The 195,943-nt window shown below is 54.5% G+C and carries 175 protein-coding genes, 2 other RNA genes and 1 pseudogene; 98 read left to right on the top strand and 80 right to left on the bottom strand.

From position 1 onward, the window contains the following. Positions 1 to 117 precede the first annotated feature (117 nt). From WB371_RS10585 to dppF, 7 genes are all read left to right on the top strand, one after another. Positions 118 to 249, top strand: a non-coding RNA gene (locus tag WB371_RS10585) — RtT sRNA. A gap of 32 nt (positions 250 to 281) precedes the next feature. Next, a non-coding RNA gene (locus WB371_RS10580) (RtT sRNA) lies at positions 282 to 414 on the top strand. A gap of 698 nt (positions 415 to 1,112) precedes the next feature. Then, positions 1,113 to 2,720, top strand: coding sequence for a dipeptide ABC transporter periplasmic-binding protein DppA (dppA, locus tag WB371_RS10575; protein WP_336220019.1), 1,608 nt, complete (start codon positions 1,113 to 1,115; stop codon positions 2,718 to 2,720). A 166-nt stretch (positions 2,721 to 2,886) separates the two neighbouring features. Next, positions 2,887 to 3,906, top strand: a complete 1,020-nt coding sequence (dppB, locus tag WB371_RS10570) for a dipeptide ABC transporter permease DppB (protein ID WP_042323173.1) — start codon at positions 2,887 to 2,889, stop codon at positions 3,904 to 3,906. A 9-nt stretch (positions 3,907 to 3,915) separates the two neighbouring features. Continuing rightward, positions 3,916 to 4,818, top strand: coding sequence for a dipeptide ABC transporter permease DppC (gene dppC / locus WB371_RS10565; RefSeq protein WP_336220018.1), 903 nt, complete (start codon positions 3,916 to 3,918; stop codon positions 4,816 to 4,818). Positions 4,819 to 4,828: 10 nt separating this feature from the next. Continuing rightward, positions 4,829 to 5,812 (top strand): dipeptide ABC transporter ATP-binding protein, encoded by a 984-nt coding sequence (dppD, locus tag WB371_RS10560; RefSeq protein WP_336220017.1) that lies wholly within the window; start codon positions 4,829 to 4,831, stop codon positions 5,810 to 5,812. Continuing rightward, complete coding sequence (gene dppF / locus WB371_RS10555; protein ID WP_336220016.1) at positions 5,809 to 6,822, top strand: dipeptide ABC transporter ATP-binding subunit DppF; 1,014 nt, start codon at positions 5,809 to 5,811, stop codon at positions 6,820 to 6,822. Before dppD ends, dppF begins: the two co-directional genes overlap by 4 nt. A 79-nt stretch (positions 6,823 to 6,901) precedes the next feature. Here dppF and WB371_RS10550 read toward each other — a convergent pair whose 3' ends face one another. Then, complete coding sequence (locus WB371_RS10550; RefSeq protein ID WP_336220015.1) at positions 6,902 to 8,200, bottom strand: transporter; 1,299 nt, start codon at positions 8,198 to 8,200, stop codon at positions 6,902 to 6,904. A gap of 342 nt (positions 8,201 to 8,542) precedes the next feature. Between WB371_RS10550 and WB371_RS10545 the strand changes: the two genes are divergently transcribed. After that, entirely contained in the window at positions 8,543 to 8,650 is a 108-nt protein-coding gene (locus WB371_RS10545; protein WP_336220014.1) for a type I toxin-antitoxin system toxin Ldr family protein, read from the top strand. 81 nt (positions 8,651 to 8,731) lie between these two features. Here the strand turns inward: WB371_RS10545 and bcsG are convergent, their stop codons facing one another. The 3 genes from bcsG to bcsE are packed head-to-tail and all read right to left on the bottom strand — an operon-like array spanning position 8,732 to position 12,155. Beyond that, positions 8,732 to 10,411: a cellulose biosynthesis protein BcsG gene (gene bcsG, locus WB371_RS10540; protein WP_336220013.1), complete on the bottom strand. Its 1,680-nt coding sequence runs from the start codon at positions 10,409 to 10,411 to the stop codon at positions 8,732 to 8,734. Then, on the bottom strand, positions 10,408 to 10,599 hold the full coding sequence (gene bcsF / locus WB371_RS10535; protein WP_042998550.1) for a cellulose biosynthesis protein BcsF: 192 nt from the start codon (positions 10,597 to 10,599) through the stop codon (positions 10,408 to 10,410). Before bcsF ends, bcsG begins: the two co-directional genes overlap by 4 nt. Then, positions 10,596 to 12,155, bottom strand: a complete 1,560-nt coding sequence (gene bcsE / locus WB371_RS10530; protein ID WP_336220012.1) for a cellulose biosynthesis c-di-GMP-binding protein BcsE — start codon at positions 12,153 to 12,155, stop codon at positions 10,596 to 10,598. Before bcsE ends, bcsF begins: the two co-directional genes overlap by 4 nt. A gap of 289 nt (positions 12,156 to 12,444) precedes the next feature. Here bcsE and bcsR point away from each other — a divergent pair, with 289 nt between their 5' ends. The 9 genes from bcsR (at position 12,445) to WB371_RS10485 (ending at position 28,246) form a co-directional block, all read left to right on the top strand. After that, complete coding sequence (bcsR, locus tag WB371_RS10525) at positions 12,445 to 12,633, top strand: cellulose biosynthesis protein BcsR (RefSeq protein WP_336220011.1); 189 nt, start codon at positions 12,445 to 12,447, stop codon at positions 12,631 to 12,633. Positions 12,634 to 12,644: 11 nt separating this feature from the next. After that, positions 12,645 to 13,412: a cellulose biosynthesis protein BcsQ gene (bcsQ, locus tag WB371_RS10520; RefSeq protein WP_336220010.1), complete on the top strand. Its 768-nt coding sequence runs from the start codon at positions 12,645 to 12,647 to the stop codon at positions 13,410 to 13,412. Next, positions 13,409 to 16,030 (top strand): UDP-forming cellulose synthase catalytic subunit, encoded by a 2,622-nt coding sequence (gene bcsA, locus WB371_RS10515; RefSeq protein ID WP_336220009.1) that lies wholly within the window; start codon positions 13,409 to 13,411, stop codon positions 16,028 to 16,030. The genes bcsQ and bcsA overlap by 4 nt, the downstream gene beginning before the upstream one ends. Before the next feature lie 10 nt (positions 16,031 to 16,040). Continuing rightward, positions 16,041 to 18,398 carry a cellulose biosynthesis cyclic di-GMP-binding regulatory protein BcsB gene (bcsB, locus tag WB371_RS10510; protein ID WP_336220008.1) on the top strand — a complete coding sequence of 786 codons (2,358 nt, stop codon included), beginning with the start codon at positions 16,041 to 16,043 and terminating at the stop codon, positions 18,396 to 18,398. Positions 18,399 to 18,403: 5 nt separating this feature from the next. Further along, the gene (gene bcsZ, locus WB371_RS10505) at positions 18,404 to 19,510 is read left to right on the top strand and encodes a cellulose synthase complex periplasmic endoglucanase BcsZ (protein ID WP_336220190.1); all 1,107 of its coding nucleotides are present in this window, start codon (positions 18,404 to 18,406) and stop codon (positions 19,508 to 19,510) included. Further along, positions 19,492 to 22,989, top strand: coding sequence for a cellulose synthase complex outer membrane protein BcsC (bcsC, locus tag WB371_RS10500; protein WP_336220007.1), 3,498 nt, complete (start codon positions 19,492 to 19,494; stop codon positions 22,987 to 22,989). Before bcsZ ends, bcsC begins: the two co-directional genes overlap by 19 nt. Before the next feature lie 92 nt (positions 22,990 to 23,081). Next, positions 23,082 to 25,070: a biofilm formation regulator HmsP gene (gene hmsP, locus WB371_RS10495; protein ID WP_336220006.1), complete on the top strand. Its 1,989-nt coding sequence runs from the start codon at positions 23,082 to 23,084 to the stop codon at positions 25,068 to 25,070. A gap of 175 nt (positions 25,071 to 25,245) precedes the next feature. After that, on the top strand, positions 25,246 to 26,532 hold the full coding sequence (gene dctA / locus WB371_RS10490) for a C4-dicarboxylate transporter DctC (protein ID WP_336220005.1): 1,287 nt from the start codon (positions 25,246 to 25,248) through the stop codon (positions 26,530 to 26,532). 220 nt (positions 26,533 to 26,752) lie between these two features. Then, positions 26,753 to 28,246: a pitrilysin family protein gene (locus WB371_RS10485; RefSeq protein ID WP_336220004.1), complete on the top strand. Its 1,494-nt coding sequence runs from the start codon at positions 26,753 to 26,755 to the stop codon at positions 28,244 to 28,246. 161 nt (positions 28,247 to 28,407) lie between these two features. Here the strand turns inward: WB371_RS10485 and WB371_RS10480 are convergent, their stop codons facing one another. Next, a complete protein-coding gene (locus tag WB371_RS10480; protein ID WP_336220003.1) occupies positions 28,408 to 29,337 on the bottom strand; it encodes a sugar kinase in 930 nt (309 codons plus the stop codon). A 233-nt stretch (positions 29,338 to 29,570) separates the two neighbouring features. Between WB371_RS10480 and pdeH the strand changes: the two genes are divergently transcribed. Beyond that, positions 29,571 to 30,338 (top strand): cyclic-guanylate-specific phosphodiesterase, encoded by a 768-nt coding sequence (gene pdeH, locus WB371_RS10475; RefSeq protein WP_336220002.1) that lies wholly within the window; start codon positions 29,571 to 29,573, stop codon positions 30,336 to 30,338. A 75-nt stretch (positions 30,339 to 30,413) separates the two neighbouring features. Next, the gene (locus WB371_RS10470) at positions 30,414 to 32,474 is read left to right on the top strand and encodes an AsmA family protein (protein WP_336220001.1); all 2,061 of its coding nucleotides are present in this window, start codon (positions 30,414 to 30,416) and stop codon (positions 32,472 to 32,474) included. A gap of 60 nt (positions 32,475 to 32,534) precedes the next feature. Here the strand turns inward: WB371_RS10470 and WB371_RS10465 are convergent, their stop codons facing one another. From WB371_RS10465 to WB371_RS10455, 3 genes are all read right to left on the bottom strand, one after another. After that, entirely contained in the window at positions 32,535 to 33,857 is a 1,323-nt protein-coding gene (locus WB371_RS10465) for an MFS transporter (RefSeq protein WP_336220000.1), read from the bottom strand. A gap of 353 nt (positions 33,858 to 34,210) precedes the next feature. Continuing rightward, on the bottom strand, positions 34,211 to 35,239 hold the full coding sequence (yhjD, locus tag WB371_RS10460; RefSeq protein WP_336219999.1) for an inner membrane protein YhjD: 1,029 nt from the start codon (positions 35,237 to 35,239) through the stop codon (positions 34,211 to 34,213). 47 nt (positions 35,240 to 35,286) lie between these two features. Continuing rightward, positions 35,287 to 36,186 carry a LysR family transcriptional regulator gene (locus WB371_RS10455; RefSeq protein ID WP_336219998.1) on the bottom strand — a complete coding sequence of 300 codons (900 nt, stop codon included), beginning with the start codon at positions 36,184 to 36,186 and terminating at the stop codon, positions 35,287 to 35,289. 118 nt (positions 36,187 to 36,304) lie between these two features. Here WB371_RS10455 and WB371_RS10450 point away from each other — a divergent pair, with 118 nt between their 5' ends. Beyond that, positions 36,305 to 37,063, top strand: a complete 759-nt coding sequence (locus WB371_RS10450; protein ID WP_336219997.1) for an SDR family NAD(P)-dependent oxidoreductase — start codon at positions 36,305 to 36,307, stop codon at positions 37,061 to 37,063. Between the two features lie 359 nt (positions 37,064 to 37,422). Then, a complete protein-coding gene (locus WB371_RS10445; RefSeq protein ID WP_336219996.1) occupies positions 37,423 to 38,022 on the top strand; it encodes a response regulator transcription factor in 600 nt (199 codons plus the stop codon). An 11-nt stretch (positions 38,023 to 38,033) separates the two neighbouring features. On the opposite strand, the gene WB371_RS10440 is transcribed toward WB371_RS10445, so the two are convergent. After that, entirely contained in the window at positions 38,034 to 38,213 is a 180-nt protein-coding gene (locus tag WB371_RS10440) for a hypothetical protein (protein ID WP_336220194.1), read from the bottom strand. A gap of 185 nt (positions 38,214 to 38,398) precedes the next feature. On the opposite strand from WB371_RS10440, the gene WB371_RS10435 reads away from it, so the two are divergent. Further along, on the top strand, positions 38,399 to 39,979 hold the full coding sequence (locus WB371_RS10435) for an STY4199 family HEPN domain-containing protein (protein WP_336219995.1): 1,581 nt from the start codon (positions 38,399 to 38,401) through the stop codon (positions 39,977 to 39,979). A gap of 82 nt (positions 39,980 to 40,061) precedes the next feature. Here WB371_RS10435 and WB371_RS10430 read toward each other — a convergent pair whose 3' ends face one another. Next, positions 40,062 to 41,711, bottom strand: a complete 1,650-nt coding sequence (locus WB371_RS10430) for an alpha,alpha-trehalase (RefSeq protein WP_336219994.1) — start codon at positions 41,709 to 41,711, stop codon at positions 40,062 to 40,064. Between the two features lie 414 nt (positions 41,712 to 42,125). On the opposite strand from WB371_RS10430, the gene WB371_RS10425 reads away from it, so the two are divergent. Next, positions 42,126 to 43,520 (top strand): cytochrome-c peroxidase, encoded by a 1,395-nt coding sequence (locus WB371_RS10425; protein WP_336219993.1) that lies wholly within the window; start codon positions 42,126 to 42,128, stop codon positions 43,518 to 43,520. A 47-nt stretch (positions 43,521 to 43,567) separates the two neighbouring features. Here the strand turns inward: WB371_RS10425 and gorA are convergent, their stop codons facing one another. Both gorA and WB371_RS10415 read right to left on the bottom strand, forming a co-directional pair. Next, positions 43,568 to 44,920, bottom strand: a complete 1,353-nt coding sequence (gorA, locus tag WB371_RS10420) for a glutathione-disulfide reductase (protein WP_336219992.1) — start codon at positions 44,918 to 44,920, stop codon at positions 43,568 to 43,570. 71 nt (positions 44,921 to 44,991) lie between these two features. Next, a complete protein-coding gene (locus WB371_RS10415; protein WP_336219991.1) occupies positions 44,992 to 45,834 on the bottom strand; it encodes a 23S rRNA (adenine(2030)-N(6))-methyltransferase RlmJ in 843 nt (280 codons plus the stop codon). Between the two features lie 293 nt (positions 45,835 to 46,127). On the opposite strand from WB371_RS10415, the gene prlC reads away from it, so the two are divergent. Then, the gene (prlC, locus tag WB371_RS10410) at positions 46,128 to 48,170 is read left to right on the top strand and encodes an oligopeptidase A (RefSeq protein WP_336219990.1); all 2,043 of its coding nucleotides are present in this window, start codon (positions 46,128 to 46,130) and stop codon (positions 48,168 to 48,170) included. A gap of 7 nt (positions 48,171 to 48,177) precedes the next feature. Next, positions 48,178 to 48,936, top strand: coding sequence for a 16S rRNA (guanine(1516)-N(2))-methyltransferase RsmJ (gene rsmJ, locus WB371_RS10405; protein ID WP_336219989.1), 759 nt, complete (start codon positions 48,178 to 48,180; stop codon positions 48,934 to 48,936). A 364-nt stretch (positions 48,937 to 49,300) separates the two neighbouring features. On the opposite strand, the gene dtpB is transcribed toward rsmJ, so the two are convergent. Together dtpB and uspA are read right to left on the bottom strand one after the other, a co-directional pair. Beyond that, positions 49,301 to 50,773, bottom strand: a complete 1,473-nt coding sequence (gene dtpB / locus WB371_RS10400; RefSeq protein ID WP_336219988.1) for a dipeptide/tripeptide permease DtpB — start codon at positions 50,771 to 50,773, stop codon at positions 49,301 to 49,303. Positions 50,774 to 51,056: 283 nt separating this feature from the next. Then, on the bottom strand, positions 51,057 to 51,491 hold the full coding sequence (uspA, locus tag WB371_RS10395; RefSeq protein ID WP_000323571.1) for a universal stress protein UspA: 435 nt from the start codon (positions 51,489 to 51,491) through the stop codon (positions 51,057 to 51,059). Between the two features lie 399 nt (positions 51,492 to 51,890). On the opposite strand from uspA, the gene uspB reads away from it, so the two are divergent. After that, positions 51,891 to 52,226 carry a universal stress protein UspB gene (gene uspB / locus WB371_RS10390; protein ID WP_103778505.1) on the top strand — a complete coding sequence of 112 codons (336 nt, stop codon included), beginning with the start codon at positions 51,891 to 51,893 and terminating at the stop codon, positions 52,224 to 52,226. Positions 52,227 to 52,281: 55 nt separating this feature from the next. On the opposite strand, the gene pitA is transcribed toward uspB, so the two are convergent. Further along, positions 52,282 to 53,781 carry an inorganic phosphate transporter PitA gene (gene pitA / locus WB371_RS10385; protein WP_336219987.1) on the bottom strand — a complete coding sequence of 500 codons (1,500 nt, stop codon included), beginning with the start codon at positions 53,779 to 53,781 and terminating at the stop codon, positions 52,282 to 52,284. Between the two features lie 231 nt (positions 53,782 to 54,012). Between pitA and WB371_RS10380 the strand changes: the two genes are divergently transcribed. Both WB371_RS10380 and WB371_RS10375 read left to right on the top strand, forming a co-directional pair. Next, a complete protein-coding gene (locus WB371_RS10380; RefSeq protein WP_336219986.1) occupies positions 54,013 to 55,206 on the top strand; it encodes an NAD(P)/FAD-dependent oxidoreductase in 1,194 nt (397 codons plus the stop codon). A 122-nt stretch (positions 55,207 to 55,328) separates the two neighbouring features. Further along, positions 55,329 to 55,547 (top strand): hypothetical protein, encoded by a 219-nt coding sequence (locus WB371_RS10375; protein WP_336219985.1) that lies wholly within the window; start codon positions 55,329 to 55,331, stop codon positions 55,545 to 55,547. 82 nt (positions 55,548 to 55,629) lie between these two features. On the opposite strand, the gene nikR is transcribed toward WB371_RS10375, so the two are convergent. From nikR to WB371_RS10230, 28 genes are all read right to left on the bottom strand, one after another. Beyond that, positions 55,630 to 56,031, bottom strand: coding sequence for a nickel-responsive transcriptional regulator NikR (gene nikR, locus WB371_RS10370; protein ID WP_336219984.1), 402 nt, complete (start codon positions 56,029 to 56,031; stop codon positions 55,630 to 55,632). Between the two features lie 12 nt (positions 56,032 to 56,043). After that, positions 56,044 to 56,844 (bottom strand): nickel import ATP-binding protein NikE, encoded by an 801-nt coding sequence (gene nikE, locus WB371_RS10365; protein ID WP_336219983.1) that lies wholly within the window; start codon positions 56,842 to 56,844, stop codon positions 56,044 to 56,046. Then, positions 56,841 to 57,605: a nickel import ATP-binding protein NikD gene (gene nikD, locus WB371_RS10360; RefSeq protein WP_336219982.1), complete on the bottom strand. Its 765-nt coding sequence runs from the start codon at positions 57,603 to 57,605 to the stop codon at positions 56,841 to 56,843. Before nikD ends, nikE begins: the two co-directional genes overlap by 4 nt. After that, the gene (gene nikC, locus WB371_RS10355; RefSeq protein WP_336219981.1) at positions 57,605 to 58,438 is read right to left on the bottom strand and encodes a nickel ABC transporter permease subunit NikC; all 834 of its coding nucleotides are present in this window, start codon (positions 58,436 to 58,438) and stop codon (positions 57,605 to 57,607) included. Before nikC ends, nikD begins: the two co-directional genes overlap by 1 nt. Further along, positions 58,435 to 59,379 (bottom strand): nickel ABC transporter permease subunit NikB, encoded by a 945-nt coding sequence (nikB, locus tag WB371_RS10350; RefSeq protein WP_336219980.1) that lies wholly within the window; start codon positions 59,377 to 59,379, stop codon positions 58,435 to 58,437. The genes nikC and nikB overlap by 4 nt, the downstream gene beginning before the upstream one ends. Beyond that, positions 59,379 to 60,953 (bottom strand): nickel ABC transporter substrate-binding protein, encoded by a 1,575-nt coding sequence (gene nikA, locus WB371_RS10345; RefSeq protein ID WP_336220189.1) that lies wholly within the window; start codon positions 60,951 to 60,953, stop codon positions 59,379 to 59,381. Before nikA ends, nikB begins: the two co-directional genes overlap by 1 nt. 137 nt (positions 60,954 to 61,090) lie before the next feature. Then, entirely contained in the window at positions 61,091 to 61,675 is a 585-nt protein-coding gene (acpT, locus tag WB371_RS10340; protein WP_336219979.1) for a 4'-phosphopantetheinyl transferase AcpT, read from the bottom strand. Position 61,676: 1 nt separating this feature from the next. Next, the gene (locus tag WB371_RS10335; protein ID WP_336219978.1) at positions 61,677 to 62,906 is read right to left on the bottom strand and encodes a beta-ketoacyl-ACP synthase; all 1,230 of its coding nucleotides are present in this window, start codon (positions 62,904 to 62,906) and stop codon (positions 61,677 to 61,679) included. Beyond that, positions 62,903 to 63,634 (bottom strand): 3-ketoacyl-ACP reductase FabG2, encoded by a 732-nt coding sequence (locus WB371_RS10330; protein ID WP_336219977.1) that lies wholly within the window; start codon positions 63,632 to 63,634, stop codon positions 62,903 to 62,905. Before WB371_RS10330 ends, WB371_RS10335 begins: the two co-directional genes overlap by 4 nt. After that, on the bottom strand, positions 63,631 to 64,107 hold the full coding sequence (locus WB371_RS10325) for a 3-hydroxy-fatty acyl-ACP dehydratase (RefSeq protein ID WP_336219976.1): 477 nt from the start codon (positions 64,105 to 64,107) through the stop codon (positions 63,631 to 63,633). Before WB371_RS10325 ends, WB371_RS10330 begins: the two co-directional genes overlap by 4 nt. Continuing rightward, positions 64,104 to 65,273, bottom strand: coding sequence for a beta-ketoacyl-[acyl-carrier-protein] synthase family protein (locus WB371_RS10320; RefSeq protein WP_336219975.1), 1,170 nt, complete (start codon positions 65,271 to 65,273; stop codon positions 64,104 to 64,106). The genes WB371_RS10325 and WB371_RS10320 overlap by 4 nt, the downstream gene beginning before the upstream one ends. Position 65,274: 1 nt before the next feature. After that, positions 65,275 to 66,021 carry a DUF3261 domain-containing protein gene (locus tag WB371_RS10315; protein WP_336220188.1) on the bottom strand — a complete coding sequence of 249 codons (747 nt, stop codon included), beginning with the start codon at positions 66,019 to 66,021 and terminating at the stop codon, positions 65,275 to 65,277. Continuing rightward, positions 66,021 to 68,339, bottom strand: a complete 2,319-nt coding sequence (locus WB371_RS10310; protein WP_336219974.1) for an MMPL family transporter — start codon at positions 68,337 to 68,339, stop codon at positions 66,021 to 66,023. The genes WB371_RS10315 and WB371_RS10310 overlap by 1 nt, the downstream gene beginning before the upstream one ends. Continuing rightward, positions 68,308 to 68,913: an outer membrane lipoprotein carrier protein LolA gene (locus tag WB371_RS10305; protein WP_336219973.1), complete on the bottom strand. Its 606-nt coding sequence runs from the start codon at positions 68,911 to 68,913 to the stop codon at positions 68,308 to 68,310. The genes WB371_RS10310 and WB371_RS10305 overlap by 32 nt, the downstream gene beginning before the upstream one ends. Beyond that, complete coding sequence (locus WB371_RS10300; protein ID WP_336219972.1) at positions 68,910 to 69,332, bottom strand: thioesterase family protein; 423 nt, start codon at positions 69,330 to 69,332, stop codon at positions 68,910 to 68,912. Before WB371_RS10300 ends, WB371_RS10305 begins: the two co-directional genes overlap by 4 nt. 3 nt (positions 69,333 to 69,335) lie before the next feature. Beyond that, a complete protein-coding gene (locus WB371_RS10295; RefSeq protein WP_336219971.1) occupies positions 69,336 to 71,027 on the bottom strand; it encodes a glycosyltransferase family 2 protein in 1,692 nt (563 codons plus the stop codon). Continuing rightward, positions 71,018 to 71,371 carry a hydroxymyristoyl-ACP dehydratase gene (locus WB371_RS10290; RefSeq protein WP_336219970.1) on the bottom strand — a complete coding sequence of 118 codons (354 nt, stop codon included), beginning with the start codon at positions 71,369 to 71,371 and terminating at the stop codon, positions 71,018 to 71,020. Before WB371_RS10290 ends, WB371_RS10295 begins: the two co-directional genes overlap by 10 nt. Further along, entirely contained in the window at positions 71,358 to 72,719 is a 1,362-nt protein-coding gene (locus WB371_RS10285) for an AMP-binding protein (protein ID WP_336219969.1), read from the bottom strand. The genes WB371_RS10290 and WB371_RS10285 overlap by 14 nt, the downstream gene beginning before the upstream one ends. Beyond that, on the bottom strand, positions 72,716 to 73,282 hold the full coding sequence (locus tag WB371_RS10280) for a hypothetical protein (protein WP_420704041.1): 567 nt from the start codon (positions 73,280 to 73,282) through the stop codon (positions 72,716 to 72,718). The genes WB371_RS10285 and WB371_RS10280 overlap by 4 nt, the downstream gene beginning before the upstream one ends. Positions 73,283 to 73,303: 21 nt before the next feature. Further along, on the bottom strand, positions 73,304 to 73,555 hold the full coding sequence (locus tag WB371_RS10275) for an acyl carrier protein (protein ID WP_336219967.1): 252 nt from the start codon (positions 73,553 to 73,555) through the stop codon (positions 73,304 to 73,306). Positions 73,556 to 73,567: 12 nt separating this feature from the next. Continuing rightward, positions 73,568 to 73,825 carry a phosphopantetheine-binding protein gene (locus WB371_RS10270; protein ID WP_181684195.1) on the bottom strand — a complete coding sequence of 86 codons (258 nt, stop codon included), beginning with the start codon at positions 73,823 to 73,825 and terminating at the stop codon, positions 73,568 to 73,570. Next, on the bottom strand, positions 73,806 to 74,639 hold the full coding sequence (locus tag WB371_RS10265; protein WP_336219966.1) for a lysophospholipid acyltransferase family protein: 834 nt from the start codon (positions 74,637 to 74,639) through the stop codon (positions 73,806 to 73,808). Before WB371_RS10265 ends, WB371_RS10270 begins: the two co-directional genes overlap by 20 nt. Further along, positions 74,618 to 75,340 (bottom strand): beta-ketoacyl synthase chain length factor, encoded by a 723-nt coding sequence (locus WB371_RS10260; RefSeq protein ID WP_336219964.1) that lies wholly within the window; start codon positions 75,338 to 75,340, stop codon positions 74,618 to 74,620. Before WB371_RS10260 ends, WB371_RS10265 begins: the two co-directional genes overlap by 22 nt. Before the next feature lie 53 nt (positions 75,341 to 75,393). Further along, positions 75,394 to 76,452 carry a class I SAM-dependent methyltransferase gene (locus tag WB371_RS10255; protein WP_336219963.1) on the bottom strand — a complete coding sequence of 353 codons (1,059 nt, stop codon included), beginning with the start codon at positions 76,450 to 76,452 and terminating at the stop codon, positions 75,394 to 75,396. Positions 76,453 to 76,521: 69 nt separating this feature from the next. Then, positions 76,522 to 76,899: a hypothetical protein gene (locus WB371_RS10250; RefSeq protein ID WP_336220187.1), complete on the bottom strand. Its 378-nt coding sequence runs from the start codon at positions 76,897 to 76,899 to the stop codon at positions 76,522 to 76,524. 376 nt (positions 76,900 to 77,275) lie between these two features. Beyond that, the gene (locus WB371_RS10245; RefSeq protein WP_336219962.1) at positions 77,276 to 78,325 is read right to left on the bottom strand and encodes an AI-2E family transporter; all 1,050 of its coding nucleotides are present in this window, start codon (positions 78,323 to 78,325) and stop codon (positions 77,276 to 77,278) included. 287 nt (positions 78,326 to 78,612) lie between these two features. After that, the gene (locus tag WB371_RS10235; RefSeq protein ID WP_336219961.1) at positions 78,613 to 79,170 is read right to left on the bottom strand and encodes a DcrB family lipoprotein; all 558 of its coding nucleotides are present in this window, start codon (positions 79,168 to 79,170) and stop codon (positions 78,613 to 78,615) included. Positions 79,171 to 79,242: 72 nt separating this feature from the next. After that, entirely contained in the window at positions 79,243 to 79,908 is a 666-nt protein-coding gene (locus WB371_RS10230) for a 7-cyano-7-deazaguanine/7-aminomethyl-7-deazaguanine transporter (protein ID WP_336219960.1), read from the bottom strand. Positions 79,909 to 80,112: 204 nt separating this feature from the next. Between WB371_RS10230 and tusA the strand changes: the two genes are divergently transcribed. Continuing rightward, entirely contained in the window at positions 80,113 to 80,358 is a 246-nt protein-coding gene (gene tusA / locus WB371_RS10225) for a sulfurtransferase TusA (protein ID WP_336219959.1), read from the top strand. A gap of 105 nt (positions 80,359 to 80,463) precedes the next feature. Here the strand turns inward: tusA and zntA are convergent, their stop codons facing one another. Continuing rightward, the gene (gene zntA, locus WB371_RS10220; RefSeq protein ID WP_336219958.1) at positions 80,464 to 82,662 is read right to left on the bottom strand and encodes a Zn(II)/Cd(II)/Pb(II) translocating P-type ATPase ZntA; all 2,199 of its coding nucleotides are present in this window, start codon (positions 82,660 to 82,662) and stop codon (positions 80,464 to 80,466) included. Between the two features lie 76 nt (positions 82,663 to 82,738). Continuing rightward, positions 82,739 to 83,365, bottom strand: a complete 627-nt coding sequence (locus WB371_RS10215) for a lysoplasmalogenase (protein ID WP_336219957.1) — start codon at positions 83,363 to 83,365, stop codon at positions 82,739 to 82,741. A 141-nt stretch (positions 83,366 to 83,506) separates the two neighbouring features. Between WB371_RS10215 and WB371_RS10210 the strand changes: the two genes are divergently transcribed. Further along, positions 83,507 to 83,866 carry a DUF2500 domain-containing protein gene (locus WB371_RS10210; protein WP_336219956.1) on the top strand — a complete coding sequence of 120 codons (360 nt, stop codon included), beginning with the start codon at positions 83,507 to 83,509 and terminating at the stop codon, positions 83,864 to 83,866. A 2-nt stretch (positions 83,867 to 83,868) separates the two neighbouring features. Here the strand turns inward: WB371_RS10210 and WB371_RS10205 are convergent, their stop codons facing one another. Both WB371_RS10205 and rsmD read right to left on the bottom strand, forming a co-directional pair. Beyond that, a complete protein-coding gene (locus WB371_RS10205) occupies positions 83,869 to 84,138 on the bottom strand; it encodes a DUF1145 family protein (RefSeq protein ID WP_336219955.1) in 270 nt (89 codons plus the stop codon). Further along, the gene (gene rsmD, locus WB371_RS10200; RefSeq protein ID WP_336219954.1) at positions 84,128 to 84,724 is read right to left on the bottom strand and encodes a 16S rRNA (guanine(966)-N(2))-methyltransferase; all 597 of its coding nucleotides are present in this window, start codon (positions 84,722 to 84,724) and stop codon (positions 84,128 to 84,130) included. The genes WB371_RS10205 and rsmD overlap by 11 nt, the downstream gene beginning before the upstream one ends. 125 nt (positions 84,725 to 84,849) lie before the next feature. Here rsmD and ftsY point away from each other — a divergent pair, with 125 nt between their 5' ends. From ftsY to livJ, 6 genes are all read left to right on the top strand, one after another. Beyond that, positions 84,850 to 86,328, top strand: a complete 1,479-nt coding sequence (gene ftsY, locus WB371_RS10195) for a signal recognition particle-docking protein FtsY (protein ID WP_336219953.1) — start codon at positions 84,850 to 84,852, stop codon at positions 86,326 to 86,328. Positions 86,329 to 86,330: 2 nt separating this feature from the next. Then, entirely contained in the window at positions 86,331 to 86,999 is a 669-nt protein-coding gene (ftsE, locus tag WB371_RS10190) for a cell division ATP-binding protein FtsE (RefSeq protein ID WP_336219952.1), read from the top strand. After that, the gene (ftsX, locus tag WB371_RS10185; protein WP_336219951.1) at positions 86,992 to 88,050 is read left to right on the top strand and encodes a permease-like cell division protein FtsX; all 1,059 of its coding nucleotides are present in this window, start codon (positions 86,992 to 86,994) and stop codon (positions 88,048 to 88,050) included. The genes ftsE and ftsX overlap by 8 nt, the downstream gene beginning before the upstream one ends. 253 nt (positions 88,051 to 88,303) lie before the next feature. Continuing rightward, positions 88,304 to 89,158 (top strand): RNA polymerase sigma factor RpoH, encoded by an 855-nt coding sequence (gene rpoH / locus WB371_RS10180; RefSeq protein ID WP_044327806.1) that lies wholly within the window; start codon positions 88,304 to 88,306, stop codon positions 89,156 to 89,158. A gap of 132 nt (positions 89,159 to 89,290) precedes the next feature. Beyond that, on the top strand, positions 89,291 to 90,556 hold the full coding sequence (locus tag WB371_RS10175) for a 4-aminobutyrate--2-oxoglutarate transaminase (RefSeq protein ID WP_336219950.1): 1,266 nt from the start codon (positions 89,291 to 89,293) through the stop codon (positions 90,554 to 90,556). A 208-nt stretch (positions 90,557 to 90,764) separates the two neighbouring features. Then, on the top strand, positions 90,765 to 91,865 hold the full coding sequence (gene livJ, locus WB371_RS10170) for a branched chain amino acid ABC transporter substrate-binding protein LivJ (RefSeq protein WP_336219949.1): 1,101 nt from the start codon (positions 90,765 to 90,767) through the stop codon (positions 91,863 to 91,865). 37 nt (positions 91,866 to 91,902) lie between these two features. On the opposite strand, the gene panM is transcribed toward livJ, so the two are convergent. Then, entirely contained in the window at positions 91,903 to 92,286 is a 384-nt protein-coding gene (gene panM, locus WB371_RS10165; protein ID WP_336220186.1) for an aspartate 1-decarboxylase autocleavage activator PanM, read from the bottom strand. A gap of 422 nt (positions 92,287 to 92,708) precedes the next feature. On the opposite strand from panM, the gene livK reads away from it, so the two are divergent. From livK to ugpQ, 10 genes are all read left to right on the top strand, one after another. Then, complete coding sequence (gene livK / locus WB371_RS10160) at positions 92,709 to 93,818, top strand: high-affinity branched-chain amino acid ABC transporter substrate-binding protein LivK (protein WP_336219948.1); 1,110 nt, start codon at positions 92,709 to 92,711, stop codon at positions 93,816 to 93,818. A gap of 61 nt (positions 93,819 to 93,879) precedes the next feature. Continuing rightward, entirely contained in the window at positions 93,880 to 94,806 is a 927-nt protein-coding gene (livH, locus tag WB371_RS10155) for a high-affinity branched-chain amino acid ABC transporter permease LivH (protein ID WP_336219947.1), read from the top strand. Then, on the top strand, positions 94,803 to 96,080 hold the full coding sequence (livM, locus tag WB371_RS10150; RefSeq protein WP_336219946.1) for a branched chain amino acid ABC transporter permease LivM: 1,278 nt from the start codon (positions 94,803 to 94,805) through the stop codon (positions 96,078 to 96,080). Before livH ends, livM begins: the two co-directional genes overlap by 4 nt. Beyond that, positions 96,077 to 96,844, top strand: coding sequence for a high-affinity branched-chain amino acid ABC transporter ATP-binding protein LivG (gene livG / locus WB371_RS10145; RefSeq protein ID WP_042998472.1), 768 nt, complete (start codon positions 96,077 to 96,079; stop codon positions 96,842 to 96,844). The genes livM and livG overlap by 4 nt, the downstream gene beginning before the upstream one ends. A 1-nt stretch (position 96,845) precedes the next feature. Further along, positions 96,846 to 97,559 carry a high-affinity branched-chain amino acid ABC transporter ATP-binding protein LivF gene (gene livF, locus WB371_RS10140; RefSeq protein ID WP_336219944.1) on the top strand — a complete coding sequence of 238 codons (714 nt, stop codon included), beginning with the start codon at positions 96,846 to 96,848 and terminating at the stop codon, positions 97,557 to 97,559. Between the two features lie 246 nt (positions 97,560 to 97,805). Beyond that, entirely contained in the window at positions 97,806 to 99,125 is a 1,320-nt protein-coding gene (ugpB, locus tag WB371_RS10135; RefSeq protein WP_336219943.1) for a sn-glycerol-3-phosphate ABC transporter substrate-binding protein UgpB, read from the top strand. Positions 99,126 to 99,229: 104 nt separating this feature from the next. Then, a complete protein-coding gene (gene ugpA / locus WB371_RS10130) occupies positions 99,230 to 100,117 on the top strand; it encodes a sn-glycerol-3-phosphate ABC transporter permease UgpA (protein ID WP_336219942.1) in 888 nt (295 codons plus the stop codon). Continuing rightward, entirely contained in the window at positions 100,114 to 100,959 is an 846-nt protein-coding gene (ugpE, locus tag WB371_RS10125; RefSeq protein WP_336219941.1) for a sn-glycerol-3-phosphate ABC transporter permease UgpE, read from the top strand. Before ugpA ends, ugpE begins: the two co-directional genes overlap by 4 nt. Before the next feature lies 1 nt (position 100,960). Next, positions 100,961 to 102,031, top strand: a complete 1,071-nt coding sequence (locus WB371_RS10120) for a sn-glycerol-3-phosphate import ATP-binding protein UgpC (RefSeq protein WP_336219940.1) — start codon at positions 100,961 to 100,963, stop codon at positions 102,029 to 102,031. Continuing rightward, a complete protein-coding gene (gene ugpQ, locus WB371_RS10115) occupies positions 102,028 to 102,774 on the top strand; it encodes a glycerophosphodiester phosphodiesterase (RefSeq protein WP_336219939.1) in 747 nt (248 codons plus the stop codon). Before WB371_RS10120 ends, ugpQ begins: the two co-directional genes overlap by 4 nt. Here the strand turns inward: ugpQ and WB371_RS10110 are convergent. Further along, positions 102,758 to 103,135: a DUF2756 family protein gene (locus WB371_RS10110; RefSeq protein ID WP_336220185.1), complete on the bottom strand. Its 378-nt coding sequence runs from the start codon at positions 103,133 to 103,135 to the stop codon at positions 102,758 to 102,760. The two genes, ugpQ and WB371_RS10110, sit on opposite strands and share 17 nt — an antisense overlap. Positions 103,136 to 103,255: 120 nt before the next feature. Here WB371_RS10110 and ggt point away from each other — a divergent pair, with 120 nt between their 5' ends. Continuing rightward, on the top strand, positions 103,256 to 105,001 hold the full coding sequence (gene ggt, locus WB371_RS10105) for a gamma-glutamyltransferase (protein WP_336220184.1): 1,746 nt from the start codon (positions 103,256 to 103,258) through the stop codon (positions 104,999 to 105,001). A 41-nt stretch (positions 105,002 to 105,042) separates the two neighbouring features. On the opposite strand, the gene yhhY is transcribed toward ggt, so the two are convergent. Both yhhY and WB371_RS10095 read right to left on the bottom strand, forming a co-directional pair. Further along, positions 105,043 to 105,531 (bottom strand): N-acetyltransferase, encoded by a 489-nt coding sequence (gene yhhY, locus WB371_RS10100; RefSeq protein WP_336219938.1) that lies wholly within the window; start codon positions 105,529 to 105,531, stop codon positions 105,043 to 105,045. 188 nt (positions 105,532 to 105,719) lie between these two features. After that, positions 105,720 to 106,424 carry a bactofilin family protein gene (locus WB371_RS10095; RefSeq protein ID WP_336219937.1) on the bottom strand — a complete coding sequence of 235 codons (705 nt, stop codon included), beginning with the start codon at positions 106,422 to 106,424 and terminating at the stop codon, positions 105,720 to 105,722. Positions 106,425 to 106,681: 257 nt separating this feature from the next. On the opposite strand from WB371_RS10095, the gene WB371_RS10090 reads away from it, so the two are divergent. From WB371_RS10090 to gntU, 5 genes are all read left to right on the top strand, one after another. Beyond that, a complete protein-coding gene (locus WB371_RS10090; protein ID WP_336220183.1) occupies positions 106,682 to 107,719 on the top strand; it encodes an oxidoreductase in 1,038 nt (345 codons plus the stop codon). Positions 107,720 to 107,842: 123 nt separating this feature from the next. Then, entirely contained in the window at positions 107,843 to 108,538 is a 696-nt protein-coding gene (locus WB371_RS10085) for a pirin family protein (RefSeq protein WP_336219936.1), read from the top strand. Positions 108,539 to 108,693: 155 nt separating this feature from the next. After that, entirely contained in the window at positions 108,694 to 109,689 is a 996-nt protein-coding gene (gntR, locus tag WB371_RS10080; RefSeq protein ID WP_336219935.1) for a gluconate operon transcriptional repressor GntR, read from the top strand. Positions 109,690 to 109,827: 138 nt separating this feature from the next. Beyond that, positions 109,828 to 110,355: a gluconokinase gene (gene gntK, locus WB371_RS10075; RefSeq protein ID WP_336219934.1), complete on the top strand. Its 528-nt coding sequence runs from the start codon at positions 109,828 to 109,830 to the stop codon at positions 110,353 to 110,355. Between the two features lie 3 nt (positions 110,356 to 110,358). Continuing rightward, entirely contained in the window at positions 110,359 to 111,699 is a 1,341-nt protein-coding gene (gntU, locus tag WB371_RS10070) for a gluconate transporter (RefSeq protein ID WP_336219932.1), read from the top strand. Between the two features lie 91 nt (positions 111,700 to 111,790). On the opposite strand, the gene yhgN is transcribed toward gntU, so the two are convergent. Next, positions 111,791 to 112,384 (bottom strand): NAAT family transporter YhgN, encoded by a 594-nt coding sequence (gene yhgN / locus WB371_RS10065; RefSeq protein WP_336219931.1) that lies wholly within the window; start codon positions 112,382 to 112,384, stop codon positions 111,791 to 111,793. Between the two features lie 189 nt (positions 112,385 to 112,573). On the opposite strand from yhgN, the gene asd reads away from it, so the two are divergent. The 6 genes from asd to glgP all read left to right on the top strand — a co-directional run bounded on the left by asd (position 112,574) and on the right by glgP (position 123,385). Continuing rightward, complete coding sequence (asd, locus tag WB371_RS10060) at positions 112,574 to 113,680, top strand: aspartate-semialdehyde dehydrogenase (protein WP_336219929.1); 1,107 nt, start codon at positions 112,574 to 112,576, stop codon at positions 113,678 to 113,680. 335 nt (positions 113,681 to 114,015) lie between these two features. Further along, positions 114,016 to 116,202: a 1,4-alpha-glucan branching enzyme gene (gene glgB / locus WB371_RS10055; protein WP_336219928.1), complete on the top strand. Its 2,187-nt coding sequence runs from the start codon at positions 114,016 to 114,018 to the stop codon at positions 116,200 to 116,202. Beyond that, a complete protein-coding gene (gene glgX, locus WB371_RS10050) occupies positions 116,199 to 118,172 on the top strand; it encodes a glycogen debranching protein GlgX (RefSeq protein ID WP_336219927.1) in 1,974 nt (657 codons plus the stop codon). Before glgB ends, glgX begins: the two co-directional genes overlap by 4 nt. Before the next feature lie 17 nt (positions 118,173 to 118,189). Beyond that, positions 118,190 to 119,482: a glucose-1-phosphate adenylyltransferase gene (gene glgC / locus WB371_RS10045; protein ID WP_336219926.1), complete on the top strand. Its 1,293-nt coding sequence runs from the start codon at positions 118,190 to 118,192 to the stop codon at positions 119,480 to 119,482. Between the two features lie 2 nt (positions 119,483 to 119,484). Further along, positions 119,485 to 120,918, top strand: coding sequence for a glycogen synthase GlgA (gene glgA / locus WB371_RS10040; protein WP_336219925.1), 1,434 nt, complete (start codon positions 119,485 to 119,487; stop codon positions 120,916 to 120,918). Between the two features lie 19 nt (positions 120,919 to 120,937). After that, a complete protein-coding gene (glgP, locus tag WB371_RS10035) occupies positions 120,938 to 123,385 on the top strand; it encodes a glycogen phosphorylase (protein ID WP_336219924.1) in 2,448 nt (815 codons plus the stop codon). Between the two features lie 87 nt (positions 123,386 to 123,472). On the opposite strand, the gene glpD is transcribed toward glgP, so the two are convergent. Beyond that, positions 123,473 to 124,981 (bottom strand): glycerol-3-phosphate dehydrogenase, encoded by a 1,509-nt coding sequence (glpD, locus tag WB371_RS10030; protein ID WP_336219923.1) that lies wholly within the window; start codon positions 124,979 to 124,981, stop codon positions 123,473 to 123,475. A gap of 197 nt (positions 124,982 to 125,178) precedes the next feature. Between glpD and glpE the strand changes: the two genes are divergently transcribed. The 3 genes from glpE to WB371_RS10015 all read left to right on the top strand — a co-directional run bounded on the left by glpE (position 125,179) and on the right by WB371_RS10015 (position 127,185). Then, complete coding sequence (gene glpE, locus WB371_RS10025) at positions 125,179 to 125,505, top strand: thiosulfate sulfurtransferase GlpE (protein ID WP_336219922.1); 327 nt, start codon at positions 125,179 to 125,181, stop codon at positions 125,503 to 125,505. A gap of 75 nt (positions 125,506 to 125,580) precedes the next feature. Continuing rightward, entirely contained in the window at positions 125,581 to 126,411 is an 831-nt protein-coding gene (gene glpG, locus WB371_RS10020) for a rhomboid family intramembrane serine protease GlpG (protein ID WP_336220182.1), read from the top strand. Between the two features lie 15 nt (positions 126,412 to 126,426). After that, positions 126,427 to 127,185, top strand: a complete 759-nt coding sequence (locus WB371_RS10015) for a DeoR/GlpR family transcriptional regulator (RefSeq protein WP_206163983.1) — start codon at positions 126,427 to 126,429, stop codon at positions 127,183 to 127,185. A 49-nt stretch (positions 127,186 to 127,234) separates the two neighbouring features. Here the strand turns inward: WB371_RS10015 and malT are convergent, their stop codons facing one another. Continuing rightward, positions 127,235 to 129,940: an HTH-type transcriptional regulator MalT gene (gene malT / locus WB371_RS10010; protein WP_336219921.1), complete on the bottom strand. Its 2,706-nt coding sequence runs from the start codon at positions 129,938 to 129,940 to the stop codon at positions 127,235 to 127,237. A 586-nt stretch (positions 129,941 to 130,526) separates the two neighbouring features. On the opposite strand from malT, the gene malP reads away from it, so the two are divergent. Further along, on the top strand, positions 130,527 to 132,920 hold the full coding sequence (malP, locus tag WB371_RS10005; protein ID WP_336219920.1) for a maltodextrin phosphorylase: 2,394 nt from the start codon (positions 130,527 to 130,529) through the stop codon (positions 132,918 to 132,920). Positions 132,921 to 132,929: 9 nt separating this feature from the next. Further along, positions 132,930 to 135,017 carry a 4-alpha-glucanotransferase gene (gene malQ / locus WB371_RS10000; RefSeq protein WP_336219919.1) on the top strand — a complete coding sequence of 696 codons (2,088 nt, stop codon included), beginning with the start codon at positions 132,930 to 132,932 and terminating at the stop codon, positions 135,015 to 135,017. A 77-nt stretch (positions 135,018 to 135,094) separates the two neighbouring features. On the opposite strand, the gene gntT is transcribed toward malQ, so the two are convergent. The 3 genes from gntT to gntX form a co-directional block, all read right to left on the bottom strand. Then, a complete protein-coding gene (gntT, locus tag WB371_RS09995; protein ID WP_336219918.1) occupies positions 135,095 to 136,411 on the bottom strand; it encodes a gluconate transporter in 1,317 nt (438 codons plus the stop codon). 333 nt (positions 136,412 to 136,744) lie between these two features. Beyond that, on the bottom strand, positions 136,745 to 137,320 hold the full coding sequence (nfuA, locus tag WB371_RS09990) for a Fe-S biogenesis protein NfuA (RefSeq protein WP_042998432.1): 576 nt from the start codon (positions 137,318 to 137,320) through the stop codon (positions 136,745 to 136,747). 58 nt (positions 137,321 to 137,378) lie between these two features. Beyond that, positions 137,379 to 138,062 (bottom strand): DNA utilization protein GntX, encoded by a 684-nt coding sequence (gntX, locus tag WB371_RS09985; protein ID WP_336219917.1) that lies wholly within the window; start codon positions 138,060 to 138,062, stop codon positions 137,379 to 137,381. Between the two features lie 36 nt (positions 138,063 to 138,098). Between gntX and bioH the strand changes: the two genes are divergently transcribed. After that, the gene (gene bioH / locus WB371_RS09980) at positions 138,099 to 138,878 is read left to right on the top strand and encodes a pimeloyl-ACP methyl ester esterase BioH (protein ID WP_336219916.1); all 780 of its coding nucleotides are present in this window, start codon (positions 138,099 to 138,101) and stop codon (positions 138,876 to 138,878) included. 27 nt (positions 138,879 to 138,905) lie between these two features. Here bioH and feoC read toward each other — a convergent pair whose 3' ends face one another. The 5 genes from feoC to greB form a co-directional block, all read right to left on the bottom strand. Then, positions 138,906 to 139,142, bottom strand: a complete 237-nt coding sequence (feoC, locus tag WB371_RS09975; RefSeq protein WP_336220181.1) for a [Fe-S]-dependent transcriptional repressor FeoC — start codon at positions 139,140 to 139,142, stop codon at positions 138,906 to 138,908. A 9-nt stretch (positions 139,143 to 139,151) separates the two neighbouring features. Further along, positions 139,152 to 141,473 carry a Fe(2+) transporter permease subunit FeoB gene (gene feoB / locus WB371_RS09970; RefSeq protein ID WP_336219915.1) on the bottom strand — a complete coding sequence of 774 codons (2,322 nt, stop codon included), beginning with the start codon at positions 141,471 to 141,473 and terminating at the stop codon, positions 139,152 to 139,154. 18 nt (positions 141,474 to 141,491) lie between these two features. Then, complete coding sequence (gene feoA, locus WB371_RS09965) at positions 141,492 to 141,719, bottom strand: ferrous iron transporter A (RefSeq protein WP_336219914.1); 228 nt, start codon at positions 141,717 to 141,719, stop codon at positions 141,492 to 141,494. Positions 141,720 to 142,088: 369 nt separating this feature from the next. Then, complete coding sequence (locus WB371_RS09960) at positions 142,089 to 144,413, bottom strand: Tex family protein (RefSeq protein WP_336219913.1); 2,325 nt, start codon at positions 144,411 to 144,413, stop codon at positions 142,089 to 142,091. Positions 144,414 to 144,512: 99 nt separating this feature from the next. Continuing rightward, positions 144,513 to 144,986: a transcription elongation factor GreB gene (greB, locus tag WB371_RS09955; protein WP_336219912.1), complete on the bottom strand. Its 474-nt coding sequence runs from the start codon at positions 144,984 to 144,986 to the stop codon at positions 144,513 to 144,515. Between the two features lie 226 nt (positions 144,987 to 145,212). Here greB and ompR point away from each other — a divergent pair, with 226 nt between their 5' ends. Both ompR and envZ read left to right on the top strand, forming a co-directional pair. Next, complete coding sequence (ompR, locus tag WB371_RS09950; protein WP_001157751.1) at positions 145,213 to 145,932, top strand: two-component system response regulator OmpR; 720 nt, start codon at positions 145,213 to 145,215, stop codon at positions 145,930 to 145,932. Next, positions 145,929 to 147,281 (top strand): two-component system sensor histidine kinase EnvZ, encoded by a 1,353-nt coding sequence (envZ, locus tag WB371_RS09945; RefSeq protein WP_336219911.1) that lies wholly within the window; start codon positions 145,929 to 145,931, stop codon positions 147,279 to 147,281. The genes ompR and envZ overlap by 4 nt, the downstream gene beginning before the upstream one ends. A 231-nt stretch (positions 147,282 to 147,512) precedes the next feature. On the opposite strand, the gene pckA is transcribed toward envZ, so the two are convergent. The 5 genes from pckA to igaA form a co-directional block, all read right to left on the bottom strand. Further along, the gene (gene pckA / locus WB371_RS09940; RefSeq protein WP_336219910.1) at positions 147,513 to 149,132 is read right to left on the bottom strand and encodes a phosphoenolpyruvate carboxykinase (ATP); all 1,620 of its coding nucleotides are present in this window, start codon (positions 149,130 to 149,132) and stop codon (positions 147,513 to 147,515) included. A 372-nt stretch (positions 149,133 to 149,504) separates the two neighbouring features. Further along, a complete protein-coding gene (gene hslO, locus WB371_RS09935; RefSeq protein ID WP_336219909.1) occupies positions 149,505 to 150,383 on the bottom strand; it encodes an Hsp33 family molecular chaperone HslO in 879 nt (292 codons plus the stop codon). Positions 150,384 to 150,407: 24 nt separating this feature from the next. Then, positions 150,408 to 150,809, bottom strand: a complete 402-nt coding sequence (gene hslR, locus WB371_RS09930) for a ribosome-associated heat shock protein Hsp15 (RefSeq protein ID WP_336219908.1) — start codon at positions 150,807 to 150,809, stop codon at positions 150,408 to 150,410. Between the two features lie 10 nt (positions 150,810 to 150,819). Then, positions 150,820 to 151,488 (bottom strand): GMP/IMP nucleotidase, encoded by a 669-nt coding sequence (yrfG, locus tag WB371_RS09925; protein WP_336219907.1) that lies wholly within the window; start codon positions 151,486 to 151,488, stop codon positions 150,820 to 150,822. Between the two features lie 64 nt (positions 151,489 to 151,552). Beyond that, positions 151,553 to 153,685 (bottom strand): intracellular growth attenuator protein IgaA, encoded by a 2,133-nt coding sequence (gene igaA / locus WB371_RS09920; RefSeq protein ID WP_336219906.1) that lies wholly within the window; start codon positions 153,683 to 153,685, stop codon positions 151,553 to 151,555. 324 nt (positions 153,686 to 154,009) lie between these two features. Between igaA and nudE the strand changes: the two genes are divergently transcribed. Continuing rightward, entirely contained in the window at positions 154,010 to 154,570 is a 561-nt protein-coding gene (nudE, locus tag WB371_RS09915; RefSeq protein WP_336219905.1) for an ADP compounds hydrolase NudE, read from the top strand. Between the two features lie 80 nt (positions 154,571 to 154,650). Here the strand turns inward: nudE and mrcA are convergent, their stop codons facing one another. After that, complete coding sequence (gene mrcA, locus WB371_RS09910) at positions 154,651 to 157,206, bottom strand: peptidoglycan glycosyltransferase/peptidoglycan DD-transpeptidase MrcA (protein WP_336219904.1); 2,556 nt, start codon at positions 157,204 to 157,206, stop codon at positions 154,651 to 154,653. Between the two features lie 120 nt (positions 157,207 to 157,326). On the opposite strand from mrcA, the gene WB371_RS09905 reads away from it, so the two are divergent. The 12 genes from WB371_RS09905 (at position 157,327) to trpS (ending at position 167,343) form a co-directional block, all read left to right on the top strand. Then, positions 157,327 to 158,106, top strand: coding sequence for a DNA utilization protein HofM (locus WB371_RS09905; RefSeq protein ID WP_336219903.1), 780 nt, complete (start codon positions 157,327 to 157,329; stop codon positions 158,104 to 158,106). Continuing rightward, the gene (locus tag WB371_RS09900; protein WP_336219902.1) at positions 158,106 to 158,645 is read left to right on the top strand and encodes a PilN domain-containing protein; all 540 of its coding nucleotides are present in this window, start codon (positions 158,106 to 158,108) and stop codon (positions 158,643 to 158,645) included. The genes WB371_RS09905 and WB371_RS09900 overlap by 1 nt, the downstream gene beginning before the upstream one ends. Beyond that, positions 158,629 to 159,087 carry a hypothetical protein gene (locus WB371_RS09895; RefSeq protein WP_336219901.1) on the top strand — a complete coding sequence of 153 codons (459 nt, stop codon included), beginning with the start codon at positions 158,629 to 158,631 and terminating at the stop codon, positions 159,085 to 159,087. Before WB371_RS09900 ends, WB371_RS09895 begins: the two co-directional genes overlap by 17 nt. Then, the gene (locus tag WB371_RS09890; RefSeq protein ID WP_336219900.1) at positions 159,077 to 159,517 is read left to right on the top strand and encodes a HofP DNA utilization family protein; all 441 of its coding nucleotides are present in this window, start codon (positions 159,077 to 159,079) and stop codon (positions 159,515 to 159,517) included. Before WB371_RS09895 ends, WB371_RS09890 begins: the two co-directional genes overlap by 11 nt. Beyond that, positions 159,429 to 160,631 (top strand): DNA uptake porin HofQ, encoded by a 1,203-nt coding sequence (gene hofQ, locus WB371_RS09885; protein ID WP_336220180.1) that lies wholly within the window; start codon positions 159,429 to 159,431, stop codon positions 160,629 to 160,631. The genes WB371_RS09890 and hofQ overlap by 89 nt, the downstream gene beginning before the upstream one ends. Before the next feature lie 306 nt (positions 160,632 to 160,937). Then, on the top strand, positions 160,938 to 161,459 hold the full coding sequence (gene aroK / locus WB371_RS09880; RefSeq protein ID WP_042322869.1) for a shikimate kinase AroK: 522 nt from the start codon (positions 160,938 to 160,940) through the stop codon (positions 161,457 to 161,459). Positions 161,460 to 161,518: 59 nt separating this feature from the next. After that, positions 161,519 to 162,607 carry a 3-dehydroquinate synthase gene (gene aroB / locus WB371_RS09875; protein ID WP_336219899.1) on the top strand — a complete coding sequence of 363 codons (1,089 nt, stop codon included), beginning with the start codon at positions 161,519 to 161,521 and terminating at the stop codon, positions 162,605 to 162,607. Between the two features lie 97 nt (positions 162,608 to 162,704). Continuing rightward, a complete protein-coding gene (damX, locus tag WB371_RS09870) occupies positions 162,705 to 163,997 on the top strand; it encodes a cell division protein DamX (protein WP_336219898.1) in 1,293 nt (430 codons plus the stop codon). A gap of 66 nt (positions 163,998 to 164,063) precedes the next feature. Then, positions 164,064 to 164,900, top strand: a complete 837-nt coding sequence (dam, locus tag WB371_RS09865) for an adenine-specific DNA-methyltransferase (RefSeq protein WP_336219897.1) — start codon at positions 164,064 to 164,066, stop codon at positions 164,898 to 164,900. Positions 164,901 to 164,917: 17 nt separating this feature from the next. After that, complete coding sequence (gene rpe / locus WB371_RS09860) at positions 164,918 to 165,595, top strand: ribulose-phosphate 3-epimerase (protein WP_336219896.1); 678 nt, start codon at positions 164,918 to 164,920, stop codon at positions 165,593 to 165,595. Continuing rightward, a complete protein-coding gene (gph, locus tag WB371_RS09855) occupies positions 165,588 to 166,346 on the top strand; it encodes a phosphoglycolate phosphatase (protein ID WP_336219895.1) in 759 nt (252 codons plus the stop codon). Before rpe ends, gph begins: the two co-directional genes overlap by 8 nt. Further along, positions 166,339 to 167,343 carry a tryptophan--tRNA ligase gene (gene trpS, locus WB371_RS09850; protein WP_336219894.1) on the top strand — a complete coding sequence of 335 codons (1,005 nt, stop codon included), beginning with the start codon at positions 166,339 to 166,341 and terminating at the stop codon, positions 167,341 to 167,343. Before gph ends, trpS begins: the two co-directional genes overlap by 8 nt. Before the next feature lie 72 nt (positions 167,344 to 167,415). Here the strand turns inward: trpS and cysG are convergent, their stop codons facing one another. The 5 genes from cysG to tsgA form a co-directional block, all read right to left on the bottom strand. Continuing rightward, entirely contained in the window at positions 167,416 to 168,789 is a 1,374-nt protein-coding gene (gene cysG / locus WB371_RS09845; RefSeq protein ID WP_336219893.1) for a siroheme synthase CysG, read from the bottom strand. An 11-nt stretch (positions 168,790 to 168,800) separates the two neighbouring features. Beyond that, entirely contained in the window at positions 168,801 to 169,610 is an 810-nt protein-coding gene (nirC, locus tag WB371_RS09840) for a nitrite transporter NirC (protein ID WP_336219892.1), read from the bottom strand. A 175-nt stretch (positions 169,611 to 169,785) separates the two neighbouring features. Continuing rightward, the gene (gene nirD, locus WB371_RS09835) at positions 169,786 to 170,112 is read right to left on the bottom strand and encodes a nitrite reductase small subunit NirD (RefSeq protein ID WP_336219891.1); all 327 of its coding nucleotides are present in this window, start codon (positions 170,110 to 170,112) and stop codon (positions 169,786 to 169,788) included. Further along, positions 170,109 to 172,652 (bottom strand): NADPH-nitrite reductase large subunit, encoded by a 2,544-nt coding sequence (nirB, locus tag WB371_RS09830; protein WP_336219890.1) that lies wholly within the window; start codon positions 172,650 to 172,652, stop codon positions 170,109 to 170,111. Before nirB ends, nirD begins: the two co-directional genes overlap by 4 nt. A gap of 353 nt (positions 172,653 to 173,005) precedes the next feature. Then, a complete protein-coding gene (gene tsgA, locus WB371_RS09825; RefSeq protein WP_336219889.1) occupies positions 173,006 to 174,187 on the bottom strand; it encodes an MFS transporter TsgA in 1,182 nt (393 codons plus the stop codon). 266 nt (positions 174,188 to 174,453) lie between these two features. Between tsgA and ppiA the strand changes: the two genes are divergently transcribed. From ppiA to argD, 5 genes are all read left to right on the top strand, one after another. Beyond that, on the top strand, positions 174,454 to 175,026 hold the full coding sequence (gene ppiA, locus WB371_RS09820; RefSeq protein WP_336219888.1) for a peptidylprolyl isomerase A: 573 nt from the start codon (positions 174,454 to 174,456) through the stop codon (positions 175,024 to 175,026). A 106-nt stretch (positions 175,027 to 175,132) separates the two neighbouring features. Then, positions 175,133 to 175,300, top strand: coding sequence for a YhfG family protein (locus WB371_RS09815; RefSeq protein ID WP_336219887.1), 168 nt, complete (start codon positions 175,133 to 175,135; stop codon positions 175,298 to 175,300). Continuing rightward, entirely contained in the window at positions 175,290 to 175,892 is a 603-nt protein-coding gene (locus WB371_RS09810; protein WP_336219886.1) for a putative adenosine monophosphate-protein transferase Fic, read from the top strand. Before WB371_RS09815 ends, WB371_RS09810 begins: the two co-directional genes overlap by 11 nt. Before the next feature lie 31 nt (positions 175,893 to 175,923). Next, on the top strand, positions 175,924 to 176,487 hold the full coding sequence (gene pabA, locus WB371_RS09805) for an aminodeoxychorismate synthase component 2 (protein ID WP_336219885.1): 564 nt from the start codon (positions 175,924 to 175,926) through the stop codon (positions 176,485 to 176,487). 84 nt (positions 176,488 to 176,571) lie between these two features. Beyond that, positions 176,572 to 177,789, top strand: a complete 1,218-nt coding sequence (argD, locus tag WB371_RS09800) for a bifunctional acetylornithine/succinyldiaminopimelate transaminase (protein WP_336219884.1) — start codon at positions 176,572 to 176,574, stop codon at positions 177,787 to 177,789. A gap of 89 nt (positions 177,790 to 177,878) precedes the next feature. Here the strand turns inward: argD and WB371_RS09795 are convergent, their stop codons facing one another. Both WB371_RS09795 and crp read right to left on the bottom strand, forming a co-directional pair. After that, the gene (locus WB371_RS09795; RefSeq protein WP_336219883.1) at positions 177,879 to 179,966 is read right to left on the bottom strand and encodes a YccS/YhfK family putative transporter; all 2,088 of its coding nucleotides are present in this window, start codon (positions 179,964 to 179,966) and stop codon (positions 177,879 to 177,881) included. A 50-nt stretch (positions 179,967 to 180,016) separates the two neighbouring features. Beyond that, positions 180,017 to 180,649 (bottom strand): cAMP-activated global transcriptional regulator CRP, encoded by a 633-nt coding sequence (crp, locus tag WB371_RS09790; RefSeq protein ID WP_000242758.1) that lies wholly within the window; start codon positions 180,647 to 180,649, stop codon positions 180,017 to 180,019. A gap of 306 nt (positions 180,650 to 180,955) precedes the next feature. Here crp and WB371_RS09785 point away from each other — a divergent pair, with 306 nt between their 5' ends. Then, entirely contained in the window at positions 180,956 to 181,360 is a 405-nt protein-coding gene (locus WB371_RS09785) for an OsmC family protein (RefSeq protein ID WP_336219882.1), read from the top strand. A 93-nt stretch (positions 181,361 to 181,453) separates the two neighbouring features. On the opposite strand, the gene WB371_RS09780 is transcribed toward WB371_RS09785, so the two are convergent. From WB371_RS09780 to WB371_RS09765, 4 genes are read right to left on the bottom strand one after another with little or no spacing between them, the layout of a single operon-like run. Continuing rightward, positions 181,454 to 182,323, bottom strand: coding sequence for a phosphoribulokinase (locus WB371_RS09780; protein WP_178827801.1), 870 nt, complete (start codon positions 182,321 to 182,323; stop codon positions 181,454 to 181,456). 53 nt (positions 182,324 to 182,376) lie between these two features. Beyond that, entirely contained in the window at positions 182,377 to 182,595 is a 219-nt protein-coding gene (locus WB371_RS09775) for a YheU family protein (RefSeq protein WP_336219881.1), read from the bottom strand. 2 nt (positions 182,596 to 182,597) lie between these two features. Continuing rightward, entirely contained in the window at positions 182,598 to 183,614 is a 1,017-nt protein-coding gene (locus tag WB371_RS09770) for a hydrolase (RefSeq protein ID WP_336220179.1), read from the bottom strand. Positions 183,615 to 183,619: 5 nt separating this feature from the next. Then, positions 183,620 to 185,521, bottom strand: coding sequence for an ABC transporter ATP-binding protein (locus WB371_RS09765; protein WP_336219880.1), 1,902 nt, complete (start codon positions 185,519 to 185,521; stop codon positions 183,620 to 183,622). A gap of 132 nt (positions 185,522 to 185,653) precedes the next feature. Between WB371_RS09765 and kefG the strand changes: the two genes are divergently transcribed. From kefG to slyD, 4 genes and pseudogenes are all read left to right on the top strand, one after another. Next, the gene (gene kefG, locus WB371_RS09760) at positions 185,654 to 186,205 is read left to right on the top strand and encodes a glutathione-regulated potassium-efflux system ancillary protein KefG (protein ID WP_336220178.1); all 552 of its coding nucleotides are present in this window, start codon (positions 185,654 to 185,656) and stop codon (positions 186,203 to 186,205) included. Next, positions 186,205 to 187,981 (top strand): annotated as a pseudogene (kefB, locus tag WB371_RS09755) (glutathione-regulated potassium-efflux system protein KefB). Before kefG ends, kefB begins: the two are co-directional and overlap by 1 nt. Before the next feature lie 9 nt (positions 187,982 to 187,990). Further along, positions 187,991 to 188,191 carry a YheV family putative zinc ribbon protein gene (locus tag WB371_RS09750; RefSeq protein WP_005121675.1) on the top strand — a complete coding sequence of 67 codons (201 nt, stop codon included), beginning with the start codon at positions 187,991 to 187,993 and terminating at the stop codon, positions 188,189 to 188,191. Positions 188,192 to 188,285: 94 nt separating this feature from the next. Further along, complete coding sequence (slyD, locus tag WB371_RS09745; RefSeq protein ID WP_336219879.1) at positions 188,286 to 188,876, top strand: peptidylprolyl isomerase; 591 nt, start codon at positions 188,286 to 188,288, stop codon at positions 188,874 to 188,876. A gap of 136 nt (positions 188,877 to 189,012) precedes the next feature. Here slyD and WB371_RS09740 read toward each other — a convergent pair whose 3' ends face one another. Continuing rightward, the gene (locus WB371_RS09740; RefSeq protein WP_336219878.1) at positions 189,013 to 189,231 is read right to left on the bottom strand and encodes a protein SlyX; all 219 of its coding nucleotides are present in this window, start codon (positions 189,229 to 189,231) and stop codon (positions 189,013 to 189,015) included. A gap of 223 nt (positions 189,232 to 189,454) precedes the next feature. Here WB371_RS09740 and fkpA point away from each other — a divergent pair, with 223 nt between their 5' ends. The 9 genes from fkpA to WB371_RS09695 form a co-directional block, all read left to right on the top strand. Beyond that, positions 189,455 to 190,279, top strand: a complete 825-nt coding sequence (fkpA, locus tag WB371_RS09735) for an FKBP-type peptidyl-prolyl cis-trans isomerase (protein ID WP_336219877.1) — start codon at positions 189,455 to 189,457, stop codon at positions 190,277 to 190,279. Between the two features lie 291 nt (positions 190,280 to 190,570). Continuing rightward, positions 190,571 to 191,293: a transcriptional regulator gene (locus tag WB371_RS09730; RefSeq protein WP_336219876.1), complete on the top strand. Its 723-nt coding sequence runs from the start codon at positions 190,571 to 190,573 to the stop codon at positions 191,291 to 191,293. Next, positions 191,293 to 191,679, top strand: coding sequence for a sulfurtransferase complex subunit TusD (gene tusD / locus WB371_RS09725; RefSeq protein ID WP_336219875.1), 387 nt, complete (start codon positions 191,293 to 191,295; stop codon positions 191,677 to 191,679). The genes WB371_RS09730 and tusD overlap by 1 nt, the downstream gene beginning before the upstream one ends. Beyond that, positions 191,679 to 192,038: a sulfurtransferase complex subunit TusC gene (gene tusC, locus WB371_RS09720; protein WP_336219874.1), complete on the top strand. Its 360-nt coding sequence runs from the start codon at positions 191,679 to 191,681 to the stop codon at positions 192,036 to 192,038. The genes tusD and tusC overlap by 1 nt, the downstream gene beginning before the upstream one ends. A gap of 7 nt (positions 192,039 to 192,045) precedes the next feature. Beyond that, positions 192,046 to 192,333, top strand: a complete 288-nt coding sequence (gene tusB / locus WB371_RS09715; protein WP_336219873.1) for a sulfurtransferase complex subunit TusB — start codon at positions 192,046 to 192,048, stop codon at positions 192,331 to 192,333. A gap of 125 nt (positions 192,334 to 192,458) precedes the next feature. Next, positions 192,459 to 192,833 (top strand): 30S ribosomal protein S12, encoded by a 375-nt coding sequence (gene rpsL, locus WB371_RS09710; RefSeq protein WP_000246815.1) that lies wholly within the window; start codon positions 192,459 to 192,461, stop codon positions 192,831 to 192,833. A gap of 96 nt (positions 192,834 to 192,929) precedes the next feature. Beyond that, positions 192,930 to 193,400 carry a 30S ribosomal protein S7 gene (gene rpsG, locus WB371_RS09705; protein WP_042998382.1) on the top strand — a complete coding sequence of 157 codons (471 nt, stop codon included), beginning with the start codon at positions 192,930 to 192,932 and terminating at the stop codon, positions 193,398 to 193,400. A gap of 96 nt (positions 193,401 to 193,496) precedes the next feature. After that, the gene (gene fusA / locus WB371_RS09700) at positions 193,497 to 195,611 is read left to right on the top strand and encodes an elongation factor G (protein WP_336219872.1); all 2,115 of its coding nucleotides are present in this window, start codon (positions 193,497 to 193,499) and stop codon (positions 195,609 to 195,611) included. A 70-nt stretch (positions 195,612 to 195,681) separates the two neighbouring features. Then, positions 195,682 to 195,943 (top strand): GTP-binding protein (locus WB371_RS09695; protein ID WP_227640557.1); only part of this gene is annotated, 262 nt, incomplete at its 3' end.

Genomic DNA, 195,943 nt, shown 5'->3' with positions numbered 1-195,943 from the left:
CTCGAGCGGAGCGAGAGAACGTTGCGTCAGCAACGGCCCGAAGGGCGAGCCACGTAGTGGCGAGTCATCCTCTATCACCGACCAAATTTAAAAGCCTGCTCATCGAGCAGGCTTTTTTGCATCTGTATCTTGAGAGGATGAGAACCTCCGGGGGCAGAGGTTCGACTCGAGCGGAGCGAGAGAACGTTGCGTCAGCAACGGCCCGCAGGGCGAGCCACGTAGTGGCGAGTCATCCTCTATCACCGACCAAATTTAAAAGCCTGCTCATCGAGCAGGCTTTTTTGCATCTGTTGCTTAAGAGGATGAGAACCTCCGGGGGCAGAGGTTCGACTCGAGCGGAGCGAGAGAACGTTGCGTCAGCAACGGCCCGAAGGGCGAGCCACGTAGTGGCGAGTCATCCTCTATCACCGACCAAATTTAAAAGCCTGCTCATCGAGCAGGCTTTTTTGCATCTGTAGGCCTGATAAGCGAAGCGCCATCAGGCAATCCGTCGTCACTTTCTGCCAGCGCCGGATGACGGCGAGGCCGCCTTATCCGGCCTACGGTAACTGACCTTTATTTTTGCGACAAAACTACGCACCACTTCTCACTGTCGGGTAACGATTTTGTGACATATTCCATTGCCTTTTTTTATCTGTGCATGAATTTTTTTTTGCGTTACTTATGGCTGAGGCTAGCATTTTCCGCTGTGCGTTTTAACGTTCATGGTATTTATCGCTCAGATATGCAGCATTTCGTCAGAAATTTTTCAGAATATGCACAAATGTTAATCACCAAATGTTGCGAAATATGAAGGTGTTTATTCTGGCATTCGCGGCGTAGCATAAATTTCTCTGCTGAAAATACTGGCTTGAAGTTTTTTTAATCTTTGTTTGCGAATTCTCATCGTTGTTGCAAATCGCGGTTACCTGTATTGACGTTTTCACATTCTGTTGACAGATTGTAGGGCATGAGGGGCATTTCATGGAGAATCCGCGCTGCAACTCAGTCGTTTATGTGAACGGAATCCCCACCTCTTAACGCCGACCCGGCCGGGCAAAAAACAAAAAAGGCCAGGCGGTGCAAACCCACTGCAAAGGGTAAAACAACAACATCACAATTGGAGCAGAAGAATGAGTATTTCCTTGAAGAAGTCAGGGATGCTGAAGCTTGGTCTGAGCCTTGTGGCTATGACTGTCGCAGCAAGTGTACAGGCTAAGACTCTGGTTTATTGTTCAGAAGGTTCTCCTGAAGGGTTCAACCCGCAGTTGTTTACTTCTGGTACAACCTATGACGCCAGCTCAGTCCCTATCTATAACCGTCTGGTTGAGTTCAAAACCGGCACCACGGAAGTCATTCCGGGTCTTGCTGAGAAGTGGGAAATCAGTGAAGACGGTAAAACCTACACCTTCCATCTGCGTAAAGGCGTGAAATGGCAGGATAATAAAGAGTTCAAACCTACGCGCGATTTCAACGCCGATGATGTGGTGTTCTCTTTCGATCGCCAGAAAAATGCTCAGAACCCGTATCACAAAGTCTCTGGCGGCAGCTATGAATACTTTGAAGGCATGGGCCTGCCAGACTTGATCAGTGAAGTGAAGAAAGTGGACGACAACACCGTTCAGTTCGTACTGACGCGTCCGGAAGCTCCGTTCCTTGCCGACCTGGCCATGGACTTCGCCTCTATTCTTTCTAAAGAATATGCTGACAACATGATGAAAGCCGGTACGCCGGAAAAAGTCGACCTGAACCCGATCGGGACGGGTCCGTTCCAGTTGCAGCAGTACCAGAAAGATTCTCGTATTCTCTATAAAGCGTTCGAAGGTTACTGGGGCACCAAGCCGCAGATCGATCGCCTGGTCTTCTCTATCACGCCTGACGCATCCGTGCGTTATGCCAAACTGCAAAAGAACGAGTGCCAGGTGATGCCGTATCCAAACCCGGCGGATATCGCGCGCATGAAGCAGGACAAAAACATTAACCTGATGGAGCAGGCGGGTCTGAACGTCGGCTACCTCTCTTTCAATACCGAGAAAAAACCGTTTGATGATGTGAAAGTGCGTCAGGCGCTGACCTACGCGGTCAACAAAGACGCGATCATTAAAGCAGTCTATCAGGGCGCGGGCGTTGCCGCGAAGAACCTGATCCCACCAACCATGTGGGGCTATAACGACGACATTAAAGACTACACCTACGATCCTGAGAAAGCGAAAGCCCTACTGAAAGAAGCGGGTCAGGATAAAGGCTTTACCGTTGAGCTGTGGGCAATGCCAGTACAGCGTCCGTACAACCCGAACGCGCGCCGTATGGCCGAGATGGTTCAGGCTGACTGGGCGAAGATTGGCGTACAGGCCAAGATCGTGACCTACGAGTGGGGCGAGTATCTGAAGCGCGCCAAAGCGGGTGAACACCAGGCGGTGATGATGGGCTGGACCGGCGACAACGGGGATCCGGATAACTTCTTCGCCACCCTGTTCAGTTGTGCAGCGGCGAAAGACGGTTCCAACTACTCTCGCTGGTGTTACAAGCCGTTTGAAGACCTGATTCAGCCGGCGCGCGCCACTGACGACCACAACAAGCGTATTGAACTCTACAAACAGGCTCAGGTAGTGATGCACGATCAGGCGCCAGCGCTGATCGTGGCGCACTCCACCGTGTACGAGCCGGTGCGTAAAGAAGTCAAAGGCTATGTGGTTGATCCATTGGGCAAACACCACTTCGAAAACGTCTCTGTCGAATAATTAAAAGCAATCAAGGAAGCGCTGCGCCCCGGCATTGTGTAGGCCGGATAAGCGCAGCGCCATCCGGCGTAATGCTTTACCCGCGATGCAGTTTGCGTGGGATAAGATTTGTGAGCAATACAGACTCACGGTTCCAGGCCGTGCGTCATGAGAGAGAATCCGGGTTATGTTGCAGTTCATTCTCCGACGTTTGGGACTCGTCATCCCCACGTTTATCGGTATCACCCTTCTCACCTTTGCTTTTGTCCATATGATCCCCGGCGATCCGGTGATGATCATGGCAGGTGAACGTGGTATCTCCCCTGAGCGTCATGCTCAACTGTTGGCTGAACTCGGTCTCGATAAACCGATGTGGCAGCAGTACCTCCATTATATCTGGGGGGTTATGCATGGTGATTTAGGCATCTCGCTGAAAAGCCGTTTACCGGTGTGGGACGAGTTTGTGCCTCGCTTTAAAGCGACGCTGGAACTCGGTGTCTGCGCCATGATTTTCGCCACCGCCGTAGGGATCCCTGTGGGTGTGCTGGCTGCCGTTAAGCGCGGTTCCATTTTTGATCATACCGCAGTTGGCCTGGCGCTGACCGGTTACTCCATGCCCATCTTCTGGTGGGGCATGATGCTGATCATGCTGGTTTCCGTGCAACTCAACCTGACCCCCGTCTCCGGGCGCGTGAGTGACATGGTATTCCTCGATGACTCCAATCCGCTGACCGGCTTTATGCTGATTGACACTGCCATCTGGGGTGAAGAAGGGAACTTCATTGATGCCGTGGCGCATATGATCCTGCCCGCGATGGTGCTCGGAACCATTCCTCTGGCGGTGATTGTGCGTATGACCCGTTCGTCGATGCTGGAAGTGCTGGGCGAAGATTATATCCGAACTGCCCGCGCCAAAGGGTTGACGCGGATGCGTGTGATCATCATTCATGCGCTGCGTAACGCGATGCTGCCGGTAGTGACCGTGATCGGATTGCAGGTAGGGACGCTGCTGGCGGGCGCCATTCTGACGGAAACCATTTTCTCGTGGCCTGGCCTTGGGCGCTGGCTGATTGATGCGCTGCAACGTCGCGATTATCCGGTTGTGCAGGGTGGGGTGTTACTGGTAGCGACGATGATTATTCTCGTCAACCTGCTGGTCGACCTGCTGTACGGCGTGGTGAACCCGCGTATTCGTCATAAGAAGTAAGGGGCCATCATGTCACAGGTTACTGAAAATAAAGTTATTGCTGCACCGGTGCCAATGACGCCGATGCAGGAGTTCTGGCATTACTTTAAACGCAATAAGGGCGCCGTGGTGGGGCTAGTGTATGTCGCTATCATGATCCTGATTGCGGTCTTCGCCAACGTCCTTGCGCCGTATAACCCGGCAGACCAGTTCCGCGATGTACTGCTGGCGCCTCCTGCCTGGCAGGAAGGGGGCAGTATGGCGCATCTGTTAGGGACTGACGATGTTGGTCGCGATGTGCTGTCGCGCCTGATGTACGGTGCGCGTTTGTCACTGCTGGTGGGCTGTCTGGTGGTGGTGCTGTCGCTGGTGATGGGCGTGGTGCTGGGGTTGGTTGCTGGCTATTTTGGCGGCATTGTCGATAACGTCATTATGCGCGTGGTCGATATCATGCTGGCGCTGCCAAGTCTGCTGCTTGCGCTGGTGCTGGTGGCGGTATTTGGCCCGTCGATCGGTAATGCCGCGCTGGCGTTGACGTTCGTGGCGCTACCCCACTATGTCCGTCTGACCCGCGCCGCTGTGCTGGTGGAGGTGAGCCGCGATTACGTCACCGCTTCCCGCGTGGCGGGTGCCGGTGCGATGCGCCAGATGTTCGTCAACATCTTTCCAAACTGCCTTGCGCCGCTGATTGTTCAGGCGTCGCTCGGCTTCTCTAACGCCATTCTCGATATGGCCGCGCTTGGCTTCCTGGGCATGGGTGCGCAACCGCCAACACCAGAGTGGGGCACAATGCTCTCCGACGTGTTGCAGTTCGCACAAAGCGCCTGGTGGGTCGTGACCTTCCCGGGTCTGGCGATCCTGCTGACGGTGCTGGCATTTAACCTGATGGGTGACGGTCTGCGTGACGCGCTCGATCCCAAACTGAAGCAGTAAGAGGTTCGAGATGGCGTTATTAAATGTAGATAAATTATCGGTGCACTTTGGTGATGTGGGTGCCGAATTCCGCGCCGTAGACCGTATCAGCTACAGCGTGAACCAGGGTGAAGTGGTCGGTATTGTGGGCGAATCGGGCTCAGGTAAATCGGTCAGTTCGCTGGCGATTATGGGGCTGATTGACTATCCCGGGCGTGTGATGGCGGAGAACCTGGTGTTCAACGGCCAGGATCTAAAGCGTATCTCGGAAAAAGAACGGCGTAACCTGGTTGGCGCCGAAGTGGCGATGATTTTCCAGGACCCGATGACCAGCCTGAACCCGTGCTACACCGTCGGCTTCCAGATTATGGAAGCGATTAAAGTGCATCAGGGCGGTAATAAGAAAACGCGCCATCAGCGGGCGATTGACCTGCTGAATCAGGTGGGGATCCCCGATCCGGCTTCGCGTCTGGACGTGTATCCGCACCAGCTTTCGGGAGGGATGAGCCAGCGTGTGATGATCGCCATGGCGATCGCCTGTCGGCCTAAGCTGTTGATCGCCGATGAGCCGACGACGGCGCTGGATGTGACTATCCAGGCGCAAATTATCGAACTGCTGCTGGAGTTGCAGCAGAAAGAAAATATGGCACTGGTGCTCATTACCCATGACCTGGCGCTGGTGGCGGAAGCCGCGCATAAAATCATTGTGATGTATGCCGGTCAGGTGGTGGAAACTGGCGCGGCGCACGATATTTTCCGCGCCCCGTGTCACCCTTACACCCAGGCGCTTTTACGCGCGCTGCCGGAGTTTGCCCAGGACAAAGCGCGTCTGGCGTCGCTGCCCGGCGTGGTGCCGGGTAAATATGACCGCCCGACGGGGTGTCTGTTAAATCCGCGTTGCCCCTATGCCACGGACAAATGCCGCAGTGAAGAACCTGAACTGGTTCAACTGGATGGCGGTCGCCAGTCGAAATGTCATTACCCACTTGATGATGCCGGGAGGCCCACATTATGAGTACGCATGAGGCCACCTCGCAGCAACTGTTGTTGCAGGCAATTGACCTGAAAAAACACTATCCGGTGAAGAAGGGGATATTCTCCCCGGAACGTCTGGTGAAAGCGCTCGACGGCGTCTCTTTTACCCTTGAGCGCGGCAAAACGCTGGCGGTGGTGGGCGAATCCGGCTGTGGGAAATCCACGCTCGGTCGTCTGCTGACGATGATTGAAACGCCCACCGGCGGTGAGTTGTATTACCAGGGCCAGGATCTGCTCAAGCACGATCCGCACGCGCAAAAGCTGCGTCGGCAGAAAATCCAGATTGTCTTTCAGAACCCCTACGGTTCGTTGAACCCACGTAAGAAAGTGGGACAGATTCTGGAAGAACCGCTGCTGATCAACACGTCGCTCAGCAAAGAGCAGCGTCGTGAAAAAGCGCTGGCAATGATGGCGAAAGTGGGGCTGAAAACCGAGCACTACGACCGATATCCGCACATGTTTTCCGGCGGCCAGCGCCAGCGTATCGCTATCGCCCGTGGTCTGATGCTCGATCCCGATGTGGTGATTGCCGATGAGCCGGTCTCCGCGCTTGATGTATCCGTGCGCGCGCAGGTGCTGAACCTGATGATGGATTTACAGCAGGAACTGGGGCTGTCGTATGTCTTTATTTCTCACGATCTGTCGGTGGTTGAGCACATTGCCGATGAGGTAATGGTGATGTATTTAGGGCGTTGCGTGGAGAAAGGGACAAAGGACCAGATCTTCAACAACCCACGTCATCCGTATACCCAGGCGCTGCTTTCTGCCACTCCGCGCCTGAACCCGGATGAGCGTCGTGAGCGCATCAAGCTGACCGGCGAGCTACCAAGCCCGCTGAATCCGCCGCCGGGTTGTGCTTTTAACGCCCGTTGCCGTCGGCGCTTTGGTCCCTGCACCCAGTTGCAGCCGCAGCTTAAAGATTACGGCGGTCAACTGGTCGCCTGCTTCGCGGTTGATCAGGATGAGAACGCGCAGAAGCCGATGGTTTAATCGCGCGTAATGCCGGACGGCGGCTGCGCCTTACCTGGCCTGGAACGAATCTGTAGGCCGGGTAAGCGTAGCGCCAAATTTATTCAATCAGCTTTAGCAGCGGCGACAGACAAAGCAAAATGCCGTACAGCAAAATCAGCCAGGTTTTCAGGCCGCGCAGTTTTTCCAGTTCAGTCACTTTGTAAATCAGAAAGAACGGGATCAGGCAGGAGACGATACCGTACAGCGGGCTGCCGAGCTGAAAGAATGCCAGCACTGAAACACGAAACGACACCCAAACAACCAGCGTGGCGACGATAAAGGCGCTGATCCCCAGCGTAATCATGCGCGGAGGAATTCTCTCAACGTTCACCATGCGAGCCAACACATTCAACATAATGCCCTTCATCGCTTCGTGAAAACCCAGGTAAATCCCGAAGAACGCGGTCAGTACAGCGAAGATATTCAGCACCGTCGAGGTGATGTGGATAATCGGCCCCGGAATAACCTGTGCGGCGAGTGCCAGCGCAGAGATGTTTTGCTCAAAGGCGGAGACCGCTTCCTCATGCGTGATAGAAAAGGTGAACGAGAAAGAGAAAAACAGAATGACCGCAATCAGGGTGATATAGCTAATGCGGTGAGTTCGAATCGCCATGCGCGTTGCCAGTATCCTGTCCGCTTCACGTTTGCGATAGGCGATATTCATGGGGTTGAGAACCTGAATAAAGACCGCAGAAAAGAAGCAAAACGGGATCGTGAGCAATACATCACGAAAGAAAACCGGGGCGTCAGGGAACGCGCTGATATTGCTCAGGTTCCAGTGCGGTATCATCGCCAGTCCAAACACCACGATGATAGCGACTTTGACCACTACCATCGGGCCGGAGATTTTAAACAGCAGCTTCTCGCCACCGGAGGCTACCGCCACCAGAGCCGCAAAAATCGCCACTTTATAGAGCAACGATTGCGAGAGATCGGCATCCGTCAGGCCGAAGGTGCGAAGATACGATGCGCTGTCGAACACCACGGAGAGTGAGTAGATAAAGATGCCGTGAAGGATCATCAGAAAATAGATAACACCGAGGAATACCCCCCAGTTTTTCCCCAGATAATGGCTGATCACATCCGTATAGTCGTTGCAGGTTTCACTTTCAGACAGCGTTTTCAGGTAGATATCCTGCACGATCCAGGTCGCCGGATAAGCAATCAGTGAGGCGGTAATAAAAACCCAGATGCCTTTCAGCCCAATCTGCACCGGCATTAACACGGTTCCTGCGCCTATCGCCATGCCAATGCACAGCAACACCCAGCCAAAATCGTAGCGGGTAAACGGTAATGACTGCGATGCCGGTTTACCGGACGTGTGGTAACTATCAAGTGGTGATGTGTCGTGCTGCATGGGGTCCCCTGCCAAATAAAGCCGTCACGGCTTGATGACCGCGAGGGGACGCAATTCTACAGAAGAGTGTGGGTCTCTGCCAGTTGGCTGATTGCGAGGCGTCACGCAAAGCGAAAGCGTCCTGGATGTCGGGCCTGGCGGGTTATCGTAGAATCGGCGGCAAGCCGGGGTTTCCCGGTGAGGCGCAACGTTGCGGGGGCTTAATCCCTGGCGGCAATGACGCTAGATGTAGAAAACCCCCGCACATTGCTCGGTAAACCAGGCAACACAACGGGGGCATCCCTATCTCTAGACAAGTTAAGGATAGCCGCGAACGGTTGCCATTGCAACACAGGCGGCGATATGACGCTGACTCAGATAGGCATTGCCTTCTGGCACGATTTAGCGGCTCCAGCCATTGTCGGTATCATTGCGGGCATGGTCGTGAACTGGCTACGTAGCAGGAAGTAATGTGCTAATGGGCGTCTGCCTGCCGCAGTGGCAACATGCGCCCGAAAAAGGCCGCAAGGGCGATCCTTGCGGCCTTTTTCGTTATTGCGGATACGGTACCCAGTCGCCGCCGTTGAGGCGAACGTACGGTTTATCCTGATACTGGATCACGATCGCGTTGGCGTTTTCTGAAACAGGCGCCGTTTGCGGCAGATTGCTGGTCAGTTTCGTCCAGTCCACGTTGTCTTCGGTGAAGATCTTGCCGTCCAGTACGCGCACCACGAGGTCAGAAATCGCCAGATAGCTGCTGGGTTGATCAATGATAATTGGCGCGCCCTGATGTGGGGCTTTCATGCCGAAGAATTTCACCCCGGCCGGGACATTGGTAATTGACGGGCTCGGGATATCACGCAGGCCAGAAACCTGCATTCTGTCACCTTTCAACGCGCCGCCATGTTCAGGCACCACAACAACCATCACCTTACGGCCTGATTTCTCAAGTTCGGTGAAGAACGCGTCCAGTTCATCAAAGAATTTCTGCGCGCGCGCTTTGTAATCTGCGGTTTTGCTGACGCCCGGATAGTGGTTACCGTCGTGCAGCGGTAAGGTGTTGTAGAAGGTAGCGCTACGGGTGTCCTTATCTTTTTCCGTGGCCTCCATCCAGCGTTGCAGCACGGCGGTATCGTCATACACCGGAGAACCATCAAAACCCAGTAGCGGCGTTGGTAAGCCAGATTGATCCATCAGTTCAGCCTGCATGCCCCCGTTTTCACGAACCTCTTTCAGGAAGCCGCCGAACTGGCCGTTATGTCCCATCATCAGATGCTGGGTAAAGCCCAGTTTCGAGAGGTTATCGAACAGATAGCAGTCGTTGCCTGCGGGTTGATACAGGTTCGTGTGCGACGGTTGACCGCAACTGGCGCGTAACAGACGAATTGCCGCCGGGCCGCTATACGAGGTGGCAGAGTTAAAGTGCTTAAATTGAATATCGAAATGCGACCACAGCGGATGCGACATCAAACCCGCCGCTTCAATGTCGGACCAGGAGAGCGAGCAGATGTTGATGACCAGCAGTTCAAACGGCTGAGCATCAGCAGGAAGCTCGGACGGGAAGGGGGTTTTGCGCTTCGCTTCCGCATTGTAAAACGTGTTCAGCCACGCGTTGAGATTTGCCGAGGTCGGTGGCGCGGTCTGAGCGGGGATATCCCCGACCACAGGGGCGCCACCGGCTGTAGCAACGGTCTCTGCTGCGGTTCCACCGGTCGTCGTCACCGTTGTCGTCGGTTGACCGGCAGGCCACAGTGAAAAGCTCGGGCCGGCCAGCGTCAGAACGTTCAGCCACACCATAATGGCTACCACAAATACCGTGACCCGAATCCATTGTGACAAAAACAGCCAGGCGACTAACAGCACAAACACGGCGCCGATCATCTGCCAGTTGATAAAACGGGTCGCCAGGTCGAGTAAATAGTCGGCACTGAATCCCGCGACCTGCGAGCCCTGACTCATAATACTGTCCGGGCCGGGTAGCCAGGTGTCATGCCAGAAGAGGCCAAAACCAATCGGAATGGCGACCCAGTGGCGAAGGCGATGCAGGCTGTAACGTGGGATCGGCATCAGCAGGAAGGCCATAAAGACCAGGTTCAGCAGCGGATGGAAATTCAGATAGCCCGCCCAGAGCAGGCCAAATTTCACCAGAAAATAGAAGTTCCAGCCAGAAAGACCGCGCCAGTATTGCCAGAGGGGGGAAGGCAGTGACGCTTTTTGCGTATGTTGAGTCATTTTTTCGTTGCCCTGGAAATAACCGCGCGGCGCAATGTTCCGGCCGGTTTAACATAACGAGGTTTAGCAAATAGCAGCCGGGTAGTATTACTGATCCGGCGCAGCGAATGGCGCGCCAGATACCCCAGCGGAAAGAAGATCAGTGCGCAAACCACAATGATTTGCAGAATATCACTGATGGTCATCATGATGAGTGCTCCCTTTCATCGTCCAGTAAACGTAGCGGCTGCGGGATGCGCCGCCACGTTTTGCCATCATGCTCGGCATTGAGAACGGGCTTCACATCCTGGGTTAGCGGCAGCGGCTGTCCCCACATTTCTGGCGACAGCAAGCGCATTTGCACCAGCTCCGCACTGATTTGATTATCTTCAAACCACACCATCCGGTTAGAGAAGAGATCGCCCGTTGGCAGAGGGAAGATATGATTGAGTGCGGTGTCGAGATCGTGTACGCGGCAGAACGATAAAAACAACACCAGCCGGTTTCCGCCAATGGTGACAATATCGCCGGTACGGTGTGGGCGACACATCGTTAACGCTTGCTCCACACGAATACCTGGTACCGGGCGTAGCGCCACCATCACGCCTTTGCCGTCAGCCGGTAGCAAGGTATTACTCATCATGTTATGCACTGCTTCGCAGAAGACGTCCCATTTCTGGAAACCGCGTAGCTTCATCGGTTGGGTCATTGACAGCAGTGTCGTGATATCTTCCGGCACGTAACGGCTAAACTGCTGGCCCTGCACGCTTTCAATCAGCGTCAGACAACGTGAGAGCGGGGCGTTCCAGGGAATTACCATATTAGCGCCGCATCCCAACAGCAGACGTTCGTCGGTGGCGCGCAGACTGGCGATGTTTTCGCGCACGAGAATTTTCAGTGCGCTCCCGCGCTGGCGACGCAGGGTATGAATGCTGCGGGCCAACGGTTCGATCTGACTGTTTTGCTGTAGTGAGAAGATGAGCGTTGCCGCTTGCGCGGTTCGCCCTTCAGTGAATAAAGCTTCATTACTGTCGAATAACTTCCAGTGTTCTGAGAGTGGCGGCGCGCCCTCCAGTACATTGACATTACTCATGATCCGCTTTTCATCACTGCGTTGCTGAATTTCAGCCTCTTCTTTCTGTTCCAGCGCCCATTGCCCTTCATGGTGGCGGATGGTGAGCTGTTGTCGGGCGCTGACGCCTTTTTCACTGCACCAGAAAGCAATGTCAAACAAATGCTGATCGCCCTGATAACGTAGGCTGGCAAGGCCGAAAAGCGAGCGGTATTCCCCCATTAACAGCGAAAACTGTTTATCATTATTATTTCCAGGGTTTAATACCAGTACAGAACACTGATGATGTCGCGTCCATTTATTCATTTTATCCAGCCACTGACGCAAACGTTCAACAGGTATATTTTGCCATGCATTATTGGCGCATATAAGAACGAATAAATAATGTGCCGGGTCCAGAGTACACAGCAAATCGCGGGTCAGAAAGCATAGACCCTTCTCAGAATTTGGCATAGAAAATAACTGAATCTTTTCCGGTCCGTGAGATTCCTCCAATCTGAATAATTTCCCAGGATCGTCGCCCATAGCAATGGCCGCGACTTTTGCCGTCTCGGTCTGAAAAGCAATCGTTTGATTCGCCAGACTAATTGCATCTTCAACGCGATCAGTATTTACCCACCAGACTCCGCCGGCTGGCATATGGCGTAGTTCATCCCATAATGATGAGATACCAATTGAAAATACAGGGTCCACAGCGTTCCTCGGTCGCTATTTTATCTGTTTATCAGTTTACTAGCGAAAGCTAAGAAATAAACCTAACATTGAAATTAAAGCGTATCAGATTTAGCATATGAATCAATCCAGTCTGCAGGAAGCCTTGCTGTGTCGGCATTTTCGGTTTTTTTGATGCGTATTCTTTCTGTCATCACAACCCAGAAAATGAGCAATTCCTGGTGTGACTGATTTATGGTGGGAAGTCTGCGGAATGCAAAAAGAAAAAAGGTTTGAAGCATGCCGGGTCTATTCAGCGAGATAAAACAATATGTCTGACAACAAACTCGATACTCCCTCTGACGCAACATTGGGTTATACCTTTCAAAACGATTTCCTGGCATTAAGCCAGGCTTTTTCATTACCAGAATTTGATTACACCGATATTTCCCAGCGAGAACAGTTAGCCGCTGCGATTAAACGCTGGCCACTGTTGGCTGAATTTGCGCAACAACAATAAGGAAGTCGTGGATGGCCATTCTTGGACTTCAGGGCGTACGGGGTGGGGTAGGAACAACGTCTATTACTGCTGCTCTGGCCTGGTCACTGCAATTATTAGGGGAAAATGTACTGGTAGTTGATACCTGTCCCGATAATTTGCTGCGTCTGTCATTCAACGTTGATTTCGTCCATCGTGACGGTTGGGCCAGAGCGATGCTGGATGGTCGTGACTGGCGAGAGGGCGGGATGCGCTATACCTCGCAGCTCGATTTATTGCCGTTTGGTCAATTGACCGCACAAGAACGTGAAACTCCCGATCGATGGCTGGAACGTCTGAGTGATTTTTCGGCGGCTCTCAGGACGCTAAAAGAGAGCGGACGTTATACGTGGATCTTACTGGATCTTCCTTCAGGCACCGCACCGTTTACCCGCCAACTGGTCAATGAGTGCGATCACACGCTGGCAATTGTCAAAGCCGACACCAACTGCCATGTCCGTTTGCATCAACAGGAACTGCCTGTGGGATCGCATATTCTGATCAACGATTTACGCGTTGGCAGCCAGTTGCAGGACGATCTCTATCAGGTCTGGTTACAGAGTCAGCGCCGCCTGTTGCCGATGGTGATTCATCGGGATGAAGCGATGGCGGAGTGCATGGCGGCGAAACAGCCTTTGGGCGAATATCGCAGTGACTCACTGGCGGCAGAAGAAGTACTGACGCTGGCAAACTGGTGTTTATTACATTATTCAGACTTTAAAAATCTGGGTCATGAAACCCCGGTCGGGAGTGCATCATGAGTATCCTGTTCCGGTGGTTGCTTATCCCGCCGGTTAGCGCCCGTTTAAGTGAGCGCTATCAGGGTTATCGTCGTCATGGCGCGTCGCCGTTCAGCGCGACGCTTGGCTGCTTATGGGTGGTGCTGGCGTGGGTCTTCATCCCGCTGGAGAACCCGCTTTGGCAGCGGATCCGTGCGACGCATACCGCGCTCTATCCCCATATCAATCCTGCGCGTCCCCGCCCGCTGGATCCTGCCCGTTACGCCATTCAAACACTTTGGCTGATGGTCATTTCACCGCGTCGGGAAACGACTCAACCCCGTTGGCAGACGTTTTCCCGTTTGCAGGGGGTCAGAGGGCGTTACCATCAGTGGATGGATGCGCTGCCGTCGCGGGTCACGAAAAACACCACGCATCTGGATAAGCAGAAGGAACTCGGTCATCTCAGCGTTGGGGTGCGCCGATTTATTATCGGGATAATCGTTACCTTCTCGCTCATTCTGGCGCTGATTTGTGTTACCCAGCCGTTTAACCCATTGGCGCAATTCATCTTTCTGATACTGCTGTGGGGTGTTGCGCTGATTGTGCGTCGGATGCCAGGACGTTTCTCCGCCCTGATGCTGATCGTGCTGTCGTTGACGGTATCGTGCCGCTATATCTGGTGGCGTTATACCTCAACGTTAAACTGGGACGATCCGGTGAGCCTGGTTTGCGGACTGATCCTGCTGTTTGCGGAAACCTATGCATGGATTGTGCTGGTGCTCGGTTACTTCCAGGTGGTCTGGCCGCTCAACCGCCAGCCAGTACCGTTGCCGAAAGATATGTCCCAATGGCCGACCGTCGATATCTTCGTGCCAACCTACAACGAAGATCTGCACGTGGTGAAGAACACCATTTACGCGTCGCTGGGTATCGACTGGCCGAAAGATAAGCTCAATATCTGGATCCTCGACGATGGCGGACGTGAAGAATTTCGTCAGTTTGCCCAGAATGTCGGGGTGAAATACATCGCCCGCACCAGCCATGAACACGCCAAAGCCGGGAACATTAACAACGCGTTGAAATACGCCAAAGGCGAGTTTGTCTCGATTTTTGACTGCGACCACGTGCCAACGCGCTCGTTCCTGCAAATGACGATGGGCTGGTTCCTGAAAGATAAAAAGCTGGCGATGATGCAGACGCCGCACCACTTCTTCTCGCCGGATCCGTTTGAACGTAACCTGGGGCGCTTTCGTAAAACGCCAAACGAAGGTACGTTGTTCTACGGTCTGGTGCAGGACGGCAATGACATGTGGGACGCCACTTTCTTCTGTGGTTCCTGTGCGGTGATTCGCCGTAAGCCGCTGGATGAAATTGGCGGGATCGCCGTAGAGACGGTGACCGAAGATGCGCACACGTCGTTGCGTTTGCACCGTCGCGGCTATACCTCCGCGTACATGCGCATCCCGCAGGCGGCGGGCCTGGCGACGGAGAGTTTATCCGCCCACATTGGCCAGCGTATTCGCTGGGCGCGCGGCATGGTACAGATTTTCCGACTCGATAACCCGCTATTCGGCAAAGGGCTGAAGTTTGCCCAGCGGCTGTGTTACGTCAATGCCATGTTCCACTTTTTGTCTGGCATACCACGGCTGATCTTCCTGACAGCCCCGCTGGCGTTCCTGTTACTTCATGCCTATATCATCTTTGCGCCTGCGCTGATGATTGCGCTGTTTGTCTTGCCGCACATGATTCATGCCAGCCTGACTAACTCAAAAATTCAGGGGAAATACCGCCACTCCTTCTGGAGTGAGATCTACGAAACGGTGCTGGCCTGGTATATCGCTCCGCCAACGCTGGTGGCGCTGATTAACCCGCATAAAGGGAAATTTAACGTGACCGCGAAAGGGGGGCTGGTCGAGGAGGAGTATGTCGACTGGGTCATTTCCCGTCCGTATATCTTCCTTGTGTTGCTCAACCTGCTTGGTGTGGCGGTCGGCGTCTGGCGTTATTTCTACGGACCGGAAAATGAAATGCTGACGGTTATCGTCAGCCTGGTGTGGGTGTTCTACAACCTGATTATTCTCGGCGGCGCGGTGGCGGTATCGGTAGAAAGTAAACAGGTTCGACGCTCGCATCGTGTAGAAATTTCCATGCCTGCGGCGATTGCCCGTGAGGACGGCCATCTGTTCTCCTGCACCGTTCATGATTTCTCTGATGGCGGACTTGGGATCAAAATCAACGGTCAGGCGCAGGTGCTGGAAGGACAAAAAGTGAATTTGCTGCTTAAACGCGGGCAGCAAGAGTATGTCTTCCCAACGCAGGTCGCACGCGTGTGGGGTGAAGAGGTGGGGTTACAGCTGATGCCGCTGACCACTAAACAACATATCGATTTTGTGCAGTGTACGTTTGCCCGTGCAGATACGTGGGCGCTCTGGCAGGACAGCTATCCGGAAGATAAACCGCTGGAAAGCTTGCTGGATATTTTGAAGCTGGGGTTCCGGGGCTATCGCCATCTGGCGGAATTCGCCCCCGCCTCCGTCAAAATAGTTTTCCGGTCTCTGACTTCTTTGGTTTCCTGGATTGTGTCGTTCATTCCGCGTCGTCCGGAGCGGGACGAGGTGGCGGTGCAACAACCGGATCAGGTTATGGCTCAACAATGATGATAACGCGATGAAAAGAAAACTCTCCTGGATTTGTGCAGTGGCAATGGGAATGAGCGCGATTCCCTCTTTCATGACGAATGCAGCACCTGCAACGCAACCACTGATAAACGCTGAGCCTGTCGTGGCCCCGGTTCCCGCCGTCGCTGCCCAGGCCAATGAAAATCAGCCGGTGGGACAGGTGATGCCGGGTGTCCAGGGGGCTGATGCGCCAATTGTGGCGCAGAATGCCCCTTCCCGGGATGTGACGCTGACGTTTGCGCAAATTGCGCCGCCGCCGGGCAGTATGGTGCTGCGTGGCGTGAACCCAAACGGCAGTATTGAATTTGGTATGCGCAGCGATGAAGTGGTCTCCCGGGCTGTGCTGAACCTGGAGTACACGCCGTCGCCGTCACTGCTGCCGGTACAATCGCAGCTTAAGGTCTACCTGAACGATGAACTGATGGGCGTGTTGCCGGTCACTCAGGAACAACTGGGTAAAAAGACGCTGGCGCAAATGCCGATTAACCCGCTGTTTATCACCGATTTTAACCGCGTGCGGCTGGAATTTGTCGGTCACTATCAGCAGGTTTGTGAGAACCCGGCCAGCAGTACGCTGTGGTTAGACGTCGGTCGCAGTAGCGCGCTGGAGCTGACCTATCAGACGCTGGAGGTGAAAAATGACCTCTCACACTTCCCGGTGCCGTTTTTCGATCCACGGGACAACCGCGCGGTGACGCTACCGATGGTTTTTGCCGGATCGCCGGATCGTACGCTGCAGCAGGCGGCGTCGATTGTCTCCTCCTGGTTTGGATCCCGTGCGGGCTGGCGCAGTCAGCATTTCCCGGTGTTGTACAACACACTGCCGGACAGTAATGCCATCGTCTTTGCCACTAACGACAAACGTCCTGATTTCCTGCGCGAGCATCCGCCGGTAAAAGCGCCGGTGATCGAAATGATCGGTCATCCGGAGAATCCGTATGTGAAACTGCTGGTGGTGTTTGGTCGTGATGACAACGATCTCTTGCAGGCCGCAAAAGGGATTGCCCAGGGCAACATTCTCTTCCGCGGTAGCAGCGTGGAAGTGAACGACGTGAAGCCGCTCGTGGCGCGAAAACCGTACGATGCGCCGAACTGGGTACGTACCGATCGTCCTGTCACCTTCGGTGAGCTGAAAACCTATGAAGAGCAACTGCAATCCACCGGGATGGAACCGGCTGCGATCAACGTCTCTTTGAACCTGCCGCCGGATCTCTATCTGCTGCGCAGTACCGGTATTGATATGAACCTCAACTACCGTTACACCACGCCGCCGACCAAAGACAGCTCGCGTATGGATATCAGTCTGAACAACCAGTTCCTGCAAGCCTTTAGTCTGACCAGCAATGAGAAGAGTAACCGTCTGCTGCTGCGTCTGCCGGTACTACAAGGGTTGCTGGACGGGAAAACGGATGTCGCCATTCCTGCGTTGAAGCTGGGCGCGATAAACCAACTGCGGTTTGACTTCGAGTATATGAACCCGATGCCGGGCGGCTCGATTGACAACTGTATTACCTTCCAGCCGGTGCCGAACCACGTGGTAATTGGCGACGACTCCACCATCGACTTCTCGAAGTACTACCACTTCATTGCGATGCCGGATCTGCGTGCGTTTGCGAATGCGGGCTTCCCGTTCAGCCGCATGGCGGACTTGTCAGAAACCATTGCGGTGATGCCAAAAACCCCGAACGAAGCGCAGATGGAAACCCTGCTTGACGCCACCGGGACGATTGGTGCGCAAACCGGTTTCCCGGCGATTAACCTGACCATCACCGATGATAGCAGCCAGATACAGGGCAAAGATGCGGATATTCTGATCATCGGCAGCATCCCGGAAAAACTGAAAGACGACAAGCGCATCGACCTGCTGGTCCAGGCAGCGGAAAGCTGGGTGAAAACCCCGGTGCGCCAGACGGTTTTCCCGAGCATCATGCCGGATGAAGCCGATCGCAAAGCGGATGCGCAGGCAACGGTGACGTCAAACGGACCCATGGCGGCGGTCGTCGGCTTCCAGTCGCCGTTCAACGATCAGCGCACTGTGGTGGCATTGCTGGCAGACAGTCCGCGCGGTTATGAACTGCTGAATCAGGCCATCAATGACAGCGGCAAACGGGCAGCGATGTTTGGTTCCGTCTCGGTGATCCGCGAATCGGGCGTCAATAGCTTGCGCGTGGGCGATATCTATTACGTGGGTCATCTGCCGTGGTTTGAACGCCTGTGGTATGCGCTGGCTAATCACCCGGTGCTGTTAGCGATATTAGCTGCCATCAGCGTGGTGTTACTGGCCTGGGTGCTGTGGCGTCTGCTGCGTATCATCAGTCGCCGTCGTCTCGATCCGGATAATGAGTGATAAAAATGAACGCGTTGCGTAGTGGTTTAGTCATGGTGTTAATGCTGGCTGCGCTGAGTGTACAGGCGGCCTGTACCTGGCCTGAGTGGGATCAATTTAAAAAGGATTACATCAGCCAGGAAGGCCGGGTCATTGATCCCAGCGACGCGCGCAAAATCACCACCTCGGAAGGGCAAAGTTACGCCATGTTCTTTGCCCTCGCCGCCAACGATCGTCAGGCCTTCGATTTATTACTGGAGTGGACGCAGAACAACCTTGCGCAAGGGTCGTTGCAGGAGCATTTGCCCGCCTGGCTGTGGGGACAGAAAGATCCTTCCACCTGGACGGTCCTTGACACCAATTCCGCGTCTGACGGGGATATCTGGATTGCCTGGTCGCTGCTGGAAGCGGGACGTCTGTGGAAAGCGCCGCATTATACCGATATCGGTAAAGCGTTGTTGAAACGGATTGCCAGCGAAGACGTGGTGACAGTGCCGGGGCTGGGCTCCATGCTGTTACCGGGTAAAGTCGGTTTTGCTGAAGCGAACACCTGGCGCTTTAATCCGAGCTATTTGCCGCCGCAACTGGCGCAGTATTTCACTCGCTTCGGTGCGCCGTGGACCACCCTGCGCGAAACCAACCAGCGGCTGTTGTTAGAAACCGCGCCGAAAGGCTTCTCGCCGGACTGGGTGCGTTACGAAAAAAACAAAGGCTGGCAGTTGAAACAGGAGAAAACGCTGGTCAGCAGTTACGACGCGATTCGCGTCTATCTGTGGGCGGGCATGATGCATGACGGCGACCCGCAGAAAGCGAGGTTGCTGGCAAAATTCAAACCGATGGCAACCCTGACAACTAAAAACGGCATTCCGCCGGAGAAGGTGGATGTCGCCAGCGGCAAAGCGCAGGGCAATGGCCCGGTGGGCTTTTCTGCGGCCCTGCTGCCTTTCCTGCAAAACCGCGACGCACAAGCGGTGCAGCGACAGCGCGTAGCAGACCACTTCCCGGGCAGCGATGCCTATTACAGCTACGTGCTCTCCCTCTTCGGACAAGGATGGGATCAGCATCGTTATCGCTTCACCGCCAAAGGTGAGTTACTACCTGACTGGGGCCAGGAATGCGCAAGTTCAAATTAAATTTACTAGGAGTTTCGCTTGGTATTGCCCTGATGCCTTTTGCCGAGGCTGCACCGTCGGCGCAACAACAGTTGCTGGAACAGGTGCGTCTGGGCGAAGCCACGCACCGTGAAGACCTGGTGCGTCAGTCGCTTTACCGTCTCGAACTGATTAATCCCAATAATCCGGATGTGATTGCCGCCCGTTTTCGCTACATGTTGCGACAAGGCGATAACGAAGGCGCGCAGAAGCAGCTCGACAGACTTTCCCAGTTAGCGCCAGGTTCTAACGCCTATCAATCGTCGCGAACTACTATGCTGCTGTCGACGTCAGAAGGACGTCAGTCATTGCAGGAAGCGCGTTTACAGGCAACGACCGGACACCCTGACGAAGCCGTCGCCGCTTACGATAAGTTGTTCAAAGGCAACCCGCCCGAAGGCGATCTGGAAGTGGAATACTGGAGCGTGGTGGCAAAAATTCCTGCCCGCCGTAACCAGGCCATCAACCAGTTGAAAGCGATTAACGCCCGCAGCCCGGGCAATAACACGCTACAAAATACCCTGGCGCAACTGCTGTTTGATAACGATCGTCCGGCAGAGGGGTTTGCCGTTCTGGAGCAGATGGCGAAATCGAACGCCGGGCGTAATGCGGCCGCTAACCTCTGGTACGCCCAGATTAAGGATCTTCCGGTCAGTGACGCCAGCGTGAAGGCGCTGCAAAAATACCTCACCGTGTTTAGCGAAGGAGACAGCGTAGCTGCTGCGCGCAGTAAACTTAGCGAGCAGCAAAAACAACTCTCCGATCCGGCATTCCGGGCCCGCGCGCAGGGGCTGGCGGCGGTTGACGCCGGACAGGGCGGTCGGGCGGTCTCTGATCTGCAACAGGCGGTAAAAGCCAATCAAAGCGACAGCGAAGCCGTGGGCGCGCTGGGCCAGGCCTATTCTCAGCGTGGCGATCGCGCCAGCGCCGTTGCGCAGTTTAAGAAAGCCCTGGCAATGGATCCGCAGAGCACCAGTCGCAGCAAATGGGAAAGTCTGCTGAAAGTGAACAGCTACTGGCTGGCGATTCAGCAAGGCGATGCCGCGCTGAAAGCCAACAATATCGACCAGGCTGAACGCCTCTACCAGCAGGCCCGGAATATCGATAATACCGACAGCTACGCGGTTCTGGGGCTGGGTGATGCGGCGATGGCGCGTAAAGATTATCCGGCTGCCGAACGCTATTACCAGCAGACGTTGCGCATGGACAGCAGTAATACCAACGCCGTGCGTGGTCTGGCAAATATCTATCGCGCGCAGTCGCCAGAGAAAGCGTCTGCCTATATCGCCACGCTCTCTGCCAGCCAGCGACGCAGCATTGATGATATTGACCGCAGCCTGGAAAACGATCGTCTGGCGCAGCAGGCAGAGACGCTGGAAAACCAGGGGAACTGGGCGCAGGCGGCGGAACTGCACCGTCGTCGTCTGGCGCTGGATCCGGGTAGCGTCTGGATTACATACCGTCTGTCACGGGATCTGTGGCAGGCTGGACAACATAGCCAGGCTGACGCGCAGATGAGCGCGCTGGCGCGGCAGAAACCGAACGATCCGGAGCAGGTTTACGCTTACGGGCTGTACCTGTCCGGAAACGATCAGGACCGGGCGGCGTTGGCGCATATCAACAGCCTGCCGCGCAGTCAGTGGACCAGCAATATTCAGGAGCTGGCAGAGCGGTTGCAGAGCAACCAGGTGCTGGAAACCGCAAACCGCCTGCGTGACAGCGGTAGAGAAGCCGAGGCCGAGGCATTGTTACGTCAGCAGCCAGCTTCGACGCGTCTTGATTTAACCCTGGCCGACTGGGCGCAGCAGCGCGGGGAATACGCTGCGGCGCGCGATTCGTATAACGCTGTACTGGCGCGCGAACCCGAAAATGTTGATGCGATGTTGGGCCTGACGGAAGTGTACATTGCCCAGGGCGACAAGCCCGCCGCGCGAGCGCAACTGGCAAAACTGCCCGCAACGCAGACGCCGTCCATCAACATGCAGCGGCGGATCGCGCTGGCGCAGGCGCAGCTTGGCGACACGGCTGCCGCAAAACAGACCTTTAATGCCCTGATTCCACAGGCGAAATCGCAGTCACCGTCGATGGAAAGCGCGATGGTGCTGCGTAATGCCGCGAATTTCCAGGCGCAGAATGGCGAACCGCAGCAGGCGCTGGAGACGTATAAAGACGCGATGGTGGCCTCCGGCATCACGCCAACGCGTCCGCAGGATAATGACACGTTTACCCGTCTGACCCGTAACGATGAAAAAGATGACTGGCTGAAGCGTGGCGTGCGCAGTGATGCGGCGGATTTATACCGTCAGCAGGATCTGAACGTCACGCTGGAACATGACTACTGGGGATCGAGCGGCACCGGCGGCTATTCTGATCTGAAAGCGCATACCACCATGCTGCATGTGGATGCGCCGTATTCGGACGGTCGCATGTTCTTCCGAACCGATCTGGTTAACATGAACGCCGGCAGCTTCAAGACCGATGAGAACGGTCGTTACGACAATAACTGGGGCACCTGTACGCTGGAAGACTGTAGCGGTAGCCGCAGCCAGTCGGATACGGGCGCGAGCGTCGCCGTGGGCTGGAAGAACGACACCTGGAGCTGGGATATTGGCACCACCCCGATGGGCTTTAACGTGGTTGATGTGGTCGGCGGCGTCAGTTACAGCAGTGATATCGGACCGTTAGGTTACACCCTGAACGCGCACCGTCGCCCCATTTCCAGTTCGTTGCTGGCTTTTGGCGGGCAGAAAGATGCGAAAAGCCATAACGGTGACAGTAACGAGATTAACACCGGTAAAAAATGGGGCGGCGTCCGTGCCGATGGCGGTGGCATCAGTCTCAGTTACGACAAAGGCGAAGCTAACGGCGTCTGGGCTTCGCTCAGCGCCGATCAGCTAACCGGGAAAAACGTTGAGGATAACTGGCGCGTCCGCTGGATGACGGGCTATTACTACAAAGTTATCAACGAGAATAACCGTCGTGTGACCGTCGGCCTGAATAATATGATTTGGCACTACGACAAAGACCTGAGCGGCTATTCCCTCGGTCACGGCGGCTACTACAGTCCGCAGGAATATCTCTCTTTTGCCGTGCCGGTGATGTGGCGTCAGCGGACAGAAAACTGGTCCTGGGAACTGGGGGGGTCTGTATCGTGGTCGCATTCGCGTACCAAAACGATGCCGCGCTATCCACTGATGAACCTTATTCCGACGGATTACCAGAAAGAGGCCAGCGATCAGACCAATGATGGCGGAAGCAGTCAGGGATTTGGTTATACCGCACGGGCGCTGATCGAGCGTCGGGTAACCTCTAACTGGTTTATCGGGACGGCCGTTGATATTCAAGAGGCGAAGGATTACACCCCAAGCCATTTCTTGCTGTATGTCCGCTATTCCGCTGCGGGCTGGCAAGGGGACATGGATCTGCCACCGCAACCGCTGGTGCCTTACGCAGACTGGTAATCAGAAACGTCCTTTTCAGATACTGCCTCTCTCAATGCCGCCGCAATCAGGTATACTCGGGCGGCAATCTGGGATTTTCGGGGGAGGCAATATTGCGCGTCAGTCGCTCGTTAACAATTAAGCAGATGGCAATGGTTGCGGCCGTTGTCATGGTGTTCGTATTTCTGTTTTGCACCGTTTTGCTGTTTCATCTGGTACAGCAGAACCGCTATAACACGGCGACGCAACTGGAAAGTATTGCACGTTCTGTACGTGAACCTTTATCTGCCTCAATTTTAAAAGCGGATATCCCCGGTGCCGAAGCGATTCTGGCCAGCATCAAACCCGCTGGCGTGGTGCAGCGTGCTGATGTGGTGTTGCCAAACCAGTTCCAGGCGTTGCGCATGAGCTTTATCCCGGAACGTTCCGTACCAGTGATGGTCACCCGACTTTTCGAATTGCCGGTGCAAATCTCACTCCCCGTTTATTCACTTGAGCGCCCCGCCAATCCCCAACCGCTGGCGTATCTGGTGCTGCAGGCCGACTCCTATCGGATGTATAAGTTCGTGATGAGCACGCTGTCTACGTTAGTGACCATTTACTTACTTTTGTCACTGATGCTGACGGTGGCGATAAGCTGGTGCATCAATCGCCTGATTTTACACCCATTGCGCAAAATCGCCCGTGAGCTAAATGAAATCTCGCAACAGGATTTACTGGGTTATCAGCTGACGTTGCCCCGTCTGCATCAGGATGATGAAATCGGGTTACTGGTGCGTAGCTACAACCTCAATCAGCAACTGATACAACGCCATTGTGAGGAACAGGCTGATAACGCGATGCGTTTTCCGGTTTCCGAACTGCCGAATAAAGTGTTTCTGATGGGGCTGCTTGAGCAGGTTGTCACCCGTCAGCAGACCACGGCGCTGATGATTGTGACCTGTGAAACGTTGCGTGATACCGCTGGCGTCTTGAAGGAATCGCAGCGGGAGATCCTGTTACTCACGCTGGTGGAGAAACTGAAATCGGTGCTGTCGCCGCGAATGGTCCTTGCACAGATCAGCGGTTACGATTTCGCGATTATTGCCCACGGAGTGAAAGAGCCGTGGCACGCCATTACGTTAGGTCAGCAAGTGCTTACTATCATGAATGAGCGGTTACCGATTCAGGGGCTCCAGCTCCGGCCAAGTTGTTGCATCGGTGTGGCGATGTACTATGGCGATCTCAGTGCAGAACAACTCTATGGTCGCGCCGTTTCCGCCGCGTTTACCGCCCGGCTCAAGGGAAAAAACCAGATTCAGTTCTTTGACCCGGAGCAGATGGAGGCGGCGCAGAAACGACTCACCGAAGAGAGCGATATTCTGACCGCGCTGGATACCCATCGGTTTGCGCTGTGGTTGCAGCCGCAAGTCGAAATGAGCAGCGGCAAGGTGGTCAGTGCTGAAGCCTTATTACGTATGCAGCAGCCCGATGGCAGTTGGGAATTGCCTGAGGGGTTAATTGAGCGCATTGAATCCTGCGGTCTGATGATTACCGTGGGCCACTGGGTGCTGGAAGAGTCCTGTCGCCAGCTTGCCGCCTGGCAAGAGCGTGGGATCACGCTGCCGCTGTCGGTGAATCTGTCGGCGCTACAGCTGATGCACCCGGATATGGTGTCCGACATGCTGGAGCTGTTAAACCGATACCGCATCCAGCCAGGCTCATTGATTCTGGAAGTCACAGAAAGCCGCCATATCGACGACCCGAACGCCGCCGTGGCGATTTTGCGCCCGTTGCGTAACGCCGGTGTGCGCATCGCGCTCGACGATTTTGGTATGGGCTACGCAGGGCTGCGTCAGCTCCAGCATATGAAATCCTTACCAATCGATGTACTGAAAATCGACAAAATGTTTGTGGAGGGGCTGCCAGAAGATAGCAGTATGGTTTCCGCGATTATCCTGCTGGCGCGCACTCTGAAATTACAGATGGTTGCGGAAGGCATCGAAACCGAAGCGCAACGTGAATGGCTGGCTAAGGCAGGGGTGGAAATCGCTCAGGGCTTCCTTTTTGCCCACGCCGTTCCCGCAAAAACCTTCGAAGAACGGTACCTGGCGCACGACTGAAGCGATAACAAAACTTTAAAAAGGTCCGGCTTGTGCGAGCCAGTTCAAATTTTTTAACATTTTTGTATCAATTATGATCCAGGTGCATTTCTGTCATGTTGTCCGGGTGTTATTTTAAGGCCGCAGGTTAACCATAACCTTACAAGACCTGTGGTTTTTACTTCAAGGACACCCTATGAAAACCTCTCTGTTCAAAAGCCTTTATTTTCAGGTCCTGACAGCAATTGCCATTGGTATCCTCCTTGGCCATTACTACCCTGAATTAGGCGCACAAATGAAACCGCTTGGCGACGCGTTCGTTAAGCTGATTAAGATGGTCATCGCACCTGTCATCTTCTGTACTGTCGTTACCGGCATTGCAGGGATGGAAAGCATGAAGGCGGTGGGCCGCACTGGTGCGGTCGCGCTGCTTTACTTTGAAATTGTCAGTACGATTGCGCTGATCATTGGTCTCATCATCGTTAACGTGGTGCAACCGGGGGCCGGGATGAACGTTGATCCCGCGACGCTGGATGCAAAAGCGGTGGCGATTTACGCCGAACAGGCAAAAGACCAGGGGATCGTAGGCTTCCTGATGGATATTATTCCGGGCAGCGTCATTGGCGCCTTTGCCAGCGGTAACATCCTGCAGGTGCTGCTGTTTGCGGTGATGTTTGGGTTTGCCCTGCACCGTCTTGGCAGCAAAGGCCAACTGATTTTCAACGTCATTGAAAGCTTCTCGCAGGTCATTTTCGGCATCATCAATATGATCATGCGTCTGGCGCCTATCGGGGCGTTCGGGGCGATGGCGTTTACTATCGGTAAATATGGCGTGGGTACGCTGGTACAGTTGGGGCAACTCATTGTCTGCTTCTACATTACCTGTATCCTGTTTGTGGTGGTGGTATTGGGTTCAATTGCCCGCGCCACAGGCTTCAGCATCTTCAAATTTATCCGTTATATCCGTGAAGAGCTGTTGATCGTGCTGGGTACGTCCTCTTCTGAGTCTGCGCTGCCGCGTATGCTCGATAAGATGGAGAAGCTCGGCTGTCGCAAGTCGGTCGTAGGGCTAGTGATTCCCACCGGGTATTCGTTTAACCTGGACGGGACATCGATCTACCTGACGATGGCGGCGGTGTTCATCGCTCAGGCCACCAACAGCCATATGGATATTTTCCATCAGATAACGCTGCTGGTTGTGCTTCTGCTCTCCTCGAAAGGTGCTGCAGGCGTTACCGGAAGTGGCTTTATCGTTCTGGCGGCGACTATCTCGGCCGTCGGTCATCTGCCGGTTGCTGGTCTGGCGCTGATCCTCGGTATCGACCGCTTTATGTCTGAAGCCCGCGCGCTGACTAACCTGGTCGGTAACGGCGTGGCAACGGTAGTGGTTGCGAAATGGGTGAAAGAGCTGGATCACAAAAAGCTTGATGATGTGCTGAATAACCGTGCGCCGGATGGCAAAACGCACGAAATCTCCTCTTAATCTCGATACTTATGACCGTAGTCCTTGTGGGGCTGCGGTCACCTGCGCATAATTGACCCCTGCACCCGAATCCTTCACCATGGAGGTTTCGGGATTATTTCACTTCTTCCGTGACATTTTCATGTTCTTGCGGTCTAACACGAAGTGTTTTTAACGTCATATTCAGATAAGCCCACGTGGGGTTGTCTTTTATTACCAGGATTGCTGATCAGGGGTTCACATGCAGGGCACAAAAATTCGACTTATAGCGGGCGGTTTGCTGATGATGGCCAGTGCTGGCTATGTGCAGGCAGACGCGCTCCAGCCTGACCCGGCATGGCAACAGGGGACGCTGGCAAATGGTTTACAGTGGCAAGTGTTAGCCACTCCGCAGCGCCCCAGCGACCGTATCGAGGTCCGTCTGCTGGTAAATACCGGTTCGCTCACCGAAAGTACTCAACAGAGCGGTTTCAGCCACCTTATTCCCCGTATTGCGTTAACCCAGAGCGGTGGCCTTGACGCCACGCAAGCGCGTTCACTTTGGCAACAGGGATTTGACCCTAAACGCCCGATGCCGCCTGTTACTGTTTCTTACGATTCCACGCAATACAATCTCAGCCTGCCGAATAACCGTAACGATCTGCTGAAAGAGTCGCTGAATTATCTGGCGCACACGATGGGTAAACTTGCCATCACCCCCGAAACCGTCACGCATGCGCTCAACAGTGAAGATATGGTGACCACACTGCCCGTGGACACCAAAGAAGGCTGGTGGCGCTATCGCCTGAAAGGTTCCGCCTTGCTGGGGCACGACCCCGCCGAACCGGTAAAAAAACCGGTTGATGCGGCGAAAGTGCACGATTTCTATCAGAAATGGTATACCCCGGATGCGATGACGCTGATTATCGTTGGCAACGTTGATGCACGCTCAGTGGCTGAACAAATCAACAAAACGTTTGGCGAGCTGAAAGGTAAACGTGAAACGCCAGCTCCGGTGCCGACACTCTCGCCGCTGCGTGCGGAAGCTGTCAGCATTATGACCGATGCGGTGCGCCAGGATCGCCTCTCTCTTATGTGGGATACGCCGTGGCAGCCGATTCGCGAATCCGCCGCACTGTTACGTTACTGGCGCGCCGATCTAGCCCGTGAGGCGCTGTTCTGGCACGTTCAGCAGGCGTTAAGCAAAAACAACACCAAAGATATTGGTCTTGGCTTTGACTGCCGCGTACTGTTCCAGCGCGCGCAATGTGCAATCAACATTGAATCGCCAAACGACAAGCTCAAAACCAATTTGAGCACCGTGGCGCGTGAGCTGGCGAAAGTGCGGGATAACGGTCTGCCGGAAGAAGAGTTCAATGCGCTGGTGGCGCAAAAGAATCTGGAACTGCAAAAACTGTTTGCAACCTATGCCCGCACTGATACCGATATTTTGATCAGCCAGCGTCTGCGCTCACTGCAAAATCAGGTGGTGGATATCGCACCAGAGCAGTACCAGCGTCTGCGTCAGGACTTCCTGAACAGTCTGACCGTTGCGATGCTGAATCAGGATCTGCGTCAGCAGTTGTCGCAGGATATGGCGTTGATTCTGTTGCAACCGAAAGGTGAACCGGAATTCAACATGAAAGAGTTGCAGGCGACGTGGGACCAAATCATGGCCCCGGCGACCGCTGCGGCAGCGTCTGTTGAAACGGATGATGCGCATCCGGAAGTGACAGATATTCCGGCAGCGCAGTAAGGGGATTGCCTGATGACGCTGCGCTTATCAGGCCTACAAAAAGTGTATCTCCGCAGGCCGGATAAGGTGTTGTGCCGCTATCCGGCAAAACTGCCTGATGACGCTGCGCTTATCAGGCCTACGGGAAATCTTGTTGTAGGCCGGATAAGGCGCTGGTCGTTTTACTGCGGCATCGCCTCGCGTGGGATAATGGCCCCGCGATGTTGGATAACGGTGCTGGCGGTCAGATGCCCCCGTTTTGCCGCAGCGGCGGCATCACCACCGGTTAAACGCACAGCCAGATACCCGGCGCTGAACGAATCGCCAGCGGCAGTGGTATCAATCACTTTCTCTTTTGGCAATTTCACCGCAGGCACATCGATCAGGTTTTCGCCGTTGATGGAGACCAGGCAGGATTGCGCGCCACGTTTTACTACCACTTCCTGAACACCTGCGGCATGTGTGCGGGCAATCACCTCGTCAACGGGCTTCTCGCCCCAAAGCGCATCTTCATCGTCCAGCGTCAGGAAGGCGATATCAGTGCATTCCAGCATCTGCTGATAGACCTGCTGTGTCTCTTCTTTACTGGCCCACAGGCGCGGACGGTAGTTATTGTCAAAAATCACTTTACCGCCGTTGGCGCGGCATTCGCGCAGTAACGACAGTAGCTTGTCACGGCTGGATGGACTCAGGATCGCGAGGCTTATCCCGCTGAGATAAAGATAATCAAAGGTGGCCAACGTTTCGCAGATGGCGGCGGACTGTTCACTCTCCAGCCAGAACTTCGCCGCCGCTTCGTTACGCCAGTAGTAGAACGTGCGCTCACCGGTGTCGTCAGTTTCAATGTAATAGAGGCCAGGCAAACGGTTCTCCATCCGCTGTGTGAGCGAGGTGTCCACGCTTTCGCCTTGCCATGATTCCAGCATCTGCTGGCTGAAACTGTCCGTGCCCAGCGCCGTGACATAGTGTACGGAAAGCGCCGCCGCATCCACCTGGCGGGCAATGTAAACGGACGTATTCAACGTATCGCCACCGAAGCCGCGCTGAACGTCAGCGCCTTTCTGTGACAGTTCAATCATGCATTCGCCAATCACGGCAATCTTTTTGGACATAGTCGTGAACCTGCTTTGAAAAAAATTAGCGTTAGTGTGCGCTGTGGAAGGTTGCGTGGTCAATCATATTAAAACAACGTTCCATTATTTTTTTGAGCCAGTCCATATTCTGTGTTGGTTTTGACACAGGCGTTTTCGCTTTTGCGTGCGACTCAACATAAAGTTCTCGGTCGGCGGGCCGATAACCTTTGACGAGTCGGGGCAGTAACACACTTAATCACGGGACATCTGAGATGATAAACCAGGTTATCCAGCAGCGAAGCAATTCCGGGGCAAGCGTTGAAAGCTTGCAGGATCGGCGCTTTTGGCTGCAGTGTGAGCGTGTTTATACTTATCAGCCCATTTATCAGACCAATGGTCATCTGTTGGCCGTTGAACTGTTAACGGTGGTGACGCATCCGGACAATCCAGCCCAGCGTCTGGCGCCCGATCGCTATTTCGCTGAAGTCGCGGTACGCCAGCGCATTGACGTTGTGAAAGAGCAGCTACAATTGCTGGAACAGAAGGCCGACTTTTTCCGTCATCATGCACTGCTGGCCTCGGTGAACGTCGATGGCCCAACGCTGCTGGCGATGCGTCAACAGCCAGAGGTTGTCCAGACGATTGAGCGTATGCCCTGGCTGCGCTTTGAACTGGTTGAACATATCCATCTGCCGAAAGAGGCCTCTTTCGCCAGTATGTGTGAATTTGGACCGCTATGGCTTGATGATTTTGGCACCGGAATGGCTAATTTCTCCGCGCTAAGCGAAGTCCGTTACGATTACATCAAAGTGGCGCGCGAGCTGTTCATGATGCTGCGCCAGACGCCCGAAGGGCGCAATCTCTTCACCATGTTGTTGCAGTTGATGAACCGCTATTGCCGCGGCGTTATTGTTGAAGGGGTGGAGACACTCGACGAGTGGCGCGATGTACAACGCTCTCCTGCCTTCGCCGCACAGGGCTATTTCCTGTCTCGCCCGGTGCCATTCGCCCACCTCGATGAGGTCATTCTTTCACTGTAAACCCTCCGCTTCCGCTAAATCCGCCGGTCTGGACTATCTTTAGGACAGGCAAGGAAAGACGAGAGGAAGCAAAATATGACCAAAGCCGGAAAAATTACTGCTGCTGTGACAGGGACTTTCTTGTTGTTGATCGTGGTTGCGATCGTCCTGATTGCAACATTTGACTGGAACCGCCTCAAACCGACCATCAACCAGAAAGTCTCTGCCGAACTGAACCGACCGTTTGCCATTCGTGGCGATTTGGGCGTCGTGTGGGAACGTCAAAAGCAGGAGACCGGCTGGCGTAGCTGGGTGCCGTGGCCGCATGTTCATGCTGAAGACATTGTTGTTGGCAACCCACCTGATATTCCTGAAGTCACAATGGTTCATCTTCCTCGTGTGGAGGCGACGCTCGCTCCATTGGCGCTGTTGACCAAAACCGTCTGGCTGCCGTGGGTCAAGCTGGTGAAGCCTGATGCGCGGCTGATTCGTCTGTCTGAAAAAAACAATAACTGGACGTTTAATCTCGCCAGCAGTGAAAACAAAGACCCTGACGCGCAACCTTCTGACTGGTCATTCCGGCTGGATAACATTCTCTTTGATCAGGGGCGGGTAGCCATTGACGATAAGGTCAGCAACGCCGATATCGAGATCCTGGTCGATCCGTTAGGCAAACCGTTGCCGTTCAGTGAGGTCACTGGCAACAAAGGGAAAGGTGAACACACGAAAGTGGAAGACTATGTGTTTGGCCTGAAGGCGCAGGGGCGCTACAACGGTGAGCCGCTGAGCGGTACGGGGAAAATGGGCGGTATGCTGGCGCTGCGTGGCGAAGACGCATCGTTTCCGGTGCAGGCGGATTTCCGCTCCGGCAATACCCGGGTGGCGTTCGTGGGGGTGGTCAACGATCCTATGAAGATGGGCGGCGTTGATCTCCAACTGAAATTTTCCGGGGATTCACTGGGCGAGCTGTATGACCTGACCGGTGTATTACTGCCGGATACGCCACCGTTTGAAACGGATGGCCGTCTGGTGGCGAAAATCGAACCCGAAAAATCGTCAGTATTTGATTATCAAGGATTTAATGGCCGGATTGGCGACAGTGACATCCACGGTTCGCTGACCTACACCACGGGGAAACCGCGCCCGAAGCTGGAAGGCGAGGTGGAGTCGCGCCAGCTCAGACTGGCGGATTTGGGGCCGCTGATTGGGGTTGATTCCGGCAAGGACGCGGACCAGGCGAAACGCCAGGAACAGAAAAAGGGCGAGAAGAGCGCGCAACCGGCAGACAAAGTGCTGCCCTACGATCGCTTCGAAACGGATAAATGGAACGTGATGGATGCCGATGTGCATTTTAAGGGGCGTCGTATCGAACATGGCAGCAGCCTGCCCATCAGCGATCTCTCAACGCACATCATTCTGAAGAATGCCGATCTGCGCCTGCAACCGCTGAAGTTTGGTCTGGCGGGGGGCAGTATCAATGCGAACCTTCATCTGGAAGGAGATAAAAAGCCGATGCAAGGGCGCGCGGAGATTCAGGCGCGGCGGCTGAAACTCAAAGCGCTGATGCCGAATGTTGAACTGATGCAGAAAACGCTCGGTGAAATGAACGGTGACGCTGAGTTTCGCGGGACAGGAAACTCCGTGGCGGCGCTGCTGGGGAACAGCAATGGTAACCTGAAACTCCTGATGAACGACGGGCTGATCAGCCGCAACCTGATGGAAATCGTCGGGCTGAACGTCGGAAACTTCATCGTCGGGCAAATTTTTGGCGATGACGAAGTGCGGGTCAACTGCGCGGCGGCTAATCTCGATATTGCCAACGGCGTGGCGCGTCCACAAATTTTCGCCTTTGACACCGAAAACGCGCTGATTAACGTCACCGGGACGGCCAGTTTTGCCTCAGAGCAACTGGATCTCACCATCGACCCGGAAAGCAAAGGCATCCGTATTATCACGTTGCGTTCACCGCTGTACGTTCGCGGTACGTTTAAGAACCCCCAGGCGGGGGTGAAAGCCGGGCCGTTGATTGCCCGAGGCGCAGTGGCGGCGGCGCTGGCAACGTTAGTGACCCCTGCTGCCGCGCTGCTGGCGCTGATTTCTCCGTCAGAAGGCGATGCCAACCAGTGCCGAACGATTTTGTCGCAGATGAAGAAGTGAAGGTCAGTGTCTGAAGCGAGTTTGTAGGCCGGATAAGCGTCAGCGCCATCCGGCTACATCTCAAAGCGACTGATGCCGCGTTTCGTGAGTCAACAGCAAGGCGATCAGGGTTAACGCTGCCATCGACGCCAGATAAAGGCCCACGGCCGGTAAACCATAGCTGGACTGTAACCATGTGGCGATATACGGCGCAACGGAGGCACCCAGAATCGAGGCGACGTTATAGGAGAATGATGCGCCGGTGTAACGTACCTCAGTCGGGAACAGCTCAGGCAACAGCGCGCCCATCGGCCCAAACGTCAGCCCCATCAGGCTCAGACCCAGCAGCAGGAACGCGAAAACCAGCACCGGATTGCCGGAGCCCAGCAGCGGTTTAAACGCGAACAGCGCAAACAGAATAATCATTGTGGTGATGATCACCATGCTTTTGCGGCGACCAAAAGCGTCAGCGAGCAGGCCCGCAACGGGGACCATCACGCCAAAGCCTATTACCGCCATCATCAGCATCCACAGCACTTCGTTGCGCGGCAGACCAAGCCCAACCGGTGCGGCGGCGGTACTGAACGTCATCGAATAGACGGTCATGATGTAAAACAGCGTATAGGTCGCCAGCATGATGAAGGTGCCGAGGATTGTCACGCGGACATGTTTGGTCAGCAGCGTGCCGAGCGGGATTTTCACCTGTTTTTTGGCGGCGGCCACTTTAGCGAACACCGGCGTTTCATGCAGGGAAACGCGAACGTACAGACCGATAATCACCAGCACGGCCGAGAAGATGAACGGTACGCGCCAGCCCCAGCTCATGAACTGTTCGTCCGTCAGCAGCCAGGAGAGCAGCAGGAAGGTCCCGTTGGCAAAGAAGAAACCAATCGGTGCGCCCAATTGCGGGAAAGAACCGTACAGCGCACGCTTACGCGGCGGGGCGTTCTCCGTCGCCAGCAGCGCCGCGCCGCCCCATTCGCCGCCGAGCCCCAACCCCTGGCCGAAACGGGCCAGCGCCAGCAGCAGCGGAGCGAAGATGCCAATGGTGGCATAGCCCGGCAGCAGGCCGATAATCACCGTCGAGATCCCCATGGTCAGCAATGACGCCACCAGCGTCACTTTACGCCCCACCCGGTCGCCAAAGTGGCCGAAAAGCGCGGAACCTATCGGGCGGGCGACAAAGGCGATGGCGAACGTGGCGAGCGACTGCAGCGTGGCGGCCGTCGGGTCACCCTGCGGGAAGAAGATGTGCGGGAAGACAATCACTGCGGCGGTCGCGTAAATGTAAAAGTCGAAGAACTCGATGGCGGTGCCAATGAGTGAGGCGATGACGACTTTATTGCGTGAGTTGACCGGCGTGTGTTCCTGTTCGTTATCGAGTGTGGTGGCGGTTGCTTGCATAGTATTTTCTTATTTTTTGTCGGACGAACGGCCATATTACGCACAGCAAAAGCGACATTTCAATCTGTAACAAAGACGAGAAATGGTCAAAAAACAGGCAAAAAGCGGATAATGTTTACACTCGCGATTTCGCGTCTATGAAATGCTTCACATAATTTCCAACTTGGTTGATAAAACTGGTTTTTGGTTAAATAAAAGTTAAGGAGTGGATTTTAATGCTGAATGAGTGGCGCGAGGCGGAAGTAAGTGCCTGACCCTATTCCCGGATGGCGACGCAGGGCGCTTATCTGACCTGGGTAGCGGGCGAACGGTAGGCCGGATAAGCGCAGCGCCATCCGGCACAATACCGCGCATCAGCGGTGCGTTTTGCCCGGCATCCGTGGATCGTCTTTGTACTGGGCGGTGGCAATCCAGGCCGCGCAGAACAGCGTCAGACGCGCAAAGAAGTAGAAGAACGCCATTAATCCCAGCACGGAACCAAATGCCGCGCCGGAAGGGGATTTCACCAGCGCAGGTAAGGTCCAGGTCATAATGATTTTGATCACTTCAAAGCCGATCGCCGCGATAAACGTCCCGCGAATCAGCGCTTTTTTACGCGGGCGATGGCGTGGTAAGCGCCAGAAAATCCAGAAGAACAGCAGATAGTTAGCAAAAATAGAGATCGCCAGGCCAATCAGACGCCACGCAGGTTTCAGCCATTCAATGCTGTCGAGATACAGGGCGGAGATAATCATCTGCTGCGCTGAACCGGCGACTGAGGTGATCGACAACGTTACAATCAGCGCAATCAGCAGGCCTATCAGGGAGATAAAATCGCGCAGGTATTTAATCCAGATTTTCTCCTGATCCTGCGGCGTGCGTTCCCAGACGTCACGCGACTGGGCCCGGATTGCCTCGCGCAGGTTGCCCATCCAGTTGATGCCGGAATAAAGGGCAATCCCTAACCCAAGCAGGCCGACGGTGGTACGCTGCTGCACTGCCGTATTGATGGTGCTTTTCAACGTGGCGGCAAGCGTGGGGTCGCTGACGTTCATCAGGATTTTGTTAAAGATGTCCTGTAACAGCGTGGGATGTGACGCGAGGACAAAACCCGCGGCGGCAAACGACACCATCAGAATGGGAATCATCGACAAAAACGAGAAATAGGTAATGGCTGCGCCAAACTGGTTGCCTAACCGGTCGTTAAAGCGTTCAGTAGCGCGCAGCAGGTGGGCAATCACGGGGATCTGCTGGATTTTGTCTACCGTTGTGGTCACCGTGTTCAGCGTCTGGCGGGCAGCGCCTTTTTTCTCATGCTTTTCAGGCTCAGTCGTATCGACTTTGCGAATCGGGTCGTGTTCAAGTTCCTGAGTTGGGCGTTTTACGTTGTTATCCTGCGTCATCAGGTCGGTCGTCCTTCTTTCGTTAATTCTCTGGACAGTATAGCGTCTCAGTCCACGTAGTCCTTCATCACGCCGGTCAGCCACTCCATAAACAGGTGTACACGCCGTGAGAGATTGCGTCGGTGGGGATAGAGCAACGACACCGGCATGGGTGCGGCGCGATATTGTGGCAGAATTTCAACGAGGATACCGCTGCGTAATGCATCACGAACGCCCACCCGAGGCACCTGAATAATTCCCAGCCCCGCGAGGCAGGCGGCATGATAGGTTTCCGTGCTGTTTACCGTCAGCGTGCCGCCGGTTTTTATCCATTGCGTCCCGTTGCTGGCGGCGATTTCAAAACCCAACGGTCGTGTTCCCAGATTCTGTGAATAATGCACCACCGCGTGGGAAGCAAGATCGTCAAGACTTTCCGGATATCCAAAACGCTCCAGATATTGTCGGCTGGCGCAGTTGATCACGGTGAGTTTTCCCACTGGACGCGCGATCAAACCCGAATCCTTCAGGATGCCGACGCGAACCACACAATCAAAACCTTCGCGAATCAAATCTACCAGCCGATCGCTGCTGCTTAATTCCAGTTCAATCCCCGGATATTGCTGTAAAAAAGCGGGCAGACGGGGGATCACCAGATTTCTCGCCACGCCAACCGGCATATCCACCCGCAGCTTGCCACTGATGCTGGTGGGATCATGCTGAAACAAGCCATCCAGCTCATCCAGATTGCTCAGCAGATCCTTTGCCCGGTCGTAATAGACCATACCGTCCTGCGTCAGTTGGACCCGGCGCGTTGTGCGATGCAAAAGCTGTGTTCCCAGGTGGTTTTCCAGCGCCTGGATTTGGCGCGATACGCTACCTTTAGGAAGTCCCAGCGTGTCAGCGGCGCGAGAAAAACTCTCCAGCTCTGCGACACGAATGAATAATTGCATTGCATGAATTTTATCCATTCTGTGGCCCTATTGTTGTTGTGGATGAAACAGTCATGCGTAACTGGCGACATTTATTGTTTTTCTAGCACCTAATAAGCTTGATCTCAATCTTCACAACAGCGGAAATGAGGTTCTTATGACGCAACGTATCGCATTAGTGACCGGCGGCAGCCGTGGATTGGGGAAAAACGCCGCGCTGAAACTGGCAGACAAAGGAACGGATATTATCTTTACCTGGAACAGCCAAAAACAGGCAGCGCTGGATGTTGTTGCAGAAATTGAGCAAAAAGGCAGAAAAGCTGCGGCAATTCAATTGAATGTCGGGGATACCGCCGGGTTTGCCGTTTTTGCTACAGAGGTGAAAGCGCAACTGCACACGCACTGGCAGCGGGCGTCGTTTGATTATTTAGTGAACAATGCCGGAATCGGTTTGTACGCGCCGTTCGTGGACACTTCGGAAGAGATGTTTGACGAGCTGATGCGCATCCATTTCAAAGGTCCGTTTTTCCTGACGCAGCACCTGCTGCCGCTGATTAACGACGGCGGTCGTATTCTGAATGTGTCCACCGGGCTGGCGCGTTTCGCTTTGCCGGGGTATGCCGCCTATGCGTCCATGAAAGGGGCGATGGAAGTGCTGACACGTTATCAGGCGAAAGAGCTGGGCGTGCGTGGAATATCCGTTAACGCTATCGCGCCGGGGGCGATTGAAACCGATTTTGGCGGCGGACGCCTGCGGGATAATAAAGAGCTGAACGCGTTTGTGGCGTCACAAACGGCACTGGGGCGTGCGGGTCTGCCCGATGATATCGGTGATGCCATTGCCGCGTTACTGAGTGATGAACTGGCCTGGATGACGGCACAGCGTATTGAAGTGTCGGGAGGGATGTTCCTGTAATTGGCGATTCAATGCCGCTCCCCGCTCGCGAAATTAGCAATACATGCCAACTCTGATTTTGTTACATATTGCCGCGCAGGAGAGAATGTCTTTTCTCATGCGCGGCTGTTATTTTATTGTGAAATTAATTTTCTATAAAAACAATAAGGCGCTAAATTTAAGGATTTCCTTATTAATCAGGCGTATTTTTAGCCGAAAATGTAATTCTTATATTTCAGGTGTAAAAAATCGTTTATTCACTTCTCTCCTGAGAGAATATCTGTAAAATAGCCCACCGCCTAATGGCAGGTTTATATTTTACCCCTCGGGTAATACCCTTTCCTTCCTTAATGATATTATCGGAAACGGTGGAGAGAATAATGCAAATCATCATGTTTGACAGGCAGTCAATATTTGTTCATGGAATGAAGATAAGTTTACAACAACGAATTCCAGGAGTGAGTATTCAGGGTGTCAGTCAGGTTGATGATCTCTGGTACAAACTGGAAGAAAACCCGGAAGCCATGCTGATGCTGGATGGCGATCTGGACAGCGAGTTTTTTCACGGGCTATTGCTAAAGGCGATGCAGCAATTTCCCTTAGTCAAAATCTTAATTATTGCTACGAACTGCAGTAAGAAAGGATTTCAGGACCTGGCGCAATATAATGTCCATGCCCTTATTCCGCGTGATTCAGATGCGGAGATATTTGTTCTGGCGATAAATAGCGTCAAGATGGGGATGATGTTTTTACCCAGTGAATGGATAACGAATCCGCCGACGGAATGTCGTGATATTAAATCGTTGAGTGCCCGCCAGCGGGAAATATTAACGATGCTGGCGGCAGGCGAATCAAATAAGGAGATTAGCCGCTCGTTAAATATCAGCACCGGAACCGTAAAAGCGCATCTTGAATCGCTTTATCGTCGGCTGGATGTGAAAAATCGTACCCAGGCGGCCATGTTACTGGCACAGTATTAGTAACCTTATTGTTATGTTACGACCGGAGACGCTTCGGTCGTAACATCATCACGTTTTAATAGCCCCAACAGCCCGTCATTCTGCCAGCGCCGATGTAACCAGTAACTTTCTCTGAGCGTCCCTTCCAGACCAAATCCCGCTCTTTCCAGCACATGTCCCGACGCCCGCTTGCCGCGAATCGAATGCTTCACGGATCTCGTTCTCACTGCGTGCATCGGTAACTTAACGTATCTCTTGAGAAATTTCTCAATGTTCACGCAACGGTCACTGTAATATCTGTTGAAGTTGTTATATCTATAAAAACTCATAATTAAAACAATGAACTAAAGCAAAATTAATGACCTCCGCAGAGAGGCGCTTTTGCATAAGGAAGAGAATGACGATTAGCGTTTTGACCACACGCACCACGTTCGAACACTGCCTGGGGATTATTCGCCAGGCCTCCGTTGAAATTCTCCTGCTGCTGGGCGTTCACGCGTCCGACGGGAAAGATCCGCGCTGGTTCCTGGAGCAACTGGACCAGGCGCGTCTGAATCTGGGCGGCTGGAGCCAGGTTGCTAGGCGTTTGCACCTCAACGACGCGCAACTGAGCCAGTTAACGCTGCAACTGCGCCACCTTCAGCAGTGTGTGCCACAATACGAAAGTGGACAGGACGTCAGTGAAAACCAATTGATTGCCGCCCTGCGTGTGGTGACATCCCTTGAGCGATTGCGTGAACACCAGTCGTTGCTCAACTATAAAACAGATATTGAAGAGGCGGACCACAGTCAACAAATGCGGGCGGAGCGGCAACTGCGGACGATTGAGTTGACCCTGGCCGCACTGATCGCGCAGATGTGGCCAGATAAATCGCAGCTTAACAACCATCTTAAAGAAAACTTCGGCGCCGATAAGCTCAGACGCTGGATCAAGCAGGGCGATCGTCAGGACCCGTTGAGCGGTATGCGTTTCAGCGAGCTGGCATTGATGATCGTCGATAAGAAGGCTTTTTCCCGCCACTATTCCCGGATTTTTAATGATGCGTCGGTCTTAACGCTATTTGTTGAACCTCGTCTGACGCTGCGGGTGTTTCTGGATGATTGTCGGCAGGTGCGCAACAAAGTGTTAGCCGGCGAGCCTTTGTCGTCAGCACAACTGACATTACTCTCCTGCCAGTTCCAGCATATAGTGCGCCCTGTGCAACGGGCCTGTGAGCAGGGACGCGCGCGTATAAACCCCGCCGCGCTCATGATTGTGGAAGAGGGGCAACTGGCGCAGTTTTGGGAAAATGCCCGGCAAAAGGATAAGCAGTCGGGCGGTGATGCAGAGGAGATCAGCGAATCTATTGAACCGCTGCGCAAACGCCCGCTGCGCACCGCAGAAGAGCGTGAACAGCTTATTACCGGTATGCTCTGGGCAGGCGTAGGCGTGATGGTATTCGCCATTCTTGGCGGCGGGGTGTGGCTGGTGAGTTCGCAACCTCCAGCGCCTGCGCCAAACATTCAAATTACTCAGGCGGAACCCAAACGCGAAGTGCCTTCCGCGCGTGAACAGGTGACGCAGATGGGCATTACCTGGGATACGTTTAACATGCGTGCCGCCATCGATCGCAATGACAGCCGGGTGACGGCGCTCTTTTTACAGGGCGGCATGAACTGGCAGGTGTCGTGGACTGAAGCGGCGTTTGCCCGTAACAATACCGATGTTCTGGCGCTGCTGCTTCGCTATCCTTCGCAGATGGATGAAAGCAAACCCTGTCGGCGCTTCATTAATACGCTCGGTCACGCGATGTCCGGCGGCGCGCCGCTGACGCGCGAACACAAAGCCTATCTGCAACAGTTTTGCACCGTGCCTGCCGTCGTATCGCGACAGCAGCGTGATGCCGAGCAGGCAGCGTTGCGCTACCGCGCCGAGCCCAGCGCGGATAACAAGAAATGGCTGAAGATTCATGAGGCTATTTATGAGGTCATTCAGTAAAGGTGATGCAAAACGGTCCATGCCGGATAAGGCAAAATCGCCATCCGGCACGTTATTCCCTGATGCTTAAGAATTCATCCGGTTACGGTTCCCCATAGAGCCCGATCAGTCGGCGTACCACGCCGTTGGTCCAGCCAAAGCCATCCTGCAGCGGATATTCCCCGCCGCCCCCTTCGCGTGGGGTGCCGCTGGCGATGTGGTATTTCTCGATGAGCTTATGATGCTGCTGATAAAAATGATTCACCGTGTGCAGCCAGCTATGAGCGATTTCATCGCCCAGCGCGTCATCGCCATACATCTTAAAGCCCTGGATCGCCATCCACTGTAGCGGCGCCCAGCCGTTCGGTTTATCCCATTGTTCACCCGTTTCGTATTCGGTAGCGAGAATGCCGCCAGGCGTGAGCAGGCGAGCCCGCACGGTATCTCCCAGGCGATCGGCCTGTTCATGGGTCGCCATACCGACGTAGAGCGGCACGATACTGGCGGCAGAGAACAGCGCCATTTGCTCGCGCCGCCAGTCATAATCGCGATAGCAGCCATTTTCCTCATCCCACAAATAGTGATTCACAGCGGCCCGGCGATCGCTCGCCTTCTGGCGGAACTGCGCCTCAACGTCACGTTCGCCTTTCAGCGCTGAGATATTGGCGATGGTGCTTTCCAGTTTGAACAGGAAGGCATTGAGATCAATAGGGATAAACTGCGTCGTGCGAATGCTCGCCAGACGTCCGGCGTCGCGCAACCAGCGGGAGGAATAGTCCCAGCCGGAGGCGGCACCGGCGCGCAGGTCGCGATACACTTCATTCGGCGGGCGGCCTGAATGTTTGGCGGTTTCCACATCTTCCAGCCACGACTCATCGCGCGGGGTGTCACGATCGTCCCAGTAGCGGTTAAGCAGAGAACCATCCGGCATTCTGACCACATGTCGGTAGGCCTGGTTAAGCACCAGCGATTCCGCGCCGTCCATCCAGAAGGCGTATTCCATCTTCAGATGGTCCAGATAGCGCCGGGCTCCGCGTACGCCGTCCTCTTCGAATAGCTCGACCATCAGCGCAAACACCGGCGGCTGTGAGCGACTGAGATAATAGGTGCGATTGCCATTGGGAATATGGCCGTAGTTTTCGATCATCCACGCAAAGTTATCCGCCATACATTTCAGTAAATCTTCCCGCCCGCTTTCCGCCAGGCCGAGCATGGTGAAATAGGAGTCCCAGTAATAGGTTTCGCTAAAGCGGCCGCCCGGCACGATATAGGACTGCGGCAGAGCCAACAGAGACGACCACGGAATATGATCCTGCGGTTCGCGGGTTAATACCGGCCACAGTTGGTCGATATGTTCTTTCAGGGAGTTTTCCGGGTTGGAAACATATTCCGTGCCGTACACTTCCGGAAGCCAGAAGTGATTTTCGACAAACTGCCGCAGGTCGAAATCCCGATGGCGTTTGACTTTACGATAGCGAATCAGAATATCGAGCGGATCCATTTTCGGCGCGCAGTCGGGAAAGGTTTTGCTGTCGGCAAAAATTTTCGAGGACTGTACGTGTTCGAACAGTTCGAGATAACGATCGGCTGGCGTCAGGGCATCAGAGGCAGGAAGCCCTTCAATCATCTCAGGTTCCGGTTCTGCCTCGATCATCTCATCCAGCTTTAACTCGCACGGATCCGTTTCGTAGATAAGATCGACATCGATCGTAAATTCCTCTGACGGGACGTGTTGTAGTTTCTGGTTGATCATAATGAGAAGGACCTCCGGATTGCGTCGTAAAGGATACGGGTGTTGCCCGGCTGTCTTTTAAGCGTAGACATTCGCTTCGGTGTGTGGGGTGCAAAGTGTGCGGTAGGTCACATTTACGTTGCAGCCTGAAAATAAGCTAATAATATAGATTGCTGATAATTCAAAATAATTTCTTTCCTGTTGTGTATTATTAAAAACCTATTTTAGGAACATTCAAATGCAATACTTTGTGAATAAGATAAACCTTACATACAATAGGGAGAAGCTATCTCATCGATAGATACCTCCCATGTTATTAGTTGATACTTATCAAATTAGCCTGTCACTTATTTCCTATTATGGCAGGGTCCCATCCGGACAACCTCTTTTGTATTTTTCTGGGTCACAATAACTCACAACCGTGAGGGTAAAATAATGAAAACCATTACCCGTCTTACCGCGATTGCCGCAGCTGGCATCGTTATCTGTTATTTCGGATTATCAGGTTATGTCTGGTATCACGATAAACAACGCAGTCAGGTCGCGTCCGTTCAGGCCTCTGCAAAGGAAGAAAATAATCAGGTTCTGGGATTTTTACGAGAGAAGGGATGCGATTATTGTCATACCCCTTCCGCAGAATTACCTTTTTATGTCTCCTTTCCCATCGCCAAACAGTTGATGAATTACGACATTCAACTGGGATATAAATCTTTCAACCTTGAAGCCGTTCGTGCTGCGCTGCTGAAGGATGAACCTGTTTCGCAAAGCGATCTTAATAAGATTGAATGGGTGATGCAGTATGAAACCATGCCGCCAACGCGTTATACCGCTCTGCACTGGGCCGGAAAGGTGAGTGATGAAGAACGGCAGATGATTCTTGACTGGATTACGAAACAGCGTGAGCAATATTACGCCAGCAACGACACCGCCGCTCAGCATCGCAATGAGCCGGTGCAGCCGATCCCGAAATCGTTGCCAACCGACGCGCAAAAAGTGGCGCTTGGTTTTACGCTGTATCACGATCCGCGTTTGTCCGGCGACAGCACTATATCTTGTGCGCATTGCCACGCCCTTAATGCGGGCGGCGTGGATGGAAGGAAGACCTCAATTGGCGTCGGCGGGGCGGTTGGACCTATCAACGCGCCGACGGTGTTCAACTCCGTATTTAACGTCGAGCAGTTCTGGGATGGTCGCGCGCCGACGTTGCAGGCACAGGCGGGTGGGCCACCGCTGAACCCAATCGAAATGGCATCGAAGTCCTGGGATGAGATCATCGGCAAACTCGATAAAGACCCGGTTCTTAAGCAGCAATTCCTCGCGGTCTATCCGCAGGGATTCAGCGGCGACACAATCACCGATGCGATTGCTGAATTTGAGAAAACGTTGATTACGCCCGATTCAGCCTTCGATAAATGGCTGCGCGGCGACGAAAACGCGCTGACGGCGCAACAGAAGCATGGCTATCAATTGTTTAAGGACAATAAGTGCGCCACCTGCCACGGCGGGATCATTTTGGGTGGGCGTTCGTTTGAGCCGCTGGGCCTGAAGCAGGACTTTAATTTTGGCGAAGTGACTGCGGCGGATATTGGGCGTATGAACGTCACTAAAGAGATGCGCGATAAACTACGCCAGAAAGTCCCCGGTCTGCGTAACGTAGCGCTTACCGCGCCATACTTCCACCGTGGCGATGTCCCGACGCTGGATGGGGCCGTGAAGCTGATGTTGCGTTATCAGGTGGGTAAAGAGATTCCGCAGGAAGATATCGATGATATCGTCGCCTTCCTTGAGAGTCTGAACGGGGTGTATACGCCGTATATGCAGGATAAGTAAAGCAATATGCCGGATAGCGCTGATGCCCTGTCCGGCATTTTTAATGCTTAACGCATCGTCACGAACTCTTCTGCGGCGGTGGGGTGAATCGCCACGGTGTTGTCAAAGTCCTTCTTGGTCGCGCCCATCTTCAGCGCCACCGCAAAGCCCTGCAACATTTCATCCATACCGAAACCGATGCCGTGGATGCCGACAATCTTCTCTTCCGCGCCGACGCATACTAACTTCATGCGGCACGGCTGACGGTGTGAGGTGACGGCGGTATACATCGCGGTGAACGAGGATTTATACACTTTCACCTGACCGTCGCCATACTGCTCGCGGGCTTGTGGTTCGGTCAGGCCCACGGTGCCGATCGGCGGGTGGCTGAAGACCACGGTAGGGATATTGCTGTAGTCCAGATGCTCATCCGGCTTGTTGTTAAACAGGCGTTCAGAGAGACGACGACCCGCCGCAACGGCAACCGGGGTCAGCTCGACAGCGCCGGTGTTATCTCCGACCGCATAAATCCCGTCCACGCTGGTGTTCTGGTATTTATCGACGACGATATACCCTTTTTCATTTGTTTTTACGCCGGTCGCTGCCAGGTTGAAATTATCGGTGGCTGGCTCGCGACCAATCGCCCAAATCAGACAATCGACCGTTTCGCTGCGACCGTCTTCCAGCTCCAGCGTCAGGCTGCCGTCGGCGTTTTTCACCACCGCTTTCGGAATGGCGTGGGTATGAAGCTGAGGCCCTTCGGCATTCATCACTTCGATCAGCGTTTCGGTGATCATCGGGTCAAAGCTGCGCAGCGGCGCGTGTTTACGCACGAACAGATGGGTTTTGGCCCCCAGGCCGTTAATCACGCCCGCCAGTTCCACTGCGATATAACCCGCGCCTACAACGGCGACGCGCTCTGGCAGCGCAGGCAGTTCAAAGAAACCATCGGAGTCGATACCGTATTCCACGCCCGGAATATCCGGATGGCTCGGACGACCGCCTGTCGCGATAAGAATATGGTCGGCGGTGATGGTCTCACCGTTCACTTCGATGGTTTTAGCATCGACGAAACGGGCGAAACCTTTGATCACATCCACGTTATTCTTACCCAGTACGTTGTCATACGAGGTGTGAATACGGTCGATATAGGCGGTACGGCTGGCAATCAGCGTATCCCAGTTGAATTTATTGATGGTGGTGTCAAACCCGTAGTCCGGGCCATACATGTGGATGGCTTCGCGGATTTGCGCGGCATGCCACATTACCTTTTTCGGTACGCAACCGACGTTGACGCAGGTGCCGCCCAGCTCTTTAGCTTCAATCAGCGCACACTTCTGGCCGTACATCGCTGCACGGTTAATCGAGGCGATACCGCCGCTGCCACCGCCGATGGCGATGTAGTCATAATGCTTGCTCATGAGTCTTATCCTTTCGTTCTGATTGCCGCGATTGTATACCTGAAACACATTGGTTCCACCGATGGCTGCGATTACTCAGGCACGATCCAGTTTACCGAAGTATGTCCGGTTCCGGCGGGTACCAGCTTGCTGTGCAGCCACGGCAGTACGTTGTTCATTTGTTCTTCCAGTTTCCACGGTGGGTTGATCACAATCATTCCGGAGGCGGTCATGCCGCGCTGATCGCTGTCCGGACGCACCGCCAGCTCGATTTGCAGAATTTTACGGATGCCGGTGGCTTCCAGATCGTGCACCATGCGTTTGATTTGCTGGCGTAATACCACGGGATACCACAGCGCGTAAGTTCCGGTCGCAAAACGCTTATAGCCTTCGGCTATCCCGGCAACGACAGCCTGGTAGTCTGATTTAATTTCATAAGGTGGATCGATAAGAATCAAACCGCGACGTGAAACCGGCGGCAGCTTTGCTTTCAACTGCTGGTAACCGTCTGCGCGGGCCACGCGGGCGCGCTCATCTTTCTGGAATTCTCCGCGTAACAGCGGGAAATCGCTCGGATGCAGTTCCGTCAGAAGCAGGCTGTCCTGTTCGCGCAACAGTTGGCGGGCGATCAGCGGTGAGCCAGGGTAGTAACGCAGTTGCCCGCTACGGTTGAAGTGCTCGACCACGCCGATATACGGTTCAAGTTCGCTTGGCAGGCCATCCTGCTGCCAGATGCGCGCAATACCTTCCAGGTATTCCCCGGTGCGTTCCGCATGCTCACTGCTTAACTGATAACGCCCCGCGCCTGCATGGGTGTCCAGATAGAGGAACGGTTTTTCTTTCTCTTTGAGCGCTTCAATAATCAGGCTCTGAACCGTGTGTTTAAGGACGTCGGCGTGGTTGCCAGCGTGGAAGCTGTGGCGATAACTGAGCATGGGTAAACGTGTTCCAGGTTATAAACGCAGGCCCGATAGCCTTGCGCTTTCGGGCGAATAAAAAGCACATCGCCACAGTATACAGAAAAGTCACCGCCGCCGCGAAAGCGCATCGCCCGGCATTGAAATTCACTACACTTAACCCCATGCTACGTATATTACGTGCCGGATGGCGGCTAACGTCTTATCCGGCCTACAAAGGATGAACCTGTAGGCCAGATAAACGCACCGCGCCCCCATCCGGCGAAAACGTGTTTACGCGTTTGTTTCTCCTTTTAACCAGGACTGTGCATATGACGAATCCATTACTGACTCCCTTCACGCTGCCGCCATTTTCCGCAATCAAGCCGGAACACGTGGTCCCGGCGGTAACCAAAGCGTTGAACGACTGCCGTGAGAATGTGGAACGTGTCGTTGCGCAGGGGGCGCCGTATACCTGGGAAAATCTTTGCCAGCCGTTGGCGGAAGTCGATGATGTTCTGGGACGCATTTTTTCCCCGGTCAGCCATCTGAATTCGGTTAAAAACAGTCCGGAGCTGCGTGAAGCCTACGAGCAGACGCTGCCGCTGCTGTCGGAATACAGCACCTGGGTGGGGCAACATGAGGGTCTGTATAAAGCGTACCGCGATCTGCGCGACGGCGATCATTATGCCACGCTGAATACCGCGCAGAAAAAAGCCGTTGATAACGCGCTGCGTGATTTTGAACTCTCCGGGATTGGCCTGGCGAAAGAAAAACAGCAGCGCTACGGTGAGATTGCCACCCGTCTGTCGGAGTTGGGCAACCTGTACAGTAACAACGTGCTCGACGCCACCATGGGCTGGACGAAGCTGATTACGAACGAAGCAGAACTGAGCGGTATGCCGGAAAGCGCGCTGGCGGCGGCAAAAGCGCAGGCTGAAGCGAAAGAACAGGAAGGTTACCTGCTGACGCTGGATATCCCAAGCTATCTGCCGGTGATGACTTACTGCGACAATCAGGCGCTTCGTGAAGAGATGTACCGCGCCTATGTGACCCGCGCCTCCGATCAGGGCCCTAATGCCGGTAAATGGGACAACAGCCCGGTGATGGCGGAAATTCTGGCGTTGCGCCATGAACTGGCCCAACTGCTCGGTTTTGAAAGCTACGCCTTTAAATCGCTCGCCACCAAAATGGCGGAAAATCCGCAGCAGGTGCTGGAGTTTTTAACCGATCTGGCAAAACGTGCGCGTCCGCAGGGCGAGAAAGAGCTGGCGCAACTGCGCGCCTTTGCCAAAGCGGAGTTTGGCGTTGATGAGTTACAGCCGTGGGATATCGCCTGGTACAGCGAAAAACAGAAACAGCATCTGTACAGCATCAGCGACGAACAGCTGCGCCCGTACTTCCCGGAAAACAAGGCGGTGAACGGCCTGTTTGAAGTGGTCAAACGCATTTACGGTATTACTGCGAAAGAGCGTCACGATGTGGATGTCTGGCACCCGGACGTGCGTTTCTTCGAGTTGTATGACGAAAACAACGAACTGCGGGGAAGTTTCTATCTCGATCTGTATGCCCGCGAACATAAACGCGGCGGGGCGTGGATGGATGACTGCGTTGGGCAGATCCGCAAAGCAGACGGCACGTTGCAAAAACCGGTCGCCTACCTGACCTGTAACTTTAACCGCCCGGTCAATGGTAAACCGGCGCTGTTTACCCATGACGAAGTGATCACCCTGTTCCATGAATTTGGTCACGGTCTGCATCACATGCTGACCCGTATCGAAACCGCAGGTGTTTCCGGGATCAACGGTGTGCCGTGGGATGCGGTCGAACTGCCGAGCCAGTTTATGGAAAACTGGTGCTGGGAGCCGGACGCGCTGGCGTTTATCTCCGGCCACTACGAAACCGGTGAACCGCTGCCAAAAGAACTGCTGGATAAAATGCTGGCGGCGAAAAATTACCAGGCGGCGCTGTTTATCCTGCGCCAACTGGAGTTCGGTCTGTTTGACTTCCGTCTGCATGCGGAATTTGATCCGCAGCAAGGGGCGAAAATCCTTGAGACCCTGGCGGAAATCAAAAAACAGGTTGCCGTGGTGCCGGGGCCGTCATGGGGCCGCTTCCCGCATGCCTTCAGCCATATTTTCGCTGGAGGTTATGCGGCTGGTTATTACAGCTACCTGTGGGCAGACGTGCTGGCGGCAGATGCATTCTCACGCTTTGAAGAGGAGGGCATTTTCAACCGGGACACCGGGCAGTCGTTCCTCGATAACATCCTGACGCGTGGGGGCTCAGAAGAGCCAATGGAACTGTTCAAACGCTTCCGTGGGCGCGAGCCGCAACTGGACGCCATGCTCGAACATTACGGAATTAAAGGCTAGTTCCTGAGTGAAAATTTGTTTAGTGGATGAAACAGGCGCCGGAGACGGCGCCTTATCCGTTCTGGCTTCCCGCTGGGGACTGGAGCATGACCCGGATAATCTGATGGCGCTGGTGCTGACGCCGGAGCATCTGGAGCTGCGAAAACGCGATGAGCCGAAACTCGGGGGTATCTTCGTTGATTTTGTGGGTGGCGCAATGGCCCATCGGCGTAAGTTTGGCGGCGGTCGTGGTGAAGCGGTGGCAAAAGCGGTAGGTGTTAAAGGCGACTATCTGCCGGATGTCGTTGATGCGACCGCCGGGCTGGGACGCGATGCGTTTGTGCTGGCTTCCGTGGGCTGTCATGTGCGGATGCTGGAGCGTAACCCGGTGGTGGCGGCATTGCTCGACGACGGACTGGCGCGTGGTTATGCCGACGCACAAATCGGCTCGTGGTTGCAGGCGCGATTGCAGTTAATTCATACCTCCAGCCTGACGGGGCTCGCCGATATTTCTCCACGTCCCCAGGTGGTCTATCTGGACCCGATGTTTCCTCACAAGCAGAAAAGCGCGTTGGTGAAGAAAGAGATGCGGGTATTTCAGTCGCTGGTGGGACCGGATTTGGACGCTGATGGACTGCTGGAACCAGCGCGTAGGCTTGCGACCAAACGCGTGGTGGTTAAACGCCCGGATTACGCACCGCCCCTGGCGAATGTCGCGACGCCAAACGCGGTGGTGACCAAAGGGCACCGGTTTGATATTTATGCCGGCACGCCTTTGGCGGATTAACAGATTGCCTGATGGCGCTGCGCTTATCAGGCCTACGATTTAACGTAGTTTGTAGGCCGGATAAGGCGAAGCCGTCATCCGGCGAGATTTAACAGTCCGATGGCGCTGCGCTTATCAGGCCCACGATTTAACGTAGTCTGTAGGCCGGATAAGGCGAAGCCGTCATCCGGCGAGATTTAACAGTCCGATGGCGCTGCGTTTATCGGGCCCACGATTTAACGTAGTCTGTAGGCCGGATAAGGCGTGAGCCGTCATCCGGCGAGATTTAACAGACCGCCTGATGGCGCTGCGCTTATCAGGCCTACGATTTAACGTAGTCTGTAGGCCGGATAAGGCGAAGCCGTCATCCGGCACAATCCGTCCGTTATTTTGCGTCGTCCGGCGTGTTAATCATCCGGTTCAGCCACGGCACCATCAGTGCCATCACAATCGTCACGGCCAGCGTCACCAGTCCGATTTTACTGAATACCCCGGTATAGATGGGCAAGGTTTGCAGCGGATCGGTGATGTTCTCGGGCACAGCAGTAAAGGTCGCCACATAGCCGCCCAACAGGAACGCAGCGGCCTGGGTCAGGAACCACATCCCGAGGATAAAGCCCATCAGATGCTGCGGAACCAGCGCCGCCACCATCGCCAGCCCCAGGGCGCTAATCAACAGTTCCCCCAGACTCTGGAACAGATAAACCAGCACGATAAACCACGGTGACGTCAGTCCTTGCGCATCGGCAAACCACATGCCTGCGGCGGCGGCGGTCAGAAAGCCCAGCGAGCACAAAAACATCCCGAGAGTAAATTTCATTGGCATCGTCAGGTCTTTACCTTTGCTGCCAAGACGGGTGTAAATTGCCGCCAGTACCGGACTCGCCACTACCACCCAGAATGGGTTCAGCGCCTGAAAACTCACCGGGTTGATAGTGAAGCCGAGGATATCGTGGTGAACGTTGTTGATGGCAAAGAAGTTCAGCGAGGTAGGCATCTGCGCATACAGAATATAAAACAGCACTGCCTCAATCATCAGGATAAACGCCACAAACATCTTGTTGCGCCCGGTTGTATCCAGCTTAAAGGCCTGACGGAAGAAGATGATTGTCACCACGATCGACAGCACAATCAGCACCAGATTGGCGATTTTGACATTGTGCATCAGCCAGGCGCAGAGGAAGATCATCGCCACGGTGCCAATCAGCACGTACAGCAGCTTGCGGAAGCTCATCGGCAGATGGTCGGGTTCTGAACCGATATCCTTCACCATGCCACGGCAGGCGAAGTAGACCAGCAGTGCGACAATCAGCCCCGCGCCGCATAAATTGTACGTCACGGCATAGCCAAATTTATCGGCAATCACGGGCGCGAGGGACAGTGACAGCAGCGACCCGATGTTAATCGACATATAGAACAGGGTGAACGCACCGTCCAGACGCGGATCTTTCGGCGGATAGCATTTGGAAAGCAGACTCGCCGGATTGGCCTTAAACAGCCCGTTACCGACGGCGATGGTTCCCAGAGCGATAAAAATCAGGTCCGGTTTGAGTAATGACATGCCGGTCATGAAGTAGCCGAGCGCCAGCACAATCGCGCCCAGTACCAGCGTACGCTTGGTGCCCAGCAGGTGATCGCCGACGTAACCCCCAATAGAAATCAGACCGTACACCAGCGCGGCAAAGGCGCCGAAGGTGATAAAAGCCTGTTCCTGAGAGAAACCGAGCTGTTTAACAAAGAAAACCGCCAGGATACCCTGAACGCCGTAATAGCCAAATCGTTCCCATAACTCGACAAAAAAGATCATGAAGAACGGGCGGGGTTGCTGTAGCAAGCCCGTTGGTGCAGATGTATTCATAGTGCTTCGCCTTTCAATGCCATCCCGAAAAGTATGAACGCGTTATACAAAACGCGCCGAAAAAGTCTGACTCTGTTATAGACTGCGGTCTTTGACCGGTAGGGTAGGTTATTATACAGATAGTTTTTGATCTAATTAGTTGATCACACTAATTATGAATTATGGCGTGGAATGTTGTACTGATGAAAAACAAAACGCCCGCAGAAGCAGGCGTTTTTGTTTTCTGTATTGCCCGATAACGCTACGCTTATCGGGCTGGATCGAGTCATCCGGCAGGACAAAATTACTCTTCTTCGTCACGCAGCGGAACAATCAGCATGTCGACGTGAACGGTGTTGATCAACTGGCGAGCAGAAGACATCAGCTTGCTCCAGAAGTCCTGGTGATGACCGCAAACAACCAGGTCCATATCGTATTTCTTAATCGCGTCGACCAGTACCTGACCCAGATCGCCGCTACCGCTCAGGGTTTCAGTAATCGGGTAGCCAGCATTGGTGGAGAGTTCGGTCAGCGCGTGGTGGGTTTCTTCGGAGATGCGTTTTTGCATATCGCCCAGATTAACATCAATCAGGCCGGTATAAAGGTCAGAGTAGTTAACATCAACGTGGATCAGGGACACTTTTGCGTTATAGGGACGCGCCATAGAGACCGCTTTTTCTACCAGAACTTTGCTTTCCGGAGAAAGATCAACCGCGATGAGAATGTGTTTGTAAGCCATAGTATTACTCCTTCCATAAAGTTGTCGATGACCAGCCAGCTAGCGTTTCTTTTGCCTTCGCGTCACCCGCGTCCTGCGAACTGTGCGATGTCTCTACGCGGGGCTAGCTCAGCCGCGATGAATTGTCGAAATCATCCTTACAGTATAGCGGCCTGGATAATCCGTCAATCCGCCTTGCTTACCAAATAGTTAAACAAATTTTTTAGATAATTGCATTGATAGCGATTAACCTTCTGGCAAAAAAATTAACTGATCTCCTACACTATTTAGAGAACCGCTCGGATGCAACGCACCAGAATGGGCGGTTCTGGTCGTACTCTTTCATTGAACTGTCTGGCAAGTTTTGGGGAGCGGTAGTCCCGGAGCGGAACTCCGTGGGCGGGTCGCCGGGGAGGTCGTATGATAAGCACCGTCGCATTATTCTGGGCGTTATGTGTCGTTTGCATAGTGAATATGGCGCGTTATTTCTCGTCGCTACGCGCACTATTAGTTGTACTTCGTGGTTGCGATCCTTTGCTCTATCAGTATGTGGATGGGGGCGGCTTTTTCACCTCACATGGTCAACCCAATAAGCAAATGCGTCTGGTGTGGTATATCTACGCCCAGCGTTACCGCGATCATCATGATGATGAGTTCATCCGCCGCTGCGAGCGGGTGCGCCGTCAGTTCATTCTGACCAGCGCATTATGTGGGCTGGTGGTTGTCAGTCTGATTGCATTGATGATTTGGCACTGAGCAAAAAAAAGCGGGCCAGTTTCCTGACCCGCTTGCTACGGTAACGTCTTTTCTCTTAGATAAGCTTCAGCGAGATCCAGTACAGCGTACCGGACAGAAGAATCGCCGCTGGCAGGGTAAACACCCATGCCATCAGAATGCTGGTCACCGTTTTACGCTGCAGACCACCGCCATCAACGACCATCGTCCCCGCCACGGAGGAAGAGAGAACGTGGGTGGTGGAAACCGGCATCCCGGTATAGCTGGCCAGACCGATTGAGACGGCTGCGGTCATCTGCGCAGACATCCCCTGGGCATAGGTCATGCCTTTCTTACCAATCTTTTCACCGATAGTGGTTGCCACTCGGCGCCAGCCGATCATGGTACCAATACCCAGCGCCAGCGCGACCGCCATGATGATCCAGACTGGCGCATACTCGATAGTGCTCAGCATATCGGTTTTCAGTTTCTTCAGCAGACGCTGATCGTCAGCGCTCACGCCTGGCAGCTTCGTCACTTTATCGGTGGTGTCGGAGATGCACAGCATGATGCGACGCAACTGGCCACGCTGTTCAACGCTCAGCTGGTCATAGTTTTCCACGTTGTTAGACAGCATTGCCTTCGCGCGATCCAGCGCATTGAGGGTATTTGCCGGGTGGCAGTGGAATTCCGCTGGCTGGGTTGCGCCCGGCTCCGGAGACGGAATCAGCTGATCAACCCCCGTCACTTTCTTCAGCAGATCGGGATGCTGCTGGAAGTAGGTTTCGACGTTATTGATAGCATCACGGGTACGGGTAATTTCATAACCCGAGGCATTCATGTTCACCACGAAGCCCGCAGGCGCCACCCCAATCAGTACCAGCATCACCAGACCAATGCCTTTCTGCCCGTCGTTCGCGCCATGAGAGAAGGCCACGCCGATGGCAGAAATAATCAGTGCGATACGGGTCCAGAACGGCGGCTTTTTCTTCCCGTCTTTCTTTTCACGTTCCGCTGGCGTCAGGTGAATACGGGCGCGTTTTTTCGTCCCGCTCCAGTAACGGCGCAGAAGGAAAATCAGCCCGCCCGCGACAACCAGACCCACAATTGGTGAAATGATCAGTGAGCCGAAAATGCCCATCACTTTTGGGATGTTCAGCGCATCAACCACTGACGTACCGGTCATCAACGCATTGGTTAAACCGATGCCGATAATCGCGCCAATCAGGGTGTGAGAACTGGATGCAGGCAAACCAAAGTACCAGGTACCCAGGTTCCAGATGATGGCGGCGAGCAGCATGGAGAACACCATCGCAAGCCCATGCGAGGAGCCCATGTTGAGCAGGAGATCGGTCGGTAACATATGCACGATGGCATAGGCTACGCTGAGTCCCCCCAGCAGCACACCAAAGAAGTTGAACAGTGCCGCCATGACTACCGCCAGTTGCGAACGCATCGCACGGGTGTAAATCACGGTTGCAACTGCGTTGGCTGTATCATGGAAGCCGTTGATAGCTTCATAGAACAGCACGAAGGCCAGAGCAAGTAATAATAAAAGCCCGGTATGTAAATCCAGGCCAGCAAACAAATGTAGCATAGGACGTTACGCCATCTTGAGGACATGAACGCGGCGCATTATCAGTGACTTTGGCGGCGCGGGCAAAGTGAAATATAGCCTTTTTTTGATTTAACTCCGGCATAGTTTGGTGCCTATAAAGAATTATCTTATATATATCAGGTAAATACTTCGTTCCGGGTATTTTCTTGCTGGTGCGACCACTGAGATAACTTTACAATTCATGCCCTGAATGTCATTGAGGAACGCAGAGTGGAAAGGTTTGATGCCGTTATTATAGGCGCTGGCGCGGCAGGTATGTTCTGTGCAGCACAGGCAGGACAGGCCGGTTGTCGTGTTCTGCTGATTGATAATGGTAAAAAACCGGGCCGCAAGATCCTCATGTCGGGCGGTGGGCGTTGTAACTTTACTAATCTTTATGTGGAACCTGCCGCCTATTTGAGCCAGAACCCGCATTTTTGCAAATCTGCGCTCGCCCGCTATACGCAATGGGATTTTATCGATCTCGTTGGTAAGTATGGCATCGCCTGGCACGAAAAAACGCTCGGACAACTGTTTTGCGACGATTCGGCGCAGCACATTGTCGATATGCTGGTGGCGGAATGTGAAAAAGGCAATGTCAACATGCGGTTACGCAGTGAAGTGTTGAGCGTCACGCGTGATGAAGACGGTTTTACGCTGACACTGAACGGCGAAACCGTCGGGGCGAAAAAACTGGTCATTGCCTCCGGTGGACTGTCAATGCCGGGTCTGGGGGCGTCGCCATTTGGCTATAAAATTGCGGAGCAGTTTGGCCTGAATGTTCTGCCAACCCGAGCCGGGCTGGTGCCGTTTACCCTGCACAAACCTCTGCTGGAACAGCTTCAGGTGCTGTCTGGCGTGTCCGTTCCGTCAGTCATTACCGCGCAGGACGGCACGGTCTTTCGCGAAAATCTGCTCTTCACCCATCGCGGGCTGTCAGGTCCGGCGGTTTTACAGATTTCCAGCTTCTGGCAACCGGGTGAATTTGTGAGCATTAATTTGCTGCCGGATGTCAATCTGGATGCATTCCTGAACGAACAGCGTAGCGCTCATCCGAATCAGAGCCTGAAGAACACGCTGGCAATGCAGTTGCCGAAGCGCCTGGTGGAGTGTTTACAGCAGCTTGGGCAGATCCCGGATGTTTCCCTTAAACAACTTAACGTGCGTGACCAGCAGACGCTGACGGAAACCCTGACCGGGTGGCGCGTTCAGCCCAACGGCACCGAAGGCTATCGCACGGCTGAAGTCACGCTGGGCGGGGTCGATACCCACGAACTGTCATCGCGCACCATGGAAGCGCGAAAAGTGCCTGGCCTCTATTTTATCGGCGAAGTGATGGACGTCACCGGCTGGCTGGGAGGCTACAACTTCCAGTGGGCGTGGTCGAGCGCATGGGCGTGCGCGCAGGATCTCGTTGAGGCGTAAATTATTCACTGCGCATATCATTAAAAACCATAAGTGAATAGACGTCACCTGCAATGATGTTAGTATCCTATAGATATTAGTTATGAGTATGCGTGTTTCATTTACGGCCAGGAACGCTGACGATGACAACATTACTACCCGTTTTTCACCGTTTCCCGTCAGGCACTTGCCTGCACGGCGAGTGCCATCCTGATCGCGATGCAGCGCTTTCGAAAGACCATTGGCACGATGGCGTAAGGAGATGCCGGATGACGGCTGCGCCTTATCCGGCCTACGGGGGGGAGCGCAGGGTCAGCCAGGCCGGGCAAGCGAAGCGCCCCCGGCAGTGGTTTGCCGGATGACGGCTGCGCCTTATCCTGCCTGGGGGGGGAGCACAGGGTCAGCCAGGCCGGGTAAGCGAAGCGCCCCCGGCGGCATTTACGCTTATTCTTCCTTCGGCAAACACTGTAAATGGCCGTGGCGTACGCCGCGCTGGGCGATAACGTCATCGGCAAAATGCTGAACATCACCCATATCGCCTTTCAGCACAGCGATTTCCAGACAGTCATCATGATTGATATGCACGTGCAGCGTGGCGACAGACAGATCATGATGATGGTGCTGCGTTGACACAATGCGGCTGGCTAAATCGCGCTTCTCATGCTCATAGACATACGAGAGCACCGCAAAACCCTGTGTGCCATGCTCGTGCATTGTTTCTTGCGCCAGCGCGTCGCGCAGAATGTCACGGATCGCTTCGGAGCGGTTATTGTAGCCTCGGCGCTGGCTCAGGCTGTCCAGCGTTTCCAGTAAATCGTCATCAAGCGTGATGGTGACTCGTTGCATCAGATATCAACCTTACGAAAGGGCGCGATGGCGCACGGGGTATGCGGGAAGTACCGCCTTTTGTAACACACGTCCGGCGTCGGAGGAAAAGGTTAATGCCTCTCCCACAATCTGTGTCTCCACAATTTGCCCCTCGTCCATCACCATGACGCGATGGCAAAAACGCTCCACCAGCCGCAGATCGTGCGTGATAAACAGACATGCTGTACCAAATTGCTGCTGCAGTTTTTTGAGCAGACGGATCACGCCCGCCTGTAAGACCAGGTCGAGATTCGACACTGCTTCGTCAAGGATTAACAGCTTGGGTTCCACAACCAGTGCTCGCGCCAGACAGACGCGCTGGAGCTGACCACCGCTCAGTTGCGGCGGGCGTTTATCCAGCAGATTTTCGTCCAGATCCACCGCGTTAAGCATCTCACGTACCCGCGCCAGTTGTTCGGTTCTGGAGAGTGAAAGCAAATGGCGCATCGGTTCTCGCAGGATCTCGCACACGGTTTTCCTCGGGTTCACCGCGCTGATGGAGTCCTGAAACACCATCTGGATATCGCGACGAAACGCTTTCTGTTTAGCCCGGTTCAGTTTTGCCAGCGGTTCACCGCGCCAGCTTACGCTTCCCTGACTGGGTGATTCCAGCCCGACCAGCAGACGCGCCAGCGTACTTTTCCCGCACCCGCTGCGTCCCAGAAGGGCAACGGTCTCACCGCTTTTCAGGGTTAATGAAACCTCTTTCAGTACCTGTTGATGCGGGTGTTTTCCGCCCAGGCTGGCGCGAGCGTACTGATGAGAAAGGGCGGTCACACTGAGTAATGTCATGAGGCTAACTCCATCCCGTACAGGGCAAGATGCGCCGATACCAGATTGCGGGTAATGGGGTGTTTTGGCGTTCTGAACAGGGCTTCCACGTCGCCCTGTTCGACGATGTTGCCGTTATCCATCACCGCTACGTCATCAGCCAGCCGCGCGACCACGCCCATATCGTGAGTCACCAACAGCATGCCCGGTGCCCGGTTCTGCATGATGCTCTCAAGGAGATCGAGAATGCGCGCTTGCGCCACCACGTCCAGATCGGTGGTCGGTTCATCGGCGACGATAAACGGCGCATCGCACAGTACCGCCATGGCGATCATCATGCGTTGCAACATGCCGCCGCTCATCTCAAACGGATAGAGCTTCAGCACGCGATCGGCATGCTCCAGACCAACGGCCTCTAGTGCGCGGATAAGCGTCGCGTCGTCTGCTGGTTTACCTAATGCCTGACAGGTTTCCCGCGCGTGAGTCGCCATCGTATGGAGCGGATTAAACGCACTGCGGGGGTTTTGCATAATGGTGGCGATTTTGAACCCGCGCAGGGAACATGGCGACACCGGCTTACCGTCCGCCAAAATTTCACCTGACGTCTGGCGGACTCCGGCGGGCAAAATCCCAAGCGCCGCCGCACAGGTCAGTGATTTTCCACTCCCGCTGCCGCCCACCAGCGCCAGCACGCGTCCACGTTTGAGCGACAGCGATACACCGTGCACCAGCGGGCGATCGGCCTGTAAGGCGATGTTTTGCAGTTCAATATGCTGTGGCATCAGTGGGCATGCTCCGTAACCAGATGAGGATCCAGGTGATCGCGCAGGGCGTCACCAACCATATTGAAGGCCATCACGGTGATAAACAGCGCCAGTCCCGGCCAGAACATTTGTAGCGGTTGGGTCCAGATATACTGGCGCGCGTCGTTAATCATCACGCCCCATTCCGCTGTGGGCGCAGTCACGCCCAGACCGAGGAATGACATTCCGGCAACGTGCAGCATCATATGACCAATGTCCAGAGTGGCCAGCACCAGCAACGAGGGGATCACCGCCCCGGCCAGATGGTCGATAAACACCCGGATATGACCCGCACCGGAAAGCCGCGAAGCGAGAACAAACTCACGCTGGCGAAGTGAAATCACCAGGCTGCGCACCATACGCGCATACCACGCCCAGTGTGACAGGGCGATAGCGATAATCACGTTGGTGAGGCCCGTACCCAATACGCCGACCATAAAGAACGACAGAATCGATGTCGGGAAGGTCATGAACATATCGGCGACGCGCATGGTGGCCTGATCGACGCGCCCGCCCAGCAGTCCGGCGCTGCCGCCAACGATAAGCCCCAGCGCCAGTACCAGCAGCAGACAGGCCATCACTGAGCCCAGCGACACGCGAGTCGCCGCCAGCAGGCGGGAGAAAATATCGCGTCCCAGATGATCGGTACCCAGCCAGTGCTGGCTGTCAGGCGCGAGCAGGCGAGACGGTAAATCAATCGCCTGCGGGTCATACGGCAACCACCACTGGCTGGTCAGCGCAATCACCGCCAGCAGCGCGATGATGATCATAGCCAGACGAACCGACCAGCGTGAAGAGAGGAAAAAGTTCACGAGTGCGCTCCTTCATGACGACGAATGCGCGGGTCAAGCGCGGCGTTTAGCAGATCAACAATCAGGTTGCAGACCACGAAAACCACCACCATCATCAGCGTAAAGCACTGAATCACCGGATAGTCGCGGTTAAAGATGGCAGAGACGGCATAGCGTCCGACGCCCGGCCAGGCGAAGATGTTTTCGATAATCATCGTCCCGCCAATCAGTTCGCCAATATGCATACCGATAGCCGTGACCACCGGCAGCGAGGCGTTACGCAGAATATGGCGGCGCTCGGTTTGTTTATCGTTGAGTCCGCGCAGGCGCGCCCAGGTGACGTGACGCTGCCCGGCGACTTCCAGCATACTGGCGCGCAGCAGTCTGGCGTTAATCGCCAGCGACATAAAGGCGATCGACACCGCCGGTAAAATCAGATGCTGCCAGCCGCCGTAGCCCATTGCAGGCAGCCATTGCAGGTAAACGGAGAAGAACATCACCAGCAGGAAGGCGAGCCAGAAATTAGGCATCGACACGCCGAGAAAAGCGATGAGCCGCACGACGAAATCCGGCAGGCGATCGCGATGACGCGCCGCCCAGATGCCGAGCGGTACGGAGGTCAGCAGGATGAGCACCAGCGCCGCGCCCGCCAGCTCCAGCGTCGCGGGCAGGAAATTCAGAATGTCATCCAGCACCGGGCGTTGCGTGGCGAACGAGATGCCAAAATCCAGATGCAGCGCCTTCCACAGCCAGGTGCCGTACTGCACGACAAGCGGCTGGTCCAGCCCCAGCATCACGCGAGTCGAGGCCACCATTTCCGGAGTGGGCGGCAGATTCGACAGACGCAGATAGTCGAGCGCCGGATCGCCGGTCCCAAGGCGCAGCATCAGAAAGATAATCACCGAGGCGGCGAAAATCATCGGGATCAGCAGCAGGATGCGCCGCAGTACATAACGCCACATCAGGGTTTCACCGGCTTAATCTGTTCAAAGGGAATTTCGGACGCGATTGGCGCATACGGAATGACGCCCAGCTTTGGTTTGGCGACCACCATCATTGAGACATAACTGATCGGCAGATAGACCGCGTCGTTGTGCAGACGGGTCAGAATGTCTTTGTACAGCGCCTGACGCTGCGTTTCGTCCGTGGTTTCCAGCACCTCGCCAATCTCTTTATCGATCAACGGCTTGTCAGCCAAACCCTGCTGTGCCTGGTAATCCGCATGGGACGGCACACGCATCGAACTCATAAAGGCGTGGGGATCGTACGGCGCCCCCCAGGTGCGGTTGAAAATCATGCCGAAACGACCGTCGCGCTGGCGGGCGTAAATACTACTCTCTTCTTCACCAATCAGCGCCACATCGACGCCAATCTGACGCATATCGGCCTGAATGATTTCCGCCATCGATTTACTCAGCGCATCGGTGCCAATGAACGACAGCTCAATGCGCAGCGGTTGACCGTTTTTCTCACGAATGTCTTTCCCTGCGGGGAGCGTCCAGCCTGCGTTTTCCAGCAGCGTTTTCGCCTGCTGAGGGTCGTACTGACGCGGTTTCAGGCCAACGTTGGCATAAGGGACCGTCGGCGCAAACAGCGTGTCGGCGACCTGTTGGGTGCCATACAGCGCATTGTCGATCAACGATTTCTTGTTCACCGCATAATTCAGCGCTTCACGTACCGCCAGCTCATTGGTCGGTGCTTTGGCCGAATTGAGCGCCAGCATCACCGTTTCAATCGGTTGTGAAAGCTGAGTGCGGTACGCCGGGTTTTGACTAAAACGGGCGAAGGTATCAAGCGGCAACAGCCCTTCATTGCCGTACAGCAGGTCAATATCACCGGTTTCAAATGCCACGGCGCGGGTGGTCGGGTCCGGGATCACTTTGACGGTAATCTTTTGAATCTGTGGTTTTTCACCCCAGTAGCGATCGTTTCGCACCAGTACGTCATACTGATTGAGCTTTGAGGTTTTCAGCACCCACGGACCGGTGCCAATCGGCGCTTTAATCCCGCGCATCGTTTCATTGTCTTTAAATTGCGATGGCGCGATAAAGCGGAACGGGCGCGGCAGGGCCAGCTCCTGCAGGAACGGGTAATAAGCGCTTTTCAGGGTGATTTGCAGTTGGTTTTTATCGAGCGCTTTAACATCGACTATCTGATTGACCAGCTCCAGCCAGGCATGACGCTGACGGTTATCGAGCACCACGCGGAAGTTTTCCGCCGCCGCATGGGCGTCAAAGGTTTCGCCGTTTGAGAATGTCACATCATCGCGCAGGGTGAAGGTCCACGTTTTGCCATCCGCCGAATGAGTCCAGCTCTTTGCCAGCCACGGAATGACCGAACCGTCCGCCTGATACTTCACCAGCGGTTCATAGACCATACTCTGGGCAAACATCTGGTTTGGCGTATACAGATGTGGATTCAGTGGCCCAACGTTGACCGGCCAGGCGGTCGTGATTTCGTCAGTCGCGGCAGCGTGCGTAAGGAATGACGCACAGGCCAGCAGCGCAAATAAGGAGCGGCGTAGTCTGGACAAAATGGTGATCCCGAATTGATGTAGAGGTACGATGTAATGAGTATGACGATTCTAAAGAATCATCATACTTTTCACCTGTTCTGGATCAAGAGAAGGGCAGTCAAACGCGTGAAGTATACGAAAATTGTATGGCTAAACGGTCAGACCGTTTCCAGCCACTGCACCGCTTCTGCGTTCAGAGTAAAGGGGGTCGGCGTGCAAACCGCCAGGCTCAGGTTACCGAACTGGCAATGGCTCAACGAAAGCCCGGAAGAGAGGGTACTGTCGACGCTGACGATTTGCCACGCGCTGCCGCCGCGCTGTTTTACAATGGCTTCCTTTTGCGTCCAGATACGCCAGAACGCGGCGAGTTGCTGGTCCGGATGTACCGCTTCCACTTCGGCGTGTTCCCCGAGGCTAAAGACGGCATTCGCCAGTGAACGCCAGTTGGCGCGTGGACGAATCACTTCCAGATCGCAGCCCACCTCACCTTCGTCGCTCAGCAGCAGGGCGATATCGTCGCCGCTGTGGCTGAGGTTGAACCACAGCGAGGTTTCTGGCGAAAAGGCGGGTTTTCCCTGCTCGCCGTAGACGATCTCGGGTAAGGGGGATAAGGCATGGGAAAGCAGAACGCGGCCCGCCAGCCAGCGCGCGCGTCGCGGCCCCTGCGGTGCCAGAGCGGTTAACGCAGACGGCAAGGTGCCTGCGCTGAGTGTCGACACTTTTCCCAGTACGATCCGATACATGTCAGGACCAACGTTTAATGATGATGGAGGTGTTGATGCCGCCAAACGCAAAATTGTTGCTCTGTAAAAATTCACAGTCAATTTTACGGGCTTCACCCATGATGTAATCCAGCGCGCCGCAGTTGGCGTCCGGCTGAGTTAAATTTAGCGTAGGTGCAAACCAGCCTTCGCGCATCATTTGCAGACTCATCCACGCTTCCAGCGCACCACAGGCGCCAAGGGTATGCCCAAAATAACTTTTCAGCGAGGAGATTGGCACATTATCGCCATAAATTGCGGCTGTCGCCTGACTTTCCGCAATATCGCCACGATCGGTCGCCGTACCGTGCGCGGAAATATAGCCGATATCCAGCGCACCCAGTCCCGCCATTTTCAGCGACTGCTCCATGCAAATCTGCATCGTTTCCCGTTGAGGCTGGGTGATATGCGCGGCGTCACAGTTAGTCGCAAAGCCGATGATTTCGCCGTAAATTGTCGCGCCGCGTGCTTTGGCGTGCTCAAGCTCTTCCAGAATCAGCGTCCCGGCGCCTTCACCAATCACCAGCCCATCGCGTTTTTCATCAAACGGTGAAGGGGTGGTTTTCGGTTTGTCATTGCGCTGGCTGGTGGCAAACAGCGTATCAAAAACGGCCGCTTCTGATGGGCACAACTCTTCCGCGCCGCCTGCCACCATCACGGTTTGATAGCCGTGGCGAATCGCTTCCCACGCGTAGCCAATCGCCTGGCTGCCTGATGTACAGGCGCTGGAGGTAGGGATAACGCGCCCGCGCAGGCCGAAAAACAGCCCGGTGTTGACGGCGGTGGTGTGCGGCATCATCTGCACGTAGGTGGTGCCGGTGATGTTATTGGTGTGCTTCTCGGTCAGCATGGTGGCGAATTCGCTCACCGGTCCGGTGCTGCCCGTGGATGAGCCGTAGGCGATACCCGTTTCGCCATTGGTCAGCACATCATCGCCAATCAGCCCGGCCTGCTCCAGCGCCAGTTCCGTAGCGCGCGTGGACATCAACGACACGCGTCCCATCGCGCGGATGCGCTTACGGGTGTAGTGCTCCGGCAGCGAGAAGTCATCGACTGGCGCGCCCAGCAGGGTATGCAGCCCGTCATACACCTGCCACTCCGGCATTTTGCGCACGGCGTTTTCATAAGCCCGCAGCCTCGCGGAAACGTCCTGCCAGTTTTCCCCAAAAGCGGTAACGCCGCCCATGCCCGTAATCACCACGCGACGTGTCATAACATCCCTCCATTGATGGAAATCACCTGGCGGGTGACGTAGCCCGCAATATCCGACATTAAATAGCTGGCAAGCCCGGCCACTTCATCCGCCTGACCCATACGCTTCATGGGGATCATGCCCATCGCTTCTTTCAGCGCGGCCTCTTCCATTTCGATCATCCCGGTGTCGATAAGCCCCGGCGCGATGCAGTTGACGGTGATTTTGCGTTTCGCGAGTTCAATCGCCAGCGCTTTGGTGGCACCGATAATCCCGGCTTTGGCGGCGCTGTAGTTCACCTGCCCACGATTGCCCATAATGCCGGACACCGATGACAGGGTGATAATCCGTCCTCCCCGGCGCGCGCCGATCATCGGCATAATGCACGGCTGAATGACGTTATAAAAACTGTCGAGATTGGTGTGGATAACCGTGTCCCAGTCGCGGTCAGTCAGCGCCGGGAAAGCGGCATCGCGGGCGATACCGGCATTGCTGACTACGCCGTACCAGGCGCCATGTTCCTCGATATCGTGCTCCAGCACCTCGCGGCACTGCTCGCGGTTCGCCACGTCAAAACTGAGCAGACGGCCCGCCCCGCCGACGGCGAGAATAGCATCCAGCGTCTTCTGCGCCCCCTGCGCATCACGGTGATAGTGGACGCCGACCACAAAGCCGTCCGTCGCCAACTGGCGGGCGATTGCACGACCGATGCCTTTACTGGCGCCGGTAACCAAAACTGAACGACTCATGTGGACGCTCCTTGTTGAAATAGAGAATGAAGTTCTTCTGTCGTCGGCTGGAAGGTGTTGATGCGGCCCGTTGCCAGCGTCTCGTCGTCTGCCGATATCGCACATTCGAAGCTGCCGAAACGTTCGTCCTGCATCAGCAGCTTGACGGTAACCGATACTGTTTTTCCTGCGGGCAGACTGCCTGCCGCGCAAATCAGTTCGCGCGCGCCGAGCACCATCCCGAGCGAAATCGCCCCCTGACCTTGCTGATGGCGATGCCATCCGGACCAGACGCCGACGGTTTGCGCCATCAGTTCCAGTGCGAACCAGCCGGGTAAATTGCCCTGCGGGTCAAGAAACGGCCCCAGTACGCCGCAGCTCGTCACCGTGACGCGACAAACGGCGGTGTCGTCGCGCACGCTGACCACTTCTTCCAGAAGCAGCATCGGCGCGTCGTGCGGCAGGTAGTCGCCGGGTGATAAATAGTGGCTCATGTCCGTCTCCCGAGCAGAATGCTGGCGTTATTGCCGCCAAAAGCGAACGAATTCGACAAGATAACCGGGCGTTCAAGAGGTTGCGGTTGCTCGATGATGCCGCAGGGCGGTAGCGCCGGATCGCGCGGCGACTGACTAAAGTCCTGCGCCGGCAGCGGTAAATCACGCTGTAAAATCAACATGCTGAGCGCGGCTTCGGTAATCCCTGCCGCGCCCAGCGTGTGGCCGGTCAGGTGTTTGGTTGAGCTACACGGGACGCGCTCGCCAAACAGCGCGTTCACCACGTTTGACTCAATCTGGTCGTTCAGCGGCGTGGCGGTGCCGTGCAGATTAATGTATCCCACCTGTTCTGGCGTGATACCGGCGTCGTCCAGCGCCTGCTGGATGGCGCGAATCGCCCCTGCGCCCTGTGGGTGCGGCGCGGAAATATGGTGCGCGTCGCTCGACTCCCCTACGCCCAGCAGCGCGATGGGCTGCGGCTCGCGGGTCAGCAGCATCAGCGCTGCGCCTTCGCCAATGGTGATACCGTTGCGATCGCGGGCAAATGGCAAACAGCGCGTGGGTGAGAGTGATTCGAGACTGTGGAAGCCGTTGACCGGCATCCGGCTCAGGGTGTCAGCGCCGCCGACAATGGCGACGTCGGCAAGGCCGGATTCAATCAAACGGCGTCCGCTAATGATGGCGCGGGCGCTGGAGGAACAGGCAGTGGAAAGGGTAAACGCCGGTCCGTCCAGTGCCAGCCAGTGGCTGAGAAAACGCGACGGATCGCCCAGTTCCTGCTGCGGATACTGCCAGGCGGTGCTCTCTTTCCCGCTCAGCATCAGATTGACATGGGTATCGCCTTCATCAAGTCCCGATGTGCTGGTGCCCAGCACCACCGCAACCCGATCGCGTCCGTAGCGCGCAATGGCCTCATCAACCTGCGGTTGAATCTGCTGCAATGCTGCCAACAGCAACTGATTGTTGCGCGAACGGTGGGCGCTAAAGTCATCCGCAATGGCTGGCAGTTCGCCGTCCACACCGGCGAGAACCGCGTGAGGATGCCCCTGTAGCCAGCCGGTGCGTGGACGCATACCAGGCGCGACGCCATGCGTCAGGTTGTGGGCGATCTCATTGGTATCGTTGCCCAGCGCGTTGATCATCCCCACAGCAGAAATGTAAATCATATCAGTCACCCAGATATTGAATGGTGATGTGGTATTTAAAGACATGCTGCTCGATGCTGATCGGCTCGCGCTTGCCTTTGCGGTTCAGGTAGGTGATTTCCGTCACCAGCTTGCCGCGCGCATTACGCAGTTCACGCGTGTCGCCGCGGTCCGTCAGCGTCCAGCCTTTCGGCAACTGCGGCTGCCAGGCGCGAATGGGCCAGTGGCTGAGCATGACGTCAGCCAGCACCTGGCTTGCGGGCGGCAACTGCGGAACGACGAGTGATTGCTCGGTGTGCAGTCCTTTATCATCGTAGGTCACGAGGAACAGACGAATGCCGACTGACGACAATCCCGCCAGCGAGATTTTGTGGTCATCGGCATTCAGCATTACCAGCAGTGACTGCGTTTTGCCGTTAAAACTGCCGGTGAGCAACTGCTGAGAATTCACGGTCGGCGAGATGCCTGGCGCAGGCAGCGTCACCCGCGTTCCGGGTTCCAGCCACGCCTGCGGACGACCTTCCTGCGCTTTCTGTGAATGGCTGCAGCCGGTAAGGATGAGCGCGAAGAGGCACAGTGCTAACTGCCCGATGGCGCTGTGCTTATCGGACCTGGCGTTGATGCGTTCGCGTAGGCTGGGTAAGGCGAAGCCGCTGTGCTTATCGGGCCTGGCGTTGATGCGTTCGCGTAGGCCGGATAAGGCGAAGCCGCCATCCGGCAAAAGGTTTCTCAGCAAACGGAACCGCCATCCGGCAAAAATACCTTTCATCATTTTCGTTTTTTCTCTCTTTTCGTCGGCATCGCCAGAGGGGAAAGCAGGAACGCGGTGAAAATGCCGCTTACCAGCACAATGCCAAAACTGCTGATCGCCTGGGTGGCGCTAAAAACCAGCATGCCGAGCGTCAGAAGGGTAGTCATCATCGCCAGCGTGATAGCCAACAGGGAGGTCAGCGGCGTTCCGCGTGGATTACTGAAAAACAGCGTGTAGTTAATACCGATCCCCAGAACCAGCACCAGCGCCAGCAAAGAGAACAGATTGACCGCATGCCCGCTCAATGCCAGCACCGCCAGGCCACAGCCCAAAGACAGTACTGACGGCACAAGGCTGATTAATCCTCTGCGCCAGCCCAGACGGGCGATCGCGCCGCAGGCAATCACCGCCAGAGCAACAAACAGCAAACCGGTCAGTACGTTGCGATACAGGGCAAACAGGCTGTCAAAAGTGCTTTTGCGATCCACCCACGCGACGCCGGGGTATTTCTCGCTGAGCGCGTTAAGCGCCGCGCTCTGTTTAACGTCTTCCACCGGCACCAGTACGCCGCTTTCGCCATCGGCCAGGCTCAACCACAGCAGCCGCCAGCCTTCGCTGGCCGGGCTGGTAAGCCATGCATCGACGGTAACAGGCATCGCCTCAAGATCGGGCTTCACCGTCGTCAGCCCGGCGTCGTTCAGCACGCGAGCGACGGCAGGCGCGGCATTTTTCAGCAGGGCGAGATCCTGCTGCTGACGCGCCAGTGAATTCAGCGGGAGGGTACGATAGCCGCCGAGAAGCCCTTCTTTCTTCGCCTGTTCCAGCGCCGGGACGAAGGCTTCCAGCCGCTCCAGCGTCTGCTGCGCGGAGTTGCCGTACACCACAAACCACTTCTGATCGACGCCCTGTCCGGTCAGGGCGGTGATGGTTTTTTCCTGCGCCAGAATATGTTGCGGCAGCGCCTGTAATTGCGAGATATCGTCGTCGACGCGCAGGGTCGCCAGCCCGGTCAGTGAGAAAAGCGCGAGTGCGACCGGCAGCCCGACAGTGAGTTTTTTATTGCGTCGCCAGGCGGCAAGCCAGCGCAGCATCAGTACCATTGCCGGAACCGGGCGCACCGGCAGCCCGCGGCACAGCCACGGATGCCAGAAAATCACCGTCAGGCAGGAGGCGCTCAGTCCTGCCGCCGCAAACACCGCCATCTGGCGAATACCAGGGAAGGGGGCGAGCATCATAATCAGGTAAGCCGCTACGGTGGTCAGCAGCGCCAGCAGCAGGGCATTGCGCACTTTGAGCAGGCTTTGCCACGGTGAGGTCTCCGCGCCGTGAATCATCCGTTCGGTCAGGTAGTACAACGTGTAGTCAGCGGAGATGCCGATAATGCTCATGCTCATCACCAGCGTCATCAGGTGCAGTTCGCCGAAGATAAGCAGCGTGACAACGGTGCCTGCCAGCGCGCCGATACCAATCGACAGCAGACACAGCAACAGCGGGCGCAGGGAACGGAACACCGCGACAATCAGTAACAATACGCCCAGTACCGTTGCTGCGCCGAGCGTGGACACATCCTGCTTTGCCTGCTGGCTGGCGTAATCGCTGTAGAACATTGTCCCGCGTGACAGCAGTTGCGCCTGCGGATAGCGCGCTTTCAGCTCACGCTCCAGCGCCCCCAGCGTGGTCACTAACTGGTGTGTCTGTTGCATATCGAATGATGAGCCAGCGAGTTCACCATGCAGCAGATACCAGTTATTTCCCTGATGGTCCTGCGCCACCAGCCAGCCGTCCATCAGCCGCAGACGTTGACCGTTCTGGGCCATTGCCAGTTGTGAGCCGCGCGTCAGCATCAGCGGATCGTTTTGTAATTCTTTGCCGCTGACGCCGGAGAACGCGGAATAGAGTTGCGAAAGAACCCATTGCGCCTGCGCTTCACCGCCGTTTTGCAGACGGGAACGGGTTTGCGCATCGATAAGCCCGTTGCGATGCTGCCAGAAGAACGCGCCCCACGCCTGCTGGCTGTCGGCATCCATCGGGCCTTTCACTTCTGCCAGCGCCTGTGACTGTTGCAGCATCGCCAGCCAGTCGCGGGCGATTGTCGGGTCCGCCTTTTTACCGGGGCTGACCAGCCAGACCAGTTGGCGATCAAGACGCTGCATAAAGCCGTCATTCAGTCCCGGCGGGATCTCGCCCAGCGTCTGTTTTGGCAGCATCGCCAGTACGCTGCTGTTGAGCCGTGCCTGTGGCAACAGCAACAGTAACGCGCCCAGCATCAGGATGCAGGCGATTCCCCAGAACAGCGCGGGACGTTTACTGGGCGGCAAAGCGTTGGCGTTCGTCATCAGTCAGTTGCGCGGGCGTCAGTTGGTGTTGGGTGAGCGTGATATCCGTCCGGTCGCCCTGTTTATCGTTAAGCGTGATGTGCTCCAGATAGTCTTTTCCGGCTAAATCAATGGTGGCGAAGATTTTATCCAGCGGCGTGGTGACCGGCGTCAGACGCAGCGTCCAGTGCCCTTCGCCCCGGTCGGCAAATTCGACGCGGAAGTTTTGCTCCAGCACCTTACGGTCCGCCTGGAACAGCGCGCGCAGCAGGTGGTTGAACTGGAACATCTGCGGGTTGTTTTCCGCGGTGATGGTTTGTGGCGGCTGACCATTGACGGCCTGCACCATCCGTTTGTCGTCGAGTAACAACTGCATCGGGAAGGGACGCGTTTGATCCCACAGCAGTCCCCGATCGCGGGCGATCAGCATCGTCCCCTGAGATTTCAGCGGTTGCGGCAGATCCTTAATCGTGCGGGTTTGATCGAAATGGGCGCGAACCACAGGCTGTTCAGTGAAACGCTGTTGCAATTCATCGAGCGTCAGGGCGCTCACAAAAGGACTGATAAGCAGCGCCAGCAGCGGCAGAAATTTCATGGTGTCACCCCCATCCGTTCAAACAGAATGTCCGGGCAGACGAAGCACATTTCGCGGCTTTTCTCTTCCACCGCCACCTGAATGGTGTAGCCCGTCGTCGTGCGTTTTCCGCTTTCGGCATCAAAAATTTCATAGCCAATGCGCAGGCGGTTTTCGAACTCTTCCAGGCGCGCACGTACGCGAATACGTTGTTCAAACGTCAGCGCGCTGCGGTATTTCACACGGGTATCGACCACCGGCCACAGGTAACCGGAGGCTTTCATCTGGCGATAGCCGTAGTCAAACTGGTTCAGCAGCGCTTCGCGGGCAATCTCGAAGTAGCGGAAGTAGTTGCCGTGCCACGCCACGCCCATCATATCGACGTCGTGAAACGGGATGGTCAGCTCGACTTCAGCCGTAAAACGGGGATCGTTCAGCACCCTTTACTCCTTGCTTTTGGGGTCCGGCAACTGCCAGAAATCGAAAAAATTAAACCAGTCGAGCGGCGACTGTAGCGCGTAGTGCTCAAGACGTTCGGCATAGCGGTCGATGGTCTGTTGCAACGCCTGCTGGCGTTCCGCGCGTGGCAAGACCAGCGGGTCGGCGAACGGCTCACAGTGAATGCACAGCTTCTCCTGCTGGCGTAGTGCAAACAGGAGATCCACCGGGCAGCGCAAAATCGAGGCGAGGATAAACGGCCCCTGCGGGAACGGCGCATCTTGCCCCATAAAACGGCTCCAGCAGACGCGCCATTCGCCGCCGCGTTGCGGATTAACCGCAATGCGATCGCCGACGATGGCAATCCACTCACCGCGTTCCAGCTTCTCTTTAAGCGCAATGGCGGTGTCCGGGCCAATATCCGTGACGGGTATCAGGTTGAGTCCGGCCTGTGGCGCCATCTCTTCCATAATCTGCTTGAAGCGCCGGGCATTATCGCTGAATACCAGCGCATTGATGGTTTTGCTGCCCTGCAACTGCGCAAGCGCCCGGCAGGCTTCGACATCGCCCAGATGAGAGGCCAGCAGCAGTTTGCCGCGGGGATCGCTGACGTTCAGCGCCGCCTCCGCGCCTGGGGCAAAAACCACATCGCGGCCCATGTGCAGTTCACCGCGCCAACTGGCGATTTTATCGAGCATGGCATTGCCAAAGCGCAGGAAGTGCTGATAGCTGGTGAAATTTGGCGGTATGGGCCTCTGGCGCAGGGTTAACTGCTCGCGCACGCGGGTAATCCAGTTTTGCGAGGCGTGACGCGCGGTACTCGCCGTCAGCCAGTACGCGCCGACGACCGGGTACAGCAGGAGTGAAAACGCCTTGCGCCCCAGCAAACGCCATACCCACAGCATCAGCCGCATTCCCCACAGGCCTTTCACCTCCTGCTGGCGCGCCCAGTGCGGCGAGGCGCGGCGTAACAGCAGCGACGGGATGCGCGGCAACATGCCAAAAAACAGTCGGGTGTGCATCAGGGAAATACGGCAGTTATCTTTGAAGGCATCGAAATGCGACAGCCCATCCTGCGGGTAGGTCACCCGGGTAGGGACAAAATAACTGACATTGCCCTGCCACCAGAGACGCACCATCACTTCGGTATCGAAATCCATCCGCTTGCCGAGCGTCACCTGCTGCGCCAGTTGCAGCGTGGGGGCGACCGGATAAACGCGAAAGCCGCACATGCTGTCTTTTAGTTGCAGCGAGAGCGTTTCAATCCACACCCAGACGTGGGTGATCCAGCGTCCGTACAGGCGTGAACGGGGAATGGAGTCATCGTATATGGGTTGCCCGGAAATCAGCGCCGTGGGGTGTTGTTGTGCCAGGGCCAGCAGTGTCGGGATGTCTTCAATCGCATGCTGGCCGTCGGCATCCACCTGGACGGCATGGGTAAATCCGGCTTCTGCCGCCGCCTGTAAGCCGTGGATCACCGCGGCGCCTTTCCCGGCGTTTTCTGCCAGGCGAAGTAACGTTAGCCCTGGCGTTTCTGCGCAAAGCCGCTCCAGTTCCTGTTGCGTCGCGGCATCGCTACCGTCATCCACTACAATGCACGGCAGGCCAAACGGCTGCAGACGCGCCAGCACCCGCGACATCATCGCGCCGTGGTTGTAGCAGGGGATCAGTACGCAGGGGGAAAAGGTTAACGACATAGCCGGATCTTCCCGCTGCTGGCGGTATGGCGCACGTCGCCATCGTGGCGTTGAAAGCTAAACGTCAGGATCTGGCGCGCTTCCTGCCAGTTCAGGGCCAGTGTGACGGTGCTTTCCGGCAGCAGGGGCGCCTGGAACTTCACGTTCTGAATACTGTGAAATCGCCAGCCCGGGGCGAGCAGGGTGGTGGCATAGTGCATCACCCAGTCCATCTGCGCGACGCCAGGCAGCAGTGGCTGAACGGCAAAATGGCCGTTGAACCAGAACAGGGACGGGTCGAGATGCAGGACGATCTCAATCTGCTGGGGCTGTGCCTGATGGCGCTCAATTTCATGGGGTATCATGAAACAACTCCTGTAATTGCGCATAGACACGCTTGTTCATACTGTTGACCGGAATGTCATCAATAACCCGCCAGTAGCGCGGTACGGCGACTGGCTCCAGCCACGGCAGCAGTGCGCGTCGCCAGGTCAACTCCTGCGTTTTTCCACCGCTGTTTTGCCAGCGCTGACGCGCTTCGTCATCCAGCACCAGCAGCACGCCCACGCCCTGACGACCGCCCCGGGTGACGGGCAGGGCGGCCACGTCACGAATGCCACTCAGTTCCAGTAAACGCTGTTCAACTTCACTGAGCGAAATACGCTTCTCTTCAATTTTGACGACCCGTCCGCGGCGCCCCATCAGGCGGAACTGACCGTCTGGCGAAAAATGCAGAATATCGTCGAGCAACAGGCCATTCGTATCGGCGATCAGCGGAGAAAAGACGCGAAACGCCTCACCTTCGGCCTGGAACGCGACGCCCGGGAAGGGCAGCCAGGCCACATCTTCCTGCTGGCGGTAACGCCAGGCCAGGATGCCCGTCTCGGTGCTGCCATAAATTTCATCCGGCCAGGCGTTAAGCCAGGCGGCGGTTTGCGTCACATCCTGCCAGGGCAACATGCCGCCGGCCGACAGAATCATCTCCACAGGCGGTGGGGGAAGCTGGTGGTCAAGGCGCTTTAAAAATGCCGGGCTGCTGATAAACACGTAACGGTGCTGGTTATCGAGTGCTGCGAGCTGTTCCGCGTAATAAAGCATGGCTGCATGCAGCGGCAGACCCAGCGCCATCGGCAGGAAAATGCGGAATGTCAGGCCGTATAAATGCTGTGGCACGACGGAGGCCACTACCCGGCAGCCCGCCATGCGATCGGCAAAACGCGCCGCCAGCAGTTCGGCTTCGCAATCCAGGCGGGAAATGGGTTTGACGACGCGCTTCGGTTCGCCCGTCGAGCCGGAGGTGAACAGCTCCACGTACGCGTCCTGTTTAATCGCCGGGAAGGTAAGCGCCCCTTCGCACGTTGTCATGGACGCGCTTACAACCAACAGCGAACCCTGAAAGCCGAGTGTTTTATCGCTCAGCACACCGTCAAAAAACGCCCGCTGTTCATTTAACAACGAGACGCGGTTATGCCCGGGTATGACCGGCGTTTTCCCCGCATGCAGGGTGGCCAGTAACGCGACAATAAACAGATAGCTGTTTTCAAAGCACAGCGCCCAGCGTTCCCCTTCCTGTTGTTGCAGGTGCGTCATGAGCTGGGTGACATCGTGGCGCAAGTGACCGAGCGTCCAGGTGCGCTCCTCCAGCCAGGCGATGGGGGTCGCAGCAGGACGGGGTGCGGTGAGCCATTCGGCGAGCGGCAGGGTCTGCTTCATTGTGGATCTCGTTTCATCATCTGACGGCGCACCAGCCATTCACTTCCCATCAGTAACCCCATCAACAGATAGGCGATCAGGCCATTCCAGGCGGTCCACATCGACATATCGCCGTGGAGCGCGGTAAATAACGCCACGCCGCCATTGAAGATGAAAAAGGCGCACCAGATTTGCGTCACCCGGCGGGTGTAACGCACCGCCGCCTCCGGGAGATGAGGATCGCGCAGTCGCGCCAGCCGTTCAACGACAGGCATGCTTGACCAGAGTGACCCGCCAAAAACGGCAAGCATCACGGCATTCACCACAACCGGGTAAAACAGTAAGAGCTGATGGGTTTTCAGCAGATAGCTGGCGACGCACAGCGTGATGCCCGCTGCGGCCACTACCTGAGTGACCACGCGCAGCGGCCCCGCCTGTCGCCGGGTCTGGCGAAAGCGTAAAAACAGCAGTAGCGCCATCAGCGGTAGCAACCATTGCAGACTGTGATGCGCCAGACCAAACCAAATCAGAAAAGGCCAGGCGAGCAACAATATGCCCGTCAATAGTGATACGCCAGGGAACATGCGAGCGCCCGACACGGCAAATTACGCTTCTTTGAGCAGGCGTTCTACCGCGTCAACGACATCCTGCACGGTACGTACGGCTTTGAACTCTTCCGGCTTGATTTTCTTACCGGTTTTCTTTTGCAGATGGACGATCATGTCGACAGCGTCGATGCTGTCCAGCTCAAGATCCTCATACAGTCGCGCCTGGGGCTTAATATCCTGCGGGTCAATCTCAAACAGCTTAACCAGCAGGGCGGAGACTTCGTCATAAATAGCGTGTTGATCGGTCATAACGGACTCTCCTCAGGCACGTTGCGCGTGAATGAACGATGCCAGGGTGGCGACGGAGAAGAAGTGCTGGCGCATCTCTTCGCTTTCCGCTGAAAGTACCACGCCGTACTGATTTTTTACCGCCAGCCCCAGTTCCAGGGCATCAATGGAGTCCAGCCCCAGTCCGTCGCCAAACAGCGCCGCCTCGGTATCAATGTCGTCTGCTGACAGTTCGTCCAGATTCAATGTTGTTATGATGAGATTTTTAATTTCAAGATAAAGCGCTTGCATCATTAATTCCTGAAAGAGGTAACGTACCTGGTTGTAATTGAAGCAAAAGATGCCGGTTTAGCTGCCTTGCCGCCAGCGCCGGTTCTTGTGAATTTGCGTCGTAAAAATGGTCGATTTTCAGCCGCTCGCGCACCTCAACGGTAAACAGCGGCTTCGTCGGTGGGACCTGATACCATTTGCTTTCTTTATCCAGCATCCGTTCGCTGCAATGGATGGTCACCACCCGTAAATCACTGCCGCAGCGCACGGCGATGTTCGCCGCGCCGCGTTGCAGGCTCATGGCTTCGCCGGGCCGGGTTCGCGTGCCTTCGGGGAAGATTAAAATCGTATCCCCTTGCGCAAGTCGTTGCTGGCTTGCCGGCAACAGGGCGTCCGCCTGACTGTTCACCAGATAATCGGCGGCACGCACGACGCCGCTGAGAAACGGGTTCTTCAACAGCGCGCTTTTCACCAGACAATCCGTTTCCGGCATCACTGACGCCAGCAGCACATAGTCGATCAGGGTTGGGTGGTTGGCGACCACCAGACATCCGCGTTCCTGACGCAAAATATCAATCCCATCAATGCGATAATCCAGTACACCCAGCACGCGCGTCACCGTTAAGAAGAGACGGAAGCTGGCAGCAATACTGCGCCTGGCAATGCGGCGACGCCGGACATTATCCCATACGAAAACTAACAGGATATTAAACCAGATGACGGAAAGCAGCAGTCCGCCCAGGCCAAAGAGGGTGAAACAGACGCCGGTCATCGCGATACGCCAGAGACGGTTCAGTGTGGTGAAGACCCCGTTCATGACCGGCTCCAGTGCCATCGCATACGCTCACCGGGAAGGGTAAAGGCGTCGGTATTCTGCAAGAAATGTTGTAAAAACAGCAGGCTCTGCGGAAGGGGCGTTTCATCTTCCGCCTGCGCAGGCTCACTCTCGCAGACCCAGTCGTTGCCAGCTTCGCAAACCAGCGCTGTCGCATAGGGCCAGGTTGGCAAATTTTGCGGCAGTCGCGGGTGATAGAACTCGGGAAGAAATCCGTCGAAATCCACCATCAGTACGCGTTGATAACCTGCCTGGAGCAGGCAGATCGCTTCGCATAATCCCTGCTGGAAGGTATCGCGACCGGCAGAGAGTGATGACGAAACAATCGGTTGTTTCGCCGCGATAGTCAGGTTACCCACGGCGGAATTGTGTACCGACAAGGCGAAATCGGTGGGGGAGAGCGCCTGCCCGGTCGCCAGCGCATGCAGAATGCGGTAGTTGCGTTCAAGCTCACCGTGACGGCTGGTATACAGCACCGCGTCGATATCGTGGCGACGCAACATCGCCAGCCCGCACTCTACGGCCAGCTTACTGCCGGAGCTGAGGCGACGGGCGGTCATCATCGGCAGTTCGCTCAGTTTGCCCTGCGCGGCTGTCGGATCGATTGCGCGCGGATGCCGTGACCATTGTAGCCACTGTATCGATTCGCTAAGACCTGGCGCCATCGCCCGCCAGTCGGAAATGTTTAGTGAGAATTTCATCAACGCGTATCCGCGGTAAACCGGTATTCCGGTAGCGTCCTGACGCTACCTTGTTATTTTTTCTGGCATATCAATAAAGTATGCCCAACGCCCAAATTGTCGTGACGTTCTTCTACCCAAAACCCTGCCCGCTCCAGGTAGCCATTAAATTTCTCTGCGCTGTAAAAACGGCTATTACCGTTCGCCATGCAGGTGAAATAGAGCGAAGACGCATTCAGACTGAATGAGGCGGCTTCAAAACGCTGCGCATCCCAGAACAGCTCCATAACGCACAGCTTTGCACCGGGTTTCATCACGCGGGCAACCTTGCTAAGCATGGCGATAATTTGTTCGGGCGAAAAACAGTCAAGAAATTGACTCATCCACCAGATATCGGCCTTTGTGGGTAAAGGCGTATCGCCAAGCATATCCACCGCATGGAAATCGACGCGATAAGATAATCCTGCATTTTCGATATTTTCGCGGGCGAGTGCAATTTGTTGTGGCAAATCTAATAGCGTTACCGCGATATTTTCATCGTACTGACAGCAGCGTATTGCCCATTTACCCGTATTTCCGCCTACATCGTACAGAGTTGCAGGACGGCTGGCGAATACATGCGGTAATGCCGCATCAAATGCGCCGTCGGAATAGTAATGATCGAAGGCAAACCAGCTTTCACGCGCGGACGGCGGTAATTGCGACAATGCCGGATAAATCGTTGGCCAGTCGCCAAATACTTTTAATCCCGACGGCTTTCCTTCTTTCAGCGCATTTTCTAAAAAGAACAATCCCTGATAACAGACGTCTTGGGTAAAATCCATATTCACGCGCGTCATGGTGTCATGCAAAAGGAAGTGTCCGATTTTCGCCAGATAATATCGCCCTGCTTTGTAGGTGATGATGCGTCCGCTTAATCCCATATCCAGCAGGACGCTGGCGGCATATTCATTAACGCGGCTGTTTTCGATGATTTCTTCCAGAGTTGCACCCTGTTTACCCCGGTGGTCAAGCCAGGCCAGCACCTCAGCATTTCGCAGGCAAAGTGCGGTTTGAAATAACATGGGGGCGAAAGCGATGCGCTGTGCTTCTGTGATCGCATCCAGTGCGCTGAGAGAGTCCTGTTCGTACATGGTGAGTACAACCTGTTCATGGAACAAAAAGAGGTTATCGGGCCGGACATGGCCCGACTTTAGGCAAAATTACAGTCCTGCGCCTGCTGAGAGATTCAACTGGATGTCTTTATCCAGGTTGCGTACCCAACGGTTATAGTTTTTATGGATTTTGCCGCCAGAGGCCTGCAGGTTGAGGCTGCTGTCATATTTGATGTCATAGCTGGTGGCAGTGTAAGTAATACGGACTTCTGCCACGTGGTCGCGGGACTGTTGGCGTGCTTTGATTACACCAGGACCCGCTTCCGTCATGATCCATTTACGCTGAATGCCCGCTTTCAGAATCGCGTTTTTAACCTGATCCTGGGTGTGACCCGCCGTCACGGAAGAGTGAACCTGGTCAATTGGCGCAGTACGGGCGCATCCTGCCAGCGCACCGACAACTGCAATTGCCGCAAACCATTTAATGTATTGTTTCATGAAAACTCCCTATCAAATCACTATTTATATTAACGTTGAACGCACTTCTGAATTTAATTTAGGCAGCAAGAATACCGCTTATATTTAATGTTGATTTTTTACGGGCTGCCGGGAAAACGCTGCCATGATTCACATCATGCGCCAGGCAATTTATCTTGCGCTTTATCATGGTGTTAGTAAGTTAATTCTCACTTAAATTAAATTATGGATACCCTTTAATTTGGATGAATAGCGCAGAGTCAACATGGATATCCGCTACGCGGATGAAACGGCGCGCTTATTTAAACATTCAGGTAACAAAAGCGCGCCTTATAATACGTTCAATAGTAAGTGAATAAAACTACCCCGGTTGGTAGGGGGATATTTATCCCGGCAATCGATTCTTTGGTCGGCCAGGTCCCAGTAATATGGCCAGCTTACTTCCGCCGGTGGTGGTTTCCATCCAGATTTTACAGACGCTGGTTAGTGGAACGGAGAGCAGCATACCCACCGGGCCGAGCAGCCACCCCCAGACCAGCAATGACAGGAATACCACCAGCGTCGACATTCCCAGACGGTGGCCCATCATGCGCGGTTCAACCATGTTGCCTAACACCATGTGAACCACCAGAAACAGCGCGCCGACCAGCACGCATTCATAGATGCCATTGAACAACAGCGCCTGAATCATGGGCGGAACGGCAGAGATGACCGAGCCAATATTGGGTACATAGTTCAGCAGAAACGCCAGTACCCCCCACATCAGGGCAAACTGGATGTCCATTAGCGCCAGCCCCAGCCAGACGATGACACCGGTCCATAAACTGAGCAGCGTTTTTAGCGCCAGATAATGAGAGACGCCTTTCAACGCCCGGTGCAGCCCGGCGATATGAATTTGCGGGTTATGCAGCGCAAAACGCATCTTGTACGGTACATGGCGGACTTCAAACAGCATAAACACGACCGTCATCACCAGCAGCACAATGCTGGCCATCGCACCTGACAGTCCGGTCATTAGCGTGGTTGTGAAGGCGACGATTTTATCGGAATCCATACGCTGCAACATGCGTTCTGGTGACATATGCAGGTTCAGAAACGGGATCATCTCCTGTACATACAGCACCTTGCGGGTCAGCTCCTTATTGTATTTCGGCAGCATGGCAATGAATTCGTTGATTGAGGCCGCCAGCACGCCAATCAGCGCAGTGAGCACAATTAACATCACCACGACCACAATCGTGATTGCAACAGGCCGCTTCACTCCCCGGCGGACAAACCAGGTGACCAGTGGGTTAAGCACAATGGCGAAAAAGAGCGCCAGCAAAAGCTGCACAATGATATCTGCGGCAGCGTGGATCCCGGCGAGTATCACCACCAGCGCGGCCAGTTTGAGCAGAATATGCAGACCCGTTTTATCGGGCTGAGGGGTCGTCATGTTTACATCCTTTTTTTGATTTTCATTAAGTGTAGCGGCTGGTTTGTTACCGATATTCTTAATCTGGCTTCTGATTTTCGCACTATGACGTGGAGCGGGTCGGCTTACTGCTGATCGGGGCGGCGATGATGCCGTGGATGGCTAAATTCGTTGTTCTGCTGGCGGGGTGGGTTTTTCGCTGGTCTTCCTGGCGCCTGACGTGGTGGTGATTGCCCTGCTGTTAACCTGGCGGTTAAAAAAAACGGTCTCCGCAGGCATTGCCGGAGACCGTCTCATCATCCTGACAGTTACTTGATAACCAGCGTATTGATGATGTTTTCAGCGGCTGTTTGCGCTTTCTGCTGATCGTCAGCCGGCAGCGTAATTTGCAGGGTCAGCAACTGGTCATTCACTTTACCCAGTACCACGGAGGAGTATGCGGTCTGGCCTTTTGCCGAGATGATGCTGTCTAACTGTTGCAGTGTATGGCCTTTCAGCTCGATCGATTTGTTGGTCACCACCTGCAACTGCGGGTCGCGGCTACGCTGCTGATCTTCCAGACGTTTTGCCAGCACGGCGAGGTCCTCGTTGGTGTTATCACCGACAATCACAATCACCGCTTTTTGCCCGGTTGCGTCAGAATAGACGTGCATATTGTTGGCCTGCGTACCCAGCTTACCGCTTTGATCGGTCATATCTGCTGGCAGTGAGAAACTCAGTTTACCATCCAGCAGAGTAACAGGCTGACCGCTGGCGTTACTTTCAGCTGCCGCGCCTTCTGTCGGCGCTTTTGAATCACTATTATCACAGGCTGCCAGCCCCATCACCAGCAGGCCAATACCGACATATTTAACCAGATTGCGCATTGACTTCTTCCTTTCGATAAACAGCCATAACGGCTCATTCGTCCATCTTATCACAAGTCGGAAAATGAACCTTTAACTCGTCTGCATTGCCGGGATTTCAGATTTATCTGCCAGCCTTTTCAGCAACATATTCAGCAAGACGCCATACATCGGCAGGAAGAAAATAATGCTGATCAGCACTTTGAAACAGTAATCAACGAGAGCGATCTCCATCCAGTGCTCGGCCATAAAGGCATCCGGGCTGCGCCAGAAGGCAATGAAGAAGAAGGCGAGCGTGTCGCTGACGTTGCCAAACAGCGTGGAGGCGGTGGGTGCCAGCCACCAGCGATGATGTTGACGCAGGCGGTTAAAGACGTGCACATCGAGGATTTGTCCCAGCGCATAGGCCATAAAGCTGGCGGCGGCGATACGGGCGACGAACAGGTTGAAGTGCGTCAGTGCGCCGAATCCCTGCCAGGAGCCCATATAAAACAACGACGAAATCACATAAGAGATCAACAGCGCAGGCATCATGACCGCGAAGATAATACGACGGGCCAGCGGGGCACCGAAGATGCGCACGGTCAGGTCGGTGGCGAGAAAAATAAATGGAAAGCTGAATGCGCCCCAGGTGGTATGAAAACCAAAAATGGAGACCGGAAGCTGTACCAGATAGTTACTGGAGGTGATCACCAGCAGATGAAAGAGCGATAGCCAGAACAACGCTTTTACGCGCTGCGATTGTGTGAATGCGTTCATATTGTACCTTTTTGAGAACTATTGGGGTGAGGGAACCCAATTGGAGCAACACGCCAGTGACGCGTGTTCATTTTTTCAAGCCGCCGCATGATACTGCTTTGCGACGGTAATGCAATGGCTATTTTTCGCGCAATCGTTAACCTGATTGGCTTACTCCGGAACAGAGCGTAAACTACAGCCGTTTTTTTCGTGAATGAGACCAAGATGACCGATCTGTTTTCCTCTCCCGACCACACGCTTGATGCCCAGGGGCTTCGTTGTCCGGAACCGGTAATGATGGTGCGTAAAACCGTACGTAACATGCAGACCGGTGAAACGCTGCTGATTGTGGCGGACGACCCGGCGACCACTCGTGATATCCCTGGGTTTTGTACCTTTATGGAACACGAGCTGGTGGCAAAAGAGACCGATTCTCTGCCGTACCGCTATCTGGTGCGTAAAGGCCAGTAATCTTGTTATGCCGGATGGCGCTAACGCTTATCCGGCCTGGAAAGGATGATGCACGCATGCGGCTCGTAGGCCGGATAAGGCAACGCCGCCATCCGGCAAAATATTTTACCCCTTACGTAACAACCGCAGCGCATTGACGGTGACCAGCACCGTCGCGCCGGTATCCGCCAACACCGCCAGCCACAGGCCCGTTAACCCCAGCAGCGTGGTGACCAGAAATATCCCTTTCAGTCCCAGCGCAATGGCGATGTTCTGACGGATATTGGCGTGGGTGGCGCGCGCCAGTTGGATCATTTTCACCAACCCGGTGAGACGGTTATGGGTCAGCGCAGCATCCGCTGTTTCCAGCGCCACATCGGTCCCGCTTCCCATCGCAATCCCTATGGCTGCCGCTTTCATCGCTGGCGCATCGTTGATTCCGTCACCAACCATCGCCAGCGGCGACTGCTGATTGAGCGCGGTGACAGCCTTCACTTTATCTTCCGGCAACAACCCGGCTTTGAAGTCCAGACCCAGTTCACCGGCAATCGCCGCTGCCGCGCGTGGGTTATCGCCGGTCAGAATGACGCCGTTGACACCCAGCGCTTTCAGTTCGCTGATGGCAGAGTGGGCATCCTCGCGCAGCGTATCCTGGAGGGCGATGATGCCGAGTACGCTATCGTTCTGCACCACCAGCACAACCGTCTGCCCGGCGCTTTCGAGTTGATCAATTTCCCCGGCGAAGGCATCTGCCGGGTATTTCCCGGCGGCGCAAATCAGCACGCGCTCGCCGTTGACCTGCGCTTCAATGCCTGAGCCCACCAGCGCGCGCTGACCCTCAGCGGATGGAATGGCCAGCCCTGCGGTTTGCGCTTCCCGCACAATCGCCTGCGCCAGCGGGTGTGTGGCGCCAGACTCGACCGCTGCCGCAAGCGCCAGCAGTTGCGACTCACTGACGCCGGTGGCCGGACGAATAGCCGTCACGCGCGGTTGACCGACGGTCAGCGTCCCGGTTTTATCAAACGCGACCTGGGTAATACGCCCGAGCTGTTCCAGCGCCGCGCCGCCTTTAATTAACGCCCCACGCCGTGCTGCCGCGGCCAGCCCGGAGGTAATGGCTGCCGGTGTCGAGATAACCAGCGCACAGGGGCAACCAATCAACAGCAGCGTCAACCCTTTGTAAATCCACTCCTGCCAGGAGGCGGCGAAGAGCAATGGCGGAACCAGCGTGACCAGCAGGGCAACGGCCATAATCGCTGGCGTATAAATGCGGCTGAAGCGATCGATAAAGCGCTCGATAGGGGCACGGCGCTCATCGGCCTCTTCAATGAGTTTCAGGATGCGGTCAATGGCGCTGGCACCCGGTTCGGAGATCACTTCCAGCGTGACGAGACGGTCCACGCTTGTCGCACCGGCGGGGACTTTATCCCCACTGGCGCGTTCAACCGGAATGGATTCGCCTGTCAGCGCACTCTCATCAAAACTGGCAAAACCGGAGACCAGTTTACCGTCGGCAGGCAGACGTCCTCCGGCGGCAACCTCAATCAGATCGCCCGGTTGCAGAGCGCTGATCGCCACCTCTTCGCGCACACCGTCGCGCAGACGGGTGGCGGTTTCGGGTTTCAGCGCCATCAATGCGCTAACCCCTTTACGGGCACGGCTGGCAGCCCAACCTTCGAGGCGTTCGCCGATCAGGAACAGCAGCAGAACCATGGCGGCTTCGGCGGTAGCACCGATAAACAACGCCCCGATTGCCGCGACGCTCATCAGCGTTTCGATAGCAAACCAGCTCCCGGTTTTGATTAAACGCAGCGCTTGACGGGCAATGGGATAAAGACCGACCAGCGTCGTGGCGATAAACGCCAGTTGACCGAACGGATGGTTAAACTGCTCCAGCCCCCAACTGATCGCCATCATGATGATAAGGGTGATGAGCGGCAGATTCTCTTTAAACCGGGATTCGGGCGCGTCATCTTTCGCCTGCTCATCGCGCAAGGCGTAGCCCGCTTTTTGCACCGCATTTTCGATTTGCTGACGCAGATCGCCGTCGCTGTCGACCACCAGTTTCTCGGTAGCAAACAGCACCTGAACCTGGTTGACGCCGCTAACCTGGCGCACGGCATTTTCTACCTTGCGGGCACAGGCGGCGCAGTCCATCCCGCTGACTTTCCAGCTATAGCGAGTCCCTTTGACCGTGTCGGATACGGTTTGTGGCGTAGCGCAAGCGCCTTCACAGCAGCAGTCATCGGACTTCTGCGGCATAGGGGAAAGCCTGAGGGATGAAAATTGTGGGGCTTTTTTGCCATCGTTTTCGGGTAGTGACATGGCATCCTCCGGTTGATGATAATTTTCTCATTAACCAGAGGATACACTCTGGAGTCGACTCCAGAGTCAAGCTTTATTAGAGATAAAGTGAACGGACAATCAGGAAGTGACCGGCAAAGTAGCAGGCGGCGGCGATGGCGTTGTCTGCGCGGAAACGGTAGCGGTAATGGCTGCCCAGCCAGACAATATTGCCAATGAACAGTAGCGACGCGCCTAAAAATGCCGACAGCGCAGGCGCAGTAGGACGGAAGAACCACAGCTCACCCGCCAGCCAGACCATCACCAGCGTCATCGCAATAAACGTGCACACCGGCAGGCGCAATTCTTCGAGTCGTGTCCAGATCACCGCGACCAGCAACGCGCCCAGCACTATCAGTACCAGCGGCAGCGGCCAGAAGAACGAGAGCGTCATCTGGCTGGCAAAATAGATGGTATACAGCAGGTGTGAGAGGAAAAACGCGCCAATCGCATAGAGTAAACGCTGGCGCGGCAACAGGGTCAGCGCGTCGCCCACCAATGAGGCGCACAGACCCGCCAGCACCAGATAGCTGATGGCATCAAACATCGGCGCTTGCCAGGCCAGTAACAGCAGGAGTAACAGGGTGACAGGTTTAAAGACCCAGCGTTGCCAGGCGGGTCCACGGTAGGAGGCATCCACAAATAGCCATGCGGAAAGGCAGACAGCGATAAACGACCAAAGCATCTTAGTTCCTTGAATTCGTTATTTTTTCGTAAGCGGTATGCTCACAACCCTGCTGTCCAGTGTAGAGGCCGTGACCGCCTGATGACAACACCATAACGGGCAGGGTATGCTGATTTCCGCATTTTCTGATGGGTTATCAATATGAGTAAGCCGCCACTTTTCTTTATTATTATCATCGTGTTAATTCTCATTGCCGCCTCATTTCGCTTTATGCAGCAACGACGTGAAAAAGCCGATAACGATGCGGCACCGCTTCGTCAGGCGCAGATGGTAGTCAGTAATAAGCGCGAAAAACCCATTAATGACCGGCGCTCCCGGCAGCAACAGGTGACCCCGGCAGGGACTTCAGTACGCTACGAGGCCAGCTTCAAACCGCAGAATGGCGGACTGGAAAAGACGTTCCGTCTTGATGCGCAGCAATACCATGCGCTGACGGTGGGAGAAAAAGGAACGCTGAGCTACAAAGGATCGCGTTTCGTTGGGTTTGTCGCTCAGCCGTAGGATTATTTTTTAACGTTGAATTTCTTCTGCCAGACCAGAAGTTCAAACACACCGAACAGGAAAATACGTATTTTCTCACCGGTGGTCATTTGCGGCCCGTCTTTCGGTAACGTGGACTTCAGCAGCGCTACTTGCATGCCGTGCATCAGCACCATGAACACGAGGGCGACGTTCACAAAGATGTTGAGCGGGCGCGGAAAAGGCTGCACCAGATTTAACAGTAAAAACGCCCATACGCAGAGCATCAGTAGCCGACCAAGATTAATGAGCATTGCGTTCTCCTTGTGCTTCGCGTTGATATAAACGGTACGCGACCTGTCCAGCGACCTTTTCCCGGTACAGTGACCAGGTTTTTGGCACCGGCGGCAGACCGTTTTCCACTTCGCTTTCCACATAAACCCAGGCTTCATCCGCCAGCCAGCCGTGAATTTCCAGCAGGTTTAAGGTCTCATCCAGTAACCCTTTACGAAACGGTGGGTCAACGAACACCACGTTATGCGGTGTGCCTGGCTGCGCCAGGAAGGTCAGGGTATTGGTGTTAACCACTTTTGCATTCGCCGCTTTCAGGGTAGCCAGGTTCTTTTGCAACTGCTGAGAGACCGCGCGATCCATCTCCAGCAGCGTGGCGCCTGCCGCATAACGGGACAGTGCTTCCAGCCCCAGCGCGCCGCTTCCGGCGAAGCAGTCCAGACATTTTGCGTCTGTCATGACCGGCGCCAGCCAGTTAAACAGCGTTTCGCGCACGCGGTCAGTGGTAGGACGCAGACCGGGGCTATCCGGGACCGGAAGTTTGCGGCCGCGCCATTGTCCGCCAATAATGCGGATTTGGCCGCTACCAGAGTGATTCGGTTTTTTCATTTCTGTTGCTCAAACCGCCGCTTGCAGATGATTCCAGGCGGTGATGTGGATTAAGTAAAGTGATAGACTATTTCATCATTTTTTTAGCTTCCATGTATACAGCGTTGCGAGGAGTGTAGTCGCAGATGGCAAAACAGAAAAAACGTGGCTTCTTTTCCTGGCTGGGCTTTGGTGAAAAAGAGCAGGAACAAAAAACCGAAGAACAGCAAAGTGTTGAAGCGCAGTTACCGTCCGACGCGCCCGCTGAAACGGTGGCTGACGTAGAAACGTCCGTTCACAGCAAGGAAGAGACAGAAGCCTTTGCAGAAGAGGTGGTTGAGGTCACTGAACAGGTTCAGGAGATCGAAAAACTGCCGCCAGTTGAGCCGGAGCCCGTGGTTAACGAGACGGTTGAAGAGACCGTTGACCCGCAGATTGCCATTGAGCATGAAGAATTACCGCTGCCGGAAGAGGTGAAAGCCGAAGACGACACATCACCGCAAGAGTGGCAGGCGGAAGCGGAAACCGTTGAGATTGTTGAGGCGGTGGAAGAAGAAGCGCAGTACGAACCTGAGCTGACCGATGAGGAGCTGGAAGCGCAGGCGCTGGCGGCGCAAGCGGCAGAAGAGGCGATGATCGTCACGCCAGTGGTGGAAGACGACGCGCCCGTTGAAGAGATGACCCAGGAGCAGGAAAAACCAACAAAAGAGGGCTTTTTCGCGCGACTGAAACGCAGCCTGCTGAAAACGAAAGAAAATCTCGGTTCCGGATTTATCAGCCTGTTTCGCGGTAAAAAGATCGACGATGATCTGTTTGAAGAGCTGGAAGAACAACTGCTGATTGCGGATGTGGGGGTGGAAACCACACGCAAAATCATCGCTAATCTCACGGAAGGCGCCAGCCGCAAGCAGCTAAAAGACGCTGAGGCGCTGTACGGTCTGCTGAAAGACGAGATGGGCGAAATCCTGGCGAAAGTCGATGAACCGCTGAACGTGGAAGGCAAAACGCCGTTTGTGATTCTGATGGTGGGCGTCAACGGCGTGGGGAAAACCACCACCATCGGTAAGCTGGCGCGTCAGTTTGAGCAACAGGGTAAATCCGTGATGCTGGCGGCGGGGGATACGTTCCGCGCCGCTGCCGTTGAGCAGTTACAGGTCTGGGGCCAGCGTAACCATATTCCGGTTATTGCCCAGCATACTGGCGCGGACTCTGCTTCCGTTATCTTCGATGCTATTCAGGCCGCGAAGGCGCGAAACATCGACGTACTGATTGCGGACACCGCAGGCCGTCTGCAAAACAAATCGCATCTGATGGAAGAGCTGAAAAAAATCGTTCGCGTGATGAAGAAACTGGACGAAGACGCCCCGCATGAAGTTATGCTGACGCTTGACGCCAGCACCGGGCAGAATGCGATAAGCCAGGCCAAACTGTTCCATGAGGCGGTGGGCCTGACCGGTATTACCCTGACCAAGCTTGACGGAACGGCGAAAGGTGGGGTGATCTTCTCGGTGGCCGATCAGTTTGGCATCCCAATCCGTTATATCGGTGTGGGCGAACGTATCGAGGATTTACGTCCGTTTAAAGCGGACGATTTTATTGAGGCACTTTTTGCCCGAGAGGATTAACAATGATTCGCTTTGAACATGTCAGCAAGGCCTATCTCGGTGGGAGACAAGCGCTGCAGGGCGTAACGTTCCATATGCAGCCAGGCGAGATGGCGTTCCTGACCGGCCACTCCGGCGCGGGGAAAAGTACTCTGCTCAAGCTTATCTGTGGGATCGAACGGCCCAGCGCCGGGAAAATCCTCTTCAGTGGGCATGACATTACGCGTCTGAAAAACCGTGAAGTGCCGTTTTTGCGTCGTCAGATCGGCATGATTTTCCAGGATCACCACCTGCTGATGGACAGAACGGTCTATGACAATGTGGCGATCCCACTGATTATTGCCGGGGCCAGCGGGGACGATATTCGTCGTCGTGTGTCGGCCGCGCTGGACAAGGTCGGGCTGCTGGACAAAGCGAAAAACTTCCCGATTCAACTCTCCGGGGGGGAACAGCAGCGTGTCGGGATCGCCCGTGCGGTGGTGAATAAGCCTGCGGTACTGCTGGCGGATGAACCGACCGGTAACCTGGACGACGCGCTGTCGGAAGGGATCTTGCGTCTGTTCGAAGAGTTTAACCGCGTCGGGGTGACGGTTCTGATGGCGACGCATGACATCGGGCTTATCTCCCGTCGTTCGTACCGCATGCTGACCTTAAGCGATGGACACCTGCATGGAGGCGAAGCCCGTGAATAAGCGCGACGCGATTAACCAAATCAAACAGTTCGGTGGACGTCTGGACCGTTTTCGTCGTTCCGGCGGCAGCTCCGGCGACGGTGGGCGTAACACGCCAAAACGTGCGAAACCGTCACCGAAGCCGAACTCGCGTAAAACCAACGTTTTTAACGAGCAGGTTCGCTACGCGTTTCAGGGGGCGTTACAGGACCTGAAAAGCAAACCACTGGCGACGATTCTGACGGTGATGGTGATTGCCATCTCTCTGACGCTGCCGAGTGTCTGCTACATGGTCTACAAAAACGTCAACCAGGCGGCGACACAGTATTATCCGTCTCCGCAAATCACCGTTTATCTGCAAAAAACGCTGAATGATGATGCAGCGGCAGGCGTGGTGGCGCAACTTCAGGCCGAGCAGGGCGTGGAAAAGGTGAATTATCTGTCCCGTGAAGATGCCCTGGGCGAATTCCGTAACTGGTCCGGATTCGGCGGTGCGCTGGATATGCTGGAAGAGAACCCGCTGCCCGCCGTGGCGGTGGTGATCCCGAAGCTCGACTTTCAGGGTACCGATTCGCTGAACACCTTGCGCGACCGAATTTCCCGCATCAACGGGATTGATGAGGTGCGCATGGACGATAGCTGGTTTGCGCGCTTGTCGGCGTTGACCGGGCTGGTCGGACGCGTTTCGGCGATGATCGGCGTACTGATGGTGGCCGCAGTCTTCCTCGTCATTGGTAACAGCGTGCGTTTAAGCATCTTTGCCCGTCGCGATACCATTAACGTGCAAAAACTGATTGGCGCAACGGATGGATTTATCCTGCGTCCGTTTCTCTACGGTGGCGCATTGCTCGGTTTTTCCGGTGCATTTCTTTCACTGATTTTGTCAGAGATTTTGGTGTTGCGTTTGTCGTCGGCGGTCACGGAAGTGGCGCAGGTTTTCGGCACGAAGTTTGATCTCAATGGCTTATCGTTTGATGAGTGCCTGTTGCTTCTGCTGGTGTGCTCAATGATTGGCTGGGTGGCGGCATGGCTTGCGACGGTTCAACATTTACGTCACTTTACTCCCGATTAATAAAATCGTGATATAATCTTTCCCTGCAATGGATTTCCGTTCGCAGGGAAAGAGTCTCCGTTGGCTCTTCCCCGTTTTTCATCTTCGTGTCACAATTTGTGAGTAATTTATACACAGTGTTGCATTGAACTTGTGGATAAAATCACGGTCTGATAAAAGAGTGAATGCTAATCTCGTTGCTCGTTAACGCTGGCACGGTTGTTGCTGATATCTATCGCTGTGGTGCCAGACGATAAAAATTGAGAGGATTTGAATGACCAAAGAAATGCAAAATTTAGCTTTAGCCCCTGTTGGTAACCTGGAATCTTACATCCGGGCTGCGAACGCGTGGCCGATGTTATCGGCTGACGAAGAACGGGCACTGGCTGAAAAGCTGCATTACCAGGGCGATCTGGAAGCAGCTAAGACGCTGATCCTGTCTCACCTGCGCTTTGTTGTTCATGTTGCTCGTAACTACGCGGGCTATGGCCTGCCGCAGGCGGATCTGATTCAGGAAGGTAACATCGGCCTGATGAAAGCCGTGCGCCGTTTCAACCCGGAAGTGGGTGTGCGCCTGGTTTCCTTCGCCGTGCACTGGATCAAAGCTGAGATCCACGAATACGTATTGCGTAACTGGCGTATCGTCAAAGTGGCGACCACCAAAGCACAGCGTAAGCTGTTCTTTAATCTGCGTAAAACCAAGCAGCGTCTGGGCTGGTTTAACCAGGACGAAGTGGAAATGGTGGCGCGTGAGCTGGGTGTTTCCAGCAAAGACGTGCGCGAGATGGAATCGCGTATGGCGGCGCAGGACATGACCTTTGACATGTCTTCAGACGATGAGTCTGACAGCCAGCCGATGGCGCCGGTCCTGTATCTGCAGGATAAAACCTCTAACTTTGCTGACGGCATTGAAGAGGACAACTGGGAAGACCAGGCTGCCAACAAGCTGACTCATGCGATGGAAGGCCTCGACGAGCGTAGCCAGGATATTATCCGCGCCCGCTGGCTGGACGAAGACAACAAGTCCACGCTACAGGAACTGGCCGATCGCTACGGCGTTTCTGCTGAACGTGTTCGTCAGCTTGAAAAGAACGCGATGAAAAAACTTCGCGCTGCTATCGAAGCATAATTCCCGCGACGTCCCCGCTAAAACCCTGGATAACTGTCCGGGGTTTTTGTTTTTTTTAACGCCTGCTCTGGCGAATTCCTCTCCCCTGGCAAACACTTACCGATGGGTTGTGCGCATCTTAGGGGAATGAAAATGAAAAATAATGAACTGAATGAGCGGCGCTTACAGGCGACGCCGCGCGGGATCGGTGTGATGTGTAGTTTTTACGCGCAGAGAGCGGAAAACGCCACATTGTGGGATGTGGAAGGCCGTGAGGTGATTGATTTCGCTGCGGGCATCGCGGTGTTGAATACCGGGCATCGCCATCCAAAAGTCGTCGCCGCCATTGAAAAACAGCTCCACTCTTTTACCCATACCGCTTACCAGATTGTTCCTTATGAAAGCTATATCCGGCTGGCGGAACGGATCAATGCGCGCGTCCCGGTTCAGGGACCGGCGAAAACGGCGTTCTTTTCTACGGGGGCCGAAGCGGTAGAAAACGCAGTAAAAATTGCCCGCGCATACACAAAACGACCTGGATTAATTACCTTTGGCGGTGCTTTTCATGGGCGCACTTTTATGACAATGGCGCTGACCGGTAAGGTGGCGCCATATAAAATCGGTTTTGGCCCGTTTCCCGGCTCGGTGTATCACGCCCAGTATCCGAACGCGTTGCATGGCGTGAGCACCGCGCAGGCATTGCAAAGCCTTGAGCGTATTTTCAAAGCGGATATCGCGCCGGATCAGGTGGCGGCCATTATCCTTGAACCGGTTCAGGGGGAAGGGGGTTTTAACGTCGCCCCCACGGATTTTATGCAGGCGCTTCGGGCCTTGTGTGATACCCACGGGATCCTGTTGATTGCCGATGAAGTGCAGACCGGCTTTGCCCGTACGGGAAAATTGTTTGCGATGGAACACCACGGCGTGCAGCCAGACCTGATAACCATGGCGAAGAGTCTGGCGGGCGGTATGCCGCTTTCTGCGGTCGCAGGACGGGCTGAGGTGATGGATGCGCCTGCGCCGGGCGGTCTGGGGGGAACCTATGCCGGGAATCCGTTAGCCGTTGCGGCGGCGCACGCGGTACTCGATGTGATTGATGAGGAGCGTCTTTGCGCCCGCGCCGCTGAGTTGGGCGCGATTCTTGTCGGGACGCTTAATGAGGCGAAAGCGGCGTGTCCGTTTATTGCTGATATTCGCGCGCAGGGCTCGATGGTGGCAGCGGAATTTAACGATCCGCACACCGGGCAACCTTCCCCGGAATTTACCCGCCAGGTGCAGGATCGCGCCTTGCAGGAAGGACTTCTGCTGCTGAGTTGCGGTGTGTATGGCAATGTCATTCGTTTTCTCTATCCGCTCACCATCCCGGATGCGCAATTTCGCCATGCGCTCAACATTATTACCCGCTCGCTGACACGATAAACCTGTGCCGTCCCTGACCGGGCGGCACGACGTTATGTCACTAAGTTGTTATCTGTCTGTCAAATTAGCTATTCCAAAATTATAAAAATGGGGTATGTTTTAGCAGAGTGTGCTGAAAAAGCGCGTGATGCACACCAATAACTGGAATAAAGCGCTACAAAACAACATCACAACAATCGTAATAACCAGAAGAATGGGGAAAGTCAGGATGAATATGAAGGGTAAAGCGTTACTGGCAGGATGTATCGCGCTGGCATTCAGCACAATGGCTCAGGCTGATATCAAAGTGGCCGTTGTCGGGGCGATGTCCGGTCCGGTAGCTCAGTACGGCGACCAGGAGTTTACGGGCGCCGAACAAGCGGTTGCAGACATTAATGCCAAAGGTGGAATCAAAGGCGAAAAGCTGCAAATCGTAAAATATGATGATGCCTGTGACCCGAAACAAGCGGTCGCGGTCGCAAACAAAGTGATCAATGACGGCATCAAATACGTTATCGGCCATCTGTGCTCCTCTTCCACTCAGCCCGCGTCTGATATTTACGAAGACGAAGGCATTCTGATGATCACCCCGGCAGCCACCGCGCCGGAACTGACCGCCCGCGGCTATAAGCTGGTGCTGCGCACGACCGGGCTGGATTCTGATCAGGGCCCAACGGCGGCGAAATACATCCTGGAAAAAGTCAAACCGCAGCGTATTGCGATTGTCCATGACAAACAACAGTACGGCGAAGGTCTGGCGCGTGCGGTGCAGGAGAATCTGAAGAAAGGCAACGCGAACGTGGTGTTCTTTGACGGGATCACCGCGGGTGAGAAAGACTTCTCCACGCTGGTGGCGCGTCTGAAGAAAGAGAATATCGACTTCGTTTACTACGGCGGCTATCACCCGGAAATGGGCCAGATCCTGCGCCAGGCGCGTGCAGCGGGTCTGAAAACGCAGTTCATGGGGCCGGAAGGGGTTGCGAACGTTTCGCTGTCTAACATCGCCGGTGAATCCGCAGAAGGTCTGCTGGTGACGAAACCGAAGAACTACGATCAGGTTCCTGCGAACAAACCTGTTGTGGATGCGATCAAAGCCAAGAAGCAGGATCCGAGCGGCGCGTTCGTCTGGACCACCTACGCCGCGCTGCAATCTTTGCAGGCGGGCCTGAACCAGTCAGCCGATCCGGCTGAAATCGCCACCTGGCTGAAAGCGAACTCTGTGGATACCGTAATGGGGCCGCTGTCGTGGGATGAGAAGGGCGATCTGAAAGGCTTTGAATTCGGTGTGTTTAACTGGCATGCCAATGGTACGGCGACCGACGCGAAGTAATTGAATGCCGGGTAAGCGATAGCGCCACCCGGCTTTTTTATCGTTTTTCCCAGCCGGTTTGCTGTGCGGTAAATCCCAGCGCTTGCATAAACGCCGCCATCACGCCCCGGTCTTCCACGCCAACATCCGCCATCCACCAGGCGGTGACGGCGGGATTGTCGTGAATCACCTCTTCCAGCAGATATTTTCCCACCCCACGACGCCGCGTGATGTCACGGATGCGCAGAGAGTCCAGCGCGCCCTGAGTGCCGCTCAGGGTAACGCGCACCGCGCCTAACAAACGCTCGTTAAACCGTGCCGCGTAGATCCGGTGCGTTTCATCTACGCTTAAAGAGGCGGCGGAGTACTCCGGCCAGATTTTGCCCAGGTCGATCAGGTCCTGATCGCTAAAGTGTTCTAAACGAATGATGGTCAGCTTCATCGACAGCGTGTCCAAATCACAAAAGAGCATGCAGTGTACCGAAATAATTCATCCGGACGCTTTCTCTTTTTTAAATCATTTGGCAGGTGATTAGTTTTTTGAAGGTCAGAACCTCAGTTCGAAACATCAAAGAATGAAAAACAGGCAGGATAATACCCTGGAAGGTAGCGTTTTATTCGGCTCTTTATGCCGTTATTTTATGCTGACAAGTGCGCTTTTTTTTGTTTATCTATGGTAAAAAGCAGAATATTATCTGTTCTTAATAGACTGAAAAATAGAGGTTTTACTCTGTTTTTGCGAAAAATGCTGCGCTAAACCATTAATCAGACTGGTAAAAATAGTGTAGTTCAAAAAAAGCACAGTCTGCTTTTTAACCATATAAATACAAAATAAGTACATCATCACGAATGGGGATTCAGTCAATGAAACGGAATGCGAAAACGATCATCGCAGGGGTGATTGCACTGGCGATGTCGCAGGCGGCAATGGCAGAAGAGATAAAAGTTGCCGTGGTGGGGGCGATGTCAGGCCCGGTGGCACAGTGGGGCGACATGGAATTCAACGGCGCGCGCCAGGCCATCAAGGACATCAACGCGAAAGGCGGCATCAAAGGCGACAAACTGGTCGCTGTGGAATATGACGACGCCTGCGATCCGAAACAGGCCGTGGCGGTGGCGAACAAAATCGTCAATGACGGCATTCAGTATGTGATTGGTCACCTCTGCTCTTCTTCTACTCAGCCTGCGTCGGATATCTACGAAGACGAAGGCATTCTGATGATCTCGCCTGGCGCGACCAACCCGGAACTGACCCAGCGCGGTTACGCGCACATCATGCGTACGGCCGGGCTGGACTCTTCTCAGGGGCCGACTGCCGCGAAATACATTCTTGAAAACGTCAAGCCGCAGCGCATCGCCATCATTCACGATAAACAACAGTATGGTGAAGGTCTGGCGCGTTCCGTTCAGGACGCGCTGAAAGCGGCGAAGGCCAATATCGTCTTCTTTGATGGCATCACCGCCGGTGAGAAAGATTTCTCCGCGCTGATCGCACGTCTGAAAAAAGAAAACATCGACTTTGTCTACTATGGCGGCTACTACCCGGAAATGGGCCAGATGCTGCGCCAGGCGCGCTCCGTCGGACTGAAAACCCAGTTTATGGGGCCGGAAGGCGTGGGCAATTCGTCATTGTCTAACATCGCCGGTAAGGCTGCTGAGGGCATGCTGGTCACCATGCCGAAACGCTATGACCAGGATCCGGCTAATAAAGCGATCGTTGACGCGCTGAAAGCCGAGAAAAAAGATCCGTCCGGTCCTTATGTGTGGATCACCTACGCTGCGGTGCAGTCACTGGCCACGGCAATGGATCGTTCTGGCAGTAAAGAACCGCTGGATCTGGTGAAAGATTTAAAAGCGAACGGTGCTGATACCGTGATTGGGCCGCTGAAATGGGATGAAAAAGGCGATCTGAAGGGATTTGAATTTGGTGTCTTCCAGTGGCACGCGGATGGTTCCTCAACCGTCGCGAAGTAGTACCTGAAGACAAGTTATCCCACCGCCCGCTCAACGCGGGCGGGTTGAGAAAGGTTACCTTATGTCCGAGCAGTTCCTGTACTTTTTGCAGCAGATGTTTAACGGCGTCACGCTGGGCAGCACCTACGCGCTGATCGCCATCGGTTACACCATGGTGTATGGCATTATCGGCATGATCAACTTCGCCCACGGCGAGGTGTATATGATCGGCAGTTATGTCTCTTTCATGATTATCGCGGCGCTCATGATGATGGGCATTGATACGAGTTGGCTGCTGGTGGCTGCCGGGTTTATCGGTGCAATTATCATTGCCAGCGCCTACGGCTGGAGTATCGAACGCGTGGCCTACCGGCCTGTGCGGAGTTCCAAACGTCTGATTGCGCTCATCTCCGCGATTGGGATGTCTATCTTTCTGCAAAACTACGTCAGCCTGACGGAAGGGTCACGTGATGTGGCGCTGCCCAGCCTGTTCAACGGGCAATGGGTCGTCGGCGCCAGCGATAACTTCTCGGCATCTATTACCACCATGCAACTGGTTATCTGGGTCGTGACCTTCCTGGCGATGCTGGCGCTGACGCTCTTCATCCGTTACTCCCGCATGGGACGCGCCTGTCGCGCCTGCGCGGAAGACCTGAAAATGGCCAGCCTGCTCGGAATTAACACGGACCGCGTGATTGCGCTTACTTTCGTTATTGGCGCGGCGATGGCGGCGGTTGCCGGTGTGCTGCTCGGACAGTTCTACGGGGTCATCAACCCCTATATCGGTTTTATGGCCGGGATGAAAGCCTTCACCGCCGCAGTGCTTGGCGGGATCGGCAGTATTCCTGGCGCGATGATTGGCGGCCTGATTCTGGGTGTCGCTGAAGCGCTTTCTTCTGCTTATCTGAGTACGGAATACAAAGATGTGGTGTCGTTCGCCCTGCTGATTCTGGTTCTGCTGGTGATGCCGACCGGTATTCTGGGTCGTCCGGAGGTAGAGAAAGTATGAAACCGATGCATTTTGCGATGGCGCTGCTCTCTGCCGCCATGTTTTTCGTTCTGGCAGGCGTCTTTATGGGCGTTCAACTGGAACTGGACGGTACGAAACTGGTGGTGGATACCGCCTCGGACATCCGCTGGCAGTGGGTATTTATTGGCACCGCCGTGGTTTTCTTCTTCCAGATGCTGCGCCCGGTGTTCCAGAAGAGCCTGAAGAGTGTCTCCGGGCCGAAGTTTATTCTGCCGGCGATTGATGGCTCAACCGTAAAGCAGAAGCTGTTCCTGATTGCGCTGCTGGTCATTGCCGTGGCGTGGCCGTTTATGGTTTCGCGCGGTACGGTGGATATCGCCACGCTGACCATGATTTACATCATCCTCGGCCTGGGGCTGAACGTGGTTGTCGGGCTTTCCGGCCTGTTGGTTCTCGGATACGGCGGCTTCTATGCCATTGGCGCGTATACCTTCGCGCTGCTGAACCACTATTACGGTCTCGGTTTCTGGACCTGTCTGCCGCTGGCGGGGCTGGTGTCGGCAGCCGCGGGCTTCTTGCTGGGCTTCCCGGTGCTGCGTCTGCGCGGCGACTATCTGGCGATTGTCACACTCGGATTTGGCGAGATCGTCCGTATTTTGCTACTCAATAACACCGAAGTGACCGGCGGTCCAAACGGGATTAGCCAGATCCCGAAACCAACGCTGTTTGGCCTGGAGTTCAGCCGGACCGCGCGGGAAGGCGGCTGGGATACCTTCAGCAACTTTTTTGGCGTGAAATACGATCCGTCCGATCGCGTGATTTTCCTGTATCTGGTCGCCCTGCTGCTGGTGGTGCTGAGCCTGTTTGTGATTAACCGTCTACTGCGTATGCCGCTGGGCCGTGCGTGGGAAGCGCTGCGTGAAGATGAGATTGCCTGTCGCTCGTTAGGCTTAAGCCCGACGCGCATCAAACTGACCGCCTTTACCATCAGCGCCGCGTTTGCCGGGTTCGCCGGTACGCTGTTTGCGGCGCGTCAGGGCTTTGTCAGCCCTGAGTCGTTCACCTTTGCCGAATCGGCGTTTGTGCTGGCGATTGTGGTGCTTGGCGGAATGGGCTCGCAGTTCGCGGTCATCCTGGCTGCTATCCTGCTGGTGGTGTCGCGTGAGCTGATGCGTGACTTCAATGAATACAGCATGTTGATGCTGGGTGGTTTGATGGTACTGATGATGATCTGGCGTCCGCAGGGCTTGCTGCCGATGACCCGTCCACAGTTGAAGCTGAAAAACGGGGAAACGAAAGGAGAGCAGGCATGAGTCAGCCCTTATTATCGGTTAACGGCCTGATGATGCGCTTCGGCGGTCTGCTGGCGGTGAACAACGTTGAACTGGAACTGCATCCGCAAGAAATTGTGTCGCTGATTGGGCCGAACGGCGCCGGTAAGACCACGGTGTTTAACTGCCTGACCGGTTTTTATAAGCCGACGGGCGGCACCATTAAGCTTCGCGATCAGCACCTTGAAGGGTTGCCGGGACAACAAATTGCCCGGATGGGCGTGGTGCGAACCTTTCAGCATGTGCGTCTGTTTCGCGAAATGACGGTGATTGAAAACCTGCTGGTGGCACAGCATCAGCAACTGAAAACCGGCGTGTTTTCCGGTCTGCTGAAAACACCGGCGTTCCGGCGGGCGCAGAGCGAAGCGCTGGACAGGGCCGCGACCTGGCTTGAGCGTATCGGGTTGCTGGAACATGCGAACCGTCAGGCCAGCAACCTGGCCTATGGCGATCAGCGTCGTCTGGAGATTGCCCGCTGCATGGTGACGCAGCCAGAGATTCTGATGCTGGATGAACCGGCGGCGGGTCTTAACCCGAAAGAGACCAAAGAGCTGGATGAACTGATTGCCGAACTGCGTAACCATCACAACACCACAATCCTGTTGATTGAGCACGATATGAAGCTGGTGATGGGGATTTCAGATCGTATTTATGTGGTGAACCAGGGGACGCCGCTGGCGAACGGGACGCCGGAGCAGATTCGTAATAACCCGGACGTGATCCGCGCATATCTGGGTGAGGCATAAGATGGAAAAAGTCATGTTGTCTTTTGACAAAGTCAGTGCCCACTACGGCAAAATCCAGGCGCTGCATGAGGTAAGTCTGCACATTAATCAGGGTGAAATTGTGACGCTGATTGGTGCGAACGGCGCAGGGAAAACCACGCTGCTCGGCACGCTGTGCGGCGACCCGCGCGCGACCAGTGGTCGGATTGTGTTTGATGACAAAGACATTACCGACTGGCAAACGGCGAAAATCATGCGTGAAGCGGTGGCGATTGTACCGGAAGGGCGTCGCGTCTTTTCCCGTATGACGGTTGAGGAGAACCTGGCGATGGGCGGTTTTTTTGCCGAGCGCGACCAGTTCCAGAAGCGCATCAAGTGGGTATACGAACTGTTCCCACGTCTGCATGAGCGTCGTATCCAGCGGGCGGGCACCATGTCCGGCGGTGAACAGCAGATGTTGGCGATTGGTCGTGCGTTGATGAGCCAGCCGCGCCTGCTGCTGCTTGATGAGCCTTCACTGGGGCTGGCGCCGATTATCATCCAGCAGATCTTCGATACCATCGAACAGCTTCGCGAGCAGGGGATGACTATCTTCCTCGTCGAGCAAAACGCCAACCAGGCGCTGAAGCTGGCCGATCGCGGCTATGTGCTGGAGAACGGTCATGTCGTTCTTGAAGACACGGGCGACGCGTTGTTGGCCAACGAAGCGGTGCGTAGCGCGTATTTAGGCGGCTGAGCCGTTTGTATTGCCCGGTGGCGCATACGCTTACCGGGCCTACAGGATCGACCAGGCCGGGTAAGGCGAAGCCGCCGCCCGGCTTTTTTCTGTTTTCTTGCCACTGAAACGTCATTCATCTGAAGCCTGACTGTCATCGCTTCGTCATCTGACGGTTATCTTTCTGTCATTCGCGCATGTCATGTTACCTCCCGAGCATAAAACGCGTGGTTTCGCGCATCCGGCACAATAAGAGAGATAATGACAATGACATCGTTACGACACACCGCTTTGGGTCTGGCTGTTGGTCTGACTTTTGCGACGAATGCAATGGCCGTCACTACCATTCCGTTCTGGCATTCCATGGAAGGAGAGTTGGGGAAGGAGGTTGACTCCCTGGCGCAACGTTTTAACGACACCCACCCGGATTACAAGATTGTGCCGGTGTACAAAGGTAACTACGAGCAGAGCCTGAGCGCAGGCATCGCCGCGTTCCGCACGGGGAATGCGCCGGCGCTGTTGCAGGTTTATGAAGTGGGTACCGCCACCATGATGGCCTCGAAAGCGATCAAACCGGTTTACGAAGTCTTCAAAGACGCGGGCATCAACTTCGATGAGTCTCAGTTTGTTCCGACCGTTTCCGGTTACTACACCGATTCAAAAACCGGGCATCTGCTGTCGCAGCCGTTTAACAGCTCCACGCCAGTGTTGTATTACAACAAAGACGCTTTCAAGAAAGCCGGTTTAGATCCTGAGCAGCCACCGAAAACCTGGCAGGATCTGGCGGACTACACTGCGAAGCTGAAAGCCGCAGGGATGAAGTGTGGCTACGCCAGCGGCTGGCAGGGCTGGATCCAGATTGAAAATTTCAGTGCCTGGCATGGTCTGCCGGTCGCCACCAAAAACAACGGTTTCGACGGCACGGACGCGGTGCTGGCGTTCAACAAGCCGGAGCAGGTGAAGCACATCGCCCTGCTGGAAGCACTGAACAAGAAGGGCGATTTCAGCTACTTCGGACGAAAAGACGAATCCACCGAGAAGTTCTATAACGGTGATTGTGCTATCACCACGGCCTCTTCCGGATCGCTGGCGGATATTCGTCATTACGCCAAATTCAATTATGGCGTAGGTATGATGCCTTACGACGCCGACGTTAAAGGTGCGCCGCAGAACGCCATCATCGGCGGGGCGAGCCTGTGGGTGATGCAGGGTAAAGACAACGCTACCTACAAAGGCGTTGCCGAGTTCCTCGACTTCCTGGCCAAACCGGAAAACGCGGCGGAATGGCATCAGAAGACAGGATATCTGCCAATCACCAAAGCCGCTTACGATCTGACCCGCGAGCAGGGCTTCTATGACAAGAACCCTGGCGCAGATATCGCGACGCGTCAGATGCTGAACAAGCCACCGTTACCGTTCACTAAAGGGCTGCGTCTGGGCAACATGCCGCAGATCCGTACTATCGTCGATGAAGAGCTGGAAAGCGTGTGGACCGGCAAGAAAACGCCGCAGCAGGCGCTGGACTCTGCGGTAGAACGTGGTAATCAGTTGCTGCGTCGCTTTGAGCAGTCGACGAAGTCTAAATGATGGAAATGCCGGATAGCGCTGCGCTTATCCGGCCTACGGGGTATCTCCTGTAGGCCGGGTAAGGCGGCAGCCGTCACCCGGCACAGTTCAGGACAACTATCTCAATGTCATCATCCCGTCCGGTGTTTCGCTCGCGTTGGCTGCCCTATTTGCTGGTCGCGCCACAACTGGCGATCACCGTCATTTTCTTTATCTGGCCCGCGGGCGAAGCGTTGTGGTATTCGCTACAAAGTGTCGATCCGTTTGGGCTGTCCAGCCAGTTTGTCGGGCTGGATAATTTCGTCACGCTGTTTCATGACAGCTACTATCTCGACGCCTTCTGGACCACAATCAAATTCAGCGCGCTGGTGACCTTCAGCGGTCTACTGGTATCGCTGTTTTTTGCCGCCCTGGTGGATTACGTGGTGCGTGGCAGTCGCCTGTACCAGACGCTGATGTTGCTGCCTTATGCCGTCGCGCCCGCCGTCGCCGCCGTATTGTGGATCTTCCTGTTTAACCCAGGACGCGGACTGATCACCCACTTCCTTGAGCAGTTTGGTTATGACTGGAACCATGCGCAGAACAGCGGCCAGGCGATGTTCCTGGTGGTTTTCGCCTCTGTGTGGAAGCAGATTAGTTACAACTTCCTTTTCTTTTTTGCCGCGTTGCAGTCGATCCCACGTTCGCTGGTGGAAGCTGCTGCGATTGATGGCGCAGGGCCGATCCGCCGCTTCTTCAGACTCTCGTTACCGCTGATAGCGCCAGTGAGTTTCTTCCTGCTGGTGGTCAATCTGGTGTATGCCTTTTTTGATACGTTTCCGGTTATCGACGCCGCGACCGCAGGCGGCCCGGTGCAGGCCACCACGACGCTGATTTATAAGATCTACCGCGAAGGGTTTGCCGGGCTGGATCTCTCTGCCTCCGCTGCGCAATCGGTGGTGCTGATGTTCCTCGTCATCATTCTGACGGTGGTGCAGTTCCGCTATGTGGAAAGTAAGGTGCGTTACCAATGATTGAGAACCGTCGCGGGCTGACGATATTCAGCCACACCATGCTGATACTGGGGATTGCGGTGATTTTGTTTCCGCTGTACGTCGCGTTTGTCGCGGCAACGCTGGACAACAACGCGGTGTTTGCAACGCCAATGACGCTCGTTCCCGGCACGCATTTGCTGGAGAACATGAAAAACATCTGGGTCAACGGTGTCGGGGTAAACAGTGCGCCCTTCTGGTTGATGATGCTCAACAGCTTCATCATGGCGTTTGGCGTCACGGTAGGCAAAATCGCCGTCTCGATGCTCTCCGCCTTTGCCATCGTGTGGTTTCGTTTTCCCCTGCGTAACCTGTTCTTCTGGATGATTTTTATCACCCTGATGCTGCCGGTCGAAGTGCGTATTTTCCCGACGGTAGAGGTGATCGCCAACCTGAAAATGCTCGATAGCTACGCAGGGTTAACCCTGCCGCTGATGGCCTCGGCGACGGCGACATTCCTGTTCCGCCAGTTCTTTATGACGTTGCCGGATGAACTGATTGAAGCGGCGCGGATTGATGGCGCGTCACCGATGCGTTTTTTCCGCGACATCGTATTGCCGCTGTCGAAAACCAATCTGGCGGCGCTGTTCGTCATTACCTTTATCTACGGCTGGAACCAGTATCTGTGGCCGCTGTTGATTATCACCGACGTCAATCTGGGCACCGCCGTAGCGGGGATCAAAGGCATGATCGCCACCGGTGAAGGCACCACATTGTGGAATCAGGTGATGGCGGCGATGCTGCTAACCCTCATTCCCCCTGTAGTGATTGTTTTAGCCATGCAGCGTGCGTTTGTGCGCGGCCTGGTCGATAGCGAGAAATAAGATGGCAGGTTTGAAATTACAGGCAGTTACCAAAAGCTGGGATGGCAAAACCCAGGTGATCCAACCGCTGACGCTGGATGTGGCGGACGGGGAATTCATTGTGATGGTCGGTCCGTCCGGTTGTGGTAAATCAACGCTATTGCGCATGGTTGCCGGGCTGGAGCGCGTGACCAGCGGCGATATCTGGATTGACCGTCAGCGCGTGACCGAGATGGAGCCGAAAGACAGAGGCATCGCGATGGTCTTTCAGAACTACGCGCTCTACCCGCACATGAGTGTGGAAGAGAATATGGCCTGGGGACTAAAAATCCGTGGGATGGGCAAGGGCCATATTGAACAGCGGGTAAAAGAAGCGGCGCGTATTCTCGAACTGGACGGCCTGCTTAAACGCCGACCCCGCGAGCTTTCCGGCGGTCAGCGTCAGCGTGTGGCGATGGGGCGGGCCATTGTACGCGATCCAGCGGTTTTCCTGTTTGATGAACCGTTGTCGAACCTGGATGCCAAACTGCGTGTGCAGATGCGCCTGGAGCTACAGCAATTGCACCGTCGTCTGAATACCACGTCGCTGTACGTCACCCACGACCAGGTCGAAGCGATGACGCTCGCTCAACGCGTCATGGTGATGAACAAAGGCGTTGCCGAGCAGATTGGCACGCCGGTGGAGGTGTATGAAAAACCGGCCAGCCGCTTTGTGGCGAGCTTTATCGGCAGTCCGGCGATGAACCTGCTGGAAGGGCGTATCAGCAGCACGGGGACGCACTTTGAGCTGGATAGCGGTATGATGCTGCCCATTAACGGGTTCTGGCGTCGTTATGCCGGGCGTAAGATGACGCTGGGCATCCGTCCGGAGCATTTTGCGCTAAGCTCTCAGGCAGAAGGCGGTGTGCCGCTGGTGATGGACACGCTGGAGATGCTGGGCGCTGATAATCTGGCGCACGGGCGCTGGGGCGAACAGAAACTGGTGGTCCGGCTGGCGCATCAGGTGCGCCCCGAAGCAGGCAGCACGCTGTGGTTGCATCTGCCGGAAAATCATTTACATCTTTTTGATGGTGAAACAGGACAACGTGTATGAGTCACTGGCCGTATCCCCACATCGTCGCCCATCGCGGCGGCGGTAAACTGGCACCGGAAAACACGCTGGCGGCGATAGACGTCGGCGCCCATTACGGGCATACCATGATTGAGTTTGATGCAAAGCTTTCAAAGGACGGGGAAATTTTTCTGCTGCACGACGATAACCTGGAGCGTACCAGCAACGGCTGGGGTGTGGCAGGTGAACTCAACTGGCAGGACTTACTGCGTGTGGATGCTGGCGGCTGGTACAGCGGCGAATTTAAAGGCGAACCGCTGCCGTTGCTGTCACAGGTTGCGGAGCGCTGTCGGCAGCATGGCATGATGGCCAATATCGAAATTAAACCGACAACCGGAACCGGGCCGCAAACAGGGAAAGCGATCGCGCTCGCCGCCCGGGAATATTGGCAGGGAATGCCCGAGCCGCTGCTGTCGTCATTTGATATCGACGCGCTGGAAGCGGCACAGGCCGCGGTGCCGGAATTACCGCGAGGTCTGTTGCTCGACGTGTGGCGGGATGACTGGCGCGAGCTAACCGACCGTCTGGCGTGTGTGTCGATTCATCTGAACCACAATCTGCTGGATGAAGCACGGGTCAACCAGCTTAAAGCGGCGGGATTACACATTCTGGTGTACACCGTCAACAAACCCCAGCGCGCAGCGGAACTCCTGCGCTGGGGCGTGGATTGCATCTGTACCGATGCCATTGACCTGATTGGCCCGGACTTTACCGCTGCGGGTTAAGCATATCGCCATTCTGACGCGGCGGTAGCATATGCTGCTGGCCGCTCTGTTGGCTCATCCCACCGTTAAGCATTCCGCCATTGATGTTCGGCAGCGGCTGTTCACGCGGTTGACCCTGCTGGACCCGCTGCTGGTTGTTATTGATCTGCGTTTGCAGATGCTGCTGCTGGATTTGCGTCTGCGTCTTTAACTGCTGATTCAACATTCCTTTCTGCTGGATCTGCTGCGTCTGCATTTGGGTTTGCATCCGCTGCTGGCTGGGGATCTGATAGCCCGGCTGGTTCGGGTTGTTCAGGGTGTTAATCGGCTGTGCGAGACAGGCAAACGGTATAAGCGCTGTCAAAATGAAGAGTTGTTTCATCATCGTTCCTCCTCTGAGGTCTTTCTTAAGTTTACGCCTTTCCTGGCGAAACGAGGATCATTTCAGAGTTATGCACCAGGCTTAGTGAGGGGCTGACCCCACATCTTAAGGAGAATAATGATGATACAACCGACGTTTTTGCGCCGGGTAGCCCTTGCTGCTCTGCTCTCAGGAAGCTGCTTCAGCGTACTTGCCGCGCCCCCTCCGCCACCCCCGGTGTCGTATGGCGTGGAAGAGGATGTGTTCCATCCCGTTCGGGCGAAGCAGGGAATGGTGGCGTCTGTGGATGCGCTGGCGACGCAGGTTGGGGTGGATATTCTTAAACAGGGCGGGAACGCTGTGGATGCCGCGGTAGCCGTGGGCTATGCGCTGGCGGTCACGCATCCGCAAGCCGGGAACCTGGGCGGCGGCGGTTTTATGCTGCTGCGGACCAAAGAAGGTAAGACCACGGCAATCGATTTTCGCGAAATGGCGCCTGCTAACGCCACGCGCGATATGTTCCTGGACGAGCAGGGCAATCCCGACAGTAAAAAATCGCTGACCTCGCACCTGGCGTCCGGTACACCAGGCACAGTGGCAGGATTTTCTCTGGCGCTGGAAAAATATGGCACGCTGCCGCTGAACAAAGTGATACGTCCCGCCATGAAACTGGCGGAAGAAGGCTTTGTGGTCAATGACGCGCTGGCTGACGATCTCCACACCTACGGCAGTGAAGTGATCCCCAACCATGAAAACAGCAAAGCGATCTTCTGGAAAGACGGCGAGCCGCTGAAAAAAGGCGATAAGCTGGTGCAGAAGAACCTGGCGAAAAGCCTCGAACTGATTGCGGAAAATGGCCCGGACGCGTTTTACAAAGGGGCTATCGCCGACCAGATTGCCCAGGAGATGCAGAAAAACGGCGGGTTAATCACTAAAGACGATCTGGCCGCTTATAAAGCCGTGGAACGCACGCCCATCAGCGGTGATTATCGCGGGTATCAGGTGTACTCAATGCCGCCGCCGTCATCCGGTGGGATTCACATCGTGCAGATCCTGAATATCCTCGAAAACTTTGATATGAAGAAATACGGCTTTGGTAGTGCAGACGCGATGCAGGTGATGGCGGAAGCCGAAAAACAGGCCTATGCCGACCGTTCAGAATATCTGGGTGACCCGGATTTTGTGAAGGTGCCGTGGCAAGCGTTGACGGACAAAGCGTATGCCAAATCCATTGCCGGGCGGATTGATATCAACAAGGCGAAGCCCTCCAGTGAGATTCGTCCGGGTAAGCTTGCGCCTTACGAAAGTAACCAGACCACCCACTTTTCAGTGGTGGATAAAGACGGTAATGCCGTGGCCGTGACCTATACCCTCAACACCACCTTTGGTACGGGCATTGTGGCAGGTAACACAGGTATTTTGTTGAACAACGAGATGGATGACTTCTCAGCGAAGCCCGGCGTGCCGAACGTTTATGGGCTGGTGGGCGGTGACGCAAACGCCGTGGGGCCGAAGAAGCGTCCGTTGTCGTCGATGTCGCCCACCATTGTGGTGAAAGACGGGAAAACCTGGCTGGTCACCGGCAGTCCGGGTGGAAGCCGTATCATCACCACGGTACTGCAAATGGTAGTGAACAGTATTGATTTTGGGATGAACGTGGCGGAAGCGACGAATGCGCCGCGCTTTCACCATCAGTGGTTGCCGGATGAGCTGCGGGTGGAAAAAGGGTTTAGCCCGGACCCCCTCAAACTGCTTGAACAAAAAGGGCAAAAGGTGGTGCTAAAAGAGGCGATGGGAAGTACCCAGAGTATTATGGTAGGGCCGGATGGCGCGCTGTATGGCGCATCTGATCCGCGTTCGGTGGACGATTTAACGGCAGGGTATTGATTTTGTTGCCGGGTAAGGCGAAGCCGCCACCCGGCAATTTGTCACTTCATTCGCGCCATAAAATACGCATCCACGTATTCGCCGTTACGCAGAGCGTACTTCTTGCCGGTTCCCTCTATCTCAAATCCATACTTTTTATACACCGCCACGGCGGGAGCATTATCGGCGAATACCGTTAATTCAATACGTTCAACGCGCAACCAGTTGTCGCACATGTCGATCATGGTATGCATTAACGCGCTGGCGACGCCGCGGTTTTGCCACTGCGCATCGACACAAATACCAAAGTCGGCGACGTGGCTACGGCGTGGGCGCTGAACGACGGCGATACTAAGATGTCCGACAACGTGGTCGTCGATGCAGGCGACGAGCTGCTTGATGCCTGGCTGCTCGGCGAGCCGCGTCTGCCACATCTCAATAGAAGGATGAGGAACCTGTAGCGTGTTGTAATACACCTCGGGTTGAGCATGGATCTGACGAATAGCGTCATAATCTTTGGTTTCCGCGTGGCGTATGACTATCTCACTCATTCCTTATCTCCTTCAGGGTTAATCGCGATTTTACAGTCGCTGAGTTTGAAAAAACCGTCAACTGCATTTTTTTGCAAAAAACCACTGGACAAACGTAAATGAGAATGATTATTATTGCTTTGCGTTCAGGATGACCCTCGCGGAGAACCTGAAAGCACGACATTGCTCACATTGCTTCCAGTATTACTTTAGCCAGCTTCTCGCTGGCTTTTTTTTGCCTGAGATCGAGTGGCGGCTTCAGTCTCTGTTTGTTCTGTCGCAATGGGCTCTTTTATCTCAACATTCGTCTCTTTTACTATACCGACGGCGTTGTTCTTTTGCTCCAGCGGTGGGAGCGTTTCGGCTTTTCCGGTAAAAATACCGCCCTTTTTCATCGACAGCGTGCGATAGGACAGGGTGCCGTTCACATTGCCGTGCTCGCAAATTTCAATTGTGTCGCTGGAGCATTGCCCGACCACATTGCCGTCAACGATCAGTTCCTGGCAGACAATATTGCCTTCTACCATGCCGCTACGCATGACTTTGATCATCTTGTCTTTCGCATCAATGTTGCCAAAGAGCGTCCCGTGAATGTAGACGTGCCCGGCAGCCACAATGTTGCCGTCGACGCGGACGTCACAGGCGATAATGGTGGTCGCGCTTTTTTCTGCAACTGTCGCGTCTTTGTCAGCGACCGGCGCGGGCGTCGGATTTATTACCGCTTGCTTGTTCTCAACGTCTTTATTCTTTTTAAACATGTTCATTACCTGAGTACGTAGTCCATGGGTTAGAAAACTGGTAAAGGAGAGGGCCGTAAAACACCCTGTCAGAAGCGTGTCGGATAAATACCAGGCCACCAGCGCGAGTAGCCAGAACAGAAGCGCAAAATTGAAAGCGAGGTACTTTTTATCCATGTTGAAGGCCGATCGTTCCTTTAGCGAGCCTGGGGATTCAGCGTCATCCTTATCCGGATTTTTATTGATGGGATCAAACGGTTTCTGACTCTATTAATCTGAAAATGTTTTTTTTATGAAATAGTTATAAATTACGGATATGTTTTTTATTCATTCATTCGTTGAGGGTATTCTTCCGGCGGGAAAACGGAAAAAGATTACCCTCAAAGACGCCTTGCGCTATGGTTAACCCATCGCGATTAACCAGGGACTGAATGATGACTCTACACTGCGCATTTATCGGATTCGGTAAGAGTACGACCCGCTACCACCTTCCGTATGTTCTCAACCGTAAAGACAGTTGGCATGTGGCGCATATCTTCCGCCGTCACGCAAAGCCGGAAGAACAGGCACCGATTTACTCGCATATCCATTTCACCAGCGATCTTAATGACGTTCTCGACGATCCGCAGGTAAAACTGGTCATTATCTGCACCCACGCCGACAGCCATTTTGACTATGCGAAACGGGCGCTGGAAGCCGGGAAAAACGTGCTGGTTGAGAAACCGTTCACCCCCACGATGATTGAAGCCAACGTCCTGTTTGAACTGGCGCAAAGCAAAGGGCTGATCGTGACGCCGTATCAAAACCGTCGCTTCGACTCCTGTTTCCTGACGGCGAAAAAGGCGATCGAAAGCGGCAAGCTGGGTGAGATTGTGGAAGTGGAAAGCCACTTCGATTACTACCGTCCGCTAGCAGAAACCAAACCGGGTTTACCACAAGATGGCGCATTTTATGGCCTGGGTGTACACACCCTGGATCAAATCATCTCGCTGTTCGGCCGTCCCGACCATGTAACGTATGACATTCGCAGCCTGCGCAATAAAGCGAATCCGGATGACACCTTTGAAGCGCAGCTCTTTTACGGTGACCTGAAAGTGATTGTGAAAACCAGCCACCTGGTGAAAATCGACTATCCAAAATTCATCGTTCACGGTACGAAAGGCTCGTTCATCAAATATGGCATTGACCAGCAGGAAACCAGCCTGAAGGCCAACATCATGCCGGGCGATCCGGGCTTTGCGGCGGATGATTCCGTAGGGTTGCTGGAGTACGTCAATGACGACGGTGTGACGGTAAAAGAAGAGATGAAACCAGAAACGGGCGACTATGGCCGCGTCTATGATGCTCTCTTTGAAACCCTCACGCGCGGGACGCCAAATTACGTCAAGGAATCTGACGTACTGACCAATCTTGAAATTCTTGAGCGCGGGTTCGAACAGGCGTCTCCCGCCACGATAACCCTTGCAAAATAACCAGACCAGACTCCTCTGAGCTTGTTCATATTTTTTGAACAGAGGAGTCAATTTTCACCCTCTATCATCCCTGGTCAATTGAGTCCACACTGACTCCATCGAAAACATCTGGGGGTGAACACAATGATCTACTTACGCAAAGCAAACGAACGTGGCCACGCAAATCATGGCTGGCTGGACTCCTGGCATTCCTTCTCGTTTGCCGATTATTACGATCCAAACTTTATGGGCTTCTCGGCACTGCGCGTGATTAACGACGATGTGATCGAAGCCGGTCAGGGTTTCGGTACGCACCCGCACAAAGACATGGAAATTCTGACTTACGTACTGGAAGGTGCCGTTGAGCACAAAGACAGTATGGGTAACAAAGAGCAGGTTCCGGCGGGTGAGTTCCAGATTATGAGCGCGGGTACCGGGATCCGTCACTCTGAGTACAATCCGAGTGAAACCGATCGTCTGCGTCTGTATCAGATCTGGATCATTCCGGAAAAAACCGGTATCACGCCGCGTTACGAACAGCGCCGCTTTGATGCTGTGCAGGGCAAACAACTGGTGCTGTCACCGGATGCGCGCGACGGTTCGCTGAAAGTGTACCAGGATATGGAACTGTATCGCTGGGCGCTGGTGAAAGGTGAGCAGTCAGTTCATCAAATTGCCGCTGAACGCCGCGTCTGGATCCAGGTGGTAAAAGGTGAGGTGAGCATTAACGGCACCAAAGCGACCACCAGCGATGGCCTGGCGATTTGGGATGAGCAGGCACTGTCAATTCACGCCGACAGTGACAGCGAAGTGTTACTGTTTGACCTGCCGCCGGTATAACCCGACATAAGATTGCCCGGTGACGCTGCGTTTACCGGGCCTACGGGCCGGATGTGACATGAAAATGTTGCTATCCGGCTTGTTATCGTTTGTCATTAATTGCTCTCGTCCGTGGTAAACTGGGCAAATCTATCCCTTTTTAACGCTTCAGGACGATGAAAAAGAAAAGACCCGTACTTCAGGATGTCGCTGACCGTGTCGGCGTGACCAAAATGACGGTTAGCCGTTTTTTGCGTAATCCGGAGCAAGTTTCCGTTGCACTGCGGGGCAAGATCGCTGCTGCACTCGATGAACTGGGTTACATTCCCAATCGCGCGCCTGATATTCTCTCCAACGCCACCAGCCGGGCCATTGGCGTTCTGCTGCCATCGTTAACCAACCAGGTATTTGCTGAAGTGCTTCGCGGCATTGAGGCCGTGACGGATGCGCATGGCTATCAAACCATGCTGGCGCACTACGGTTACAAACCTGAGATGGAGCAGGAACGGCTGGAATCGATGCTCTCGTGGAATATTGACGGCCTGATCCTGACTGAGCGTACTCACACCCCACGCACGTTGAAAATGATTGAGGTGGCAGGGATTCCGGTGGTTGAACTGATGGACAGCCAGTCACCTTGCCTTGATATTGCCGTCGGCTTTGACAACTTTGAAGCGGCACGTCAGATGACCGCGGCGATTATCGCCCGGGGTCACCGTCACATCGCTTATCTGGGGGCGCGTCTCGATGAACGTACTATCATAAAACAGAAGGGCTATGAACAGGCGATGCTGGATGCAGGTCTGACACCTTACAGTGTGATGGTGGAGCAATCCTCTTCTTACTCTTCGGGGATTGAGTTGATTCGTCAGGCGCGTCGTGAGTACCCGCAACTGGACGGTATCTTCTGTACTAACGATGACCTGGCGGTGGGGGCGGCTTTTGAATGTCAGCGTTTAGGGCTGCGGATCCCGGACGACATGGCGATTGCCGGTTTCCACGGTCATGATATCGGCCAGGTGATGGAACCGCGTCTGGCCAGCGTACTGACACCCCGTGAGCGAATGGGCAGCATTGGCGCAGAGCGCTTGCTGGCGCGCATCCGTGGAGAAAGCGTTACGCCGAAAATGTTAGATTTAGGTTTCACCTTGTCACCGGGTGGATCTATTTAACCCAACAAGTTTGAAGTAGCTCACACTTATTCACTTCTCGCACGTTTGGATATTGCTTATGTTTTGGTCCGGCCGGACAATGTTACCGATAACTGTTACCCGTAACAATTTCTGACTTTAGTACTGTGGGGGCCCACTTTGAGCACGACGAATCATGATCACCACATTTACGTTCTGATGGGCGTATCCGGTAGCGGTAAATCCGCTGTCGCCAGTGAAGTGGCGCATCAACTGCATGCCGCGTTTCTTGATGGCGATTTTCTTCATCCGCGTCGCAACATCGAGAAAATGGCGTCCGGTGAGCCGCTCAATGATGATGACCGTAAACCGTGGTTGCAGGCGCTGAATGACGCCGCGTTTGCGATGCAGCGTACCAACAAGGTTTCGCTGATTGTCTGTTCCGCACTGAAAAAACACTACCGTGACCTGCTGCGTGACGGTAATCCCAACCTCTCTTTCATCTACCTGAAAGGCGATTTCGACGTGATCGAAAGCCGTCTGAAGGCGCGCAAAGGCCATTTCTTCAAAACCCAGATGCTGGTGACGCAGTTCGAAACGTTGCAGGAGCCTGGCGCTGATGAAAAAGACGTCCTGGTGGTGGATATCGATCAGCCACTGGAAGGGGTTGTTGCCAGCACCATCGAGGTCATTAATAAAAGGCAGTAAATTTTGAGTACATTAACGCTTGTTTTAACAGCAGTGGGTTCTGTTTTACTGCTGCTGTTTTTAGTGATGAAGGCGCGTATGCACGCCTTCGTTGCTTTGATGGTGGTGTCTATTGGTGCAGGTCTCTTTTCCGGTATGCCGCTCGATAAAATCGCGGCGACAATGGAAAAAGGGATGGGAGGTACGCTGGGTTTCCTGGCGATTGTGGTCGCGCTCGGAGCTATGTTCGGCAAGATTTTGCATGAAACGGGCGCAGTCGATCAGATTGCCGTCAAGATGCTGAAATCCTTCGGCCACAGCCGCGCGCATTATGCGATCGGGCTGGCAGGGCTGATTTGCGCGCTGCCGCTGTTCTTTGAAGTGGCAATCGTGCTGCTGATTAGCGTCGCGTTTTCAATGGCGCGCCACACCGGGACGAACCTTGTGAAGTTGGTGATCCCGCTGTTTGCGGGCGTGGCGGCGGCAGCGGCATTTCTTCTGCCGGGGCCTGCGCCGATGCTGCTCGCATCCCAGATGAACGCTGACTTCGGCTGGATGATTCTGATTGGCCTGTGTGCTGCGATACCGGGGATGATTATTGCCGGGCCGCTGTGGGGCAACTTTATCGGCCGCTTCGTTGAACTGAACATTCCTGATGACATTACCGAACCGCACCTCGGCGAGGGCAAAATGCCCTCCTTTGGCTTCAGCCTGGCGTTGATTCTGCTGCCGCTGGTACTGGTTGGGTTGAAAACGATCGCCGCCCGTTTTGTGCCGGTCGGTTCTACGACTTATCAGTGGTTTGAATTTATTGGTCATCCGTTCACCGCGATTCTGGTCGCTTGTCTGGTGGCGATTTACGGTCTGGCCATGCGTCAGGGAATGCCAAAAGATAAAGTCATGGAGATCTGCGGTCACGCGTTGCAACCCGCGGGGATTATTCTGCTGGTGATTGGCGCGGGCGGCGTGTTCAAACAGGTTCTGGTGGATTCCGGCGTGGGTCCGGCGCTGGGTGAAGCCCTGACCGGCATGGGGTTGCCGATTGCCCTTACCTGCTTCGTGCTGGCTGCGGCGGTGCGTATTATTCAGGGTTCTGCAACGGTAGCCTGCTTAACGGCGGTCGGACTGGTAATGCCGGTTATCGAGCAACTGAACTTCTCTGGTGCGCAGATGGCGGCGCTGTCTATCTGTATCGCGGGTGGCTCAATCGTGGTCAGCCATGTTAACGATGCCGGTTTCTGGTTGTTCGGGAAATTCACAGGGGCCACGGAAGCACAAACCCTGAAAACCTGGACGATGATGGAAACCATCCTCGGCACCGTGGGTGCCATTGTCGGGATGATAGCGTTTCAGCTATTGAGCTGAGGGTATTGCCCGGTGGCGCTTGCGCTTACCGGGCCTACATACGAAGCACATATCCGTAGGCCGGGTGAGCGTCACCCGGCTTTTTCATTTTTTATCCCTTCATCCACATCCGAATACCATCCAGGAACATCTGGGTCGCCATCATCACCAGAATCAATCCCATCAGGCGTTCCAGCGCATTTACGCCTTTCTCGCCAAGGAGACGCAGAAACAGCGACGACTGCAGCAGAATCACAAACGTGCCGCCCCAGGCCAGCAGCAGAGCAATCACCAGATGTCCCATCTGATTAGGGTATTGGTGCGACAACAGCATCAGCGTGGCCAGAATCGTTGGTCCGGCAACCAGCGGAATTGCCAGCGGCACAATAAATGGCTCCTCGCCTGCGGGCAGCCCGGCGCTGTTACCCGAGGCGCTGGGGAAAATCATCTTTATGGCGATCAGGAACAGGATAATGCCTCCGGAAATGGAGACCGTTTCGGCTCGCAAATTGAGAAATGCCAGAATTTTCTCGCCCGCAAAAAGAAAGATCAGCATCAGCAGCAGCGCAATGAACAGCTCGCGAACCATGATCGCCCGACGGCGTTTGGGTTCGGTATGTTTCAGTACGGACATAAAAATGGGCAGATTTCCGAGCGGATCCATAATCAGGATCAATAAAACAGCAGCAGAAATAATATCATTCATAACTCAAATTCCCTGATAATTACCACGGACTTTCTGCTTGCTCGCGCAGCGGGATAAGTCGCATTACTGATGGCTTCGCTATCATTGATTAATTTCACTTGCGACTTTGGCTGCATTTTGTATGGTGAAGGATATGCCACCAGGACACTGGCATACATACACAGCACACATCTCTGCAGGAAAAACGCTATGAAAAATGTTGGTTTTATCGGCTGGCGCGGTATGGTCGGCTCTGTTCTCATGCAACGCATGGTTGAAGAGCGCGACTTCGACGCCATTCGCCCTGTTTTCTTTTCTACTTCCCAACTCGGGCAGGCGGCTCCGACGTTTGGCGGAACCGCGACCGGCACACTTCAGGACGCTTATGATCTGGAGGCGCTAAAGGCGCTCGATATCATCGTGACCTGTCAGGGCGGCGATTATACCAACGAAATTTATCCAAAGCTTCGTGAAAGCGGCTGGCAGGGGTACTGGATTGACGCGGCCTCTTCGCTACGCATGAAAGATGACGCGATCATCATCCTCGACCCGGTTAACCAGAGTGTCATTGATGACGGCCTGAACAAAGGGATTAAAACCTTTGTCGGCGGTAACTGTACCGTCAGCCTGATGCTGATGTCGCTTGGCGGCCTGTTTGCCAACAATCTGGTGGACTGGGTTTCAGTGGCGACTTACCAGGCGGCTTCCGGCGGCGGCGCGCGCCATATGCGTGAACTGCTTAATCAGATGGGCCAGTTGTACAATCATGTGGCTGATGAACTGGCCACTCCTTCTTCTGCCATTCTCGACATCGAACGCAAAGTCACTCAGCTCACCCGCAGCGGCGATCTGCCGGTCGATAACTTTGGCGTGCCGTTGGCGGGAAGCCTGATCCCCTGGATCGACAAACAGCTTGATAACGGTCAAAGTCGTGAAGAGTGGAAAGGCCAGGCGGAAACCAACAAGATTCTCAACACTGCCTCGGTGATCCCGGTGGATGGTCTGTGCGTGCGTGTGGGTGCGCTGCGCTGCCACAGTCAGGCGTTCACCATTAAATTGAAAAAAGATGTGTCTATCCCGACCATTGAGGAACTGCTTGCCGCGCATAACCCGTGGGCGAAAGTGGTCCCTAACGATCGGGATATTACCCTGCGTGAGTTAACCCCAGCGGCCGTGACCGGCACGTTGACCACGCCAGTTGGACGTCTGCGCAAGCTGAATATGGGACCGGAGTTCCTGTCAGCGTTCACCGTCGGCGACCAGTTGCTTTGGGGAGCGGCAGAGCCGCTACGCCGCATGTTGCGCCAACTGGCGTAATAGTCGGTAACCAGTGGCACGAACCTGTAGGCCGGATAAGGCGAAGCCGCCATCCGGCAGACAAATGTCGTGTTTAAACATGGGGTGCAGAGTCACCCCTTTTTATGCGTAATACAGGAGTAAACGCAGATGATACAACTTTTCACGGGAGTTAATTAAAGCGTTGGCTATTCTTTAAGGGTGCCCTGATACCACACGGTATTAAGGCGTTGCCTGAAGGTAGGACGGAGCAGAGAGGATGCACAATTGTGCTGCGCCGTTCAGGTCAAGAAAGTGTCGCTGCCTGATGTCGAAAATCAGTAGGAGGGGCGACACCATAAAACAGGATGACAACCATGTCCGATCGAATCGATAGAGACGTGATTAATGCGCTAATTGCAGGCCATTTTGCGGATCCTTTTTCCGTACTCGGAATGCACCAGACCACTGCCGGGCTTGAAGTCCGCGCGCTTTTACCTGACGCCACCGAAGTGTGGGTTATTGAACCTAAAACCGGACGCAAAGTCAGCAAACTGGACTGCCTGGACTCACGCGGTTTTTTCAGTGGTGTATTACCTCGCCGTAAAAATCCTTTTCGTTACCAGTTGGCTGTTGTCTGGCATGGACAGCAGAACCTGATTGATGATCCTTACCGTTTTGGTCCACTGATTCAGGATATGGATGCCTGGCTGTTGTCCGAAGGGACTCACCTGCGGCCTTATGAAACACTGGGGGCGCATGCGGATACGATGGATGGCGTCACAGGAACCCGCTTCTCCGTCTGGGCGCCAAACGCCCGTCGCGTTTCCGTTGTGGGACAATTCAACTTCTGGGATGGCCGTCGCCACCCGATGCGTCTGCGTAAAGAGAGCGGGATTTGGGAACTGTTTATCCCCGGCGCACAGAATGGTCAGCTCTACAAATATGAGATGATCGACGCCAACGGCAATTTGCGGGTGAAAGCCGACCCCTACGCCTTTGAAGCACAGATGCGTCCGGAAACTGCCTCGCTCATTTGCGGTCTGCCTGAAAAAGTGGTGCAACCCGAAGAACGTAAAAAGGCGAATCAGTTCGATGCACCTATCTCAATCTATGAAGTGCATTTAGGATCGTGGCGCCGCCATACCGACAACAACTTTTGGCTGAGCTATCGCGAGCTCGCCGACCAGCTTATTCCGTACGTGAAGTGGATGGGGTTTACCCATCTCGAACTGTTGCCGGTAAATGAGCACCCCTTTGACGGAAGCTGGGGATATCAGCCTACCGGACTGTATGCGCCGACCCGTCGCTTTGGGACGCGTGATGACTTCCGTTACTTCGTTAACGCCGCGCACCAGGCGGGCCTGAACGTGATTCTTGACTGGGTGCCAGGTCACTTTCCGTCTGATGATTTCGGCCTTGCGGAGTTTGATGGCACCAACCTGTACGAGCACAGTGACCCGCGCGAAGGTTATCACCAGGACTGGAACACTCTGATCTACAACTATGGACGCCGTGAAGTCAGCAACTATCTGGTGGGTAATGCCCTTTACTGGATTGAGCGCTTTGGCATTGATGCGCTGCGCGTCGACGCGGTGGCATCAATGATTTATCGCGACTACAGCCGCAAGCAGGGGGAGTGGATCCCGAACGAATTCGGTGGGCGTGAAAACCTGGAAGCGATCGAGTTCTTACGCAATACCAACCGCATTCTTGGTGAACAAGTGCCGGGCGCGGTGAGCATGGCGGAAGAGTCGACGGATTTTGCGGGGGTCTCTCGTCCACAGGACATGTGCGGCCTGGGGTTCTGGTACAAGTGGAACCTCGGCTGGATGCACGACACCCTCGACTACATGAAGCTGGATCCGGTTTATCGTCAGTATCACCACGACAAACTGACCTTCGGCATGCTGTACAACTACACCGAGAACTTTGTTCTGCCGCTGTCGCATGACGAAGTGGTTCACGGCAAGAAATCCATCCTTGACCGGATGCCGGGCGACGCGTGGCAGAAGTTTGCCAACCTGCGTGCCTATTACGGCTGGATGTGGGCCTTCCCAGGCAAGAAGCTGCTGTTTATGGGCAATGAGTTTGCCCAAGGGCGCGAATGGAACCACGACAGCAGCCTTGACTGGCATCTGCTGGAGGGCGGCGATAACTGGCATCATGGCGTTCAGCGTCTGGTGCGCGATCTCAACCTGACCTATCGCCACCATAAAGCGCTGCATGAGCTCGACTTCGATCCCTATGGTTTTGAATGGCTGGTGGTTGACGATCATGAACGGTCGGTGCTGATCTTTGTCCGCCGTGATAAGGCTGGCAACGAAATTATTGTCGCCAGCAACTTTACGCCGGTGCCGCGTCACGGATACCGCTTTGGCGTTAACCAGCCGGGCAAATGGCGCGAAATTCTCAACACCGACTCCATGCACTACCACGGCAGCAATGTGGGTAACGGTGGGGCGGTGCATACCGACGACATTACCAGTCACGGGCGTCCGCAATCACTGAGCCTCACATTGCCGCCGCTGTCGACCATCTGGCTGGTCCGGGAGGGTGAATGACGCAACTGGTCACCGGTAAGGCTACTCCGCATGGCGCAACCTATGACGGGCACGGCGTAAACTTCACGCTTTTTTCCGCACATGCGGAGCGCGTTGAACTGTGCGTGTTTGATGACTCGGGCAACGAGCGGCGCTATGACCTGCCGGGGCGTACCGGTGATGTCTGGCACGGTTATCTGGCCGATGCCCGCCCTGGTCTACGCTATGGGTATCGCGTGCATGGACCGTGGCAGCCAGAGCAAGGGCACTGGTTTAATCCGGCGAAGCTGCTTCTCGACCCCTGTGCGCGTCGCGTGGAGGGCGCGTTGAAAGATGATCCGTTGCTGCATGTGGGTTATGACGCGCCGGATCAGCGTGACAATGCGGCCATTGCGCCGAAGGGGGTGGTGACGGTTGAAAACTATGACTGGGAAGATGACACGCCCCCGCGTACGCCGTGGGGCAAAACGGTTATCTATGAAGCGCATGTCAAAGGCTTAACGTACCTGCACCCGCAGATCCCAGCACAGCTTCGCGGCACGTACAAAGCCCTCGGCCATCCGGTGATGATTGATTACCTGAAGCGACTCGGTATTACCGCGCTGGAACTGCTGCCCGTGGCGCATTTCGCCAGTGAACCGCGTCTGCAACGGTTGGGGTTGTCAAACTATTGGGGTTACAACCCGGTGGCGTTATTTGCGCTGCATCCGGCCTATGCCTGCTCGCCTGAGACCGCGCTGGATGAGTTTCGTGACGCCATCAAAGCGTTACACAGAGCGGGTATTGAGGTCATTCTCGATATCGTACTCAACCACAGCGCCGAGCTGGATCTCGACGGACCGACTTTCTCCCTGCGCGGAATCGACAACCGTAGCTATTATTGGATCAGGGAGGATGGTGATTACCACAACTGGACCGGTTGCGGTAACACGCTCAATCTCAGTCATCCTGGTGTGGTGGAGTTCGCTTGTGAATGTCTGCGCTATTGGGTCGAAACCTGTCACGTCGACGGATTTCGTTTCGATCTGGCATCGGTTATGGGGCGCACGCCGGCGTTTCGCCAGGATGCGCCGCTGTTTACCGCGATCAGGCAGTGTCCGGTACTCTCCGGCGTGAAACTCATCGCGGAACCGTGGGACATTGGTGCTGGAGGGTATCAGGTCGGGAATTTCCCCGCGCCGTTTGCGGAATGGAACGATCATTTTCGCGATGCGTCACGCCGGTTCTGGCTACAGCAAAATCTGTCGCTTGGCGAGTTTGCCGGACGGTTTGCGGCGTCCAGCGATGTATTTAAGCGAGACGGCCGCAAGCCCTCTGCTTCCGTCAATCTGGTGACTGCGCATGACGGTTTTACGCTCAGAGACTGCGTTTGTTTCAATCTGAAACACAATGAGGCGAACGGAGAGGAAAATCGGGACGGAACCGACAACAACCACAGTAACAATCATGGTAAAGAAGGATTAGGCGGTACGCTGGAGATCATCGAGCGTCGGCGCGACAGTGTTCACGCGTTGTTGACGACGCTTTTGCTTTCTCAGGGGACGCCCATGCTGTTGGCTGGTGACGAACACGGTCACAGCCAGCACGGCAACAACAATGCTTATTGCCAGGACAATGCGTTGACCTGGCTGGACTGGTCGCAGGCGAGTGAGGGATTAATCGACTTTACCGCCGCATTGATTCACCTGCGCCAGCAAATCCCGGCCCTGGTGGGAGACCAGTGGTGGGAGGAAGGTGATGGAAACGTGCGTTGGCTTAACCGCTATGCAAAACCATTGAGTGCGCAGGAGTGGCAAAACGGGCCGAAGCAGATGCAAATCCTGCTATCGGAAAGCTGTCTTATCACCATTAATGCCACGCTTGATGTAACGGAAATTGTATTACCTGAAGGGGAGTGGCGCGCCGTTCCCCCGTTTGCCGGAGAGGATAATCCGGTAATTACGGCTGTCTGGCCGGGACCTGCGCACGGATTGTGTGTGTTCCAGAGATGATCAAAAAGGAGTTAGTCATGGTGAGTTTAGAGAAGAACGACCGTTTAATGTTGGCGCGCCAGTTGCCATTGAAATCAGTTGCTCTGATTCTGGCGGGAGGACGTGGCACTCGTCTGAAGGATTTAACCAACAAGCGCGCTAAGCCGGCCGTTCACTTTGGCGGTAAGTTTCGCATTATCGATTTTGCCTTATCGAACTGCATTAACTCCGGGATCCGCCGTATCGGCGTGATCACGCAATATCAGTCTCACACTTTGGTACAGCATATTCAGCGCGGCTGGTCGTTCTTTAGCGAAGAGATGAACGAATTTGTAGATTTGCTGCCAGCCCAGCAACGTATGCAGGGCGAAAACTGGTATCGCGGTACGGCAGACGCAGTGACGCAGAACCTCGATATCATCCGCCGTTATAAAGCGGAATACGTGGTGATCCTTGCTGGCGACCATATCTACAAGCAGGATTACTCGCGCATGCTAATCGACCACGTTGAAAAAGGGGCGCGCTGCACCGTGGCCTGTATGCCGGTGCCGATCGAAGAAGCCAGCGCGTTCGGCGTGATGGCGGTCGACGAAAATGACAAGATCATTGAATTTGTTGAAAAACCAGCGAATCCACCTGCGATGCCTGGTGATGCAACCAAATCGCTCGCCAGCATGGGGATCTACATTTTTGATGCAGATTATCTCTATGAACTGCTGGAAAAAGATGACGGCAACGACGCATCAAGCCATGACTTTGGCAAAGATATTATTCCGACAGTCACCAAAGCTGGCATGGCCTATGCACATCCTTTCCCATTGTCCTGCGTGCAGTCGGATCCGGAGTCTGAACCGTACTGGCGTGACGTCGGAACGCTGGAGGCTTACTGGAAAGCGAACCTCGATCTGGCTTCCGTTACGCCTGAACTGGATATGTACGATCAGAACTGGCCGATTCGCACGCATATGGAATCGCTTCCGCCTGCGAAGTTTGTCCAGGACCGCTCTGGTAGCCACGGCATGACGCTGAACTCGCTGGTGTCCGGTGGCTGTATTATTTCCGGCTCGGTGGTGGTGCAGTCCGTTCTGTTCCCGCGCGTGCGGGTGAATTCATTCTGTAATATTGATTCCGCAGTGTTGTTGCCTGAAGTCTGGGTGGGGCGTTCATGTCGCCTGCGCCGATGCATTATCGATCGTGCCTGCATTATTCCTGAAGGCATGGTGATTGGCGAAAATGCGGAAGAAGATGCCCGTCGCTTCTACCGTTCCGAAGAAGGCATTGTGCTGGTGACGCGTGAAATGCTGCGCAAACTGCAGGTCAAACAGGAGTGAGAATGCAGGTTTTACATGTATGTTCGGAGATGTTCCCCCTGCTGAAAACAGGTGGTCTGGCAGATGTTATTGGCGCATTACCGGCGGCGCAAATCGCGGATGGCGTGGACGCCCGCGTGCTGCTGCCTGCTTTTCCTGATATCCGCCGTGGGGTGACCGATGCGCAGGTAGTTACACGTCGCGATACCTTCGCGGGCAGGATTAGCCTGTTGTTTGGTCATTACAACGGTGTCGGTATTTACCTGATTGATGCCCCGCATCTTTACGATCGTCCGGGGAGCCCGTATCACGATACGAACCTGTTTGCGTATAGCGATAACGTACTGCGTTTTGCCCTGTTGGGATGGGTGGGCAGTGAAATGGCCTGTGGCCTTGACCCATTCTGGCGCCCGGATGTGGTGCACGCGCACGACTGGCATGCAGGTCTGGCGCCTGCTTATCTGGCGGCGCGTGGTCATCCGGCGAAATCGGTCTTTACCGTGCACAACCTTGCGTATCAGGGCATGTTTTATGCTCATCACATGAACGACATCCAGTTGCCCTGGTCATTCTTTAACATGCACGGCCTGGAGTTTAACGGTCAGATTTCGTTCCTGAAGGCCGGTCTGTACTATGCTGACCATATTACAGCGGTAAGCCCAACCTATGCGCGGGAGATAACCGAACCGCAGTTTGCCTACGGTATGGAAGGGCTGTTGCAACAGCGCCACCGTGAAGGGCGTCTTTCTGGTGTGCTGAACGGGGTGGATGAGAAGATCTGGAACCCGGAAACAGACCTCTTGCTGGCATCACGCTACACACGGGATTCGCTGGAAGAAAAAGCCGAGAATAAGCGCCAGCTCCAGATTGCGATGGGGCTGAAAGTTAACGACAAAGTGCCGCTGTTTGCCGTCGTCAGTCGCCTGACCAGCCAGAAAGGGCTGGATCTGGTGCTGGAGGCATTACCTGGTTTGCTGGAGCAGGGTGGGCAACTGGCGCTGCTCGGGGCGGGCGACCCGGTGTTGCAGGAAGGTTTTCTTGCGGCGGCGGCGGAGTATCCCGGCCAGGTCGGCGTGCAGATTGGTTATCACGAGGCTTTCTCGCACCGCATCATGGGCGGCGCCGACGTTATCCTGGTGCCCAGTCGTTTTGAGCCGTGCGGCTTAACGCAACTCTATGGCCTGAAGTACGGCACGCTGCCGCTGGTACGACGTACCGGTGGGCTGGCGGACACCGTATCAGACAGTTCACTGGAAAATCTTGCCGACGGCATCGCCAGTGGGTTTGTGTTTGAGGACAGCAATGCCTGGTCTCTGTTGCGTGCGATTCGACGCGCTTTCGTGTTGTGGTCTCGACCTTCGCTCTGGCGGTTTGTGCAACGGCAAGCGATGGCGATGGATTTTAGCTGGCAAGTCGCGGCGAAGTCATACCGCGAGCTTTACTATCGCTTGAAATAGATATTCAGGAATCATCATTATGAATGCTCCATTTACCTATGCATCGCCGACATTGAGCGTCGAAGCGCTTAAGCACTCTATCGCTTACAAGCTGATGTTCACGATTGGTAAAGACCCGGTCATTGCCAATAAGCATGAATGGCTGAACGCGACGCTGTTTGCGGTGCGCGATCGTCTTGTGGAGCGCTGGCTGCGTTCTAATCGTGCCCAACTGTCCCAGGAAACCCGCCAGGTCTATTACCTGTCGATGGAGTTTCTGATTGGACGAACCCTTTCCAACGCCTTGTTATCGCTTGGCATTTATGACGATGTGAAAGGCGCGCTGGAAGAGATGGGTTTAGATCTCGAAGAGCTCATCGACGAAGAAAATGACCCCGGTCTGGGTAACGGCGGTCTTGGCCGACTGGCCGCCTGTTTCCTCGATTCACTGGCAACCTTAGGGCTGCCCGGACGCGGTTACGGTATTCGCTATGACTACGGAATGTTCAAGCAGAATATTGTCGATGGCCGGCAGAAAGAGTCTCCCGATTACTGGCTGGAATATGGCAACCCGTGGGAATTTAAGCGCCATAACACACGTTATAAAGTGCGGTTTGGCGGGCGTATTCAGCAGGAAGGCAAAAAAACGCGCTGGATTGAAACCGAAGAGATCCTCGCCGTGGCCTATGACCAGATTATCCCCGGCTATGATACCGACGCCACGAATACCTTGCGCTTGTGGAATGCGCAAGCCAGTAGCGAAATTAACCTCGGTAAATTCAACCAGGGCGACTATTTTGCGGCGGTGGAAGATAAAAACCATTCTGAGAACGTATCGCGCGTGCTCTATCCGGATGATTCCACCTACTCCGGGCGTGAGCTGCGTCTGCGACAGGAGTATTTTCTGGTTTCTTCGACGGTACAGGACATCCTTAGCCGTCACTATCAATTGCACAAAACCTACGACAATCTCGCGGACAAGATCGCCATTCACCTGAATGACACGCACCCGGTCCTGTCGATCCCGGAACTCATGCGTTTGCTGATTGATGAGCATAAGTTCACCTGGGACGACGCGTTCGAAGTCTGTTGCCAGGTCTTCTCTTACACTAACCATACGTTGATGAGCGAAGCGCTGGAAACCTGGCCGGTGGACATGCTGGGCAAAATTCTGCCGCGCCATCTGCAAATTATCTTTGAAATCAACGACTACTTCCTGAAAACATTGCAGGAGCAGTATCCGAACGATACGGGTCTGCTGGGACGGGCGTCGATCATCGATGAGTCTAACGGCCGCCGTGTGCGCATGGCGTGGCTGGCGGTCGTGGTGAGCCATAAGGTGAATGGTGTCTCCGGGCTGCACTCAAATCTGATGGTGCAATCGCTGTTCGCCGATTTTGCAGCCATTTTCCCGACCCGTTTTTGCAATGTGACGAATGGCGTTACGCCGCGCCGCTGGCTGGCGGTGGCGAATCCGCCGCTCTCTGAAGTGCTGGACGAGAACATTGGTCGCACATGGCGCACCGATCTGAGCCAGTTACACGAACTCGAACAGCACTGTGATTTCCCGATGGTTAATCACGCGGTGCGTCAGGCGAAGCTGGAAAACAAAAAGCGGCTGGCGACCTTTATCGCCCAGCAGCTCAATGTGGTGGTAAACCCGAAATCGCTGTTTGACGTCCAGATCAAACGTATTCACGAGTACAAACGTCAGTTGATGAACGTGCTGCACGTCATCACCCGCTATAACCGCATCAAGGCCGATCCTGATGCACAGTGGGTGCCGCGAGTGAATATTTTCGCCGGTAAGGCCGCCTCGGCGTATTACATGGCGAAGCACATTATTCACCTGATTAACGATGTCGCGAAGGTTATCAACAACGATCCGCAGATCGGCGACAAGCTGAAAGTGGTGTTTATCCCGAATTACAGCGTCAGTCTGGCGCAACTGATCATTCCTGCGGCGGATCTGTCTGAGCAGATTTCGCTGGCGGGGACGGAAGCCTCCGGCACCAGTAATATGAAGTTTGCGTTGAACGGTGCATTGACCATCGGCACGCTGGACGGTGCAAACGTCGAGATGCTGGAACACGTAGGCGAGGAGAATATCTTTATCTTTGGTAACACGGCGGAACAGGTGGAAGAACTGCGCAGGCAGGGCTACAAGCCGCGTGATTACTATGAAAAAGATGAAGAGCTACATCAGGTGCTGACGCAGATCGGCAGCGGTATGTTTAGCCCGGATGAACCTGGGCGCTACCGTGATCTGGTGGATTCACTGATCAACTTTGGCGACCACTATCAGGTGCTGGCGGACTATCGCAGCTATGTCGATTGTCAGGACAAGGTCGATGAATTGTATGGTCGTCCGGAAGAGTGGACCTCGAAAGCGATGCTCAATATCGCCAACATGGGCTACTTCTCCTCTGACAGGACCATCAAGGAATATGCTGACCACATCTGGCATATCGATCCAGTGCGGTTGTAAGTCGCGATGCCGGGGGCGCTTCGCTTGCCCGGCCTACGTTCGAACAGTAGGCCGGATAAGGCGCCAGCGCCATCCGGCATTTTGCCATTACGACGCCAGCGAAAGCTGGTGTTTTTCTATATATGCCGCCAGCCACTGGGTCATGCGGGACTGCTGTTCGGCGTTGAGCCACATGCCTTCTTTCGTGCGACGCCATAGCGCATCGTCCGCGCGGCGAACCCATTCGTGATCCACCAGATATTTCAGCTCTGCTTCGTAGAATTCATGACCGAAATTTTCGCCCAGGTCAGCGACCGTCGTCGCTTCACCGAGGATCCACTCCGTATTGCTGCCGTAGGTCCGCGAGAAGTGGCGTGCCAGCGATTCCGTCAGGAAAGGATAACGACGACGTAGTTTCGCCGCGTAGTCTTCGCGGTCGCCGCCGATTTCGCCACCAGGCAGCACGCAGTCTTTCGTCCATGCCGGACCAATGCCCTGATAGTACGATGACAGTTTTTCCATCGCATGTTCGGCGAGTTTACGATACGTCGTCAGCTTACCGCCGAAGACAGAAAGCAGCGGCGCTTTGCCGTTTTCGTCATGAATATCCAGCGTGTAATCACGGGTGATGGCCTGCGGTGAATCCGACTCGTCATCGCACAGCGGGCGCACACCGGAGTAGGTCCAGACGATATCATCACGGCCAAGCTGCTTCTTAAAGTGCGCGTTGTACACTTTCAGCAGGTAATTGATTTCGCTTTCGTCGATTTTTACCGCTTTCGGGTCGCCGTTATATTCAACGTCAGTGGTGCCGATGATCGAGAACTCATCCATCCACGGAATGACAAACACAATGCGCTTGTCTTCGTTTTGCAGAATGTAGGCCTGTTTTTGCGAGTGGACGCGCGGCACCACGATGTGGCTGCCTTTGATCAGGCGAATGCCGTACGGCGAAGGCAGATGCATGCCTTCGTCGAAGAACTCTTTCACCCACGGACCGGTGGCGTTAACCAGCCCGCGCGCCTGCCAGGTGTATTTCTTACCGGTGTCGATATCTTCGGCTTCAACAATCCACAGACCATTTTCGCGGCGCGCGGAGGTTGCGCGAGTGCGGGTCAACACTTCCCCACCTTTACGTACCACCATCTGGGCATTTGCCAGCACCAGACGTGCATCATCTACCCAGCAGTCAGAATATTCGAAACCGCGCACGATTTCAGGTTTCAGCACTGACTCTGCGCCAAAACGCAACCCGGTAGAGCCCGGTAAACTGGTGCGTTTACCCAGGTGATCGTACATAAACAGGCCAATGCGGATCATCCACGCCGGACGCAGGTGCGGACGGTGCGGTAAACGAAAACGCATCGGGAAGGCAATGTGTGGAGCCATTTTCAACAGCACTTCACGTTCAGCCAGCGCTTCGCTGACCAGACGAAATTCGTAGTGTTCCAGATAGCGCAAGCCACCGTGAATGAGTTTAGAACTGGCAGAGGAGGTAGCGCACGCAAGATCCTGCGCTTCCAGCATCAGCACGGATAAACCGCGTCCAGCGGCATCTGCCGCGATACCGGCACCGTTGATGCCTCCACCTATCACAATCAGATCTTTGGTTTCCATGCTGCCCTCTTTCACTTTCGTTATGGCTCATAAATGTTCGTTATCGAGCATAATAGCAAAAAAACTTACTGTTGGTAACATCGAATAAACAATTTACAGTGATACATATAACATTATGGCGTTTCACTCCCGTGGCGACGTAAACTTAGGGGTAACATGCCTGAGAAGCCTCACCTGCACCAGAAAGAAGAGAATGTATGGATCAGTTTGAATGTATTAATGTCGAAGAAGCTCACCAGAAGCTGCAACAGGGCTCGGCAGTGCTGGTTGATATCCGCGATCCGCAAAGTTATGCCATGGGACATACCCCACAGGCGTTTCACCTGACGAATGACACCCTGGGTTCGTTTATGCGCGAACACGATTTCGACACCGTGGTGATGGTGATGTGCTACCACGGCAACAGCAGTAAAGGCGCGGCGCAATATCTGCTCCAGCAAGGCTATGACGCGGTTTACAGCGTTGACGGCGGATTTGACGCCTGGCATCGTCATTTTCCTGCGGAAGTGGCATACGGAGCTTAGGTCAACAAAGAGGCAGCCGGAAGGATGAAGTCTCTATATACTGTCCTCTTTTGTGTGGATGAAGCGACAGCAACAATGTTGATGATTACCTCTTTTGCTAACCCCCGCGTGGCGCAGGCCTTTGTGGATTACATGGCGACACAGGGCGTTATCCTGACCATTCAACAACATCATCAAAGCGATGTCTGGCTGGCGGACGAAGCGCAGACCGAACGCGTACATGCAGAGTTGGCGCGTTTTCTGGAGAATCCTGGCGATCCGCGCTATCTCGCCGCCAGTTGGCAGTCTGGTCAAACCGGGAGTGGCCTGCATTATCGTCGTTTTCCGTTTCTTGCCACGCTGCGTGAGCGTGCGGGTCCTGTCACCTGGCTTATCATGGCTGCCTGCATCCTGGTGTTTATCGTCATGAATATCGTCGGCGATCAAACGGTGATGGTGTGGCTGGCCTGGCCGTTCGATCCTTCTCTGAAGTTCGATGTCTGGCGTTACTTTACGCACGCCTTCATGCACTTTTCGCTGATGCATATCCTCTTTAACTTGCTGTGGTGGTGGTATCTTGGCGGTGCCGTAGAGAAACGTTTAGGCAGCGGCAAACTGATTGTGATTACCGTCATCAGCGCCCTGCTGAGTGGCTACGTACAATATAAATTTAGCGGTCCATGGTTCGGTGGGCTTTCCGGCGTTGTTTATGCGCTGATGGGCTATGTCTGGCTGCGTGGCGAGCGCGATCCTCAAAGCGGCATCTACCTGCAGCGCGGATTGATTATTTTCGCATTGATTTGGATCGTCGCCGGATGGTTTGATTTGTTTGGGATGTCGATGGCCAATGGCGCACATATCGCCGGGCTGGCAGTTGGGTTGGCAATGGCGTTCGCGGATACGATGAATGCGCGAAAACGAACATAGTTCCAGGGAATAACAATGAAACAAACACAACGACATGATGCAATCATTGAGCTGGTAAAAAAACAGGGATACGTCAGTACAGAAGAGCTGGTGGAGCATTTCTCCGTCAGTCCACAAACGATTCGTCGGGACCTTAACGATCTGGCCGATCAGAATATGATTCTCCGCCATCACGGCGGCGCGGCGTTGCCGTCGAGTTCGGTCAATACGCCATGGCACGATCGTAAAGCCACACAGACGGCGGAAAAAGAGCGGATTGCGCGCAAAGTCGCCACGCAGATCCCCAACGGCTCAACGCTGTTCATTGATATTGGCACCACCCCAGAAGCGGTGGCGCACGCGCTGCTCGACCATAGTAATTTGCGTATCGTGACCAACAACCTCAACGTGGCGAACACGCTGATGGTGAAAGAGGATTTTCGCATTATTCTCGCGGGCGGCGAACTGCGTAGCCGTGATGGCGGAATTATTGGCGAAGCGACGCTCGACTTCATTTCCCAGTTCCGCCTGGATTTCGGCATTCTGGGGATCAGCGGCATCGACAGCGATGGCTCACTGCTGGAGTTCGACTATCACGAAGTACGCACCAAGCGCGCGATCATTGAGAACTCCCGCCACGTCATGCTGGTGGTGGACCATTCGAAGTTCGGCCGTAATGCGATGGTGAACATGGGCAGCATCAGCCTGGTGGATGCGGTGTATACCGACACTATGCCGCCAGCGGGGGTGCTCCAGGTGATTACCGATAACCATATTCAACTGGAGCTGTGTTAACGCGGTGATGAAAGGGATGCCCGGCCAGTACGAACATGACCGGGCCAAATTACACGCCGTAGCCCATCATTTTCAACAACTGCTGGGCTTGCTGTACCGCATCCTGACGGTGCGCCACCCCGAGTTTCTGATACAGATTACGGATGTGCGTCTTGATCGTCGTCGACGCCACCGCCAGTTCTCCGGCAATCTGCTCGTTGCTGTATCCGGAATAAATTAGCCCCAGAACCTGCCATTCACGCTGGGTCAGCGGGCTGGTACGGATAAGCTCCGGCACCTCCGGATGATTGAGCAGGCGCTCGACAAACCCTTCGTCAAAGTGAGCATATTTGTGGCGGTGATGCTGGTTAATTTCGCGCAAAATGCGCTGTGCGCGGTGTTGATCCAGTTCCGGCAGAGTATTCAACTGAATGAGCTGGCGTAACTGCTGCGCCATGGCCTCGCCTTCAATCACGAAATGGCTGATGAATCCGGTACGGTTGGCGAGTTGCAGAGCGTCGAGCAGGACGCGCTGCGCGTCATTTTTCCGCCCCGCTTGCCAGTACAACTGATTTAGCAGCAGCAGGTTACGGTTCAGATCGCTCATCAGACGCAGGCTGCGCGCATTTTCATTGAGTTCTTCCAGCACGATCTCGGCAGGTTCGAATTCACCCAACAAGATTTGCGCCCTGGCGATGTTACGCCACTGACCTTGCAGGAAGTGGTTGTTGGCGAACTCCGGTTTCGGTGTATGGCGCAGCCAGTTGGCGGCCGCTTTTTTATCGCCGGTCATTTGCCAGTAAATGACGCGTACCTTATCGGCGTTGGAGATCCAGTCGCTATGGTAGTGACCGTTGCCGAGCAGATTCTCCAGACGGTTGAGATGAGTGCGCGCGTTGTCCAGATCGCCTCGCGCCAGCGAGCACTGAACCAACAGCGCCAGACACTGCAACTGCTGCTGCGGCTGAAAAGTGGAGAGCACTTCTATTCCTTTACGCGCAGAGGCTTCGGATTCATCCAGTCTTGCCCAGGCCCACAGGAGCTGGGAACGAATGCGCACCAGAAACTCATGCATCGGCAGTTGTTCGAGGTGCTGCTCTTTCACCAACTGGAACGCTTTCTCCTGCGTTTCCCACGCGGCCTGTAAAAAGCCCTGCGCAAAAAGAATTTCACTCTGCTGCAGCAGACTCCAGAGCGCGTAGTGCCAGACATCATGATGGCGCGCCATCTGCTCGGTTTGCTGCATAAGCGTCAGAGAGCGAGAGAGATCGCCTTTACAGTGCAGCACTTCGCCATGTACGGATGTGGCGACAATTCGACTGTAGAACCAGGCAACAGGTAGTTCATCCAGCGCCAGTTTCGCCAGGCGTTCCGCCTCCTCTGGGTTGCCGTCATTTATCGCTACCTGAGCACGGAGCGCGTTAAATTCGGCGTGCAGCGTGCTGTCCATCACATCCTGAATCTCTTGTTCGGCACGCGCCAGCAATGTGTTCACTTCACTGTAGCGATGCTGACTCTGCATCAGCCAGGCCCGGAGTAACACCAGACGCGGGTTTTCCAGCAGACTTTCCCACGGCAGCGCTTGTAATGACTCTTCCAGTAATGCCAGCTCGCTGTGATTAAACAGCCCCCATGCGTGGTTGAGCAAAATATCGCGCAGCATATGCGCATCACCCGCCGCCAGCGCGTGGTGGATGGCTTCGTTGGGGAAACCCTGCGCCATCCAGCTCTCTGCGGCAGCACGATGAATATCAGGTAATTCCGTCGCCAGTTCCCACTGACAGCGTTGACGCAGAAAACTGCCAAACAGGGGGTGGTAGCTGAACCATTCACCGGTATCATCCATCCGCTGCAAAAATAGCCCCTGACGTTCGATCTCCTCCAGGCGCATCTGACCGTTTTCTTCACCTGTTACGCGAACGATCAGCGCATCGTTCATCGAACGTAACACCGAACTTTTGAGCAGAAAGTGGCGGGTGCTGACATCGACGTTGTCCAGCACTTCATCGACCAGATAATCAGACAGATGGCTGGCATTGATCCCGGCCAGGCGGCGCGCAGACTGATGTGCCGAGTGGTTATTTTGTCGCGCGGAGAGGGCGATAAGCTGTAATGCGGTTGCCCAACCTGCCACATCGTCACACATCCGGCTGGTTTCGGCGGCTTCGATAGGGGAGGACAAACGACAGTCAAAAAATTGTTTCGCTTCCTGATGATTAAAGGCCAGTTGTTGACTGCCAATCTCCAGAAGCTGATCGCGCACGCGCAGGTTGGCGATGCCTAACTGCGGTAAATTTCGCGACAGCACCACCAGCGTAAGATTTTCAGGCTGGTGGCGCAGGAAAAAGCGCATAGATTCATGAATCACCGGGTTAGTGATCAGATGATAATCGTCGATAACCAGATACAGCGGGCGATGCCACTCCGCCAGCTCAATAAACAATTGAGCAAAAAGCGAAGTCAGGCTGACATACTGACGTTTTTGCACCATCACTTCGCTGGTGGTGCAGTGGCCGTTGGTGGCCTGTTGCACAGCGGCAATCAGATAGCTGGCAAAACGTTCCTGTTGGTTATCTCCCTCATCCAGGGAGTACCAGCCCAGTTCGTTCTTGCCCGCAGCCCATTGTGAAATAAGCGTGGTTTTCCCATAACCTGCAGGACTTGTGATCAGGACCAACCTGAAATTGTTCGCGCCGGAAAGTTTAGCCAACAGGCGCTCACGGACCACCGTATGGTCGAGTCGAACCGGACGACTTAGTTTAGACGGAATCAACATAGTTAACATTTCACTGTGGCAAATGGGGAGGTGCGATTTTTTTTGCGCTTCGTAATTAATAGATATAAGGTCGGTCAGAAAACATCTTATTGCAAGTTAAGTGGGTTTTTAGTGTTTCTGAATTTGCACTATGTCACAAATCTTAATAACAGTAACAGAAACCGCTTTCATTAAGTCGTGAGGCGCACGCTGTCTGGTCTGGAAGGGGAATGTAAATGAGAGAATGAGCGCGATTTTATTGGTAATCGTATTCACTTTTTTAACCAAAGAGGCGCTATAACGTGACGGAGATATAACTTTTGTGAATATACTCCAATGACGTTTTGATATTTCAGGTTAGAAACTATTTCTCTGTTTACATATTCTGCATTAATTCTTTTAGGCTATTTATTTCCTGAATTGAATCAATCCGCGAATCCGCTCAAATAATCACCATATGCGCTACCTTTAAGTGGCGTCGATCACATTTTTACGCTCATCCCCGGTCCTCCTCCCCGCCTAATCCATGGTGGGATGAGGAAGGTCAACATTGAGCCAGGCAAACTAGCGATAACGTTGTTTTATTACCAAAGGACCCGGAATTCCTATGTCACAGCCTACTTTCAATCAAGAGCAATTTCAGGCAGCCCTGACACGTCAGTGGCAGCGTTTCGGTTTACTGTCAGCTCAAGAGATGACATCCCGTCAATGGTGGCAGGCGGTCAGTGGTGCGCTGTCAGAACTCCTCAGCGCACAGCCAGCCGCAAAACCGGCAAAAAATCAGCGCCACGTGAACTACATCTCAATGGAGTTCCTGATTGGCCGTCTGACGGGGAATAACCTGCTTAACCTTGGCTGGTATCAGGGGGTGAGCGATGCGCTGAAAGCGTACGATGTCAACCTGACCGATCTACTAGAAGAAGAGATCGACCCGGCGTTGGGCAACGGGGGATTGGGGCGCCTTGCCGCCTGTTTCCTTGACTCGATGGCGACCGTTGGTCAGTCGGCGACCGGTTATGGCCTGAATTATCAGTATGGCCTGTTCCGTCAATCTTTTGCTGACGGTCAACAACAAGAAGCGCCGGATGACTGGCATCGTGGCAGCTATCCGTGGTTTCGTCATAACGAACAGCTCGATGTCCAGGTTGGCATTGGCGGGAAGGTGACGAAAGACGGGCGCTGGGAACCCGGCTTTGTCATTACCGGCCAGGCGTGGGATCTGCCGGTGCTCGGCTACCGTAACGGCGTGGCGCAACCGCTGCGTCTGTGGCAGGCCACCCATGCGCATCCGTTTAACCTCACTAAATTTAATGACGGCGATTTCTTGCGCGCAGAGCAGCAGGGCATTGACGCCGATAAACTGACAAAAGTCCTCTACCCGAACGACAACCATACGGCGGGTAAAAAGCTGCGCCTGATGCAGCAATACTTTCAGTGTGCCTGCTCGGTTGCCGATATTCTGCGTCGCCATCATCAGGCCGGACGCAAACTGCGGGAACTGGCGGATTACGAAGTTATCCAGTTGAACGATACCCACCCGACCATTGCGATCCCGGAACTGCTGCGCGTGCTGCTCGACGAACATCAGATGAGCTGGGACGACGCCTGGGCTATCACCAGCAAAACGTTCGCCTATACCAACCATACGCTGATGCCGGAAGCGCTGGAGTGCTGGGATGAGAAACTGGTGAAAGCGCTGCTGCCACGGCATATGCAGATTATTAAAGAGATTAACGATCGCTTTAAGAAACTGGTCGATAAAACCTGGCCGGGTGATAAGCAGGTCTGGGCGAAGCTGGCGGTTGTACACGACAAACAGGTGCGTATGGCGAACATGTGCGTCGTCAGCGGCTTTGCCGTTAACGGCGTGGCGGCGCTGCACTCGGATCTGGTCGTGAAGGATCTGTTCCCGGAATACCATCAGCTTTGGCCGAACAAGTTCCACAACGTGACCAACGGCATCACGCCGCGTCGCTGGATCAAGCAGTGCAACCCGGAACTGGCGGCCTTGTTTGATAAAACGCTGAAGAAAGAGTGGGCGAACGATCTCGATCAGTTGATTAATCTTGAGAAGTACGCCGACGATGCCAAATTCCGCAAGACCTGGCGTGATATCAAGCAGGCAAATAAGGTACGCCTGGCCGAGTTTGTGAAGGTTCGTACCGGGATTGAGATTAACCCACAGGCAATTTTCGACATTCAGATTAAGCGTCTGCACGAATACAAGCGTCAGCACCTGAACCTGTTGCATATCCTGGCGCTGTATAAAGAGATTCGCGAAAACCCGCAGGCTGACCGCGTACCGCGCGTGTTCCTGTTCGGCGCGAAGGCGGCACCGGGTTACTACCTGGCGAAAAACATCATTTTTGCCATTAACAAGGTGGCGGAAACCATCAATAACGATCCAAAAGTCGGCGACAAACTGAAAGTGGTATTCCTGCCGGATTACTGCGTTTCGGCAGCAGAAATGCTGATCCCGGCGGCGGATATCTCTGAGCAGATCTCCACGGCGGGGAAAGAAGCCTCCGGGACCGGCAACATGAAGCTGGCGCTCAATGGTGCGCTGACTGTCGGGACGCTGGATGGTGCGAACGTCGAGATTGCCGAGAAAGTGGGCGACGAAAATATCTTTATCTTTGGTCACACCGTGGAAGAGGTGAAGGCGCTGAAAGCCAAAGGTTATGACCCGGTGAAATGGCGTAAAAAGGATAAAGTACTTGATGCCGTGCTGAAAGAACTGGAAAGCGGTCATTTCAGCGGAGGAGACAAACACGCCTTTGACCAGATGCTGAACAGCATCGGCAAACAGGGTGGCGATCCTTACCTGGTGATGGCGGACTTCGCGGCCTACGTCGAGGCGCAGAAACAGGTAGATGTGCTGTACCGTGACCAGGAGGCCTGGACGCGTGCGGCGATCCTGAACTCTGCGCGTTGCGGTATGTTCAGCTCAGATCGCTCTATCAGGGATTATCAGACCCGTATCTGGCAGGCAAAACGCTAAGGAAGCGCGATGGAGAGCAAACGTCTGGATAACGCCGCGCTGGCGGCGGGGATCAGTCCCGATTACATCAATGCCCACGGTAAACCGCAGTCAATTGGTGCCGAAACCAAGCGACGTTTGCTGGACGCGATGCACCGCACCACCGCCGCCACGACGGTGGCGGTGACGCCCGTGCCGAACGTCATGGTTTATACCGTCGGCAAAAAAATGCCAATGGCGGTGGAAGGAAGCGGTGAATTTAACTGGCTTCTGACGACGGAAGACGGTGAACAGTTTAAGGGGCAGGCCACAGGCGGCAAATCCTTTAACCTGCCGACGAAGCTGCCGCTGGGCTACCACACATTAACCCTGACGCGGGGAGAGCAGCGAAGTCACTGCCGCGTTATCGTCGCCCCTAAACGTTGCTACGAGCCGCAGGCGTTGCTGAACGGGCAGAAACTCTGGGGCGCATGCGTACAGCTTTATACGCTGCGTTCCGATAGCAACTGGGGGATTGGCGATTTCGGCGATCTGAAAGCGATGCTGGTGGATGTGGCAAAACGCGGTGGGGCGTTTATCGGCCTTAACCCAATCCACGCGCTGTACCCGGCAAACCCGGAAAGCGCCAGTCCATACAGCCCCTCTTCGCGCCGCTGGCTTAACGTCATTTATATTGACGTAAATGCCATTGATGATTTTCGCCTGAGTAAAGAAGCGCAGGCCTGGTGGCAGATGCCCGACACGCAGAAAATGCTGCAACAGGCACGCGATGCCCAGTGGGTTGATTACTCGGCGGTCACCACTCTGAAGATGACCGCGCTGCGTATGGCGTGGAAAAGGTTTTCCGCGCGAGACGATGAGCAGATGACGGCGTTCCGGGCGTTCGTTGCTCAGGAAGGCGAGAGTCTTTACTGGCAGGCAGCGTTTGATGCGCTGCATGCCTGGCAGGTGAAAGAAGATGAACTGCGCTGGGGATGGCCGGTCTGGCCGGAAGCTTACCAGTCGGTGGATTCAGCGGAGGTGAAAACCTTCTGTCGCGAACGCAGTGATGAAGTGGATTTTTACCTCTGGCTACAATGGCTGGCGTACAACCAGTTTGCTGCCTGCTGGGAAACCAGCCAGGGCTATAAAATGCCAATTGGTTTGTACCGCGATCTGGCGGTTGGCGTAGCAGAAGGCGGGGCCGAAACCTGGTGCGATCGCGAGCTGTACTGCCTGAAAGCGTCAGTTGGCGCGCCGCCGGATATCCTGGGTCCGCTCGGGCAAAACTGGGGTCTGCCGCCGATGGATCCGCATATCATCACCGCACGCGCCTACGAGCCGTTTATCGAACTTCTGCGAGCGAATATGCAAAACTGCGGCGCGCTGCGTATCGATCACGTTATGTCGATGCTGCGTCTGTGGTGGATCCCCTACGGCGAAACCGCTGACCACGGTGCCTATGTCCATTATCCGGTTGACGATCTGCTGTCTATTCTGGCGCTGGAAAGTCAACGTCATCACTGTATGGTGATTGGCGAAGATCTGGGCACGGTGCCGGTGGAAATCGTCGGTAAACTTCGCACCAGCGGTGTCTACTCCTACAAAGTGCTCTATTTTGAGAATGACCATGAGAAGAACTACCGTGCGCCGAAAGCGTATCCGGAACAATCAATGGCTGTCGCGACGACGCATGATCTTCCTACGCTCAAAGGGTACTGGGAAAGCGGCGACCTGACGCTCGGCAGAGCGCTGGGATTGTATCCCGATGAGGTTGTATTGCGTGGGTTGTATCAGGACAGAGAGCTGGCGAAACAGGGTCTTTTAGACGCACTGCATAAGTACGGTTGCCTGCCAAAACGTGCCGGGCATAAGGCTTCTCTCATGTCGATGACGCCAACGCTCAATCGCGGTATGCAGCGCTATATTGCCGACAGCAACAGTGCGCTGTTAGGGTTGCAGCCGGAGGACTGGCTGGATATGGCGGAGCCAGTCAACATTCCAGGCACCAGCACGCAGTATAAAAACTGGCGTCGTAAGCTGTCTGTTTCTCTTGAAGCGATGTTTGCGGATGAACGCGTGAACAAGCTGATTAAAGATCTGGATAAGCGGCGAAAAGCAGCAGCGAAGAAGAAGTGAAAAAGCCGGGGATTTCCCCGGCTTTTTTATGGTGACTGGAACCGTCCTGATAAGCGCAGCTTCATCAGGCGCCCCGGTTAAACCACCGTCCCCAGCAGCAGACAGCCAATCAGGCCGCACACCGAGATAATGGTTTCCAGCATTGACCAGGATTTGATGGTCTCGCCGATGGTCAGGTTAAAGTACTCTTTGAACAGCCAGAAACCTGGATCGTTTACGTGAGAGAAGATAACGCTACCGGAACCGACGGCAATAACCATCAGCTCAGGGCTGACGCCAGTGGTGGCAATCAGCGGTGCGACAATCCCACCCGCCGTAATCGCGGCGACGGTGGCAGAACCCAGCGCGATACGCAGAACCGCCGCGATAGACCATGCCATCAGGAGCGGGGAGATATTGGTTTCATGCATCATGGACGCGATGTATTTGTCCACGCCGCTGTCGACCAGAACCTGCTTGAACGCACCGCCACCGCCGATGATCAACAGCATCATGGCGATAATTTTGATGGAAGAGGTCAGCGTGTCGTTAATCTGATCCATCGAACGACCACGGTTCAGACCGAAGGTAAACAGTGCGATCAGCACGGCAATCAGGGTTGCCATGACCGGGTCGCCGAAGAATTCCGCCACCGGCAGGAAAGCATGGCCTTTCGGCAGGATCATCTCTGCAATGGCGCGCATTGCCATCAGCACCACCGGAACCAGTGACGTCCAGACGCTGACGCCAAAGCTTGGCATCTCTTCTTCTGAAAAGGTTTTCGCGCTGTAGAGACCTTCCGGGATTGGCTTATCAATACCTTTCAGGCAGCGAGCAAAAACCGGGCCCGCCAGAATCACGGTCGGGATCGCCAGAATAGTACCGAACAGCAAGGTCTTGCCCATATCGGCATGGAAAATGGTGGCGATAGCGGTTGGACCTGGGTGCGGCGGCAGGAAGCCATGCGTCACCGAAAGTGCAGCGGCCATGGGAACACCGACATACAGCAGCGGGATATTGGCCGCGGCAGCGATAGTAAATACCAGCGGCAGCATCAGCACAAAGCCCACTTCATAGAACAGCGCGAAACCAACGGTGAAGCCTGTGAGTACCACGGCCCACTGAATGTGTTTCTTACCGAATTTCGCGATCAGCGTGGTGGCGATACGTTGCGCGCCCCCGCAGTCTGCCAGCATTTTGCCGAGCATGGCGCCAAAACCCATAATCAGGGCAAGACTCCCCAGGGTACCGCCAACACCGGCTTTGATGGAGCCAATAACTTTATCCAGCGGCATTCCTTGCATCAATCCAACAGCAAGCGCCACCAGGACGAGGGCGATGAAGCCGTTCATTTTGAAGCGGATCATCAGGAGTAATAACAAGATTACACCGATAGCAACGATGACTAATGGCATGATTTACCTGGCCTTTCATTTGTTATGGGTAACGTCAGTGTTTTGACGACAAACTACGTTTGTCCCAACCGGGAACAGAGACGTAACGGCACCTCTACTGCTGACCTTAAAACTATCTAGTTTAGTCGGATGTTATGTGTGTGTTTGGTGCCCATAAGAATGATACGGGTAACATATGGCGATTGAGAATCACCCGGACAGGCAAAATTTAAATAATGAGAGGCAGGTCAAATTATCGCAGTGGAGGTTGCAGGAAGAACGAGGGGGAAACGTAAGACCATCGCGCTAGCCCGACAAGCGCAAGCGTCATCGGGCAAAACGAGACAAAACAACTTAGTAGTAAGAGTGCTCGCCGCGCTGGTGCTCGGTCAAATCGCGAACGCCTTTCAGCTCCGGGAACTCATTCAGCAGTTGCTTCTCAATGCCTTCTTTCAGGGTAACATCGACCATGGAGCAGCCGTTGCAGCCGCCGCCGAATTGCAGAATCGCGTAGCCTTCGTCAGTGATCTCCATCAGAGAGACCCGGCCACCGTGACCAGCAAGCTGTGGGTTAATCTGCGATTGCAGCATGTATTCAACGCGCTCCATCAGCGGCGCATCGTCTGCCACTTTACGCATTTTAGCGTTAGGGGCTTTCAGGGTCAGTTGGGAGCCCAACTGGTCGGTGACGAAATCGATCTCAGCGTCTTCCAGATAAGGCGCGCTCAGTTCATCAACATAAGCCGTCAGCAGGTCAAATTTCAGGGCGGTGTCGGTTGCTTCCACGGCGTCCGGTGGGCAATAAGAAACGCCACATTCAGCGTTAGGCGTACCGGGATTGATCACAAATACGCGGATTTGCGTCCCTTCTTCCTGATTTGCCAGCAGTTTGGCAAAGTGCGCTTGTGCAGCATCGGAAATACGGATCATAGTAATGGCCTAATAGTTGACTATTTTAGTTGGTTATAATACGCCCATCATCGAGGCTCTACAAGGTTCGACACAGGCACCATACCTGGACGGTCGCTGCGCCATTGCGTAAAAGCAACTTTGCGATCTCCGCGACGGTACTGCCGGTAGTGACGACATCATCCACAACAACCATATGGAGTCCCTTCACGGGGAATTCAAGGCGAAAGGCATTTTTCAGGTTGCGTCTGCGCAGTCTGGCACTGAGATGGTGCTGAATGGCAGTGGGGCGAATGCGCGTGACGCTCCGGCTATCCCAGGCGCAGTTTAGCCACCTGGAGAGTGGACGGCACAGCAGATCGCTTTGATTAAATCCTCTGCGCCAGTGTCGATGCTGCCAGAGTGGTACGCTGATGAGCCGGTCCGGAAGGGTAAGCCCGGTCTGACGACGCGCCTGTAATACTTGCAGCAATAGTATGCGCGACAAGGCGAGCGCAATTTCGCTGCGGCGGGAAAACTTAAGCTGATGGATCAACGTGCGAAGTGGCGGCGCATAATCGCTGATTGTCACCAGCCGTTGCCAGGGCGGCGGTTTTTGCAAACAACGGCCACAGGGTAATGCGGGATGTGAGGCCGGTAATCCACACTGAGGGCAGAGCGGTAGGCACTGACGGGCCGCGCGTTCGCACACCGAACAGATCCCCCAATGGCTTAGCGCCAGCGGCATTCGGCATAGCCAGCACAATCCTGGTACTGTTAGCATAGGTTCATCCTTGTGAGTAAAAGAGAACAGTAACTGATGAATGACATCTGGTGGCAGACCCGCGGCGCGGGAAATTGTCATCTTGTGCTGCTGCACGGATGGGGACTGAACGCTGAAGTGTGGCATTGCATTAGCGAGGAACTGAGCTCGCATTTCACGCTGCATCTGGTCGATTTACCGGGTTTTGGCAGAAGCCAGCAGTGTGGCGCAATGACGCTTGAAGAGATGGCGGAACGTGTATTGCGTCAGGCACCCGAAAAGGCTGTCTGGCTTGGCTGGAGTCTCGGTGGGCTGGTGGCAAGCCAGGTGGCGTTAGCGCATCCTGAGCGAGTGCAGGCGCTGGTCACCGTGGCGTCATCACCTTGTTTCAGCGCGCGCGAGGGATGGCCGGGTATCAAGCCCGATGTTCTGGCAGGATTTCAGCAGCAGCTCAGCGAAGACTTTCAGCGAACGGTGGAACGCTTTCTGGCCTTGCAAACGATGGGGACGGAAACGGCGCGTCAGGATGCCAGGGCGTTGAAAAAGACGGTTCTGGCGCTGCCGATGCCGTCAGTTGACGTGCTAAACGGTGGGCTGGAGATCCTGAAAACGGTTGATCTGCGTGAGCCGTTAACCGCGTTAACGGTGCCGTTTCTGCGCTTGTACGGTTATCTGGATGGCCTCGTGCCGCGTAAAGTGGTGCCGATACTGGATGAGTTATGGCCTGAAAGCGAATCGCTTATCTTCGCCAAAGCGGCCCACGCCCCGTTTATTTCTCATCCTGATGCGTTTTGTCAGGCGCTGGTGGCGCTGAAGCAGGAGATTCAGGCCAGTTAAGCGAACGCCCACCGGCCTGAAGAAGAACTAACGCAAAGCCCACCATTCGCGCAGGCAGGCTTTGCCCTCCGGGCAGCTTTTACAGCTTCCGGAGAGACAGCCGTCGGGTTCTTCCTGGATCCGCCGGGCTTTACCCATAGTTTCCAGTTGATTCAACATCGCGTCGATCATTGGCTGTGGCGTATGTAGAGTACGGCTGATTTGTTCTGCCTTCATACGCCCCTGTATTGCCAGCAGATCGCGAACCTGAATAAGCGAAGCCATCATGACACCTTAATGACAATTGCCCGTTGTGGTGTTTGCACAGCACTCGCTGGCATTTTTACGCGTAGCCAGCAGGTTCACATTGACACGACTACGCGCCCGGCGCAGCAGTCCCAGAACCACCACGTTAAACAACACGACCGCCAGGATGCAGACCAGGCTGTAGGTCGGATGCTCTTTGTAGCTGGCAACCTGGTAGAACAGGGTCGACAGTGAGTAGGCGATATTCAGTCCCCACAGGATGGAGAAACCCATCCAGCCGCGGCTGGACTCACGAGCGATTGCCCCCATGACCGAAATGCATGGCACATACAACAGGACGAAAATCAGGTAGCTGTAGGCGGCAGCCGCGCTGCCAAATTTCGCATCCATCACGCCCATCGCCCCGGTTGCCATTTCACCGTCGCCTTTGCTGGCTTCGATTGGGTTTGCCAGTACGCTCAGGCTGAAGGTGTCTTTCAGGCTCTGCCAGGTTTCATCCAGCGCGCTCAACAGTTCATCTCCCAGATTAAACTCAGCCGGATTAAACGCCTCATCCTGAATGTTTTCCGCGGTATAGAGCGTATTGAGGGTGCCGACCACCACTTCTTTCGCCATTGCGCCTGTGAACAGCCCGACCGTCGCCTGCCAGTTGTCTTCGTGAACGCCAATCGGCTTGAAGATAGGGGTGATCACGCGGCTGACGGAAGCCAGCGCTGAGTCGTTGATGTTATCGACGATTTTACCGTTCAGGGAGAAGCTGTTAAACGCACTCAGGAAGATACTGACAATGACGATCACTTTCCCGGCGCGCAAAACAAATCCTTTCAGGCGCTGCCAGGTCTGGATAATCAGGCTCTTGATATGCGGAACGTGGTAAACAGGCAGTTCCATAACAAAGGGAGAGGCTTCACCACGCATGATGGTGTGTTTGAGCATCAGCCCGGTCAGTACTGCCATCACAATACCCAGCACATACAGCGAGAAAACCGCCAGCGCGCCGTTTTGCCCGAAGAAAGCGGCGGCAAACACGGCGAAAATCGCCAGTCGCGCCCCGCAGGACATGAAGGGGGCCATCATAATGGTCATCAGACGTTCGCGTGGCGCATCCAGCGTACGTGCGCCCATTACTGACGGCACGTTGCAACCAAAGCCAACAATCAGCGGGACAAATGATTTGCCGGGTAATCCCAACGCCTGCATCAGACGGTCCATCACAAATGCCGCACGCGCCATATACCCGGAATCCTCAAGGAATGAGAGGAACAGGTACATCATGCCAATTTGCGGCACCAGCGGCAGAACAGTATTAATACCGCCGCCAAGCCCTTGCGCCAGGAAGATGGTCAACCAGTCCGGGAAGTGCAGCGTATAGCCAATCCACTGAATACCGTGAATAAAGATGGCCACTGAACCGGCATCAAAAATCGGTGCCATCGCGCCGCCGATGTTAATGGCGAGCAGAAACATCAGGTACATCACAAACAGGAAGATCGGCAGGCCGAGAAAACGGTTGAGAATGATTTTGTCCACCGCCGTCGTAAAGCGGCTGGGCTCTGCCGTTAGCGTGTTGCTCACCACATCACAGATGGCGGCAATACACTGGTAACGCGCATCGGCAATGTGCAGCGCCGGGTCATCCATGACATCGTTCAGGCGTGCCAGAGAGGCATCTAACTGCGCCGCCGCATCGCCTGCGAAGGCGCGGCTGTAAATATCGCCTTCCAGCATTTGCAGACCAAGCCAGCGGCGTTGGTTTGCTGGCATCTCTTTTGCCATCGCGTCGGCCAGATTATCGGCTTCACGCAGCAGCGGCTGGGCATAGTGCACCAGTTCCACACTTTCATTTTTGCTGTGGCGGTCAATCGCCAGTTTTAACGCTTCAATGCCGCGTCCACGGGTCGAAACCAGGGGAACGACCGGGCAGCCGAGGCGGGCTGAAAGGGCATCGATATCAATGCGGATCTGCTGTTTCTCGGCTATATCGAGCATATTGAGCGCAACAATACAGGGAATACCCAGTTCAAGCAGTTGCAGGGTCAGATAGAGGTTACGCTCAAGGTTCGAGGCATCCACCACGTTGATCAGCAGATCGGCGTCGCCGCTCAGAATGTAATGGCAGGCAATCTGTTCATCCAGAGAGGTTTGTGACGAAATCGTGGTGAGCGAATAGGTGCCAGGCAGATCGACCAGCGTGACCTGATGGTCCGTGGTGGTGAATTGCCCCTCTTTACGTTCAACGGTGACGCCCGCCCAGTTGCCGACACGTTGACGTGCGCCCGTCAGTTGGTTAAATAACGTCGTCTTGCCGGAATTTGGATTACCAATTAAACCAATGGTTAATTTTTTCATTGTTATAGACTCACTGTATTAACAGGAAACCGCTTCAACTTCTAATAACGCCAGGTCTTTTTTACGTAATACCAGGCTGACGCGACGCGTTTCAATATGAACAGGATCGCCAAGGGGCGCTACACGCACGACGTTAAATGAGGAACCAGGAAGCATGCCGAGGGAAAGCAGTTTCTGACGGTATGCAGGACTTATATCTCGGGCAAAGCCGGTAATTTTCCACGCAGTATCTGGAGCAAATTGCATAAGAGCCTACTTGTTTCTCGCTAACTGGATGTTTACCTCATGGGGCAAAGCGGCGCGGCATGAGACCAGGTGATTAGCCAACGAAGGAAAGAGTAAATATTCTACAATGCAATGATAATGAGAATGGTTTCTATCATCAACAGAATAAATGTGACGGAATGTGGCTTTGATGAATAATTTGCGTCATGTTTGACGTGGCTCAAAATTTAAAGCGGGCAGGTGAAATTATTCGAGGCATTAATAAATAAACGCTATCAATGTTTAATTAACGTTTTGTTTGTTAATGAAGTGATAAATATTACAGCGGTAGCGCAAGCGCAATAAATCCATAATGCCGGATGACAATGCCATCCGGCCTGAGTTCCTGGCTTAGCGTTTTTTCCCCATCGCCGCAGCCAGCGCATCCATCATTGCGCTGTTACCGGCGGGTTGCGCCTCGCGTCCACGGGGTTTGGGCGCTTTCGCTGCTGGACGGTCATTTCCACCGCCACCGCCACCGCGACGTGCGTTGGTTTCACCGGGCTGTTCATCCAGACGCATCGTCAGCGCAATACGCTTACGCTGCAGATCGACCTCCAGCACTTTCACCTTCACGATATCGCCGGCTTTCACCACGGTGTGCGGATCTTCGACGAATTTGTTCGACAAAGAGGAGATGTGGACCAGACCATCCTGATGCACGCCAATATCCACAAACGCGCCAAAGTTAGTCACGTTGGTGACCGCGCCTTCGAGAATCATCCCTGGTTGCAGGTCATTCATGGTTTCCACGCCATCGGCAAACTGCGCGGTTTTGAACTCCGGGCGCGGGTCGCGGCCCGGTTTTTCCAGCTCTTTGATGATGTCGCTGACGGTCGGGACACCAAACTTGTCGTCAGTGAAATCGACGGCTTTCAGATTGCGCAGCTCGCTGCTGTTGCCCATCAGGTCTTTCAGCGCCTGTTGCGTCGCCGCCAGAATACGTTCCACCACCGGATACGCTTCCGGGTGAACGGTGGACGCATCCAGCGGGTTGTCGCCGTGGTTAATACGCAGAAAGCCCGCGCACTGTTCGAAGGCTTTCGGCCCCAGACGGCTGACTTTCAGCAACTGCTGGCGATTCTGGAACTGGCCGTTTTCATCACGCCAGGCCACGATATTCTGCGCCATCATCCGCGTCAGGCCCGCCACGCGGGTTAATAGCGGAACCGAAGCGGTGTTCAGATCGACGCCGACGGCGTTTACGCAGTCTTCAACAACCGCATCCAGCTTGCGGGCCAGTTGCGTCTGGCTGACGTCATGCTGATACTGGCCGACCCCGATTGATTTCGGATCGATTTTCACCAGCTCGGCAAGCGGATCCTGCAAACGACGTGCAATGGATACCGCGCCGCGCAGAGAAACGTCGAGATCCGGGAACTCCTGTGCGGCCAGTTCTGATGCGGAGTAGACCGATGCGCCAGCTTCGCTGACAATCACTTTCTGGGCGGTCACCTTCGGGAATTGCTTCTGAACGTCGAGGAAGAATCGCTCGGTTTCACGTGATGCCGTGCCGTTACCAATCGCGACCAGCTCCACGTTGTATTTTTCGCACAGCGCGGCAACGGCCACCGCCGCTTTCGCCGCCTGACCGGTGTGCGGATAGATAGTGTCGGTGGCAACCAGCTTACCGGTGCCATCCACCACCGCCACTTTCACCCCGGTACGCAGACCCGGATCGAGGCCCATCGTCGCACGGAGGCCAGCCGGTGCGGCCATCAGCAGGTCGTGCAGGTTGCGGGCGAACACGTTAATCGCTTCGTCTTCCGCGCGCTCGCGTACGGTCCCCATCAGTTCGGTTTCGAGGTGCATCAGCACTTTGATGCGCCAGGTCCAGCTCACGACGCCTTTACGCCAGCTATCTGCCGGGGCGTTATTCAGACGCAGGCCGAGATGATCCTGAATGATTTGTTCGCAGTGGCTCTCTTTCGGCGGCTCGTCAAACTGTGGATCCGCATTGAGGGAAAGCTGCAATACGCCTTCATTACGGCCACGAAACATTGCCAGCGCACGGTGTGAAGGTACGGTGGAGATCGGTTCGTGATGGTCGAAATAGTCGCGGAATTTCGCCCCTTCTTCTTCCTTGCCGCTGACCACGGTGGAAACCAGATGGGCATTTTTCCACAGGTATTCACGTACTTTCGCCAGCAGCGCGGCGTCTTCGGCAAAACGTTCCATCAGGATATAACGCGCGCCGTCCAGCGCGGCTTTGCTGTCGGCAACGCCTTTATCAGCATCGATATATTTCGCCGCTTCAGCGTCTGGATCGTGCGACGGGTCTTGCCACAAGAGATCGGCCAGCGGTTCAAGACCGGCCTCAATCGCGATTTGCCCGCGGGTGCGACGCTTCGGTTTATAGGGGAGATAGAGGTCTTCGAGTTCGGTCTTACTTAACGTGCCGTTGATGGCGTTCGCCAGCTCATCGGTCAGTTTGCCTTGCTCGGAAATGGACTTGAGAATGGCCTGGCGGCGCTCTTCCAGTTCACGCAAATAGCCCAGTCGGGTCTCCAGATTACGCAACTGCGTATCGTCCAGACCGCCGGTAATTTCCTTACGGTAACGTGCGATAAACGGCACGGTGTTCCCTTCGTCAAGCAGGCGTACGGCAGCGGCGACCTGGTCGGCCCGGGCCTGAATTTCACCTGCAATAATGCGGCAGAAAGAATCATTCATCATGGATTGGCTTCATCTACTGAGTAAAAAAATCAGGGGACAGTTATACGGATTGGCGGGCAAAAACGCCAGTCATCGAGCGGGGGTTCGGATTGTTCCTGCTCATTTTACGTATTCGATCGCATTGACGTACCAGCTTGCTTCTCCGGCGGGCGTGTTGACCACGGCGAGATCGCCGACCTCTTTTTTCAGCAGGGCGCGCGCCATCGGCGAGTCGATCGAAATGTAATCCTTGCGACCGAAAATTTCATCATAGCCGACAATCCGAAAGCGACGAGTGTCGCCGTCATCGTTTTCAATCTCCACCCATGCGCCGAAAAACACTTTGCCTTCCTGCTGTGGCGAGTAATCGACGATCTTCAAATTCTCCAGGCATTTGGTCAGGTAACGAACGCGCCGGTCGATCTCACGCAGACGCTTTTTATTATACTGGTAGTCGGCATTCTCGCTGCGGTCACCCAGACTTGCCGCCCAGGTCACCTTCTTTGTGACGTCCGGGCGCTCTTCACGCCAGAGGTGATTGAGCTCGCTTTTGAGGTTTTCATACCCTTCCCGGGTGATCAGGGGCGTTTTCATCTTATTGATTACCTTTAAGTCTGTGACGAGCCGCACAATACGTATTACGTCACGGAACTAACAGAATAAATAATGTGCCGTGCGTTTCATTGTATACTTAAGCTGCTGTTAAATATGCTTTGTAACAATTTAGCCTGGAATTCATACCAGAATTCTCTGGTGGCGGACGTAAGCTTTTTTAAGAATACATACCTTCAATTGTTGCGAACCTTTGGGAGTACAAATAATGCAAGAGAACTATAAAATTCTGGTGGTGGATGACGACATGCGTCTGCGTGCGCTGCTGGAGCGTTATCTGACCGAGCAGGGCTTCCAGGTTCGAAGCGTCGCCAACGCTGAGCAAATGGATCGTCTGCTAACCCGCGAATCTTTCCACCTTATGGTACTGGATCTGATGCTGCCGGGAGAAGATGGTCTGTCAATTTGCCGCCGTCTGCGCAGCCAGAGCAACCCGATGCCGATCATTATGGTAACGGCGAAAGGGGAAGAGGTTGACCGTATTGTCGGGCTGGAAATCGGTGCCGATGACTATATTCCCAAACCGTTTAACCCCCGCGAACTGCTGGCGCGTATTCGTGCGGTGCTGCGTCGTCAGGCGAATGAACTGCCGGGCGCGCCTTCTCAGGAAGAAGCGGTTATTGCCTTTGGTAAATTCAAACTGAATCTGGGTACCCGCGAAATGTTCCGCGAGGACGAGCCGATGCCGCTCACCAGCGGTGAATTCGCCGTGCTGAAAGCGCTGGTGAGCCATCCGCGTGAACCCCTTTCCCGTGACAAGCTGATGAATCTGGCGCGTGGTCGTGAGTATTCCGCGATGGAACGTTCCATTGACGTGCAGATTTCTCGTTTGCGCCGCATGGTGGAAGAAGATCCCGCCCATCCGCGTTACATTCAGACCGTGTGGGGACTGGGTTACGTCTTTGTACCGGACGGCTCTAAAGCATGAGGCGAATGCGCTTCTCGCCACGAAGTTCATTTGCCCGCACGTTGCTGCTCATCGTCACCTTGCTGTTTGTCAGCCTGGTGACGACCTATCTGGTGGTGCTGAACTTTGCGATTTTGCCGAGTCTCCAGCAGTTTAATAAGGTCCTGGCCTACGAAGTGCGTATGCTGATGACCGATAAGCTACAACTGGAGGACGGCACGCAGTTGGTTGTGCCTCCTGCTTTTCGCCGGGAAATTTACCGCGAGCTGGGGATTTCTCTCTATTCCAACGAAGCGGCTGAAGAGGCCGGGCTGCGTTGGGCGCAACACTATGAATTTTTAAGCCATCAGATGGCGCAGCAACTGGGCGGCCCAACGGAAGTGCGTGTTGAGGTCAACAAAAGCTCACCGGTGGTCTGGCTGAAAACCTGGCTGTCGCCCAATATCTGGGTCCGCGTGCCGTTAACGGAAATTCACCAGGGCGACTTTTCGCCGCTGTTCCGTTATACGCTGGCTATTATGCTGCTGGCGATAGGGGGTGCATGGCTGTTTATCCGTATCCAGAACCGACCCCTTGTGGATCTCGAACATGCCGCGCTACAGGTGGGGAAAGGCATTATTCCGCCGCCGCTGCGTGAGTATGGCGCGTCTGAGGTGCGTTCGGTGACCCGGGCCTTCAACCATATGGCGTCAGGGGTGAAGCAATTAGCCGATGACCGTACGTTGTTGATGGCGGGCGTCAGCCACGATCTTCGTACGCCACTGACGCGTATCCGTCTGGCGACAGAGATGATGGGCGAGCAGGACGGTTATCTTGCGGAGTCCATCAACAAAGATATCGAAGAGTGCAATGCGATCATTGAGCAGTTCATCGACTACCTGCGTACCGGACAGGAGATGCCGATGGAGATGGCCGATCTTAACGCCGTGCTGGGTGAAGTGGTTGCGGCGGAAAGCGGCTATGAGCGAGAAATTGACACCGCGCTGCAGCAAGGGTGTATCCAGGTGAAAATGCATCCGCTCTCCATCAAGCGTGCAGTGGCGAATATGGTGGTTAACGCCGCGCGTTACGGTAATGGCTGGATCAAGGTCAGTAGTGGTAGAGAACCCCATCGCGCCTGGTTCCAGGTGGAGGATGACGGTCCCGGTATCAAGCCTGAACAACGCAAACACCTGTTCCAGCCATTTGTGCGCGGCGACAGTGCGCGTAGCACCAGCGGTACCGGATTAGGACTGGCGATAGTGCAGCGTATTATCGATAACCATAACGGGATGCTGGAGATAGGCACCAGTGAGCGCGGCGGTCTTTCCATTCGCGCCTGGCTACCGGTGCCCGTGACTCGCGTGGCGGGCTCGACAAAAGAGGTGTAAAAAAGGGAGGCTTTTGCCTCCCTTTCAGATTGTTGACAACACTGTGAAGGTTTTGCCGGATGGCGGCTGAAGCCTTATCCGGCCTACAAAAGATCGTCATATCAATACGGTATATCCTCTTTGTAGGCCCGATAAGCTTGCGCCATCGGGCATTTCATCGTTTGTCAGCAGTCTCAAAAAAGGGAGGCGAAAGGCCTCCCTTGTTATTTTTGCTTTATCCAGTCTGATGGCTTACAGCTTCGGACCGGCGCTTACCAATGCTTCGCCTGCCGGGGTATCCGTGTATTTCTCGAAGTTCTCAATAAACAGTTTCGCCAGTGCGGTGGCTTTTTCCTGCCACTGTTCCGGAGAACCATAGGTGTTACGCGGGTCGAGAATATGGGTCTCCACACCGGGAAGTTCGGTTGGGATAGCCAGATCGAACATCGGCAGGTTGAAGGTTTCTGCATCGTCCAGAGAACCGTTCAGGATAGCGTCGATAATGGCGCGGGTATCTTTGATAGAGATACGTTTGCCCGTACCGTTCCAGCCTGTGTTGACCAGATAAGCCTGCGCGCCTGCGGCCTGCATGCGTTTCACCAGCACTTCAGCGTACTGCGTCGGGTGCAGCGTCAGGAACGCCGCGCCGAAACAGGCGGAGAAGGTTGGCGTTGGCTCGGTGACACCGCGCTCAGTACCGGCCAGCTTGGCGGTAAAACCAGACAGGAAGTGATACTGCGTCTGGTTTGCCGTCAGGCGAGAGACCGGAGGCAGTACGCCAAACGCGTCAGCGGTCAGGAAGATCACCTTCGTGGCGTGACCCGCCTTAGAGACCGGCTTAACGATATTTTCAATGTGATAGATAGGATAGGAAACGCGGGTGTTCTCGGTTTTGGAACCGTCGTCAAAATCGATTGAACCATCGGCACGCACGGTGACGTTTTCCAGCAGCGCATCGCGACGAATCGCGTGGTAGATTTCTGGTTCCGCTTCTTTCGACAGCTTGATGGTTTTCGCGTAGCAGCCGCCTTCAAAGTTGAAGACGCCATCGTCATCCCAGCCGTGTTCATCATCGCCAATCAGACGACGTTTCGGGTCGGTGGAAAGGGTCGTTTTCCCGGTGCCGGAAAGACCGAAGAACACAGCAACGTCGCCTTTCTCGCCAACGTTGGCGGAACAGTGCATTGATGCAATGCCTTTCAGCGGCAACAGGTAGTTCATCACCGAGAACATACCTTTCTTCATTTCGCCGCCGTACCAGGTACCGCCAATCAACTGGATGCGTTCGGTCAGGTTGAAGGCCACGAAGTTCTCGGAGTTAAGACCTTGCTCTTTCCACTGTGGGTTAGTGCATTTCGCACCGTTCATGACGATGAAATCAGGCTCAAAACCTTCCAGTTCTTCGTCAGTCGGACGGATAAACATGTTCTTCACGAAGTGCGCCTGCCATGCCACTTCGGTGATAAAACGGACAGAAAGACGGGTATCGGCGTTTGCGCCGCAGAACGCATCGACAATAAACAGACGTTTACCGGAAAGCTGTTTTGTTACCAACCCTTTCAGGTGCTGCCAGGTTTCCTGGGACAGCGGTTTGTTGTCGTTCTTGCCTTTTCCTTTGTCGGACCACCACAGTGTGTCACGCGTGGTGTCGTCACGAACAATGTACTTATCCTTGGGTGAACGCCCGGTGAAAATACCGGTATCAACGGCAACGGCGCCCAGATCCGTCAATACACCGCGCTCGTAACCTTCCAGAGTCGGGTCCAGCTCTTCCTGGTAGAGGGTTTCGTAGCTCGGGTTGTAAACGATGTCCTGAACGTCGCTGATACCATAAGCCTTGAGATCTTGCGGGGTTAATCGTTTCACACGCATATCACTGCTCCTTAGCCAATATGTATTACCTGAAATAGTAAGGTTTTTTTGGGGATGTTAACCGCGACAAGGCTCATAGATTTACTTATCTGGACAAAATCACGATTGACTGAAAACGCTGTGACTCCAGTCACGAAGCGGCGGTTATTATGGCAGGAATGGCTTTTGTGTTGTGGGAAATGTTCTCAAAACGTTAAAAGGAAGTGTTTTTGACGGTAATGTTGTGACGGTAATCGCATTCACGTAGGAAATTAACGTAGCTATTACATATAAAATATCGATTCACCACGAAAGTGAATTGCAGCAAAAAGTGCGGAATTTTTTGGCGAAAGCGCGGGTGACGTTTGTGTCACCCGGCATAGTCAGCGCAGATCAGTGTACCTGCGGATCGGCAGGGGAGGCGTTGTTGCGAATTTCAGCAATATCCATGGCGTTGAAAAGATAGTGGCTGCCACAATAATCGCAGTGCATATCAATTTCGCCTTCTTCCGCCAGAATGCTGTCCACCTCTTCATCCGGCAGCGTTTTCAGCGCGCCAGCGCAACGCTCGCGCGAACAGGTGCACTTGAACACAACGTCCTGCGGATCGTAAAGCGTCACTTCTTCCTCATGGTACAGACGCCACAGAACATCATTAGCGGGCAGGGTCAGCAACTCTTCTGCCTTGATGGTTTCAGTCAGCGTAGCCAGATGGTCAAAGTCATCCGCCTGTGCATTTTGCGCGGGCATCACCTGCAACAGCATTCCGCCGGCAGCGGCTTTGCCGTCTACGTCGCCTGTACGAATAAACAGACGGGTCGGCAACTGCTCTGAACGCAGGAAATAATCTTCCAGACACGCCGCCAGGGTATCGCCTTCCAGACCAACCACGCCCTGATAACGTTCGCCTTCCTCCGGCGTGATGGTGATCACCAGATAACCATTGCCCACCAGGGTTTTCAGATCCGCGCCTTCCGGAATATCACCCTGGACGCGCGCCACGCCACGCATCTGTTGGTTGTTGTTGCCGTTAATGACCGCAAGGCTTAGCGGCCCATCGCCCTGTAACTGGACGGTAATGTCGCCGGCAAACTTCAGGGTGGCGGTCAGCAGGCTGGTGGCAACCAGCAGTTCAGCCAGCACGGTTTTCACTGGTTGCGGGTACGTATGGTTTTCGAGGATCTGTTGCAGGGTTTCCGATACGGTTACCAGTTCGCCGCGCACGGCAAAGTTTTCAAACAGATAGCGGTGTAATTGGTCATGTTGCGGCATAATCATCTCTCTTGCGGGTGACAGTTATTCACTGTCGCCGTGTTTAAATCGTAACAGGTCGCGGCGTTCTTTTTTATCCGGTCGCCTGTCGGGGTGCGGCATGGTCAAGGCGTTAAGCTTGCGTGCCAGCGCCATTTTTTCGCGTTTTTCAACGCTTTCCGTTGTTTCTTCATACAGGGTAACGGCTTCACTGGCCGGGCGTCGCTGCTCGGTGATCCCTTTGATTACCACCGTGCGTTCATCATTTCCCTGACGAAGCGTCAGCGTGGCATTCAGTTCGACGATTTTGCTCGGCTTACTGCGTTGGCCGTTGTAGTGAACTTTTCCGCCGTCCACCATTTCACGGGCCAGCGCGCGGGTTTTGTAAAACCGCGCAGCCCACAGCCATTTATCCAGTCTGACCTCAACAGAGGGCTTCTCTTTCATGGCGTCTCCTTCACAGCAGTGAGGGGATCAGTCGGCGGTAATCATTCAGTGCCGGATGGCGTGCATACTGTTTTTCTGCAATGCCAGAGTCGGGGTTTGTCACGCCGAGGCAATAGCGAATGCCGAATTTTGCCGCCGCGTCGAGAATAGGTTCGCTGTCGTCGATAAACAGCGTCTTCTCAGCACATATTCCCGTTTCTTCAGCCACAGCGCGCCATAACCGCTGATCCTCTTTGGGATAACCAAATGTGTGGGTAGAAAGTAATAAATCAAGGTGTGAGGCCAGTCCGGTGTGTTCCAGCTTCACGGCCAGATTATGCGGATGCGCGTTTGTCAGCAAAATCCGCCGTTTACCGCAGGCCTTTAACGCATCTAAAAACGGCACCGTGTCGTCACGGAGGACGGCGCGCGGCCCCATGGCGGTGGTCATCGCGCAGATATCCAGGCCCAGCCGGTCGCTCCAGTAATCAAGACAGTACCAGTTTAGCGTATGCTGCACGGCGTGATATTCCTGACGGATACGTTCCTGCGCTTCCTGTGGCGAGATCCCGTGCTGCGCCCCGTAAGTTTCAGGCACCAGTGTCAGCCAGAAATAGTTATCAAACGCCAGGTCGAGCAGCGTGCCATCCATGTCTAACAGCACGGTATCAACGTCCTGCCAGGCAATATCAATATGCATGGGAACTCTCCAGAATAAATGAGATGCGGCACAGGGTAGCACACCCTGTACCACGGACATGTTATCAGATGAGGCTTTCCGGAGAGGCGATGAGCTTCGGATTCAGGCAGTTTTCATAATACTGCTGAATCTCCATCAGGCGGGTACGATGGCGCTGATAGCGACGGAATGCCTGGACGCCATTATAAAGCGTGCAGCCCAGCATCGTCAGCATCAACAGTGTGGTGCCGAGGTAACGCCACAAGCCTGAACGATCGGGGATACGGTGCAGACCAATATGCTGTGTGCCATTCGCGTCGGTATAGATGTTGGTGACAATTCCTTCGGCGCTAAACGGGGTTTTCATCAGCATTTGCGCCAGCCGCTGGAAAGCGCTCCACTGCTCCTGGGCCGGATAGTCATACAATGAAACGGTTGGCCAGGGCTGATCGACCAGATCGCTGCCTTCATCGCTGACGATTAGAAATCCTCCCGGTGCCGGGCTGTTCAGCGACTGGGCGGCACGAGCCGTTTCGCGGGTGATAAACGGTGCGGTTGAGGTCGCGACCAGATTATCGAGTGATTCTGCGCTGACGGGGCGTAGCAACACGTTCACGCCGTCCAGCTTGCCCGCATTGGCGCGTTTCACCTGCGCCCCCCAGTCTTTACTGTTCCCGAGATTAACCAGCGCGTTTTTGAGGCGCACGCATTCATCTTCCGCCGCACATAAATCCGCTGTTTTCAGAACGATATCGCCAAAGTCATCTATCAACACCATACCTGATTTCTGAATCGCGGAGCGCAGGGCTGCGCTGACGCGAGAGTCATCTTCCGGTTTGGGATGCAACTGACGGTTGACAGCCTGCGAGAGCGCGGTGGCTTTGTTCACCAGATCGGATTCCGGTAACGGCAGTGCGGCGGCGTCATTCCAGATGATCTGCGAGCAGTCAAACGGCGTAAACGGCGAGCTGGTCTGTGCGTTCCAGGTGCCGGACGCATGTATGTTACACATACCTGTACCGTGAAGGTTCAACGTATCCCCGACACGAACGCCAGCCTCTTCAAGCTGTTTAACGCTTGTCGCTTCAATCGTTTGTGCGCCTTTCATCCATGACAGAGTGAACTTTATCGGCATATCCAGTGGGATCCAGAACAACAGCATGATCAGCACCAGCAGCGAACCGCCCGCAATAATGGCGCTGCGCACCCAATGTTGCAGCGGGAAGTTTTTCACCTCGTCATGCAGGGATAAAAAACGGCCCTGACGTACGACGTGGCGATCGAGATAAATATCGATATCCGTTTGCTGACCGAGATCTTGCGCAATCCAGGGCTGCCAGTGGGGCGGGTAAACCAGATCGATAATTCCCAACGAGATGTTGTTGATCTGTTCCTGGTTATTTTCGCCAAACAATCCCCAGCGGCGCGGGGTTCCGCGCAGACAGTGAATTTCACGCAGTGCGGTTTTTGACGGCGGGGCGAATAATCCCCATAGCCCTGCGGCCAGCAGAAGAACGGCGCCGCCAGCCATCCACGGAACAAAAACGTCAGGTGTAATCAGGCAGAAAAAGAACAACAGGAAGGACGCGACAATCAGCAGCGCTTCGCGAAAACCCGCCGGGCGGCTGAGCGCATACTCTTCGTGCGTTTCCTGGCGGATATTTAACAGTTCTATCTGTTCACTTTCTTCGCCACGAATCGATGCCTGTGTTGAGGTTACAGGTTGCAGCGCATAGCCGCGCGCCTCCTGCATATACTCCTGCAGGGTGTGACCATTCAGTGAGATAACCAGCGGCAGCGTGTCGGTGTGGATCAGCTCAACGTTATTTTCATCGTTGATGTACTGCTCCCAGAAGGGAGGCAGATGGACCTCAACGGAGTCGAGGTAATAGCGCCACTTATTCGGATCGTCGGTGGTGATACCGTAGCGGGTAATGGAATGGGTCAGAATGATGACGCTATTGCTTTCCCCGTTTAGCGTCAGGGCAACCGGTGCTGCACTGGCCCCCGTCGGACCGGGAACCTGCTGGATTTGGCTCAGGCTATCAAGATAATTTTCAACGGCGCTACGTTCTTCAGCGGTGAGTTTTCGCGTCTCCGCGTCTGAGAAAGCGTTCGTCCAGGGCAAATTACGCCGTCTGGCGTGGACGTTAAGCCGCCACCAGGCCACTAATGCGCAGGCCAGTACCGCCGCTAAAAAAATCAAAATGGTGCTCATGCTTTCCCCATCTTACTTAATCTGTCAGGCGTGGTCAGTCGCACCCTGTCACAATAAACGTGATTCTGCGGTTGGCTATCGGCAAGCATGGAGTTGAACTTGAGCATTTTTCAGCGCATCCCGGTGAATGCCGATGATAGCAAAACCTGCAAAAGCGAAATATCAGCAAATTCCTGGACCTATTTCAACCTATTGACTTTTAATTTGAACCAGGAATTATATTTTTATTAAGTTACGCAAATGTAAATAAACGGCAATTCACATTGCCCAAAGCGTGTCGCCTGTCGCACAATGACCACAGATTTCACTGCAAAGATTCTCACGATGAGCAAATCATTACAAAAACCCACCATTCTGAAGGTTGAAACTGTCGCCCAGTCGCGGCTTTTTAGCGTCGAAAGCGTGGATCTCGAATTCAGTAACGGCGCGCGTCGCGTCTACGAAAGGATGCGTCCGTCAAACCGTGAGGCGGTAATGATTGTGCCGATCGTCGATGATCATTTGATTCTGATTCGCGAATACGCGGTGGGAACCGAGTCCTATGAGCTGGGTTTTTCCAAAGGGCTGATCGACCCGGGTGAAAGTGTTTTTGAAGCGGCGAATCGGGAACTGAAAGAAGAGGTTGGTTTCGGCGCGCACAATCTGACATTCCTGAAAAAACTGAGCATGGCACCGTCCTATTTCTCCAGCAAGATGAACATCGTGGTGGCAGAAGATCTCTATTCTGAGTCACTGGAAGGCGATGAGCCAGAGCCGCTGCAGCAGGTGCGCTGGCCGCTGGCGCATTTAATGGATCTGCTGGAAGACCCTGATTTCACCGAAGCACGCAACGTAAGCGCACTGTTTCTGGTCCGTGAATGGTTGAAAGGGCAGGGGCGACTGTAGACTGTAGACCGGATAAGGCGCCAGCCGCCATCCGGCGATAACACCAGCAATAAAAAAGGCGCCAAAGCGCCTTTTTTTCGTTAGAAGAGTTCGTGAGTCTCTCCACCGCCATCAGTAATGGTGGTTCCCACTTCATGCACCGACTGTTGCGTTGGCTGCGTGCCTTCAATGAAATACTCAGCACGGCTGTTGCCGCCGTTCGCCAGTTGCCCGGTGCTGCGATCGATATTCACCGTCACAATGCCTGGCGGTGGCGTCAGCGGTTCTTCAGGAACCCCTTCCAGTACCGCTTTCATATAGGCATCCCACGCGGGCTGCGCGCTCTTCGCACCCCCTTCGTAACCCGAGATCTGATCTTTGATCGCCCCAGAAGCCGTAGTACGGCCGAGGTCACGACGATGATCGTCAAAACCAATCCATACGGAGGTCACCACTCCTGGACCATAGCCTGAGAACCAGGCGTCTTTGGAGCTATTGGTGGTCCCGGTTTTCCCGCCGATATCGTTACGTTTGAGATCGCGTCCCGCGCGCCAGCCGGTTCCCATCCAGCCTGGCTCGCCGAAAATGTTGCTGTTCAGTGCGCTCTTGATGAGGAAAGCCAGCGGCGTGTTAATCACATGCGGGGCATATTCCTGTGCGCCGCTTTGTGCCACCAGAGCCTGGTTTGCCTGTTCCAGTTTGGGCATCGGTACGGCGGCGTTTTGCTGTTCTCCGGAAACCGCGACATCTTCCACATTACTGTTTTCCAGCACGTTGGATTTTTGCGTATCGCCGTAAATCACTGGAAGATCGCATTCCGGGCAGGCAATCTTCGGTTTTGCTTCAAAAATCACACCGTTCTGATCGGTTTCAATCTTACTGATGAAATACGGATCGACCAGGAAGCCGCCGTTCGCCATCACCGCATAGCCGCGCGCGACCTGCAACGGAGTAAAGGACGCGGAACCCAGCGCCAGAGATTCGGTATGCACGATGTTTTGCGCCGGGAAGCCGAAACGCTGCAGATATTCCGCCGCGTAGTCCACGCCCATCGCACGCATTGCACGTACCATCACCACGTTTTTCGACTCGCCCAGCCCCTGGCGTAAACGAATCGGCCCCGCATACTGCGGCGGCGAGTTCTTCGGACGCCAGTCGGAACCGGCACCCGCATCCCAGCGTGAAATCGGCACGTCATTCAGCATACTCGCCAGCGTCAGACCTTTGTCCATCGCGGCAGTGTAGAGGAACGGTTTAATGTTAGACCCGACCTGGCGCAGCGCCTGGGTGGCACGGTTGAATTTACTCTGGTTAAAGTCGAACCCTCCGACCAGCGCCAGCACAGCTCCGTTTTTCGGGTTAATAGAGACCAGCGCGGAGTTCACATCCGGCACCTGCGCCAGCCACCAGGCGTCGCCCATCTTGCGCACCCAGATTTGCTGGCCGGTTTGAACCGCGTCAGTCACCTTACGCGGTGTGGGGCCCTGCTGGGTGTCCGAACGATAAGGGCGTGCCCAACGAATTCCGTCCATACGCAGGGAAACCGAAGTGCCATCAGCCAGTGTGGCAGTGGCTTCGAGTGGATTCGCACTGGTGATCACCGCAGGCAGCAACGGTCCGTAAGTCGGCAGCGCTTTCAACGTATCGGTGATTTTTTTACTGTCCCAGGCGGTTTCTCCCACTTTCCACAACACATTCGACGGACCGCGATAGCCATGGCGCATGTCGTAATCCAGCACGTTGTTGCGTACAGCCTCTTGTGCGGCTTGCTGGACCTTACGGGTAATGGTGGTGTAAATGCGATAACCATCTTCATATGCGCTTTCACCGTAACGGGTGTACATCTCCTGACGCACCATTTCAGACAAGTACGGTGCGGAGAAGGCAATTTCCGGCGCATGGTAGTTGGCATCAATCGGCTCACTTCGCGCCTGATCAAATTGTGCCTGGGTGATATAACCCTCACTCAGCATACGCGACAGCACCACATTGCGACGGGCCGTCGCACGATCCATTGAATAGAGTGGGTTAAAGGTGGAAGGCGCTTTCGGCAGACCGGCAATGACCGCGATTTCACCCAGATCCAACTGGTCAACAGATTTACCGAAGTACACCTGCGCCGCAGCGCCGACGCCATAGGCGCGGTATCCGAGGTAGATCTTATTCAGGTAGAGTTCGAGGATTTCATCTTTACTCAGCATCTGCTCAATGCGGATCGCCAGGAACACTTCTTTAATCTTACGCATCAGCGTGCGTTCAGGGCTGAGGAAGAAATTTCTCGCTAGCTGCTGCGTGATGGTACTTGCCCCCTGGGAGGCATGACCGGAGAACAGCGCAACGCTGGCCGCACGGAAGATCCCCACCGGGTCCACACCGTGGTGCTCATAGAAGCGGCTGTCTTCCGTCGCGATAAACGCCTTAACCATTTCCGGAGGGATCTGATTGAGCGTCACCGGAATACGACGTTTCTCACCGTATTGGGCGATAAGCTCGCCATCTGCGCTATACACCTGCATCGGGATTTGCAGACGCACATCTTTGAGCGTCGCGACGTCAGGCAGTTGCGGCTCAATATAGCGGTAGAGACCATAAATCGAGCCTGCTCCCAGCAGGATGCAACATACTGCAAGGATCAATAAATACTTTACGAACTTCACTGGAGATTTCCCATTTAGTTTCATTTGGGCAGTTTATAAACAACCGCGCGGTAGTATAAAGGCAAGCCAGACGCATTGATATACCCGTGAGGGCAACGGGTGATAAGGAGATCATCAGCAATGGCTTTCAAATTATGGCAAATAGGCTTGCACATTCAGCCACATGAAGCGCTGGCCGTCGCGGTCATTCGCGGCGCGTCAGGTTGGTATCTGCAGCGCTGGTGGCGTCTGCCGCTGGCGGAACAAACGCTTAAAGATGGGCATCTTCACGATCCCGAACAGCTTGCGCAGGTTTTACAACTCTGGAGCCGCGAACTGCCGCAACGTCACCATATTCGCCTCTCATTCCCCGCCAGCCGGACGCGGCAAAAGGCCTATCCCCGTCCGTCGATGTCACTACGTGAGCGCGAGCAAACCGCCTGGCTGACGGGAACGATGGCGCGCGAGCTTGACATGGATCCGGATGCGCTGCGTTTTGATTATCGCGAAGATGAAATCACGTCTGCCTTCACGGTCACCGCTGCGCAGGACAAAGAAGTTTCTGCTCTGCTGACACTCGCCAGAACCCTCGGTGTGCAGGTTACGGCGATCACCCCGGATGCCTGTGCATTGCAGCGGCTGTTACCCTTTCTTTCTGCCGCCCACTCATGCCTTGCATGGCGTGATGATGTCCAATGGCTGTGGGCGACCCAGTATGCATGGGGGCGAAAAACGACGGCTGAGATAGCGAATGTCCAGGAGCTGGCGGCCTCTCTTGGTCTTGCGCCAGACGCTGTGGCGCTTTGTGCAAAAGAGGGCTTCGATCCCTGGCAGGCCGTTTTAATACGCCAGCCGCCGGTGCCGCCGGAAGGTCACGCCTTCGCCGTAGCGCTTGGACTGGCGTTAGGAGAGATGTGCTGATGTCTGTTCTGGTTAATTTTTTGCCCTGGCGACAACAGCAGCGTCGCGCGTGTTTGCGCTTCTGGTGTGGTGTGTTTAGCGTATCCACGGTTCTGGTGCTGTTGGCCACTCTGGGAGGGCGCATCATTCTGTGTGTGGACAAACAGGTGGACACCGTTTTGTTACTGGCGGAGCAGCGACTTGCGCAGGCTCTTACCACCATCAAACCCCGGCTGGAAGCGCGCCAACGACAAATACAACAAGCCGCTCAACAAGAAAAACTGCGGCAACAAACTCACCGCTGGCAATCGGCGCTGGAAAATCTTGCGTCAGGCTTGCCCGAACAAGTCTGGCTGACGCAGATGGATTATCAGCAAAGCGCTCTCGAACTTACGGGAAAAGCGCTCTCCTTGACTGCGCTAACCACACTGGAAACCACGCTGCGCAACTCGCCTGAGTTTGAAATTAACCACACCGGCGCGACCCGACAGGATAACCAGGGAAACTGGCAGTTTCACTACCGGCTTGCATGGAGAGAAGCGCATGAATCTTCTCGTTGATGCCTGGTGTGCTTTTTCGCCGCGCATTCGCGTCGCTTGTTGGATGGGCTGGATGGCTGCACTAGGCGTTATTGGCGCATTGAGCCTGCTTTCTTCGATGACGGGGGAAGGCGACATGCTGGCACAACAACGGGCGGCGAATCGCCAGCTATGGCAGAGGTTGTTACATATCGCGGGCCCAGCGAGCGAGCCGCGAGTCGTATCGGCATCGCCAATCCAGCCTTTTTCCGCACTCTTGCCTGGCGTTCCTGATGTGCAGTTGCTGCACTGGCAACCGTCAGCGCAGGGCGGTGAACTTGCCGTGAAAGCGCATTGGCCAGCGATTCCGCAACTGTTTGGTTCTCTGGCATCACAGGGAATCTCCGTGGACGCGTTTTCGCTAAAGGCTGAAAACGCACAACTGATATTGACGCTCAGACTGGAGTATCTCCATGAAGAGTAGGGATGCGCTGTTGGTGGTCTTTTCACTAATCGGGCTTACGGGGATGCGGGACCCCTTCCGCCAACCGGAAGACCGCTGCCACTGCGCAGAGCTTCCTCAGTGGCAATATCAGGGAATGGTGAGCCAGGGTAAGCGGAGTATTGGGCTGGTTCAGGATGCTCAACACCGATGGCGACGCATCGAAAACGATGAAGTGCTGGATAACGGCTGGACCATCATACAACTCAGCGACCGGACGTTGACCGTCAGTACGGGGGCAAAATGTGAACCCTCGCAGTGGCAATGGCAAAGACAAGGAGAGGTGAATGAAGCAATGGATACTGGCGGCGGCGATCGCCATCATGCCCCCGGCTCTGGCCGGAAAACCCCAGAACGTGACGCTGGTGGTGGACGAGGTTCCGGTCTCGCAGGTTCTGCAGGCGCTGGCTGAACAGGAGCACAGGAATCTGGTGATATCACCGGATGTCAGTGGTGTGGTGTCGCTACATCTGACGGATGTCCCCTGGAAACAGGCGTTACAGACGGTCGTAAAGAGCGCCGGACTGGTGTTGCGTCAGGAAGGTTCAATTTTACATGTACATACCGAGAGTTGGCAGCGTGCCGATGAGACCAGGCAGGAGGCGGAGATCGCCAGACAACAGGCGAATTTACCGCTTGAAAGTCGCCAAATTGCGCTGCATTACGCGGATGCCACGGAGCTTGCGAAAGTGGGAGAAAAACTGCTGAGCGCCAAAGGCAGTTTTACGGTGGATAAACGGACTAACCGGCTGCTCATAAGAGACAATAAACCGACGCTTGCGAAAGTAGAGCAGTGGGTTGCACAAATGGATCTTCCTGTCGATCAGGTCGAGCTGGCTGCGCATATCGTGATCATCAATGAAAAAAGTCTGCGAGAACTGGGCGTTAAATGGACGCTTGCAGAGGCGCAGAAAGCGGGTGCCGTGGGGCAATTGACTACGTTGACCAGCGATCTTTCTGTCGCGGCGGCCACGACCCGTGTTGGTTTTAATATTGGACGCATCAACGGGCGCTTGCTGGATCTGGAGCTTTCCGCGCTGGAGCAACGCCAGCAGCTCGACATTATCGCCAGTCCGCGTCTGCTGGCGTCTCATCAACAACCCGCCAGTATCAAGCAAGGCAGTGAGATTCCTTATCAGGTTTCCAGCGGCGAAAGTGGTGCGACGTCGGTGGAATTTAAAGAGGCGGTTCTGGGGATGGAAGTGACGCCGACAGTGCTTCAGGAAGGCCGAATTCGCCTGAAGTTACGTATTAGCCAGAATATGCCGGGACAGGTGCTACAGCAGGCTGGCGGCGAGACGCTGGCAATTGATAAACAGGAAATTGAAACGCAGGTCGAGGTAAAAAGCGGGGAGACGCTGGCGCTGGGCGGGATTTTTTCACGTAAGAATAAAACCGGTAGGGATAGCATCCCCCTGTTAGGGGATATTCCGTGGCTTGGACAACTCTTTCGTCATGATGGTAAAGAGAATGAACGCCGCGAGTTGGTGGTCTTTATCACGCCAGGATTAGTCTCGACAGAATAATTTATGCATGAAACACCGTTGTTTTTGCACTTAACTCGTTTCAGGGGTTTGACGTGCGCATCTATTTAGCATACAAGGAGTACCGATTTGAGAGTCGGTACTTCTCTTCGCCGTCCGGCAACGCTGACTCGGGTTGTCTACAATCTGGTTTGATGATTTATTCAGTTGCCAAACCCGCTTGAGTATTGAGATAATTTTCAGTCTGACTCTCGCAATATCTTATGAGGTTTCAGTTCATGTCCTGCTGCGCTCAGTGTCTGCGACGCGGGTTTATCATTAACGAATAGTCTTAGTAGTACCGAAAAAATGGCAGAGAAACGCAATATCTTTCTGGTTGGGCCTATGGGTGCCGGAAAAAGCACTATTGGGCGCCAGTTAGCTCAACAACTCAATATGGAATTTTACGATTCTGATCAAGAGATTGAGAAACGAACCGGAGCTGATGTGGGCTGGGTCTTCGATGTAGAAGGTGAAGACGGCTTCCGCGATCGTGAAGAGAAAGTCATTAACGAATTGACGGAAAAACAGGGTATTGTGCTGGCTACCGGCGGTGGCTCTGTAAAATCTCGTGAAACCCGTAATCGTCTTTCCGCACGTGGTGTCGTGGTATACCTCGAAACGACAATCGAAAAACAACTTGCGCGTACGCAACGCGATAAAAAACGTCCGTTGTTGCAGGTAGAAGCACCGCCTCGTGAAGTTCTGGAAGCGTTGGCTGACGAACGCAATCCGCTGTATGAAGAGATTGCTGACGTAACCATTCGCACTGATGATCAGAGCGCCAAAGTCGTTGCCAACCAGATCATTCATATGCTGGAAAGCAACTAATTTCAGGCTTAATACACACTCGGTAAGCGGGTATAAGTCATTAAGGTGGATGTCGCGTCATGGAGAGGATCACCGTTACTCTCGGGGAACGTAGTTACCCTATCACCATCGCGGCTGGTTTGTTTAACGAACCAGCTTCATTCTTACCGCTGAAATCGGGCGATCAGGTTATGTTGGTCACCAACGACACCCTGGCCCCCCTTTATCTTGATAAGATTCGCAGCGTACTTGAACACGCGGGGGTGAACGTAGACAGCGTCATCCTGCCTGACGGTGAGCAGTATAAGAGCCTGAGTGTGCTGGATACGGTCTTCACCGCCCTGCTGCAAAAACCACACGGTCGTGATACAACGCTGGTCGCCCTGGGCGGCGGAGTGATTGGCGATCTGACGGGATTTGCTGCGGCCAGCTATCAGCGCGGTGTGCGTTTTATCCAGGTCCCGACGACGCTTCTGTCACAGGTAGACTCCTCCGTTGGCGGGAAAACCGCTGTCAATCACCCCCTCGGCAAAAACATGATCGGCGCGTTTTATCAGCCGGCTTCTGTGGTGGTGGATCTCGACTGTCTGAAAACCCTGCCTGCGCGTGAACTGGCGTCAGGTCTGGCGGAAGTGATCAAGTACGGCATTATCCTCGATAGTGAATTCTTTGGCTGGCTGGAAGATAATCTGGATGCGTTGTTGCGTCTGGATGGCCCGGCGATGGCTTACTGTATTCGTCGTTGTTGTGAGCTGAAAGCTGAAGTTGTGGCAGCAGACGAGCGAGAAACCGGCTTACGTGCTTTACTGAATCTTGGACACACCTACGGTCATGCCATTGAAGCTGAAATGGGTTATGGCAATTGGTTACACGGTGAAGCGGTGGCTGCGGGTATGGTAATGGCTGCGCGCACATCGGAACGTCTGGGGCAGTTTGCGCCAGAGGATACGCAGCGCATCATTACATTACTTGAACGTGCAGGTTTACCGGTTCACGGACCGCGTGAGATGTCCGCACAGGCTTATCTGCCGCACATGTTGCGTGATAAAAAAGTGTTGGCGGGGGAGATGCGCTTAGTGCTTCCGCTGGCAATAGGGAAAAGTGAAGTTCGCGGCGGAGTGTCGCACGAGGTAGTTCTTAACGCCATCGCTGATTGTCAGCAGGCGTAACAACAAGAAAGGTCGGACTGATACGGCTCACGTATCGGCCATTAAAATTCAGGTTAGTGGTAACGTCGTAAGCATTAGCCTTTGAGTGGGGTGTTAAATGGATGAATTCAAACCAGAAGACGAGCTGAAACCCGATCCCAGCGATCGTCGTACTGGTCGTTCTCGCCAATCTTCGGAACGCGGTGAGCCGCAGATCAATTTCGACGATCTTGATCTGGATGCTGACGATCGTCGTCCTGCGCGCGGGCGTAAAGAACGCCTTGATGAGCAGGAGATGGAAGAGGAATACGAATCCGAATCTGATGAAGAGCTCGTGGATGAAGAGCGTGTAGAGCGTCGTCCGCGTAAGCGTAAAAAAGCAGCGGGTAAACCGGCTTCCCGTCAGTACATGATGATGGGTGTCGGTGTGCTGGTTCTCTTACTGCTAATCATCGGTATTGGTTCCGCACTGAAAGCGCCATCTACCCCTGCTTCAAACGAACAAACGGCGTCTGGCGAGAAAAGTATCGATCTCTCCGGTAATGCCGCTGACCAGGCAAATGGCGCGCAACCTGCGCCGGGAACAACGTCCGCAGAACAGACCGCAGGTAATGCGCCGCAGGATGTTGCTCTGCCGCCGATCTCCTCGACGCCGACGCAGGGCCAGGCGCCTGCGACAGCCGAAGGCCAGCAGCGCGTAGAAGTGCAGGGCGATCTCAATAATGCGCTGACGCAACCGCAGGCCCAGGAGCAGGTGAATAACGTGGTGAACTCCACGCTGCCAACGGAACCTGCGACTGTCGCGCCTGTTCGCAATGGGAATACGTCAGGTCAGACGGCGACTGCGCCATCCAGCGAGCGCCAGACCACCACGCGTCCTGAACGCAAACAAGCTGTGATTGAGCCGAAGAAAACGCAGACCACCGCGAAAGCGACGCCAGCGGAACCGAAGCCAACCACGCAGCCTAAGCGTACAGAACCGACCGCTCCGGTCGCGACGACGAAAACGCCTGCTGCCACCACAGCGCCGAAAACAACCGCGAATACGGCACCTGCGCAAACAGCAGCGCCGGTTCAGACTGCGCCAGTGGCCACGGCAAGTAGCGCTGCGGGTGGTAAAAGTGCCGGTAACGTAGGGGCACTGAAGTCAGCGCCGTCAGGCCATTACACCCTGCAGCTCAGCAGTTCTTCTAACTACGACAATCTGAACGGTTGGGCGAAGAAAGAGAACCTGAAAAACTATGTGGTGTACCAGACAACGCGTAACGGCCAACCATGGTATGTTTTGGTGACTGGCGTGTATGCCTCGAAAGAAGATGCGAAACGTGCCGTTTCCACGCTGCCAGCCGATGTGCAGGCAAAAAATCCGTGGGCGAAGCCGTTGCACCAGGTACAGGCCGATCTGAAATAATGTTAAAGCGCAAGATGCTGTCGGAGCTTTCTCCACAGCCGGAGAAGGTGTAATTAGTTAGTCAGCATGAAAAAAAATCGCGCTTTTCTGAAGTGGGCAGGGGGAAAATATCCCCTGCTTGACGACATCAAACGGCATTTACCGAAAGGTGAATGCCTGGTCGAACCCTTTGTGGGTGCAGGGTCGGTGTTTCTTAACACCGACTTTTCTCGTTATATTCTTGCCGATATCAATAGTGACCTTATCAGTCTTTACAATATCGTGAAGGTCCGTACGGAAGAGTACGTACAGGCTGCCCGCGAGATGTTTAATCCTGAAACCAATCAGGCTGAGGCTTACTATCAATTTCGTGAAGAGTTTAACGCCAGCCAGGATCCTTTTCGCCGCGCGGTACTGTTTCTGTACCTGAACCGCTATGGTTACAACGGGCTGTGCCGTTACAATCTGCGCGGTGAGTTTAATGTCCCGTTTGGACGTTATAAAAAGCCGTACTTCCCGGAAGCTGAGCTGTATCACTTTGCGGAAAAAGCACAGAACGCGGAGTTCCATTGTCTCTCCTATGACGAGTGTATGGAACGTGCAGACACCCGTTCTGTGGTCTATTGCGACCCGCCTTACGCCCCGCTGTCAGCGACAGCGAACTTCACCGCCTACCACACCAACAGTTTCAGCCCCAAAGAGCAGGCTCACCTGGCGGAGATGGCAGAAAAGCTGGTCAGAAAGCGGATCCCGGTGTTAATTTCAAACCACGACACCCCAGATACCCGCGAATGGTACAAAGAAGCGAAACATTTTCAGGTCAAAGTGCGGCGCAGTATTAGCAGCAATGGCGGCACCCGTAAAAAGGTGAATGAACTGCTGGCTCTGTACACACCAGCAGCCGCGACGTCAGCGAAAAAATAACTCTCAAGGAGAAGCGGATGAAACAGTATTTGATCGCCCCCTCAATTCTGTCGGCTGATTTTGCCCGCCTGGGTGAGGATACCGCGAAAGCCCTGGCTGCCGGTGCCGACGTCGTTCATTTCGACGTCATGGACAACCACTATGTTCCCAACCTGACCATTGGTCCGATGGTGCTGAAATCCCTGCGCAAGTATGGCGTGACCGCACCTATCGACGTACACCTGATGGTGAAGCCAGTGGATCGTATTGTCCCGGACTTCGCGGCGGCCGGTGCCAGTATCATTACGTTTCACCCGGAAGCCTCCGAACACGTTGATCGCACATTGCAATTGATTAAAGAGCACGGCTGTAAGGCCGGTCTGGTCTTCAATCCGGCAACGCCACTCAGTTATCTGGACTACGTGATGGACAAGCTGGATGTGATCCTGTTGATGTCTGTTAACCCGGGCTTTGGCGGCCAGTCTTTCATTCCACAGACGCTGGATAAGCTGCGCGAAGTTCGCCGTCGGATCGACGAGTCTGGCTATGATATTCGTCTTGAAGTCGATGGCGGCGTCAAAGTAAATAACATCGGTGAAATCGCTGCTGCGGGAGCTGATATGTTTGTTGCCGGATCCGCTATTTTCGATCAGCCGGACTACAAAAAAGTCATTGATGAAATGCGCAGTGAACTGGCAAAGGTAAGTCATGGATAAGTTGCAGAATATTCGCGGCGTCGCCTTCGATCTCGACGGGACGCTGGTCGACAGCGCGCCAGGATTAAGCGCGGCTGTGGATATGGCGCTGTACGCCCTGGAACTGCCGGTTGCTGGTGAAGAGCGCGTCATTACCTGGATCGGTAACGGCGCCGATGTGCTGATGGAACGTGCGTTAACCTGGGCCCGTCAGGAACGCGCCACCCTCCGTAAGACGATGGGCAAGCCGCCCGTTGACGATGACATTCCTGCCGAGGAACAGGTGCGTATTTTGCGTAAGCTGTTCGATCGCTACTACGGCGATGTGGCTGAAGAGGGGACGTTCCTGTTCCCGGATGTCGCGGATACGCTGGGTGCACTCCATGCCAAAGGGTTACCGCTCGGTCTGGTGACCAACAAGCCAACGCCGTTTGTAGCGCCCTTGCTCGACGCGCTGGACATCGGCAAATACTTTAGCGTTGTCATCGGTGGTGATGACGTGCAAAACAAAAAACCGCATCCGGAGCCTTTACTGTTAGTCGCAAGCAGACTCGGCATTGCGTCAGAGCAATTGCTCTTCGTCGGGGATTCGCGTAATGATATTCAGGCGGCAAAAGCGGCAGGTTGCCCGTCCGTCGGTCTCACCTATGGCTATAACTACGGTGAACCCATCGCGCTGAGTCAGCCAGACGTCATCTATGACCGTATTAATGAACTCTTGCCCGCTCTCGGGCTTCCGCACAGCGAAAATCAGGAATCGAAAAATGACTAAGCCCATCGTTTTTAGTGGCGCACAGCCCTCAGGTGAATTGACCATTGGCAACTACATGGGTGCACTGCGTCAGTGGGTGAACATGCAGGATGACTACCATTGCATCTACTGCATCGTTGACCAGCATGCCATTACCGTTCGTCAGGATCCTCAGCAACTGCGTAAAGCGACGCTGGATACGCTGGCGCTTTATCTGGCGTGCGGTATCGATCCTGAAAAAAGCACCATTTTCGTGCAGTCTCACGTTCCGGAGCATGCGCAGCTTAGCTGGGTGCTGAACTGCTATACCTATTTTGGTGAACTGGGGCGCATGACTCAGTTCAAAGATAAATCTGCCCGTTACTCAGAGAATATCACTGCCGGTTTGTTTGATTATCCGGTGCTGATGGCCGCTGATATTCTGCTGTATCAGACCAATCAGGTGCCGGTCGGTGAAGATCAGAAACAGCATCTGGAACTGAGCCGTGATGTCGCCCAGCGTTTTAACGCGTTGTACGGTGACGTTTTCAAAATTCCTGAGCCGTTTATTCCAAAATCAGGCGCCCGCGTCATGTCACTGCTCGATCCGACGAAGAAAATGTCCAAGTCGGATGACAATCGTAACAACGTGATTGGCCTGCTGGAAGACCCGAAATCAGTGGTCAAGAAGATCAAACGTGCGGTGACGGATTCCGATGAGCCGCCTGTTGTGCGCTACGACGTGCAGAACAAAGCAGGTGTTTCCAACCTGCTGGATATCCTCTCTGCGGTTACCGGCAAGAGCATCCCGGAGCTGGAACAACACTTTGAAGGCAAAATGTATGGTCACCTGAAAGGCGAAGTGGCTGAGGCCGTTTCCGGCATGCTGACCGAGTTGCAGGAGCGCTATCATCGTTTCCGTAACGACGAAGCTTTCCTGCAACAGGTGATGAAAGACGGTGCAGAAAAAGCCAGCGCGCATGCGTCCGCGACGCTGAAAGCGGTCTACGAAGCGATTGGTTTTGTCGCCAAACCGTAACGGCTACGCAAAAATGTAAAAAATCCGGGAAATTTTCCCGGATTTTTTTTGCAGTAATACTGTGCCGGCAGATTAATGGTTTGAATACCAGTTCAGCTTATCGCGCAGCCCGACTACCCGGCCAACAATGATCAGCGCCGGGCTTGCCACCTGTGTTGCCAGTTCGCCCAGTTGCGACAACTCGCCGTTAACCACCCGTTGTTTTGTCGATGTCCCGTTTTCCACCAGCGCAACGGGCATATTCGCCTGCATACCAAATTCGATCAGCTTTTGCTGGATAGTCGCGGCCTGATTCAGTCCCATATAGAACACCAGCGTCTGTTTTTCTGCTGCCAGGTTTTCCCAGTCCAGCTCGCCGCCGGTTTTCAGGTGTCCGGTAACCAGACGAACGCTCTGGGCGTAGTCACGGTGGGTCAGCGGAATACCGGAATAGGCGGAGCAGCCGGAGGCTGCGGTAATGCCCGGCACGACGGAGAAGGGAATACCGGCATGGCACAAAGTTTCCAGTTCTTCACCGCCACGGCCAAAGATAAACGGGTCTCCGCCTTTCAGACGGACCACGCGTTTGCCCTGTTGCGCTTCTCGCAGCAGGATCTGGTTAATTTCTTCCTGGGGTACGCAGTGATAACCCGCGCGTTTACCCACAAACACGCGATCGGCGTCGCGACGCACGAGGTTCATGATATCGTCAGAAACCAGCCGGTCGTAAACCACCACATCGGCCTGCTGGATCTGCTGCAACCCTTTTAGGGTAAGCAGTCCGGCATCACCAGGCCCCGCGCCAACCAGCACCACTTCACCGCGATGATCCAACGGCTCGCTGAGTAACTGCTCGGTGGTCTCTTCCACGGCTTTCTGATCGGCATTTGCCAGCGACTGCGCCAGCCTGTCGTTAACAAACAGCTTTTCCCAGAAGCGGCGGCGTTCACCCATGGTGGCGAACTGTTTTTTCACCCGGGAACGAAGCTGCCCGGCATAGTGAGCGACCTGTCCCAGGTGCTGAGGCAGCAAAGATTCGAGCTTTTCACGCAGCAGACGAGCCAGCACTGGCGAAGTACCGCCAGAGGAGACCGCCACCATCAGCGGTGAGCGGTCGATAATCGATGGCATGATGAAGCTGGCGGCTTTCGGGGCATCGACCACGTTACAGAAGATACGACGGGATTCTGCGGCATCGCTGACACGCTGATTGACTGCGTCGTCATCGGTCGCGGCAATCACCAGCCAGCAGGGGTCAAGCAGCGTTTCGTCGAAAGATCCCTCAACCAGCGTCAACATGCCTTCATTTGCCCATACGGTGAACTGTGGAATAAACGCCAGCGCATTGACCGTTAAACGTGCGCCCGCTTCCAGCAGTAACCGCGCTTTGCGTTCGGCGACATCACCACCGCCGACAATCAGACAGTCGCGGTCGCGTAGTTGACAAAATATAGGCAAATGATCCACGACATTACCCCTTAGTTATTGGCTGTAGCCTCTGTGTGGTTGATTTTTTCCGGAACCGGACGTTCCGATTTTGGCGTAGCATACCAATAACCTAACCCCATGAACACGACACCGGACAAAGTATTACCCAGTGTTACCCACAGCAGGTTATGCCCAATTCCCGCCAGGGTATAGGCTTCGCTGTGATGGCCGAACCAGGAGAGGGCGAACAGCGTCATATTGGCAACGGAGTGTTCATAGCCGGAGGCGATAAACGCCAGCAGACACCACCAGATCGCGATGAATTTCGCGGCGCCTTCGGTACGGATTGCCATCCAGATTGCCAGGCAAACCAGCCAGTTACACAACGCACCTTTGAAGAACAGCGCCGTGGCAGGCGCGGTGGTTTTCGCCAGCGCGACCGAGTGGACGATGCTGGTATCGACCGGCAACAGGCTGCCGCCGCCCCAGCTATACAGCAGCGCAACGAACACGGAACCGACCAGATTACCCAACCAGGTTTGTGGCAGGATTGCCCACATCTGTCCCTGGCTGATAGTGCCCGCTTTCACGCCGAGCGTCAGGAACATGGTATGCCCGGTAAACAATTCAGAACCGGCAATGATCACCAGCGTTAAGGCGATACCAAAGGTTGCGCCCATCACCAGCGGACGGACAGAAGGATCGAGCACGTTACCGAGGGTGAATATCAGAATGATGCCGAGACCGACATAGGCGCCCGCCATTGCGGAACTGACCCAAAAGCCAAGGGGATTATTGGCCGACAGGCGAGCGATGCGCGCAGCGTTAGCGGCACATTTATTAATTGTATCTGTGAACATGATTATCCTTAAAATGAAAAAATAAAAACGTAACCGTAGGCCGGATAAGGCATTTTTGCCGCCATCCGGTAATGTGCTTTTGCAATTGCCTGATGGCGCTACGCTTATCAGGCCTACCAATAAAAGACCTACAAATACGTCAAAAAAGGGAGGCATTGCGCCTCCCCAAAATTCATTACCCGCGCAACTGTACGATGCCGTCTTTTACGCGCGCCTCGTAATGGGCTACGGAATGACTTTCGTCTTCCATGCACAGACCGTCGCTCAGGCGAAAGCGCTGTTTCTTCAGCGGACTGGCGACCCACAGTTCGCCCTGGTGTTCCGCTATCAAGCCACGGGACAGTACGCTGGACTCAAAGAACGGGTCGATGTTGCTGATCGCAAACACCTGATCGCTGTGATACGGACGGAAAATGGCAACCTGTTCTTCACCCAACAGTGCGCAGACGCCGGTGGCGGGCAGGATGTCATCAATGTGGCAGATATCTTTCCACTGGCTCATGCGTTTTCCTCCACCAGAGTGACCGGGATGCGTTCGTACGGCGTGGCCGGACGATGCTGTTCACGTTCAGGCACTACCTGTACGTTGGGATCGCGTTTATCGCTGTTGATGAAGTGTTTGAAGCGAACCTGTGCAGACGGCGTGTTGACGGTTTCCGTCCATTCACACACCACCGCTTCGCGCAGGCGCGCCATCTCTTCTTCCAGATGGTCGTTCAGACCCAGTTTGTCGTCGATGATGACCGACTTCAGGTACTCAATACCGCCTTCCAGATTGTCCAGCCACGGGGCTGTACGGGTCAGCTTGTCTGCGGTACGGATGTAGAACATCATGAAACGGTCGAGATATTTAAGCAGGGTGTCGCGATCGATATCCGCCGCCAGCAGGTCCGCGTGACGGGGTTTCATGCCGCCGTTACCACAGACATACAGGTTCCAGCCTTTCTCGGTGGCAATGATGCCGACGTCTTTGCCCTGGGCTTCCGCACATTCACGGGTACAACCGGAGACACCAAATTTCATTTTGTGCGGGGTGCGAATACCTTTGTAGCGGTTTTCCAGCTCAACGCCGAAACCCACGCTGTCGCCTACACCATAGCGGCACCAGGTGCTGCCCACGCAGGTTTTCGCCATACGCAGCGCTTTGGCATAGGCATGACCGGTTTCAAAGCCCGCATCAATCAGCTGACGCCAGATTTCCGGCAGGTCATCTTTTTGCGCCCCAAACAGGCCGATACGCTGAGAACCGGTAATTTTGGTGTAGAGGTTAAATTCGCGGGCGATACGACCCACGGCGACCAGTCCTTCCGGTGTGATTTCACCGCCCGCAGAGCGCGGGATAACGGAGTAGGTGCCGTCTTTCTGGATGTTTGCCAGGAAGTTGTCGTTGGTATCCTGTAACGGAGTATGCTGCGGCTTCAGGACGTATTCATTCCAGCAGGAGGCCAGCAGAGAACCCACGGTAGGTTTGCACACTTCACAGCCATAACCTTTACCGTGTTTCGCCAGCAGTTCTTCGAAGGTTTTGATGCCTTCCACGCGAATCAGGTGGAACAGTTCCTGGCGCGAGTACGCAAAGTGTTCGCACAGGTTGTTGTTCACTTCGATGCCCTGTTTCGCCAGTTCGGCGTTCAGCACCTGAGTAACCAGTGGGATACAGCCGCCGCAGCCGGTACCGGCTTTGGTTTCCGCTTTCAGCGCGGCAACGGTATGGCAGCCCTTGTTGATGGCGGCGACCAGCATGCCTTTGGTGACGTCAAAGCAGGAACAAATCTGCGCGCTGTCCGGCAGTTTATCCACGCCGATGGACGGTTTACCGCTGCCAGCATGGGCGGGCAGGATCAGCGAGTCCGGGTTTTCCGGCAGTTCGATCGCATTCAGAACCAGTTGCAGCAGGTTTCCATAATCACTGGTATCCCCGACCAGTACCGCGCCGAGCAGGGTTTTGTTGTCTTCACTGACGATCAGACGTTTGTAAACCTCTTTGCTTTCGTCGAGGTAAACGTAGCTACGTGCGCCTGGCGTGCGGCCATGCGCATCGCCAATACCGCCGACGTCAACACCCAGCAGTTTCAGCTTGGCGCTCATGTCCGCGCCTTCAAACGCATTTTCGCTTTCAAGGATGTGGTCAACGGCGACCTGCGCCATTTTGTAACCTGGCGCGACCAGGCCATAAACGCGGTTGTTCCAGCTTGCGCATTCACCGATGGCATAGATATCCGGATCGGAGGTCTGGCAGGAATCATTGATCACGATCCCACCACGCGGTGCGACCTCAAGACCACACTGGGTCGCCAGTTTGTCGCGTGGGCGAATACCGGTGGAGAAGACGATGAAATCCACTTCCAGCTCGCTACCGTCGGCAAAACGCATGGTTTTACGGGCCTCGGTGCCTTGCTGGACGATCTCCTGAGTGTTTTTGCTGGTGTGCACGCGCACGCCCATGCTTTCAATCTTGCGACGTAGCTGCTCACCGCCCATATGATCAAGCTGTTCAGCCATCAGCATCGGCGCGAATTCAATCACATGGGTTTCCACACCGAGATTTTTCAGCGCGCCTGCCGCTTCCAGACCTAACAGACCGCCGCCAACGACCGCACCGCGACGGCTTCGACGCGCGCAGGATTCAATCGCGTTGAGGTCCTCAATGGTGCGATAAACAAAGCAGTCCTGGGTTTCGGAACCTTTAATTGGCGGGATCCACGGATAGGAACCGGTCGCCATGATCAGCTTGTCATAGTAAACGGTACGACCCGCACTGGAGTGGATAACCTTTTCCTGGCGGTTGATGGTGATCGCGCGTTCGCCGACCAGCACCTTAACGCCGTGTTTCTCGTAAAATCCCTCACGCACCAAAGACAACTCTTCCGCGGTGTGATGTGAGAAGTAGGATGACAGGTGTACGCGGTCATACGCTTTGCGGGGTTCTTCGCAGAAAACAGTAATATCAAAATTGGCAGCGTCGGATTTATCAAGAAGGTCCTCAATAAAGCGATGGCCGACCATACCATTACCGATAATAGCGAGTCTGACTTTGCTCATTTTTGCCTCGATTTCTTTTCTATTGCCGCCTACCTTAACGATTCAGCAACCCTGCTTATTGATGCAAATCAAATTCACCTTTATATACCTCTTAAGTGGTATATTGCTGATTTGTCAGTGTTTTCTTAAGTTGTGGAAATATCAGACTTTTCGCGATCGTACAAATAACGTACAAAATGAGGGGCTTTTAGTGAGGGAGGACTACCGCTAAAGAATGGGTGGCTTACGCCGTTCGGGGAAGTGGAGATAAACGATAAAATGCCGGATGGCGGTGGCGCCTGATCCGGCCTGGAAAGACGATCGCCCTGCGTAGGCCGGATAAGACGCAATGCGTCGCTATCCGGCAAATAACATTACTGTGCTGTCGGCGCGTCATGCTGACGATGACGGGTCACAAAACCAAGGATAAAACACATCACAAAGACAATGGCATACAGGCCGTTTGCGGTAAGCAGAGCCGCCTGAGGCCCACTGTGCGCCACAATCGGGCCAGTGACCACAAACGTCAGCATGGTGCCGATGGTGCCGCAGGTCAGGACGAAGTTAACCAGCTTTGGCGAGGCGACTTTAGTCTGCTGCGAACCCAGGGTGATGATGGTGGTGTAAATGGCGCTGGAGAAGAAGCCGAGAGCCAGAATAAACCACGGCATATGTTGTGGCGTACCGGTGATAAACAGATACATCAGTACGGTTGCCAGCGCGGCCAGCACCGTCAGAATACGCTGCAAATCGAAGAAACGCAGGATGAAGCTGAATGCCCACATCCCGAACATGTAAGACATCCAGAAATTGCTCACCAGCTTACCGGCGTCTTTCAGGCTCATGCCCAGGCCTTTGGCATATTCTGGCACCCATGAGATAAAACCCAACTGGCCCAGGATGTAGCACAGCGCAGCAATAGACAGGAACAGGACGCCGATCCCCCATTTCTCTTTTACCACTGCTATGTCGCTTTGTGGGGCGTGTTTGCCCAGCGGCGGGAATTCACAGCCGAAGGTCAGAAGGAAAATGGCGACATACACCAGACCGATGCAGGCATAAACCCAGTACCATTCGATGCTGCGTGCCAGCAGGAACGCGGCGACCATCGGGAAAATCATCCCCGCCATGCTGAAGAACGAGTCAGTAAACAGCAGGCGTGAACCGCGCTGGCGCCCTTCATACATCTGGGTGATCAGGAACGTACCAATCGACATGGTGATACCGCTGACCAGCCCGAGCACAAACATTGCGGCTGAGAACAGCGCCAGGCTATGGCTGAGCATCAGGCCAGCCACTGCCAGCACCATCAGGATAAAGCCAAAACGCAACTGCGTTTTTAGCGGAACGATCTCCATTAGCCAGGCGTTCAGGAAAATGGAGATCAAAATACCGGCGTTCAAAAAGGTGAAGGTATTACTCATACTGGAAACCGGCAGTTGAAAATATTCTGCGATGTTTCCCATCACCATCCCGGTGACAATGACCAACGCCCCTGTGAGGGCGTAGGAGAGAAAGCTAATCCATGTGAGCTTGATGCGATTGCTGTTAGTCATGACTGGCCTGTAAATGGAAGTAAAGCGCATTGGCTGCGCTGAGAGCGGGCAGATTTTAGGAGTTTTAGTGATGTATTTAAATGTTTATTGACAACTTCTGGATGTATTACATATTTCAGTGTGATCTAAGTCACAATTATAAAAGTGGTTGTCGAAGTTACAGATGTTTCTGGTACGTAAAATTAGGTAAAGGGATGGTCTTGTCTCTGAAGGCTCTTTAGAATCAAAGCACTTGCTTTTGTTACTGCTCTCGTAAAGGAAATCTCATGCTCAAATCGACCCTGGCGGCTGTTGCAGCTGTTTTCGCTCTTTCTGCTCTCTCTCCTGCAGCGCTGGCAGCAAAAGGGGATCCGCACGTACTGCTGACAACCTCTGCGGGGAATATTGAACTGGAACTCAATAGCCAAAAAGCGCCGGTTTCAGTGCAAAACTTTATCGATTATGTGAACAGTGGTTTTTATAACAACACCACTTTTCACCGCGTGATCCCGGGCTTTATGGTCCAGGGGGGCGGTTTCACTGAGCAGATGCAGCAGAAGAAACCGAACCCGCCGATTAAGAACGAAGCCGATAACGGTTTGCGCAATACGCGTGGCACTATTGCCATGGCGCGCACGGCTGACAAAGACAGCGCAACCAGCCAGTTTTTCATTAACGTAGCCGATAATGCCTTCCTCGACCACGGTCAGCGCGACTTCGGTTATGCCGTATTTGGTAAAGTGGTGAAAGGGATGGACGTGGCGGATAAAATTTCCCAGGTGCAGACGCATGATGTCGGTCCATACCAGAATGTGCCGTCAAAACCAGTGGTTATCCTCTCCGCAAAAGTTCTGCCGTAATCCCTTCGCGCGCGGGCTTTGATGCCCGCGTCGTTTTCCCTTCCCTGCATAACCCTATTTTGCTGCTTATACTTGTGGCAACACGGATCTATCAGGGAGGCGTAAAGTGAAAAAACTCACCGACAGGCAAAAGTCCCGACTCTGGGAGCAGCAGCGCAACGTGAATTTCCGGGCCAGTCGTCGTCTTGAAGGCGTCGAAAGTCCATTAATCACGCTTAACGCAGCCGACGCGCTGGCGCGTCTTGAAGAACTCCGGAGGCACTATGAGCGATAAAATCGGCGACGATCGCGATCCCTATCTCTATCCTGGACTCAACGTCATGCGCAACCGACTGGGTATTCACCAGGTCGAGCGTCTGGCGCAGGCCGCATATGAGCTTACCGCGCTGCGGGCCGCGACCATTGAACTGGGGCCGCTGAAGCGCGGCTTGCCTCATCTCTGTGCGATTCATCGTCAGCTCTATCAGGATGTGTTTGACTGGGCCGGTCAACTGCGCGAAGTGGATATTTATCAGGGGGATACCCGGTTCTGCCATTTTGCATACATCGAAAAAGAGGGCAATGCCCTGATGCAGGACCTGGAAGAAGAGGAATACCTGACCGGGTTGCCGAAAGATAAATTCGTTGATCGCCTTGCGCATTATTACTGCGAGATCAATGTGCTGCACCCGTTTCGCCTCGGCAGTGGGATGGCGCAGCGGATTTTCTTTGAGCAACTGGCCCTTCACGCGGGTTACCTGCTTCACTGGGGGGAGGTCGCGGTGGACGAATGGAACCAGGCGAATCAGCAAGGCGCGATGGGCGATCTCAGCGCGTTGCAGGCGATATTTCGTAAAGGGGTAAGCGAAGCCAAGGAAACTGAGTAAAATAGCGCGGTTTTCCTGTACCGGAGCCGCCATGATCCTGCTAATCGACAATTACGATTCTTTCACCTGGAACCTCTACCAGTATTTTTGCGAACTGGGCGCTGACGTGTTGGTGAAGCGCAATGACGAGCTGACGCTGTCGCAGATACAGGCGTTGAATCCACAAAAAATCGTTATTTCGCCAGGCCCTTGCACACCGGATGAGTCCGGGATTTCGCTGGCGGTGATTCGCCACTATGCCGGTTGTCTGCCGATCCTCGGTGTCTGTCTGGGGCATCAGGCAATGGCGCAGGCTTTTGGCGCGACCATTGTGCGCGCGGCGAAGGTTATGCACGGAAAAACCTCACCCGTTCGCCACACAGGGAAAGGGGTGTTTCAGGGATTAGCCAACCCACTGACGGTCACGCGCTATCACTCTCTCGTCATCGATCCCGCGACGCTGCCTGACTGCTTTGAGATCACCGCCTGGAGTGAGACGCAGGAAATTATGGGGATTCGCCATAAAACGTGGGATCTTGAAGGCGTACAGTTCCACCCGGAAAGTATTCTCAGTGAGCAGGGGCATTCGTTGCTGGCAAATTTCCTCAACCGGTGATTAGTGGTTGCTATCTAGTGATTTTTTATGCATATTTTGTGATTATATTTTCACATTCATTTTGCGTAACTGGATGGTCATGAGATGGCAACTGAACAAACAGCAGTAACCCGGGCAACGTTCGATGAAGTCATTCTGCCCGTTTATGCACCGGCAGAGTTTATTCCTGTAAAGGGGAAAGGCAGCCGGGTCTGGGATCAGCAGGGCAAAGACTACGTCGATTTTGCCGGTGGCATTGCGGTAACCGTGCTGGGGCATTGCCATCCTGCGCTGGTGGATGCGCTGAAAGCCCAGGGCGAAACGCTCTGGCATACCAGTAACGTTTTCACCAATGAGCCCGCGCTGCGTCTTGGGCGCAAGATCATCGATGCCACTTTTGCCGAACGTGTGCTGTTTATGAACTCCGGGACGGAGGCCAATGAGACGGCCTTTAAACTGGCGCGACATTACGCGTGTGTGCGCCACAGTCCGTTCAAAACCAAAATTATTGCCTTTCATAATGCCTTTCATGGTCGTTCGCTGTTTACGGTCAGCGTTGGCGGTCAGCCGAAATATTCCGATGGCTTCGGGCCGAAACCAGCGGATATCGTCCACGTTCCGTTTAACGATCTCCATGCGGTAAAAGCGGTGATGGATGACCATACCTGCGCGGTCGTGGTTGAGCCGGTGCAGGGGGAAGGGGGCGTTCTGGCCGCTACGCCGGAATTCCTGCAAGGGCTGCGTGAGCTCTGCGATCAGCATCAGGCGCTGCTGGTGTTTGATGAGGTGCAATGCGGAATGGGGCGCACTGGCGATCTGTTTGCTTATATGCATTACGGCGTGACGCCAGATATTCTCACCAGCGCAAAAGCGTTAGGCGGAGGTTTTCCGATAAGCGCTGTACTGACGACGCAGGAGATCGCCTCGGCGTTTCACGTGGGTTCTCATGGTTCGACCTACGGCGGTAACCCACTGGCCTGTGCGGTGGCAGAAGCGGCATTCGATATTATCAACACGCCGGAGGTGTTAGGCGGCGTGCTGGCAAAACGGCAGAAATTTGTTCAACATCTTCAGCAGATTGATGAGCAGTACCACGTGTTCAGCGATATTCGTGGCATGGGGCTGTTGATTGGGGCTGAGCTGAAACCGCAGTATAAAGGGCGCGCGCGTGATTTTCTTTATGCGGCGGCGGATGCTGGCGTGATGGTGTTGAATGCTGGCCCTGATGTGATGCGCTTTGCCCCGTCGCTGGTGGTGGATGAGGCGGATATCGACGAAGGGATGCAGCGTTTCGCCCAGGCCGTGGCGAAGGTGGTAGGTTGAAACGCCGGATGGCGCTACCGCTTATCCGGCCAACAGGTGTGCTTATCGTAGGCCGGATAAGGCGTTACACCGCCATCCGGCAATCAGTGTTAACCCCGCATATCCCGCAACCGGCGGCTGAGCCATATTCCGTGGTGCGGCCGCTGGCGCCATGCGACCGACGAGATGGTGTGCATGGTGTTCAGGTGTCCCAGAATGCGTTGCAGATGCTGTTCCATTGTACTCAGAGGGCCGTGGGTGAGCGCTTCGGGGGCCTCCAGTATGTTCACATCTCCTGAACTGCCCGGTCCGTCATACTCCAGCCGCTGCTGACAGCGCTGAAGGGCGATTTCACAGGATTGCAGATATCGCTGGGCCAGATCCGGCGTCAACATCGCATGCTCGCGCGCCAGGATAGTCATCGCGTTAATATGCTCAACGATAAACTGACTGTGCGTTACCCATAGCTTCATTTCTTCCAGATAATGGGTATTAAATCCCGGCTCCTGCATCGCCTGATTCAGCGAGTTAAACAGTGTATTGTGCGCCTGGTTTACCCGCATGCGTTGATAAGCCAGCGGTGTGGCCTGCGGATCGTTGCTGAGGATCAGACGGATGGCCTCCTGGTCTGCTTCCAGTGCGTCGTGGGCGTTCTTACGCAACAGACCACTCTGCCACTGCGGCCATAGCCATACCGTGCCGCCAAAGGCTATCAGGCAGCCAATAACCGTATCGATAAAGCGAGGAATGATGAACTGTTCGCCATCCAGCGTCAGCAGTTGCAGGGTATACACCGCCGTGATAGTAAAACCCACCGTCGCCCAACCGTAGTTCTTGCGAATAGTCAGATAGCTGGCCAACGTAATCAACAGCATCAGACCTAACGTATAGCCTTCAGGGATATGAAAGTGCAGGGCTATGCCTGCGATAATCAGTCCCACCAGCGTACCGGCCGAGCGATGCAGAATGCGCACGCGAGTGGCGCCATAACCATTTTGCGTCACAAACAGCACTGTCATCAGGATCCAGTAAGGTTTCGGTAAATGCAGCGCTGTTCCCATCAGACTGGCGATGCTTAACATTACGCTGATGCGTCCGGCGTTACGTAGCGCCGGGGATTTCAGTGACAGGTAGTTTTTCAGCGCGGGCAACAGCGGTAATCGCCGCTGTTTATCGGCCATTAGATCACGGGCGTACAGCGGGCGCTGGGTGCGAAGCACTCGCGCAATACGGCTAAAGTGCCAGTAGCAGAACTGTCCCACGGGGTTATTCGGATGCTGGTTGGCAATCTTTTCCAGTGCGCCAATCTGTTTTGGCATACCAAATCGCGTTGGCAGACGATGGTAGAGAATGTCATCCGCCAGCACGCGCAGGCGCGCGGCGACGGTCTGCGCATTCCAGCGAATCACCTGTTCTGCGTGGCTTCGTTCAACCAGCTTTTGCACCTCTTCCGGCTGATGCAAGCTGACGGAGATATGTTCCTGAAGGTCCAGCGCTTCCTGGAAGGCGCGCAGCATTCGCTTGTAATCATTATTGTGATGCGCCGAGAGCATATGCATCTGCTGATAACACTGGGTGATGAGATCGACAGCCTTCTGCTGACGCGCCAGTAACGGCGGTAAGGCTTTCTCTGGATCGGTATGCTGGGTCAGCATGCTGTATTTGGCTTCGCAGTAGTCCGCCAGTTCGCGATACAACAAGCTCAGAGACTCGCGCAGCGGCTGTTCGCGCCACAGCCAGAACCAGAACCAGTTAAACAATCCATACCATAACGTACCCAGCGCGTAGATCAGTAAGGGCTCCCACACCGGCATGTTTCCCGCCAGACTCAGCGTGAAAATAGCGGCAATGAGCGAGGCTGGAAGCAGACGGGCATGTAAGGTACTTAGCTCTGCCGTGACACCGAGCACTAATGTCAGCCCGGTGAGGATCAGCGGTAAAGGTATTGCCTGTGCCAGCAGCAGTTGCATGATCAGGCTACATCCGGCAAACAGTGATGCGCCGACGATCAGCCGTTTGAAAAAGCGTTTGTGCGGGGTATCAAGCCCGGCAATGTTGCAGCAGGCAGGAACGAGTGAAAAGAGTAAGCCCAGATGTAACTGCCCGGCGATCAGGCCGACAGCCACGGGCAAACAGAGCACCAGCGTTTGACGTAGTGCGTAGTTGATTTCTGGGTGGTAAATCAGTCTGCGCCACATCGGGAAGGCAAAAATGACGCGCTACTTCGTAACGCGTCATTTCCGATGGATTAACGAGTGCCGTAAACGACGATGGTCTTACCGTGAGCGGAGATCAGGTTTTGATCTTCCAGCATCTTCAGAATACGACCAACGGTTTCGCGAGAGCAGCCAACGATCTGACCAATCTCCTGGCGAGTGATTTTGATCTGCATACCGTCCGGGTGGGTCATTGCATCGGGTTGTTTCGCCAGATTGAGCAGAGTCTGGGCGATACGACCAGTCACATCGAGGAATGCCAGGTTACCCACTTTCTCGGAAGTGACTTGCAGGCGACGAGCCATCTGGGAAGAGAGGCGCATCAGAATATCCGGGTTAACCTGAATTAGCTGGCGGAATTTCTTGTAGGAAATCTCAGCCACTTCACAGGCGGTTTTAGCTCGTACCCATGCGCTACGTTCCTGACCTTCTTCAAACAGGCCCAGTTCGCCAATAAAATCACCCTGATTCAGATAAGAAAGGATCATTTCTTTTCCTTCCTCGTCTTTAATCAACACGGCCACTGAGCCCTTAACGATGTAGTACAACGTTTCTGCTTTTTCACCCTGGTGAATCAGCGTGCTCTTCGACGGGTACTTATGAATGTGGCAATGAGACAAGAACCATTCGAGAGTCGGGTCTGTTTGCGGTTTGCCAAGCACCATGCGCGATTATCCTCTGTTATAAGCTGTCTCCAGAGCCAAGAAAACGCCGCTGTCTCTGGGGTTGCAAAAATACGCTTCCCGCTTCCTGGGAAGAGGCTGTCAAAAAAAACTGCAGCCTTTAATGTGAACTCCTCTGCATACATGCAGTACGTCAATGTATTACCGTAGCATCCTGACTGTTTTAGCATAGCTTTAGCCGTGTGTCTCCTGGTGTCTCGCTTCAGCATGACGCAGGTCGCCTTCCGTTGCGAGAATTGTTATGTACGCGTAATCTGTCAGGAAAATTGACGCACTGGAGTAAATGATATGCAAGCGCGGGTTAGATGGGTTGAAGGGTTAACTTTCCTCGGGGAGTCGGCTTCCGGACATCAGATTTTGATGGACGGTAACTCCGGTGATAAAGCACCAAGTCCGATGGAAATGGTATTGATGGCGGCAGGAGGATGCAGTGCGATCGACGTGGTTTCGATTCTGCAAAAAGGCCGTCAGGATGTCACCAACTGCGAAGTCAAACTAACCTCAGAGCGTCGCGAAGAAGCACCGCGTCTGTTTACTCATATCAATCTGCATTTCATTGTCACTGGTAACGATCTGAAGGATGCTGCCGTGGCGCGTGCGGTTGATCTCTCCGCAGAGAAGTATTGTTCTGTGGCGCTGATGCTGGAAAAAGCGGTCAAGATTACGCATTCGTATGAAGTGATTGCAGCGTAATTTTTTTATGTTGCCGGATGGCGTATCCGGCCTACAGAGTTTTGATTTGTAGGCCCGGTAAACGCAGTCGCGCCATCGGGCATTTCCCATCGTTTATTCGATTTTCTTACCTTCCATCAGTCGTTGCACCAGCGGCAACATAATCAGCTCCATCGCCAGCCCCATTTTTCCACCTGGCACCACCAGGGTATTGATGTGTGATATGAATGATCCCTGCAACATCGCCAGCAGCCAGGGGAAATCGATCCCTTCCAGATTACGGAAATGGATGACCACAAAGCTCTCGTCCAGCGATGGAATACCTTTGGCGGCAAATGGGTTTGATGTGTCCACCGTGGGCACGCGCTGGAAGTTAATATGGGTGCGGGAAAACTGTGGGGTAATGTAATTGATGTAGTCGTCCATCGAACGGACCACTGAATCCATCACCGCCTCACGGGAATGCCCACGTTCGCTGGTGTCGCGGATAAGCTTCTGGATCCACTCCAGGTTGACGATAGGCACCACGCCAACGAGTAAATCAACGTGGCTAGCCACCTCATGTTGTGGTGTGACTACGCCACCGTGCAGTCCTTCATAGAACAATACGTCTGTGGGTTCCGGCAGTGGTTGCCAGGGGGTAAAAGTGCCCGGAACCTGATTCCAGGGTACGGCTTCATCGTAGGTATGCAGATATTTTCGCGACTGGCCTTTGCCCGTCTGGCCGTATTCAATAAACGTCTGTTCCAGCAGGCCGAAGTCATTGGCGTCCGGGCCGAAATAGCTGATGTGACGACCGGCGTCGCGCGCTTTGCGGATCGCCATGTCCATTTCCGGGCGGGTATAGCGATGAAAACTGTCGCCTTCCACCTCGGCTGCGCGCAGGTTGAGTTGCGCAAAGATTTTCCGAAACGCGAGGCTGGTGGTGGTGGTCCCCGCGCCGCTGGATCCTGTTACTGCTATCACCGGATGTTTGGCAGACATAACAACTCCATCAATAAATTGATTTTTTATTATAGTCGGCCGAAGACAGCGGGTTACTCGCGAAACGGTTTGCGTGGCATGATGTTGACCGTTTCATGCAACTCGGACCACACCAGAACCGCTTCTCCGCACTGTAACTGGCGTTTGACGTCGGCGACTTTTTGTTCAAGGGTACGTTCATGTTCACCATAATCGGTGCCTTCGCGCAACACAAAGCTTTCGATCAGATTATCCAGCGTGTCGGGGGAAAGGTCCTGCCAGGGGATCTGCATGGTTATGCCTCCAGATACGGTGTCAGCCAGTCGGGGATCCGCGACTCCAGCCACATTTCAGGGTGGCGCAACGTCCCGCCGATAAACCCAACGTGCCCACCGTGTTCAGTGAGCTGATATTCCACGTGCGGCGGTAAATCTTCTGCTTTCGGGATTACATGACTATCCATAAACGGGTCATCTTTCGCGTGGATGATCAGCGTCGGAATGGCGATGTCACTCAGCAAGGGCATGGCGCTGCATTGACGATAATAGTCGATAGCATCGGCAAAACCGTGAATTTTGGCGGTGATCAGGTCATCAAACTCGCGAATACGGCGCAGGGATTTCAACTGCGCCAGACTCACCGGCAGCGAGCCGGGATACGCCGCCAGCTTACGTGACGCGTTCGCTTTTAGCAGGTTAAGCAAATAGCGCTGATACACACGGGAAAAGCCTTTTTCCATGTGATAGCTGCAGGCTTCAAGCACGAACGGTGCGGAGACAATTACTGCCGCATCAATCGGGATATCCCGGCCTGCTTTCGCCAACAGACAGGCCAGCATATTGCCGCCGAGCGAATAGCCAACCGCAGCGGTAGGAACACGACCAAACTCGCGTTGTAACCACTGTAGAAACCAGGTGCCGTCCTCCGTTTCCCCGGAATGATAAATGCGATTCAGGCGATTGGGTTCGCCGCTGCATCCGCGAAAATGCATCACGACGCCCAACCATCCACGCTTTTGTGCGGCTTCGATGAGTCCGTGGGCATACGGGCTGTTCAGACTACCTTCCAGACCATGAAACACTACCAGACGCGGTTTGTGTTTCGCCTGATGGGGATCTTCGCTCCATGCCAGGTCGACAAAATCACCATCGGGTAATTCCAGCCGCTGCCAGTGGGCGTCGAAATTCACTTTTCGCCGGATCAGCCGTGGCAGCATGGTTTGCAGATGGCGATTGCTGATACCGCGCATCGGGCGGAACTCCTCACTGCTGCCGTTCGGCATATCCGGATCGGGATAGATAATCTGTGTCATCACCTTCACTCGCTCAGCATCTGTTCAAGCTGCTCTTGCGCCTCAAGCCAGGCCATTTCACACTCTTCCAGCCCGGATTTGGCGCTGGCCTGCAGTTGCAGACATTCTGTCAGCTCGGCTTTTCGGCTCTGGTCATACAGTCCGCTGTCGCCCAGCTTCTCTTCCGCCTGCGCCAGTTGCGCGTTCAGCTTCTCCATCTCTTTTTCGAGGCGGGCGATCTCTTTACGCAGCGGCTGGGTCTGGCTGCGCAGTTCGGCTTCGCGACGCTTCTGGTCTTTGCGCGCTTGCGCGCTGTTGACGTTCTCTTTAGGAGCATCGTCAGGCTGATTTTCCTGCTTCTGCACATCGCTTAGCCATTGCTGATAATCTTCCAGATCGCCATCAAACGGCTCGACCTTACGATCGTGGACGAGATACAGATCGTCGGTGGTGGAACGCAATAAATGGCGGTCGTGCGATACCACCACCAGCGCGCCTTCGAATTCGATCAGCGCTTCGGTCAATGCCTGGCGCATATCGAGATCAAGGTGGTTGGTCGGTTCATCAAGCAGCAGCAGATTCGGACGTTGCCAGACGATCAGCGCCAGTACCAGACGTGCTTTTTCTCCGCCGGAGAAGCGACGCGTCTCTTCGCTGACTTTATCGCCCTGAAAACCGAAACCACCAAGATAGTCGCGCAGCTTCTGTTCCAGTTCCTGAGGGGCCAGTCGCGCCAGATGCTGCAACGGTGATTCATCAGCCCGTAAATATTCGAGCTGGTGCTGGGCGAAGTAGCCGAGCTTGATACCTTTCGCCAGGCCGATTTCACCGCTGACGGGCGCCAGTTCTCCCGCTAACAGTTTGATGAGCGTGGATTTACCTGCTCCGTTACGTCCCAGCAGGCCAATGCGTGAGCCGGGCACCAGGTTCAGTTTGATCGAATCCAGAATGATGCGATCGCCGTAACCAGCACTGACTTTTTCCATCTTCAGGAGCGGGTTCGGCAGGCTTTCCGGTGCGCGGAAGCTAAAGTGAAATGGGTTATCAACATGCGCCGGGGCAATCAGCTCCATGCGTTCCAGCATCTTAATGCGGCTCTGCGCCTGTTTCGCTTTCGTGGCTTTGGCACGGAAACGATCGATATAGCTTTGCAGATGCGCGACGCGCTCCTGTTGGCTTTCGTACATCGCCTGTTGCTGGGCCAGACGCGTAGCGCGCTGAACTTCAAACGCGCTGTAGTTACCGGTGTACTCGAACATCGTTTGCTGTTCAATATGAATGATTTTATCCACCACAGGATCGAGGAAGTCACGGTCGTGGGAGATCAGAATCAGCGTGCCCTGATAGCTCTTCAGCCATTTTTCCAGCCAGATAACCGCATCCAGATCGAGGTGGTTTGTCGGTTCATCAAGCAGCAGCAGATCGGAGCGACAGATTAGCGCCTGCGCCAGGTTGAGACGCATACGCCAGCCGCCGGAGAAATCGCTGACCGGGCGTTCCAGTTGTTCATTGGAGAATCCAAGGCCATGCAACAGGCTCGCGGCGCGAGAGCGCACGGTCCAGGCGTCGATGGCGTCGAGTTTGCCGTGGACGGTGGCAATGGCGTGTCCATCGTTACGTTCGTTAGCGTCGTGCAACTGGGCTTCCAGTTGACGGTATTCGCGGTCGCCGTCAATGACATACTCCAGCGCAGGCTGGGGCAGGGCAGGCGTTTCCTGATTCACCCACGCCAGTTGCCAGTTACCGGGAAAAGTAAAGCCGCCGGCATCGGCGCTGATTTCATTTTTCAGCAATGCCAGCAGGGTAGATTTCCCACAGCCGTTTTTGCCCACCAGACCGACTTTCTGGCCAGGATTGATGGTGGCAGTGGCATTGTCCAGCAAGACGCGCACGCCGCGACGAATTTGTAACGAGGAGAAAACAATCATAAGGCGCCGTATGTTCAGACTATGTTAAATTATCTTTATGATAATGTAGTGTGCAGCCATTTTGCCGCACTGGGGCGCAATGTTAGCCCAAAACAACAATGATACACAAAGTACAAAACCGGGAGGGGGATGATGTCTCAGCCAGCAAAGGTCTTGCTGCTGTATGCCCATCCGGAATCTCAGGACTCAGTGGCGAATCGGGTCCTGCTTAAGCCGGCCATGCAGCTCAGTAATGTTACGGTGCACGATCTCTACGCGCACTATCCTGATTTTTTTATCGATATCCCGCATGAGCAGGCGCTGTTGCGTGAGCATGACGTGATTGTGTTTCAGCATCCGCTGTACACCTATAGTTGCCCGGCGCTGCTGAAAGAGTGGCTGGATCGGGTTTTGAGCCGTGGCTTTGCCAGCGGGCCGGGTGGAAACCAGTTGGCGGGAAAGTACTGGCGTAGCGTCATTACCACCGGCGAGCCGGAAAGCGCCTATCGCTATGATGCGCTGAATCGCTATCCGATGAGCGACGTGTTGCGGCCCTTCGAGTTGACGGCGGGGATGTGCCGTATGCATTGGATGAGCCCCATCATTATTTATTGGGCCAGACGACAGAGCGCGCAGGAACTGGAAAGCCATGCAAAAGCGTATGGCGACTGGCTTGCTCATCCTGTTCCCGTGGGAGGCCGCTGATGGAAGGTTCCGATTTATTGACGGCGGGAGTACTGTTTCTCTTCGCGGCTGGGTATTGGCGCCGTACTGGGGTATTTGCTCGCGGGGATCGCCATTGGCCCGTGGGGATTAGGTTTTATCAGCGATGTGGATGAGATCCTCCATTTCTCTGAGCTGGGCGTGGTGTTCCTGATGTTTATCATCGGCCTGGAGCTGAATCCGTCGAAACTCTGGCAACTTCGACGCTCGATCTTTGGCGTGGGGGCAGCCCAGGTTCTGCTCAGTGCGGCACTGCTGGCCGGGCTATTGATGTTGACCGACTTTTCATGGCAGGCCGCGGTCGTTGGCGGCCTCGGACTGGCAATGTCCTCTACCGCCATGGCGTTGCAACTGATGCGTGAAAAGGGGATGAACCGCAGCGAGTCAGGGCAACTGGGCTTTTCAGTTTTACTGTTTCAGGATTTGGCGGTCATCCCGGCATTAGCGCTGGTGCCGCTGTTGGCCGGTTCCGCCGATGAGCACTTTGACTGGATGAAGGTTGGCATGAAGGTGCTGGCGTTTGCGGGCATGCTGATCGGCGGACGATATCTGCTCCGTCCGGTGTTCCGGTTTATTGCCGCTTCCGGTGTGCGTGAAGTGTTTACCGCCGCCACGCTGCTGCTGGTGCTGGGCTCTGCGTTATTCATGGATGCGCTGGGGTTGTCGATGGCGCTCGGCACGTTTATCGCAGGCGTTTTGTTGGCGGAAAGTGAATATCGCCATGAGCTGGAAACATCCATTGATCCGTTTAAAGGATTACTGCTCGGACTCTTCTTTATTTCTGTCGGAATGTCGCTCAATCTTGGCGTGCTGTATACCCATCTGCTGTGGGTGGTTGTAAGTGTGCTGGTGCTGGTAGGCGTGAAGACGCTGGTGCTTTATCTGCTGGCCCGGTTATATGGCCTGCGCAGTTCTGAAAGAATGCAGTTTGCGGGCGTGTTGAGTCAGGGTGGGGAATTCGCGTTCGTGCTTTTCTCAACGGCGTCGTCGCAGCGGTTGTTTCATGGTGATCAGATGGCGCTTCTGCTGGTGACGGTCACACTGTCGATGATGACCACGCCGATGCTGATGAAGCTAATCGATAAATGGCTTTCCCGTCAGATGAATGGCCCGGATGAAGACGATGAAATGCCGTGGGTCGAAGATGATAAGCCCCAGGTTATCGTGGTGGGCTTTGGTCGTTTTGGCCAGGTGATCGGACGCTTGCTGATGGCAAATAAGATGCGTATCACCGTGCTTGAGCGGGACATCAGCGCAGTAAACCTGATGCGCAAATACGGCTATAAGGTTTACTACGGTGACGCGACGCAGGTGGATCTGTTGCGCTCTGCCGGGGCGGAAGCGGCAGAATCCATCGTCATTACCTGCAATGAGCCGGAAGATACGATGAAGCTGGTGGAAATCTGCCAGCAACATTTCCCGCATTTGCATATTCTTGCGCGAGCGCGCGGACGTGTGGAAGTCCATGAGTTATTACAGGCGGGCGTGTCGCAGTTTTCCCGTGAAACCTTCTCCAGTGCGCTTGAGTTGGGGCGCAAAACGCTGGTGTCGTTAGGGATGCATCCGCATCAGGCGCAGCGGGCTCAACTGCATTTTCGCCGACTGGATATGCGGATGCTGAGAGAGCTGATTCCGATGCATACCGACACGGTACAAATCTCGCGCGCCAGAGAAGCCAGACGGGAACTTGAAGAGATTTTCCAGCGCGAGATGCAGCAAGAACGACGCCAACTGGATGGCTGGGATGAATTCGAGTAGAGGATAAGTATGGCAATCCGTAAACGTTTTATTGCAGGGGCGAAATGTCCTTCCTGCCAGGCCCAGGATTCTCTGGCGATGTGGCGCGAAAATAATATCGATATTGTTGAATGCGTTAAGTGCGGGCATCAGATGCGTGAAGCAGACAAAGAGGCCCGCGAGCACGTTCGCAAAGAAGAGCAAGTCATCGGGATCTTTCATCCAGACTAGCGATATGGCCCGAGTTTTTTTAAGCTAAGGGGTACACAGGTGCAGATTTCGGCTACAATCTGCGCCAGCAATTTTCCCACGCTCAGGAGATATCATGAAAGTAGCAAAAGACCTGGTGGTCAGCCTGGCCTATCAGGTACGTACAGAAGACGGTGTGTTGGTTGATGAGTCTCCGGTGAGTGCGCCGCTGGACTACCTGCATGGTCACGGTTCCCTGATCTCTGGCCTGGAAACAGCGCTGGAAGGTCACGATGTTGGCGACAAATTTGATGTTGCTGTAGGCGCGAACGACGCTTACGGTCAGTATGACGAAAACCTGGTGCAGCGCGTTCCTAAAGACGTCTTCATGGGCGTTGACGAACTGCAGGTGGGGATGCGCTTCCTGGCTGAAACTGACCAGGGTCCGGTTCCGGTTGAAATTACCGAAGTGGAAGACGACCACGTTGTGGTTGACGGCAACCACATGCTGGCGGGTCAGAATCTGAAATTCAACGTTGAAGTTGTTGCGATCCGCGAAGCGACCGAAGAAGAACTGGCCCACGGTCACGTTCACGGCGCGCACGGTCACGACCATGACCACGACCATGATGGCTGCTGCGGCGGTCACGGCCATGACCACGGTCACGAGCACGGCGGCGAAGGCTGCTGTGGCGGCGGCGGTAAAGGCGGTTGCGGCTGCCACTAAAAGGTCATAATGCCTGATGGCGCTACGCTGATCAGGCCTACGAGCTCATTGGAATGAGTAGGCCGGATAAGGCGCTTGTACCGCCATCCGGCAATGAGCCACAAAAAAAGCGGGTTAAGCCCGCTTTTTTTACGTCTCAATAGTGTGGCGGCGGGGTTTCTTCCGCCTGAGAGGCGATGTTTGACGGTTGACTCGCTTTAAGTTTTTCCGTCAGCAGGCGCAGATGATCGCGCAATTTGGCCATTTCCATCTCATGGGCGGTGACCGTTACGTTGAGTTCTTCAATGGTGATCTCCTGAAAAGCCAGGCGACTTTCCAGCTCAGCCAGTCGGGCTTCCATCGTTACTTCCTGCATGCTTCACCTCACTGATTGTCTCGGGTCGCGGCGGATTCTACTGAACTTTATCTGATTGCACAGCACTGAATTAGCCTGAGCGAAACTAATTTAAACAAAAAGAGTCTCAAAAGTAGCGAGATTCAGTCATGAGTGTATGTTGATTTGTTCGACAACGCTTTATAGTACGTTTCTCAGATAAAAGTTAATCATGGGGTGAGATGCCCCGGCCCTGGAGATATGGATGAAATCACTGTTTAAAGTCACGCTGCTGGCGACCACGATGGCCGTTGCTCTGCATGCGCCGATCACCTTCGCTGCTGAAGCGGCAAAACCGGCTGCGACTGCTGACAGCAAAGCTGCGTTCAAAAACGACGACCAGAAATCGGCTTATGCGCTGGGCGCATCGCTGGGCCGTTATATGGAAAACTCCCTGAAAGAGCAGGAAAAGCTGGGGATCAAACTGGACAAAGAGCTGCTGATCTCTGGTGTCCAGGATGCGTTTGCGGATAAGAGTAAACTGTCTGATCAGGAGATCGAACAGACTCTGCAGGCATTTGAAGCTCGCGTGAAATCTTCTGCACAGGCGAAGATGGAAAAAGATGCGGCTGACAACGAAGCCAAAGGCAAAGAATTCCGCGCTAAGTTTGCCAAAGAGAAAGACGTGAAGACCTCTTCAACCGGTTTGCTTTATAAAGTAGAGAAAGCCGGTACGGGCGACGCGCCGAAAGACAGCGATACCGTGGTAGTGAACTACAAAGGGACGCTGATTGACGGTAAAGAGTTTGATAACTCATACACCCGTGGCGAGCCGCTGTCCTTCCGTCTGGACGGTGTGATCCCAGGCTGGACTGAGGGTCTGAAAAACATCAAGAAAGGCGGGAAAATCAAGATGGTTATCCCACCGGAACTGGCTTACGGTAAAACTGGTGTACCGGGCATCCCGGCTAACTCCACCCTGGTATTCGACGTAGAACTGCTGGATATCAAACCGGCACCGAAGGCGGATGCTAAGCCAGAAGCGGCAGCAGAAGCTGACGCAAAAGCAGCAGATGCGGCTCAAAAATAAAAACTGAGAACCGCCGCCGAACAGGGCGGCGGTTTTTTTATGCGGGCCGGATACCTTCACAAAACCATTCGAGTTGCATCGGGGCGGTAAGGGCATGAATCCCCTGGGGCGTACAATAAGTACGTGACTTAGGTGACCGGGTGCTACCAACGCAGAGGCAGCTTGAGGGATGACGTGTATAATTAGTAGTGGAAAGTGAAAGCCCCTCTGTATTAATTTAATCATCCGCATAATTAATGAGCCTGCCCTGAAAACATAACGACAGGCTCCTGAAAAGGAGTGTTTTTTTTCATGTCCAGGTCGCTTTTAACCAACGAAACCAGTGAGCTCGATTTACTGGATCAACGTCCTTTCGATCAGACCGACTTTGATATTCTGAAATCCTACGAAGCGGTGGTGGACGGGTTAGCGATGCTCATTGGTTCCCACTGTGAAATCGTATTGCACTCTTTGCAGGATTTGAAATGTTCCGCGATTCGTATTGCGAATGGCGAACACACCGGGCGTAAAATCGGTTCGCCGATTACTGACCTTGCGTTGCGTATGCTGCACGATATGACCGGAGCAGATAGCAGCGTGTCTAAATGCTACTTTACCCGTGCGAAAAGCGGCGTTCTGATGAAGTCAGTGACGATTGCTATTCGCAATCGTGAGCAGCGCGTGATTGGTCTGCTGTGCATCAACATGAATCTTGATGTACCGTTCTCACAGATCATGAATACCTTTATTCCACCGGAAACCCCGGAAGTAGGGTCGTCTGTGAATTTCGCCTCTTCAGTGGAAGACCTGGTGACGCAGACCCTGGAGTTCACCATTGAAGAGGTGAACGCCGATCGTAATGTGTCTAATAACGCCAAGAATCGCCAGATCGTGCTTAATCTGTACGAAAAAGGGATTTTCGATATTAAAGACGCCATCAACCAGGTCGCCGATCGCCTGAACATCTCTAAACACACCGTGTACCTCTATATTCGCCAGTTCAAAAGTGGCGATTTTCTGGGGCAAGATAAGTAATGCGTTTTGCCATTGTGGTTACCGGTCCGGCATATGGTACCCAGCAGGCGAGCAGTGCGTTGCAGTTTGCTCAGGCATTGATAGAAGAAGGCCATATGTTAAGCAGCGTCTTTTTCTATCGCGAAGGAGTGTATAACGCCAATCAACTGACCTCTCCGGCCAGCGATGAATTTGACCTGGTCCGGGCCTGGCAACAGATGAATACAGATCATGGCGTTGCGCTGAATATCTGTGTAGCGGCGGCGCTGCGTCGCGGTGTGGTTGATGAAACTGAAGCCGATAGGTTGGGACTGACCTCCGCCAATTTGCAGCCAGGCTTTACGCTCAGTGGTCTTGGCGCGCTGGCGGAAGCGTCGCTGACCTGCGATCGCGTGGTGCAGTTCTGATGAAACGTGTTGCTTTTATCTTCTCCACGACGCCGCACGGCAGCGCTTCAGGCCGGGAAGGGCTGGACGCGCTGCTGGCAACGTCGGCGCTAACGGATGACCTCGGTGTTTTCTTTATTGGTGATGGCGTTTTCCAGATCCTTCAGGGGCAAAAGCCAGATGTCATTCTGGCGCGCGACTATATCGCGACTTTCAAACTGCTGGGATTGTACGATATTGAGCAGTGTTGGCTATGTGCTGCGTCGCTACGTGAGCGCGGGCTTGGCGAAGACACACGTTTTGTTATTGACGCCGCGCGACTTGAACCTGAAGCGCTGCGCCGTGAACTGGGCACCTATGATGTCATCCTGAGATTTTGAGGTTCTCATGCTGCATACATTACACCGCTCCGCGTGGCACTGCGATTTCACTTCTCTCTTGCGATTGCTGGCGGAAGGCGATGAACTTTTATTGCTTCAGGACGGCGTCACCGCCGCAATCGAAGGGAGTCGTTTCCTTGAAAGTCTGCAAAACAACCCCATAACGGTATACGCACTGAAAGAAGACATTGAAGCTCGCGGTTTGGGTGGTCAAATTTCAGACAGTGTCGTCAGGGTTGACTATACTGACTTCGTCAGACTTGCGGTTAAGCACACCAGCCAGTTGGCCTGGTGATTGTGTGATCGTTGTATATTTCTTGACACCTTTTCGACACCGCCCTAAAATTCGGCGTCCTCATATTGTATGAGGTCGTTTTATTACGTGTTTACGAAGCAAAAGCTAAAACCAGGAGCTATTTAATGGCAACAGTTAACCAGCTGGTACGCAAACCACGTGCTCGCAAAGTTGCAAAAAGCAACGTGCCTGCGCTGGAAGCATGCCCGCAAAAACGTGGTGTATGTACTCGTGTATATACTACCACTCCTAAAAAACCGAACTCCGCACTGCGTAAAGTATGTCGTGTTCGTCTGACTAACGGTTTTGAAGTGACTTCCTACATCGGTGGTGAAGGTCACAACCTGCAGGAGCACTCCGTGATCCTGATCCGTGGTGGTCGTGTTAAAGACCTTCCGGGTGTTCGTTACCACACCGTTCGTGGTGCGCTTGACTGCTCCGGTGTTAAAGACCGTAAGCAAGCTCGCTCCAAGTATGGCGTGAAGCGTCCTAAGGCTTAATGGTTCTCCGTTAAGTAAGGCCAAACGTTTTAACTTAAATGTCAAACTAAACTCGTAGAGTTTTGGACAATCCTGAATTAACAACGGAGTATTTCCATGCCACGTCGTCGCGTCATTGGTCAGCGTAAAATTCTGCCGGATCCGAAGTTCGGATCAGAACTGCTGGCTAAATTTGTAAATATCCTGATGGTAGATGGTAAAAAATCTACTGCCGAAACAATCGTATACAGCGCGCTGGAGACCCTGGCTCAGCGTTCTGGTAAATCTGAACTGGAAGCTTTCGAAGTAGCTCTCGAAAACGTGCGCCCGACTGTCGAAGTTAAGTCTCGCCGCGTTGGTGGTTCTACTTATCAGGTACCAGTTGAAGTCCGTCCGGTTCGTCGTAATGCCCTGGCAATGCGTTGGATCGTTGAAGCTGCTCGTAAACGCGGTGATAAATCCATGGCTCTGCGCCTGGCGAACGAACTTTCTGATGCTGCAGAAAACAAAGGTACTGCAGTTAAGAAACGTGAAGACGTTCACCGTATGGCCGAAGCCAACAAGGCGTTCGCACACTACCGTTGGTAATCCCTTCGGAGTTTTAGTCACCAGGCGGGCGCTTCCAGTAAGCAGCCCGCTTTGGGCTACTTAAATTGAACGCCTAAAAGATAAACGAGGAATCAAATGGCTCGTACAACACCCATCGCACGCTACCGTAACATCGGTATCAGTGCGCACATCGACGCCGGTAAAACCACTACTACCGAACGTATTCTGTTCTACACCGGTGTAAACCATAAAATCGGTGAAGTTCATGACGGCGCAGCCACCATGGACTGGATGGAGCAGGAGCAGGAACGTGGTATTACTATCACTTCCGCAGCGACTACTGCATTCTGGTCTGGTATGGCTAAGCAGTATGAACCGCATCGCGTAAACATCATCGACACCCCGGGGCACGTTGACTTCACTATCGAAGTAGAACGTTCCATGCGTGTTCTTGATGGTGCGGTAATGGTTTACTGCGCAGTTGGTGGTGTTCAGCCGCAGTCTGAAACCGTATGGCGTCAGGCAAACAAATATAAAGTTCCGCGCATTGCGTTCGTTAACAAAATGGACCGTATGGGTGCGAACTTCCTGAAAGTTGTTGGTCAGATCAAAACCCGTCTGGGCGCGAACCCTGTTCCGCTGCAGCTGGCGATTGGCGCTGAAGAAGCGTTCACTGGTGTTATCGACCTGGTGAAAATGAAAGCCATCAACTGGAATGATGCAGACCAGGGCGTTACCTTCACTTACGAAGATATCCCGGCTGACATGCAGGACCTGGCTGACGAATGGCACCAGAACCTGATTGAGTCCGCTGCTGAAGCTTCTGAAGAGCTGATGGAGAAATACCTGGGTGGTGAAGAACTGACTGAAGAAGAGATCAAAAAAGCTCTGCGTCAGCGCGTTCTGAACAACGAAATCATCCTGGTAACCTGTGGTTCTGCATTTAAGAACAAAGGTGTTCAGGCGATGCTGGATGCGGTAATTGATTACCTGCCATCCCCGGTTGACGTACCTGCGATCAACGGTATCCTGGACGACGGTAAAGACACTCCGGCTGAGCGTCACGCTAGCGATGAAGAGCCTTTCTCTGCACTGGCATTCAAAATCGCTACCGACCCGTTCGTGGGTAACCTGACCTTCTTCCGTGTGTACTCTGGTGTGGTTAACTCTGGTGATACCGTACTGAACTCCGTGAAAGCTGCACGTGAGCGTTTCGGTCGTATCGTTCAGATGCACGCTAACAAACGTGAAGAGATCAAAGAAGTTCGCGCGGGCGACATCGCTGCTGCGATCGGTCTGAAAGACGTAACGACGGGTGACACCCTGTGTGATCCTGATGCGCCGATCATTCTGGAGCGTATGGAATTCCCTGAGCCGGTAATCTCCATCGCCGTAGAACCGAAAACCAAAGCTGACCAGGAAAAAATGGGTCTGGCTCTGGGTCGTCTGGCTAAAGAAGACCCGTCATTCCGCGTATGGACTGACGAAGAATCTAACCAGACTATTATCGCCGGTATGGGTGAGCTGCACCTCGACATCATCGTTGACCGTATGAAGCGTGAATTCAACGTTGAAGCGAACGTCGGTAAACCTCAGGTTGCTTACCGCGAAGCGATTCGTGCGAAAGTTACCGATATCGAAGGTAAACACGCCAAGCAGTCTGGTGGTCGCGGTCAGTATGGTCATGTTGTTATCGACATGTACCCGCTGGAGCCGGGTTCTAACCCGAAAGGCTACGAGTTCGTCAACGACATTAAAGGTGGTGTAATCCCAGGTGAATACATCCCGGCCGTTGATAAAGGTATCCAGGAGCAACTGAAAGCCGGTCCGCTGGCTGGTTACCCGGTTGTTGATATGGGTGTCCGTCTGCACTTCGGTTCTTACCATGACGTTGACTCCTCTGAACTGGCGTTTAAACTGGCAGCGTCTATTGCCTTTAAAGAAGGCTTTAAGAAAGCTAAGCCTGTTCTGCTTGAGCCGATCATGAAGGTTGAGGTAGAAACGCCGGAAGAGAACACCGGTGACGTTATCGGTGACTTGAGCCGTCGTCGCGGTATGCTGCGCGGTCAGGAATCCGAAGTGACTGGCGTTAAGATCCATGCTGAAGTACCGCTGTCTGAAATGTTTGGATATGCAACTCAGCTGCGTTCTCTGACCAAAGGTCGCGCATCGTACACTATGGAATTCCTGAAGTACGATGATGCACCGAACAACGTTGCTCAGGCCGTAATCGAAGCCCGTGGTAAATAATCCACAGGATTAAAACCTAAGTCCCGTGCTCTCTCCATAAGGGGAGAGCGCTATAGTAAGGAATATAGCCGTGTCTAAAGAAAAATTTGAACGTACAAAACCGCACGTTAACGTCGGCACCATCGGCCACGTTGACCACGGTAAAACTACCCTGACCGCTGCAATCACTACCGTACTGGCTAAAACCTACGGTGGTTCTGCTCGTGCATTCGACCAGATCGATAACGCGCCGGAAGAAAAAGCTCGTGGTATCACCATCAACACGTCTCACGTTGAATATGACACCCCGACTCGTCACTACGCACACGTAGACTGCCCGGGGCACGCCGACT

Source organism: Citrobacter amalonaticus (assembly GCF_037053465.1).
GTDB classification, from domain to species: Bacteria; Pseudomonadota; Gammaproteobacteria; order Enterobacterales; family Enterobacteriaceae; genus Citrobacter_A; species Citrobacter_A amalonaticus_H.
The sequence above is the reverse complement of the archived record's forward strand: the minus strand, read 5'-3'. Positions and strand labels throughout refer to the sequence as shown.

Excerpts from the sequence above, each read along its gene's own strand:
- dppA (WP_336220019.1), top strand. The coding sequence starts at position 1,113 with ATGAGTATTTCCTTGAAGAAGTCAGGGATGCTGAAGCTTGGTCTGAGC.
- dppB (WP_042323173.1), top strand. The coding sequence starts at position 2,887 with ATGTTGCAGTTCATTCTCCGACGTTTGGGACTCGTCATCCCCACGTTT.
- dppC (WP_336220018.1), top strand. The coding sequence starts at position 3,916 with ATGTCACAGGTTACTGAAAATAAAGTTATTGCTGCACCGGTGCCAATG.
- dppD (WP_336220017.1), top strand. The coding sequence starts at position 4,829 with ATGGCGTTATTAAATGTAGATAAATTATCGGTGCACTTTGGTGATGTG.
- dppF (WP_336220016.1), top strand. The coding sequence starts at position 5,809 with ATGAGTACGCATGAGGCCACCTCGCAGCAACTGTTGTTGCAGGCAATT.
- WB371_RS10550 (WP_336220015.1), bottom strand. The coding sequence starts at position 8,200 with ATGCAGCACGACACATCACCACTTGATAGTTACCACACGTCCGGTAAA.
- WB371_RS10545 (WP_336220014.1), top strand. The coding sequence starts at position 8,543 with ATGACGCTGACTCAGATAGGCATTGCCTTCTGGCACGATTTAGCGGCT.
- bcsG (WP_336220013.1), bottom strand. The coding sequence starts at position 10,411 with ATGACTCAACATACGCAAAAAGCGTCACTGCCTTCCCCCCTCTGGCAA.
- bcsF (WP_042998550.1), bottom strand. The coding sequence starts at position 10,599 with ATGATGACCATCAGTGATATTCTGCAAATCATTGTGGTTTGCGCACTG.
- bcsR (WP_336220011.1), top strand. The coding sequence starts at position 12,445 with ATGTCTGACAACAAACTCGATACTCCCTCTGACGCAACATTGGGTTAT.
- bcsQ (WP_336220010.1), top strand. The coding sequence starts at position 12,645 with ATGGCCATTCTTGGACTTCAGGGCGTACGGGGTGGGGTAGGAACAACG.
- bcsA (WP_336220009.1), top strand. The coding sequence starts at position 13,409 with ATGAGTATCCTGTTCCGGTGGTTGCTTATCCCGCCGGTTAGCGCCCGT.
- bcsB (WP_336220008.1), top strand. The coding sequence starts at position 16,041 with ATGAAAAGAAAACTCTCCTGGATTTGTGCAGTGGCAATGGGAATGAGC.
- bcsZ (WP_336220190.1), top strand. The coding sequence starts at position 18,404 with ATGAACGCGTTGCGTAGTGGTTTAGTCATGGTGTTAATGCTGGCTGCG.
- bcsC (WP_336220007.1), top strand. The coding sequence starts at position 19,492 with ATGCGCAAGTTCAAATTAAATTTACTAGGAGTTTCGCTTGGTATTGCC.
- dctA (WP_336220005.1), top strand. The coding sequence starts at position 25,246 with ATGAAAACCTCTCTGTTCAAAAGCCTTTATTTTCAGGTCCTGACAGCA.
- WB371_RS10485 (WP_336220004.1), top strand. The coding sequence starts at position 26,753 with ATGCAGGGCACAAAAATTCGACTTATAGCGGGCGGTTTGCTGATGATG.
- WB371_RS10480 (WP_336220003.1), bottom strand. The coding sequence starts at position 29,337 with ATGTCCAAAAAGATTGCCGTGATTGGCGAATGCATGATTGAACTGTCA.
- pdeH (WP_336220002.1), top strand. The coding sequence starts at position 29,571 with ATGATAAACCAGGTTATCCAGCAGCGAAGCAATTCCGGGGCAAGCGTT.
- WB371_RS10470 (WP_336220001.1), top strand. The coding sequence starts at position 30,414 with ATGACCAAAGCCGGAAAAATTACTGCTGCTGTGACAGGGACTTTCTTG.
- WB371_RS10465 (WP_336220000.1), bottom strand. The coding sequence starts at position 33,857 with ATGCAAGCAACCGCCACCACACTCGATAACGAACAGGAACACACGCCG.
- yhjD (WP_336219999.1), bottom strand. The coding sequence starts at position 35,239 with ATGACGCAGGATAACAACGTAAAACGCCCAACTCAGGAACTTGAACAC.
- WB371_RS10455 (WP_336219998.1), bottom strand. The coding sequence starts at position 36,186 with ATGGATAAAATTCATGCAATGCAATTATTCATTCGTGTCGCAGAGCTG.
- WB371_RS10450 (WP_336219997.1), top strand. The coding sequence starts at position 36,305 with ATGACGCAACGTATCGCATTAGTGACCGGCGGCAGCCGTGGATTGGGG.
- WB371_RS10445 (WP_336219996.1), top strand. The coding sequence starts at position 37,423 with ATGCAAATCATCATGTTTGACAGGCAGTCAATATTTGTTCATGGAATG.
- WB371_RS10435 (WP_336219995.1), top strand. The coding sequence starts at position 38,399 with ATGACGATTAGCGTTTTGACCACACGCACCACGTTCGAACACTGCCTG.
- WB371_RS10430 (WP_336219994.1), bottom strand. The coding sequence starts at position 41,711 with ATGATCAACCAGAAACTACAACACGTCCCGTCAGAGGAATTTACGATC.
- WB371_RS10425 (WP_336219993.1), top strand. The coding sequence starts at position 42,126 with ATGAAAACCATTACCCGTCTTACCGCGATTGCCGCAGCTGGCATCGTT.
- gorA (WP_336219992.1), bottom strand. The coding sequence starts at position 44,920 with ATGAGCAAGCATTATGACTACATCGCCATCGGCGGTGGCAGCGGCGGT.
- WB371_RS10415 (WP_336219991.1), bottom strand. The coding sequence starts at position 45,834 with ATGCTCAGTTATCGCCACAGCTTCCACGCTGGCAACCACGCCGACGTC.
- prlC (WP_336219990.1), top strand. The coding sequence starts at position 46,128 with ATGACGAATCCATTACTGACTCCCTTCACGCTGCCGCCATTTTCCGCA.
- dtpB (WP_336219988.1), bottom strand. The coding sequence starts at position 50,773 with ATGAATACATCTGCACCAACGGGCTTGCTACAGCAACCCCGCCCGTTC.
- uspA (WP_000323571.1), bottom strand. The coding sequence starts at position 51,491 with ATGGCTTACAAACACATTCTCATCGCGGTTGATCTTTCTCCGGAAAGC.
- uspB (WP_103778505.1), top strand. The coding sequence starts at position 51,891 with ATGATAAGCACCGTCGCATTATTCTGGGCGTTATGTGTCGTTTGCATA.
- pitA (WP_336219987.1), bottom strand. The coding sequence starts at position 53,781 with ATGCTACATTTGTTTGCTGGCCTGGATTTACATACCGGGCTTTTATTA.
- WB371_RS10375 (WP_336219985.1), top strand. The coding sequence starts at position 55,329 with ATGACAACATTACTACCCGTTTTTCACCGTTTCCCGTCAGGCACTTGC.
- nikR (WP_336219984.1), bottom strand. The coding sequence starts at position 56,031 with ATGCAACGAGTCACCATCACGCTTGATGACGATTTACTGGAAACGCTG.
- nikE (WP_336219983.1), bottom strand. The coding sequence starts at position 56,844 with ATGACATTACTCAGTGTGACCGCCCTTTCTCATCAGTACGCTCGCGCC.
- nikD (WP_336219982.1), bottom strand. The coding sequence starts at position 57,605 with ATGCCACAGCATATTGAACTGCAAAACATCGCCTTACAGGCCGATCGC.
- nikB (WP_336219980.1), bottom strand. The coding sequence starts at position 59,379 with ATGTGGCGTTATGTACTGCGGCGCATCCTGCTGCTGATCCCGATGATT.
- acpT (WP_336219979.1), bottom strand. The coding sequence starts at position 61,675 with ATGTATCGGATCGTACTGGGAAAAGTGTCGACACTCAGCGCAGGCACC.
- WB371_RS10335 (WP_336219978.1), bottom strand. The coding sequence starts at position 62,906 with ATGACACGTCGCGTGGTGATTACGGGCATGGGCGGCGTTACCGCTTTT.
- WB371_RS10330 (WP_336219977.1), bottom strand. The coding sequence starts at position 63,634 with ATGAGTCGTTCAGTTTTGGTTACCGGCGCCAGTAAAGGCATCGGTCGT.
- WB371_RS10325 (WP_336219976.1), bottom strand. The coding sequence starts at position 64,107 with ATGAGCCACTATTTATCACCCGGCGACTACCTGCCGCACGACGCGCCG.
- WB371_RS10320 (WP_336219975.1), bottom strand. The coding sequence starts at position 65,273 with ATGATTTACATTTCTGCTGTGGGGATGATCAACGCGCTGGGCAACGAT.
- WB371_RS10315 (WP_336220188.1), bottom strand. The coding sequence starts at position 66,021 with ATGAAAGGTATTTTTGCCGGATGGCGGTTCCGTTTGCTGAGAAACCTT.
- WB371_RS10310 (WP_336219974.1), bottom strand. The coding sequence starts at position 68,339 with ATGACGAACGCCAACGCTTTGCCGCCCAGTAAACGTCCCGCGCTGTTC.
- WB371_RS10305 (WP_336219973.1), bottom strand. The coding sequence starts at position 68,913 with ATGAAATTTCTGCCGCTGCTGGCGCTGCTTATCAGTCCTTTTGTGAGC.
- WB371_RS10295 (WP_336219971.1), bottom strand. The coding sequence starts at position 71,027 with ATGTCGTTAACCTTTTCCCCCTGCGTACTGATCCCCTGCTACAACCAC.
- WB371_RS10290 (WP_336219970.1), bottom strand. The coding sequence starts at position 71,371 with ATGATACCCCATGAAATTGAGCGCCATCAGGCACAGCCCCAGCAGATT.
- WB371_RS10285 (WP_336219969.1), bottom strand. The coding sequence starts at position 72,719 with ATGAAGCAGACCCTGCCGCTCGCCGAATGGCTCACCGCACCCCGTCCT.
- WB371_RS10280 (WP_420704041.1), bottom strand. The coding sequence starts at position 73,282 with ATGTTCCCTGGCGTATCACTATTGACGGGCATATTGTTGCTCGCCTGG.
- WB371_RS10275 (WP_336219967.1), bottom strand. The coding sequence starts at position 73,555 with ATGACCGATCAACACGCTATTTATGACGAAGTCTCCGCCCTGCTGGTT.
- WB371_RS10270 (WP_181684195.1), bottom strand. The coding sequence starts at position 73,825 with ATGCAAGCGCTTTATCTTGAAATTAAAAATCTCATCATAACAACATTG.
- WB371_RS10265 (WP_336219966.1), bottom strand. The coding sequence starts at position 74,639 with ATGGCACTGGAGCCGGTCATGAACGGGGTCTTCACCACACTGAACCGT.
- WB371_RS10260 (WP_336219964.1), bottom strand. The coding sequence starts at position 75,340 with ATGAAATTCTCACTAAACATTTCCGACTGGCGGGCGATGGCGCCAGGT.
- WB371_RS10255 (WP_336219963.1), bottom strand. The coding sequence starts at position 76,452 with ATGTACGAACAGGACTCTCTCAGCGCACTGGATGCGATCACAGAAGCA.
- WB371_RS10245 (WP_336219962.1), bottom strand. The coding sequence starts at position 78,325 with ATGACGACCCCTCAGCCCGATAAAACGGGTCTGCATATTCTGCTCAAA.
- WB371_RS10235 (WP_336219961.1), bottom strand. The coding sequence starts at position 79,170 with ATGCGCAATCTGGTTAAATATGTCGGTATTGGCCTGCTGGTGATGGGG.
- WB371_RS10230 (WP_336219960.1), bottom strand. The coding sequence starts at position 79,908 with ATGAACGCATTCACACAATCGCAGCGCGTAAAAGCGTTGTTCTGGCTA.
- tusA (WP_336219959.1), top strand. The coding sequence starts at position 80,113 with ATGACCGATCTGTTTTCCTCTCCCGACCACACGCTTGATGCCCAGGGG.
- zntA (WP_336219958.1), bottom strand. The coding sequence starts at position 82,662 with ATGTCACTACCCGAAAACGATGGCAAAAAAGCCCCACAATTTTCATCC.
- WB371_RS10215 (WP_336219957.1), bottom strand. The coding sequence starts at position 83,365 with ATGCTTTGGTCGTTTATCGCTGTCTGCCTTTCCGCATGGCTATTTGTG.
- WB371_RS10210 (WP_336219956.1), top strand. The coding sequence starts at position 83,507 with ATGAGTAAGCCGCCACTTTTCTTTATTATTATCATCGTGTTAATTCTC.
- WB371_RS10205 (WP_336219955.1), bottom strand. The coding sequence starts at position 84,138 with ATGCTCATTAATCTTGGTCGGCTACTGATGCTCTGCGTATGGGCGTTT.
- rsmD (WP_336219954.1), bottom strand. The coding sequence starts at position 84,724 with ATGAAAAAACCGAATCACTCTGGTAGCGGCCAAATCCGCATTATTGGC.
- ftsY (WP_336219953.1), top strand. The coding sequence starts at position 84,850 with ATGGCAAAACAGAAAAAACGTGGCTTCTTTTCCTGGCTGGGCTTTGGT.
- ftsE (WP_336219952.1), top strand. The coding sequence starts at position 86,331 with ATGATTCGCTTTGAACATGTCAGCAAGGCCTATCTCGGTGGGAGACAA.
- rpoH (WP_044327806.1), top strand. The coding sequence starts at position 88,304 with ATGACCAAAGAAATGCAAAATTTAGCTTTAGCCCCTGTTGGTAACCTG.
- WB371_RS10175 (WP_336219950.1), top strand. The coding sequence starts at position 89,291 with ATGAAAAATAATGAACTGAATGAGCGGCGCTTACAGGCGACGCCGCGC.
- livJ (WP_336219949.1), top strand. The coding sequence starts at position 90,765 with ATGAATATGAAGGGTAAAGCGTTACTGGCAGGATGTATCGCGCTGGCA.
- panM (WP_336220186.1), bottom strand. The coding sequence starts at position 92,286 with ATGAAGCTGACCATCATTCGTTTAGAACACTTTAGCGATCAGGACCTG.
- livK (WP_336219948.1), top strand. The coding sequence starts at position 92,709 with ATGAAACGGAATGCGAAAACGATCATCGCAGGGGTGATTGCACTGGCG.
- livH (WP_336219947.1), top strand. The coding sequence starts at position 93,880 with ATGTCCGAGCAGTTCCTGTACTTTTTGCAGCAGATGTTTAACGGCGTC.
- livM (WP_336219946.1), top strand. The coding sequence starts at position 94,803 with ATGAAACCGATGCATTTTGCGATGGCGCTGCTCTCTGCCGCCATGTTT.
- livG (WP_042998472.1), top strand. The coding sequence starts at position 96,077 with ATGAGTCAGCCCTTATTATCGGTTAACGGCCTGATGATGCGCTTCGGC.
- livF (WP_336219944.1), top strand. The coding sequence starts at position 96,846 with ATGGAAAAAGTCATGTTGTCTTTTGACAAAGTCAGTGCCCACTACGGC.
- ugpB (WP_336219943.1), top strand. The coding sequence starts at position 97,806 with ATGACATCGTTACGACACACCGCTTTGGGTCTGGCTGTTGGTCTGACT.
- ugpA (WP_336219942.1), top strand. The coding sequence starts at position 99,230 with ATGTCATCATCCCGTCCGGTGTTTCGCTCGCGTTGGCTGCCCTATTTG.
- ugpE (WP_336219941.1), top strand. The coding sequence starts at position 100,114 with ATGATTGAGAACCGTCGCGGGCTGACGATATTCAGCCACACCATGCTG.
- WB371_RS10120 (WP_336219940.1), top strand. The coding sequence starts at position 100,961 with ATGGCAGGTTTGAAATTACAGGCAGTTACCAAAAGCTGGGATGGCAAA.
- ugpQ (WP_336219939.1), top strand. The coding sequence starts at position 102,028 with ATGAGTCACTGGCCGTATCCCCACATCGTCGCCCATCGCGGCGGCGGT.
- WB371_RS10110 (WP_336220185.1), bottom strand. The coding sequence starts at position 103,135 with ATGAAACAACTCTTCATTTTGACAGCGCTTATACCGTTTGCCTGTCTC.
- ggt (WP_336220184.1), top strand. The coding sequence starts at position 103,256 with ATGATACAACCGACGTTTTTGCGCCGGGTAGCCCTTGCTGCTCTGCTC.
- yhhY (WP_336219938.1), bottom strand. The coding sequence starts at position 105,531 with ATGAGTGAGATAGTCATACGCCACGCGGAAACCAAAGATTATGACGCT.
- WB371_RS10095 (WP_336219937.1), bottom strand. The coding sequence starts at position 106,424 with ATGGATAAAAAGTACCTCGCTTTCAATTTTGCGCTTCTGTTCTGGCTA.
- WB371_RS10090 (WP_336220183.1), top strand. The coding sequence starts at position 106,682 with ATGACTCTACACTGCGCATTTATCGGATTCGGTAAGAGTACGACCCGC.
- WB371_RS10085 (WP_336219936.1), top strand. The coding sequence starts at position 107,843 with ATGATCTACTTACGCAAAGCAAACGAACGTGGCCACGCAAATCATGGC.
- gntR (WP_336219935.1), top strand. The coding sequence starts at position 108,694 with ATGAAAAAGAAAAGACCCGTACTTCAGGATGTCGCTGACCGTGTCGGC.
- yhgN (WP_336219931.1), bottom strand. The coding sequence starts at position 112,384 with ATGAATGATATTATTTCTGCTGCTGTTTTATTGATCCTGATTATGGAT.
- asd (WP_336219929.1), top strand. The coding sequence starts at position 112,574 with ATGAAAAATGTTGGTTTTATCGGCTGGCGCGGTATGGTCGGCTCTGTT.
- glgB (WP_336219928.1), top strand. The coding sequence starts at position 114,016 with ATGTCCGATCGAATCGATAGAGACGTGATTAATGCGCTAATTGCAGGC.
- glgX (WP_336219927.1), top strand. The coding sequence starts at position 116,199 with ATGACGCAACTGGTCACCGGTAAGGCTACTCCGCATGGCGCAACCTAT.
- glgC (WP_336219926.1), top strand. The coding sequence starts at position 118,190 with ATGGTGAGTTTAGAGAAGAACGACCGTTTAATGTTGGCGCGCCAGTTG.
- glgA (WP_336219925.1), top strand. The coding sequence starts at position 119,485 with ATGCAGGTTTTACATGTATGTTCGGAGATGTTCCCCCTGCTGAAAACA.
- glgP (WP_336219924.1), top strand. The coding sequence starts at position 120,938 with ATGAATGCTCCATTTACCTATGCATCGCCGACATTGAGCGTCGAAGCG.
- glpD (WP_336219923.1), bottom strand. The coding sequence starts at position 124,981 with ATGGAAACCAAAGATCTGATTGTGATAGGTGGAGGCATCAACGGTGCC.
- glpE (WP_336219922.1), top strand. The coding sequence starts at position 125,179 with ATGGATCAGTTTGAATGTATTAATGTCGAAGAAGCTCACCAGAAGCTG.
- glpG (WP_336220182.1), top strand. The coding sequence starts at position 125,581 with ATGTTGATGATTACCTCTTTTGCTAACCCCCGCGTGGCGCAGGCCTTT.
- WB371_RS10015 (WP_206163983.1), top strand. The coding sequence starts at position 126,427 with ATGAAACAAACACAACGACATGATGCAATCATTGAGCTGGTAAAAAAA.
- malT (WP_336219921.1), bottom strand. The coding sequence starts at position 129,940 with ATGTTGATTCCGTCTAAACTAAGTCGTCCGGTTCGACTCGACCATACG.
- malP (WP_336219920.1), top strand. The coding sequence starts at position 130,527 with ATGTCACAGCCTACTTTCAATCAAGAGCAATTTCAGGCAGCCCTGACA.
- malQ (WP_336219919.1), top strand. The coding sequence starts at position 132,930 with ATGGAGAGCAAACGTCTGGATAACGCCGCGCTGGCGGCGGGGATCAGT.
- gntT (WP_336219918.1), bottom strand. The coding sequence starts at position 136,411 with ATGCCATTAGTCATCGTTGCTATCGGTGTAATCTTGTTATTACTCCTG.
- nfuA (WP_042998432.1), bottom strand. The coding sequence starts at position 137,320 with ATGATCCGTATTTCCGATGCTGCACAAGCGCACTTTGCCAAACTGCTG.
- gntX (WP_336219917.1), bottom strand. The coding sequence starts at position 138,062 with ATGCTAACAGTACCAGGATTGTGCTGGCTATGCCGAATGCCGCTGGCG.
- bioH (WP_336219916.1), top strand. The coding sequence starts at position 138,099 with ATGAATGACATCTGGTGGCAGACCCGCGGCGCGGGAAATTGTCATCTT.
- feoC (WP_336220181.1), bottom strand. The coding sequence starts at position 139,142 with ATGGCTTCGCTTATTCAGGTTCGCGATCTGCTGGCAATACAGGGGCGT.
- feoB (WP_336219915.1), bottom strand. The coding sequence starts at position 141,473 with ATGAAAAAATTAACCATTGGTTTAATTGGTAATCCAAATTCCGGCAAG.
- feoA (WP_336219914.1), bottom strand. The coding sequence starts at position 141,719 with ATGCAATTTGCTCCAGATACTGCGTGGAAAATTACCGGCTTTGCCCGA.
- WB371_RS09960 (WP_336219913.1), bottom strand. The coding sequence starts at position 144,413 with ATGATGAATGATTCTTTCTGCCGCATTATTGCAGGTGAAATTCAGGCC.
- greB (WP_336219912.1), bottom strand. The coding sequence starts at position 144,986 with ATGAAAACGCCCCTGATCACCCGGGAAGGGTATGAAAACCTCAAAAGC.
- ompR (WP_001157751.1), top strand. The coding sequence starts at position 145,213 with ATGCAAGAGAACTATAAAATTCTGGTGGTGGATGACGACATGCGTCTG.
- envZ (WP_336219911.1), top strand. The coding sequence starts at position 145,929 with ATGAGGCGAATGCGCTTCTCGCCACGAAGTTCATTTGCCCGCACGTTG.
- pckA (WP_336219910.1), bottom strand. The coding sequence starts at position 149,132 with ATGCGTGTGAAACGATTAACCCCGCAAGATCTCAAGGCTTATGGTATC.
- hslO (WP_336219909.1), bottom strand. The coding sequence starts at position 150,383 with ATGCCGCAACATGACCAATTACACCGCTATCTGTTTGAAAACTTTGCC.
- hslR (WP_336219908.1), bottom strand. The coding sequence starts at position 150,809 with ATGAAAGAGAAGCCCTCTGTTGAGGTCAGACTGGATAAATGGCTGTGG.
- yrfG (WP_336219907.1), bottom strand. The coding sequence starts at position 151,488 with ATGCATATTGATATTGCCTGGCAGGACGTTGATACCGTGCTGTTAGAC.
- igaA (WP_336219906.1), bottom strand. The coding sequence starts at position 153,685 with ATGAGCACCATTTTGATTTTTTTAGCGGCGGTACTGGCCTGCGCATTA.
- nudE (WP_336219905.1), top strand. The coding sequence starts at position 154,010 with ATGAGCAAATCATTACAAAAACCCACCATTCTGAAGGTTGAAACTGTC.
- WB371_RS09905 (WP_336219903.1), top strand. The coding sequence starts at position 157,327 with ATGGCTTTCAAATTATGGCAAATAGGCTTGCACATTCAGCCACATGAA.
- WB371_RS09900 (WP_336219902.1), top strand. The coding sequence starts at position 158,106 with ATGTCTGTTCTGGTTAATTTTTTGCCCTGGCGACAACAGCAGCGTCGC.
- WB371_RS09895 (WP_336219901.1), top strand. The coding sequence starts at position 158,629 with ATGAATCTTCTCGTTGATGCCTGGTGTGCTTTTTCGCCGCGCATTCGC.
- WB371_RS09890 (WP_336219900.1), top strand. The coding sequence starts at position 159,077 with ATGAAGAGTAGGGATGCGCTGTTGGTGGTCTTTTCACTAATCGGGCTT.
- hofQ (WP_336220180.1), top strand. The coding sequence starts at position 159,429 with ATGCCCCCGGCTCTGGCCGGAAAACCCCAGAACGTGACGCTGGTGGTG.
- aroK (WP_042322869.1), top strand. The coding sequence starts at position 160,938 with ATGGCAGAGAAACGCAATATCTTTCTGGTTGGGCCTATGGGTGCCGGA.
- aroB (WP_336219899.1), top strand. The coding sequence starts at position 161,519 with ATGGAGAGGATCACCGTTACTCTCGGGGAACGTAGTTACCCTATCACC.
- damX (WP_336219898.1), top strand. The coding sequence starts at position 162,705 with ATGGATGAATTCAAACCAGAAGACGAGCTGAAACCCGATCCCAGCGAT.
- dam (WP_336219897.1), top strand. The coding sequence starts at position 164,064 with ATGAAAAAAAATCGCGCTTTTCTGAAGTGGGCAGGGGGAAAATATCCC.
- rpe (WP_336219896.1), top strand. The coding sequence starts at position 164,918 with ATGAAACAGTATTTGATCGCCCCCTCAATTCTGTCGGCTGATTTTGCC.
- gph (WP_336219895.1), top strand. The coding sequence starts at position 165,588 with ATGGATAAGTTGCAGAATATTCGCGGCGTCGCCTTCGATCTCGACGGG.
- trpS (WP_336219894.1), top strand. The coding sequence starts at position 166,339 with ATGACTAAGCCCATCGTTTTTAGTGGCGCACAGCCCTCAGGTGAATTG.
- nirC (WP_336219892.1), bottom strand. The coding sequence starts at position 169,610 with ATGTTCACAGATACAATTAATAAATGTGCCGCTAACGCTGCGCGCATC.
- nirD (WP_336219891.1), bottom strand. The coding sequence starts at position 170,112 with ATGAGCCAGTGGAAAGATATCTGCCACATTGATGACATCCTGCCCGCC.
- nirB (WP_336219890.1), bottom strand. The coding sequence starts at position 172,652 with ATGAGCAAAGTCAGACTCGCTATTATCGGTAATGGTATGGTCGGCCAT.
- tsgA (WP_336219889.1), bottom strand. The coding sequence starts at position 174,187 with ATGACTAACAGCAATCGCATCAAGCTCACATGGATTAGCTTTCTCTCC.
- ppiA (WP_336219888.1), top strand. The coding sequence starts at position 174,454 with ATGCTCAAATCGACCCTGGCGGCTGTTGCAGCTGTTTTCGCTCTTTCT.
- WB371_RS09810 (WP_336219886.1), top strand. The coding sequence starts at position 175,290 with ATGAGCGATAAAATCGGCGACGATCGCGATCCCTATCTCTATCCTGGA.
- pabA (WP_336219885.1), top strand. The coding sequence starts at position 175,924 with ATGATCCTGCTAATCGACAATTACGATTCTTTCACCTGGAACCTCTAC.
- argD (WP_336219884.1), top strand. The coding sequence starts at position 176,572 with ATGGCAACTGAACAAACAGCAGTAACCCGGGCAACGTTCGATGAAGTC.
- WB371_RS09795 (WP_336219883.1), bottom strand. The coding sequence starts at position 179,966 with ATGTGGCGCAGACTGATTTACCACCCAGAAATCAACTACGCACTACGT.
- crp (WP_000242758.1), bottom strand. The coding sequence starts at position 180,649 with ATGGTGCTTGGCAAACCGCAAACAGACCCGACTCTCGAATGGTTCTTG.
- WB371_RS09785 (WP_336219882.1), top strand. The coding sequence starts at position 180,956 with ATGCAAGCGCGGGTTAGATGGGTTGAAGGGTTAACTTTCCTCGGGGAG.
- WB371_RS09780 (WP_178827801.1), bottom strand. The coding sequence starts at position 182,323 with ATGTCTGCCAAACATCCGGTGATAGCAGTAACAGGATCCAGCGGCGCG.
- WB371_RS09775 (WP_336219881.1), bottom strand. The coding sequence starts at position 182,595 with ATGCAGATCCCCTGGCAGGACCTTTCCCCCGACACGCTGGATAATCTG.
- WB371_RS09770 (WP_336220179.1), bottom strand. The coding sequence starts at position 183,614 with ATGACACAGATTATCTATCCCGATCCGGATATGCCGAACGGCAGCAGT.
- WB371_RS09765 (WP_336219880.1), bottom strand. The coding sequence starts at position 185,521 with ATGATTGTTTTCTCCTCGTTACAAATTCGTCGCGGCGTGCGCGTCTTG.
- kefG (WP_336220178.1), top strand. The coding sequence starts at position 185,654 with ATGTCTCAGCCAGCAAAGGTCTTGCTGCTGTATGCCCATCCGGAATCT.
- WB371_RS09750 (WP_005121675.1), top strand. The coding sequence starts at position 187,991 with ATGGCAATCCGTAAACGTTTTATTGCAGGGGCGAAATGTCCTTCCTGC.
- slyD (WP_336219879.1), top strand. The coding sequence starts at position 188,286 with ATGAAAGTAGCAAAAGACCTGGTGGTCAGCCTGGCCTATCAGGTACGT.
- WB371_RS09740 (WP_336219878.1), bottom strand. The coding sequence starts at position 189,231 with ATGCAGGAAGTAACGATGGAAGCCCGACTGGCTGAGCTGGAAAGTCGC.
- fkpA (WP_336219877.1), top strand. The coding sequence starts at position 189,455 with ATGAAATCACTGTTTAAAGTCACGCTGCTGGCGACCACGATGGCCGTT.
- WB371_RS09730 (WP_336219876.1), top strand. The coding sequence starts at position 190,571 with ATGTCCAGGTCGCTTTTAACCAACGAAACCAGTGAGCTCGATTTACTG.
- tusD (WP_336219875.1), top strand. The coding sequence starts at position 191,293 with ATGCGTTTTGCCATTGTGGTTACCGGTCCGGCATATGGTACCCAGCAG.
- tusC (WP_336219874.1), top strand. The coding sequence starts at position 191,679 with ATGAAACGTGTTGCTTTTATCTTCTCCACGACGCCGCACGGCAGCGCT.
- tusB (WP_336219873.1), top strand. The coding sequence starts at position 192,046 with ATGCTGCATACATTACACCGCTCCGCGTGGCACTGCGATTTCACTTCT.
- rpsL (WP_000246815.1), top strand. The coding sequence starts at position 192,459 with ATGGCAACAGTTAACCAGCTGGTACGCAAACCACGTGCTCGCAAAGTT.
- rpsG (WP_042998382.1), top strand. The coding sequence starts at position 192,930 with ATGCCACGTCGTCGCGTCATTGGTCAGCGTAAAATTCTGCCGGATCCG.
- fusA (WP_336219872.1), top strand. The coding sequence starts at position 193,497 with ATGGCTCGTACAACACCCATCGCACGCTACCGTAACATCGGTATCAGT.